Source organism: Aeromonas sp. FDAARGOS 1409 (genome assembly GCF_019048705.1).
Lineage (GTDB): Bacteria > Pseudomonadota > Gammaproteobacteria > Enterobacterales > Aeromonadaceae > Aeromonas > Aeromonas sanarellii.
The window spans coordinates 2391046-2616218 of sequence record NZ_CP077395.1; the positions used below are offsets into that span (position 1 = coordinate 2391046).

Consider the following 225173-nt stretch of genomic DNA (forward strand, 5'->3'; position numbering starts at 1 on the left):
TCGATCATGTCCGGGGTCTGGAACAGGGAGCGGGTGAACATGAACTCCTGGCTGAAGGTGACGCTCTTGGGCTTGAGCCGGGCCAGGTCCCAGGGCTCGCTGGATTCGGCGATGGTGCAGATGTGGCCGAAGGGGCGGATGAGGCTCGCCATGGCGTCCCAGTGCTGTTCGGTGGCATTGGTGCAGAAGATGGCGTCCACCTGGGTGATGCCAAGGGCGGCCAGCTCTGCCTGCAGCTTGTGATGACTCACTACCCGGTGGGCGCCCATGGCCAGGCACCACTCCCGGGTTTCAGGCCGCGAGGCGGTGGCGATCACCTCCATATTGGTGAGCTGGCGGGCCAGCTGGATGGCGATGGAACCGACCCCGCCTGCGCCGCCGATGATGAGCAGGCGCCCCTGGCTCTCAAGATTCAGGCCGATGCGCTCGAACAGGGCCTCCCAGGCGGTGATGGCGGTGAGCGGCAGGGCGGCGGCCTGGGTGTCGCTCAGGGTGCGGGGTGCGAGGGCGGCGATGCGCTCGTCCACCAGTTGCAGGGCGCTGTTGCTGCCCGGGCGGCTGATGTCGCCCGCGTACCAGACCCGGTCGCCCGCCTTGAACAGGGTGACGTCGCTGCCGACGGCGATCACTTCCCCCACGGCATCCCAGCCCAGGACGCGGGGGCTGCTTTCAACCTTGTCCTTGGGAGCGCGCACCTTGGTGTCGACCGGGTTGATGGAGGTGGCGTTGACCCGCACCAGCAGATCCCGCGGGCCCGGGGTGGGCTCCGGCAGCTCGGCCTCGATGAAGCAGTGGGGGTGATCGCTTGGCAGATAGTGCGTGAGGGCGATGGCTTTCATGGCAATTCCTTTCAAATCTGTGGTGAGTGGGATTGTCAGCCAGTCTAGTCTGGTCGATTATTCGTATTAAGATGGGTAATTAATAAAGACTGTTTGAATATATGAACAATAATGCCGAGCTGGAGCTGATGGGACTGTTCGCCACCGTGGTGGAGCAGGGGAGTTTCACCAGGGCGGCCGAGGTGCTCGGCATGCCCAAGTCCTCGGTGAGCCAGAAGATCTCGCGCCTCGAGTCCCGTCTCGGGGTCCGCCTGCTGCAGCGCACCACCCGCAGGCTGAGTCTGACGCCCCAGGGGGAGGTCTATGTGGAGCATTGCCAGGGGCTGCTGACCCTGGCGCGCAGCGCCAACCTGGCCATGGCCAGGCTGCGCTCGGCCCCGGCGGGCCGGGTGCGGATCACCGCGCCCGAGGCCACCGGCACCCTGCTGCTCGGCCGGATCCTGGCCGAGTTTCGCGCCCTCTATCCCGAGGTGGTGCTGGAGCTGACCCTCTGCGATGAACAGCTGGATCTGGTGGGGGAGGGCTACGATCTGGCGCTGCGGGCGGCGCCGCTGAAGGATTCCAGCCTCATCTGCCGGCGCATCGGCCAGGTGGCGCGCCATCTGGTGGCGGCCCCTGGCTACCTGGCGAGCCACGGCACGCCGCAGCAGCTCTCTGAACTGGAGTTGCATGCCTGCCTAGTGCATGGGGCGTTGCCGGTGTGGCCGCTGCAGGAGGGGGGCTGGCGACCCCAGGGGGCCTGTCTTAGCAACAGCCTGCTGGCGCTGCGGGAGCTGGCGCTCCATGAAGGGGGGATAGCCCTGCTGCCGACTCACGTCTGTCGTGACGATCTGGCGGCGGGGCGGCTGTGCAAGGTGCTGCCGGAGCTCCCCATTCCCCCCAATCCCTTCTACCTCATCTACCCGAGCCGGGAGCACCTGGCGCCCGCCCTGCGCAGCCTGATGGACTTCGTCGCCGAGCGTTTGCCCTTCGCCTGATCACTGGTGCTGGCCGAGGGGAGCCTGGGCAGGTTCGAGGCCGAGGGGGACCGACTGGCGCTCGGCCAGCATGCGGATCTGCCCCTCGATCAGGCCGGCATTGGGGCCCAACACCAGCACCAGCTGATGCTCATTCAGCACTATCCATGAGAGGCAGCCCAGCCTGGCCAGGCAGGATTGATCCACCAGCGCCATCTCCCGCACCCGCAGGCTGAGGCGGGTCAGGCAGACGCTCATGGCCTGCAGGTTGTCCATGCCCCCCAGCATCTTGAGGTACTGGATGGCCAGCATCTGGGGGTCCGTGGGGGCCACGGTGGCGAGCTGGGGCAACTCTTCGGCGATGGGCTTGCCCGGCAGGCTTAAGGGCGCATGCTCCAGCAGCCGGGAGAAGAGCAGGGCGTAGATGACGAAGAACAGGATACCGAGGGGGATGAGCCAGAAACTGTGCTCACCGTACTGGTAGCTCAGCACCAGATCCAGCAGCCCGGCGGAGAAGTAACTGCCCACCTGGATGCCGAGGCCGTTGCAGATGGCGAGCGACAGTCCGGTCAGCAGGGCGTGGGCCAGGAACAGCCAGGGGGCGGTGAAGGCGAACAGAAACTCGATGGGCTCGGTGATGCCCACGAGGGCCGAGGTGAGCGCCAGGGTGAGCAGCAGCCCCCCCTGCGGCAGCTGCCGCATCCGCTGGCGATGGAGCCAGATGGCGAAGCAGGCGCCGGGCAGGCCGAACATGATGACGGGGTAGAGCCCGGCCACGTAGCCTTCGTGCAGCGGCTGGGCGGTGGAGAGGGCCTGCAGGTTGCTCTCCCCTAGGCCGATGAGACTGCCCAGCACCTGGTGCAGGCCGAGGGGGATCAGCAGCCGGTTCAGCACGCCGTAGCAGAAGGCGCCGAAGGGGGTGGTGAGCAGGTCCGAGGCGAGCAGGGTGATGCCATCTTCCAGCAGCGGCCAGAGGAGCGAGAGGGGGATCACCAGCAGCAGACAGGCGAGCGCCGAGAGCAGCATGCCCGGCAGGTCCTCCTGCAAGGGGCGAAGCCAGCCCGGCAGGCGCAGGCTGCGGGCCCGGGAGCAGACCAGCGCCGTGACGAGGCCGGACAGCAGGCCGCAGATCATGTCCGCATGCAGCCCGGGCGCCAGGGTGCCGAGGGCCGAGCTCAGCAGCAGGAAGTTGACCGCACCGGCGAGGGCCTGGGCTCCCTGTCCCTGGCGGCTCAGTCCGAAGGCGATGGCCACGGCATAGATGAGCGGCATCTGGCTGAACAGGGCGCGACCGGCGAGGGAGAGCACGGCCAGATCCAGCACGTCAGGCTGACCAAGCCGGTACAGCAGGGCGGCCAGGGGCAGGATGGAGACGGGCAGCAGCAGGGCATAGCCGAGCCGTTGCAGGGACTGGGTCAGGATCTTTCTGGCGTTCGGAACTGGCATGGGGGCACGGTATTTGTGACGTGGCGCACATTTTACCCGTGGGCCCCCATTTGGGAATAGGCGAGGGGTCCTTTATTGATCCTTTTCTTAATTTTGATCAAACAATCGGCGTACCGCCTGATCCGGGGGCGGGGTGAGCAGGCTAACCAGCACGAAGGCGACGAGCCCGAGCCCCAAGCTGGGCACGATGGCGTGCAGGCCGGCCAGCTTGATCCCCCACTGGCTCAGGGCGGTGTAGCAGAGGATGCCGCTCGCCATGCTGGCCAGGGCCCCTGGCCCGTTGGCCCGCGACCAGTAGAGGCCGAGCACCAGCGGCCAGAGGAACACCGCCTGCAGGCCGCCGAAGGCGAGCAGGTTGAGCCAGATGATCATCTCGGGGGGCTGCAACGCCGCCAGCAGCACCAGGGTGCCGAGGATCAGGGTGCAGAGGAGGGAGAGCCTGGGTACCCGCACCTCCAGCCTCTCCTGGCGGGGGTTGAGGTAGTTGAGGTAGAGATCTTTCACCAGGGTCGCAGAGGCCTGGATCAGCTGGGAGTCGATGGTGGACATGATGGCCGCCATGGGCGCCGCCAGGAAGACCCCGGCCAGCCAGGGGGGCAGCACCTCCATCATGAGGGAGGGCATGATCTTGTCCGGGCTGTCCATGCCAGGCAGGATGGCGCGGCCCAGGGCCCCGGCCAGGTGCATGCCGAACATCAGCAGGGCGCAGACTATGGTGCCGATGAGGATGCCGCGGTGCAGCGCCTTGCTGTCGCGATAGCCGAAACAGCGCAGGGCGGAGTGGGGCAGCCCCACAACCCCGATGCAGACCAGTACCCAGAAGCTCAGCATGAAGGGCTGGGTCAGCATGTCGTCGGCCCCTTGCGGGCTCACCAGCTTGGGATCGATCTCCTTGAGCTGGTGGACAAGGTTCGGCAATCCGTCACCGGCGATGAGGATCCCCGCCAGCAGGGCACCGGTGCCGATGAGCATGACGATGCCCTGGAGGGCATCCGTCATCACCACGGCGCGAAAGCCGCCGATCACCGTGTAGAGCAGCACGCAGCTGGCAAACAGGAAGAGCCCCTGCTGGTAGGAGAGGCCGGTGGCCGCCTCCAGCAGACGGGCGCCGCCGATGAACTGCACCACCATGGTCGCGATAAAGGCCAGGATGATGGTGACGGAGCCCAGGATCACCACGGCCCGGCTCTGGTAGCGGGCCCAGAGCATGTCGTTGATGGTCACCGCATTGACCCGGCGGGCGATGATGGCAAACTTCTTGCCAAGCACTCCCAGGGTGAGCCAGACGGTGGGCAGCTGGATCATGGCCAGCAGCACCCAGCCGAGGCCGACCTTGTAGGCCGCCCCAGGCCCGCCGATGAAGGACGAGGCGGAGGTGTAAGTGGCCACCAGCGTCATGGCGAGCACCAGGCCCCCCATGCTGCGGTTGCCGATGAAGTACTCCTGCACGAAGTCGCCGGCGATACGGTGACGACTGGCCCAGAATCCCACTCCCAGTACCAGCACCAGGTAGACCACCAACGGCAGCATTAGCTCAAGATTCATGGCGGTGCTCCTCGTGGGCGGGAGAGGGGGTGTCATGGAGGCGATGCTGGGTCATGGGGTCGCCCCCCTGTCCCGGCTCGGGGTCGGTGAGCGGCGCCTCGGTATCCAGGGGAATGTCGACGAACAGGCGATCCACCATGAGGGCACAGAGGCCGATGAACAGCAGCGGAATCAGGATGCAGCTGAGCAGAAACCAGAGCGGCATCTCCCAGAGCTCGAGATCCTCGGGGATGAAATAAGCCGAGCCATACCAGGCAAGGAAATAGAGCAGGGTGAGCAGCAGGCAGAGGGCTGCTTCCCGGCGGGCGAGTGCGAAACGGTTCACTGTGGCCTCCGACAAGTGAGCGGGGCGCAAGAATAACAAAAAAGGGCCATGTCGCCATGGCCCTTTTCATTTGTCGATCCTGCCGGATCGGACACACATCGTGTTCGATGCCAGTCTGTTACAGACCCAACTTCTTGTGCAGGTAGTGGATATTGGTCCCACCGTGCTGGAAGTTTTCGTCCTTCATGATCTCTTTTTGCAGGGCGATGTTGGTCTTGATCCCTTCCACCACCAGCTCGTCGAGGGAGTGACGCATGCGGGCGATGGCCACGTCGCGGTTTTCACCGTAGCAGATCAGCTTGCCGATCATGGAGTCGTAGTAGGGCGGCACCTTGTAACCCGCATAGATGTGGGATTCCCAGCGCACCCCCAGGCCGCCCGGCGCGTGGAAGCGCTGGATGAGACCGGGAGAGGGCAGGAAGGTGGCCGGATCCTCGGCGTTGATCCGGCACTCGATGGCATGGCCACGGATGCGGATGTCCTGCTGGGTGATCGACAGGGGCTGGCCGGCGGCGATGCGCAGCTGCTCCTTGATGAGGTCGACGCCGGTGACCATCTCGGTGACCGGGTGCTCCACCTGGATACGGGTGTTCATCTCGATGAAGTAGAACTCGCCGTTCTCGTACAGGAACTCGAAGGTGCCCGCACCGCGGTAGCCTATCTCGAGACAGGCGCGCACGCAGCGTTCGCCGATGAACTTGCGCATCTCTTCGGTGATGCCGGGAGCCGGCGCCTCTTCCACCACCTTCTGGTGGCGGCGCTGCATGGAGCAGTCCCGCTCACCCAGGTAGAGGGCGGTTCCCTGGCCGTCTGCCAGCACCTGGATCTCGATGTGGCGCGGGTTCTCCAGGTACTTCTCCATGTAGACCATGTCGTTCTTGAAGAACTGGCCCGCTTCGGATTTGGTCAGCGCGATGGCGGCGGCCAGCTCGGACTCGCTGCGCACCACGCGCATGCCGCGACCACCACCGCCACCGGCGGCCTTGATGATCACCGGATAGCCGATGCGCTTGGCGATGGCGGCGTTGCGCTTGGCATCGTTGTCCACCGGGCCGTCGGAGCCGGGTACGCAGGGCACGCCCGCCTTCTTCATCGCCTCGATGGCGGAGACCTTGTCACCCATCAGGCGAATGGTTTCGGCGCGCGGGCCGATGAAGATGAAGCCGGATTTCTCGACCACTTCGGCAAAGTCGGCGTTCTCGGAGAGGAAGCCGTAGCCCGGGTGGATGGCGACGGCACCGGTCACCTCGGCGGCGGCGATGATGGCCGGCACGTTGAGGTAGGACTCACCGCTGGCAGGTTTGCCGATGCAGATGGTTTCGTCGGCCAGGAGCACATGCTTGAGCTCCCGATCGGCAGTGGAGTGAACGGCCACTGTCTTGATCCCGAGCTCTTTGCAGGCGCGCAGGATCCGCAGGGCAATTTCACCGCGGTTGGCGATGACTACTTTGTCCAACATGGGTGGCATTTTCCCTTATTCGATGATGAACAGCGGCTCGTCAAATTCGACGGCCTGACCATTTTCAACCAGGATCGCTTTGATCACGCCGGCCTTGTCAGACTCGATTTGGTTCATCATTTTCATGGCTTCGACGATGCACAGGGTGTCGCCGACATTGACGTGCTGACCGACTTCCACGAACGGCTTGGCTTCCGGGCTGGAGGAGCGGTAGAAGGAGCCCACCATGGGGGAGCGCATCAGATGACCGCTCGGAGCGGCATCGGCAGCGGGCGCTGCGGCAGCGGCCGGGGCCGGGGCCGCGGCAACCGGAGCGGCGGCCTGTTGCACCGGTGCCGGCTGCATCATCATCTGCGGGGCAACGCTAACCTGGCCGGAGAAATTGCGGCTGATGCGAACGGACTCTTCCCCTTCGGAGATTTCCAGCTCGGCGATGCCGGACTCTTCAACCAGTTCAATCAGCTTCTTGATTTTGCGGATATCCATTAGCATTCTCTTTCTTCTTTATCTGATCAGTGATTATCAAGCCGCGCGCAACTGATGCACGGCCGCGGTTAAAGCGAAATGGTAGCCATCGGCACCCAACCCGCAGATCACCCCCTTGGCGACATCGGACAGATAGGAGTGATGACGGAAGGGCTCCCTGGCATGAACGTTTGACAGGTGAACCTCGATAAAGGGGATGGCCACACCCAGCAGGGCATCGCGAATGGCGACGCTGGTATGGGTGAAGGCGGCGGGATTGATGATGATGAAATCCACCTGGCTCATGGCCTGATGGATGCGGCCGATCAGCTCGTGTTCGGCGTTGGATTGCAGATGTTCCAGGGTGACACCGAGTTCGCTGGCGCGAGCGGCCAGATCGGCGACGATCTCATCGAGCGTCTTGCTGCCGTAGATTCCCGGTTCCCGCTTGCCCAGCAGATTCAGATTGGGGCCGTTGAGCAGGAGGATTCGGTGATGTTGCGACATATTGAGTACATCCTCGATGATTATGCTGCTATCTATCAGCTATCTGTGGACTACCAGAAATCTAGCCAATTTTTGCACAATTCGGTGTGCCCTGGCACACAGATTTCGCAATTATATTGATTTCGTGAAAATTAGCAGCATTTTACTGGTCTAATCTCTACATCTGCCTGTTTATTGAACGATTCGGCGCAAGCCCCCTCTCTGCCGCTGCCTGCTTCTTCGCACGGGCTCCAGACGCAACAAAGCCGGCACTGGGCCGGCTCTGTTGCGGGGAGGAAGGGGACTCAAGCCGCTTCCGACTTCTCGCGGATCAGCTTGTCCACGACCCCCGGATCCGCCAGGGTGGAGATATCCCCCAGGCTGTCGGTCTCGCCGGTGGCGATCTTGCGCAAGATCCGGCGCATGATCTTGCCGGAGCGGGTCTTGGGCAGCCCCTCGGCCCAGTGGATCACGTCCGGGGTGGCGATGGCGCCTATCTCCTTGCGCACCCACTCTTTGACCTCTTTATGCAGCTCGCGGCTCGGCTCTTCCCCGGCGATCAGGGTGACATAGGCATAGATGCCCTGGCCCTTGATCTCGTGGGGCACCCCCACCACGGCCGCCTCGGCTATCTTGGGATGGGCCACCAGAGCCGATTCGATTTCGGCGGTGCCCATGCGGTGGCCGGAGACGTTCAGTACATCATCCACCCGGCCGGTGATCCAGTAGTAGCCATCCTCGTCGCGACGGGCGCCGTCGCCGGTGAAGTAGCGGCCGGGGAAGGTGGAGAAGTAGGTCTGCTCGAAGCGCTCGTGATCGCCGAACACGGTGCGCATCTGGCCGGGCCAGGAGTCGGTGAGCACCAGGTTGCCCTCGGTGGCCCCCTCCAGCGGTTCGCCCAGGTTGTCCACCAGAGCCGGCTGTACCCCGAAGAAGGGGCGGGTGGCGGAGCCGGGCTTCAGCGCGGTGACGCCGGGCAGGGGGCTGATCAGGATGCCGCCGGTCTCGGTCTGCCACCAGGTGTCGACGATGGGGCAGCGCTCGTCCCCTATGGTGCGGTAGTACCACTCCCAGGCTTCCGGGTTGATGGGTTCACCCACCGACCCCATGATGCGCAGGCTGGTACGGGAGGTGCCTTCGACGGCCTCCTTGCCCTTGGCCATCAGGGCGCGGATCGCGGTCGGAGCGGTATAGAGGATGCTGACCTGATGCTTGTCCACCACCTGGCTCATGCGGTTGGTGGCCGGGTAATTCGGCACCCCTTCGAACATGAGCGTGGTGGCGCCGTTGGCGAGCGGCCCGTAGACCAGGTAGGAGTGGCCGGTGACCCAGCCCACGTCGGCGGTACACCAGTAGATGTCCTCCTCGTGGTAGTCGAACACGTACTTGAAGGTGAGGGCGGCATAGACCAGGTAGCCGCCCGTGGTGTGCAGCACCCCCTTGGGCTTGCCGGTGGAGCCGGAGGTGTAGAGCACGAACAGGGGATCTTCGGCCCCCATGGCCTCGGGCGGACAATCCGGGCTGGCGGCGGCGACGGCATCGTGCCACCAGATGTCCCTGTGACCATGCCAGGCGACGTTGCCGCCGGTGCGCTTGAGCACGATCACCTTGCTGACCCGGGTCTCCGGGTGGGTGAGCGCCTCGTCCACGTTCTTCTTGAGGGGGATGGGACGGCCGCCGCGCAGCCCCTCGTCGGCAGTGATGACGATGGTGGCCCCGGAGTCGATGATGCGACCCGAGAGCGCTTCCGGCGAGAAGCCGCCGAAGACGATGCTGTGCACTGCCCCGATGCGGGTACAGGCCAGCATGGCGATGGCCGCCTCCGGCACCATGGGCATGTAGAGACAGACCATGTCGCCGCGTTTGACCCCCTGGGCCTTGAGCACGTTGGCAAACTTGCACACCTCAAGGTGCAGCTCACGGTAGGTGATCTTGCGATCCTCGGCCGGGTTGTCCCCTTCCCAGATGATGGCGACCTTGTCGCCACGCTCGCTCAAGTGGCGATCCAGGCAGTTGGCCGATACGTTGAGCAGGCCGTCCTCGTACCACTTGATGGAGACGTGGCCCGGATCGTAGGAGGTGTTCTTGACGCGGGTGTAGGGGGTCATCCAGTCGAGGATCCTGCCCTGCTCCCCCCAGAAGGCGTCCGGATCCTGCACAGACGCCTGATACATGGCTTCATAACCTTCCTTGTCCAGCAGGGCGCCGTTGCCGATGTGGGCCTTGACCGGGTAGACCTTGCTCTCGCTCATCTCTCACTCCTGTGAATACATTTTCTTAATGATTGAGTAACAACTTATACCTTTGGTGCCGGAGGGCAATTAGACTTTTGGATAGCGACGAGGCGGGCCGATCGACATGGCCCGAGGGGATCACGAAGAAGGGAGCCTGGGGCTCCCTTCTGTCATTGGGCTGTCCGGGATCCTCAATGCCGTGTGGCGAGCATGGAGGCCATGTGGGGCTCCGGCAGGGGGTGGCTGAACAGGTAGCCCTGGCCTTCCTCGCAGCGCAGGGATTGCAGGAACTGGCGTTGAGGCTGGGTTTCGATCCCCTCCGCCGTGACCACCATGTCAAGGGAGCTGGCCAGCTGGACTATGGTGCGACACAGCTCCCGGCTGTGCTTGTCGTCGGGCAGCGCCTGGACGAAGGCCCTGTCTATCTTGATGCGATCGATGGGCAGACTCTTGAGCAGGCTCAGGGAAGAGAAGCCGGTTCCGAAGTCGTCGATGGCGATCTGCACCCCCAGCGCCTTGAGGCGGGTGAAGAGGCGCAGGCTGTGATCCACGCTCTGGATGATGCTCTCTGTCACCTCGATCTCCAGCCGCTCGGCGGGGAAGCCGGTCTCGGCCAGGATGGCGGTGACCCGCTCCACGTAGTCGGGAGAGCGCATCTCCCTGACCGACACGTTGACCGACAGCCTGGGAACGCTGAAGCCCTCGGCCAGCCACTTCTGCCCCTGCTGACAGGCGGTGCGCATCACCCACTCCCCGAGCTGCTCGATGAGGCCGCACTCCTCCGCCACCGGGATGAACTTGGCCGGGGAAATCATGCCCAGGCTGGGATGCTGCCAGCGCACCAGGGCTTCGAGACCGCTGAGGTTGCCATGGGCGAGATCCGCCATGGGTTGGTAGAGCAGGCGAAACTGCTGCTGTTCCATAGCCTTGAGCAGCCCCTGCTCCAGCAGCATCCGTTCCCTGATCTGCGCCGCCATGTCCGGGGAGTGGAACAGATAGCCGTTGCGACCCCGGCGCTTGGCCTCGTGCATGGCATTGTCCGCCGCACTGATGAGACTGTCCGGGGTCTGGCCATGCTCCGGATAGAGGGAGACGCCTATGCTGGCCGAGAGTCTCACCCGCTCCTGCCCGATGTCGGCGGGATCGTGCAGCCTGCGTTGCAGCCGTTCGATCAGCCCCACCAGTTCCTGCGTCTCCCCGATGCCTGGGAGCAGCACCAGAAACTCGTCCGCCCCCAGCCGGATGGCGACATCCCCGGGGCGCAGGCAGTGGCGGATGCGATCCGCTGACAGCTTGAGCAGCTGATCGCCGGCGTTGTGCCCCAGGTTGTCGTTGATGAGCTTGAAGCCGTCGAGATCGATGAAGAGCAGCGCCAGGGCCTGCCGGTTCAGGCGGGCCGTCGCGATCTCTATGGCGAGTCGCTCCTGCAGCAGGTGGCGATTGCCGAGGTCGGTGAGGGGATCGTGATAGGAGAGGTGCTGCAGTCTGGCCTCCATCTGGTAGAGCCGCTGTACATGGTGATGGGTCATCTCCTGGATCCCGAGAGGACCGGGCACTCCGGGGGGGAGGCGGGGCACGGGGACGAGCTCGCGCATGATGAGAAAGAGGCCGTTGAAGATGCCGTCGTCATCCAGCACCGGGCTGCAGCTCAGGCGCCACCGTCTCGGCGGCGCGGAATGGGTGGCCTCCATGTCGTCCAGCTCCACGTCGGCCTGCGCAGCGCCATGGCGCAGTTGCTGAAGCAAAGGGGCCAGCAGGGGGGCCTGGGCCGGACTGATTTCAAACAGCGTCTTGCCGACGTGGTCCGCCTGGGGGAGGCCGCTTCGCTCGGCAAAGCTGGCGTTGACGCCACGGCATCTGAACTCTCGATCGAACACGCCAATGCCAAACGGGGCCTGCTCGAACAACCGTTGCAACTCGTGAAGGGAGAGCGGGCCTGACAGATGCGGTGTCGGAACCGATTCGGGTAGCACTTTTTCCATGGAGGCTCCTGAATTGATTTCTTTGTCATTTGGACGGCTGTGTCAGTATGGCATGAAGTTTCAGGAGAGAAAGAAAGTGTGGGGAGGAGTTAAATCAACGGGATGTCAGCCTTTCTGGCGACCAAAGGCCTGGATGCCCCGCACGAACACGAGCCAGCCTACCAGATGAAACGGCAGCGCCATGGCGTAGAGCAGCAGCCAGTGACTCTCCGTGCCGCTGCTGTTGATGAAGCCGATCCAGGCGGCCAGCAGGGCCAGCATGCCCGCGATCTGGAAGCGGCGGCGCAGTACCACTTCCACCCCGAGATTGGCGAGGTAGAGGGTCAGCAGTATGCCGGCAAAACCGGTGAGCTGGGCGGTGCCGTAGAGTGCCCGATCCGGATTGAACAGCAGGACGACGAGGGGGGTAATGCCCTGATCCAGCGGGATCAGGGCCAGCAGCCAGCAGGCGATCAGCAGCAGGGCTGTCTTCATGGCGGGCTCAGTCGGCGGATTTCGCCGGTTTGACCAGGGAGAGGTAGTTGGCATCCATCTTCAGGAATACCCCCAGCAGCCGGGCGCTGGCACCGTAGAAGCCAAACGGGTCGGCGGCGCGGCAGGCCTGCTCGAAGGGCTCGAACCAAGCCAGCAGATGGCCGTGCAGCAGCCCTTCCTGTTCGCCGAGCCACTCCTCGCGAAGGGCAGCGGTGGTCGCCTCGGCGGCGCGGATGATGAGGTTGCCCATCAGATCCAGTTCGATGGCCAGGTGGTCGACAGGCTGCTGGTATTTCTCGCTGACATCGATAGCGAGCCGGTTCAGGCGCTGTTCCATGCGGCTACGCGCCGTGTTGTCACCATGAGCGGATTCGTATGGTTGCACCGCTTTGGGGGAGAGAAATAGCGCGTTGAAGTCGGCAGCCAGTGCAGTGGAGCGCTCCTCGCGAACCAGCAGGCGGGCGATGGCTTCGTTGAGTTCTGCCACCGCCTCGCGCATGGGATCCAGGGTGGAGAGACTCTTCAAGAAGCTGCGTACGTCATAGGTGTCGTATTCAGCGATCTGTGCATCACTGAGTTCGGCAGCGAACAGGGTGGAAAACCACCAGTAAAGCTCGGCCCGGCGTTCGCTGGTAGCCATGAATTCCTGCATTTTTCCTCCGTGGATGACAATCGGGAGTCATAGAGGCTCCCGATTCTAACGACTTTAAAAATAAAGGAAACTCACGGGGCGCTTTGGTCGGATCGCCCCTTGGCGAGCGGAGTGATGACGCAGGAGCAGGCGACGGTTCTCGCTCGCGACAGCGGACGCTGCGCGATCCTACTCCTCGACGCGATAGAGCGCCTGCTTGCAGCGGGGACAGATATGCTGGCGCCGGTAATCCAGCTGGTGCACCAGGCCCACAGCCTGCTGCTGGTGGTGGCCGCAATGAATGCAGAAGATGATATCCCCATCGGCGGCGCCGGGGTGGGCCGCCAGGTACTGCTCCCGAGTGGGCAGTGCTTCCCAGCGGGTGGTGCAGGCGCCCTTGCGGCTGCCGGTGTAGTAGACCCAGTAGAAGAGAGCGAAGACCGCGACAATCAAGAACAGCATCAGATGATCCATCATGGTGTTTCCCCTTGTGGTCCGGGATGAAAACGCATGGCGTGGCCTCTGCGGGGCCGGCAGAGGCCGCGCGGTCTAAAGATGTTATCTGTTAGTAAACGCTATATCCATGATCTGGCTCTGGTTTTTGGCTGCCAGTCGGCAGAGGCTGGTGGGGTGGCGGGGGCCGGCGACTCGCTGGCTGGGGTGAGCGGGCGCTGACCGGGAGGAGGAGCGGGTTTCGAGAATTGCGACGTATTTTACATTTTATAAACATTTTTTTGGGTGGTTGGACTGTCTCTTTGATCCAGCTCACGTTACAATGCGCGGGCCCACTTCACCTATCGCGCAAACGATTTTCAGGAGATAAACGGATGTTGAAACGTGACATGACCATCGCCGGCTATGATCCAGAGCTGTGGCAGGCCATCACAGACGAGACCCGTCGTCAGGAAGAGCACATCGAGCTGATTGCGTCCGAGAACTACACCAGCCCCCGCGTCATGGAAGCCCAGGGCTCCCAGCTGACCAACAAGTACGCCGAAGGCTACCCGGCCAAGCGCTACTACGGTGGTTGCGAGTATGTGGATGTGGTTGAAACCCTGGCCATCGAGCGCGCCAAGGAGCTGTTCGGTGCCACCTACGCCAACGTGCAGCCGCACTCCGGCTCCCAGGCCAACAGCGCCGTCTACATGGCCCTGCTGCAGCCGGGCGACACCGTGCTCGGCATGAACCTGGCCCACGGCGGTCACCTGACCCACGGCTCCCCCGTCAACTTCTCCGGCAAGCTGTACAACATCATTCCCTACGGCATCGACGAGTCCGGCAAGATCGACTACGACGAGATGGAGCGCCTGGCCGTTGAGCACAAGCCGAAGATGATGATCGGCGGCTTCTCCGCCTACTCCGGCATCGTCGACTGGGCCCGCATGCGCGAGATCGCCGACAAGATCGGCGCCTGGCTGTTCGTCGACATGGCCCACGTAGCCGGTCTGATTGCCGCCGGCGTCTACCCGAACCCGGTGCCCCACGCCCACGTGGTCACCTCCACCACCCACAAGACCCTGGCCGGTCCGCGCGGTGGTCTGATCCTCTCCGCCGCCGACGACGAAGATCTGTACAAGAAGCTGAACTCCGCCGTCTTCCCGGGCGGTCAGGGCGGCCCGCTGATGCACGTCATCGCCGGCAAGGCCGTTGCCTTCAAGGAGGCGCTGGAGCCCGAGTTCAAGACCTACCAGGCCCAGGTCGTCAAGAATGCCAAGGCGATGGCAGCCACCTTCATGGAGCGCGGCTACAAGATCGTCTCCGGCGGTACCGACAACCACCTGATGCTGGTGGATCTGATCGGTCGCGAGCTGACCGGCAAAGACGCCGACGCAGCCCTCGGCAAGGCCAACATCACCGTCAACAAGAACTCCGTGCCCAACGACCCGCGTTCTCCGTTCGTGACCTCCGGCGTGCGTATCGGCACCCCGGCCATCACCCGCCGCGGCTTCAAGGAGGCCGAGTCCATCCAGTTGGCCAACTGGATCTGTGACGTGCTGGACAGCCACGACAACGAAGAAGTGCTGGCGACCGTGCGCGAGAAGGTGCTGGACATCTGCCGCCGCTTCCCGGTCTATGCCTGATAACGGCCTATGCCCGGTTTGAGACCAATGCCACCCAATGGGTGGCATTGTTTTTTCTGGGCTTTTACCGGTTTTCCATGGCCGTGTTACACTGACCGGCCTAGCGCCAGCCCCCGGGGCCCGCGCCCTTTTTCATCCACGCCGGAGGTCCGATGCATTGCCCTTTCTGTAGTGCCGTTGATACCAAGGTGATCGATTCCCGTCTGGTGGCCGAGGGCCATCAGGTGCGCCGCCGTCGCGAATGCCTGCTCTGCCACGAGCGTTTCACCACCTTCGAGATGGCCGAACTGGTGATGCCCCGCGTCATCAAGTCCAACGGCTCGCGCGAGCCGTTCAACGAAGACAAGCTGCGTGCCGGCATATTGCGGGCGCTGGAGAAGCGACCGGTGAGCATGGAGGCCATCGAGAAGGCGGTCAACCACATCAAGTCCCGCCTGCGCGCCACCGGCGAGCGCGAGGTCGCCTCCGAGCTGGTGGGCAACCTGGTGATGGACGAGCTCAAGAGCCTGGACAAGGTGGCCTATATCCGGTTCGCCTCTGTCTACCGCAGCTTCGAGGACATCCGCGAATTCGGCGAAGAGATCGCCAAGCTGGAGAAGTGAGTTTTCCGTCCACCCAGACTGCGTTCGGCGGCGCGGCAACCGATGAGCCCGACGCCGGGAGAGGGGGATGTTTTGTCAGAGGAGCCCAGATGTTTAGTCAAGACGATTACCAATGGATGAGCCGGGCCCTCGAACTGGCCCGCCGCGGCCGTTACACCACGGCCCCCAACCCCTGCGTCGGCGCCGTGCTGGTGAAGGCCGGCGTGGTGGTGGGGGAAGGCTGGCACCAGCGGGCCGGCGAGCCCCATGCCGAGGTCTATGCCCTGCACGCGGCAGGGGAAGAGGCCCGCGGTGCCACCGCCTACGTGACCCTGGAGCCCTGCTCCCATCACGGCCGCACGCCCCCCTGCGCCGAGGCGCTCATCAAGGCCGGGGTGACCAGGGTGGTGGCCGCCATGGTGGATCCCAATCCCCAGGTGGGCGGGCGCGGCCTGCGCATGCTCTCCGAGGCGGGCATCAAGACCGATTTCGGCCTGCTGGCCGCGGAAGCCGAGGCCCTCAACCCCGGTTTCTTCAAGCGGATGCGCACCGCCTTCCCGCAGGTGACGGTCAAGCTCGGCGCCAGCCTGGATGGTCGCACCGCCATGGCGAGCGGCGAGAGCCAGTGGATAACCTCCCCCGAGGCGCGCCGCGACGTGCAGCGGCTGCGGGCGCGCCACGATGCGGTGCTCTCCAGCGCCGAGACCGTGCTGGCGGACAACGCCTCCCTGACCGTGCGCTGGCACGAGCTGCCCCCCTCGGTCAAGGCGGTCTATCCCAAAGAGACCCTGCGCCAGCCGCTGCGGGTCATCGTCGACTCGCAAAACCGGCTCACTCCGGATCTGCCCCTGTTCCAGAGCGAGAGCCCTGTGCTGCTGGCCCGCCACAAGGCGGACGGCGACTGGCCCGCTTGGGTGCAGCAGCTGGAGGTGCCGCTGCTGGATGGCAAGCTGGATCTGGTCAGCCTCTTCATGCTGCTGGCCAAGCAGCACAGCATCAACTCTGTGCTGGTGGAGGCGGGGCCGCGCCTCTGCGGCGCCCTGCTGGAGAAAGGGCTGGTGGATGAGCTGGTGCTCTATCAGGCGCCCAAACTGATGGGGGACGAGGGGCGCGGCCTGTTCCATCTGCCGGGGCTGACCCGCCTGTTCCAGGCCCCCAGGCTCAACCTCAAGGATGTGCGCATGCTTGGCCAGGATATTCGCATCACTGCGAAAATAGCCTGATTTTTCAATGTTCACGGGGGCATCCGTCGCCCCCGTCATCAGCAAGGTGATCTGCATGTTTACCGGAATTATCGAAGCGGTGGGAACCCTGGTAGAGCTGCGCCGCCAGGGGGAGGACATGGCCCTCACCGTGCACGCGCCGACCCTGGACTTCAGCGACGTCAAGCTGGGAGATTCCATCGCCACCAATGGTGTCTGCCTCACCGTGGTCGCCCTGGGTGACCAGCGCTATACCGCAGACGTCTCGCTGGAGACCCTGTCGCGCACCGGTTTTGCGGCGGCCAAGGTGGGGGACCCCGTCAACCTCGAGAAGGCGCTGATGCCCACCTCCCGCCTCGGTGGCCACCTGGTCTCCGGCCACGTGGACGGCATGGGCGAGGTGAAGAGCAAGTCCGCCAGCGGCCGTGCCATCGAATACTGGATAGAGGCGCCAGGCGAGCTCTCCCGCTACATTGCCGAGAAGGGGTCGATTGCGGTGGATGGCATCAGCCTCACGGTCAACGCCGTCCAGGGGGATCTCTTCCGGTTGACCATAGTGCCCCACACCGCCCAGGAGACCACCATCGCCCGCTGGAAACCTGGCTACAGGGTCAACCTCGAGGTGGATCAAATCGCCCGCTATCTGGAGCGGCTGATGACGGGCAAGCGCGAGGAGAGCAGCGGCAGCACCCTGACCCTGGATAAGCTGGCCCAGTCCGGATTCTTGTGAGCCGTTTTGCGGGAAAAACGCTTTTCTGTGATCCCGCTCCGATTGAAACGGGGCCGCGTGCCCCAATCTAGAGCGGAATGAACCCAGTTCGAACCGAGCCCGCGGGCTCATTTCCCAAGCACATTGATGGAGTAGCCCATGGCGCTGAGCACGACCCAGGAAATCATTGCCGATATCAAGGCTGGCAAGATGGTGATCCTGATGGATGACGAAGACAGGGAGAACGAAGGGGACCTCATCATGGCTGCCTCCTGTGTCCGCCCGGAAGACATCAACTTCATGGCGCGCTACGGTCGCGGCCTCATCTGCCTCACCCTGACCCGGGATCGCTGCAAACAGCTGGCGCTGCCGCTGATGGTGGACAGAAACAACGCCCAGTTCTCCACCGCCTTCACCGTGACCATAGAAGCGGCCGAGGGGGTGACCACCGGCATCTCCGCCGCCGATCGCGCCGTCACCGTGCAGGCGGCGGTCGCGCCCAATGCCAAGGCCTCGGATCTGGTGCAGCCCGGCCACATCTTCCCGCTGATGGCGCAGGATGGTGGCGTGCTGACCCGCGCCGGCCACACCGAGGCCGGCTGCGATCTGGCCCGGCTGGCGGGGTATGAGCCTGCCTCCGTCATCGTCGAGATCCTCAACGAGGACGGCTCCATGGCGCGTCGCCCGGATCTCGAGATCTTCGCCGAGCAGCACGGCATCAAGCTCGGCACCATCGCGGATCTTATCGAATACCGCAACCAGCACGAGACCACGGTAGAGAAAGTGGCCGAGTGCAAGCTGCCCACCGAATACGGCGAGTTCGACCTCGTCACCTTCCGTGACACCATCGACAACCAGGTACACTTCGCCCTGAAGAAAGGCGAGGTGAAGGCCGACCAGCCGACTCTGGTGCGGGTCCACCTGCACGACGTGCTGAGCGATCTGCTGCTGACCGACCGCCATAGCGCCCGCAGCTGGCCGCTGCCCAAGTCCATGGCCCGCATCGCCGATGAAGGGGGCGTGCTGGTGATCCTGGGGGCGGAAGCCCATGGTGCCGAGCTGCTGGCCAGGGTCAAGGGATTCGAGGCCGCCGACAAGGGGCTGGCGCCGGAAGGGGCCAAGTGGCAGGGCACCTCGCGCCGGGTCGGCGTGGGTTCCCAGATCCTCAAGGCGCTGGGGGTCGGCAAGATGCGCCTATTGAGCTCTCCCAAGAAGTACCATGCCCTCGGTGGCTTTGGTCTGGAAGTGGTGGAGTACGTCGGCGAGTAAGCGCTGCGTACGGTTGAATTCATCACCATGGCCGCCCGTTGCGGCCATGGTTTTTTGTCGCGGCTCTGTTGTGCTAGAATGCGTGCACTTTTGGCCGCGGCCCCATTGATGGCCCTACTGATTGCACAGAGACAGGATTTCCAATGAAGATTATCGAAGGAAATATCGCCGCTCCCGAGGCGCGTGTTGCTATTGTCGTTGCCCGTTTCAACAGCTTCATCAATGACAGCCTGGTGAACGGTGCGCTGGACGTGCTGAAGCGTCAAGGCCAGATCCAGGAGAGCAACCTGACCCTGGTGCGCGTGCCGGGTGCCGTCGAGATCCCCCTGGCGGCCAAGAAGCTGGCCAAGAGCGGTCAATACGACGCCATCGTCGCGCTGGGCACCGTCATCCGTGGCGGTACCTACCACTTCGAACTGGTGGCGAGCGAGAACGGCAAGGGGCTGGCCCAGGTGATGATGGAGTATGAGATTCCCGTTGCCTTCGGCGTGCTGACCACCGAAAACATCGAACAAGCCATCGAGCGCGCCGGTACCAAGGCGGGTAACAAGGGTGCAGAGGCTGCACTGAGCGCGCTCGAAATGATCAACGTCCTGAAACAACTGGACGTGTAACGAGGAGAAATGCATTGAAACCGTCCGAGCGCCGTAAGGCCCGTCATTGCGCTACCCAGGCCATCTACCAGTGGCAGATGACCCAGGCCAACGTGGGCGACATCGAAGAGCAGTTCAAGATCGATCAGGACACCAAGGGTGTGGACCTGAGCTATTTCCGCGATCTGCTGTTCGGGGTTGCGGTCCACTGCAACGAGCTGGACAAGGTGTTCGCACCTTTCCTCTCCCGTCCGCTGGAAGAAGTGGACATGGTGGACAAGGCGATCCTGCGTCTGGCGACCTACGAGCTGACCCGTCGTGAAGATGTGCCGCCGCGCGTGGTGATCAACGAAGCGATCGAGCTGGCCAAAGCCTTCGCCGCCGATGACAGCCACAAGTTTGTCAACGGCGTACTGGACAAGGTGATCAAGACGCTGCCCAAGCGTTGATCCCGCCGTCCGTCAGCATTTAAGAGAGGAGCCAGCTTATTGCTGGCTTTTTACTGTATGGGTGAATTTGAGCTGATTGAGAAGTACTTCAAGGCCCCCCACGCCCGCAAGGACGTGGTGATGGGACCTGGGGATGACTGTGCCCTGCTGACCCTGCCCCCCGACGTCCAGTTGGCGGTGAGCACGGATACCCTGGTAAGCGGTGTGCACTTCTTTCCCGACATGGATCCGGTGGATCTCGGCTACAAGGCGCTGGCGGTCAACCTGTCCGATCTCGCCGCCATGGGGGCGGAGCCGCGCTGGGTCTCTCTGGCCCTGACCCTGCCCGCCGTCAACGAGAGCTGGGTCGCCGGTTTCGCCGAGGGCTTCCTCGAGCTTGCCGAATACTACAACGTGGCCCTGGTGGGCGGTGACATGACCCGGGGTCCGCTCTCCATCACCGTTTCGGTGAAGGGATCGGTGCCTGCCGGCCGCGCCCTGCTGCGCAGCGGTGCCAAGGCGGGGGACGGCATCTATGTGACCGGCACCCTGGGGGATGCGGCCCTGGCCCTCTCCCACCTGCTGGGCAAGCGCACCCTCAACGAGAACCAGCTGGCGGCCGCGCTGCCCAGGCTCGACCATCCCCATCCCCGCATCCTGGCGGGCCAGGCCCTGCGCGGGCTGGCCAGCAGCGCCCTGGATCTCTCCGACGGCCTGGCCTCGGATCTCGGCCACATCCTCAAGGCCTCCGGGGTACGGGCCCAGATCGATCTCAACCTGCTGCCCCTCTCTCCCGTGTTGCAGGATGCAGTGCCCGCCAAGGATGCCTGGCAACTGGCGCTGGCCGGTGGCGATGACTACGAGCTCTGCTTCACCGTGCCCCAGGAACATCACGGTGCCCTGGACACGGCACTGGCCAATTGCGGCGTCAAGTTCACCCGCATCGGCCGTATCCTGGCCGGGGAACCCGGCATCGACTATATGCAGGATGAGCAGCCGGTCGAGCTCCATCTCAAGGGGTGGGATCATTTCGCATGAAGATCAAACCTGAGCTCAAGCAACTTAACCTGAGGAACCCGCTCCACCTGCTGGCGGTGGGGTTTGGCTCCGGCCTCTCTCCCAGGGCGCCGGGCACCATGGGGACGCTTGCCGCCATCCCGCTCTACCTGCTGGTGAGCGGCCTCTCCACCCCCTGGTTCATCGCCCTGCTGGTGGTGGGCTTCGTGGCGGGCATCCGCATCTGCCAGAGCGCCACCGACGCCATCGGCATGCCGGATCACGGGGCCATCGTCTGGGACGAGGTGATAGGCTTCGGCGTCACCATGATAGCGGCGCCCGCCGGCTGGGAGTGGGTGCTGGCCGGCTTCGTGCTGTTTCGCCTGTTCGACGTGCTCAAGCCCTGGCCCATCTCCTGGTTCGATCGCCGCATCCACGGCGGACTCGGCATCATGCTGGACGATCTCATCGCCGGTCTGTTCGCCCTGCTGTGCATGCAGCTGCTGGCCCGCTGGTAAGGGAGCCGGGGCAGGTCCGCCTGTCCCGTCTCATCTGCCTGCCAGCCCGGGTGGCAGGCAGCCTCCGATCCTGCGGCTCCCACCCCTCTCATCCCTCGTCGTGAATGGCCTTGTCGACCAGCGAGGGCCGCCATCTCTGGCTGGTCCTCTCGCCGCCCGTTGCCGTCCCATGCCAATGCTCGCCGGGACGAGGCCAGGCGTCTGGGCAGGGGCTTCCCGGCCCTGGGCCGTTTTGTATGCAATCCCTCCCGATCCACGCCGCCAACCGGCAAGGGCCTCTGGTTGAACATTCTGGATGGCCACTATTTATCTCTGCTTAGTTTTCCTTCTCCAAGATATGCTGTCGTCAAAAAAACATTTCACATAAATATTCACTACTCATTCGAGACTTGCCAGTTTATGTGGGGCAGTGGAAGTGGTGGTTTGTTATCATTTTGTTGAAACATAAATAGCAAATCTGCTCGTATTGCCAATGCAATATCTGGTAATGTGACTTTTACCAACATTTTACGCCCATGGTTCCAGCTTTATCTGGGCATAGTATTGCGAAATTGTATAACTGGATCATTTACACCCGCGGGCAAACCGACTAACTTACTCGCGGGTTATTCCAAAAAAATGCAAAAAACCCGCCCGGATCGCTGGTTTGGCTGCCTCATGGATTGAGCGTTTATTACACGACAACGGCTCTCGAGCAGTACCCAAGGCACAACCAGCATCTGCGGCTGATTTACGGACGAATTATTTGGGACGGATGTCCCCCGCAGAGGTAACCATGTCCTTGCTTGAAGTAAAAAACTTGCGGATCGAGTACCCCTCCCGCTACGGGGTGCTGGCCGCGGTCAAGGATCTCTCTTTTTCTGTTGAAAAGGGCGAGATCGTCGGCGTCGTCGGTGAGTCCGGCGCCGGCAAGTCCACCATCGGCAACGCCGTCATCGATCTGTTGAGCCCGCCCGGTCGCATCGCCCGCGGCGATATCTACCTCAACGGCGAGCTCATCTCCGGCAAGAGCCAGAACGAGATGCGAGCCATTCGTGGCTCCCGCATCGGCTTCATCTTCCAGGATCCCATGACCTCCCTGAACCCGCTGTTCACCGTGGAGCAGCAGTTGGTGGAGACCATCCTCGCCAACACCGACCTGTCCCGCGAGGCGGCCTTTGCCAAGGCCCTCGAGCTGATGGGCGCGGTGGGGATCCCGAACCCGGATGTGCGCATCAAGCAGTATCCCCACCAGTTCTCCGGCGGCATGCGCCAGCGGGTGGTGATCGCCATCGCCCTCTCCGGGGATCCCGAGCTCATCATCGCCGACGAACCCACCACGGCGCTGGACGTCTCCATCCAGGATCAGATCCTCCAGCTCATTCGCTCCCTGTGCAAGGAGCGCCAGGTAGGCTGCATGCTGGTGACCCACGACATGGGCGTGGTCTCCAACGTCACCGACAAGGTGGCGGTCATGTATCGCGGCGATCTGGTGGAGTTCGGCACCACCGAGCAGGTGCTGGGCCGCCCCAATCATCCCTATACCCGCAGCCTCATCTCGGCGGTGCCCCGCTCGGACGTCAAGCTGGTACGCTTCCCCCTGGTCTCCTACATCGAGGATGCCGGTGCACCGGATACCAGCATCGATCTGAAGACCCACTGGCTCGGCCAGAGTCAGGACGAGCGCGCCTATGAAGGAGCGCTGCTGCGGGTGGAGAACGTGGATCTGAAGTTCGTCACCAAGGACTCCATTTTCCCGAGCCGCCGCCAGTACGTGCGGGCCTGCAACAACATCAGCTTCGAGATCTTCGAGGGGGAGACCTTCGGCCTGGTGGGAGAGTCCGGCTCCGGCAAGTCCACCATAGCCCGGGCCATCACCGGCCTCTATCCGCCCGATGCCGGCAAGATCATCTTCGAGGGGATCGACCTCACCGCCCTGAGAGGGGAGCACGAACGTCGCCCCCTGCGCCGCCAGATGCAGATGGTGTTCCAGAACCCCTACTCATCCATGAACCCGCGCATGAAGGTGCGCGACATCATCGCCGAGCCGATCCGCTTCCACCGCCTGGCCGAGAGCGAGCGGCAGATCGAGCAGATCGTGGGGGATCTCCTGGATCACGTCGGCCTGGGCAGCGGGGCAGGGGTCAAGTATCCCCACGAGTTCTCCGGCGGTCAGCGTCAGCGCATCTCCATCGCCCGTGCCCTGGCGACCCGGCCACGCTTCCTCATCTGCGACGAGCCCACCTCGGCGCTTGATGTCTCGGTGCAGGCCCAGATCCTCAACCTGCTCAAAGACTTGCAGCAGGAGCTCGGGCTCACCATGCTGTTCATCAGCCACGATCTGCCGGTCATCCGCCAGATGTGCGATCGCATCGGCGTGATGCAGCACGGCAACCTGGTGGAGGTGGCCGAGACCGAGAAGCTCTTTACCAATGCCGCGCATGAGTACAGCCGCAAGCTGATCTCCCTCATGCCGGAGTTCAAGGGAATGTCCCGCGAGGGGCTGGAAATCGCAAGCTAGGAAAGAGCCGGCTCGCCGGTCTGCTTGTCAAAAAAAGTGTCAATAAAAAGCCAAAAGCATGGAGAAAGACATGAAGAAAGGATTATCCAAGATCGCCATGGCGCTGTTCGCCGCTGGTCTCGCGTTTAACGTCTCTGCCGCCGACATCAAGGTCGCCGTCGCTTCCGACGCCACCTCGCTGGACCCGCAGGAGCAGCTCTCCGGCCAGACGCTGGAGATGTCTCACCTGGTGTTCGATCCCCTGATGCGTTACACCCAGGATCTGCAGTTCGAGCCGCGTCTGGCCGAGAAGTATGAGCGCATCGACGACAAGACCGTCCGCTTCCACCTGCGCAAGGGCGTCAAGTTCCACTCCGGCAACGACTTCACCGCCGACGACGTGGTGTGGACCGTCAACCGTCTGAAGGCCTCCCCGGACTTCAAGGCGATCTTCGACCCCATCGCCGAAGCCAAGAAGGTGGATGATTTCACCGTGGATCTCGTCACCGCCAAGCCCTTCCCGCTGGTGCTGCAGACCGTGACCTACATCTTCCCGATGGACTCCAAGTTCTATACCGGCAAGACAGACGCCGGCAAGGACAAGGCCGAGATCGTCAAGAACGGCGACTCCTACGCCTCGACCAATGTCTCCGGTACCGGCCCGTTCACCGTCAAGTTCCGCGAGCAGGGCGTGAAGCTGGATTATGCCCGCAACGCTAACTACTGGGACAAGGCCTCCAAGGGCAACGTCGACAACCTGACCGTGGTGCCCATCAAGGAAGATGCCACCCGCGTGGCCGCCCTGCTGGGTGGGGACGTGGACATGATCTACCCGGTCGCCCCGAACGATCTGGAGCGCGTGAAGAACGGCAAGGATTCCCAGCTGGTCACCCTGTCCGGTACCCGCGCCATCATCATCGAGCTGAACCAGAACACCAACCCGGCGCTGAAAGACAAGCGCGTGCGTCAGGCGATCAACTACGCCATCAACCAGGTGGGCATCGTCGACAAGATCAACAAGGGTTTCGGCACCCCGGCCGGCCAGCTGAGCCCGAAAGGCTATGCCGGTCACAACGAGGCGCTCAAGCCCCAGTATGATCTGGCCAAGGCCAAGGAGCTGATGAAGGAAGCCGGTTACGAGAAGGGCTTCAAGATGACCTTCATCTCCCCGGCTGCCCGCTACGTCAACGACGTCAAGATCGCCCAGGCGGTCTCCGCCATGCTGTCCAAGATCAACATCAAGGTGGATCTGAAGACCATGCCGGTAGCCCAGTACTGGCCGGAGTTTGACAAGTGCGCCGCAGACATGCAGCTGATCGGCTGGCACTCCGACACCGAAGACAGTGCGAACTTCTTCGAGTTCCTGACCTTCACCAAGGATGCCAAGACCGGCATGGGCCAGTACAACTGCGGCGGTTATGCCAACGCAGAGGCTGACAAGATGGTGATGGAAGCGAACACCGAGACCGATCCGGCCAAGCGTGCCGCCATCCTGCAGAAGGTGGAAGCCATGCTGATCGACGACGCCGCCTACGTGCCGCTGCACTGGGAAGATCTGGCCTACGGCGCCAAGAAGAACGTCGACATCAAGCCGATCGTCAACGTGATGAACTTCCCTTACCTGGGTGACCTGGTGGTCAACAAGTAAGCGAGGCGCTCAAGGAAGGACCCGGCGGGGCAACCATGTTTGCCCCGCCATTAACAGAAGCCTGTGCCAAGACACAGGCCACGTAGAAGGACAAGCATGTTTACATTCCTGCTGAAACGGTTCTATCAGGCCGTGATAGTGATGTTCGTCATCAGCCTGGTCGCCTTCTCCATCCAGGACAACCTGGGGGATCCGCTGCGCGAGCTGGTGGGACAATCCGTCTCCGAGTCCGTGCGCCAGGAGCTGCGCGACAAGATGGGCCTCAACGATCCCTTTTTGGTGAAATACAGCCGCTTCCTGCAGAACGCGGTGCAAGGGGATCTGGGCACCTCCTATTTCTTCAAGCGACCGGCCCTCGAGGTGATCCTCGACAAGCTGGTGGCAACCCTTGAACTGGTGTTTGCCGCCGCGATCATCATCGTCGTCGTCTCCATTCCGCTGGGGGTTTATTCGGCGATAAGACCGCGCAGCATTCTCACCAAGGTCATCATGGCGGTGAGCAGCATCGGCATCTCGATCCCGGTCTTCCTGACCGCCATCATGCTGATGTACCTCTTCTCCATCCAGCTCGGCTGGCTGCCGGCCTATGGCCGCGGCGAGACCTACAACCTGCTGGGCTGGGAGTCGGGCTTCTTCACCTGGGACGGCATACTGCACCTGATCCTGCCCGCGGTCTCCCTCTCCTCCATCATGCTGCCGCTGTTCATCCGGCTGGTGCGCTCCGAGATGCTGGAGCAGCTCTCCTCCGAGTACGTCAAGTTTGCCCGTGCCAAGGGGCTGGACAACAACAAGGTCTACTACCAGCACGCCCTGAAGAACACCATGCTGCCGGTCATCACCGTCGGTGGCGTGCAGATTGGCACCATGGTGGCCTACACCATACTGACCGAGAGCGTGTTCCAGTGGCCGGGGACCGGCTTCCTGTTCCTCGAGGCGATCCACCGGGTCGATACGCCCCTCATCACCGCCTACGTCATCTTCGTCGGCCTGATCTTCGTGGTGACCAATACCCTGGTCGACCTGCTCTACGGGTTGATCAACCCGACCGTCAATTTGACCGCCAAGGGGTGAGCACATGAGTAATGCAGTAACAGCGAGCCCGAGCCGTTGGGCACGTTTCAAGAATTCCGACATCGTCTACTACTTCCTGCGGGACAAGGTAGCCATGTTCAGCTTTGCGGTGTTCGTGGTCTTCGTGCTGGCGGCCCTGCTGGCCCCCTGGCTGGCCCCGCACAACGTCTATGACCAGACCAGCTTCGACCTGATGGATGCGGAGCTGCCCCCCTCCTGGCTGGAAGGGGGCGAGGAGCGCTTCTGGCTCGGTACCGACAACCAGGGCCGCGACATCTGGAGCACCATCCTGTATGGCGCCCGCATCTCGCTCACCATAGGCCTGTTTGCGGTGGGGTTGCAGCTGGTGCTCGGCATCGTCATCGGCCTCATCGCCGGTTACTTCGGCGGTCGCATCGACAACCTGCTGATGCGTTTCGCCGACGTGCAGCTGTCGTTCTCCACCATGATGGTGGCCATCATCATCTCTGCCATCTTCCAGGCGACCTTCGGCTCCGAGTTCTACTCGAAGTTTGCCATCGTGATGCTGGTGGTGATCATCGGTATCGCCGAATGGCCCCAGTATGCCCGGACCGTGCGCGCCTCCGTGCTGGCAGAGAAGAAGAAGGAGTATGTGGAAGCGGCCAAGGTGATGGGTTTCCGCGCCCCGCGCATCATGTTCCGCCACATACTGCCGAACTGCCTGTCGCCCATCCTGGTCATCTCCACCGTGCAGGTGGCGAACGCCATCATGAGCGAGGCGGCCCTATCCTTCCTGGGGCTCGGCATGCCGGTGGATCAGCCGTCACTGGGCTCGCTCATCAGCGTGGGCTTCAACTACATCTTCTCCGGCTCCTGGTGGATCACCGCCTTCCCGGGCATCTGCCTGGTGGTGCTGGTGCTGGTCATCAACCTCCTGGGTGACTGGCTGCGGGATGTGTTCAACCCGAAGATCTACAAGGGCTGACTCGGGTCAGGAAGGAAGAGAAACAAGAAGGGCGCCATATAGGCGCCCTTCTTTATTTGTGTGCGATGAGCCTGTCAGGCCTGCAGCCAGCGCTCGATGCTGGCGAGGATACCCGCGCCATCGAGCCCCAGCAGGGCGTAGATCTCCTCCTGGGTGCCCTGCTCGATGAAGCGATCCGGCAGGCCGAGATTCAGCACCGGCTTGCACAGCCTGGCGCCCATCAGCAGCTCGTTCACCGCAGAGCCTGCACCGCCCATGACGGCGTTGTCCTCCAGGGTGACGAACTGATCGTGGGTCGCGGCAAGTTCAAGCACCAGCGCCTCGTCCATGGGCTTGACGAAGCGCATGTCCACCAGGGTGGCATCGAGCGCCTCGGCGGCGGCCCTGGCCTGTTGCAACAGGGTGCCGAACGCCAGGATGGCCGTACCCTTGCCCTCACGCACGACGCGGCCCTTGCCGAGCGCCAGCGCCTGCATCTCGCTCTCTGCCTGGATGCCGTTGCCGCTGCCGCGGGGGTAGCGCACCGCCGCCGGCCCGTTGTGCTGGTAGCCGGTGTAGAGCATCTGACGGCACTCGTTCTCGTCGGACGGCGTCATCACCACCATGTTCGGCACTGTGCGCAGGAAGCTGATGTCGAAGGCCCCCTGGTGGGTCGGGCCGTCGGCCCCCACCAGACCGGCCCGGTCGATGGCGAAGAGCACCGGCAGGTTTTGCAGCGCCACGTCGTGGATCAGCTGGTCATAGGCGCGCTGCAGGAAGCTGGAATAGATGGCCACCACCGGCTTCTGCCCGGCGATGGCGAGGCCGGCGGCGAAGGTGACCGCGTGCTGCTCGGCGATGGCCACGTCGAAGTAGCGATCCGGATACTGCTGGCTGAACTTCACCAGCCCGGAGCCCTCGCGCATGGCGGGAGTGATGCCGACCACGTGCTCGTCCCTGGCGGCGATGTCGCACAGCCACTGACCGAAGATGGCGGAGAAGGTGGGCTTGCCACCGGCGCTCTTGGGCAGGGCGCACTCGTCCGGGTTGAATTTGGGGACGGCGTGATAACCGATGGGATCCTTCTCGGCAGGCTCGTAGCCCTTGCCCTTCTTGGTCTTGACGTGCAGTAGCTGGGGGCCCTTGAGGCTGCGCATGTTGCGCAGGGTCTCGACCAGGGCGTGGATGTCGTGGCCGTCGATGGGGCCGATGTAGTTGAAGCCGAACTCCTCGAACAGGGTGCCGGGCACCACCATGCCCTTGAGGTGTTCCTCCGCCCGCTTGGCCAGCTCCTTGACCGGCGGCAGACCGGCCAGCACCTTCTTGCCGCCTTCGCGGATGGTGGTGTAGAGCTTGCCTGACATCAGCCTGGCGAGGTGGTTGTTCAGGGCGCCGACATTTTCGGAGATGGACATCTCGTTGTCGTTCAGCACCACCAGCATGTCCTTGTGGACGTCGCCGGCGTGGTTGAGGGCCTCGAAGGCCATGCCGGCGGTGATGGCGCCGTCACCGATGACGGCCACCACCTTGCGGCCCAGTCCCTCGCGCTCGGCGGCGACCGCCATGCCGAGGGCCGCCCCGATGGAGGTACTGGAGTGACCGACGCTGAGGACGTCGTACTCGCTCTCCTCCCGCCAGGGGAAGGGGTGCAGGCCGTCTTTCTGACGGATGGTGTGGATGCGATCCCGCCGGCCGGTCAGGATCTTGTGGGGATAGGCCTGATGGCCCACGTCCCACACCAGGCGATCGAAGGGGGTGTTGTAGACGTAGTGCAGGGCGACCGTCAGCTCGACGGTGCCAAGGCCGGAGGCGAAGTGACCGCTGGAACGGCTCACCGAGCGCAGCAGGTACTCGCGCAGCTCGTTGCACAGCACGGGCAGTCGCTCGAAGGGGAGGGATCGCAGCTCGACCGGCGTGTCCGCGAGGGCCAGGTTGGGGTAATCGCTTATATCAACGCTCATATTGTTACTGTTATCCAGCGTTTAGTGGGTTCGCTCGATGATGTAATCGGCAAACGCTTCCAGAATGTCGGTATTGTAGGGCAAGGCTTGCAGGGCTGTTAAGGCCTTGTCATGCAGTTCGCGAGCCAGCTCACGGGCATTGTCGAGTCCGAGCAGGGCCGGGTAGGTGCTCTTCTCCTGCGCCAGATCCGAACCTTGCGGCTTGCCCAGGGTGGCGGTATCGCCCGTGATGTCGAGGATGTCGTCCTGTACCTGGAAGGCGAGCCCAATGGCGGCGGCATAGGTCTGCAGGGCGGCCAGTGTCGCGGGTTCCACGTCGGCCTTGCACAGGGCCCCCAGGGTGACGGCGCACTCGATGAGCGCCCCCGTTTTGTGGCGGTGCACCTGCTCCAGCTCGGCCAGGGTGATCCGGCGGCCCTCGGCCTCCAGATCCAGCGCCTGGCCGCCGCACATGCCGAGATAGCCCGACGCGCGGGCCAGGGCGCTCAGCATCTTGACCCGGTTGGCCATCAATTCGGCCGGCATGGGGTGATCGGCCAGGATGGAGAAGGCCAGGGTCTGCAGGGCATCGCCGGCCAGGATGGCGGTGCCTTCGTCGAACGCCTTGTGCACCGTGGGCTGGCCACGACGAAGGTCGTCGTCGTCCATGGCGGGCAGGTCGTCGTGCAGCAGGGAGTAGGCGTGGATGCACTCCACCGCGGCGGCCGGGCCGTCCAGCAGCTCGCTCTTGACGCCCAGCATCTCGCCCACGGCGTAGACCAGGAAGGGACGCACCCGTTTTCCACCCAGCAGCAGGCCGTATTTCATGGCGTCCCGCAGGCGCGGCGCCATGGGGGGCAGGGCCTCAAGCTGTGCCGAGAGGCAGCCGTCGATGCGCTGGCGGTGCAGGCGGGAGAAATCGTCGAGAGTCACTCACTCCTCTCCTTGCTCTGAGCGAAAGGGGACCGCCTGCTCGCTGCCATCGGCCTGGGTCAGGAGGATCTGGATCTTCTGCTCGGCCTGCTCCAGCTTCTGCTGGCCGGCGCGCACCAGATGGATGCCCTGTTCGAATTGCTTGAGTGCCTCCTCGAGGGGGAGCGAACCCTGTTCGAGCTGATGCACTATGGTTTCCAGCTCTTCCAGGGTGGCATCAAAACTCAGACGGTCGATTTTTTTACTGGCCATGTCCATCCTCGGGGATTGAAAAAAACGGCTCATCTTAACATCGACCGGCCACAGGGGGGAGGCAGAAAAGTGCGCTGCCCTCAAACTATCCCGTCCCCGGCCGATAAGAACTGGCTGATATCCCCGCATCTCCGCGCGCCAATAGGGGGGAACCGGGCTTGCTGCCAGGGGCGTAATAGCAGAAAATTCAGCGCAGTATAAATAGACGCAAGTTTGGTGACAGGAGCAAGGATGTGGATTTAGGCAGTCTGATAGGCATAGTGCTGGGGTTCGGGGTCGTGGTGTACGGCATGCTGCTGGGTGGCCCCATGAGCATGTATGTGGATATGCCCTCGGTCTACATCACCATCTTGGGTTCTCTGTTCATCTGCATGATGAAGTTCAACCTCGGCCAGTTTCTGATGGCGTTCAAGGTGGCCGGCAAGGCATTCATGTACAAGGGCGACAAGCTCGATGATCTGATTGCCAAGGCGGTGGAGCTGGCGGACGCGGCCCGCAAGGGGGGCTTCCTGGCCCTGGAGGCGGCGGAGATCCCCAATACCTTCATGAAGAAGGGCATCGACATGCTGGTGGACGGCCATGACGCCGACGTGGTGCGATCCGTGATGGAGAAGGACATCGAGTTGACCTCGGAGCGCCACGTCATCGCCGTCAAGGTGTTCCGCTCCCTGGGGGATCTCGGCCCCGCCATGGGCATGATAGGTACCCTGGTGGGCCTGGTGGCCATGCTGGCGAACATGAGCGATCCCAAGTCCATCGGCCCTGCCATGGCGGTGGCCCTGTTGACCACCCTCTACGGGGCGATCGAGGCCAACATGATCGCCATCCCCATCGCCGACAAGCTGGAGCTGCGCAGCGGTGAGGAGCAGCTGAGCCGTACCCTGATCCTCGACGCCATCATGGGGATCCAGGACGGCCAGAACCCGAGAGTGATCCAGGCCATGTTGCAGAACTACCTGAATCAGTCCAAACGCAACAACGGGACCGAATAGGAGCGCGCATGGCAAAGTGCAAGTGCCCGCCTCCCGGTCTGCCCGGCTACATGGGGACCTTCGCCGACCTCATGTCCCTGCTGATGTGCTTCTTCGTGCTGTTGCTCTCGTTTGCCGAGATGGACGTGCAGAAGTTCAAGCAGATCGCCGGCTCCATGGAGAAGGCGTTCGGGGTGCAGAACATCCTGGAGGTCAAAGACATTCCCAAGGGGACCTCGGTCATCGCCCAGGAGTTTCGCCCTGGCCGTCCCGAACCGACCCCCATCGACACCATCATGCAGCAGACCATCGACATGACCCAGACCGAGCTGGACTTCCAGCCCGGAGATGCTGACAAGGCCGGGGGGCATGACAAGACCGAGGGACAGCAGAGTGGGGGTGACACCGCCCAGCAGGCCCAGAAGGCGCAGGAGCAGTCCAATACCCTGGCCAAGGCGCTGGCGGAGCAGATGCAGGCCCAGATCCAGGACGGGGCCATCGAGATAGAGGCGCTGGGTCAGCAGGTCATCATCCGGATTCGCGAGAAGGCGGCCTTCCCGGCAGGGTCTGCCTTCCTGCAGCCCCAGTTCTGGCCTGTGATCCGCAAGGTGGCGACCCTGCTCAAGGATGTGCCGGGTGAGATCACCGTCTCCGGCCACTCCGACGATGTCGCCACCGAAGACGAGCTGTTCCAGTCCAACTGGGAGCTCTCATCCCAGCGAGCGGTGGCGGTGGCCCATCAGATGATCAAGGTGCCCGGCTTTGACGGCAACCGGCTGGTGGTGCAGGGTATGGCGGATTCCCAGCCGCTGGTGCCCAACAACAGCCCGGAAAACCGGCGCATGAACCGGCGGGTGGAGATCGCCATCATGCAGGGCAAGCCGACGGTCTCGGCGCCCATCGGGGTTGCGGATCCCAAGTAGCTTTCGCCGGGAAGCGCGATCCCCCTCGCAGGGGCTGACATGGATTTTGTGGCGGCTTCATATTAAGATGCCCCATCCGAACCGACAGCTGCGGCTCTCTTTTGATTGCCGCAGCTTCTCTTTATAAAGCAACCCAGGTTTCGACTATGAATCATACTCCGATGACTGTTCGCGGCGCCGAAAAGCTGCGCCAGGAGCTCGACTATCTCAAGACCGAGCTGCGTCCCCAGATTATCGAAGCGATTGCTGATGCCCGTGAACACGGCGATCTGAAAGAAAATGCCGAATACCATGCCGCCCGCGAGCAGCAGGGGTTTTGTGAAGGCCGCATTCAGGAAATCGAAGGCAAGCTCTCCAACGCTCAGGTGATCGATGTCACCAAGATTGCCAACAATGGCCGCGTCATCTTCGGCGCCACCGTGACCCTGCTCAAGAGCGAGACGGAAGAGGAAGTGGTGTACCGCATCGTGGGTGACGACGAGGCGGACATCAAACAGAACATGATCTCCGTGAACTCGCCCATTGCCCGCGCCCTGATCGGCAAGGAAGTGGACGATGTCGCCATCGTCAAGACCCCTGGTGGTGACGTGGAGTACGAGATCCTGGAAGTCGCCTACCTCTGAGTCTGAGGGGCGGAAGAGACAGGGGAGCCGGGCTCCCCTGTTGCATTTACTCCCCCTGATAGGCCTGGACGAAGGCGTCCTGATGACGCTGGAAGAGCCAGTCCCGCAGCTGTTCCTGATCGTCCTTGTCCAGTCGAAATTGCACGGCCCAGTCATGCTGGCTCTGGTTGGTATCCACATGCCTGATCAGGCTGCCCGTCATCGCCAGGGGGGAGAGCCCCTCGATGCAGAGGGTGCCGTTCAGGGGATCGCCCCTGACCATGGATGCGGGCAGGCCCGCCACTATGAGGCCGCCGAGGGAGAGGCTGTGCACCTCATACTCGGTATCCCCGCTGCGCAGCACAGCGTGCTCTTCGAGGCGCCAGGCGCGCAGATGAGGCGAGCCAAGCTCGGTGATGGTGGGGGCGGCGATGCGCAGTTCGGCGTGGCCCTCCGCGGCCTGGGTGCAGTGCAGCGGAAAACGCAGCTGGTGGCCGGCGATGCGGGCCTCGAGTGTCAGAGGGGTGGCGCGTTGCAGCAGGCTCTGCAGGGGAAGGGGCAGATTGCCTCGCAGGAACTGGCCGGCAGCCTGGTCCTCGCTCTTGCCCAGGTCCCGCAGCATGGCCAGTTCTTCATCGGTGAGAAGCTGATGCTTGTCCATAGTGGGTGTCCGCGACTATTCATCGCAGGTTAAGGGCCTGACGGCTATTTTGGCAAGCGACTTGGGAAGAAGGGAAATGAAGGAAAGAGCGAATGCTCTTTCCTGTTACTTGCGCGGCAACTGGATTTTGGGTTCTTTGGCCTGACGATAGATGGTCAGTACATGGCCCATGCTCTGTACCTTGATGGCGCCGGTCTCACGGACGATGGCATCCATTACCAGCTGCTTCATCTCACGATCTTCAGACGACACCTTGACCTTGATCAGCTCGTGGTGGTTCAGCGCCAGATCGATCTCGGCCAGCACCCCTTCGGTCAGACCGTGCTGTCCCAGCAGGACGACCGGCTTCAGGCTGTGGGCAAGGCCCTTGAGGTACTGTTTCTGTTTATTGTTGAGAATCATGGCAATTTCTTCATAAGTCAGGGTTGAAAGGGGCGTATTCTACCCCCACTTAGCCCTTAATACTAATAACCCTTGTGGTTTTTTAAAGTCGACAATCATGACCCAGAAAAAACGTTCCCCCAGTTCAACCCGCTGGTTAAAAGAACATTTCGACGACCAATACGTCAAAAAAGCCCAGAAGCTGGGGTTGCGTTCCCGTGCCGTTTTCAAGATCGACGAGATCCAGGGCAAGGACAGATTGCTCAAGCCTGGCATGACGGTGGTGGACCTGGGGGCGGCCCCCGGTGGCTGGTCCCAATTTGCCATCGACCAGGTGGGCGACAAGGGGCGGGTGATCGCCTGCGACATCTTGCCGATGGATTCCATTGCCGGTGTCGATTTCCTGCAAGGGGACTTTCGGGAGGAAACTGTCCTCGGCGCCCTGCTGGAACGCGTCGGCCCTGACAAGGTGGATGTGGTCATGTCTGACATGGCACCCAACATGAGCGGTACCCAGCAGGTGGATCAGGCCCGTGCCATGTATCTGGTCGAGCTGGCGCTGGACATGTGCAATCAGGTCCTGAGCAGTAACGGCAGCTTCGTGGTCAAGGTGTTCCAGGGGGAGGGGTTTGATGCCTATCTCAATGAAATACGTAGACTTTTCTCTGTCGTCAAGATTCGTAAACCCGACTCGTCCCGTGCCCGTTCACGAGAAGTCTACATTGTGGCTACCGGTTTTAAACTGTAGTACCCTAACCCTCATCGTTAACTGTCAGTCTGCGAGGTCATTGATTTGAGTGACATGGCGAAAAACCTAATCCTGTGGCTGGTCATCGCCGTCGTGCTGATGTCGGTGTTCAATAGCTTCAGCCCCAGCGATACCACCAGTCGCCAGCTGGACTATTCCAGCTTCGTGAAAGAAGTGACCCAAGAGCAGATCCGTGAAGTGCGGATGGATGGCAAGGTCATCAATGGCGTCAAGCGCACCGGTGAACGTTTCACTACCATCATCCCTGCGCCGGATCCCCAGCTGCTCAACGACATGCTCAATCACAACGTCAAGGTGATGGGTGAGAAGCCGGAAGAGCCGTCTCTGATCACCTCCATCTTCATCTCCTGGTTCCCGATGCTGCTGCTGATCGGTGTCTGGGTCTTCTTCATGCGTCAGATGCAGGGCGGCGGTGGCAAGGGTGCCATGTCGTTTGGCAAGAGCAAGGCTCGCCTGATGAGTGAAGATCAGATCAAGACCACCTTCGCCGACGTCGCCGGCTGTGACGAGGCCAAGGAAGAGGTCAAGGAGCTGGTCGACTATCTGCGCGACCCGAGCAAATTCCAGAAACTGGGCGGCAAGATCCCGACCGGCGTACTGCTGGTAGGTCCTCCCGGTACCGGTAAGACCCTGCTGGCCAAGGCCATCGCAGGCGAGGCCAAGGTGCCCTTCTTCACCATCTCGGGTTCCGACTTCGTCGAGATGTTCGTGGGTGTGGGCGCCTCCCGTGTCCGCGACATGTTCGAGCAGGCCAAGAAGTCCTCCCCCTGCATCATCTTCATCGACGAGATCGACGCGGTCGGTCGCCAGCGTGGCGCCGGTCTGGGCGGTGGTCACGACGAGCGCGAGCAGACCCTGAACCAGATGCTGGTCGAAATGGATGGCTTTGAAGGTAACGAGGGCATCATCGTCATCGCCGCCACCAACCGTCCCGACGTACTGGACCCCGCCCTGCTGCGTCCGGGCCGCTTCGACCGCCAGGTGGTGGTCGGACTGCCGGATGTGCGCGGTCGCGAGCAGATCCTGAAGGTACACATGCGCAAGGTGCCGCTGGCGGATGACGTCAACCCGGCCCTGATCGCCCGCGGTACTCCCGGTTTCTCCGGTGCGGATTTGGCCAACCTGGTCAACGAGGCTGCCCTGTTCTCCGCACGCGAGAGCCGCCGCGTGGTTTCCATGCTGGAGTTCGAGAAGGCGAAGGACAAGATCATGATGGGGGCGGAACGCCGCTCCATGGTGATGAAGGAATCCGAGAAGGAGATGACGGCCTATCACGAGGCGGGTCACGCCATCATCGGTCGTGTGGTACCGGATCACGATCCCGTCTATAAGGTTTCCATCATTCCGCGCGGCCGCGCGCTGGGTGTGACCATGTACCTGCCGGAGCAGGATCGCTGGAGCCACTCCAAGCAGCACCTGGAGTCCATGATCTCCAGTCTGTACGGCGGTCGTCTGGCGGAAGAGCTGATCTACGGTGCCGAGAAGGTATCGACCGGTGCCTCCAACGACATCGAACGCGCCACCGAGATTGCCCGCAAGATGGTCACCCAGTGGGGCATGTCCGAGCGCCTCGGTCCCATGCTCTACGCGGAAGAGGACGGTGAAGTCTTCCTCGGTCGCAGCATGGCCAAGGCCAAGCACATGTCCGACGACACCGCTCGCATCATCGATGCCGAGGTCAAGCAGGTCATCGATCGCAACTACGATCGTGCCAAACAGATACTGCTGGACAACATGGATGTGCTGCACACCATGAAAGACGCGCTGATGAAGTACGAGACCATCGATGCCAAGCAGATCGACGATCTGATGGCCCGCCGCGAGGTCCGCGCCCCCAGCAACTGGCACGATGAACACGGTGACACCCCGCAAGGTGGCGCCACTGTGGGCAACGGGTCCGAAGTCAAGGCTCCGGCCGATGACAGCAAGGCGCCACTGAGCGACGTCGACAAGGCGAACGATGTCCCGGCCAAATAAATTGTCATGATCCAAACCCCGGGCTCGCCCGGGGTTTTTCTTTGTGCGGATAGTCAGATGTTCTGATGCAGGTGGATGAAAAGATGCAACTAGACAGCAAGGGGCGCAGCCTCTCTCTGGATCGCCCCCATGTGATGGGCATTCTCAATGTGACGCCGGACTCCTTCTCCGATGGCGGTCGCTTCAAGCGGATCGATCTGGCGCTGGGCCATGCCAGCGAGATGGTGGCCGATGGGGCGACCCTTATCGATATCGGTGGCGAATCGACCCGCCCCGGTGCCCCCGACGTGAGCGAGCAGGAAGAGCTGGACAGGGTCATCCCCGTCGTCGAGCGGATGGTGAAGGAGCTCGATGTGATGGTCTCCCTCGATACCTCCAAGGCGGCCGTGATGGCGGCGGGCTGTGCCGCCGGCGCCCACCTGATCAACGATGTGCGCGCCTTGCAGGAACCGGGAGCGCTCGACGCCGCGGCAGAGGCGGGTGTGCCGGTGTGCCTGATGCATATGAAGGGGCAGCCCAGAACCATGCAGGCAGAGCCCCATTACGACGATCTGGTGGGAGAGGTGAGGGCCTTCTTTGACGAGCGGATCGCAGCCTGCCTGGCGGCCGGGATCCCGCGCGAGCGGTTGTTGCTGGACCCGGGTTACGGCTTTGGCAAGACCCTGGCCCACAACTATCGGCTGCTGGCCGAGCAGCACAAGTTGCTTGATTACGGTTTGCCGCTCTTGGTGGGCATGTCGCGAAAGTCTATGATAGGCAACCTGCTCGGCTGCCCTGTCGATGAACGGCTGGCCGGCAGCCTGGCCTGTGCCCTGATCGGGTTGCAACAAGGGGCCAGGATCATCCGGGTGCACGACGTGCGCGCCACCATGGATGCGCTGCGTGTCGGCTGGATGACCATGACGGGACAAGATTTCGTATCCAAATAGAAAAACGAGAAACAGACAATGACCAGAAAGTATTTCGGCACCGACGGTGTGCGCGGCAAGGTGGGTGAATACCCGATCACCCCAGATTTCGTGATGAAGCTCGGCTGGGCTGCCGGCAAGGTGCTCTCCAAGAAGGGCACCCGCAAGGTGCTGATCGGCAAGGACACCCGCATCTCCGGCTACATGCTGGAGTCGGCGCTGGAGGCAGGCCTCTCCGCCGCCGGTCTCAAGGCCATTCTGATGGGGCCCATGCCCACTCCGGCCGTCGCCTACCTGACCCGCACCTTCCGTGCCGAGGCCGGCATCGTCATCAGCGCATCCCACAACCCCTATTACGACAACGGCATCAAGTTCTTCTCCGCCGACGGCACCAAGCTGCCTGACGACGTCGAGCTGGCCATCGAGGCCGAACTGGATCACGAGCTCAAGTGCGTGGAGTCCGCCGAACTCGGCAAGGCGCAGCGCATCGACGATGCGGCCGGCCGCTACATCGAGTTCTGCAAGAGTACCTTCCCCTCCAACCTGAGCCTGGAAGGGCTGAAGATGGTGGTGGACTGCGGCCACGGTGCAACTTATCACATCGCCCCTTCCGTCTTCCGCGAGCTGGGAGCCGAAGTGATCGCCATCGGTTGCAGCCCTGATGGCCTCAACATCAACGACGGCGTCGGTTCCACCGCACCGGAGGCGCTGGCCGCCAAGGTGCTGGAGTGCAAGGCCGATCTCGGTGTCGCCTTCGACGGTGACGGCGATCGTCTGGTGATGGTGGATGGTACTGGCTACATCATCGACGGGGATGAGATCCTCTACATCATCGCCCGGGATGCGCTGCGCAACGGTCGTCTCAAGGGCGGTGTGGTGGGTACCCTGATGGCCAACATGGGGCTGGAGCTGGCGCTGCAGACCCTCGGCATCCCGTTTGCCCGCGCCAAGGTGGGTGACCGCTATGTGCTGGAGATGATGAACGAGAAGGGCTGGCGCATCGGCGGTGAAAACTCGGGTCACATCATCTGCCTGGATCAGACCACTACGGGGGATGGCATCGTCGCCGCCCTGCAGGTGCTGACTGCGATGCGCACCGCCGAGATGCCGCTGGCCAAGCTGCGCTCCGGCATGAGCAAATTCCCCCAGGTGCTGGTGAATGTACGCTTCGCCGAAGGCAAGGATCCGCTCGCATCGGACGCCGTTCAGCAGGAAGTAGCCGCGGTGGAGCAGGAGCTGGCCGGACGTGGTCGCGTGCTGTTGCGCAAATCCGGGACAGAGCCGCTGATCCGGGTCATGGTGGAAGGGGAACACGAGCAACAGGTGCGTGACATGGCCACACGCATCGCACAACGGGTCGAATCGGCGTTTTAATGAACAACCAAGGCGGCTTTTTAGTCGCCTTGGTTGTATCTTGTTCAAACGATTCGAAAATTTGAAAATAGCACTTGTCAGCTGAGCATCCTCTGGATATTATCAGCCCCGCTTTCGCAAGGGAGTTGCCGATGGGACATCGCAAGCCGTTTGTAGCAGCCAACTGGAAGTTACACGGTAGTAGGTCGCAGTTAGAGCAGTTTACTGGTCAGTGCCTAGAGCGCATTGATGAACGAGTAGACGTGGTCTTGTGTCCATCCCATGTGCATCTCGACTTCACGGCCGCTCTGCTCAATGAGCAGAGGGTGATGAAGTTGGGGGCTCAGAATGTGAGCCAGCACAGACAGGGCGCTTACACGGGGGAAGTCTCGTGTGAGATGCTGGTCGAGGCAGGGTGCCAATACGTACTGGTTGGCCACTCTGAGCGCAGGCGTCTCTTTGGTGAGACCAGCTTCATCGTCGCGGAGAAGTTCGCGGCAGTCAGAGCGGCAGGCCTGGTACCCATACTCTGTCTGGGTGAGTCAGGGGCGGCGAGGCAGGCAAGAAGAACCTTCGAGGTGATTGCCGAAGAGCTGGACATCGTCATAGAGAAAAATGGCGCGATGGCTTTCGATAATGCTATCATCGCCTACGAGCCGATTTGGGCTGTAGGTACAGGTAAATGCGCCACACCCGAGCAGGCACAAGAGGTTCATTCCTTTATACGCGGTCGCTTGGCGGAGGATACTCCGGTAATAGGTGAGAAAGTCAGAATCATCTATGGTGGGAGCGTGACGCCGGCCAATGCACAGGATTTGTTTGCCCAGCCCGACATAGACGGCGGTCTGATTGGTGGCGCAAGTCTCGATGACAAGGCGTTTTTAGGAATCGTTGAAGCGGCAAAGGGTGCAAGTTAAATGTACGAGATTCTTTTGGTCGTTTATCTGCTGGTATCGCTGGCTTTGATTGGTCTGGTGATGGTTCAGCAAGGTAAAGGGGCTGATATGGGCGCCTCCTTCGGCGCAGGGGCATCGAATACCGTATTCGGCTCTGGTGGTTCAGGCAGCTTCCTGACCCGCACAACAGCGATTTTGGCTACTCTGTTCTTCTTGATTAGCCTGGTGCTCGGATCCATGTCGAGCAACAAGGTAAAACAGGGTAGTGAATGGGAAAATCTGCAACAGACCCAACAGGTTGAGCAGAGCAAAGCGCCAGTGAAGAAAGACACTGACGTTCCCGAGTAAGAGTTTTGCCGTGGTGGTGGAATTGGTAGACACGCTATCTTGAGGGGGTAGTGCTCTAGGGTGTGCGGGTTCGAGTCCCGCCCACGGCACCAATTAAGCAGTGAACCCGGGTGACCGGGGTGTTATAGCCAGTCAGTCTTGTGTGATGAGAGTGAAGTGGCTATAATCTCGCACGATTTCGGACGCGGGGTGGAGCAGCATGGTAGCTCGTCGGGCTCATAACCCGAAGGTCGTCGGTTCAAATCCGGCCCCCGCAACCAAATTTCACGCATTTCCTACGCTCAGGAAGGCGGTCGCTGCGAGGCGACAATCAGGGTAAAGCGCCAAGCCCCGATTTGACATCGGGGCTTTTTGTTATGTGCGATTTATTCTGACTCTATTTCTATCTGGGCTATATGCCCTTTTTTTGTTTTTCGGAGGGTGACTTTGGCTACGTTGGAACAACGTTTGACCGATCTGCTCGAGGCTCCTGTCGTTGCCTTGGGTTTTGAACTGTGGGGTATCGAATTTGTCCGTGCGGGCAAACACTCGACCCTGCGCGTTTTCATCGACGCGGAGCAAGGTGTGACGGTGGAAGACTGCGCCGAGGTGAGCCGCCAGGTCGGCGCCATCATGGACGTCGAAGACCCCATCACCGAGGAGTACTACCTTGAAGTCTCCTCCCCGGGTCTGGATCGTCCGCTGTTCAAGGTCGCCCAGTTCGAAAAATACGTTGGCCAGGAGGCGGCGGTTTCGCTTCGGATGGCAACAAACAACCGCCGCAAGTTCAAAGGCGTAATCAAAGCCGTGCAGGGGGACATGATCACCCTGACGGTAGATGGTAAGGACGAGGTGTTGGCTTTCACCAATATCCAAAAAGCGAACATAGTGCCGAACTTTGGTTAACGAGGCTATCGGATATGAATAAAGAGATTTTGCTGGTCGTTGACGCAGTGTCCAACGAGAAGGCTGTCCCCCGCGAGAAGATCTTCCAGGCTCTGGAGACTGCGCTGGCGACTGCGACCAAGAAAAAATACGAAGGCGAGATTGAAGTGCGGGTCGAGATCGATCGCAAGACCGGCGACTACGACACCTATCGCCGCTGGGTCGTCATCGCGGATCAGGCTGCGATGGAAAACCCCTACGCCGAGATCACCCTGGAAGCGGCTCAGATCGAGCAGCCGGATATCCAGATTGGCGACTACGTGGAAGATCAGATCGACTCCGTGACCTTCGACCGTATCACCACCCAGACCGCCAAGCAGGTCATCGTGCAGAAAGTGCGCGAGGCCGAGCGCTCCCAGGTCGTCGACCAGTTCAAGGACAAGGAAGGCACCATCATCAGCGGCGTGGTCAAGAAGAGCAACCGCGACAACGTGATCCTGGATCTCGGCAGCAACGCCGAAGCCGTGATCTTCCGCGACGACATGCTGCCGCGCGAGACCTTCCGCCCGGGCGACCGCATCCGCGGCCTGCTGTACGCCGTGCGTCCGGAAGCCCGTGGTTCCCAGCTGTTCGTCAGCCGCTCCAGCCCGGACTTCCTGAAAGAGCTGTTCCGCATCGAAGTACCGGAGATCGGCGAAGAGATGATCGAAATCATGGGGGCCGCCCGTGACCCGGGTTCCCGCGCCAAGATCGCGGTGAAGACCAACGATCGTCGCATCGACCCGATCGGTGCCTGTATCGGCATGCGCGGTGCCCGCGTTCAGGCGGTTTCCGCCGAGCTGAGCGGCGAGCGCGCCGACATCGTGCTGTACGATGACAACCCGGCCCAGTACGTGATCAACGCCATGGCGCCGGCCGATGTGGCCTCCATCATCGTCGATGAAGACAACCACACCATGGACATCGCCGTGGAAGCCGCCAACCTGGCCCAGGCCATCGGTCGCAACGGTCAGAACGTGCGTCTGGCCTCCCAGCTGACCGGTTGGGAGCTGAACGTGATGACCGTCGAGGACATGCGTGCCAAGCACCAGGCCGAGAACGACCGCATCATGACCCTGTTCACCAGCACCCTGGACATCGACGACGATTTCGCCGGCCTGCTGATGGAAGAGGGCTTCTCCACTCTGGAGGAGATCGCCTTCGTGCCGGTCAACGAGCTGCTGGCCATCGACGGTCTGGATGAAGACATGGTCGAAGAGCTGCGCAAGCGCGCCAAGGATGCCCTGACCACCAAGGCCCTGGCCAAAGAAGAATCCTTTGAAGGTGTCGAACCTTCCGAAGAACTGCTCAATCTGAACGGCCTCGGCCGTGACATGGCGTACGCCCTGGCCGCGCGCGGCATCGGCACCCTGGAAGATTTGGCAGAGCAAGGCATTGATGACCTTGCCGACATCGAAGGGCTGACCGCCGAGAAGGCAGGTGAGCTGATTATGGCTGCTCGCAATATCTGTTGGTTCGGAGAAGAGCAGTCTAGTTAAGATCAAACGGAGGAAAATGAATGGCAGAAGTATCAGTCAAACAACTTGCCACTGACATCGACACACCGGTTGATCGTCTTCTCCAGCAGTTTGTCGATGCCGGTATCAGCAAGAGCAAGGCCGACGACCTGGTCAGCGAGTCCGAGAAGCAGACTCTGCTGGCCCATCTGAAGAAACAGCATGGAGGTGACGAGGTTGCCGCCCCTGCCCGCATGACCTTGCAGCGCAAGACCAAGAGCACCCTGAGTGTTCAAGGTACTGGCGGCAAGAACAAGGAAGTGCAGGTAGAAGTGCGCAAGTCTCGCACCTATGTAAGACGCTCGGCGCTGGAAGATGAACAGCGTCAGGCGGAAGCCGAGGAAAAAGCGCGTTTGGAAGCAGAAGAAAAAGCTCGTCGCGAGGCCGAAGAGAAGGCCCGCCTCGACGCTGAAGAGAAGGCTCGCCGTGAGGCTGAGCAGGCTCGTCGTGAAGCTGAGGAAAAGGCGCGGATCGAGGCACAACAAAAGGCTCGACAGGCTCAACAGCCCGCCAAAGCAGCCAGTAGCACAGCTCAGCAAGAGGCAGAAAAGATGGCCAAGCGCGAAGCAGAAGAACTGAAGCGCCAACAGGAACAGACAGCTTTGCAAAAAGCTGAAGAACTCGCCGCGAAGAAAGCCGAAGAGGCTCGTCTCATGGCGGAACAGAATGCGGCCCGCTGGGCCGAGGAAGAGGCGGCTCGTGCCAAAGAGAGCAGCGATTACCATCTGACCACCAACAAGCACGCGCAAGCGGCGGAAGATGAGCTGGATCGCAAGGAAGAGACCAGCCGTCGCACGGCTGCCGCTGCCAAGGCTCCGAAGAAGGTCGGCCGCCGCGAAGATGACCGCAACGACCGCAACTCCCGCGATCCGCGTGCTCGCAAGGGCAAGCGTGGCAAGATGGCCATGCCGAACGCCATGAAGCACGGCTTCAACAAGCCGGCGGCCGTGGTCAACCGCGACGTCGTCATCGGCGAGACCATCACAGTGGCGGAACTCGCCAACAAGATGGCCGTCAAGGGTGTCGAAGTCATCAAGGTGATGATGAAGATGGGCGCCATGGCCACCATCAACCAGGTGATCGACCAGGAGACCGCCCAGCTGGTCGCCGAGGAGATGGGTCACAAGGTGGTGCTGCGCCGCGAGAACGAGCTGGAAGAGGCGGTACTTAGCGATCGTGACGAGACCTCCGAAGCCAAGCCGCGCGCCCCTGTCGTGACCATCATGGGTCACGTCGACCACGGCAAGACCTCCCTGCTGGACTACATCCGCAAGGCCAAGGTTGCCGCGGGCGAAGCCGGCGGCATCACCCAGCACATCGGTGCTTACCACGTCGAAACCGACAGTGGCATGATCACCTTCCTGGATACCCCGGGTCACGCGGCGTTCACCTCCATGCGTGCCCGTGGTGCCAAAGCGACCGATATCGTGGTACTGGTGGTGGCTGCCGATGACGGCGTCATGCCGCAGACCATCGAAGCGATCCAGCACGCCAAGGCGGCCGAAGTGCCCCTGGTGGTGGCGGTCAACAAGATCGACAAGCCGGAAGCGGATCCCGATCGCGTCAAGACCGAGCTGGCCCGTTACAACGTCATGTCGGAAGACTGGGGTGGCGACTGCCAGTTCGTGCACGTCTCCGCCAAATCCGGTCAGGGCATCGACGACCTGCTGGAGGCCATCCTGATCCAGGCTGAAGTGCTGGAGCTGAAGGCCGTGGTCGACGGCATGGCCAGCGGCGTCGTGATCGAGTCCTTCCTGGACAAGGGCCGTGGCCCGGTTGCTACCGTGCTGGTGCAGGAAGGTACCCTGCGTCAGGGCGACATCGTGCTGTGCGGTCTGGAGTACGGCCGTGTGCGCGCCATGCGTGACGAACTGGGTCGCGAGATCAAGGAAGCGGGTCCGTCTTTGCCGGTCGAGATCCTCGGCCTGTCCGGTGTTCCGTCTGCCGGTGACGAAGCCACCGTCGTGCGTGACGAGAAGAAGGCCCGCGAAGTGGCACTCTATCGTCAGGGCAAGTTCCGCGAAGTCAAGCTGGCTCGCCAGCAGAAGGCCAAGCTGGAGAACATGTTCGCCAACATGACCGAGGGCGAAGTGTCCGAAGTGAACGTGGTGATCAAGGCCGACGTACAGGGTTCCGTGGAAGCGATCTGCGACGCCCTGGTCAAGCTCTCCACCGAAGAGGTGAAGGTGAAGATCGTGGGTTCCGGCGTGGGTGGCATCACCGAGACCGACGCCACCCTGGCTGCCGCGTCCAGCGCCATCCTGGTGGGCTTCAACGTCCGTGCCGACGCCTCTGCCCGCAAGGTCATCGAGGCCGAGAGCCTGGATCTGCGCTACTACTCCGTCATCTATGACCTGCTGGACGAAGTGAAGCAGGCCATGAGCGGCATGCTGGCCCCCGAGTACCGTCAGGAGATCATCGGTCTGGCGGAAGTGCGCAGCGTCTTCAAGTCGCCGAAGTTTGGCGCCGTGGCCGGCTGTATGGTTACCGAAGGTGTGGTCAAGCGTTCCAACCGCATTCGCGTTCTGCGCGACAACGTGGTCATCTACGAAGGCGAGCTGGAATCCCTGCGTCGCTTCAAGGATGACGTCAACGAAGTCAAGAACGGCTACGAGTGCGGCATCGCGGTCAAGAACTACAACGACGTGCGCGAAGGCGACCAGATCGAAGTTTACGAGACCGTTGAAATCCAGCGGACTCTGTAAGCCGAGCGTTATACAAAATAGGGGGCCGCGGCCCCCTTTTATCGCAGGATAGAATATGGCCAGAGAATTCAGCCGGACCCGTCGGGTCGGGCAGCAGATCCAGCGTGAAATCGCGCTGATCCTGCAGCGCGAGGTGAAAGACCCGCGCATCGGCATGGTGACGGTTTCCGATGTGGAAGTGTCCAAGGATCTGAACTATGCCAAGATTTACGTCACCTTCTTGCAGCTGGAGAACGATGCCGAGCGCATCGCGGAAGGGCTCAAGGGCCTGACCGAAGCCGCCGGCTACATCCGCAGCCTGCTTGGCAGCGCCATGCGCCTGCGGGTGGTGCCGGAGCTGCGTTTCTACTATGACCAGACCCTGGTCGAGGGGATGCGCCTCTCCAACCTGGTGACCAACACTGTGCGGGAAGACAAGCGCCGCATGACCGAAGCCGGTCGTGACGAGAGCGATGCCGCACCGGATGACACTACTGAGGACAAAGCCTGAGATGTCTCGAAGACGTCGTTTCAAGGGCCGTGACGTGCACGGCATCCTGCTGCTGGACAAACCCACCGGCCTGACCTCCAACGATGTGTTGCAGAAGGTCAAGCGGATCTACAACGCCGCCAAGGCCGGCCACACCGGCGCCCTGGATCCCCTGGCGACCGGCATGTTGCCGATCTGCCTGGGGGAAGCCACCAAGTTCTCCCAGTACCTGCTGGAAGCGGACAAGCGCTACGAGGTGACCGCCAAGCTCGGCGAGCGTACCAACACCAGCGACTCCGACGGCGAGGTGGTCTCCACCCGGCCGGTGAACGTGGCGGTGGGCACCCTGATCGAGGCGCTGGACCAGTTCCGCGGCCCCATCATGCAGGTGCCGTCCATGTACTCCGCCCTCAAGCACAACGGCCGTCCGCTCTACGAGTACGCCCGCGAGGGCATCGAGATCGAGCGGGAAGCCCGTCCCATCACCATCTTCGAGCTCAAACTGCTGAGCTTCGAGGGGGATGAGGTGCGCCTCGAGGTGCACTGCAGCAAGGGCACCTACATCCGCTCCCTGGTGGACGATCTCGGCGAGGTGCTGGGCTGTGGCGCGCACGTCACCCAGCTGCGCCGCACCCAGGTGGCCAGCTACCCGTACGAGCGGATGCTGACCCTGGAGCAGCTCGAGTGCATCTTCGAGCAGGCCAAGGCGGAGGGCATCCCGCCGCGGGAGCAGCTGGATCCCCTGCTGCTGCCGATGGATACCGCCGTGGCCTCCCTGCCCGAGGTGAACATGCAGGTGGCGGTGGCCGCCTACGTGAACCAGGGTCAGGCCGTTCAGGTGGCGGGTGCGCCGCAGAGCGGCCAGGTCCGCATGACGGTCGGCCCGGAACGCGAGTTCATCGGGGTGGGCGAGATCGACGACGAGGGGCGCGTGGCGCCCAAGCGTCTGGTGCGCTATCACGACGAACACGACGAGGAGTGATCCTCAGGCGGTATCGAGGCGTGTTGGCCGTTGTGCCTCTTTCCCGTTGCGAAAAGTGACGGGGGCGATTATGATACCGCCCTCATTTCACGGCTGAATTAGAGATTGGCTGTGAACCTTTAAACACTCTACTGGAGTAACATCATGTCTCTAAATGCTGAGATCAAAGCGCAAATCGTTGCTGACAACGCTCGTGGCGCCAACGACACCGGTTCCCCCGAAGTGCAGGTTGCCCTGCTGACTGCCCAGATCAACCATCTGCAAGGTCACTTCAAGGAGCACGCCAAGGATCACCACGGTCGTCGTGGTCTGCTGCGCATGGTTTCCCAGCGTCGTAAGCTGCTGGACTACCTGAAGCGTAAAGATTCCGAGCGTTATGCCGCTCTGATCGCCAAGCTGGGTCTGCGTCGTTAATCGACCATCAGATTTCGCGAAAAAGGGGAACCGTGAGGTTCCCCTTTTTTATGGCCCGTTTCAAACGGGATGCAGGCCGTTGCCTGCCTCACAGAATTAACGTCCGCGCTTACCTTTTGATGCGAATCAAGTATACTTGCACGCGAATTTAAAGCGCCAAATTGTTAAAAGGAAATTCACGTGAATCCTATTGTAAAGTCATTCCAGTACGGTCAACACACCGTCACACTGGAAACCGGTGTGATGGCCCGTCAAGCCACTGCGGCCGTCATGGTCAGCATGGACGATACCTGTGTCTTCGTGACCGTCGTAGGCAAGAAAGAGGCCGATCACGGCCGTGATTTCTTCCCGCTGACCGTCAACTATCAGGAGCGTACCTATGCTGCTGGTCGTATCCCGGGTGGTTTCTTCCGTCGTGAAGGCCGTCCGAGCGAGGGTGAAACCCTCATCTCCCGTCTGATCGACCGTCCCATCCGTCCGCTGTTCCCGGAAGGCTTCCTCAATGAGGTTCAGGTGGTTGCCACCGTCATGTCCGTGAACCCGGCCGTTTCCCCCGACATCGTTGCCATGATCGGTGCCTCCGCGGCGCTGGCCATCTCCGGCATCCCGTTCGGCGGCCCGATCGGTGCAGCCCGCGTGGGTTACATGAACGGCCAGTACGTGCTGAACCCGACCACCACCGAACTGCCGCAGAGCGATCTGGACCTGGTGGTTGCCGGTACCGTCAACGCCGTGCTGATGGTGGAATCCGAAGCGGCCATCCTCTCCGAAGAGGTGATGCTGGGCGCCGTGGTCTACGGTCACGAGCAGATGCAGGCCGTGATCAACGCCATCAACGAATTCGCTGCCGACGTCGGCACCAAGCCGTGGGACTGGACTCCGCCTGCCGTCAACGAAGCGCTGAAGGCCAAGGTTGCCGAGCTGGCCACAGCTGAACTGGGTGAAGCCTACCGCATCACCGAGAAGGCTGTGCGTTATGAAACCATCGCCGCCATCAAGGGCCGCGTGGTCGAGCAGGTCATCGCCTCCGGCGTGGAAGAAGATGCCAAGAAGATCGGCGAGGAGTTCCACAGCCTGGAAAGCCGCATCGTCCGTGGCCGCGTCGTTCGCGGCGAGCCGCGCATCGATGGTCGCGATCCCGAGATGATCCGCGCCCTGTCCGTCGCCACTGGCGTACTGCCGCGTGCCCACGGCTCCGCCTTGTTCACCCGTGGTGAAACCCAGGCCATGGTCGTTGCCACCCTGGGTACCGAGCGTGACGCCCAGAACATCGACGAGCTGACCGGCAACCGCGCCGATCGCTTCATGCTGCACTACAACTTCCCGCCATACTGCGTCGGTGAGACCGGCATGATGGGCAGCCCGAAGCGCCGCGAAATCGGTCACGGCCGTCTGGCCAAGCGCGGCGTTGCCGCCGTGATGCCGAGCGCCGACGAGTTCCCGTACGTGGTACGCGTGGTCTCTGAAATCACCGAATCCAACGGCTCCTCCTCCATGGCCTCCGTCTGTGGTTCCTCCCTGGCGCTGATGGATGCCGGTGTGCCGATCAAGGCCTCCGTCGCCGGTATCGCCATGGGTCTGGTGAAGGAAGAAGAAGGTTTCGTCGTGCTGTCCGACATCCTGGGTGACGAAGATCACCTGGGCGACATGGACTTCAAGGTTGCCGGTACCACCGAAGGTGTGACCGCCCTGCAGATGGACATCAAGATCGAAGGCATCACCAAGGAGATCATGGAGATTGCCCTGAAGCAAGCTCGTGGTGCTCGCCTGCACATCCTGAAGGTGATGGACGAAGCCATCCAGGCACCGCGTGCCGAGATCTCCGATTTCGCCCCGCGCATCCACACCATCAAGATCAACCCGGAGAAGATCAAGGACGTCATCGGCAAGGGTGGCTCCGTGATCCGCGCGCTGACCGAAGAGACCGGCACCAACATCGAGCTGGATGACGACGGTACCGTCCGCATCGCCGCCGTCGACGGTGAAGCCGCCAAGGAAGCGATCCGCCGTATCGAGGCCATCACCGCCGAGATCGAAGTGAACCGCATCTACGAAGGCAAGGTTGTCCGTCTGGCCGACTTCGGTGCCTTCGTCAACATCCTGCCGGGCAAGGACGGTCTGGTGCACATCTCCCAGATCACCGATGCGCGCGTGCAGAACGTGGCCGACTACCTGAAGATCGGTGACGTGGTGAAGGTAAAGGTACTGGAAGTGGACCGTCAGGGCCGCGTGCGTCTCTCCATCAAGGAAGCGAACGCCCCGACCGAAGCTGCTGCCGCTCCGGCCGCCGCCGCCGTTGCCGTGGAAGAACCGGCTGCCGAATAAGCCGCCGCTTGCTGAAAAAGCCGACCTCAGGGTCGGCTTTTTGTTGTCTGGCATCCGGCGATCCCGTCGGTGAGATGCCTTGTTCCTTTTGGCGCCACTTGCTATAAGGGGCGACCCGCCTCTCGGTTGTCAAAAGGAAGTGCAACATGTCATGGGCCTCTCTCAGGCAGTTTACCCCCCTGGTCTGGATCGTCATCCTGGGCACCTTCATGGTGCGCACCACCTTCTTCATGGTCTGGCCCTTCCTCTCCATCCTGCTCTACCGTGACTACGGCCTGTCGGCGACCCTGATAGGGGCCATCCTGGGGGCGACGGCGGCTCTCTCCACCCTGGTGAGCTTCTATGGTGGCTGGTTGTCGGACAAGTGGGGGAGGCGCAACATCCTGCTGTTTGGCTGCCTGATATCGGCCTCGAGCGTGGCCCTGCTCGGCCTCTCCCACCAGGTGGTCTGGCTGGCGGTCGGGGTGATCGGCAGCGGCCTCTCCTACGGGCTCATCGACTCCCCCGGCAAGGCGCTGATGGCCGACAGCCTGGCCGAGCCCAAGGCCCGCGAACTGGCGCTGCACCTGCGCTACTTTCTGCTGAACCTGGGAGCGGCCATCGGTCCCCTGCTCGGGGTCACCTATGGTCTGAGCGCGCGGCAGGAGACCTTCCTGCTGCTCAGCGCCAGCTACCTGCTGCTCGGCGCTATCTTCGTCACCGGCTTTCGGCTGGCCGGTTGTCAGGCAAGCCAGGCGGCCGGTCCCGGCATGCGCACCGTGTTGCGGGTGCTCTGGCAGGACAGGGGCTTCCTGCTGCTGACCCTGGCGAACCTGCTGCTGATGCTGGTCTATGCCCAGTTCGAATCCCCTCTCATCCAGTACCTGACCCGTTCGGGCACACCCGAGGTAGAGCGGCTCATCGGCTGGCTGGTCACCGCCAATGCGTTGACCATAGTGATACTGCAGTTCCCCCTGCTGCACCTGACCGCGGGTTGGCCCACCCGGCGCAGGCTGCAACTCGGGGTGGCGCTGTTTCTCGGCGCCCAGTTGCTGTTTGCGCTGGGGGATACCGCCATCTGGTGGCACTGGATAGTGGCCGTGGTCCTCTTGAGCGTCGGGGAGTGCATCCTGTTCCCCTTGCTCAACGTGCTGATCGATCAGATGGCGCCGAGCCACCTGAAGGGCAGCTACTTCGGGGCGGCCTCCATGTCCGGGCTCGGGGTCGCCATGGGGGCTCTGCTGGGGGGCTGGATACTGGCCCACTGGGGAGGCGCCACCCTCTACGCCCTGATGGCGCTGCTCTGCCTGATGATCCTGATGCTCTATGGCCTGAGCACCCGGATCCCGCGACCCACGCTGGCCCGGGCCGGTACCTGATGGCTAGAAGGTCAGCACCTTGTCGGCGGCCAGGGTCCACTGGGCCAGCAGGGGCAGGGTGCCTATCTCGATGCCCTCGATGAGGGGCAGAGGGGTGATGCCACGGGCGTCGGTGCAGCTCTTGCACAGCCGGATCTGGGTGCCCTGTGCCAGCAGGATCTCCAGCATCTGGCGCAGGTTGTAGCCCTCGGCCGGGCTCTGCCCTGCCAGGGCGGCGCCGACCGCATCCGACATCAGGAAGAGTTTCAGGTCTGTCTTCTCCTGCTCCTGGAGGGCAATCCCGAGGCGAAGGGCATTGAACAGGGACTCGCTGCCATAGGGGGCGCCGTTGGCGACGATGAGGATCTGCGGTTTCATGGGACTCTCCTGGGTTAAAGGGGCATTGTAGCGCCACCCGGATGACACTGGCTTGATGCAGTGCAAACTCTGTCGTAGCCCGGGTTCCCGCGTCTTGACCTCGCGGGATGAGTCAGGTCTCATGGGCGGCCATCCAGTATGACAGAGCAAAGAGGTCGTTATGTGGAAGATCGCCGGAATAGGCTTGTTGCTGTTGGCCGGGCAGGCCTATGGCAGTGAAAACGTCGGCTGCAAGGCCAGACATCAGGCGGTGACCGAGCAGCTCGCGTTCGCCAGGGTGCACGACAACGCAGAGCGGGTTGCCGGGTTGGAGCAGGCCCTGCGCAACATCGAGACCCACTGTACCGATGCCGGGCTCCTTGAGGATCAGCAGCAGAAAGTGGTCAAGCAGAAGGCCGAGGTGGAAGAGCGGCTGGCGGATCTGCAGAGTGCGCGGGTGGCGGGTAAGCCGGACAAGATCGCCAAGAAGCAGGCAAAGCTGGAAGCGTCCCAGGCCGAGCTGCTGGAGGTCCAACGGGAACTCGAGGCGCTGCAGAAACTGGTCAAGCCCTGAGGGGAGGGCAGCGCAATAGAAAAAGCCGGGCATGCCCGGCTTTTTCTATGGTGAGTGGGAGCCCTTGTGGGGCTGCTGTCGCTACTGCCTGTGCATCCGCACGAACTTATCCAGCAACTGATCCTCGGTTTCCACGTGGGCGGGATCCCGGAGGATGCAGTCCAAAAGGCGCAGACGCTGATGCCGGTGTTACTGCCTGTGCATCCTGACGAATTTGTCCAGTAACTGCTCTTCGGTCTCCACATGGGCGGGATCCCAGATGATGCAGTCGATGGGGCAGACGCTGATGCAGGTGGGCTTCTCATAGTGGCCGACGCACTCTGTGCAGCGATCCGGGTCGATCTCGTAGATCTTGGTCCCCAGGCTGATGGCCTGGTTCGGACACTCCGGATCGCACATGTCGCAGTTGATGCACTTGTCGGTGATGAGCAGCGCCATCTCAGGCCGCCGAGTGGGGCTGACGGGTATCCTCGCGCTCGCCGAGGTTGCGCAGCAGGATGCCGTAGTTCACGTCCACTTCCTTCGGTACCGGCACATAGACCACGTGGCCGTTGCCCGGTGCGGTGTCGATGAGCTCGCCCTTGCGGTTCTGCATCTGCTCCAGGTTGAAGCTGAGGTTGCCTTGCGGGGTCATCAGCTCCAGGCTGTTGCCCAGCAGGAACTTGTTCTTCACCTCGACCTCGACCATGTCACCGTTGCGACCGGTGATCTCGCCGACGAACTGCTGGGTGTCGGAGACGGAGTAGCCGTAGTCGTAGTTCTGGTACTCGCTGTGGTTGTGGCGGCGCAGGAAGCCCTCGGTGTAGCCGCGGTGGGCCAGGTTCTCGAGGGTACCCATCAGGGTGGGATCGAACGGCCGGCCGGCCACCGCATCGTCGATGGCCTTGCGATAGACCTGGGCGGTGCGGGCGCAGTAGTAGAAGGACTTGGTACGGCCTTCGATCTTGAGGGAATGGACGCCCATCCTGGTCAGGCGCTCCACGTGCTCGACGGCGCGCAGGTCCTTGGAGTTCATGATGTAGGTGCCGTGTTCGTCCTCGAAGGCGGTCATGAACTCGCCGGGGCGGTTGGACTCCTCCAGCAGCACCAGGGCGTCGCTCGGCTTGCCGGCCCCCAGGGTCGGATCCACCTTTTGCACGGCGATGGGCTCCTGGCGGTGGACGATCTGGCCCACGTCATCTTCCTTGCCCTCGTGGACCTTGTACTCCCAGCGGCAGGAGTTGGTGCAGGTGCCCTGGTTGGGGTCGCGCTTGTTGATGTAGCCGGAGAGCAGGCAGCGGCCCGAGTAGGCCATGCACAGGGCGCCGTGGACGAAGACTTCCAGCTCCATCTCCGGCACCTGCATGCGGATCTCCTCGATCTCGTCCAGCGACAGCTCGCGGGAGAGAATGACCCGGGTCAGGCCCATCTGATGCCAGAACTTCACCGTGGCCCAGTTGACCGCGTTGGCCTGCACCGACAGGTGGATCGGCATCTCGGGGAAGGCCTCGCGCATCATCATGATGAGACCGGGGTCGGACATGATCAGTGCGTCCGGTTTCATCTCCACCACGGGGCGCATGTCGCGGATGAAGGTCTTGAGCTTGGAGTTGTGGGGCTGGATGTTGGCCACCACATAGAACTGCTTGCCCAGGGCATGGGCCTCGTTGATGCCGAGCTGCAGATTCTCGTGATCAAATTCGTTGTTGCGTACCCGCAGGCTGTAGCGGGGCTGACCCGCGTAGACGGCGTCGGCGCCATAGGCATAGGCGTAACGCATGTTCTTGAGGGTCCCGGCGGGGGAGAGCAATTCTGGTCTGAACATGTTGGACTCTTTGTCTGATTGCAAATCAGGACGGCGCCACCTGATGGCGTCGTATGGATTAATCGGCATGGCGCGACCGTACTCGACGCACCGCCTCCGATCGGACTACACCAGGGAACGAGATGGTTCGATACTCCTGATACAGAGGGTGCGAGATTGTACTCGTGACCGGCCCTTCATGCAATTTGGGGAGGGGCAGCCAGGCCGCCGACCTGTTCATTTTATGCTCATAAGAGCGATGTTAGGGTGTCAGCAAGCCGGGAGGGGCGGTCGCTGGGGAGGGAATGGATCTTTTCCGCGAAAAAGCCCATCTCCAAGTTGAAATTTTGCCCTACTCGGGAAAGAATGCGCGCTCGGTTATTGGTCTCGGGTGACGCGTCACAGAACAAGCCGAGGATGAGCAGGCCAAAGGCCCACAGGTACAGGAAACCATACAGGAATTTTATGAATCCCCTTCGCATTGCCGCTTCGGCCCTTTTTTGCACTCTGACCCTGGTCAGCCAGCAGGCTGCTGCCGTTGAATACGTGCTGCCCGCCGCGAACAGCCGCCTGATCGGCGAGAACCAGGAGTACGTGGTCCCCGCGGACAACCGTCCGCTGGAGCAGATTGCCGCCGACTTCCAGCTGGGTCTGACCAACATCATGGAAGCGAACCCGGGCGTCGACCCCTACCTGCCGACGCCGGGCAGCAAGCTGGTCATTCCCCATCAGCTGATCCTGCCGAATGCGCCGCGCGAGGGGATCGTCATCAACGTGGCCGAGATGCGCCTCTACTACTACCCCAAGGGCAAGAACGTGGTGCAGGTGCTGCCCATCGGGATCGGCCAGCTGGGGGTCAACACCCCGGAGAACTGGATCACCAAGGTGGAGCGCAAGCGCGCGAACCCGACCTGGACCCCGACCGAGAACATCCGTCGCCGCTACGCCGCCCAAGGCAAGACCCTGCCCGCAGTCTGGCCGGCCGGTCCTGACAACCCCATGGGTCTGCACGCCCTCTACATCGGCAACCTCTACGCCATCCACGGTACCAACGCCACCTTCGGCATCGGTCTGCGGGTGAGCAGCGGCTGCGTGCGCCTGCGCGCCGACGACATCAAGTACCTGTTCGACAACGTGCCGGTCGGCACCCGCGTCCAGTTCGTGAACCAGCCGGTCAAGACCACGGTCGAACCGGATGGCGGTCGCTACATGGAAGTGCACGAGCCGCTGTCGCGCACCGAGGAGGAGTTCAACTCCACCGCCGCCGTGCCGCTGCCCATGACCCCGGCCACCACCCGTTTCATCGCCCACGCCGAGAGCGACTCCAACGTGGTCAAGCAGGTGCTGGAACAGCGCACCGGCATGCCGACCCGTCTCAATCCAGAGGCGTAATGGCTGGCAGTGCAGTTAAACAACAACGGCGACCCCAGGGTCGCCGTTGTCGTGTCTGCCCGCCCGTCAGGCGGCTGGCGGGGCATAGAGGGCCAGCCAGTTCCCTTCGGTATCTTCGATGATGACCCGGGAGCCATGGCCGCTGCCGATGCTGTGCAGGGGTTCGAGCACCCGCCCGCCGAGCCGGGGCACCAGCTGCTCCGCCTCCTGCAGCCTGTCACCGAGGGAGAGATAGATGAGGGGGCCGGCGCCGCCGGGCTGGTGGTATTTGTCCATGGGGCCGAGGCAGGCCGCCGCGTTGTTGCCGTCGTAGCGCAACATGGCATAGCGCATCTCCTCCTCCTGGATGGGGGTGACCTGCACATCGAGCAGGGCCGAGTAGAAGTCCATGGCGCGATCCAGATCCCGTGTCGGAATGTCGGCCCAGACCAGGGTGTTGTCCATCGTCGTATTCTCCAGAGATTCCCGGCCAATGCGGCCGGTGGCTCTTTGAGGTTAGGAGTGGCCAATACGCGGTGCCAGAGGCAAAAAAACGGCGCCATCAGGCGCCGTTTTCAGTTGCAGGAAACCAGGGGTTTGTCCATGTCATTCAGCTATTTACCTGCGATGCTCAAGCCGCCGAAGCGGATCTGCGGGGCATAGAACTCCTTGCCGTCGTCGTGGTGCAGCAGGTTGCCGACCGCCTCCAGCTCACCCAGCAGGCGATAGAAGTTGCCCGCCACCGTGATGCCGCGCACCGGCGCCACCCGCTCCCCGTCCCGGCACAGGAAGCCGGAGGCGCCGAACGAGAAGTCGCCGCTCACCGCGTCGGCCCCGGAGTGCAGGCCGTCGAGCTTGACCAGCTCCAGGTACTCGCCGCTTTGCACCTCGCCCTCGCCGTGGGGGCCGAGCCCGAACACCAGGTGGCGCGGGCTCACGTCCAGGGCGCTGCGGGCGTTGCGGGCCGCCGCACCGTTGCTCGTCACGCCGAAGTGGCGGGCGGTGGCGCTGTTATGCAGCAGGGTCTTGAGCTCCCCTTCACCGATGAGCAGCAGATCCGAGGTGGCGGCCCCTTCGCCGTCGAACGCCTTGATCTTCATGCCCCCCGGCATATGGACCCGGCTCTCCAGGGTGAGCCAGCGTGACGCCACGCTCTGGCCCACCTTGCTGCGCCAGGGGTTGATCCCCTGCTGGGCCCACTTGCCGGACAGCGCCGACTGGAAGCAGCCAAACAGGCTGGCCAGGCAGTTGGGGCTGAAGATGACGCTGTAGCGACCGCTCGGCACCGCCTCACCCATCAGCAGGCCATCGGCCACGGCATGGATCTGCGCGATGAGGGGCGCCGGGTCCAGCTCGTCGAAGCGGCGGCCGTACAGCCCCTGGTAGTGCATGGACTGGCGGCCGCCCCGCTCGATCAGGGCCGAGCTGTGGCAGCCGACGCTGAATTCCTGGTGCTGGCAGAACGAGCCCTGGCTGTTGGCGAGCCACAGCCGGCTCTCCCCCTCGAAGAAGCCGTTGTAGGGGGCTCCGGTCACGTCCGGCAGGGCCAGCATGTCGGACTCGAGGCGCAGGGCCAGGGCGATTTTCTCTTCCACCGCCGTGGTGTCGGGCTGGTGTATCTCGGCGCAGTCGGTGGCGAGCCTGCTCTGCTGCACTGTGATGCGCTGGTCCGGGTCCACCTTGGCGAAGCGGCTGGCATCGAGCGCATCCTGCACCATGGCATCCAGGGCGGCCTCATCGAGGGCCTCCGAGTAGGCGATGCCGACCCGGCCCTCTTTTATCAGCCGAATGCCGATCTGCTGGCTGCTGGTGACCTTGTATTCGCTGAGCTCGCCCTTGTCGGCCTTGAGGGAGAAGGCCCTGTCCTGGTTGGCGATGACGTCCGCCTCGGCACCGAGATCGGCGACCTTGTCCAGCAGGCGGGCAAGCAGTTGGTTCATGTCGAGCTGGCTCATCAGGCGTTCCCTCCCACCAGGATGTTGTCCACCTTGAGTGGCGGCTGCCCGACCGAAGCCGGGATGGAGCCGGAGACAGATCCGCACATGCCGGCGGAGAGGGCCAGATCGCGCCCCACCATGGAGATCTCCTTGAGCACCTGGGGGCCTGTGCCGATCAGGGTCGCCGACTTCAGCGGTCTGGTTATTTTGCCTCCCTCGATAAGGTAGGCCTCCTGCACGTTGAAGTTGAACTCGCCGGTGCCGGGTTGCACCGAGCCGCCCCCCATCCGCTTGGCATAGATGCCGTGCTCCACGGTCGCCAGCATCTCGTCCAGGCTGTGGTTGCCCGGCTCGATGTAGGTGTTGCGCATGCGCGAGGCCGGGGCGAACTTGTAGGATTCGCGCCGTCCGGAACCGGTGCGGGCGTAGCCGGTGCGAAGGGCTCCCATCCTGTCCACCAGGAAGCCGGTCAGCACCCCGTCCTTGATGAGCTGGGTGTGCTGGGTCGCCATCCCCTCATCGTCGACGTTGATGGAGCCCCAGGCGTTGCCCTGCAAGCCCTCGTCCACCGCGCTGACCGCGGGGTTGGCGATGAGCTGGCCCATCTTGTCGTGGAACACGGACGCCTTCTTGGCCACCGAGGTGGTCTCCAGCAGGTGGCCGCACGCCTCGTGGAAGATGACGCCGCCAAAGCCGCTCTCCATGATGACCGGCAGGGTGCCGCTCGGGCAGGGGGCGGCACCCAGCTTCACCAGCGCCTGGCGGGTGGCGGTGAGGGCCAGCTCGCGGGGATCCACGCCGGCGGCGTGCTCCCACCCCTTCATGGCGCCGGGGGCCTCATAGCCCACGCTCTGCTCGCCTCCGTCCAGGGCGATGGTCTGGGCCATGATGCGGTTGTAGTGGCGGCGATCGGCCACCTGTACCCCTTCGCTGTTGAAGATCTCCACCTCCTGCTCCCAGCCCAGCACATTGCCGGAGAACTGGCTCACCTTGTCGCTCTCGGCGCGGGCCGCGGCGTCCATGGCGTGCAGGTAGGCGATCTTCTGCTCCAGCAGCTTGTCGGCCGACAGGGGCAGGGCGATCGGGTTGCGATCGGTCAGGCGGGTGAAATCGAAGGCGGTGGCGGTCACCACGGGGTCACGCCTGTCTTTGGCCGCCAGCAGGGTGACGATGCGCAGGAGCTCGTTGCGATCGGCCAGGTTGGTGTAGCCGTAGAGCACCTTGTGGCCGTAGCACAGGCGCACGCCTATGCCGAAGTCGAGGCCGCCGCTGATGTTCTCTATCTGGCTGGAGAGCAGGCTGAGCTGGCTGCGGCGCTTGCGCTCCACAAACAGTTCGGCGAAGTCGGCACCCAGTGCCAGGGCGTGATCGAGCACGTCGCGGGCGATGGCGGGGGCCAACAGGGAGAATGAAGTCATAGAATATCCTTTTCTGGTCTGTCCGTTTGCTTCCGACACCCGGCTTTAGGTTGTTATAGGGTGTCGAACCCATTGTTGCAGACCAGAGGCCAAAAGTCGCTATAGCGTCAGGCGATGATACCAAACGAGAAAATCGGTGCGATTTATGCGCCCGGTGACCCGAAATCGGGCCACCGGCAGTGGGATCAGAGCCGTTCGTGGATCTCGCTTAATATCTGGTCGACCCACTGCTCGATGAGAGATGCGATCTGGTCGTACTGGTTGGCATCGTCGAGGGTCAGGCCGACGACAAGATGATGGCCATCGTCTATCCGTATCCAAGGGGTCATCGAGCATGCAAGCTACCAGGATCAGAGCAGCTCGTGGATCTCGCTTAATATCTGGTCGACCCACTGCTCGATGCGGGATTCGGTCTGGTCGTACTGGTTGGCGTCGTCGAGGGTCAGGCCGACGACAAGATGATGGCCATCGTCGATCCGTATCCAAGGGGTCATCGAGCATGCGAGCTACCTGGATCAGAGCAGCTCGTGGATCTCGCTTAATATCTGGTCGACCCACTGCTCGATGCGGGATTCGGTCTGGTCGTACTGGTTGGCATCGTCGAGGGCCAGGCCGACGAAGTGGCGGCCATCGTCGATCAGCGCCTTGGAGGCGTCGAACTCGTACCCCTCGTTGGGCCAGTAGCCCACCAGCTTGACGCCCTTGGGCACCAGCTGATCGTGCAAGAGGCCGAGGGCATCCTGGTACCACTCGCCATATCCCAGCTGATCGCCCAGGCCGAACAGGGCGATGATGCGGCCCTCCAGATGCACATCCCTGATGTCTTCCCAGCGGGATTCCCAATCTTCCTGCAGCTCGCCGAAGTCCCAGGTGGAGATGCCCAGGATCAGGATGTCGTACTCCTGCATGCGGACGAGGGGGACATCCTTGATGTTGTGGAGATCGACCAGCTCGGGGCCGATGAGGGCGCGGATCTTCTCGGCGGCCATCTCGGTGTAGCAGGTGGTGGAGCCGTAAAACAAACCTATCTTCATCGCTCTTCTCTTGATCGCAGTAGGCCAGGGGGGCGGGCAACCGGCAGGGTGGCGCCCGGGGGAGGGCGCCAGTCTAGCAGATTGCCCGGCGCGCTTCACCGCCTGGCGGACGATGGAGAAGCCTGCCTTGCGGCCCGGGTGGGTCGACGCGCTACAATGGCCCCCTGTTTCCCTGAGCGCGGCGTACCATGAGCAAAGCTGAATCCCATCCCCTTATCGAGCCGTTTCTCGACGCCCTCTGGCTGGAGCGGGGGCTGTCTGACAACACGGTCGGCGCCTATCGCACGGATCTGGAAAAATTCGCCCTCTGGCTCGATGAGCAGGGGAGCTCCCTGCTGCTGGCCGGGCTGGACGACATCCAGCACTACCTCGCCTGGCGGGTGGACCATCAGTTCGCTGCGAGCAGCACGGCCCGCTTCCTGTCGGCCCTGCGCCGCTTCTATCAGTACCTCAACCGGGAGAAGCTGCGCAGCGACGATCCCACCGTGCTGCTGGAGGGGCCCAAGCTCCCCAAGAAGCTCCCCGCCGATTTGAGCGAGGCCGAGGTGGAGGCGCTGCTCATGGCGCCCCTGGTGGATGACCCGCTGGAGCTGCGCGACAAGGCGATGCTCGAGCTGCTCTATGCCACCGGGCTGCGGGTCTCCGAGCTGGTGGGGCTCACCGCCGAGCACGTCAGCCTGCGCCAGGGGCTGGTGCGGGTGGTGGGCAAGGGCAACAAGGAGCGGCTGGTGCCCATGGGGGAGGAGGCGGTGCACTGGCTGGAGCGCTACTACCGGGAGGCACGTACCCTGCTGCTCGGGGGCACCAGCTCGGACGTGGTGTTCCCTTCCAAGCAGGCGCGCATGATGACCCGCCAGACCTTCTGGCACCGCATCAAACTCTATGCCCAGCGCGCCGGTATCCAGGGCGAGCTCTCCCCCCACACCCTGCGCCACGCCTTCGCCACCCATCTGCTCAACCACGGCGCCGACCTGCGGGTAGTGCAGATGCTGCTGGGGCACGCGGATCTCTCCACCACCCAGATCTACACCCACGTGGCGAACGAGCGGCTCAAGGCGCTGCACGGCCAGCACCATCCCCGCGCCTAGGCTCCCGTGCCCGGACAAAGAAAGGGGGCGACGGTTCAGCCGTCGCCCCCTCAATAGCCAGTTTCCCGGCCTGTTTCACTGCATCATCATTCCAGGGTCTGGATGGTGACCTCCACTTCGGCCTTGACCTCGTTGAGTTCGTCATCCTTCAGGGTGACCACCAGAGGTTCCGGGTTGATCGCCTTCAGATCGATGTTGCCGAGATCGGCGAGCCCAGGTTCGAGCTCCAGCACGAAGGCGCAGTCATAGTGGCCGCCGGGCAGTATGGCCCCCCCAGTGGTGCAGAAGGCGAAGGGCCCGAAGCCGGCTTCATGGGTACTCACCCCCGGCTCATCGTAGAGGGTGAAGCTGCCCGGAATCCCGTTCCCATCGGCCACATCGACCCCCTTGAAGGTCAGGGCGGTGACGGTCAGGGTGTCCACTCCGTTGTTGCTGATGCGGACAAAGCCAGCGGCCTTGAGGGCAAAGAGCTTGGTGATGTCGGGGGGGACATCGGTGAACTCCACAGTGGCATCATCGCTGTCGGTCACGGTCTGATTGTCCTCATCCTTGCCGCTGATGGTTGCCGTGTTGGTATGGCTCTCATCAGCATTGCCCTGCAGATCCTTGGAGAGGGTGCAACTGGCCGACTCGCCCGGGCTCAGGACGAAGCCGGCCAGCGCCACGGCGGGCACGAGCGGGGCACCGTTCTTCCTGTTGACCTGGCACTGGCTGGTCAGATTGCCGAACACGTCATCATCCAGGTCATTGAAGGTGACCTTGTCCACGCCATTGGCATCGACGGAGAAGGTGAAGGTATAGGCCACCGAACGTTTCTCATCGGAGTCGCCCGTCTCGGGCACACTGACGGGGACGGCATCCTTTTGCAGCGTGATGGTCGATGCCACGTCATTGATGTTGACGGTGGCGCTGTCCTCTCCCGTTGCCTCATCCCCTTCGTTGTCCAGGGCCTTGGCGGTCACCTTGTTGGTGTGCACATCGCCGGCGTTGCCACCGACAAACTCGGTGACGCTGCACTGGAAGGGGGTGCCCTTGTACAGGGCCACGCCGCTGCCGAGATCGCAGGTGCCCTGCCCGTCCAGATCGCCGAACTTGTCGTCCACCAGGCTGGTCAGGGTGAGCGGATCGTCGTGATCGCCCGCGGTATTGGTGACCTTGATGGTGTAGGTCACATTGGCCCCCGGCTCCAGCACCTCGTCGGTGGAGGGGGTCTTCTCAACCGCTATGGTGGGCGGGACATTGGTGATCTCGACCAGCTTGGCGCCGCTGCAGTTGTTGCCGGCGGTCTGGAAGCCGGTCGGGCAGGTGCTGCCGTCGCCGACCGTGCCGCCGTTCTTGTCCTTGAACAGGGCCACTATGTTGTCGACGTACTTCTCGGGGCTCTGATCGTTGGGCAGATCGCGATCCTTGATATGCAGGGTGAACTGACAGCTGTAGGTGGCGTTGGGCAGCACCTCCTTCGTCGTCGAGCCCGCGGCGGGTTTCGCACAGGTGCTGCTGAGCAGATAGATGCCGTCCGCCGTCCCGACGCTCTCGGTAGCGCCCCAGAGGTCCACGCTCTTGTCGTAGGAGCCATCTCCGCCCACGTCTATCTCATCCTTCAGGCTGGCGATATACAAGGAGGCGACGCTCGAGTTGGTGAAGCTCAGGTTGTAGGTGAACACGCCACCCGGCTCGGGCAGGCTGGTCGGCTCGACCGTCTTGGTAATGGCAGGCGGCTCGGGTCTGATAAACACGTTGATGGCGAAGCTGTCACAGTTGCACTTGGACTTGGTGGCGGGCACGGCGCCGGGAGGAACCGTGCTCTCGCTGCAACTGAGGCTCTTCTGGATGTCCCAGGCCGCGCAGTAGGTGAAGAGGGCCTTGTTGGGATCCGTGGGGCTGGGTTGGCAGAGCATGGTGATGGGCTGGTTGAAGAGCGTGTATTGATCGGTGCCGTTGGCCTTGGTGATATCGCCGCAGGTGTCCAGGAAGTCGGTCGCCTTCAGCTTCGGTTCCAGATTCACATAGGCGACCTGGCCATTCTCCCCGGCGTCGCTCGCCTTGGGCAGCACGAGGCTGCAGTTTCTTGCTCCTCCCTGCACCACCTGCGGGCTCTGGGACGTTCTCGGCAGGTAGAAGGTGGTGTCATAACGCTCACTGGCGTTGGTCTTGATGGTCACGTCTGCGTTGAAGGTGAACACCTGGCCGTTGGTACACTCCTGGTTCGGATTCACCGGTACCACTTTGGAGACCTCGATGTCCTTGGCCGTGCAGTTGAGGCTGCCGCCCGAGAGTGAACCCCCCTTGGCAATATAGGCGTCTGCCATGCAGGCCTCTTGTTGCAGGCCCGGAAAGATGCCGGCCCAGGCCGGGGTGAGGTGGAGTCCCCCCAGCATGACGACCCCGAGGGGGAGCGTCAGGGATCTGAGCAGGCGATTGCGCTGACTTGATTTCATAGCATTTCCCTCTTCCTATCCTGTGGTTTTTTGTTCCATGTCACCCGGCTGCGACTGCCTGGGCCGGGTGATGTCCCAGGCCTGAACGTGACCACAAGGAGGCCCTGTCCCTTGCGAGTAACGCAGGGGGGCGGGCGCGGCCCTGTGGGGTGGGCATCGATAGACAGCACCCCTACAGCAAGGAATGCACCAAGCACATAAATATTTGAAAAATAAGAAATTAGCTCGGGTTTTGGTCGCGTAAACGGGGTGGTGTCCGCGAAGTTGTAACGACGGCATGGGGGCGACGGCGAAGTCTTGAGCATAATTAATTGATAAATAATGCTTTTTTAAATATCTCCCCTGTTACAGCGATGGAACAGGGGCGCTCCGGGGTGGTCCCGTCAGCCGACGTGATGGCGGGGAGCTTGCGCCAGCGTGCAGAGGGGAGGCGGGGTGCCAGGCGGTGCTGGTGACTGCTGGCAGGGGGGCAGATAGTTCGGGCATCCCCTGTATCAAGGCTGAGACAACCCCATCGCCCGGCATGCTTGGCGCCCGCCCCGGCATCGCGCCCCGGGGAGGGGACTTGGCACAGATCCGTGTCGGGATGACCGGCTGCGAGGGGAGACGGGAAGTCTTCGCCAACGAGAGAGGGAGGCCACAGGGCCTCCCTCTTGCTATGGGGTGGTGCCAGGCATGCGTATTGGCGATGCCGGTGACACCGGGCTGCTTACTTCCCCTGTTGGGACTTGAGCAGGTCGCGGATTTCGGTCAGCAGCTCCTGATCCTTGGTGGGGCCGGCCGGTGCGGCGGCTTCCTCTTCCTGCTTCTTCTTCAGGGTATTGATGGCCTTGAGCCCCATGAAGATGGCGAAGGAGATGATCAGGAAGTCGATACAGGTCTGGATGAACTTGCCGTAGGCGATGACCACGGCCGGGGCTTCCCCCTCGGCTGCCTTCAGGGTCACGGCGAGATCGCTGAAGTCCACCCCGCCCAGGATCAGGCCGATGGGCGGCATGATGACGTCTCCCACGAAGGAGGAGACTATCTTGCCAAAGGCGGCGCCTATGATGATACCGACCGCCATGTCGATCACGTTGCCTCTGGATGCAAAGGCCTTGAATTCTTGAATCAGACTCATTTTTCCCCCTAAAAATGGACGGCGTGTGGCGTGACCACATCTGGTTTTGAACAATAAAACATCTGTAAAACAGAGGGATGGCTATGATGCCTCCCGTCGTCACGTTTAGCTTGCGGGGCTCAAGCCCGATTGGCAACCTCAATGCCCGAGAAATTTATGCCTCTGCCGCTATTAACGCTTTGCTCACTGCGGGGCGTGGTGGCCTCTGTGCCCGTCGGCGTTCGTGAGGGGGGCGATGGGGGGAGCAGACTCCCAGCCTTGATGCCATGAAGAAGGGCCATGGTCTGCACCATGGCCCTGTGGTTCATGCGTGACTAAAACCTGTCATGCCTAAGGTGTGGGGCAATCCGGGCAAGTCGGGCAGAGCGGGCAGGTGGCGGTCGCCGTGTCGGTGTCGCTGCCAAAACCGAGAGGAGCCGTCCCCGTGGCCGTGACGGTATCGCTGAAGGAGATGGCGCCGGGCTCTTCCGAACCTGCACTGCTGGGCGTGTAGGATCCTGAATAGTCCTTGCAGTCTGCCGCATTCAGCGTGCCTATGTTATGCACGTTGCCGCTGGGGTCGTCGGTCACGGTGACACCGCTCAGGTTCAGAGGAGGCTTGTAATCAGGGGAGTTGGGGTCACCCACCCCTGTGGTATTGCAGACCTCACCACTGTAGTCGACTCTGAGCACGAGCTGGCTGCCGGCGTCGATGACTTTGGTGCTGCAAGCCTTGGTGACGCTGATCCCGGGCTCTCGCTGGACGACGGGGCAGGTTGCCGCAGCGGATGCGGTGATGGACAGTGTGCCACCGTCGCTGGAGGCGGCCTTGACACTGACGCCGTTGGTCGGTCCGTTACCGGCGGAGCCGAAGCTGCCGCTGTAGTCTTCTGATCCCCCCTTGGCTATGGAATCGAAGGTCGCGACGACAAAGTCATCGCTGGTGTCGGCCGGGGTGCCGTTGTCGTCGGTGACGACGACGTCATAGATGGTGCCGAAGCCTGCATTGGTGACGGTGCCTTCGAAGCTGTAGGTGAAGCCCGTATCGTCGCCGTTTATATCGCCGCCGGTACAGACCTTGGTGATCTCGACCTTGCACAGTTCGAAGTTGTCCAGCACGAAGTCCTTCAAGGCTGCCGTGAAGGAGCTGGAGGAGCGGGTCTCGGCCATGAAGCTGCTGAAGCAGCCGTCACTGCCGCCGACGATCTGGCTGAGGTTGATCCCGCCCTCGAAGAAGCTCTCGAAGGGGAAGGTGCCCTGGGTGCCGCTCTTGGGGGTGTAATCGCTCCACAGGCCGCTGACACCGTTTGCCAGCGTGTTGGCGGGCACGGGCACATTACCCGTGTTGGTCAGGGCGCAGGCCAGGTTGGCACCGCCCTGATTGGCGCAGACGACGTCGTTGGCCCCCGAGCCCTGCAGTTTGAGCCTCAGGTTGGCGGCGGCGCATTGACCCGGCTGCGGGTTGTTGTTGGTCGCCTTGCTGCAGGTCGGATCCCAGGTCACCACGGCCAGATAGGGAACCGCGTTGCTCGCCTGCGGGAAGTTGATGAGCACCAGGGTGTCCCCCACTGTGTGTTTGCCGCTGAAGCCGCCATTGGGCAGGGCGGTGACCTTCTGCTTGAAGAACCAGAACCCCATGAAGGCGTCGCCCACATTGGAGATCCTGTCGGCACCGAAGTAGAGCAACAGGTCGTTATCCTCGTTGTAGGCGGCGGCATAGGCGTGGGTCAGGTCATCCTTGTCGGGCACGGAGCCATCCTTCCAGCTCCATTTGTCTATATCCAGTATGTCCTTGTTGCCCCCCTCGAAGATGGTCCTGGGGGCGGTGTCCTGAATGATGCCGGTGAACTTGGTTGCCGCTCCGCTGTCGGGGGGGGTGGCCCAGTCATCGCTGTTGAGGGCTGGATTGTCATCCTGCGGGTTGGCATCCAGCTCGAAGGGGGACTCCGCCGTGGCGGCCAGTGCCGGAGCACAGAGCGCCAACAGCAAGGCCAGGGCGAGGAGGCCGTGCTGCCAACAGCGTAGCCAGAGATGTATTGCTCGGGTATCCATGTTGCATTCCTTCTGCTTGTTGTTGTCCATGTCGTCCGGTGCTGTGTGCACAGCCGGGGGCGCAGCTGGAATGCAGGCTTTGTTCCACAAGGCCAATATGCTGAAAAACAAAGAAAAAGAAGGGTTTCAATACGCATCTGAAGAGGCGTTGTTAATGACATGATGCACTCCGGGACGCGCGCCTAGCGCACACGCCGATGGGACAACGAAGGGGGCTTTTTGATGCTGTCTCCAAGGTGGAACATGGTGAGGGGGATGATTGTCTTGCGAGCGATCGGATTTAATTGGCAAATATTTCAAATTTATTGTTTTTAATGGGTTTTTGTTGGTTTTGGGTCTCGTTTGAGAGAGTTTTCATCCCTGTTTCATCAGTGGCACAAGTCGACCTTCTATCCAATACTTTGCACATTATTTGACCGCCATGCGGTGGGGTGCATTGATGGAAATTCGTATGCTGCTGTGTGTCAACACGAGCGAGGTGTGGCGTCCTCCGTCCCATGCATCCTCTCTTGGGTGGCGGGTCTGTTCGGCCTCGTCGCCGCAGGAGGCCTTCAGCCACTACGTACAGAAGGCTCCCAGAGTGGGGGTGGTGCTGCTCAGTGAGGGGGAGGCCGAGGCCGTGGAGACGCTCTTTCGCCAGACCTGCGGCACCATGGTCTGGGTTGCCCTCGCCCCCCCCCATCTGCTCGCGCTACCCAGAATGCAGGAGCAGCTTCTGAACTACTGCTTCGATTATCACAGCCTGCCGGTGGAGGATGATCGTCTGCTGGCCATACTGGGCCATGCGTTTGGCATCGCCTGCCTGAGGGGAAAGGGGCATCGCCCCTGCGGGCATGGCAAGGATGAGGGGGGGCTGATCGGTGCCAGCCCCGTCATGAAGCAGCTCATGCATCGGGTGGAGCGACTGGCCAAGGCGGACTCGTCTGTCGTGTTGCAGGGGGAGAGCGGTACGGGCAAGGAGTTGGTGGCTCGCCTCATCCATCGGCATTCCCAGCGGGCGAATGGTCCCTTCGTCGCCATCAACTGCGGTGCCATTCCACCCACCCTGATCCAGTCGGAGTTGTTTGGTCACGAGAAGGGGGCCTTCACCGATGCCTGGCGGCGCCATATCGGTTGTGCGGAGAGGGCGCACAAGGGGATCCTGTTCCTCGACGAGATAGGGGAGCTGCCGGTGCAGATGCAAGTCAACCTGCTGAGGTTCTTGCAGGAGCGCACCATAGTGAGGGTGGGGGGCACCGAGCCCATCGAGGTGGACATCCGCGTGATTGCCGCGACGAACAGGATGCTGGACAAAGAGATGGCACAGGGGAACTTCCGTTCAGATCTCTTCTACCGCCTCTGCGTGCTGGATCTGGAGTTGCCACCCCTGCGTGAGCGGGGGGAGGATATCATGCTGCTGGCCCACCATTTCCTGAACAAGATGGGTAGTCTGAATCCCAAGGTGCACGGTTTTACGGTCAGCGCCATTCACCAGATGATGAAATATCACTGGCCTGGCAATGTGCGGGAGCTCAAGAACCGGCTGGAGCGAGCCTTGGTCCTGTGCGAGGGGTGTCGCATCGATCATCAGGATCTGGGTCTGGCTCTGCCGCTGGCAGAGGGGGGCATTCGCCCACTGAACCTGGTGAGGGCCGAGGCGGAGTGCGAGGCCGTGCGCCGGGCCCTGATACTGTGCGGCAACAATGTGACCGAGGCTGCCCGCCATCTCGGGATCTCCAGGCTGACCCTCTACCGGGTGCTGGAACGCTCAGCCCCCCCTGTGCCTCCTGAAGTCCAGACCTCCTAGAGTCTGGTCCTGCAAACTCCCCCCTCGCCGATCCGCTCAAGGCGTGTATCATACGGCCTGCCATAGCTCATAGCCTCAGAAGACAGGATCGAATTCATGCCCCTGCACATCCGTCGTCGTCCGCGAGTCGATGATTCCCATCTGCCCGCCACCCTGCATCCGCTGCTTCGCCAGATCTTCGCCAGTCGCGGGGTTGAAGATCCGGTGCTGCTGGAGCGCAGCGCCAGCCAGCTGCTGCCGCCCCAGCGCCTGTTCGGCATGGAGCAGGCAGTGCCACTGCTGGCTGACGCCTTGGCGGCCCAGAAGCGGATCCTCATCGTCGGTGACTTCGACTGCGACGGCGCCACCAGCTCGGCCCTGTGCGTGCTGGCCCTGCGCGCCATGGGCGGTCGCCACATCGATTTTCTGGTGCCCAACCGCTTCGAGTTCGGTTATGGCCTCACCCCGGAGATCGTCGAGCTGGCGGTGGCCCGCGGCGCCGAGTTCCTGATCACGGTGGACAACGGCATCTCCAGCATCGCCGGGGTGGCGGCGGCCAAGGCGGCCGGCATGCAGGTACTGGTTACCGATCACCATTTGCCGGGTCAGGAGCTGCCTGACGCCGATGCCATCGTGAACCCCAACCAGCATGGCTGCGACTTTCCCTCCAAGTCGCTGGCCGGGGTCGGGGTCGCCTTCTATCTGATGGCCGCCCTCAACACCCATCTGCGCCAGAGCGGCTGGTATGAGTGCCAGGGGCTGCGCGCCCCCAACGTGGCGGATTACCTCGATCTGGTGGCCCTCGGTACGGTCGCTGACGTGGTGGCGCTGGATGGCAACAACCGCATCCTGGTTCATCAGGGTTTGCAGCGGATCCGGGCCGGCCGTTGTCGCCCCGGCATCCAGGCGCTGGTGGACGTGTCGGGCCGCGACGGTCGTCGCCTGTGCGCCGCCGATCTCGGCTTTGCGTTGGGGCCGCGCCTCAACGCGGTGGGCCGGCTCGATGACATGTCCCTCGGGGTCGCCTGTCTGCTCTGTGACGACATCAACCTGGCGCGCCAGTTCGCATCCGAAATGGACAGCCTCAACCAGGAGCGCAAGGAGATCGAGCAGGGGATGCAGCAGGAGGCGCTCGCCACTTTGGAGCAGATCCGTTTTCGTGACGGCGAGGTGCCCTCCGGCATAGTGTTGCACCGGGACGAGTGGCATCAGGGGGTGGTGGGGCTGGTGGCCTCCAAGGTAAAGGAGAAGTACTACCGCCCGGTCATCGCGTTTGCCGAGAGCAGCGAGACCGAGCTCAAGGGCTCCGGGCGCTCCATCCCCGGTGTGCATCTGCGCGATGCGCTGGAACTGCTCGACACCCGCCATCCCGGCCTGATGGGCAAGTTTGGCGGTCACGCCATGGCGGCCGGGCTGACCCTGCCCAAGGCCAATATCGAGGCCTTCGGTCGGGCTTTCGAGGCGGTCATCGGCGAGCTGGTGACCCCTGAGCTGTTGACCGGGGTGCTGCTCACCGATGGCGAGCTGCTGCCCGATGAGCTGAGTCTGGAGCTGGCGGAGCTGATCCGCGCCTCCGGCCCCTGGGGTCAGGCCTTCCCCGAGCCGCTGTTCGATGGCGAATTCGTGCTGGTGCAGCAGCGGCTGGTGGGGGAGAAGCACCTCAAGATGATGCTGACCACGGATTCCGGCCATGCGGTGGATGCCATCGCCTTTGGCGTCGACTTGCAGCGCTGGCCCGATGCCTCGGTGAAGCGGGTGCGGCTGGTCTACCGGCTCGACGTCAACGAGTGGCGCGGCAACCGCAGCGTGCAGCTGCTGGTGGAGCATCTGGAGGCCGCCGGCCTCTGATTCCCGCGAGTCTCTCTTGCTGCCGATGACGGTCACCCCAGGGTGGCCGTTTTTTTATGGTGTGAACCCGGATTTTGCCGTTGACCCGTCTATTGCTTCATAGTTTAAGCTTCCCTGCATCGGGTCACAGACCCCATTGCGAGTCGCTGTCATGAAAATATCCGAACTGGCCCGGCGCTGCGGCCTGGCCCGCTCCACCCTGCTCTATTACGAGAAACTGGGGGTGATTGCGGGAACGAGAGCCGCCAACGGCTATCGTCACTACGACGATGAAGATCTGCAGCGGTTGCGGATGGTACAGGCCCTGCAGGCCGGCGGCCTCAGCCTCAAGCAGTGCCTCGCCTGCCTGGCGGGCGAGCTTGATCAGGCGACACTGGAAGCTCGGGTCAGGGAGCTGGATGAAGAGCTGGCGCAGATGCAGCGCGCCCGGGATTTGCTGGCGGATCTCGCCGGTTTGCGTGCGCACTCCGGCGACGAGTTCAAGGCCTGGCAGCGGCAACTGCAGCATCAAGCCCCGCAGGCCTACTTTGCCTGGGTGATGAAGCAGGGATTCAGTGAAAAAGAGCGTTACCACCTGCAATGGCTGAGCAAAGACATGAACGAACATGAGCGCTATATCCGGGATTTCAAGCTGCTGCTGGACGGCATGAGCTATTGGGGGCCGGGCGATCGCCTCTTCACCCAGCAGCAGTTTGCCGCGCTGCCCAGCCAGCCTCGCCGGATCTTCGACATGGGCTGCGGGCGCGGCGCCGCCACCATGGCGTTGGCACAGGTGACGGACGCAGCCATAGTGGCCATCGATCTGGACGAGGAGGCGCTGGCCGCCGTGGCGAGATCGGCCAGTGCGGCGGGGCTGAGTCAGGTCACCACCCTGTGCGCCAATATGGCGGACTTGCCCATGGAACTTGCCCCCGCCGATCTTATCTGGGCCGAGGGGAGCGCCTACACCATAGGGGTGGCCAATGCGCTGAAAGCCTGGCGGCCGTACCTTGCCGGCCCTGCTGCCTGCCTGGTGCTGAGCGACCTGGTGTGGCTGACGGACACGCCGCCAGAGGAGGCGCTGGCGTTCTGGCAACGGGATTATCCTGCCATGCAGACCCTGGCTGGTCTGCTGAAGACGGTGCAGGAGGCGGGTTATCGCTGCCTGTCGCACACCCCGTTGCCGATGAGTGCCTGGAATAACTATCTGGACCCCATCGAGCGCAATCTGGCGCGTCATCGCGCCGAGCTGGGACATAGTCCCGCCTGGCAGGACTTGAGCCAGGAAATGGCCATCCACCGCCAGTATCTGGGCAGCTACGGCTATGTGATCTGCTGCCTGCAGGCCGCCTGATCAGAGCATTCATTGAAAGAGAACAAACGGAGAAACCCCTATGAACATCCTCATTCGACCGGAAACGGGCGCCGATCACGAGGCCATTGAGGCGCTGACCGTGGCCGCATTCCTCAATGCCCCCCATACCGATCACAACGAACAGCTGATCGTGCGCGCCTTGCGCCAGGCCGGGGCACTCAGCCTGTCGCTGGTGGCGGAGCTGGAAGACCGGGTGGTCGGCCACCTCTGCTTCTCGCCGGTCACCATCAGCGATGGCTGCGAGCAGTGGTATGGTCTTGGCCCCATTTCGGTCTCTCCTGCGCTGCACGGCAAGGGGCTGGGGTCACGGCTGATGGATGCGGGTCTGGCGCAGCTCAAGGGGATGGGAGCGGCCGGCTGCGTGGTGCTGGGGGATCCCGGCTTCTACGGCCGTTTCGGCTTCGTGTCCGAGCCGGGGTTGACGCTGCCCGGCGTGCCGCCCGAGTACTTCATGGCCCGCTCGTTTGGCGCCACCATGCCCAGTGGCGAAGTGCGCTATCACCCGGCCTTCGAGCAGGGATGAGCCCTCACCTTGAGGAAGATGCAAGCCGGTTTCTCAAGTTGGTGCAACCTTGCCGGTTTTATCGAATGTGGCAGTGTTTAATATCAACATTGCTGATATCTCATGGTGTAAAATGCAATAAGCAACGGTATTGTGATATATTCCACCTGTTTTTCTTGACGGACCGACCCCTTGCCATCCTCCCGCCGCCCCTCGTCATGGCCGATGGTGCTTGCCATCGCCTGCCTTCTCTGGCTTGCCGCCTTCGCCGCGGCAGGGATCGTTGCAACCCCGGGTCCGGGAACGGGGGGGAAGGGGAGCCCGATGCAACTGCACGAGCCCTCCCATCAGGGGCTGGCCGACAGCGTCAGCCTGCCCCCGGCGGGACAGTGGCGGCTCAGCTTCGAGCAGGGACGGCGGCTGGAAGGCGCCAACCACCCCGAGCCCTACCAGATGCTGCTGGCCTGGTTCCAGCACGAGATCCTCGGCCTGCTCTGCGGCCTGCTGTTCTTTTTGCCCCTCATCTACTTCAGGCAGTTGTCTGACTGCTTCGGCTATCTGCACACTCGGCGGCTTCGCTGCCACCACCTGCAATTTCGCTTCTGCCAGGGGGACTAGCGTCTCATCCCTCGCGGGCGTAGGGCGGGAGCTTTCCCACTGCTGATCAGACCGGGCACAGGGCGTCGTTCCTGTGTCCCGATCGCGCCCGTGCCTTTTTGTCATCCCGTGTCGCCGCGGCCCGTCGGCCTGCAGCGACCTCTTTCTCGATGCAGACAAGTGGTGAGCCCCATTCATGGACTATTACGTCAACCTGTTCATTCAGTCGATCTTCGTGGAAAACCTGGCCCTGGCCTTCTTCCTCGGCATGTGCACCTTCCTGGCCGTCTCCAAGAACATCAACACCGCCTTCGGCCTCGGCATGACGGTGCTGGTGGTCATGGTGATCGCCATTCCCCTCAACAACCTCATCTACCGGCATATCCTGCGTCCGGACAGCACCTTTCTCGGCGAGTTTGATCTGAGCTTTCTCGACTTCATCGTCTATATCGGGGTGCTGGCGGCCCTGGTGCAAGTGATGGAGATGGTGCTGGACAAGCACTTTCCGGCGCTCCACCACGCCCTCGGCATCTATCTGCCGTTGCTGACGGTGCACTGCGCCATCTTCGGCGGGGTGATGTTCATGGCCCAGCGGGATTACGACTTCATCGAATCCGTGGTGTACGGGGCGGGCTCAGGGCTGGGCTGGCTGCTGGCCATCGTCGCCATCGCTGGTCTGCGCCAGAAGATGAAGTATTCCGATGTGCCCGAGGGGCTGCGCGGCATCGGCATCACCTTTATCGTGGCGGGGCTGATGTCGCTGGGCTTCATGTCGTTTTCCGGGATCTCGCTCTGAGTGCCCGCACGACTGAAACCGGGAAGAGGGTTGATGGCGGGAGCTATCAACCCAGCGTTTTGGCCATGTTGTAGCCCGTGATGTGAAAGCCGATCTCTTCGTAGAGCGCCCTGGCCCTCGGATTGTCATAGGCGACCCTCAGCTTGATCTGACTGACGCCAAGGCATTTCAACTCGGCTTCCAGCACCGCCATGGTGGCCTTGCCATACCCCAGTCCGCGATGGGCCGGGAGTGTGTAGAAGTCATAGATAAAGGTGCTGTGGGCGGCGCTGTCGATGCTGTGCCAGAGATAGCCGGCGATGGGGGCGACTGCGCTCCCGACATTGTCATGCACAGTGTCATTGACAGGGATGATGCAGAGCAGGCTCTGACCCGGCGTGGCGGCCCCTTGGGGCAGGTATTGCCGCAGGGAGGCTTCGGCCTGCTGGTGGGCCTCGGTCTGGGTCAGCCCGTGGTTGTTGGCGAGATCCCGGGCGTAGTCGTCGATGAAGTAGTCGCGATAGGCGGGGAAATGCGCCTCATCCATGGGAATCAGGCGAACGATAGGGGTCGGCATCCGGCGTTTCACTCAAGGAAAGGGAGTCGCTACCTTAACCCCGGAGCCCAGGGTTAGCCAAGGGGCTGGCCGGGATGGCCGAGTCCTGAATGCTCAATAAAAAGAGCGCCCAAGGGCGCTCTTTTCTGTCTGTGGCGAGGAGGCTTGCTTGACCTCTCTTTCGTGCGAGGTTATTTAACCTCTTCGCCCTTGGCCTGCAGGTCCGCGTGGTAGGACGAACGCACGAAGGGGCCGCAGGCGGCGTGGGAGAAGCCGAGATCCATGGCCACGTCTTTCAGCTCGTCGAACTCTGCGGGCGGCACGTAGCGCTTCACCGGCAGGTGGTGACGGCTCGGCTGCAGGTACTGGCCCAGGGTCAGCATGTTGACGCCGTGCTCGCGCAAGTCCTTGAGCACCTGGACTATCTCCTCGTTGGTCTCGCCAAGGCCCATCATCAGACCGGACTTGGTGGGCACGTGCGGGTGCATCTCCTTGATGCGGCGCAAGAGCTCCAGGGACCACTTGTAGTCGGCGCCGGGGCGGGCGACCCGATACATGCGCGGGGCGGTTTCCAGGTTGTGGTTGAAGACGTCAGGCGGGGTCTCGCGGAACACCTCCAGCGCCTGCTCCATCCGGCCGCGGAAGTCCGGGGTCAGGATCTCGATGCGGGTCTGTGGGCTGTGCTCGCGGATCTCCTTGATGCAGTCGGCGAAGTGCTGGGCACCGCCGTCGCGCAGATCGTCGCGGTCCACCGAGGTGATCACCACGTACTTGAGGTTCATCTCCTTGATGGTCAGCGCCAGCTTCTTCGGCTCCTCCGGATCCAGCGGCAGCGGGCGGCCGTGGGCCACGTCGCAGAAGGGGCAGCGACGGGTGCAGATGGCGCCCATGATCATGAAGGTGGCGGTGCCGTGGTTGAAGCACTCCGCCAGGTTCGGGCAGGAGGCTTCCTCACACACAGAGTGCAGCTTGTTCTTGCGCAGGGTGCTCTTGATGTGCTCGATCTTCTGGCTCGACGGCGGCAGCTTGATCCGCATCCAGTCCGGCTTGCGCAGCACTTCCTCGTTGGGATCCGGCATGAATTTCACCGGGATCAGGGCCATCTTGTCGCCATCGCGCAGCTTGACGCCCGGCTCCATACGAACGGGTTTGCTCATGATTCACTCTCGGTGTTTGTTATTGTCTGGTTGATGGCCACCAGGGGCATCGCTGAGCCCTGGTGGCCGTGGGGCATGAGCCTGCTCATGCCGCCTCTTCGGTATTCGTGATCTCTTGGTAGCCAATCAGGCGGGCCAGCTCCGTCACCAGCAGGGACTGTGCCTCGGCCACGCTCCGGGGGCCGCCCAGGGCGCTGGTCTGGGTCATGGCCATGCCCGCATAGCCGCACGGGTTGATGCGCAGGAAGGGGGTCATGTCCATGTCGACGTTGAGGGCCAGCCCGTGGAAGGAGCAGCCCTTGCGAATGCGCAGACCCAGGGAAGCCAGCTTGGCCTCCATGCCCAGCTCGCTCTTCACGTAGACGCCGGGGGCATCGGGTTTGGCATAAGCCTCAATCCCGCTCTTGGCCAGGGTGTTGATGATGGCGGTTTCGAGGCAGGTCACCAGCTCGCGTACCGAGAGCTTGCTGCGGCGCACGTCCACCAGCACGTAGAGCACCAGCTGGCCCGGGCCGTGATAGGTCACCTGACCGCCGCGATCGCTCTGCACCACCGGGATGTCGCCGGGGGCGAGCAGGTGTTCGGCCTTGCCGGCCTGACCCTGGGTGTAGACGGGGTCATGCTCCACCACCCAGAACTCGTCGGGGGTGTCGGGGGTGCGGTTGTCGGTGAACGCCTTCATGGCGTCCCACACCGGCTGGTAGGGGCGACGGCCCAGCTGTCTGACGAGCAGTTGGCCGGCTGACGGTTGTGGCTCGGCGGGCGTTTCGGGTGACATCTTTCCTCACTGACAGGCGCTTGGGTCGGCCGGCGCGTGTCGCCGGCTGGCAAATAATCAGTCGCCCCGGTGGCGGGGCGAGAGAGGCGACTTACAGGACGTAGCGAACCAGCTCGATCTTGCCAAGAGCGGTGTACATGGCTTCGATATGTTCCTTGCTATGGGCGGTGACCGTCACCCGTACCGAGTGATAGTTGCCCTTGGAGCTCGGCTGGACGGTCGGGCTGTAGGTGCCGGGGGCGTGTTGCTGCAGCACTTCCACCACCATGTCGGGCAGGGCAGGATCGGCCACGCCGAGCACCTTGAACGGGAACTTGCAGGGGAACTCCAGCAGTTCATCAAACTTGGTATTCATCTACTTCACCTTTCTGGGTCGCCGGGAAGCGACGTCATCTTTACGTCTTTGAGGGCCGTTTAAACGGTCCCCCTATCTGCCCAGAAGGGGCAGTCTCCCATTCTATATGGGCATGAGCCGCCTCGGGATCAAGGCCCGGCGGTTCGGCAAGACGTGGAAATGCTGCTTTTTACCACAAATCGTCAGTCGGCGGAACCTGCAGATTACAGGGTTATTGACTGGACAGACCGCAAAAGACAGCAGCGGCGCCTGTTGGCGCCGCTGCTGGAGGAGGGGTCTGTTACTTGAACCAGCTGGAGACCAGCATCACCAGGTAATCCCACAGGCGGCTCATCAGGCCACCTTCCTGCACCTCTTCCAGGGCGACCAGGGGCACCTGCTTGATCTCCTTGTCCCCCTGCTTGAGGTACACGGTGCCGACGCGCTGACCCTTGGCCAGGGGCGCCTTCAGCTCGCTTTCCAACTGGAAGTCCGCTTTCAGGTTGTTGCCCTGACCCCGGGTGACCAGCACGGAGACGTCCTTGTCGACCCCCAGCTTCACTTCCGGCTTGTCACCCATCCAGATCTTCTGGGTCACCAGCTCGGTGCCCGCCTTGTAGGGGGTCAGGCTCTGGAAGAAGCGGAAGCCGTAGGTGAGCAGCTTCTTGCTCTCGGCGGCGCGGGTGGCTTCGCTGCTGGCGCCCAGCACCACGGCGATCAGGCGCATGCCCTCGTTGTTGGTGGCGGAGGAGACCAGGTTGTAGCCCACCTGGCTGACGTGACCTGTCTTGATGCCGTCCACCTGCAGGGATTGATCCCACAGCAGGCGGTTGCGGTTGTGCTGGGTGATGCCGTTGAAGACGAAGGACTTCTGGGAGTAGATCTTGTACTCCTCCGGCTGATCGTGGATCAGGGCCTGACCCAGGCGGGCCATGTCGCGGGCGGTACTGTAGTGGCCCTCTTCATCCAGCCCGTGGGGGTTCTTGAACTGGGAGTCCTTCATGCCGAGCTTGGCGGCCCAGGCGTTCATCAGGCTGGCGAAGGAGTCGGTGCTGCCCGCCAGGTGCTCGGCCATGGCCACGCAGGCGTCGTTGCCGGACTGGATGATGATGCCCTTGTTCAGATCATCGACGGAGACTTGCTTGCCCACCTCGATGAACATCTTGGAGGAGTCGGAGTAGTTCTTGGACCAGGCGTTCTGGCTGACGGTCACCATGTCGGTGCCCTTGATGTTCCCCTTGTGCAGCTCGTCGCCGACGATGTAGGAGGTCATCATCTTGGTCAGGCTGGCGGGCGGCAGACGCTCGTCGGCGTTCTGCTCGGCCAGCACCTGGCCGGAGAAGTAGTCGATCAGGATGTGGGCCTTGGCGGAGATCTCCGGCGCGGCGGGGATCACCATGGGGGCGCTGTTCAAAGTGGGGACCGGCTGGGCGCTCGGCAGGGCCGAATCCGGCGTCGGAACAGGCTGGTTGGCCTGAGCGGTGGCGCTTAACAGGGAGGCCAGAATAACGGAACGGGCAAATTTGGACATCTTGAAATTCCTGGTGCCTGGATGGGGTGTACCCAAGTTGAAAAAAAGCGGGCTTCACTATACCAGATGTGCGTGTCGGTCATAGCCCGAGATGCGATCTGGACGGGATTTTATGGGGTTGTCCCCGACCTCGCGTCGTATCCCGGCGTAAGGTCGGGGGCTATGTCAGGGAACGATGAAGGCCTGCTCCAGCCCGCCCTGGCGGATCTGTTCCAGCAGGGTCGCCTGCTGATCGGTCGCCACCGGTCCCAGCAGGACGCGGAAGACGGCGCCGTGGGCCACCACCTGATAGGGCACGCCGTAGCGCTGGGTCATCACCTTGCCCATGGCCTGGGCCCGGGTCTCGGAGCCGCTCGCCAGCACCTGGATCATCTTGCCCTGGCCGGTGGCGGCCTTGGGAGTTGAGAGGGTGCTGGTCGCCGTGGCGGCCGGTGCCGCTGCCGGAGCCGCCTTGGCCGGCGGGGTGGCGGCCGGCGTCTCGTTGACGAAGGTATCCGCGGCCGGCGCCGCAGGCACCATGGGCGTCATCGGGGTCATGGGCACCATTTCGACCATCTGGTCCGGCTGATCGGTGATGAGCTCGAGGCGCACCCTGGCCTCGCCACCGTCCACCATCTCCAGTTGCCTGGCGGCGGCGTGGGAGAGGTCGATGAGGCGATCGCTGCCGAAGGGGCCGCGGTCGTTGACGCGTACTATGGTCTCCAGCCCGTTGTCCAGGTTGGTGACCCGTACATAGCTCGGCAGCGGCAGGTTGCGGTGGGCGGCGCTGAACAGGGTGCTGTCCTGCACGTCGCCGTTGGCGGTCTTGTTGCCGTCCAGATCCCGGGCGAGCCAGCTGGCCGTGCCTTCCTCGCTGTAGTGCTTGATGTCGCGCCACACCTCAAACTTCTGCTTGCCGATCCAGTAGTCCCGGTTGCCGCTCTCGCTCATGGGTTCGGGGCGGGGAATGGCGCCGGTGGCCTGGGGGATCTCGATGACCTGGGGCTTCTCCTGGGGGACGGGCTCCGGGGGCAGCGGCTGGGGTTCGGGTTGGCTGCTACAGGCGGCCAGCAACAAGGTCAGGCTGAGGGGAAGAAGTTTGTGGCTGTAATGCATAAGCGTCCTGGATGGCTTGACTGAGTTGATGCACCGCCATCGCATAGAGAGGGCTGCGGTTGTAGCGGGTGATCACGTAAAAATTGTGGCGCGCGACCCAGTATTCCGGTCCTTCGGCCTGCTCCAATGCCAGCAGTTTCACCGGCGTGTCGGGTGCCAGCGGGGTGGCGAGCTCGATGCCCGCGGCCGCCAGCTCGGCCCAGCGCTGCTTGAGCTCGGGCTCGGGTGCCAGCAGGGTACCCACTGGTGCCAATCCGATCAAGGCGGGCTCGACCACCGACTCCCCCCAGCGCCAGCGATGCTCGGCGAAGTAGTTGGCCACGCTGCCGATGGCATCTGCCGGGTTGGCGAACAGATCCCGCTTGCCGTCGTCGTCGAAGTCGACCGCGTAGTGGCGATAGCTGGAGGGCATGAACTGGCCCATGCCCATGGCGCCGGCATAGGAGCCCTTGAGGGTGGTGAGCGACCACTGCTCCTCCCGGGCAAGCAGCACCAGCTGGGCAAACTCCTTGGCGAAGAAGTCGGCCCGCTCGGGGTAGTGGAAGCCCAGGGTATAGAGGCTGTCGAGTACCGGATGGCGGCCCATCTGGCGGCCGTAGAAGGTCTCGATGCCGATGATGGCGACGATGAGGGCGGCGGGCACCCGGTAGCGCTGTTCGGCCTGCGCCAGGGTGGTCGCATGGCGTTGCCAGAAGCCGACCCCGTCCCGGATCCGCTCCGGGGTGACGAACAGCGGCCGGTAGCGGTGCCAGGGCTTGGCCTCCCAGGGCTTGCTGATGGTGTCGAGCACCTCCTGGCGCACCCTGGCCTGGGCGGCGGCGGCTTGCAGCTCGGCCAGCGGCACCGAGTGCTGCAGGGCGAGTTGTGCCAGTTGGGGTGGCTCGGAAGCCGCACCTGCCGTCAGTGACCAGGCTGCCAGCATCCCGCAGGCCAGCCTTTGCAGCCCCCGGATCATCAGGCCAGCAGTCTTCTGTGAGTCTGGATGGACATCAGGACGCCGAAGCCCGCCATCAGGGTCACCATGGAGGTGCCGCCGTAGCTCACCAGCGGCAGGGGCACCCCCACCACCGGCAGTATGCCGCTCACCATGCCCATGTTGACGAACACATAGACGAAGAAGGTCAGCGTCAGGGCGCCGCCCAGCAGGCGCTCGAAGCTGTTCTGGGCCTGCATGGAGATGAAGAGGCAGCGGCTGATGATGTAGAGGTAGATCACCAGCAAGAGGGCCACCCCCACCAGGCCGAACTCCTCGCTGAACACCGCGAAGATAAAGTCGGTGTGGCGCTCGGGCAGAAACTCCAGCTGGGACTGGGTGCCCTGCAGCCACCCCTTGCCGAAGACGCCCCCTGAACCGATCGCTATCTTGGACTGGATGATGTGATAGCCGCGGCCGAGCGGGTCCTTCTCCGGATCCAGCAGCATCAGCACCCGCTGGCGCTGGTAGTCGTGCATCAGGAAGAACCAGAGCACCGGCATGAAGGCGCAGATCAGCAGCACCGCCAGCCCGATCAGCCACCAGCTGATCCCCGCCAGGAAGATGACGAAGAAGCCGGAGGCGGCCACCAGGATGGAGGTACCGAGATCGGGCTGGGCCGCGATCAGCAGGGTGGGCAGCAGTACCATCACCAGGGCGATCATCACGTGGCTGAACTTCGGCGGCAGCGAATGGCGGCTGAGCCAGGCGGCCACCATGATGGGCATGGAGAGCTTCATCACCTCGGAGGGCTGGAACTTCATGAAGCCGAGGTCGAGCCAGCGCTGAGCCCCCTTGCCGATATGGCCGAACACGTCCACCGCGATGAGCAGCAGCACCACCACGGCGAACAGGGGCACGGACCAGCGGGCGTAGAGGGAGGGGGGCAGCTGGGCCATGCCGATCATCAGGGCGAAGGCGAGGCCGCCGCGCACCAGCTGGCGTACGATGGCGTCGACACTCTGCCCCGACGCCGAGTAGAGCACCACCATGGAGAGGGTCATCAGGGCCAGCAGGCCGAGCAGCAACGGCAGGTCGATGTGCAGCCTGTACCAGATGCTCTGCTGGCGGGCGGAATTACTCATGAGGGGCGACCTCTTCAGATTTGGGTTGCTTGGCCGGGGCCGGCGGCAGCTGGGGCTCCGGCGGCAACAGATAGGCATCCAGCATGTGGCGGGCCACCGGGGCGGCCATGGCGCTGCCGCCCCCGGCGTTCTCCAGCACCAGGGCGACCACGGCCTTGGGGGCTTCGAAGGGGGCGAAAGCGACGAACAGGGCGTTGTCGCGGTGCTCCATCTTGGTGGTGGCCGCGTTGTAGACCTGGTTCTCCTTGAGGCCCACCACCTGGGCGGTTCCCGACTTGCCCGCCGCCTTGTAGGGGGTATTGGCAAAGGCCCGGCGACCGGTGCCTTCATGGCCGTTGATGACGCGCCACATGCCGTCCTTGGCCACCTGCCAGTAGGTGTCGCTCTTGGTGGCGATGGCCACGTTCGGGTTGATGGGGGCGTTGACCACGCCGTCCGAGGAGGCGGTGCTCTTGAGCAGGTGCGGCGTCACGTCGTGACCGTTCTGGGTCAGGATGCTGATGGCCTTGGCCAGCTGGATCGGGGTGGCGCTCCAGTAGCCCTGACCGATGCCGATGGAGATGGTGTCCCCCTGATACCAGGGCTGGCGCCAGCGAGCCATCTTCCAGTCCCGGGACGGCATGACCCCCTTGGTCTCCTCGAACAGATCGACGCCGCTGTACTGGCCGAAGCCGAACTTGGTCATGTAGCTGTTGATCTTGTCGATGCCGACCCGGTAGGCGAGATCGTAGAAGTAGGTATCCGCCGACACCTCGATGGCACGGTAGACGTCGAGCCAGCCGTGGCCCCAGCGGCGCCAGTCGCGAAACTTCTTGGTGGTGCCAGGGATGGAGAAGCTGGGCCCGCCGAAGTAGCGATAGTTGGGGGTGATGGCCCCCTCGTTCAGCCCCATCACCGCCATCATGGGCTTGACGGTGGAGGCGGGGGCATAGATGCCCTGGGTGGTGCGGTTCACCAGCGGCCTGGCGGGATCGTTGAGCAGCGCCGAGTAGTTGGCGCTGGAGATGCCCGTCACGAACAGGTTGGGGTCATAGCTCGGGCTCGACTCCATGGCCAGGATGGCGCCGGTGTTGGGTTCCATCATGACGATGGCGCCCCGGCGACCGGCCAGCAGCTCCTGCGCCTTCAACTGCAGACGGATGTCGATGTTGAGGTAGATATCCTTGCCGGGCTCGGGAGGCTGGAACTTCAGGGTGCGCACCACCCGGCCGCGGTTGTTGACCTCGACCTCCTGGTAACCCGCCACGCCGTGCAGCTCGTCCTCGTAGAACTTCTCCACCCCCTGCTTGCCGATGTCCTTGGTGGCGGCGTAGTTGGCGAGCTTCTCCTCCTTCTCGAGACGCTCCACGTCGCGGGTGTTGATCTTCGCCACATAGCCCAGCGCATGGGTCAGGGTGTCGCCGAACGGGTAGTAGCGCTTGAGGTAGGCCTCGATGCTGGCCCCCGGATAGTTGTGCTGGTTGACCGAGAAGAGCGCGACCTGGTACTCGCTCAGCTTCTCGAACAAGGGCACCGGCTTGAAACGGCGCTGGCGCTTGACCTCGGCCAGGAATTTCTCCTTGGTTCCCTCCGGCAGGGCCAGCAGGGCGATGAGATCGTCGGCGGTCTGCTCCAGGTTCTCGGTCTCTTCCGGCACGATTTCCAGGCTGTAGACGGGGCGGTTTTCCGCCAGCAGCACCCCGTTGGCGTCATAGATGAGGCCGCGGGGCGGCGCCACCGGCACGACGCGGATCCGGTTGTCATTGGAACGGGTCTGATAGGTTTCGTAAGACTCTACCTGCAGGTAGTAGAGGTTGCCGAGCAACACCAGCATGAGCACGACCATGCCGATGTAGGCGACCAGGGTGCGCCGGAAGAACAGGCGCCCCTCGGCGCTGTGGTCGCGCATTTCGATGCGATTCTTCAGCATGCCGTTACCTTGTGGCTGACGTACGGGTGAGAGAGGCGATATGCATGCTCAGGCTCCGGGGGCCGGTTGGATGAGCGGAGTGCGTGGGCTCTGCATGGGTCACTCTCTGTGATAGGGGTGATTGGTGGTGATGCTCCAGGCACGATAGAGGCTCTCTGCCACCAGCACCCTCACCAGCGGATGGGGCAGGGTGAGCGGTGACAGGGACCAGCTCTGTTCGGCGGCGGCCTTGCACTCGGGAGACAAGCCTTCAGGCCCCCCGACCAGCAGCGCCACGTCGCGGCCATCCAGCTTCCAGGCCTCCAGTTGCACGGCCAGCTGCTCTGTGGTCCAGGGCTTGCCGGGAATGTCCAGGGTCACGATGCGCGAGCGGCCGGCGGCCGCCAGCATGGCTTCCCCCTCCTTTTGCAGGATGCGGGGGATGTCGGCATTCTTGCCGCGTTTTCCGGCGCCGATCTCGACCAGCTCGAACGGCATGTCTTTCGGGAAACGGCGACGGTACTCTTCGAAGCCATGCTCTACCCAGGCAGGCATCTTGGTGCCCACTGCAATCAACTGGATCTTCATCTTGCTCTACGCCCTTGCCCTTTTTTGCGCGTCTGCACGTTTACTGTGCATTCACCTGGGCACCGCCCCAGAGTTTTTCCAGTTGGTAGAAGTCGCGGTACTCATCCTGCATCACGTGCACGATGACCGAGCCCATGTCCACCAGCACCCACTCGCCGGTGAGTTCGCCTTCCACGCTGAGCAGATCGAGCCCGGCGTGGCGCGCCTCGCTGGCGAGGTTGTGGGCGATGGCACTGACGTGGCGATTGGAGTTGCCGGAGCAGATGATCATGGTGTCCGTGATGCTGGATTTGCCGCGCACATCGAGGATGATGATGTCGCGGCCTTTCATGTCATCGATCTTGTCGACGATAAAGGCGAGCAATTCTTGGCCTTGCAATGTCTTCTCCTATCTTCCGGCGCCAGAGGGCGGCGGATTATATCATGGTCACTCCCGTTTCCCAGCCTGGCAAAGGGTGCGGATCCGGGGTTGCCACTCATGTAGGGGCAACCCCTTAACGATCACTATAGTGCGCAACCCGCTCCGGCAATAGCCGGGCCGGTGCCGGGTGCGCCTCAGGGTGTCGGCTGGCTGGGCCGCACCGTTTGGCCCGTTCACTGGCCCCGGGTTGGCCGATAGAGGCCGTGCAGCCGGATGTAATCGGCGACCGGCGCGGGCAGCAGATACCTGGGATCCCGGCCCGATGCCAGCAGGGCTCTGAGCCGGGTGGCGGAGAGCTCGACGGGCAGGTTGCCCGCCAGCCAGATATGGCCGTGGCGGTGACGATGCAGATCCTCGCTGTCCTGGGTCTGGTGACGGGCCAGCAGATCGGCCACCTCGGCCGGATAGTCCGGTTGCCAGCCGGGGCGGGTGCTCACCACCAGGTGGGCATGGTCGAGCAGCTCCTGCCAGCGGTGCCAGCTCGGCAGGCCGAGCAGGGAGTCCATGCCCATCAGGAAGCAGACTGGGGTGTCTGGCAGCTCGGCGTGCAGCGCGATCAGAGTGTCGATGGTGTAAGAAGGCCTGTCCCGATCCAGCTCCCGCTCATCCACCACGAAGCCCGGATTCTCCGCCGCTGCCAGCGCGACCATGGCGAGGCGCTGCTCGCTCGAACAGTAGGGGCTGGCGCGATGGGGGGGGATATGGTTCGGAACCAGGCGAACCTCCGCCAGCCGCAGGGCCTCGCGGGCCTCGATGGCGGGTCTCAGATGGCCGATGTGGATGGGATCGAAAGTCCCCCCCAGAATGCCGATGGGTGGTCTCAGCGTCATTCTTCTGCCCCTGTCTGAACAAGGTGATCGATATGGCTCGGCTCGCATGTGCCGCCGAGGATGCCGATGGGTGCGTTTAGCATGGATCCGCCTCCAGCAGCGGCAGCGGGGTGCCATCGCGAAAACCCAGCGCCAGGGTCTGCAACATCAGCCAGGCCTGCTCGGTATCGAAGCGGCGCTGGGCGTCGTCGAGCCGGGCCATCAGCTGCCACAGCTGCTGCAGCTTGGCGAAGGGCAGCCGGGTCAGGGCCTGCTGGATCAGTTGCTGGCGGCTCTGCCAGATGCGCAGGCGCGAGAAGTGCTCCACCAGGGGCTGACCGGCCCTGGCCGCCAGCGCCAATTCGGTCAGCTGTTCCAGCTCCCGGCACAGGGTCCAGGCCAGCATGCCGGGCTCGGTGCCCTCGGCGCGCAGGGCCAACAGGATGCGCTGGGCCCGGTTCACCTTGCCCTCCAGCAGGGTGTCGATGAGCTGGAACGGGGTGAAGTGGGCGTGGCGGATGATGGTCTCCTGCAGGTAGGCGACCGTGATCGGCTGAGGGGGCGAGAGCAGGGTCAGCTTCTCTATCTCCTGGCTCGCGGCCAGCAGGTTGCCCTCGTAGCTGTGGCACATGAAGTTGACGGCGTCCGGCAGCACCTTGAGGCCGAAGCGCTGGAAACGGGCGCTCATCCAGCGCGGGAAGAAGCGGGGCTCGGGGTGGTTGACCGGCACATAGGTGCCGCTCTGGCTCAGCTTGTCGAACCAGGCCGCCTTCATCTGGGTCTGGTTGAGGCGGGGGCCCGAGAGCACCAGCAGCAGATCGGGGTGCAACTGCTTGGCTATCTCGGCGATGCGGGCGGCCAGATCCTTGTCGACCTTGGCCGGCAGCTCCAGCTCGATGATCTGGCGGGCGGAGAACAGGCTCATGGCCTGGCAGGCGTCATAGACCTGGTTCCAGTCCAGCCCGGCCTCCACCACGAAGCTGTGGCGTTCATCGAACCCCTGTTTGCGGGCGACCTGACGCACGGCGTCGATGGCTTCCAGCTTGAGCAGCGGCTCGTCCCCAAAGACGAGATAGCAGGGCTTGAGCCCTGCCTTGAGATGGTCCGCGAACTGCTCCGGATAGACTCTCATCAGGAGGCTCGCATCAGAACTTGACCTGGCTGAGCTGACGGATCACCAGGTTCGCGGCCTGCTCCTGCATCTCCTTGCCGAGCTGCTCCTGCTCGCGGGAGGAGGCGAGCGCCGCATCCGGCTTGTTCAGGAAGCTGCGGTTGAAGGTGATGGGGAAGACCTGGGTCGGTTTGCCCGGCACCGTCACGCTGAACTGGGTGCTGTAGCCCAGCAGGTACTCGCGATCCTGGCCGATGGCGTCGACGGAGGCGACCTGACTGGTGCTGCGCACGCCAGCCAGAGTCAGCACCGGAATGCCCTCCTTGTCCGCCAGGGTCACCCCGGAGGCCTTGAGGCGGGTGGTCACCAGGCGATAGAAGTCGCTCTTGTTGTCACCGACCACCTTCATGGTCATCAGCTCGGGGGGGATGGCGGTGCCCCGCATCTGAAAACCGCAGGCCTGCAGCAGCAGGCCCGTCAGCATGATGGCAATCCAGCGAGTAAGGGACATGCCCATATGAAATCCTCTTTGCTGTGCTTGAACGACGGCGGGCCAGGCCCGCCGTCTTCAGTTGGTCAGATTTGGTGACCAGAGATCAGTTGGCGACGATGTTGAGCAGCTTGCCCGGCACATAGACCACCTTGCGCACGGTCAGGCCGTCGGTGAACTTCTGCACCGAGGCGTCGGCCATGGCCAGCTTCTCGACGTCGGCCTGGCTGATCTCGGCCGGCACGGTCAGCTTGCCGCGCATCTTGCCGTTGATCTGCACCACCACCAGCTTCTCGGTCTCGACCATGGCCGCTTCGTCGGCGACCGGCCAGCCGGTCACGTCGATGTCCCCTTCCTTGCCCAGCATCTTCCACAGCTCGAAGCCGATGTGCGGGGTGATGGGGTAGAGCATGACCACCACGGCTTCCAGCGCTTCCTGCATCAGGGCTCTGTCCTGCTCGTCGCTGCCCAGCTTGGCCAGGTTGTTCATCAGCTCCATGATGGCGGCGATGGCGGTGTTGAAGGTCTGGCGGCGACCCACGTCGTCGCTCACCTTGGCGATGGTCTTGTGCAGCTCGCGGCGCACGGCCTTCTGCTCGCTGGAGAGGGACGCCACATCCAGCGCCGGCACGGCACCCGCCGAGACGTGCTCGAAGGTGGTGCGCCACAGGCGGCGCAGGAAGCGCTGTGCGCCCTCAACGCCCGAATCGGACCACTCCAGGGTCATGTCGGCCGGGGAGGCGAACATCATGAACAGACGGACGGTGTCGGCGCCGTAACGCTCCACCATCAGCTGGGGATCGATGCCGTTGTTCTTGGACTTGGACATCTTGGTCATGCCGGAGTGGATCACCTCGCGGCCATCGTTATCCACCGCCTTGGTGATGCGGCCCTTGTCGTCCCGCTCTACCTTGACGTCGAGGGGGCTGACCCAGACGTTGCCGCCCTTCTCGTCCTTGTAGTAGAAGGCATCGGCCAGCACCATACCCTGGCAGAGCAGGCGCTTGAACGGCTCGTCGCTGTTCACCAGGCCCGCGTCGCGCAGCAGCTTGTGGAAGAAGCGGGCGTAGAGCAGGTGCATACAGGCGTGCTCGATGCCGCCGATGTACTGATCCACCGGCAGCCAGTGGTTGGCGGCCGCCGGATCCAGCATGCCCTTGTCGTAGTCCGGGGAGCAGTAGCGGGCGTAGTACCAGGAGGACTCCATGAAGGTGTCAAAAGTGTCAGTTTCCCGGAACGCTTCCTGGCCGTTGTAGGTGGTCTTGGCCCACTCGGGGTCGGCCTTGATGGGGCTCTGGATGCCGTCCATCACCACGTCTTCCGGCAGCAGCACCGGCAGCTGGTCTTCCGGGGTCGGTACCACAGTGCCGTCAGCCAGGGTCAGCATGGGGATGGGGGCGCCCCAGTAGCGCTGACGGGAGACACCCCAGTCGCGCAGGCGGTAGTTGACGGTGCGCTTGCCGCGGCCGAGCCCTTCCAGCTTGGTTGCGATGGCATCGAAGGCCGCCTGGAACTCGAGGCCGTCGAACTCGCCGGAGTTGAACAGCACGCCCTTGTCGGTATAGGCGGCGGCGATCACGTCCGGCGCCTCGCCGTCGGCCGGCTTGATGACCGGCTTGATCTCGAGGCCGTACTTGGTGGCGAACTCGTGGTCGCGCAGATCGTGGCCGGGCACCGCCATCACGGCACCGGTGCCGTAGTTCATCAGCACGAAGTTGGCGACCCAGACCGGTACCTTGCGGCCATCCAGCGGGTGAATGGCGTAGAGGCCGGTGGCCATGCCCTTCTTCTCCATGGTCGCCATGTCCGCCTCGGCCACCTTGGTGTGCTTGCACTCCTCGATAAAGGCGGCGAGCTCGGGGTTGCCTTCGGCTGCCTGGGCGGCCAGCGGGTGACCGGCGGCGATACCGACATAGGTCACGCCCATGAAGGTGTCGGGACGGGTGGTGTAGACCTCCAGGTGCTCATCCTGGCCATCGACGGCGAAGCTGATGTTGACCCCTTCGGAGCGGCCGATCCAGTTGCGCTGCATGGTCTTGACCATCTCGGGCCAGCCTTCCAGGTTGTCGATGTCGTTCAGCAGCTCTTCGGCGTAGTCGGTGATCTTGATGAACCACTGGGGGATCTCTTTCTGCTCCACCGGGGTGTCGCAGCGCCAGCAGCAGTTGTCGATCACCTGCTCGTTGGCCAGCACCGTCATGTCGTTCGGGCACCAGTTGACGGAGGAGGTCTTCTTGTAGACCAGGCCCTTCTCGTAGAGCTTGGTGAAGAACCACTGCTCCCAGCGGTAGTAGTCCGGCTTGCAGGTGGCGAGTTCTCTGTCCCAGTCATAGCCCAGACCCAGCATCTTCAGCTGGTTCTTCATGTATTCGATGTTTTCGTAGGTCCAGGGGGCCGGCGCCGTGGCGTTCTTGATGGCGGCGTTCTCCGCCGGCAGGCCGAAGGCGTCCCAGCCGATGGGTTGCAGCACATTCTTGCCGTTGAGTCGTTGATAACGGGAGATCACATCACCTATGGTGTAGTTACGCACGTGCCCCATGTGCAGTCGACCAGACGGGTAGGGGAACATGGAGAGGCAGTAGAACTTTTCCTTGTCTACTTTCTCCACCGCCTTGAAGGTTTTCTTGGCATCCCAGTGCTGCTGCACTGCTGGTTCTATGGATTGGGGAACGTATTGCTCTTGCATTGGTGACATCCGGATCTGTGAAATGAATAGATAAAACGGCTGGGAAATCGCAATAGAATACCCATATCCTGCGGCGGCAACAACCGCCAGCATCCGCCGGTCCCCGGCCGGGCACGATCAGCTATCTGTACAGGAGCAACACCATGGACAAACGCCAGAAAGGGTATGAAGCCTTTATCGCCCAGCTCAGGAAGCAGTGGGAGGAGACGGAAGAGTTCCAGGGGGAGCGTCTCAACCGGATGATCGCCAGGGTGCAGGCCTATATGGAAGCGGCGGGGGATCTGACCAAGGATGAACTCGCCCTGATCGCCGAATACGTGAAGCGGGATCTCGGCAACTACGACGAGGGAAAGCAAGAGGTGCCCGAATCCGCCTTTATGCTGGCCCTGAAAGACACCGCCTGGTCCTGGCTGGCGGACGTGACCGACCGCGCCCAGGTGGAGTGGCAGGAGCTCGCGGACGAGCTGGAGCACAAGGGCATCTACCGGGCCGGGGACTGGGTCGGACTCGGCGTGCTGGTGTGCGATCACTGCGAGTGGCGCCATACGGTGCTGCATCCTGAACAGCTCGGCACCTGCCCCGAGTGCGGGGCCGACGAGTATCATCGCGAGCCGCTCTCGCCCTGATTTCCGCCTGACAACAGCATATAAAGAGAGGCGCCCAAGGGCGCCTCTGCTATTTATCTACGTCTATCTCTTCAGGCCTTGCGGGCCCAGGGATGGGCGCGGGGGCGCAGCACCAGCGCCAGGCCCAGCAGCAGGGCGGCGATGCCGTACATGGGCCAGCTGCCGAAGCGCAGGTAGGGGGTCTCGCCGTGGGCGGGACGCACCTCGGTTCTCAAGACCCCGGCCTGGAACTGCGGGATCTGGGCGATGATGCTGCCGTCTATCTCGGTGACTATGGTGATGCCGGTGTTGGTGTCCCGCAGCAGCGGGCGGGCCAGCTCCAGGGCGCGCATGCGGGCGATCTCCATGTGCTGCCAGGGGCCTATGCTGGTGCCGAACCAGGCGTCGTTGGAGACGGTCAGCAGGAAGTCGGTATCCGGCTGCACGTTGCGGCGCACCTCGTCTGGGAAGATGATCTCGTAGCAGATGGCCGCGGCGAACTTGAGCCCCTTGGCGATCAGGTTCGGCTGTACCTCGTCCCCCCGGCTGAAGGAGGACATGGGCAGGTTGAAGAAGGGGGCGATGGGGCGCAGCAGATCTTCAAAGGGCACGAACTCGCCGATGGGCAGCAGGTGGTACTTGTAGTAGCGGTTCTTGTGCTCGTAGTGATAGGACTCCTTGCCCTCGGCATCCTGCACCCCCATGCCGAGCACGGTATTGTAGAAGCGCTGCTGCTGGAGATCGTAGTGAATGATGCCGGCCAGCAGGCCGGTATCGTTCACCTTCATCGCCTTGTCCAGGCTCTCCAGATAGGTGCCCATCTCCTTCTCGATGGCCGGGATCGCGGACTCGGGCCAGACGATGATGTCGGCATCCTGGTTCTCGCGGCTCAAGTCCTGGTAGGTGCGCACCGTGGGGATCAGGGCCTCAGGATCCCACTTGAGGGACTGGGCGATGTTGCCCTGCACCAGGGCCACCTTGACCGGCTCCCCCCGGGTGACCCAGTTGAGCTGCATCAATCCTTGCGCCGCCCCCACCAGGGCGACGGGCAGCAGCAGCCAGGCCGGCTTGCGGCTCTGCCACACCAGCCAGAGGGCGGAGGTGGTGAGCAGCAGGGCGAGGGTGATGCCCTGCACCCCCAGCAGGGGAGCGAACCCCTTGAGGGGGCCGTCTATCTGGGTGTAGCCGAACCAGAGCCAGGGGTAGCCGGTCATCACCCAGCCCCGCAGCCAGTCGGCCCCGAGCCAGAGCGCCGGGAAGGCGAGCAGCCAGCGGCTCCAGTGGCGGCCGGCGAAGACGCGGGCGAACAGCCAGCAGGCCAGGGTCGGATAGAGGGAGAGATAGGCGCAGAGCCCGGCCAGCAGCACGAAGGCGGCCGGCAGCGGGATGCCGCCAAACTCCGTCATGCTGACGTGGATCCACCACTGGCCCGGCAGGAACAGGCCCATGGCGTAGCCGAAGCCGCGCCAGGCCGCCTGCCTGGGGCTGGCCTTGTCCAGCAGGGCATAGAGGCCGAGCAGGGAGAGGATCACCAGGGGCCAGTAGCCGAAAGGAGAGAAGGCCAGCACGGCGATGGCACCGGAGGCCAGGGCGAACAGGCTTGTCAGGAGTTTCGATTTCACGGGGGATCGGGGCTCGAATTGGGCTGAATAAAATAAAGTGGCCGACATCTTAACCGCAAACGGTGCCAACGGCGAGCCTCCCGGCGGCCGGGACATCAAGGGGCGGTGGCAGGGAGAATGAAAGGGTAGGGGCCTGACAGAATGACAAACGCCCCTTGGCAGGGGCGTTGAACGTCAGGTCCGGGACGGGAGAGATCAGGACTCCGGCTGGGCCGCCGCGTGATGCTCCGGGATCTTCACCTGCAGCTGTTGCAGCCGACGCCGGTCCGCGTGCATCACCTTGAACAGGTAGCCGTCGAGCTCGATCTCCTCGCCCTTCTTGGGCAGGTGGCTGAAGGCGTGCATCACCAGGCCGCCGACGGTATCCACCTCTTCATCGCTGAACTGGGTGCCGAAGAAATCGTTGAAGTCCTCGATCTCGGTGAGGGCGCTGACGGAGAAGACCCGCTTGCTGATGCGGCGGATATCGACCGGCTCGTCCTCGATGTCGTCGAATTCGTCGTCGATCTCGCCGACGATGAGCTCCAGTATGTCCTCTATGGTCACCAGACCCGAGACACCGCCGAACTCGTCCACCACTATGGCCATGTGGTAGCGCTCTTCCCGGAACTCCTTGAGCAGGCGGTCGACCCGCTTGCTCTCCGGCACGATGACGGTGGGGCGCAGGATCTTCTCGAGCTGCAGCGGCTCGCTGGCATGATGGCCGCCGAAGCCGAATGGCAGCAGATCCTTGGCGAGCAGTATGCCCTCCACGTGATCCTTGTCTTCGTTGATCACCGGGAAGCGGGAGTGGCCGGATTCGATGATGACCGGCAGGAAGTCGTCCACCGGTTGGGACTTCTCTATGGTCACCATCTGGGAGCGGGGGATCATGATGTCGCGCACGCGCAGCTCGGCAATTTCGAGCACGCCCTCGATCATGTCCTTGGTGTCCTGATCGATGAGGTCTCGCTCCTCGGCATCGGCGATGACATCCACCAGATCGTTGCGGTCTTTTGGCTCGCCCTGGAAGAGTTGGCTGAGCTTGTCGAGCCAGGTTTTCTTCGGCGAGCCGGTACTAGGGTGATCGTCGGTCATTTTCTCTCTTGGTTACTCGTATGAACACACTTGAAATCGTTGTGGCTATATGAGGATAGGCATCGGCTGTTTCAAGGCGATGACCATCCGGTGTTTTACTCTTCGTCGTTCAGACCAGGATCGGCGATACCGAGTTCCTGCATGATGTCGCGTTCGAAACGGCACCATCTGAGCGGCTCTTGATTCACCTTATCCTTCGACATCGTCGTCCAGATAGGGGTCCGCAAAGCCCAGCTCCTGCATGATGTCGCGCTCTAGCTGCTCCATCTCCTCGGCTTCCTCGTCCTCGATATGGTCATAACCTAGCAGATGCAGACTGCCGTGCACAACCATGTGGGCCCAGTGGGCGTCCAGGGTTTTACCCTGTTCGACGGCCTCGGCCTCGACCACCTGGCGACAGATCACCAGATCCCCGAGCAGGGGCAGTTCCAGGCCGGGAGGGGCCTCGAACGGGAAGGAGAGCACGTTGGTGGGCTTGTCCTTGCCGCGATAGGTGTGGTTGAGCTCGCGGCTCTCCGCCTCGTCGACGATGCGCACCGTCACCTCGGCCTCCTGCTGGAAGCCGAGGATGGTGCCCTCGAGCCAGCCTTGCAGCTGGGCCTCGCTCGGCAGGCCGTCGGGGCTGGCGCAGGCCAGTTGCAGATCCAGGGTCAGGCTCATTGGGCATTCTCTCTGCTGATGTTCTCTTTGTTGCTGGCGGCGGCCTTCTCGGCCGCCTGCTGGGCGTCGAACGCCTCGTAGGCCTGGACGATGCGGGCCACCACGGGGTGGCGTACCACGTCCTTGGACTCGAAGAAGTTGAACGACAGGCCGTCGACTCCCTGCAGCACCTCCAGGGCGTGGCGCAGACCGGACTTGGTGCTGCGGGGCAGGTCCACCTGGGTGATGTCGCCGGTGACCACCGCCTTGGAGTTGAAGCCGATGCGGGTCAGGAACATCTTCATCTGCTCGGTGGTGGTGTTCTGGGCCTCGTCCAGGATGATGAAGGCGTCGTTCAAGGTTCTTCCGCGCATATAGGCGAGCGGCGCCACCTCGATGATGTTGCGCTCCATCAGCTTCTCCACCCGCTCGAAGCCCAGCATCTCGAACAGGGCGTCGTAGAGGGGGCGCAGGTAAGGATCCACCTTCTGGGAGAGGTCCCCTGGCAGGAAGCCGAGCTTCTCCCCCGCCTCCACCGCCGGGCGGGTCAGCAGGATGCGGCGGATCTCCTGGCGCTCCAGGGCATCCACGGCGGCGGCCACGGCCAGATAGGTCTTGCCGGTGCCGGCGGGGCCTATGCCGAAGCTGATGTCGTGGCGCACTATGTTGGCGATGTACTGGGCCTGGTTCGGGCTCCTCGGCTTGATGAGGCCACGCTTGGTCTTGACCGTCACCTCCTTGCCATAGGGGAGGCTAGGCACCTCCTCGTCGTCCTGCTCCAGCACGCGGGACTCCTGCACCGTCAGGTGCACCATCTCGGGGGTGATGTCGGTCACCTTGCCCCCCTTGAGGGGCTGGGTCTCCACATAGAGGTGCTTGAGGATGACGGCGGCCGCGTCCACCTGGGCCTGCTTGCCCAGCACCTGGAAGTGGTTGTCCCGGTAGCTGATCTCGATGCCGAGGCGGCGCTCCAGCTGCTTGAGGTTGTCGTCAAAGGGGCCGCACAGGCTGGCGAGACGCAGGTTGTCGGCGGGCTCCAGATGCAGGTTCAGGGTCGCGATATGTCGGCTCAAATTGACCTCGTTTCAAGGTTCTTCCCTTCTGTGAGGGAAGAGACATTAATGGGGAGTGAAGGCCGCAACGCCCAGGGGATCGGGCTCGTTGTCGGGGCGGCCGGATTGGACCTGGATTTCGCTTGGAGCGGGGGTAAAAGCGGCCACCCCCAACCCATCGGGCACGTTGTCGGGGCGACGGGCCAGGATCTCGCTCGGCGCCGTGGCGATGCGCAGGCTCATCTCGTCCTCGCCGCGGATGAAGCGGCCGCGCAATGAGTAGGGGCGCACGTCGGTGATCTCCACGTCGGCGAAGCCGCCGATCAGGCGGTGCGGCCCCTCGAAGTTGACCACCCGGTTGTTCTCGGTGCGGCCGGAAAGCTGCATGGGATCGAGCTTGGACGGCCCCTCCACCAGGATGCGCTGCACCGAGCCCAGCATGGCGCGGCCGATGAGCATGGACTGGTGATTGATGCGGTTCTGCAGCCGGGTCAGGCGGGCCTTCTTCACCTCCATGTCCACGTCGTCCGGCAGATCGGCGGCCGGGGTGCCGGGGCGCGGGCTGTAGATGAAGCTGAAGCTCATGTCGAAGTTGATCTCCTCGATGAGTTTCATGGTGGCTTCGAAGTCCTCGTCCGTCTCGTTCGGGAAGCCGACGATGAAGTCCGAACTCATGGTGATGTCGGGGCGCACGGCGCGCAGACGGCGGATCTTGGACTTGTACTCCAGCACCGTGTGAGGGCGCTTCATCATGGTAAGGATGCGATCCGAGCCGCTCTGGATCGGCAGGTGCAGGAAGCTGACCACCTCGGGGGTGTCCCGATAGACCTCGATGATGTCGTCGGTGAACTCGATGGGGTGGCTGGTGGTATAGCGAATGCGATCGATGCCGTCGATGGCGGCCACCAGGCGTAGCAGTTCGGCGAAGGTGCAGTGGCCGCCGTCAAAGGTCGGGCCCCGGTAGGCGTTGACGTTCTGGCCGAGCAGGTTCACCTCGCGCACCCCCTGCTGCGCGAGCTGGGCGATTTCGTAGAGCACGTCGTCGAGCGGACGGCTCACCTCCTCGCCGCGGGTGTAGGGCACCACGCAGAAGGAGCAGTACTTGGAGCAGCCTTCCATGATGGAGACAAATGCCGTGGCCCCCTCGGCGCGGGGCTCGGGCAGGTTGTCGAACTTCTCTATCTCGGGGAAGGCGATGTCCACCTGGGCGCCATGGCCCTCCTGCACCTGCTTGATCATGGTCGGCAGGCGGTGCAGGGTCTGGGGTCCGAAGACGATGTCCACATAGGGGGCGCGTTTTCTCAGATTGTCCCCTTCCTGGGAGGCGACGCAGCCGCCCACGCCGATCACCAGCCCCGGCTTCTTCGCCTTGAGCTTCTTCCAGCGACCGAGCAGGTGGAACACCTTCTCCTGGGCCTTCTCGCGGATGGAGCAGGTATTGAGCAGCAGGACGTCGGCATCGGAGGGCTCCTCGGTCAGCGTGTAGCCGTTGCTGGCATCCAACAGGTCGGCCATCTTGGACGAGTCGTACTCGTTCATCTGGCAGCCCCAGGTCTTGATATGAAGTTTCTTGCTCATCGCTTCTCTTGACTGTTTTTGAAATCGGCAGGGTCAAAGGACCGGCCATTTTACTCCGCAATCCCGGTGCTGACCAGTCTGGGGCCGGCCGCCGCCCCCCGGCCTCGCCGTGCCCGGCCTGGGATGGCCGCCGGCAATTGCGCGACTGGCGCACTGTTTCTCCCATCGCCTTGCGCTATCATGCCCCATTCGGTTCGGCCCTTGCGCCCTCGTGCGGGGCGACTCCTTGCAGGAATCAAGTTATGGAACAGTGTGATATCGCCATCGTCGGCGCTGGCATGGTGGGCGCCGCCACCGCCTGTCTGCTGGCGGCAGAGGGCCTCTCCGTGCGGGTCATCGAGACCCGGCTGCCCGAGCCCTACGCCCCCGGGCAGCCGCTGGATCTGCGGGTCTCCGCCATCAGCCAGGCCTCGGTGGCGCTGCTGACCCGGGCCGGTGCCTGGCAATACCTGCAACAGATGCGACTGTGTCCCTATCGCCGGCTGGAGACCTGGGAGCTGGACGGTTTCGCCACCCGCTTCGACGCCGCCGATCTGGGGCTGCCCCAGCTCGGCTACATCATAGAGAACCGGCTGGTGCAGCTCGCCCTGCTCAAGAGGATGGAGGATTTCCCGACCATCCAGACCCACACCCCGGCGGCGGTGAAAAGCCTGCGCCAGAGTGCGGAAGAGGCCGTGCTGACCCTGGACGATGGCACCGAACTTAGCGCCCGCTGGGTGCTGGCCTGCGACGGCGCCGAGTCCCACACCCGCCAATTGGCCGGGATCGGGGTGTCGCGCTTCGAGTACCGCCAGCACTGCATGCTGATCAATATCGACACCGACTTCGAGCAGGAAGACATCACCTGGCAGCAGTTCACTCCGAGCGGCCCGCGCGCCTTCCTGCCCCTGCCGGGCCGCCACGGCTCCCTGGTGTGGTACGACAGCCCGGCCCGCATCCGGGCGCTCACCGCCATGAGCCACGAGGCCCTGGCCGCCGAGGTGCGCCGCCACTTCCCGGCCCGGCTCGGCGGCTTCACCGTCACCGGCAAGGGGAGCTTCCCGCTGGTACGCCGCCACGCCAACGACTATTGCGCCGGTCGGGTGGTGCTGCTCGGCGACGCCGCCCACACCATCAACCCGCTGGCGGGGCAGGGGGTGAACCTCGGCTTCAAGGACGTGGCCTGCTGGACCGAGTTGCTTGGCAAGGCGGGGGCCCAGTGGCATGCACCGGCGCTGGCGGCGCGCTACGAGCGGCGCCGCCGCCCGGACAACCTGCTGATGCAGTCGGGGATGGATCTCTTCTACGGGGTGTTCAGCAACGAGATAGGGCCTCTCAAGTTCGCCCGCAACCTGGCCCTCAATCTGGCGGACAAGGCGGGCCCCCTCAAGGAGATGGCGCTGCGCTACGCCCTGGGGCTGGTATAGGGGGCATTCCCTCCATTGCGTTAGAGGAGTCGCGCGCCCTATCCGCCTTGTCCGGGCTCCGGGTGCTCCGCCCTGACCAGGGCCAGGAAGCGATCCCGGATGGGATCCGCAAACTCCGGGTTCCACACCAGGCTTATCTCCCACTCGGACCAGGGGCCGAAGAGGGGGTAGAGGGTCACCTCCCTGCCCGCGATAAAGCCGACGCTGCGGGGCAGGATGGCGTTGCCGATACCGGCAGCCACCAGGGCCACCAGGGTCTGGATGTCTTCCGCCTCCTGGATGATGCCGCTCAGCCGGTTGGCGCCGAGGAAGCGGGCGATCTGCTGGCTGAGACCGGGGCAGCGATGGCCCACCATCTGCAGCAGGGGCTGGCGGGTCAGCGCCTGCGCCACGTCGAAGGCGGCGGGATCCGGCCCAATCAGCCGGGTGGGCACCGCCAGCACCAGCCTGTCCATCAGCAATCTGTGCTCCCTCAACTGGGGCGCGTCTGGCCGACGCATGAAGCCCAGCTGCAGTCGTCCCGCCAGCAGCAGCTCCTGCTGGGTGGCGGAGGTCATGTCCTGCAGGTGCACCAGCACGTCCGGGACCTGCTGCTTGAAGCGGGCCACCAGGGAGGGGGCGAGTGCGAAGCTGGAGATCCCGAACCCTATCTTGAGGCGCCCGGCGGCGCCGCTCGCCAGAGCCAGGGCGTGCTGCTCGAATCCCTTGCCGTGATCCACCAGGGCGCGGGCCTGGGGAAGCAGCTGGAGACCGATGGCGGTCAGTTCGGCGCCATGGCGGCCCCGGTTGAACAGGGTGCTGCCGAGCGCGAGTTCCAGCCCCTGGATCTGCTTGGTCAGGGCCGGTTGCGTGACGAAGAGCCGGCTGGCCGCCTCCCGGTAGTTGGCGGTCTCGGCCAGCATCACGAATGCCTGCAACTGCCTCAGGTCGAATCTCATTCCATTTGGTTATCCAATGTGGCGATTTATTGATTATAAATTATCTAACTGCCTTGTTCTAATGGTCTCGAAACGGGCCTTCTTGCCCGCTGACCAGCCACAAGGAGTCATGCCATGTCGAGCGAACGCTATCTGTTTTTGATCAAGGGGAGCCTGGTGATGGCCCAGCCACTGGCCACGCCGGAGACGGGGGAGCTGCTGACCAGCCTGCTGCAGCAGGGGTTTGTCGTGGGGCCCGTGCCGGTGTGGGCGAGCAATGCCGAGCAGGCGCTCGCCTGCTACGAAGAGGCGGTCCAGCGGCAGGCCTTCGTGGATGTGCTGGCGGGGAGAGCCGCATGACAGGGCTCACTCTGGAGGCGGCAGCCCTGCTGCTGGACATGGACGGCACCCTGGTGCACTCCACCGGCGAGGTGGAAGCCGTGTGGCGGCTCTGGTGCCGGCGCCATGGGCTGGATCCGGAGCCCGTGCTGGCCATGTGCCACGGGGTGCGCTCGCGGGAGGTGATCCGGGCGCTGGCTCCCTGGCTGGACCTGGCGTCTGAGGTGGCCCTGCTCGACGAGCTGGAGATCCGCCACGGCGGGGCGGCAGAGCCGATCGCCGGGGCCCGCGCCGTGCTCGACGGCCTGCCGGTGGATCGCTGGGGCCTGGTGACTTCCGCGAGCCACAGGGTGGCGCGCCACCGCCTGGGCAGCGCCGGATTGCCGCTGCCACGCCTCCTGGTCGGCGCCGAGGACGTGGTGCGGGGCAAGCCGGATCCCGAGCCCTATCTGCTGGCCGCAAGCCGGCTTGACCTGGCTCCCGCCGACTGCCTGGTGTTCGAGGATGCGCCCGCGGGCATCGCCAGCGCCCTGCGGGCCGGCTGCCGGGTGGTGCAGGTCGGGGGAACCCAGAGGTGCGATCCGGCGGTCACCGCCCTGATCCCGAACTGGGGCCGGGTGACTGTGGTCGTGCAGGAGGCAGGCCAACTGCAGGTGCAGCTGACGGCCTGAGAGGCGGGCAGAAAAAGCCCCCGACTGGCGGGGGCTTGAGCGGGCGAGGCGTCAGGATTACTTGAAGACCCGGAAGCGTACGTCGTCGTCGATGAAGGTCTTGTCACCGGCCGGCTGTTCTATGCTGCCGAAGGGCATCTGGGCGCGCAGCAGCCAGCTGGCAGGCAGGTTCCACTCCTGGCGGACCGCCTGGTCTATCAGCGGGTTGTAGTGCTGCAGGGAGGCCCCTATGCCCTCCTGGGCCAGGGTGGTCCAGACCGCGAACTGGGCGATCCCGGTGCCGTGTTCGGACCAGATGGGGAAGTTGTCGGCATAGAGGGCGAACTTCTGCTGCAGATCCTCGATGACGGCGGTGTCTTCGAAGAACAGTACAGTGCCGAAGCCTGAGCGGAAGCTGCCGTTGACCTTGGCTTCGCTCTGGGGATAGGCCTCTGGCGGGACTATCTTCTTGAGCTCGGCCTTGACGATGTCCCACAGCTTGTGGTGCTGCTCGCCAAACAGGATGACGGCACGGGAGCTCTGGGAGTTGAACGAGGAGGGGCTGTGCTTGACGGCATCCTTGATGAGCGCCGTCAGCTGGGCCTCGGAGTGGGTCACCCGGTTGCCCAGGGCATAGATGGTACGACGTACTTTGATCTGTTCGATAAACGGACTGCTCATAACATCTCCTTGGTTGCTGAATCATCGCCGCCAGTGATGCCGGCAAAGGCCATCTGGCTCCGATCTCTCGAGCCATCGACTATAACACCTTCCGCGCAGGAAACCGTCAACGCAGGGTGATGACAGTTTCTACTTTTTATGGATATTCACATGACGGGAACGCATATGGTCGACGGAGACTGCTGATATCTTTTTTATCATTAACAGTAGACGTTAATGATTTCAATCAATACCTTGGTGGTTGTTTCAACTATAAAATGCATGGCATATGACATTTTATAGGGGGTTGGATGGCTGCCACTATCATCAAGGAACGCTATTACATCTTGACCCCGCTGTCGTGCCTGCTCGGCGTCCTGGTGTTGATCGCCACCCTGCTGCTGGCGGCGGCCAGCTACCTGCGCAGCATCGACAAGACCATGGCAGGCTACGGCCACATGCTCACCTCCATCGACGCCACCCTGATCCATGAACTGGTGCAGGACAACCAGCGCCAGCTTGGCGTGCTGGAGTCCTCGCTGGACAAGCGGGCCATCGCACGGGGAGAGGCGGCCATCAACCCGATCTGGGCCATCGCCCACCAGTTCAAGCACGACGCCCACTCCCTCTATTTCTACAACGCCCGCACCCATCGTCTCGACAGCTACCCCCACTGGCAGGCGCCGGCCGGCTATCAGGCACAGAAGCGCCCCTGGTATCAGGCGCTCTCCGGCGAGGGGGACGACCTCATCTGGTTTGGTCCCTACGAGGAGTTTGATTCCGCCAGCCAGGTCCTGACCCTGATCAAGCGCGTCAGGGATGACGAGGGGCAACTGCTGGGGCTGCTGATGGTGGACATGTCGTTCAACACGCTGCAGGCGGCGCTGGGGCGGGCACTGGGAGGGGACAGGGCCGCCCTCTACATCACGGAGCGCAAGGGGGGGCAGCTGGTGGTGGGGCACAATCTGCAGCTGCTGCCGGTCGGCCTTGATCCTGAGAAGCAGGTGGCCGGGCTGGACGTGATCTGGGAGGGCAGCCACCTGAGGCACCCGCTGACGAACATCGGCTGGGATCTCAATCTCTATCTGCCCCCTGCCCACTTCCATGAAAACCTGCAGGATACCCTGCTGATGGTGGTGTTGCCCGCGCTGGCGCTGCTGTGCGTCTGGCTGTGCAGCCTGGTGTTTCTGGTGCGAATATTCCGCCAGGAGCAGGCCCTGGTGCAGGGCTCCCTCAGCGGTCTCGTCCGGGATGAGGCCCTGCTGGAGATCCAGCGGCGCCGGCGCACCTGGTTCGTGCACGGCAGTCTGGGGGAGATCAACCAGGTGAGAAACAGCCTGATCCAGGGCCAGGATGCCCTGCTGCACGATCCCCTCACCGGGATCATGAACCGGCGGGCCTTCGATCAGGACAGGGCCAGGCTGGATCAGGAGGCGGCCCCCTACTGGCTGGTCCTGTTCGATGTGGACAACTTCAAGGGCGTCAACGACAGCTGGGGCCACGGCGTGGGAGATGCCGTGCTGTTCCGGGTGGCCACCATCATGGCGAGGACCCTGGGGGAGGCCCAGGTCTACCGGATCGGCGGTGATGAATTTGCGGCCCTGCTGCCCTGGGAACAGGGTGAGGTAGAGTGCCGCCTGACCCATCTGCTGGCCCGGGTACGGGCGCTGCAGTGGCGCGAGTTTGAGGCGTCCATCACCCTGAGTGCCGGAGGGGCGCATTACCCGGAAGGTGCTCCCAACCTGCTCGAGCGGGCCGATGAATGCCTGTACCGGAGCAAGCACCAGGGGCGGGACTGCTGGCATCTGGCGTCCAGCCGGCCTCCCTCCGAGGGGGAGGTTGTGACAGTATCTGTCTGACCGTCATCATGACAAAAAGGGCCCTTTGGCCCGGGTGCGGGGTCACAGCGGGGATAATTTCCCGTGTGACCTTTTTTTTTGGTTAATTTTCATTGGGTTGCTCTATTTCACTCCTGAGTGTCGCGAAGAGGAGACAGACGACCCGGCGATGACGGACCCGTTGCCCCGGTAGCGTTGGCTAGGCCGCTTTGTATAGTGCAGGGAAAATAATCAATCATCAGGTTTGACAGGAGTAGCCCATGAAGATGAAACCATATGGCGCGAGCGCACTGGCATTGCTGGGTGCACTGCTGTTGGGGACGGGCCAGGTGCAGGCGTCGGAGACCCTCAACACCATACTCGGCGGCGGTGCTGGCGGGGTGGCCGGGACCATGATCGGCAAGGAGCTGGGCGGCGACACGGGCGCCCTGGTGGGGGCGGCGATCGGCGGTGCCGCCGGTGGGGCTGCCACGGCCAACCGGGGCAACAAGAATGAGGCTGCACTCGGGGGGGCCGTCGGTGCCCTGGGGGGGGCCGCCATCGGCAAGAGCGTCGGGGGGGACACTGGTCGCCTGATCGGGGCCGGCATCGGCGGTGCCGGCGGCTCCGCCATCGGCGCCAAAACCGGCGACACTCACGAGAGCAACAACCACCGCTATTACGACGACAGGCGCTATTACAAGCACCACAAGCATCACAAGAAGCACCGCAAGCACAGATGGCATGACGACTGATGCCGCGACAAGACGACAGAAAGGGGCCCTGGGCCCCTTTCTTGATCCCGCCGCGCGGTCTCAGACCAGGCGGTGCTGGCGCCTGCCAAGGTAGAAGGCGTTGATATTGTCGATCAGCTGATCCGCGAGCCGCTGCATCGACTCCTCGCTGGCCCAGGCCACGTGGGGGGTCAGGATGAAGTTGGGGTAGCGCAGGGCCTGCATCAGGGGATGGTCCGGGGGCGGAGGCTCCACGCTTGCCACGTCGAAACCGGCGCCGCCGAGCCGGCCGTTGCCGAGGGCCTCCAGCAGGGCCTGCTCGTCCACCAGGCCACCACGGCCCACGTTGATGAGCAGGGCCCCCGGTTTCATCATGGCCAGCTCCCGCTCCCCGATGAGGTGGCGGGTGTAGGGGGTGAGCGGACAGTGCAGGCTGATGACGTCCGAGCTCTCCAGCAGGGCGTCCAGGGGCAGTCTGTCGTCATCGCCGGGAGTCCCTATCTGGCTCTGGGCATAGCGCACCTCCATGCCGATGGCCTCGGCCCGCTGCCCCAGGGCCTGCCCCAGGGTGCCCTTGCCGATGATGCCGAGCCGCTTGCCGTGCAGATCCGTGATGGGGTGGTCGAAGAAGCAGAACTGGCCGCTCTGTTGCCAGCGCCCTTCCTGCAGGGACTGGCGCCAGGCAAACAGGTTGCGCGACAGGGCCAGCATCAGCGCCATGGCGTGTTCGGGAACCGAGGGGCCCGAGTAGTTGCGGATGTTGCACACGGCGACATTGGCGGCACGGCAGGCCTCCAGATCCAGGTTGTCGCTGCCGGTGGCCGCCAGGGCAATCAGGCGCAGCTCGGGCAACTGGGCCAGCTCGGCGGCGCCTATGCGGACCTTGTTGATGATGGCGATGCTGGCGCACTTGAGCCGCTCCACCACCTGGTCCGGCGCCGTGGTCGGGTAGCTCTGCCAGTGATGGGGAAAATCGGGGCGGCGCAGATTGATGCCGGCGTCCAGGGTGTCGCTGTCGAGAAACACGATTTGCTGCATGAAGCCTCCTGCCATTGGTGCGGACATGATGCCAAAGATGGCGTGCCGCTGACCAGCCCGGGAGCGTGTCCGGGAGAGGCCCGCCTTCAGGGCGACGGGGGTCAGATCCAGCCCAGGTGGGTCAGCCAGCCCTGGATGCGCCCGGGCGTCTCGTCCAGATCCATCAGGGCATAGGGACGATAGTTCAGCTTGTGGCTGCGGCGGCTCTCGCTCTTGCGCGCCTCGGCGGCCAGCAGAGGCCAGGTGCTGCCCTCCTCCTGATAGAGATCCAGGGTGGGAACGTTTGCCTGTGCCACCTGCTTGGCCAGGGTCTGGTTGCTCTGCTGATTGGGGAAGAAGCCGTCGAGCAGGACCAGGGCATCGGGGGCCGGCAGCTGTTCGCTCGCGATGAGGTTGGCGGCCCAGGCCGCGCTGGTCCCCTGTGCCAGCAGCAGCCTGAAGCCCCCCTCCTGCAGCTTGGCGTCGCCGAGCTTGCTGATGCGGGTGGCAAACTGCTTGCGAAAATCGTCGATGGCCTGCTGCTTCTTCTCGGCGGCGGGGTCCAGCTCCGTCTGTTGCGGCGAGGGGAGCAGCAGCAGGGTGTCGAAGCCGAGTCGCCCCAGATCCCGGGTCAGTTGCCACAGCTGGCCGCTTCGCTGCCAGTCGGGCAGCAGGATCGCGAGCCCCAGATAGCTGTCGCCGTCGTGCCTGGCGAACAGCACCCGCTGCTTATCGACCTGGGTGCTGTCAGGCACCCCTTGCCAGTCGCCATTCTGCCAGTAGTCGGGTGGTACCAGGGGGGCGGGCTCGCCGGCCCGCGCCAGCCCGCCGTACAGGCAGCCAAGACTCAGCAACAACAGTGGTAACAACGCTCTGGCCATGGGCCCCTCGTGGATTGTCCCGGGATGGGTCTTACAGTTAGCGGCGGCGGCGGCCATTTCTGAAGGGGGATGCCTGGCTGGGCGCCATGGCCCGGGTATGCATGTCGCCGGTCGCCAGCCGGATCGGGGCAGTCCGGTGACACGGCCAATAAAAAAGCGAGCCTGAGGCTCGCTTTTTGCAATGGGTTCGAGGGGTCAGCTTAGTTGACGCGACGCTTGAACTCACCGGTGCGGGTATCGATTTCGATCTTGTCGCCGATCTCCACGAAGGCGGCAACGGCCAGCTCGTAGGAGGTGCCCTTCAGGCGGGCCGGCTTGGTCACTTTGCCGGAGGTGTCGCCACGGGCGGCCGGCTCGGTGTACTCGACTTCGCGAACGATGGTGGTCGGCAGCTCTACGGAGATGGCTTTCTCGTTGTAGAAAGTCACTTCACACAGATCTTCCATGCCGTCTACCAGGTAGTTCAGCGCGTCACCCAGGTTGTCCTTCTCGACGTCGTACTGGTTGTACTCGGTGTCCATGAAGACATACAGGGGGTCGGAGAAGTAGGAGTAGGTGCACTCCTTGCGCTCCAGTTGAACGACTTCCAGCTTGTCGTCGGCCTTGAATACGGTCTCGGTGGCGCTGCCGTTCAGCAGGCCTTTCAGCTTCATCTTGACCACGGCGGAGTTACGGCCGGATTTGTTGAATTCGGCTTTCTGGACCACCATCGGCTCGGTACCGATCATGACGACGTTACCAGCGCGGATTTCCTGTGCGGTTTTCATGTAAAAAATTCCTGTTCGTATACGGGCAGATAAAAACTGCCAGATTATATACGGCTTTCTAAAAATTTCACCAACCTCGTGACGAGATCCCCCTCGGCGAGCAACTTCTGTGACCAGGCTCGCGCATGCTGCTGCCAGTGTGCGGCATGGGTCGGCCATCGGGCCCAGAGTTCGCCGAGCGCCTGGCCATGGTTGAGGGCGTGGCTGGCGTCGCGTAGCCACCGGGCCGTGTCTGCGGGCAGCGTTGCCAGATAATGGTCGAGGAAGTCATCCAGCTTGGCGATATGGGCCTCATCGTCCTGGGGGTAGATGTGCCACAGGAAGGGGCGCCCTGCCCACTGGGCCCGCACGAAGGAGTCTTCCCCCCGCACCAGGTTGAGATCGCAGCTCCACAGCAGCCGGTCGTAACCGGCCTGATCCGTCATCGGCAGCAGCTTGATGCACAGGCTCCCCGCCTGCAGCAGATCTCCCGCTTGGGCTGTAGGGATGGCGTCTGCCAGCCCGGCCCCGGTGAGCACGTCATCGAGGGCGCGCCCGAGCGGCAGCAGCAGGGTGACCGGCGTGGCGCTCTGGCTCCAGCGCTGGACCAGGCTCCTGAGCGCCGCGCTCTCATAGGTAAAGAGGCTGACCCTCAGCTCGCCTTCTCGTTTGGGTGGCAGGCCCAGGCTGGCCCAGTAGGTGGCAAGCCCCGTGTCATCCTGCTGCCAGGCATCCCGCTCGGCGATGAGCCCCCGCTCGCACAAGAGGCCGCCGGTTCTCGGTGTGAAGCCCGGGAAGAAGAAGTACTTGTCGAGGCTCTGGCTGCCGACCCGCTGGGGGGAGGCGAGGCCGTGGCAATCCTCGACCCAGGCCTCGGCGCTGAGGTACTCCAGGTTGATCCAGCAGGGGGGCGGGCTCTGCTCGGCCATGCGCGCAATGAAGGGGGCGGGCAGGGCGCAGGCGAAGGCCTCGATCACCACGCGTGCCGGCACGGCATCGGCGGGCAGCGCGTCGTGCCAGCGCTGGATATGGATCCCCTCGACCCACTGGGCTTCTTGTGCGGGATCCAGTCCGGGGCAGATGCGGGCAAAGCTGGCCAGATCGTCCACCCAGAGCCTGACCTTGCCGTGGCCTTCCCGCTGAAGCTGACGGGCGAGCCGCCAGGTGACGCCGATGTCGCCGAAGTTGTCCACCACGGCGCAGAAGATATCCCAGTCAAAGGGGGGCAGGGGGCTGCTCATGTCGGGGTCCAGATGCAAAAAAACCGGTGCGCAGGGTAGCACACCGGTGGGCTGGCTTCTAACTGTGGGGCCGCCAACCCCCTCCCAGCCTCCCCCTTCGAAAGGGGGAGGAGTCAACACCCCCTCCCCTGGTGAAGGGGAGGGCTGGGGTTCCCGTTACTCCTTGCCGTAGACGTTGTTCTCCTGCTCGCGCACCCGGATGAAGGTGGTGCGCTTGGTGAGCTCCTTGAGCTGGCTGGCGCCGACGTAGGTGCAGGTGGAACGCACACCACCGAGGATGTCGCGCACGGTGTTTTCTACCGGGCCGCGATAGGGCAGCAGCACCGTCTTGCCCTCGGAGGCGCGGTAGTCGGCGACGCCGCCGGCGTGCTTGTCCATGGCGCTGGACGAACTCATGCCGTAGAACTTCATGAAAGGGGATCCATCCACTTCGACGAGCTCGCCGCCGCACTCCTCGTGGGCCGCCAGCATGCCCCCCAGCATCACGAAGTCGGCGCCGCCGCCAAAGGCCTTGGCCACGTCACCCGGGCAGGTGCAGCCGCCGTCGCCGACGATCTGGCCACCGAGGCCGTGAGCCGCATCGGCACACTCTATGATGGCGGAGAGCTGGGGGTAGCCGACCCCGGTCTTGACCCGGGTGGTGCAGACCGAGCCGGGGCCTATGCCGACCTTGACGATGTCGGCGCCGGAGAGGATCAGCTCTTCGACCATCTCGCCGGTGACCACGTTGCCCGCCAGGATGACGTGGTTCGGACAGGCCTCGCGGATCTTGCGCAGGAATTCGACGAAGTGCTGGGAGTAGCCGTTCGCGACGTCCACGCAGATGAAGCGCAGGGCTTCTGACATGGCGAGGATCTGGCCGGTCTTGGTGAAGTCCTCGTCCGAGGTGCCGGTGGAGACCATCACATGGCCCAGGATGGCCGGGTCTGTCTCATTGACGAAGGTTTGCCACTGCGCGAGGCTGTAGTGCTTGTGTACCGCCGTCATCATCTCGAAGCCCGCCAGGGCGCGGGCCATGGCGAAGCTGCCGACGGTGTCCATGTTGGCGGCGATGACGGGCACCCCCTGCCACTGGGTCTGGGTGTGCTTGAAGGTGAACTGGCGGGTCAGGCTGACTTGGGAACGGCTCTTGAGGGTAGAGCGCTTGGGACGGAACAGTACATCCTTGAAACCGAGCTTCAAGTCTTCTTCGATACGCATTGCGAATTCCTTTTTGAGCCTTGTGAAAGTCACTGTTGCAGTGGGCAAAATTTTCGGCAGGCACAAAAAAACCGCAGGTTTTCAAGGCCTCCGGTTTACAACAGTGTAGGGAAAAATCCCGCCGGAACAAGACTGATAATTCACGAGGCCTTGTGGTAGCCTTTGGCGTCACAACCTCAGGATGGCAGCCAGTGTCATCCAGCACCTTCCTCCCCCCGTTTCTTTCTGTTCCTCCCCTCTCTGTGGGGGCATGCACTGTGTCCGGCACGGCCTGTCGCCTGCCATCGGGGTGGCCGGGGGCGGTTCGCCCCGGGCCCGGAATCCGGTTGACCCGCCGGATGGCTGTGGTACATCTGGGCGCAACATCGGCAAGGCGAGAGAGCGAGATGAGCAAGAAAATGGCGAGCGCGGTCATGATGTGGGCGCTGTGTGGCAGTACGGTGGCGGCGCCGGTCAGCTACGGCTGGATCGAGAAGGGGGTGATCATGCCCTACGGGGTGGCGGTCAAGATGAAGCTGGATACCGGGGCGCTCACCTCCTCCCTCGATGCGCGGGAGCTTCACCACTTCAAGCGCGACGGCAAGCCCTGGGTGCGCTTCACCCTGGCGCTGACCGATGCCAACACCGACAAGGCGGTGCGCCAGACCCTGGAGCGGCCGGTGGAGCGCAGCGTGACGGTGCGCGGTGCCGGCGGCATGGAGCAGAGGCCCACGGTGACCATGAGCATCTGCGTCGGCGACAAGGTCTACAAGGAGTGGTTCACCCTGCGGGATCGCAGCGAGATGATCTACCCCGTGCTGCTGGGACGCCGGCTGCTGGCGGAGCTGGGGCCGGTGGATGCGAGCCGGACCTTCACGGTGCAGCCCAGCTGCCGCTGATGTTCCGTGGAGATGAACAACGGGGGCCTGGCCCCCGTTTTTCATGGCTGGAATGCGGGCGGTGCAGCTCAGGCAGGGCGCAGGGGGGAGGGCAGCAGCACGCTCACTTCGAGTCCCCCTTCAGGCCGGTTGTGGATGTCGAGATCCGCCCCGTGAAGCTGGGCGATACGCTGGACTATGGCCATGCCGAGCCCCACCCCGTCCCCCTGCTGGGGATTGACCCGGAAGAAGCGCTCGCACAGCCGTGACAGGGCGGCGGTGGGGATGCCGGGGCCGTTGTCCCGCACATCCACCCGGACCCGGTTGCCCTCCTGGCTGACCACCACGGCGATCTCGCCGCCCACCTGGGTGTAGCGCAGGGCGTTGTCGATGAGGTTGCCGAACATCAGCTCCAGCAGCATGGCCTGCCCCATCACCTGCAGGTGGCCGGCGCCCTCCAGGGAGAGCTGCTGGTCCTTCTTCAGGGCGATGGGGGCCAGGGTGGCCAGGGTGGACTGCAGCAGCGGCTTCAGGGCCAGGCTGGCGAGCGCCGGTGTCTGCTGGTTGTCGATGCGGGCCTGGGTCAGCAGCTGGCGGATCAGGCGATCGCTGCGATCCAGGGCCAGCTGCATCTTGCGCAGCGCCTGCTCGCGGCTCTGCTCATCCTCGGCCGCCATGGCGTTCTCGCTGTGGATGCGCAGCACCGCCAGCGGGGTGCGCAGCTCGTGGGCCGCCTCGTTGGTGAACTGCTTCTCCCGCTCCAGGGTGTCGGCCAGGGTGTGCATCAGGCGGTTGATCTCCCCCACCAGCGGCGTCAGCTCCTCGGCCTTGATGGCCAGGTTGAGCGGGCTCAGGTTGGCGGGGTGCCGCTCGCCGATGGCTTGCGCCAGCAGGTGCAGCGGGGCCAGGCCACGGGTGACCAGCCACCACAGCAGGCCGAGCAGGAAGGGCAGGGTGATGAAGAGCGGCAGCATGGTGAGGGTGGCCATCTTGCTGGCCAGCTCGCCCCGCTCGTCGTCCCGCTCCGCGACGATGAGCCAGGTCTGCTCATCCTCGTTGTAGAGGGTGAAGGTGCGCCAGTCGTGGCCGTCGCGGTGCACGGCGCCAAAGCCCAGCTCCGGCTTGCCGAACAGCTGGCGCGGCGCGCTGGGGGAGCGCAGCAGTATGTTGCCCTCGTCGTCGGTCAGCTGGAAGGTGAGGTTGCGCTCGAACTCGTGGCCATAGGGGGTGAACTCGTTGTCCTGTCCGATCTGGCCGAAGCCGCTCGGCTCCTGGTGGGGGGCGTTCGGCACGGCCTGCTCCCACTCCTGATAGATGGCGCCGTTGCTCGGCAGATCGCCGCGCTGTTTCAGATAGCGGTCGAGCAGCTGGTTGGTGATGCGGGCGGACTGGGCCAGACGGGCATCAAACAGCTCCTCCATCTCGTGATTGGCCTCCAGATAGCCGATGAGGCCGCTGACGGCGAGGCTGACGCTGACCAGGGCCAGGATGCCGGAGAGCAGGAAGCGGCGGATGGAGCGGACGCGACTCATGGGGCCGGGGCTCCCTTGCCACCCGTGACATCGAGCTGGGGCACTATGTAGCCGACGCCGCGGATGTTGCGGATGAGCTCGGGGAAGAACTTCTTGCGCAGGTGGTGGATGTGCACTTCCACCGCGTTGCTCTCGGCCCCCTCGTCCCAGCCGTAGAGGCTCTGCTGCAGCTGATCCCGGCTCAGGACCCGGCCGCTCTGGGTGATGAGCTCCTGCAACAGCTTGTATTCGTGGGGGGTCAGCCTGACCGGCTCGCCTCGATAGGTAACCTGCTGTGACGCCGGATAGAGCAGCAGCTCGCCGTACTCCAGCTCGGCCTGGGCCTGCCCCTTGCTGCGGCGCACCAGGGCGCGCAGGCGGGCGTTGAGCTCCTGCAGGGCGAAGGGCTTGACCATGTAGTCGTCGGAGCCCGCATCCAGCCCCAGCACCCGGTCGTCCAGGGCATCCCGGGCGGTGAGGATGAGCACCGGCAGGGTCTGCCCTTCCCGGCGCAGCTTGCGCAGCAGGCTGATGCCGTCGATGTCCGGCAGGTTGAGGTCAAGGATGAGGGCGGCGAACTCCTCGCTCTTGAGCGCCGACAAGGCGGGCAACCCCTGTTGCAGCCAGTCCACCGTGTAGCCGCTGCCGCGCAGGGCATCCACCATGCCGTCCCCCAGCATCACATCATCTTCCACCAACAGGATCCGCATTCTCTTCTCCCTCAAACGACACTGCCCACCAGTATGCAAGCTGGTGGGCAGAGTTTAAATAGCACACTGATCTGCTTGCGTTTACAGCTTGGCGAGGCGCTCGCGGATCTCCGCCCTGCGCCCCTCGTCCGCCACCTCGCGGCCCGGTCTGGCGGGGGCGGCCAGGGCCTTGTCCAGGTAGATCCTCGCCTGCGCCTTGTCCCCCTGATCCAGCAGGAAGTCGCCGTAGAAGAAGTTGGGGTCGATGCCGGTGGGGTTGATGGCCAGCGCCTGCTTGAGCAGTTGCTCCGCCTTCTCGTCATCGCCGAACCCGACCGGCCAGCCCGGCACCTGGTAGTAGAGGGAGCCCAGGCTGGTGTAGGCCGAGCCGTCCAGCGCAGCGGGATCCTGCTTGATGGCGATCTCCAGCCTGGCCTTGGCCTCCTTCACCAGGCCCAGCGCCCCCAGGCCACCCTTGGCGCCGGCCCAGGTGCTCTTGACGATGGCGGACCAGATCAGCAGATCGGTGCGAAACGCCTCCTTGGCGCTCGCCTCATCGGCCTTTGCACTCAGGGTCTCCAGGCAGCTCTCCTTGGCCTTGCCGGTCTGCTGGTACTGGCAGTGGGCCCACTGCTGCTGGATGGTGGGCAGGGCATCGGCGGCCTGGGCCTGCATGCTTCCCAGGGTGAGCAGCAGGGCGCCCAGGGCGATACGGGGGGATGTGGCGTGTTTCATCTCAATGTTCCTTCTCGTTCGTGGCACAGGGTGGCGGGCTCTGGTGCCCGGTGGCAAGGGGGAGCGAGCGGCGGGCGTGGCGCTCGATGATCGGGCGCTGCCTGGCCAGCGCCCTGTCCACCACGGCGGGCAGCAGGGCGTTGAGCCGCACGAACAGCTTCTCCGGCCAGCCGAGCCAGCTGCGGCGTGTCTCGTTGCACAGGGCGATGACGGCCTCCTCGGCCACGTCCTGGGGGCTGTCGGTGTGGGTGCCTAGCTCGGCATTCATGGCGTAGGCCGCCTCGGAATTGAGGTGGGTGCGGGTGGCGCGGGGGGCGAAGTGCAGCACCTTGATGCCGGTGCCCTCCAGCTCCCGCCCCAGCGCCTCGCTGAAGCCCCGCAGGGCGAACTTGCTGGCGCAGTAGACGCTGTACCCGGCATAGCCGATGGCCCCCAGGCTGGAACCTATGTTCATGATGATCGCGGGCTTGCGCAGCCTCGGCAGCAGGGCGCGGGTGAGCTGGATGGGGGCCTCGACGTTGAGCAGCAGCTGGCGCTCGACCTGCTCGCTGCTCTGATCCTCCAGCCAGGCAAACTGGTTGCAGCCCGCGCCGTTGATCAGCACGTCCAGCCCCTCGTCCAGGGCCGGGTGCTGCAACAGCCTGGCCCGCTCCTGGGGCGAGCCCAGATCGGCGGTCACCGTCTGGTGGCGCTCCGGATGCGGCAGCTCCTTGCGCAGGCGTTCCAGGGCATTGGCCCTGCGTCCGTGCAGCAGCAGGTGTGCGCCCTGGGCCGCCAGCTCCATGGCCAGGGCCTCGCCTATGCCGCCGCTGGCGCCGGTGAGCAGTATGCGTTTTCCTTCGAGCTTCATTGGCCGGATCCCGTGAGCTGATAGAGCATGTCGCCATAGAGGCGGTAGACCACGCGGGCCGCATGAATGATGGCGGCCTGATCGGCCTGGTCTTCCACCCGGTTCATCAGGGATTCGAAGAACTTGAGGTGCTCCTGATCCAGGGCGCCGTGGGAGCTGAGGTAGCTCATAGCCTGGGGCGGCAGACCCAGACCGCTCCTGAGCTGATCGGCGACGGTCAGGGCGATGGCGACGCTGGTGCCCTCCAGCACCTGCACCATGCCGAAGAAGCCCATGGGGTTGCCGCGCTGGATCTGGTCGTAGAGGAAGGCGACCATCAGCTCGATGGGGAGCCCGGGCCGGCCGTGGCGCACCGCCTCGGCATCGCCGCCGCAGGCGCGGATGTCATTGAGGATCCACTCCTGGTGGCCGTACTCCTCGTCGATGTACTCGCGGATGGCGCCGCGCACCCACTCGTACTCCTGCCCCAGCCTGCCGCCGGTGGCCATCAGGAGCGGCACCGTGTGGCGCACGTGGTAATAGGCCTGTGCCAGGAAGGCGAGGTAGGTCTCCCGGCTGATGTCGCCACGGCGGCAGGCCTCGATGATGGGAGCATTGAACAGGCGCTCGCGCTCGCCGGCGGTGGCTTGTTGCAGGGTCTGATAGAAACTCATGAGGATTCTCCTGTGAGGCCTTGTGTCAGGCATTGGTCGATCTGCCGGGAAAAGTGCTGATAAATCTCGTTGCGACGGGGGCGACCGTTGGCGGTCAGCAGGCCGGGGTGCTGATCCAGCGCCACCGGCAGCCAGTGATGGATGCGGGCGTAGTCGGGCAACTGCCGGTTGAGCCGGGCTATCTGTTCGGCCAGCTGGGACTGGCTGCCCGGCAGCGGCTGGATCAGGGCCACGTTGGCGGGCTGGCCGTCGCCGAAGATGACGATGCGGGCGATGGCCGGGCAGAGCTGGGCCTGGGCCTCCACCCATTCCGGCGAGAAGTTGCGGCCGAAGGCGGTGATCTGCACGTTCTTCTTGCGCCCCGTGATGTGGAGATAGCCCTCCTCGTCCAGGTGGCCCAGATCGCCGGTGGCGATCTGCGGGTCAGCAGGCTTGCCTGTGGCTAGCGGGTTGGCCGCGGCGCCCTCTTCCCCCAGGTAGCCCAGCATGGCGCTGCCGCTCACCATGACCTCGCCGTCGGCGGCGATCGTCACCCGGCAGTGGGGCAGGGGCAGGCCGACGCTGCCCAGAAGGTCGGTGTCCGGGCCGTTGAGCGCCACGACAGAGCCACATTCCGACAGGCCATAGCCCTCATAGACAGGGAGCCCCAGGGCACGGGCATGGCGGATGAGATCGGGGGCGACCTTGCCGCCGCCCACGGCGACGAAGCGCAGCCCCCTGAGCCCTTCGGCCAGCACAGGATTGGCGCCGCACAGGGCCAGCAGCAGGCGCAGCAACTCGGGCACCAGCACCAGGCTGTGGCTGGGCCATCGCAACAGGGCCTGAGCCAGGGTGGCGGGATCCAGCTTGCTGGAGCCCGAGAAGCCGAGTTCCCCCAGGGAGGGGATGCGGCTGCTGGCACCGGTGATCAGCGGCACGTACAGACCGGTCAGGTTCTCCAGCAGGGTGGTGAGCGGCAGCAGGGTCAGGTGTTGTTCCACCCTGGCCGGGGCGACGCGCTCGGCCAGAGACTCGCAGACCGCCGTCATCTGCGCCAGGGAGAGGCAGACCCCCTTGGGCTGGCCCGTGGTGCCCGAGGTATAGGTGATCTTGGCGGTGCCCGCCGGCAGCTCGGGCAGGCTGGTTGGGATGCGGCGCCACAGGGGCACGGCCTGCTCATCCGGCCTGCCTGCCATCAGCACGAGCGGCGCGGCCGCCTGCCATCCCTGGTGCTCGGGCCCCACCAGGGCATCGGCCCCGCTGCTTTCCAGCAGCCAGGCCTGCTGCGCCGGGCTGAAGAAGTGAGGCACGGGAATGACCACTATCCCGGCCCGGGTGCAGGCCAGATCGATCAGGGCCCAGGGCAGACCGTTGTCGAGCTGCAGGGCCAGGCGGCGAATGCCGGCGTGCTGCAAGCGGTCGGCCAGGCGCTGGATCTGCTGCCACAGGGTCCGGTAATCCAGCTCTCCCTGGCTGCCTTGCAGTGCGGGCTGTCGCGGCGTCAGGCTGGCGTGGCGGGCGATGGCGTCGAACAGGCTCATTGAGCGCACCTCTTGTCATGGCCTGCCTGGTCAAAAAGCATGGGCATGGGCCCCAGCAGGTTGAGCAGCAGGCTGCTCTGGGCGAGCACCTCGCGCCCCTGGTTGAGGTCGCCCGCCATGACCCTGGGCTGACAGCGGTAGTACTCCCCCCAGGCGCTGGCGTCTGCCCCGACCTGGTGGGCCTCTGCGAGTGCCAGCTCCACCGGGTTGAGGCGCAGCCGGGCAAAGCTGTTGCGAAGCTTGGCGGTGCCGGTAAACACCACGTAGTCGAGGGCGTTGTCGCACAGCAGCCGGCACAGGGCGGCAAACATCAGGCGGGCATTGCCCGGCTCGCGGCAGGCGAGGTTGCCCACTTCGATGATGCGGCTGCGGGCCGGACGTACCCCGAGGCGGGTCTCGATGGCGGCCTCGACGGGCTGTTCCAGGTACTGCTCCAGATAGAGCGGCTGCTCACGCTCGCCATGGCTGGCCTGGTTGAGGCCGCAGGCGCCGACCAGTACGCCGTCTGCCCGGTAGAGTCCGAGCAGGCAGGGCAGAAAATGGGGGATGCGGGCGTTGAATTCGAGGGTGTAGGCGGCCTGGATATAGGCTTGCAGCGCCATGACCTGCTGCTCTGATTCGGCCAGGATCAACCTGTAGGGGGCTTGGATCTCGCTGGTCATGGTTGGCTCCTTCTCTTGGAATGGGTTGAGAGTAAAAGGGCAAACTTAAGAAACCCTTAAGGCGCGAAAAAATCTGGCGGGCGGTGAAAGGGGATCGACGGGGGCACAAGACAAAACAGTTGCCAGCGGCGGGCGCGGCAGGCAATCTGCCCCGCTGTCGCCACCCGAGGAGTCCCCATGCCAGCCCCTTGCCCTCTCTGTTCGTCCTGCCGAAGTTACCCCCTGCCGGTGGCAGGCAAGGCGTATCACCGCTGCCTGGCGTGCGAGCTGGTCTGGCTGGATGAGGCGGATCACCTGGACGAAGCGGCCGAGAAGGCGGTCTACGACGATCACGACAACCGGGTGGACGATCCCGGCTATCGCCGTTTCCTGATGCGGGCCTTCGGGGAAGTGCTGGCCCGGGTGCCGCCTCCTGCCTGTGGCCTCGACTTTGGCTGCGGCCCGGGCCCGGCGCTGGTCGCCATGGGGCGGGAGTCGGGCTTCGAGATGGCGGGTTACGACAAGTTCTACGCCGACGATCCCGAGCTGCTGTCGCGGGAGTATGACTTCATCACCAGCACCGAGGTGGTGGAGCACCTGGCCGACCCCCGCGCCGTGCTGGACGGCCTCTGGGCCCGGCTCAAGCCCGGCGGCGTGCTGGTCGTGCAGACCCAGCGGGTGCTGGGGGACGAGCGTTTCAGGACCTGGCGCTATCGCCAGGATCCCACTCACATCGTCTTCTTCGCCGAGGCCTCGTTCCGCGCCCTGGGAGCGCGCTGGCAGGCAGAGGTCGAGTTTCCCCATGCCGATGTGGCCGTCTTCACCAAACCCTGAACCGGGCGTTTCCATTTGCCGCCGAGTTGGGCATGCTGGTGCTTTGCAACCTTGGAACGGATGCCCTTATCTTCATGTCGATTCCCCATCTCTCCCTGCAGGACGCCCGCCATCTGCAGCTCGCGGCCCAGGGTCTGCTGACCCCGCGCCGCACCAAGGCCGCCCCCGCCGATCTGCTTGACTGCATCCGCCGCATGGCGCTGCTGCAGATAGACACCATCTCGGTGGTGGCCCGCAGCCCCTATCTGGTGCTGTTCAGCCGCCTCGGCCACTACGATCCCGTCTGGCTGGAGCGGCTGCTGGCCGAGGGCGACCTCTTCGAATACTGGGCCCACGAGGCCTGCTTCGTGCCCCGGGAGGATTACCGGCTGCTGCGCCATCGCATGCTGGATCCCGCCGCCATGGGCTGGAAGTTCTCGGCCCAGTGGCTCAAGACCCACGGGGAGGAGATCGAGCAGATCGTCGAGCGCATTCGCCTGGAGGGCCCGGTGCGGGCTGCCGACTTCGAGCGCAAGGGGGGCAAGGGCAATGGCTGGTGGGACTGGAAGCCGGAGAAGCGGCACCTGGAGGTGTTGTTCACCGCGGGCCGCCTGATGGTGCGCGAGCGGCGCAACTTCCAGCGGGTCTACGATCTCGCCGAGCGGATCATCCCCGAGTGGGACGACGAGCGGGATCTGCCGAGCCTCGAGCTCGCCCAATGGGACATGGTGCGGGCCAGCTGCCGGGCGCTGGGGTTGGTCAAGACCGGCTGGGTGGCGGACTACTATCGCCTGCGGCGGGGCAAGTACGACGCCCTGCTCCATCGGCTGGCGGACGAGGGGGAGCTGTTGCCGGTGCGGGTGGAGGGGTGGCAGCACGGTGCCTTCGTGCACGCGTCGCTCGCGGGCGAGCTGGCGCAGGCCCAGGCGGGCACCCTCAAGGCGACCCACACCACGGCGCTCTCGCCGTTCGATCCCCTGGTGTGGGATCGCAAGCGGGCCAGCGAGCTGTTTGGCTTTGACTACCGCATCGAGTGCTACACCCCGGCCCCCAAGCGCCAGTACGGCTACTTCGTGCTGCCCCTGCTGCATCGCGGCAGGCTGGTGGGCAGGATGGACGCCAAGGCCCACCGCAAGGAGGGGGTGTTCGAGGTCAAGAGCCTCTACCTGGAGCCGGGCGTCAGGGTCACCCAGATCCTGGCCCGGGAGCTGGACAAGGCACTCCGGAAGCTGGCGGACTGGCACCAGACCCCGCAATTGAGATACGGCGCCGTGCCGGTTCCCCTGCTGGCGCTTTGGGCGGCGGTGGCATAACCCCCCAACCTCCCCCTTGAAAAGGGGGAGGGGTATAAAAAAACCGGGCGCTTGGCCCGGTTTCTCATTGCGTCAGGATGTGCTTACTGGAACACCAGCACCATCAGCAGACCGACGGTGATGGCGGACACCAGGAAGGCGAAGCCGTAGAACACGTAGTGGTGCAGCTTGGTGGTGTGGATCCCCAGGTCATGCAGGCCGTGGTAGATGCGGTGCATGCCGTGCCAGATGGGCAGGGCGATGATGGCCAGCAGGATGCAGGCCCCCCACCAGGAGCTGGCGAAGGCGAGCACGCGCTCGTAGCTCATGGTCTCCACGTCCATGATGCCCATGGGCACCAGCAGACCGGTAATCAGGACAATCACCGGCAGCAGCATGGCAACCACCATGCCACCGGCACCAAACAGACCCCAGTATATTGGCTCGTCAGAACGTCTCATGCTTTTTCCTCAAATCAGGATTAATAGCGATATCGTGGCAACCTTGCTGACGCACGGGGTCCGGGGCCAGGCTGGCTCCAATAACCGGGTTCGTCAGAACGTTTCAGGGTTTTCTCCTCAGGCCACGATGATCAGGACAAGCAGGGATACCACCGCCAGCGCCAGATACTGGGCGATGACGATCGGCTTCTCCGGCACCAGGTCTTCACCACGGAAGATGCGCATGGCTTTCGGGGCCAGTGCGAACCAGGTCTTGGCGTGGAACAGGCAGGCTGCCAGGGCGACGACGTGGAACAGGATGGCGACCGGGCTCTGCAGGGACTCCAGCCAGCCGTTGAACGCCTCCTGACCCTGGACCAGGCGCATCAGACCCCACATCAGCACCACGGCGTAGATGGAGACGAAGATGCTGGTGCCTTCGCGGATCATGTAGCCGGTGTAGAAGGCATTCTTCAGCCACCAGTCTTTCTTCATCTCGCGCACGTAGGGCTTACGTTTGCTCTCAGTGTTGTTCATGGTCTCACTCCTGGTCTCAATCCGGCTTGAACATGGCGATCATGTAGTCCTTGGCGCTCTCGACCTTGCCAAGCTGGATGGCGGCGGCCGGATCCACGCCCTTGGGGCACACTTCGGAGCAGTAGCCCACGAAGGTGCAGCCCCAGACGCCCTCGTCCTGGCTGATGATCTTCATCCGCTCCCTGGACGCGCTGTCGCGGTTGTCGGCGTTGTAGCGGTAGGCCAGCGCCAGGGCCGCCGGACCGGTGAACTTCTTGTTGATGCCGTACTGCGGGCAAGCCGCATAGCACAGACCGCAGTTGATGCACATGGAGAACTGGTGATACTTCGCCATGTCCGCCGGGGTCTGGGTGTACTCGCCGTCGCACAGGTTGCGCGGCTCGGCCGGTATGATGTAGGGCTTGATGCTCTCCAGCTTCTCGATGAAGTCGGACATGTCCACCACCAGGTCGCGCTCGATGGGGAAGTTGTTGAGCGGCTCTATGGTCATCTTGCCCGGCAGGTAGTCCCGCAGGAAGGTCTTGCAGCCTAGCTTCGGAATGCCGTTGACCATCATGCCGCAGGAGCCGCAGATCGCCATCCGGCAGGACCAGCGGAAGCTCAGGGTGGAGTCCAGCTGATCCTTGATGTACTGCAGGGCGTCCAGCAGGGACATCTCTTTGAGGTAGGGCACCTGGAAGGTCTGCATCCAGGGCTCGTTATCCTGCTCCGGACGGTAGCGCAGGATTTCAATTTCGATCATCTCAGCCATTCTTCTTAGCCTCGTCTTGTTTCTCACCCTCGGAACCGTACACGCGCTTGGCCGGTTGGGATTTAGTGATCTTCACATCGGAGTAGTCGATGGTCGGGGCCCCTTCGCCGTTGTAGAAGGAGAGAGTGTGCTTGAGGAAGTTGACGTCATCGCGCTCCTCGTAACCGTCCAGACGCTGGTGGGAACCGCGGGACTCCTTGCGGTTGATGGCGGAGTGCGCCATGGCTTCCGCCACGTCCAGCATGTAGCCCAGCTCGATGGCGTACAGCAGGTCGGTGTTGAAGACCGAGGACTTGTCGTTGATCTTGATCTTCTTGTAGCGGGCCTTCAGCTCGTTGATCTTGTCGATGGTGCCCTGCATCAGCTCTTCGGTACGGTAGATACCGACGCCGGCTTCCATGGACATGCCCAGCTCGTTGCGGATATCCGCCGGATTCTCGGTGCCGTCGACATCCAGCAGGGAGAGGTGCTGCTTGATCAGAGCCTCGGCCTTGGCGGCCAGGGCGGCAGTGTCGCCGTGGGCCTGGGTCTTGGCAAACTCACCGGCGTGCTCGCCGGCCACCTTGCCGAACACCACGATCTCGGACAGGGAGTTGGAGCCCAGACGGTTGGCGCCGTGCAGGCCGACGGAGGCACACTCGCCCAGGGCATAGAGGCCCGGCAGACGGGTGGCGCACTGGCCGTTGGTCTCGATGCCGCCCATGGTGTAGTGCGCGGTCGGGCGCACCGGGATCGGCTCTTTCACCGGATCCACCCCCACGTAGGCCTTGGCCAGCTCGCAGATGAAGGGCAGACGCTCTTTCAGGTACTTCTCGCCGAGGTGGCGCAGGTCGAGGTGAACCACGTCGCCCATGGGGCCCTGGATCACGCGGCCCTTCTGCTGCTCCTGCCAGAAGGCCTGGGAGAGGCGATCGCGGGGGCCCAGCTCCATGTGCTTGTTCTTCGGCTGGCCGACCGGGGTTTCCGGGCCCAGGCCGTAGTCTTGCAGGTAGCGGTAGCCATCCTTGTTCAGCAGGATGCCACCCTCACCGCGACAGCCTTCGGTCATCAGGATGCCGGTGCCCGGCAGGCCGGTCGGGTGGTACTGGACGAACTCCATGTCCCGCAGGGGCACGCCGTGGCGGTAGGCCAGGGCCATGCCGTCACCGGTGACGATGCCGCCGTTGGTGTTGTAGCGATAGACGCGGCCGGCACCGCCGGTGGCCAGCACCACGGACTTGGCCTGGATGAAGCGGGTGATGCCGTTCTGGATGTCGAAGGTCAGTACGCCCTGGACGCGGCCATCTTCCACGATGAGATCCAGGCAGAAGTGCTCGTCGAAGCGCTTGATGCTCGGGTACTTGATGGAGGTCTGGAACAGGGTGTGCAGGATGTGGAAGCCGGACTTGTCGGCGGCGAACCAGGTACGGGGGATCTTCATCCCGCCGAAGCGGCGCACGTTGGCCTTGCCATCGGGCTTGCGGCTCCAGGGGCAACCCCAGTGCTCCAGCTGGATCATCTCGTTGGTGGCGTTCTCGACGAAGTACTCGACCACGTCCTGTTCGCACAGCCAGTCACCGCCGGAGACGGTGTCGTTGAAGTGGTTCTCGAGAGAGTCGTCATCACGGACGACGCCGGCAGCGCCGCCTTCCGCGGCCACTGTGTGGCTGCGCATGGGATAGACCTTGGAAATCAGGGCGATATCCAGATCGGGGTGGGCTTCTGCAATGGCGATTGCGGCACGCAGGCCACCACCACCGGCACCGATGATGGCGACATCGGTCTTGATAATATCCACATCTGCCTCCTTAGGGATAGATTTGCTGGGCACGATTTTGCGCTATGAAAAAAATTCAGGCTTGATGCAAGTCAAACTGCTCTGTTTTAGTGCGTGGCAATGGTGGTTTTTAATACAACCACCCCATTCCATGGATGAAAACGCCGTTTTTATCGCCATCCTTCAGTGATCAGGATCAGCCGCAACCATCAGTCTGGTTGTTTTAACTCCCAGATTATATGTAGTTTTCTTTCAGTAAAATGAGAAATGCCTCTCTTTTTGGGTATTACCCTCAAAGTTTTTAAGTTTTTTATCAAAAATATTTAATAAGAACCATTCTCAGGATTTTATGGTCTGAAATTTTTTAAAAAAAGTAATGCGAATATAGCCGAGGTGAACCATGGGCAGGCTGTATGCGACCTGAATGGGGAGGAGCCTCACAAAAATGCGATACGGGGCGCCCGGGTAATAACTACTGAAACAAAAGGGATTTTACGTAAAAAAGGGGGCCTGTGCGGCCCCCTGGATGGGGTGGTCTCAGATGCGGAACATGCCCACCTGATTGTTCAGTTCGCCTGAAATATTTTTAAGTTGAGCCGACAGGTTGCGGGAGCTGTCCGCATCGATCGCCAGCTCGTCGGAGACGTCCTTGACCGCCTGGATGTTGCGGCTGACCTCGTCGGTCACCGCCCGCTGCTCCTCGGCGGCGCTGGATATCTGGGTCGCCATGTCGGAGATCTGGTTGATGGAGGTGGTGATCTGCTCCAGGGCCTGGGTGGCGTCGTTTGCGTCTTCCACGCTGTTCTGGGCCAGCAGTTGACCCTCGTGCATGGTGCTGACGGCCCCCTGGGTGTTGCGCTGAAGGGTCTCGATCATGCTGCGGATCTCGACGGTGGAGCTGTGGGTACGCTGGGACAGCACCCGCACCTCGTCCGCCACCACGGCGAAGCCGCGGCCCTGCTCGCCGGCCCGGGCGGCCTCGATGGCGGCGTTCAGCGCCAGCAGGTTGGTCTGCTCGGCGATGCCCTGGATGGTGGAGAGGATGGTGTTGATCTCCTGGGCGTTCTTCTCCAGCTCCTGGATGATGCCGGAGGCCTGCTTGACCTGGGTGGCGAGATCCGTGATGGAGCGCTGGTTGCGGGCGATCACCTGCTTGCCGTGCTCACAGCTGCTGGAGCTGCTGCGGGCTGCCTCCGCGGTCTGCTCGGCATTGCTGGCGACCTCGACGGCGGTGGCGGACATCTCGTGCACCGCGGTCGCAATCTGGGAGATCTCGTTCTGCTGGCGCGCCAGCCCCTGGTTGGATTTCTCCGCCATGTCGTGGGAGGACCTGGCCTGCTGGTTGAGCTGGGTGGAGGAGTTGGAGATGTCCTGCACCATGACGTGGATGCGTTCGATGAAGGTGTTGACGTGCTTGGCGACGGTGCCGACCTCGTCTTCCCGCTCGATCTTGATGCGGCGGGTCAGATCGCCGTTGCCACGGGAGAGATCCGCGATGGCGTCGCCGAGGGTCTTCAGGGGCGCCAGGGAGCGGTTGATGGCCACGTAGGAGAAGCCCGCCACGATGAGGATGGTGAGCAGGCCCTGCAGCAGGGCGGAGGTCACCATGCGGGAGACGGACTGATAGGCCACCGCCTCGTCCACGACGATGCCGAAGTACCAGTTGGTGTTGGGGATCTCTGTGAGATCGAACACGCTCGCCTTGCCGCTGATATTCATCTCGGAGATGGTGTTGTCATGGGCCAGCTCGTTGACCTTGGCGGCGGTCAGGTCCGGGGAGAGGGCGGTGGCGGGCTTGAGGGTCAGCGCCTTGTCCGGGTGGGCGATGATGGTGCCGTTGCTGTCCACCAGGATGGCGTAGGTGCCTTCCGAGTTGATCGCCAGCACGTCGCGCACCAGGCCGTCGATGGAGACGTCACCGGCGATGACGCCGTCGGTGCTGCCGCGGCTGAAGGGCTCGGCGATGGTGATGATGAGGTTGCCCGAGGCGGCGTCGGCATAGGGGGCCGTGATGGCGAGCTTGCCGGCGGCCATGGCGTCCTTGTACCAGGGGCGCTGGCGCGGATCATAGCCGGCCGGCAGATCGGTCGGCTTGCTCTGGATCATCCGGCCATCCTTGGTCCCCACGTAGACCAGGTCGAAGTTGCCCGCGTTCATGGACTGGGCCAGGTGGCTCAGCGGTTCCTCCTCCTTGGCGAAGGCCTCCTTGGTGGCCTGGACCAGGCTGATGCGGGCATCGAGCCAGCGGGAGATGCCCTTGACGTTGGCGATGGAGCTGTCGTCGATGAAGCTCCAGATCAGCCGCTGGGTTTCGCTGCGCAGCTGGGTGGTGTTGTACCAGACCTGCAGGCCGGAGATGACCAGGATAATGGCCCCGATGGCGAGGACCAGCTTGTTCTTGATGGATAGGTTCATGTTTACATCCTTGTGAGCGTCAGTCTGAGATCCGTGGTGTTTGTTATTGTTATGGGCCAACTCTGTATCGGCCGACTGTGGACTTTATGTATCCCGGTGCACAGCAAATTTTCGATTTATTTCACCTCCCGACGGCCCGCCAGGCCGCGCCGATACTCAGCTGAATCGATCTGGTCGGTTGGTAAAGATGCCATCGACGCCCATGGCCGCCAATGCATCCCCATCACTCACCTCGTCGACCGTGTAGACCAGGATCTTGAGCCCCCGGCGATGGGCATCCGCCACCAGCCCGGCGTCGACAAAATCCACGTCGCAGTTCAGGGACCAGGCCCCCAGCTCCTCGGCGAAGCGGGCACCGTGCAGCGGCAGGCTGGCGGTCAGGGCGCCGGTCCTGATCTCCGGCCGCAACACCTTGAAGCGTATCAGCTCGGGATGATGGAAGGAGGAGACGACCCAGTGCGCCGGGGTGAAGCCAAGCTCCACCTCGGCCCGCCGGGTCAGGGCGGCCACCGGCTCGGCGGTGCCTGCACCCTTGAGTTCGATGTGCAGCTCGCAGCGCCCCGCAATCAGGCTCATTACCTGCCACAGGGTCGGGATCCGCTCCCCGTCTCCGGCATCCAGGCTTGCCAGATAGTCCCGGGATTGGTGGCTGAGCACCCCGTGGCCGTCGGTGCAGCGCTCCAGCCGCCTGTCGTGGAAGACCCAGAGCTCGCCGTCAGCCTGCTGCACGTCGAGCTCGATGGCGCCGACCCCGAGCTCCAGCGCCAGGGCGATGGCCTTGAGGGTGTTCTCCGGTGCCAGTCCGCTGGCCCCGCGATGGGCAATGATCTGCATTCGTTGCTCCTGTTGTCGTCATTGGGGGATGGTGATAACCCCACCCCGGCCCTCCTCTTCACAAGGGGAGGGGGCCCATCAGCCCCGGCTCATCCTGATATCGATCTGCTGGTGCGGCAGGTGCATGCCGTATTGGGCCAGCTTGTCGAGGATCAACGAATGCACCTCGTGGGTGATGGGCATCCGGTGATCCATGCTGTTGACGTAGAGCCGGATCTCGTAGATGAGGGCCGAGTCGGTGAATTCGATCAGGAATACCTCAGGGACCGGGGTGTCCAGCACCAGGGTGGACTCCTGCACGCACTGCTCCAGCAGCTGCTGCACCCGCCTGGGCTCCTGGGTCAGGCCGATGCGGATGCGCAGCTTGACCCGGGTGATGGCGTCTGACAGGGACCAGTTGATGAACTGCTCCGTGATGAAGGCCTTGTTGGGGACGATGATCTCCTTCCTGTCCCAGTCCACGATAGTGGTGGCACGGGTCTTGATCTTGGTGACTGTGCCGGTCAGCTCCCGGATGGTGACGGTGTCGCCCAGGCGGATCGGCTTCTCGAACAGGATGATGAGGCCGGAGACGAAGTTCGCGAAGATCTCCTGCAGCCCGAAGCCCAGCCCCACCGAGAGCGCCGCCACCAGCCACTGGGTCTTGGACCAGTCGATGCCGAGCATGGAGAAGCCGGTGAGGGCGCCGATGAGCAGCACCAGGTACTTGCTGACTGTGGTCAGCGCAAAGCCGGTGCCGGGGGAGAGGCTCAGGTGCTGGAGCAGGGTGAGCTCCATCAGCCCGGGCAGGTTGCGGGCGGTGACCACCGTCAGGATGAAGGCGAAGGCGGTCAGCATCAGATCCTGCAGGGTGATGGCGGAGAGCTGCTCGATACCGGCCACCTTGCTGCTCACCTGCCACACCTCGATGCTGCTGAGGAAGCTGAACGCCGAGTTGAGATCCGACCATTGCACCACCACCAGCATGGTGAAGCCCAGCATCAGCAGGGTGCGCACCAGGCCGAGGGACTGGGCGCTGAGGGTGTCGAGATCCAGCTCGGGCTCCTCCACCGCGTCGGGGATCTCGGAGCTGAGATCGTCCTCGTCCCGCTCCCGCTGGGCCAGGATCTCGGCTCGCTTGTGCTTGGCGCGGTCGAAGGCGAGCCGGCGGCGCTGGATCAGCATCCAGCGGTGGGCCAGGTAGTAGACGAGCAGGCAGCCGAGCCCCGCCAGCAGGCTCAGTTCCAGCTGGCGCAGCAGGGTGCGGGAGGTATAGAAGTAGCCGAACAGGGCGCCCAACACCGCCAGCAGGGGGGCCAGCATCAGGCTGTTCCAGATGAAGTGATGCAGCAGGTGGGGCTTGGTCATGTCGGCCTGCCCCCAGGTCAGCGGCAGCTTCTCCCGGTTGAGGCGCGCGAAGAAGAGCAGCAGCCAGAGGGCGCCGACGATGAAGGCGAGGCGGCCCAGGGAGTCATAGAAGGCGTGCTCCTGATAGCTGCTGGCCATGCCCTGCACGAAGAAACAGGGGATCAGCACCAGCAGCAGGGTGCGAAACTGGCCCCACACCCGCTGGACCCGCTCCTTCGGCCAGCGGAAGTGCAGGATCAGGATCCCCTTCTCCAGGGTGAGGTGGCGGGCGACCAGCAGGGCCAGCAGCAGGAACCAGATCTCGCCAAGGCCCCGGGCCACCGCCACCGCGAAGGGGTATTGCCAGGCGCCGTCCAGCAGGCCGTGCAGCATCAGCGCCATGGCGGGCAGGGGCAGGGCCGCCAGCAGGGAACGCATCAGCAGCCGGCTGGTGAGGCTGAACTTGTCCTGGGTCACCTTGCCGATGCGCGGGGCTATGAACTGGCAGTACTCCGTCAGGTGGCGGGCGAGTTTCAGCCAGCACCAGGCCAGTCCCAGCAGGCCCAGGCCGGCCAGGGTCAGGGTGAGGGGGTTGTTCTCGGCGATGGCCCTGGGGATCTGCAGCCAGTTGGCCGGGTTGAAGATCAGCCCCAGGGCGGCGGGTACGCCGAGCAGCACGACCGGGCTCAGGGGACGCACGTCCGGCATCCAGAACAGGTGGCTGGCGCTGAGTTCGCGGATCTCGTCGATCTTGCTGTTCTGGCGGCTGTAGAGCAGCTTGAGCCGGGTCTGCTCCTGAATGAGGGTATCGGAGGCGTCGTTGAGCCGGGTCAGCAGTTGCCGCCTGGCCTTGAGCAGGTTGTCGAGCACGGCGCGCTGGGCCCTGTCCAGGGTGATGCCGTCCCCGCTCAGCAGGTTGTTGCGGATCTGCGCCGGATCCTTCAGGGCATCCTGTTCGGTCTCGTACTGGTATTTCGCCATGCGCGCCTTGACGATGGCGGATTCCAGCTTCTCCAGCGGGAAGTAGGCGGGCAGGTCGGCCAGCTTGCTGCGCAGGTTCTCGCCATAGGCGTTGCTGATCTGCAGCCACTCCAGCTGTTCGCGCACCGAGTTGACCAGGTCGTTGAGCCCGGAGAGGGAGCTGTCCAGGGTGCGCTGCTCGTCCTGCACCCGCTCGATCTGGTCCTCCAGGGCCCCCAGTTGCAGAGAGAGCGCCTGGTTCTGCTGTTGCTGCTCCTGCAACAGGGGCAGATCCGAGGTGAGCTGCCGGCGCAGGCGTTCGCTCTCGGCCAGGGCCTGCTCGGTCTTCTCCCGGCGCAGCTGGTTCTGCTGGGCGAGCAGGCTGGCCTGCCACTCGTCCTCGTCCGTGATGGCGAGGTTGAGCTCCTGCAGCTTCAACTTGCCGAGATCGTTGCGCTGCTGGGCGGAGAGCTGTTCGAGCTCCAGCATCTGGATCCGGTCCGACAGGCTCTGCTCCTTGAGGCGGGTGGCCAGCTGCTGGGCCTCCTGCAGCCGATCCGACTCGTTGCTGAAGCTCAGGCGATCGAGCTGGGATCGGGTCTGCAACAGCTGCTTGCGCAGCTCGTCGACCCTCAGGTGATACTCCTGCCCCGTGCTCTCCAGCTGGTTGAGGCTGTCGGTCACCCCCTGGCGCTCCTTGCGCAGGTTGATCTGGCGGTTGCTGCTCAGGCTGATGGCCTGGCGCAGGGCGTCCTCCTTGAGGGAGGAGAGGGGCGGACGGGACTGGGGCTGGTAGTTGTGCAGCCCCTCCTTGAGCCGGGCCGACTCCTTGGGGTAGTCGATGAGGATCTGCTGGTAGGCCTTGCCCTGCTCCCGGTAGCGCTGGGCGTCCCGGGCATACTGCAGCGCCTGCTGGTAGCTCTCCCTGAGCTGCTGGTTTTCCGGGCTCTCCGTCTTGGGAACGCTCTGCAACAGTTCCTCGACCTGGGTGATGGCATCATCGGCCTGGGCTGCGGAGAAGGGGAGCAGGCTGAGACAGAACATCAGGCAGAGCAGGCGTTGCAACATGGCGCACGTTTCCGTTCATGAGAAATCGCCCTAGCCTAAAGCAGGGGCTGGAGCGGGTAAAGCCTTCCATCCTAATGATTCACAACATAAATGACGGGTGATCCGGGTCTTGTTTGGCTATTATTCTGGCCGTTTCCCACCTTGTTGAGCATTCTATGTCCTCCGTCGACCTGGGCACTGCCCCCCTCTCCCGCCTCTTCCTGCGCTATGTGACCCCGACGGTGGCCGCCATGCTGGTCACCGGCGTCTATGTCACCATAGACGGCATCTTCGTCGGCCATATCCTGGGTCAGGACGGCCTGGCCGGCATGATGCTGGCCTACCCCATCTGCGCCGTGCTCTATGCGGTGGGGGCGCTGATCGGCATGGGCTCCTCGTCGCTCGCCTCGTTTTATCTGGGCAAGGGAGAGCAGGCGCGGGCTCGCCAGATCGTCGGCAACGCCCTGGTGATGGTGCTCATCGCCTCGGCCCTGCTCGCCTTTGTCGGTATCCGTCATGGGGACGAGATGCTGCGCTGGATGGGGGCCGAGGGAGTCATCTTCGATGCCGGCCTCGCCTACCTGCAGTGGTACGCCTGGCTCGGGGCCTTCGCTGTGCTCTCCATGGCCTTTACTGCCCTGCTGCGCAACGACGGGCGGCCCGGCCTCACCACCTGGATCCTGGTGGGGGGCGGCGTGCTCAACGTGCTGCTCGACTACCTGCTGATGGCGGTAGTCCCCTGGGGGCTGGCGGGGGCGGCCATCGCCACCATGCTTTCCCAGGCGGTGACCGGGGGTCTGTGCCTGTGGCACTTCTTCACCCCCCGCAGCCAGCTGCGCATTCGCTGGGACACCCTGGTGCCGGACTGGCGGCTGATGGGGGAAACGCTGCGACTCGGGGTGTCGAGCTTCCTGATGTATCTCTACCTGTCGGTGGTGCTGGCACTGCACAACAAGGCGCTGCTCTCGGTCGGCACCTCGTTGCACGTGGCAGCCTATGGCGTCATCAGCTACAGCGAGGCCTTCTTCTATCTCATCTTCGAGGGGATCGCCATGGGCATCCAGCCCATCGCCAGCTTCAACGCCGGGGCGGGCAACTGGGCGCGGGTGCTGCGGGTGCGCAACCTGGCACTGGGGGTGACCCTGCTGGTGGCGCTGTGCGGCATGGTGCCGCTCTATCTGTGGCCGGAGGGGGTGGTCTACCTGTTCGCCGGCGACAATGCGGCCCTCTTGCCGGTGGCGACCCTGGGGATCTGGCTCTACTTCTGGGGGCTGCCCATGGAGGGGCTGCTGCTGGTGGGGGCCACCTACTTCCAGGCCATCAACCGGGCCCGCATCGCCTCCCTGCTCACCGGCGGCAAGCTGGTGCTGATAGGCGGCTTCCTGTGGGGCTTCTCTTCCCTCTGGGGCGTGGCCGGCGTCTGGCTGGCGCTGCCCGCCTGCAGCACCCTGCTGGTACTGGTGATGTGGCGGGCCATGGGTAAGGAGGCCGGGCTGCATGCCGCAGCCGCATAGCTAACGCCCCTGTCCATTGACGACAAAGGCAGCCTGGGCTGCCTTTGTCGTTTCATCCTGCCAGGGTCAGGGTTTGAAGGCCCCGATAAAGATGGCGGGGTCGACCCGGGCGTCGTTCAGGCTGACGTTCCAGTGCATGTGGGGGCCAGTGGCACGACCGGTGGCGCCGACCCGGCCGACGATGCCGCCGCGGGGCAGGCTCTGGCCCAGCTGCACGTCGATCTTCGACATGTGACAGAACATGCTGATGAGCCCCTGGCCGTGATCGACGAACACCGTATTGCCGTTGAAGAAGTAGTTGCCGATGAGGATCACCTTGCCCGCCGCCGGCGCCTTGATGGGGGTGCCTGCACCGACCGCAAAGTCGAGGCCCGAGTGGGGGTTGCGCTCCTCGCCGTTGAAGAAGCGGCGCAGGCCGAACGGGCTGGAGAGGGGGCCGTTGACCGGCTTGTCGAACATCAGGTTGCTGGGCTGGGCAGGGCTGAAGGTCTGGTAGGCCTTGGTCTGTTCGGCCAGCTCGCGGTTGATGCGCGCCATGTCTTCCGCCAGCGGATTGACCTGGCGCGTATTTTTCAACTTGATGTGCTGCTCTCGGTAGTGCTTGGCGCCGACCGTGAAGCTCAAGGTACGGCCATCGCTGGTGGTCAGTTGATGGGCGCCGGGCGCGCTCTTGAGCGGGATGCCGACGATGGCGATCCAGCGCCTGCCCTCTTCCTGCACCACCAGCACGGGCTTGTCCTGATACCGCACGGCGGGCGCCTTGGCGCCGTCCCCGAGCGGCACCACGGCCACGCCCCCCGGCACAGGGTGGTTGAGCAGGCGGCTGATAAAGCCGGATTCGGCGTGAAGAGCGGGACTGCCGAGCAGCACGAGAAGGAAGAACAGGCGACGCATGGTGGCTCCATCGAACAAGGCGGTGAGATACGAGGGGGCAGATGATGCCACATTCTGCCGGGGCTGTCCGTCCCCGGGCCCCATGACCGCGGGGCTGCCTGAAAGGAGCAGGAGTGAAAACTCTGTGCTATTTACTAATATGTCACTAAAGGTGTCTTTGAATGGCACCTATGTCGGCAGGCAGTGAAACACTGGCAGGAGGACGGCAGTCGCCAGCGACATCCAGGGATAGACGGAGGTTGTGATGAAGACCAAGGCTCTCTTGCTACTCGGACTCATAATGGGGATGTCGGCACCCGTTGCCGCCTTCAACGGGGTCATTACCATCAATGGCGAAGTGACTGCGGGGACCTGTGCCATCGCGGTCAACGGGGGCACGGCGTCTGCGACCGTGACCCTGCCCACCGTCAGCACCAATGCCCTTGGCAGCATAGGCCAGACCGCAGGCGCGACCGGTTTCAACCTCGCCCTCACCAGTTGCCCGACCACGGGGTCTGTGCGGGCCTACTTCGAAAACATCGGGGTGGAGCAGACCACGGGCAATCTCAGCAACAAGGCCGTCGCCTCGGGAGGCAAGAACCCGGCCCAGAACGTGGAGGTGCAGATCCTCTCGGCCAACAGCACCCCCATCGATCTTCGTACCAACACAGGCAACAATGTGCTGGTCAACTTCAGTGCCACCGGCGGGGCGACCCTCTACTACAGCGCCCAGTACATCGCCACCGGCGCCGTCGGTGCCGGCCTGGTCTCTGCGGATCTCATCTATTCCCTGGACTACCACTGAGTCTGCCCCATGAGCCTCCCTGCCTCCTATCGTTCCCCCCTGGTCGGGTCTGGCCGCATCCTCTGGTGCGCCTTGCTGCTCCTGTCCTGGCAGGCCTGGGGTCATGTCCAGATCTCCGGTACCCGGGTCATCTACCCGGCCAATGCGCGGGAAGTCACGCTGGAGCTGACCAACAAGGGGAGCACCCCCTCGCTGGTGCAGGTGTGGCTGGATGCCGGTGACCGCCGGATCCGGCCCGGTGCCGAGGCCCTGCCGTTTCTGATCACGCCTCCCATCACCCGCATCGAGGCCCAGCGCGGCCAGTCCCTGCGTCTGGCCTATGTGGGACAGGGGCTGCCTCAGGACCGCGAGTCCGTGTTCTGGCTCAATGTGCTGGAGGTGCCGCCGAGCGTCAAATCCACCCAGGCAGGCCAGAACATGGTGCAGCTCGCCTTTCGCTCCCGGATCAAGATGTTCTACCGGCCGGCGGGTCTGGCCGGCAATGTGGAGCGTTCCGCACACCGGCTCACCTGGCGGCTGGTCCACCAGGGCGCAGGCTATGCCCTGCGGGCCAGCAATCCGAGCCTCTATCACGTCAGCATCAGCAATCTGGAGCTGCAGACGACCCAGTCGAAGCGTTACAGCAACTTGAGCGGTGGCATGGTGGCGCCGGGGGGCACCTTCGATTTCCCCGTGGAGCAACTCTCCGGGGCCGTCCATGCCAAGAGGGTGACCTTCCATTGGCTCAACGACTATGGCGCCCGCGAGGTGGGTGAATTCGTCTTCCGTTGATCCCGGTGCATGCGCCGGCGCCGAGGGGGATGCCATGAGCGCCGGCGTGTCCCTCCCTTGCCATGCTTCTCCGCTGGCCTGCGGGCCCGCCCCGGGTGGCTGGTGTCTCTTCCTCCTACTCTGGGGAGCCCTGGCTATGGCCGAGGAGGCTCCCGGGCAGGCAGGTGGCTCACCCGACGAGGTGGAGTTTGACAGCCGCCTGCTCGACAGCCTGGGGGTCGACATCGATCTGGCGCGCTTCTCCCGTGCCGACTTCATCCCCCCGGGGCGCTATCAGCTCGACATCACCCTCAATGGCAAGGAGAGGCTGAGCCAGCAGGTGGAGGTGAGAGCGGGGAAGGATCCCGCTACCCCCAGGTTCTGCTTCCAGCCCGACCACCTGAAACAGTGGGGGCTGATCCTGGACAAGCTGCCCGATCAGACCGAGGTGACGCGGCAGCTCGGCCTCGACTGCATCGAGGTGGGGGCCCTGGTGCCCGGCGCCGGCTTCACGTTCGATCTCGCCAGCCTGAGCGGGGCACTCAGCCTGCCCCAGGCCTACCTGGGCCGTGTCAGACGGGACTATGTGGGGCCGGAGCTGTGGGTGCAGGGGATCAATGCCGCCTTCGTCAGCTACAACGCCAACCTCTACTACAGCGAGCAGGAGGCGGTCGACGAACCGCTGAGCAGCAGCATCAACCTCAACACAGGTCTCAACCTCGGCGCCTGGCGCCTGCGCCACAACGGCTCCTATCAGGGGGGCAGTCACGGGGGCTATGATCCCCTCAACAGCTATGCGCAGCGGGACATTACCTCCCGCACCGCCCAGCTGACCCTGGGGGAGTATTTCACCCCGGGCGACAGCTTCGACAGCGTGCCCTTCACCGGTGTGCAGATCGCCAGCGACGACGCCATGCTGCCCGACTTCGAACGGGGGTTCGCCCCCGTGGTGCGCGGGGTGGCCCAGAGCAACGCCAGGGTCACCGTTCGTCAGGGCAGCGCCCTCATCTATGAAACCCAGGTGGCGCCCGGTGCCTTTGCCATCGACGATCTCTATGCCACCAGCTTTGCCGGAGATCTGGACGTGACCATCACGGAGGCGGATGGCAGCGTTCAGAGCTTCACCTTGCCGTTTTCCTCCGTGGTGCAGATGTTGCGAGACGACACCTCCCGCTTCAGCCTGACCCTGGGGCGCTATCGCAACGAGGCGGGGCCCGATGGGCCGGACTTTCTGCAAGGCACCTACAGGCGCGGCTTTTCGGATGCCCTGACCCTCTATGGCGGGGCCATCGCCGCCGAGGATTACACCGCCCTGCTGGGCGGTGTGGCGGTGGGGTCGGATTACGGGGCCCTGGCCGTCGATGTCACCGGATCCTGGGCGCGCGCCCTGCCCGTCAGCGCAGCCTTGCCGGCGTCGCAGTCCGGCCAGAGCTATCGCCTCACCTACAGCAAGCAGATGGAGATGACCCGGACCTATGTCACCCTGGCCGCCTACCGCTTCTCCAGCGAAGGCTACCTCGATCTCAACGACGTGGCTGCGATACAGGCCCAGGCGCTGGACCGCCTGCAGCGGGAGCGCAATCGCTTCCAGCTCAATGTCAATCAGCCGGTGGGGGAGTGGGGGGATCTCTACTTCAACGGCATTCGCCGCGACTACTGGGGAGGCCAGGGGGAGAGCAGCAGCTTCCAACTCGGCTACAACCGGGGGTTTGACTGGGGCAGCCTGACCCTGTCGGCCAGCCACTCCCTGGAGGAAGGGGTCGGCGATCAATACGTGCTGAGCCTCAGCATTCCCATCGGCGACAAGCTGGGGGCCCCGCGCCTTAGCAGCACCCTCTCCTATCAGGAGGGGCTGGGGACCAGCGCCAGGCTGGATCTCAACGGCGGCTCCCGGGACGGCCGCTTCTATTACGGCCTCTACGGCAGCCATGGTCCCGGCGGGGAGGGCAGTACCCAGGGTTATGGCGCCAATCTGCAGTATCAGACGGCATCCGCCCAGCTGGGGCTCAGCACCAGCCAAGGGGAGGGGTATGCCCAGTATGTGGCCTCTGCCAAGGGGACCCTGCTGGTGCACGGTGAGGGCTGGGTGCTGGGGCAGACGCAGGGGGAGACGATGGCACTGGTGGAGGCAAAGGGGGCCCAGGGGGCCAGGGTCAGCCACGGGATCGGCAGCGAGGTGGACGGCGATGGCTATGCCGTGCTGGCCGGGCTCAACCCTTATCGCACCAACATCATCGGCCTGGATCCGAGCGGTTTGCCGCTGGATGTGGAGATCGACGGCAGCGCCCGCATGGTGGCCCCCCGCCGGGGGGCCATCGTCAAGCTGGCCTACGAGACCCGGGTCGGTCAGCCCCTGCTGATCAAGGCCGAACGGCAAGATGGCAGCGCCCCGCCCTTCGGGGCCGAGGTGGTCGACGGCAGCGGCGGCTCGGTGGCCGTGGTCGGCCAGGGGGGGCTTATCTTTGTGCGTGGCGAGCAGGGGCCCCTCTACGTTCAATGGGGTGAGGAGAGGGAAGAGCGATGCCGGCTCGCTTATCGGGCTCCCCGGCCGGATCCGGCCATGCCCTATCAGCAGGTGGCGGCCCGCTGCCTCGGCGTGGAGTCTGGCTCATGAGAAGGGTTGTATGGCCGGGTGTCGTGCTGCTGGCCTTGCTGTGGGCAAGGGAGGGCGAGGGCGCCCTCAACCTGACCCGTACCCGGCTCGTCCATGAGGGGGGTGAGGCCACACTGCTGGTACGCAACGATGGCGCCGGCCCCAGCCTGTTGCAGGCCTGGGTCGATGAGGGGGACGAACGCCAGGGACCGGCCGAGGTCACGACCCCCTTTCTGGTGGTGCCCCCCGTGATGCGGCTGGGGCCCGGACGGGGGCAGACGCTGCGTGTCCTCGGCGCGGATCTGGGCCGGCTTCCCCGGGACAGGGAGTCCCTATTCTGGCTCAATGTGCTGGGGCTTCCCCCCAAGGCTCACGCCTCGCAGGGGAGCGTGCAGCTGGCCTACCGCACCCGCATCAAGCTGTTCTATCGGCCGCCCGGGCTGGCGGGATCGGTGGCGGAGTCGGTGTCTAAGCTGGGTTGGCAGGCCTTGCCAGGGGGCGGGCTCTGGGTCACGAATCCGGGCCCCTTCCACATCAGCCTGAGCGAGGTGCTGCTGACGGCAGGCGGACGGGGGCTGGCCTGGCGCGAGGGCGGGGTGCTGCCGCCCTATGGTGCCCTGCCCGTGGTCATGGCGGGGAGGGTACCGCCGGACGCCAGGGGCAGGTTGCGCTGGATAGACGACGACGGTACCTACCGTGAACAGGCCTTTGTGCTGGGATTGGGGGGAGGAGCGCGGGATGAGTAACATGGCTGGCCGTCATGGCCCCTGGTCCCTGCTGGCGGGGGCGCTCCTGCTGCTGGCGGGTATGTGGCCTCAAGAGGGGCTGGCCGTCAGCGGTCAATGCACCAGCCCCTTCGTGGCGACCCTGCCCATCAGCGCCGATAACGATCTCTATCAGCCTGGCGAGACCCGGAGCGCGACCTTCTCGACCACGGACACGGCCACCTGTGACTGCACCGGGATCTCGGTGGGCCTGCTGGTGACGGTCTACTACCAGGGCACGACCGGCCTGCCGACCGTTGCCGATCCCCTCGGTACCCTCATCAAGCTCAACCCCTATTTCGGCCTCAAGGTGGAGTTCAACGCGGCAGGGGCATACCAGACAGTTCCCTTCAATGCCACGACCAGTGGGTTGCTCAGCGCCTGTGTCGGCGGCTTGCTGAATGTCTCCCTGCTGGGAGGGATCAACGTGAACGGCGGGCGCGCTACGTTGAAGTTGCTCAAGGGGGTCACGGGAACCCAGACCTTCAGCGGCACCGTCGCCCACCTCTTCGTGCGCCGTGCCGGCACACCCGACACCAGCCCGGTCAATGCATTCAGCACCCTGGCGATGAACATCAGCGTCACCTCGACGCCGACCTGCCAGTTTCCCGCCGGCACCAGCATCCCCATCGATCTCGGCGCCGTGGCGCAGAGTGCCTTCGTCGAGGGGGAGATCCCCAGGGGATATAGCCCCCGCAGCGTCGATGTGAGCGTGACCTGCAGCCAGATCCCGAGCGACTACGTGGTGCCGCTGCGCTACAGCTTCGGAGGGGCGCTCAGCAGCCAGAACCGCTTCATCACCACCAACCTGGCCGGAGTCGGGGTGGGCATGGTGGAGCAGGACACCTTGACCCCTATTCCATTCGATACCGCCATCGCGGTACCCTATTCGGCGGCTACCCATGACACCGACTACAGGGTGAGGCTCTATCCGACCCGGTTGCCGGGTCAGGTGGTGCGTACCGGTACCTATACGGGAACCATCATGGTCACGGTGAGCGTGCCCTGACGAGAGGCTTCCCCGCTCCTATTTTTCGACGAGGTCAATGATGCAAAGCGACAGCGCCCTGCGCCGCGAACCCAAGCGCCACTCCATCGGACAGGGCTGGATCTGGGTCCGCACGGGATTCGACATCTTCAACAAGGGGATGGGGGCCAGCGTGGCCATGATAGTGCTCTGGTTCGTGGTGGGCATAGTGCTGGACCAGCTGCCGGCGGGGGGGCTTATCTCCCAGCTGCTCTACATGGTGTGGGGTGCCGGCTGGGTGGCGGTGGCACGACGGGGCTTTGGGGGGCAGCCGCTGCAGTTCGCCGACTTCTTCGCCGGTTTTCGCCATCGCTTGACGCCGCTGATGCTGGGGGGGCTCATGGTGCTCGCCCTGTTCATGATGATCCTGATGATCTGTGCGTTCATGCTGCACCTGTGGGGGCTGACCGGCCTGTTGTCCCAGGATCCCGAGACCCTGACGCTGACCCCGGAACAGGCCCGGGGCTTCCTGCTCTGCGCCTTGCTGGGGCTGGCCCTGCTGGTGCCCGTGCTGATGGCCATTACCTTCGCCCCCGCCCTGATCTTCTTCCACGGTGTCGGGGTCTGGCAGGCGGCCAGGCTCAGCTTCAGGGGCTGCCTGCGCAACATGTGGCCCTTCCTCTGGTGGGGGCTGCTCGGGGCCGTGCTGATCTTCTTCGGGGCGCTGCTGATGCTGGTGGGCCTGCTGGTGGTGCTGCCCGCCATCAACTACTCCATCTATGCCGCCTATCACGACATCTATCTGGAGGAGCCGGTGGCGAACGATGGCGAGCCGCCTGCCAGGGAGTTCGGTTTCGAGGCGTGAGCCAGGATCCGCAGACAGGGGGCCGCCAGGCCCCTTTTTCATGGACCCTCACCGGGCTTGCCACAGGGGATCGTCCGCCATCCGGGCGACGAGAAAGTCGAGGAAGCTGCGCAGCAGGGGAGACATCTGCTTGCGGGTGCCGTAGACCGCATAGACGCCGAGCCGCTTGGGTTGCCACTGGGTCAGCAGGGGTACCAGGGCGCCGCTCGCGAGGTGGGTCTCCACCGAGTAGCGGGGCTGCAGGCTGATCCCCGCCCCATCCAGGGTCGCCGCCAGCAGCAGGTTGGAGATGTTGGCGCTGAGGTTGCCGCTCACCGGCACCGACTCGGGACCATGAGGCCCCTGAAACTCCCACAGGCTCTTGCCGAAATAGGTGTAGGTCAGGCAGTTGTGCAGGGCCAGATCCTGCACCTGCTGGGGCGGAGCATGGCGAGCCAGGTAGGCGGGACTGGCACAGACCACGGAGTGGCAGGTGCCTAAGGGGCGCGCCACCAGATTGGGATCCAGATCGTTGGTGATGCGCAGGGCGAGATCGATCCGCTCTTCCACCAGGTTGACCGTCCTGTCCAGCAGCAGGATGTCGATGGCCGTGCCCGGGTAGCGAGCCAGATAGTCGTTCGCCGCCTTGACCAGCAGGGCTTCGGAGAGAGAGTAGCTGCTGGTGATGCGCAGTTGGCCCTTGGGGGCGTCGTCGCCCTTCACGGCGATCTGTTCCATCTCCTCTCCGAGCGCCAACATGGCGCGGGCCCGGTTCAGGGCCTCCTCGCCCGGGCCGGTCAGACTCAGTCGGCGGGTGGTGCGGTGCAGCAATCTGGCCCCCATCCAGCGCTCCAGCTCGGCCAGGTAGCGCGAGACCATGGCGCGGGACATCTCCAGCTTCTCCCCGGCCCCGCTCAGGCTGCCCTGCTCGACCACGCAGACGAAGACCCGCAATGCGGTCAGCCTATCCATCTTGTGCCTCTATATGCTCGATTTGTGCAACAGTGATGCACTGATTATGCGGTATTTGCACCTTAGGCGATCCAATACACTGTGTCCATCAAATGACCCCCCGAATACTTAATGAGGAATAGATGATGAACAGCACCCTGATCCGCAACCTGACGCTGGCCACCACCCTGCTCGGTGGCACCGCGCTGGCCGCCCCCCTGACCGTGACCGTCTACAACCCCGGCGAAAAGGCGATCTTCCCGGTCTCCTCCTCACTGGTGACCGGTGACAAAGAGGCGATCCTGATCGATGCCCAGTTCGACGTGCATAATGGCCAGGCGCTGGTCGACATGATCAAGAAGAGCGGCAAGAAGCTGACCGTTGTTTATATCAGTGCCGGTGATCCCGACTTCTACTTCGGTCTGGAGCCCGTCATGGCTGCGTTCCCGGATGTCAAAGTGCTGGCCGACCAGCATGTGGTTGACCATATCAACCTGACCAAGGATGCCAAGCTGAGCTACTGGAGCCCGATCCTGGGCAAGGGGGCACCCAAGAGCCTGACCGTGCCGCAAGTGATGACGGCCAGCCATCTGACGCTGGATGGCGAGAAGATTGAGATCAAAGAGATGAACACGCCGAATGCCTATCTCTGGGCCCCCTCCATCAAGACGGCGTTTGGCGGCGTGCCGGTCTACAGCGGGGTACACGTCTGGATGGCGGACAGCCAGACCAAAGCGGCCCGCAGCAACTGGGTCAAGGCGCTGGACAACCTGCTGGCCCTGAAACCCGAGCGCGTGGTACCGGGCCACTTCCTGGGCACCGCGCCCCAGGGCACTGCCGCAGTGACCTTTACCCGTGACTATGTCCAGCGCTTCGAGCAGGAGCTGGCCAAGGCGAACAGCTCCGGTGAGCTGATCGAGGGCCTGAAGAAGGCCTATCCGTCCCTGCCGGTGGACGACGGCCTGGCCATAGGTGCCAAGGTCAACATGGGCGAGATGAAGTGGTAAACCCCTGACGCCTACTTCCCTGTGTTTTTTTACCGGGCCCGAGGGCCCGGTTTTTTTAGCCGAATGAACGAGTGAATCACATGAACGACACCACCTTGCACTATGTCTATGACCCCCTCTGTGGCTGGTGCTATGGCGCAGCCCCCCTGCTCCGCGCCGCAGCCGGGATCCCGGGCCTTCGCATCGCGCTGCATGCGGGCGGCCTCTGGCTGGGCGCCCGGCGCCAGCCCATGGGCCAGGCCCTGCGGGACCATGTGCGCCCCCATGACGAGCGGATCCACGCCCTGACCGGCCAACCCTTCGGGGAGCGCTACTTCAACGAGCTCCTGCTCAACGAAGGGCTGATCCTCGATTCCGAGCCGCCCATTCGCGCCATTCTGGCACTGGACGAGCTGGGCGGGGATGGCCTTGCGCTGTTGCACCGCATCCAGGAAACCCATTATGGGGAGGGGGACTGGGTCGGCTCCCCGGCGCGGCTCACGGCGCTGGCACAAGAGCAGGGCGTGCAGCCTGAGGCCTTTGCCCAGGCCTGCCAGCGGGTGGATCTCGCCGGGCATCTGGCCGACAGCCAGGCCTGGTTGCGACGGCTCGGCGGGCAGGGATTCCCGACCCTGGGGTTGATGCGGGGCGAGCGCCTTCTGCCCGTCCCCGTCTCACCGTATCTGGGGGAGCCGCACGCCTTCGCGAAGCATCTCGCCTCCCTGATGACTGACTGACCCCTGGCGGCCGCGGTTCCATGCCGTGGCCGCCGCCATGCTCCTGCTACCTGTGTGGCGGACGTGCATTCGCCTGCGAGCCTCCCTTGTCCCCCGGACCGTTCTTGTGCATGCTAGCGGCCACATTGAATGGCAGGATGCAGTGCCCATGAACCTTCGCGATCTCGAATACCTGGTAGCGCTGGAAGAGGAGAAACACTTTCGCAAGGCGGCGGAGCGTTGCTTCGTCAGCCAGCCGACCCTGAGCGGCCAGCTGCGCAAGCTGGAAGATGAGCTGGGGGTGATCCTGATCGAGCGCACCTCCCGCAAGGTGCTGTTCACCCCGGCCGGAGACGCCATGGCCCGGCAGGCCCGCAAGGTGCTCAAGGAGGTGCGCGAGCTCAAGAGCATAGGCCAGCACTTCGCCGAGCCCATGTCCGGCGAGATCCACATCGGCTTCATTCCCACCGTGGGCCCCTACCTGCTGCCCCACATCATTCAGGATCTGCGCGAACACTTCCCCAAGCTGGAGTTCTACCTCTACGAAGAGCAGACCCAGGTGCTGCTCAAGCGGCTGGAGGAGGGGGAGCTGGACTGCCTCGTGCTGGCGGAGCTGGAGGGGATGGAGGGCTTTGGATCCATCCCCCTCTATCAGGAGCCCATGTGGCTGGCGGTGCCCCAGCATCACCCCGAGGCCAGCGCCAGGGCGGTGCCGCTGCACAACCTCAAGGGCAAGAAGCTGCTGATGCTGGCCGATGGCCACTGTCTGCGGGAGCAGGCGCTGGGATTCTGTTTTGCCGCGGGCATCGGGGAGGATCAGCGCTTCAAGGGCACCAGCCTCGAGACCCTGCGCAACATGGTGGCGGCCGGCAGCGGCATGACGCTGGTGCCCAGGCTGGCGGTGCCCGCCAATCCGGAGGAGGGGGGCGTCAGCTATCGCCCGGTGATCGACCCCGTGCCGGGGCGCACCATCTCCCTGCTCTACCGTCACTACTCGGTGCGGCGTCCCTGCTTCAATGAACTGGCGGCCCGCATCTCGCGCCTGATAAAGAGCCTGCCCGTCTAGGGGCGAGGTCCCCGGGCACAAAGAAAAAAACCGGCGCAGGGCGCCGGTTTTTTTGTCTCTCGCAGAGCTAGAAGATGTCGTCGGTCGAGACGGGGCCATCGGTGGCCGAGCCGTCACCGCCATACACCTGGTTGCCATCGGAGAGCTGGCTCGCGTAGCGGGTCGGTTCAGTGCCTTCCTTGAAGAACTCGTCCGTGCTGCTGCCATCGGCGCGATTGGTCAGCAGACCCGTCTCGCGATCGATGCGCACCTGCATGATCCCCTCGGGCACCGGCATCTTGCGCTCGGGCACCTGCTTGAGCGCCGTCTTCATGAAGTCGATCCAGATGGGCTGGGCGGCACCGCCACCGAATTCGGCGCGACCCAGGCCGCGCTGGTGGTTGTCAAACCCGATCCAGGAGGTGGCGACCAGATTCGGGGTATAGCCGGAGAACCAGGCATCGCGGGATTCGTTGGTGGTCCCCGTCTTGCCCGAGATGTCGTGGCGCTTGAGGTCGCGGGCCGCTCGCCAGCCGGTGCCGCGCCAGCCATTGCCACCCCAGATGGCGGTGGTCAGGGTGTCGGTGATCAGGAAGGCGCTCTGGGCGCTGATGGTCTGCGGCGCCATCTTGTTGGGCACGACGGGATCGATGGGGCACTGGGCCTTCCAGTCGGGCACCGTATTGGCATAGGCATCGGCGCTGTCGAGGCCGGCGGCGGCCAGCACGCCGCAGTCGCGGCAGGCGGCGGCCGGATTGGCCTGGTACAGGGACTTGCCGAAGCTGTCGGTCACCTCGGTGATGAAGTAGGGGCTGACCTGGAAGCCGCCATTGGCCAGCACAGAGTAGCCGCGCACCACTTCCAGCGGGGTGAATTCGGCGGCGCCGAGGGCCAGGGATTCGTTGGCGGAGATGTGATCCCGGACGAAGCCGAAGCGGGTGAGGCCGTCGATATAGGTATCCAGCCCGATGGCGCGCATCAGCCGGACCGACATCACGTTCTTGGACTTGGCGAGGCCGAGGCGCAAGGGGGTCGGCCCTTCATAGATGGCCGGCGAGTTCTTGGGCTGCCACATGGGGCCCTTGGCCGGATCCCACTGGTTGATCGGCGCGTCGTTGATGAGGGACGCCAGGGTATAGCCCTGCTCCAGCGCGGTGGCATAGAGGAAGGGCTTGATGTTCGAGCCGACCTGGCGGCGAGCCTGATCGACCCGGTTGAACTTGGAGATCTCGAAGCTGAAGCCGCCCACCAGGGCCTCGATGGCGCCGTCTTGCGGGTTCATGGCGACCAGGGCGGCGTTGACGTCGGGGATCTGGGAGAGCAGCAGCTCTTCCCCTTTTTCCCGCACCCAGATTTGGGCGCCGACTTTGAGCACATCCCGCGCCGATTTCGGGGCGAAGCCCTGGCGATCGTCGGTGATGAAGGCGCGCGCCCACTTGATGCCGTTCCAGCCCAGCTCGGCCTGTTTGCCGTTTCTGAGCACCAGGGTGGCGCTCTTGTCGCCCAGCTTGGTGACCACGGCGGCCATCAGGGGCTGATAGCTCGGCTGTTTGGCCAGGTGGGCCATGATCTGGTCGTAATCCCAGGCCGCTTCGCCGGCTTTCCACAGCAGGGCGGTCGGGCCGCGATAGCCGTGGCGGGTGTCGTAGTCGAAGACGCCGTCGAGCAGCGCCTGGTGGGCGGCGCGCTGGCGCTTGGCGGTGACAGTGGTGTAGACGTGCAGTCCCATTGTGTAGGCATCTTCACCAAACTGCTCCACCATCTTCTGGCGCACCATCTCGCTCAGGTAGGGGGCGTTCAGGGTCGTTTCCGCACCGTGGTAGCGGGCCTTGACCGGCATTCTGGAGGCTTCGTCATACTGGGCCTGGGTGATCTTGCCGGTCTCCAGCATGCGACCAAGTACCACGTTGCGGCGGGCGAAGGCGCGCTCCGGGGAACGGATGGGGTTCAGCATGGAGGGGGCCTTGGGAAGCCCCGCGATGATGGCGATCTCGTCCAGGGTCAGATCCTTGACCTCCTTGCCGAAGTAGACCTGGGCGGCTGCGCCGACCCCGAATGCCCGGTAACCGAGGGGGATCTTGTTGAGATAGAGCGTCAGGATCTCGTCCTTGGTGAGGTTCTGCTCGATGCGCCAGGCGAGGAACACTTCCTTTATCTTGCGCACCAGCGTCTTCTCGTTGCTCAGGAAGAAGTTGCGTGCCACCTGCTGGGTGATGGTACTGGCCCCCTGGCGCGCCTGACCGGAGACGGCCCAGACGGTCGCGGCACGAATGATGCCGATGGGGTCAATGCCCGGGTGTTCATAGAAACGGGCATCCTCGGTGGCGAGTACGGCATCGATCATGGGCTGGGGGATTTCATCCAGCCGCAGGGGGATGCGACGAATTTCGCCAAACTGGGAGATCAGTTCCCCGTCCCGGCTGTAGACCTTCATGGGGGTGGCCAGCTTGACATCGCGCAGAGCGCTCACATCCGGCAACTGGGGCTTGATGTAGAAATAGATGCCGATGAGGCTGGCAACACCCAGCACTGCACCCAGCATCATGACAATAAACAGGCGAACGAGCCATTTCAGCATGGAAGAACTACCAATCGTCTTAAAATTAGCCAACGGGCGCAGAGTATAGCCTTTTTACCCTCGCGGATTCGAGGTTTTCCTGTCCGCAGACGGCGACCTCGAGAAGAGGCGGGAGGGTAGCATTCCGGGACGCAATTACCAAGGGGGGCCGCAGCCAGGGCCGAAAGGAGAGGAAGGTCAACTTTTGACATAAACTTTATGACATTGATAGATAGAGCATTATATTGAGTTAAGGCATCACCCTGTGATGCGCTGTCCTACAATAAGTCCGAAACCCAATAACGCATGGATGTGTATATGTTTGGGCTATTAAGTAAGGGATCCCTCCTCTCCTTGGCGGGCATTGATTTTGGCAGTCAAACCATCAAGGCCGTCACCATCAGCGGGCGTCCCGGCAAGGTGCATCTCGGCTCGGTTGCCGAGGTCCCCATGCCCAGGGGCACTCTGGTCGATTATCAACTGCAGGACATTGAGCGGGTCGGCCAGTCCCTCAAGTCGCTCAGGCGGCTCGTGCAAGGGGACTGCCAGCACGTGGCCACGGCCGTGACGGGCTCCAATGTCATCACCAAGATCATCCAGGTCGACACCAACATCAACGAGAGCGAGCTGGAGAACCAGGTTCATCTGGAGGCGGAACAGATCATTCCGTTTCCTCTGGACGAAGTCAGCCTGGATTTCGAGATCCTCGGCATGACCGCCGACAACAGCCGTCAGGAGGTGCTGCTGAGTGCGGCACGGACCGAGAGCGTCAGCGGCCGGGTCAGTGCACTGACGGAGGCGGGCATGAATACCATGGTGGTGGACGTGGGGGTCCACGCGCTCGGGCGCGCCGTGCTGGCCTGCCTGCCCGAGCTGCAAACCTGGGACAAGCCGGTCGGCATCGTCGACATCGGTGCCAGTGCCATGACCTTTGCCGTCCTGTTCAGGGGGCAGGTGATCTATTCCCGCTTGCAGAATTTCGGTGGCGATCAATACAGCCAGGCCCTGGCCTCTTTTTACAGCATGAGCCTGGAAGACGCGGAACTTGCCAAGCTCCAGGGATCCCTGCCTGCGGATCATGAGGTGGATGTGCTGCTGCCGCACCTCAGTACCCTGGTGCTGCAGATCCGGCGCAATGTGCAACTGTTCTGCAGTTCGTCGGGCAACAAGGAGCTGTCCAAGCTGGTGCTGACGGGCGGGGGAAGTCTGCTGCCCGGTCTGGCCGGGCAGCTAGGCAGCGAGCTCAACTGTGAAGTGCTGCATCCCGACCCCTTTGCGCTCTTTGGCAAGCCTCAGGGAGAAGGGGGTCTGGCCCACGGGGCCAAGTACATGACGGCACTCGGTCTGGCACTGCGGAGCTTCACACCATGTCAAATATAAATCTCCTGCCCTGGCGGCAGGCCAGGGCCCAGCGCCAGAAGAAGCAGTTCGGCATCATGTTCGGGCTGTTCCTGGCGGGAACTGCCGTCATCGCCTTTGCCGTCGACTGGCTGGTGCAACAGCAGATCGGCTATCAGCAGGAGCGCAATCAGCGATTGTTGCAGGAGATGGCCATGCTCGACACCCAGCTCGGCGAAATCCGGCTGCTCAAGGAGCGGCGCAAGGATCTGATCGATCGCATGCAGCTCATCGAGCAGTTGCAGATGCGGCGCAACATACCGGTGCGTCTGTTCAATCAGCTGCCCGTGCTGGTGCCTAATGGGGTATATCTTGACACCCTCGCCCTGCAGAACAACAAGATCGATGTCAAGGGCAAGACCGAAGCCTATGGCAGGGTGGCCAGCATGATGAGACGCATCGACGGGTCGGGCTGGCTGGCGCAGTCCCAGCTCAGCACCATCTTCACGGCAGAGGTGGCACCCATTGCACTGAGCCAGTTCTCCATGATGTTCCAGATCGCCACGGCACTCCCGGACGCGGCTAAGGGGCAAGAATGAACCTGCAACAGCTCAATGAACTGGATATCAATGACATCGCGCGCTGGCCCAGGGTCGCTCAGGGTATCTTCATCTTCCTCTGCTGCGCTCTGCTGGGGGGGGCCATTTACTACTATGTGATTGCCAACTCCATGACGGCATTGGCTAGGGAGGCGGATAAAGAGAAGGAACTGAAGAGCCAGTTCGAGAGCAAGGCCATGCTGGCCGCCAATCTGGAGGCATACAGGAAGCAGATGGTGCAACTGGAGCACCTGGTCGATACCCAGCTCAAGCAGTTGCCCAACACCCATGAGGTTGCCGGCCTGCTGGACGACATCAGCTTCATCGCCACCGACAACGGTCTCAAATTGAACAGGATCAACTGGGAGCCGGAGGTCAAACACGAATTTTCGACCGAACTGCCCATGCGCATCGAGGTGGTGGGCACCTATCACGAACTCGGCAAATTCACGGCAGACATGGCCGCGTTGCCGCGCATCGTGATCCTGGAGTCGTTTCAACTCAATCAAGACAAGGGACAGGACGAGTTGATCGGCATGTCCATGCAGGCCAAAACCTACAAATACAACGGTAAAACCGTGGAGCAGAAGCCATGAGCATGAGAGTGACAGTACTCCTCTTGTCGGCGCTGTTGGTGACGGCCTGCGGCGTACAGGAGGACATGGACGAGTACGTCAGGCAGACCAAGGCGAGGAAACCCATCCCGATCGAGCCCTTGCCTGAGATAAAGGCCTTTTCTCCCATGGCCTACCAACGCAGCGATCAGCGCAGCCCTTTCATTGCCCCCCAGCCGGAGACCAGTTCCAGGCTGGATGCCAAGGCCAAGCCGGATTGCGCGCAGATCGTCGCCAATCGGGAGAAGGAGGTGCTGGAACGCTATTCGCTGGCCAGCCTGAGCATGAAGGGATCGATCGGCAGACAAGGACAGCTATGGGCATTGATCAATACCCCGGACGGGCAGGCCGTGCGAGTAGGGCTCAATCAGCACATGGGACTGGATCAGGGCAGGGTCATCAAGATAACGAATACGCATGTTGACTTGATGGAGACGGTACCGGATGGCAAAGGATGCTGGGTCACCCGAGAGACCCAGCTGGCCATGGCCAATCTCGACGCAAAACTATGATCAGGGATGAGCAGAGATGAGAACAACAATAAGAAGGATGACAGGTGTGGCGCTGCTGTGTCTGGGCGGATGCACTCAGGTGTGGGCGGTCCCCGCGTTGCAGGAGGTCAAAGTCAATCCCCTGCTGGCCGATCAACTCTTGCTGGAACTTAGTTTCAGCGAGCCCGTGAGCGGGTTTACCGATAGGCTGTCGTATGAACCCAATCAGCTCTTGTTGCATGTGCCCGGAGCTGTGGGGGCACTGACGGTCAATCCGCTGTCGATCAAGCAACAGGGGGTGAACAACCTCAAGGTCGAGGGCAAGGGGCAGGGGCTCGACATCAAGATAGCCCTCGATCAGCTGACCCCCTATCAAGTCCATCAGCAGGGCAACAAACTGCTGGTGTCGCTGGGGGAAAAGGCCGGTCAGCCAGTGGCCTCCTCGCCCGCCCCTGCGGCGGCCAACCCGTCGGCGCTTGTCAGGAGCCAGCCGGTGACGCAATCTGCCTTGATCGATACCCAGCGGGTTGCCCAGAACCAGTCCCAGTATCAGGCACAACCCGCCGTGGCGCAGACCCCTGCCGTGGTGCCGATCCCTGCCGCTGCCAGCAAGCCCGTGCTGTCCGTCGCGCCGACGAATCCGGGAGGTGGCTATTTCAACTCGGTCAAGGGCGTCGATTTTCGCCGTGGCAAGGAGGGGCAGGGGGAGTTCCTCGTGACCCTTGACAACAGCTCGGCGGCGGTGGACGTCAGCAGCCGAGGTCAGAAGGTATTTGCCAAGTTCCACGGCACCCGGATCCCGGATGAACAGCTCAACCTCATCAATGTGCAGGACTTTGCCACCCCGGTCTCCCAGGTGGAGGTGTTCCGCCAGGGCAATGACACCCTGTTTGAACTCTCGGTCAACGGTCAGTTCGATTACCGTTACGATCAGGCCGACAAGATGTTCATCATAGAGGTGAAGAAACGGGCGGCCACCACGGCGGCCAAGCAATATCAGGGCAAGCCGATATCCTTGAACTTCCAGGATATTCCGGTGCGAACCGTGTTGCAGATCATCGCCGACTTCAACAATCTCAACCTGGTGACTACGGACTCCGTCGCCGGCAACATCACCCTGCGCCTCGATGGGGTGCCCTGGGAGCAGGCGCTGGACATCATCCTCAAGGTGAGGGGGCTGGACAAGCGGCTGGACAACAACATCCTGCTGGTGGCCCCGGCGGATGAAATCGCCGCTCGCGAGAAGCAGCAACTGGAGAGTCGCAGCCAGGTGGCCGACCTTGCGCCTCTCTACACCGAATACCTGCAGATCAACTATGCCAAGGCAGCCGAAGTGGCCGCCCTGCTCTCCTCCGAGAGCACCAAGCTGCTCTCCCCCAGGGGGGCGGTGAGCGTGGATGAGCGTACCAACGTGCTGGTGGTCAAGGACACGGCGGACGTCATCGGCAACGTCAAGCGCATGCTGGATATCCTCGATATCCCGGTCAAGCAGGTGGTGATCGAGGCGCGTATGGTGACCATAGACGACGGTTTCGACGAGGCGTTGGGGGTGCGCTGGGGCGTGACCAAAACGGACGGTCATGGCAACGGCACCTCGGGCACCATAGAGGGGAATGACGGTGCCGGTAACAATGACGGCAGCTCCACCATCACGCGTCCCGGCGTGGAAGACAGGCTCAACGTCAATCTGCCGGTGACCAATGCCGCCGGTACGCTGGCGTTCCAGGTCGCTCGTCTCGCCAACGGTACCCTGCTCGATCTTGAACTCTCCGCCCTCGAGAAGGAGAGCAAGGCCGAGATCATCGCCAGCCCCAGGGTGACCACCGCCAACCAGAAACCGGCCCTGATCGAGCAGGGGACAGAGATCCCCTATGTAGAGTCCTCCTCCAGCGGGGCCACCTCGGTCACCTTCAAGAAGGCGGTACTGAGCCTCAAGGTCACACCCCAGATCACCCCGGACAACAGGGTCATCCTCGACTTGACCGTGACCCAGGACACCAAGGGGGAAACCGTGCCGACCGGTACCGGGGATGCGGTCTCCATCAACGCCCAGTCGATCACCACCCAGGTGCTGGTCAACAACGGCGAGACCCTGGTGCTTGGCGGCATCTATCAGCAGACGATTAAAAATGATGTCAGCAAGGTGCCGCTGCTGGGGGACATCCCCGGCCTCGGCTACCTGTTCAAGAAAACCACCAGTGAAAACAAGAAGCGTGAACTGCTGATTTTCGTGACCCCGAGGATAGTCACCGACGCCCTTTGAAAACTTTACATGTGAGAGCAAAACACATATAACCTTACGCCCCGATGAGGCTGGGGCGTAAGGGCTGCGGTTGCCAGTCCTGGTTTCTGTTGAGATAATCCCCCTCCTGATCCATCGCAAGATAAGGTTCATAGGTACCCCGGTCGAGTGTTTACCGGGGCCATACAGTTTGTAATTACTAACGAAAAGACATGGCTGAGAAACGCAATATTTTCCTGATAGGTCCCATGGGTGCGGGCAAGAGCACCATAGGTAGACATCTGGCAGAACAACTGCACATGGAGTTTTTCGACTCAGATCATGAGATTGAGCGCCGCAGTGGTGCCGATATCGGCTGGGTGTTCGATGTTGAAGGCGAAGAGGGTTTCCGGATCCGCGAAGAGAAGGTGATCGGTGAGCTCGCCGAGCATCAGGGCATCGTGCTGGCGACGGGTGGCGGCGCCATCAAGAGCCGTGAAACCCGCAACAAGCTCTCTGCCCGTGGCATCGTGGTCTACCTCGAAACCACCATTGAGAAGCAGCTGGCGCGCACCCAGAGAGACAAGCGCCGCCCCTTGCTGCAAACCGAAGAGCCGCCCCGGGAAGTGCTGGAGCGTCTGGCGCAAGAGCGCAACGCCCTGTATGAAGAAGTCGCTGACTTTGTCATCCAGACCGATGATCAGAGTGCAAAAGTTGTTGCCAATCAAATCGTCAAGTTGATCGGCATGTAATCCATTAGAGGACGTCCATGGAAAGGTTGAAGGTCGAACTGGGTGAACGCAGCTACCCGATAGAGATAGCTGCCGGTCTGTTGCAACACCCCGAGGTGCTGGCGCAGACGATCAAGGGCAAGCGGGTCATGATAGTGACCAATACCGTGGTCGCGCCCCTGTATCTTGAGCAGATCATTCAGTTGCTGTCCGGCTTTCAGGTGGAACACCTGATCCTGCCGGATGGGGAGGCCCACAAGACCCTGGCCACCTTCGAGCGGATCATGTCCGCTCTGCTGGAAACCAGCCATGGCCGTGACACCACTCTCATCGCCCTGGGGGGCGGCGTGATAGGCGACGTTGTTGGCTTCGCTGCGGCAAGCTATCAACGAGGCATTCCGTTCATCCAGGTGCCTACCACGCTGCTCTCCCAGGTTGATTCTTCCGTCGGCGGCAAGACCGCCGTCAACCATCCCCTTGGCAAGAACATGGTGGGTGCCTTCTACCAGCCCAGGCATGTGATCATCGATACCGACTGCCTCAAGACGCTGCCCGCACGGGAGTTTGCCGCCGGCATGGCCGAGGTGATCAAGTACGGCATCATCTGGGATGAGTCCTTCTTCTCCTGGCTCGAGGCCAACATGACGCGCCTGCAGCGGCTCGATGCCGACGCGCTCTCCTACGCCATTCGCCGTTGCTGCGAGATCAAGGCCGATGTGGTCGGGCAGGACGAGACCGAGCACGGGGTGCGGGCCCTGCTGAACCTGGGGCACACCTTCGGCCACGCCATCGAGGCCGAGAAGGGCTATGGCAACTGGCTCCATGGGGAGGCGGTGGCGGCAGGCATGATGCTGGCGGCGGACACGGCCCTGGCCCGTGGCGACATGACAGAGCAAGAGGTTGCGCGGATCCGCGCCCTGCTGCTGGCGGCCGAGCTGCCGGTGCAGGCGCCGCCGGAGATGGATTTTGCCGCCTTCATCCGCCATATGCGCCGTGACAAGAAGGTGCTGGAAGGCAAGCTGCGACTGGTGCTGCCGGTCGGGATCGGGCGGGCCCAGGTGGTGGCCGACGTGACGGATGCTCAATTGATGGCGGTGATCGAGTCTGGTCGTGACCACTAACAAACTGCTCAAGCTCCCTTCCCAGCGGCAGCTGGTCGACCGGCTGCTGCACCTGATTGAGTTCAATCACCCCTTTATCTTTCTCTGTGGCAAGCCCGGCAGCGGTCGTGGCACGCTCTGCGAGTCGCTGCTTGCCCAGTTGCCTGACACGGTGCGGGTGGTGAGCCTCATCGGCAGTCCGGCCATGAAGATGGCGGATGTACGCCAGTTGCTGCTGCAGCAGGTAGTGGCTCGCCCCCTGTTCAATGCGCAGGATGCGCTGGCCGACAGCTTCTTTCGCATGCTGGAGGGCAAGCCGTCCACCCTGCTGCTCATGGTAGAGCGCGCCGACGCATTGCCCACCGAGCTGGTCGGGGAGCTGTGGGCGCTCTGTCGTCACAACGATACCCTGGCCGCGCCCCACAAACTCGCCATCCTGCTCTCCGGCGGTGACGCCTGGTGTCGCAACCAGAAGGCCCTGCTGAAAGGGCGTGCCATGCCCGCCCTCGAGCTGGAGGTCGCGCCACTGAGCGCGCCGGAGCAACGCATCTTCTTGTATGAGAAGGCCAAAGAACTCAAGATCCCCACAGCCCTCTTGCCCAAGCCCAAGGTGGAAGAGATCCTGAATGGGGCGGGCGGACACCCGTCCGCCATCATGCAGTCACTGGAGGATATCATGACCGACAGAAGGCCCAAGAAACGCCAGGCCGAGTTGCCCGTCAAGAAGATCGCGATCGTGCTGGCCCTGGTGGCCGCCGGCTTGCTGGCCCTGAGCTACCTGCCCCTGTTCGATGATGGCGGCAAGGCGCCAGACCAGGCATCGTCCCAGGGAACGGCGTTGCCCGACCCCGTCACCGCAGATCCCCTGAGTGTCGGCGGTGCGAGCGCGGCACAGGGCACCCAGGAGAGTGACACCGGCCCCGGGGCGGCGGGGACGCAGGTCGCCCGGGATTGGCAACCCGATGCCAAGCCCTTGCCCAAGAAGGTCGAGAGCGAGACGGTCACTACGGAGTCGACCAACTACGAGGGGCGCCGGGTAGTCATCTCCGACGAAGTGGTCGAAAAACTGATGAATCAGCCCAACGTCAGCGGCGCCCTGCCCACGGCCGTGGTGGACGAGCTGGTGGGCGGCGGTTCCCAGGCGGCGCCGACGGTGCAGGCCAAGGCACGGGGCAGCGCCCCGGCGGTCAAACCGGCTGCCCAGGGCACCGGCACCCAGCCTGCGTCGGCCACACCAGCTGCGGCGCCGGCCCCCAAGGTGGCGCTGACCCCGGTCGCGACCCTCAACAAGAAGCCGAAGAACCACTACAGCGTCCAGCTGATGGGGGCGAGCAACACCAAGGCCGTGGACAGCTTCGTGGCGGAGCACGGGCTGGCGGGCAAGATCTGGGTCTACAAGACGAGTTTCCGTGGCAGCCCCTGGTATGTGGTGGTGCAGGGCGACTATGCCAGCAGCGCCCAGGCCAAGGCGGCGATCCGCAAGCTCTCGCCCGCCTTGCTCAAGGGACAACCCTGGCCCAAGTCGTTTGCCCAGATACAAAAAGAACTGAAGCAATAGCCAGCCGCCCGAAGAAGGGGGTAGAATCACCCCCCTTTTTTGGCATCGCCTTGTTAACACCGGACATCCATGAAAAAAACACGCGCGTTTTTAAAATGGGCCGGGGGAAAATACTCCCTGGTCGAAGAGATCGCCGAGCGCTTGCCGGACGGGCGTGTGTTGCTGGAGCCCTTCGTCGGGGCGGGATCCGTGTTCCTCAACACGGATTACGATGCCTATGTGCTCAACGATATCAATCCGGATCTCATCGATCTCTACAACCACCTCAAGCGGCAGCCGGATCGCTTCATCGGCGAGGCTCGTCGGCTGTTTGTGGCCGAACACAACCACAAGACCGCCTACTACCGTCTGCGCACCCAGTTCAACCAGGCCGAGGCCGGGTTCGAGCGGGCCCAGCTGTTCCTCTTCCTCAACCGCCACGGCTTCAACGGCTTGTGCCGCTATAACAAGAAGGGCGGGTTCAACGTCCCCTTCGGTTCCTACAAGAAACCCTACTTCCCGGAGAAGGAGCTGTGGGCCTTCGCCGAGAAGGCGCAGAAGGCCACCTTCATCTGCGAGAGCTATGCCGACGCCATGGCGCGCGCCGAGGAAGACTGGGTGATCTACTGCGATCCGCCCTATGCGCCCCTCTCCACCACGGCGAGTTTCACCACCTACTCGGCGGGCGGTTTCACCCTGGACGATCAGGCTCTGCTGGCTCGCCTGGCCCGCCACACCGCCGCCCACAAGGGCGTGCCCGTGCTCATCAGCAACCACGACATCGAGCTGACCCGGGAGCTCTATCGCGGGGCCCGGCTGGACGAGATCCTGGTCAAGCGTACCATCAGCCGCAACGGCGGCGGCCGCAACAAGGTGGCCGAGCTGCTGGCACTCTATCCGCCCGGCATCGAACCCGAGCAGGGTTATTATCCTGGTGAGGCGGAGCTGGCCGTCGCCGGTTGAGTCGTGAACGGTCCCTGCGGGGACCGTTGTCGTTTCTGGTAGTGCCGGCTTGCCGCGGCACGAGCGGATCCTTCCTGTCACCCGGTGCGCCAGGCAGCGGATGGGTTTTCCCGGCAGGAACAGCCCGTTTGCACCGATTGCACGGGGGAGCGCCGCGGTTCACTGGTGCAGCAGATGCGGGTCGTTTTCATCGCCCTTTTGCGATAAAATTGCGCCGTTTTTTCTGCCACGCTGCCAATGGATGACGCTGATGAAAGACTTTCTGATTGCCCCCTCTATCCTCTCCGCCGACTTTGCCCGCCTGGGCGAGGACGTGGCCAAGGTGCTGGCCGCCGGGGCCGACGTGGTGCACTTCGACGTGATGGACAACCACTATGTCCCCAACCTGACCATAGGCCCCATGGTCTGCCAGGCCCTGCGTGACTATGGCATCGAAGCCCCCATCGACGTGCACCTCATGGTCAAGCCGGTGGATCGCATCGTGCCCGACTTTGCCAAGGCGGGCGCCAACCTCATCACCTTCCACCCGGAAGCCTCCGACCACGTGGATCGCACCCTGGGTCTCATCAAGGAGCAGGGTTGCCAGGCCGGCCTGGTATTGAACCCGGCCACGCCGCTCACCTGCCTCGAATACGTGATGGACAAGCTGGACGTGATCCTGCTGATGTCGGTCAACCCGGGCTTCGGTGGCCAGAGCTTCATCCCCGGCACCCTCGCCAAGCTGCGTCAGGTGCGCCGCCTGATCGACGAGAGCGGCCGCGACATCCGTCTGGAGATCGACGGCGGTGTCAAGGTCGAGAACATCCGCGAGATCGCGGCCGCCGGTGCGGACATGTTCGTGGCCGGCTCCGCCATCTTCGGCAAGCCGGACTACAAGGCGGTGATCGACGAGATGCGGGCGGAGCTGGCCCATGTCCGTTGAGCGTCCCTTCGATCTGGTGCTGTTCGATCTCGATGGCACCCTGATCGACAGTGCCCCCCAGCTGGCGCTGGCGGTCAACCGTACCCTGGCGGATCTGGGGCTGGCGGAGGCCGACGAGGCGGTGGTGCGCACCTGGGTCGGCAACGGTGCCGACAAGCTGATCCAGCGTGCGCTGGATTACCGCGAGGCGCCCGAGCTGTTCACCAGGGCCCGCCCCCTGTTTGACCGGCACTACCAGGCCTGCCTGCTGGAAGGCCTGGGGATGTATGAAGGGGTCGAGCAGAGCCTGCGTCGCCTGCAACGGCTCGGCTATCGCCAGGCCGTGGTGACCAACAAGCCGAGCCACTTCGTGCAGCCCATTCTGGAGGCCCTCGGCATCCAGGATTGTTTCGCCCTCTGGTTGGGGGGCAACTGCGTGCCCGTTAAGAAGCCGAGCCCGGAGCCGCTGCTGCACGCCTGCCACGAGCTGGGTGTCAGCCCGTCCCGCACCCTGATGGTGGGGGACTCCGAAAATGACGTGCTGGCTGCCCAGGCGGCCGGCATGAAGGTGGTGGGGCTCACCTACGGCTACAACTATGGCCGCCCCATCGCGGATTCCCGCCCGGACTGGGTATGCGAGCAGTTTGCACAGCTCGATGCCCTGCTGGCCGAATAACAAGGATCAACACATTCATGGCTAAACCAATCGTATTGAGCGGGGCCCAACCCTCGGGCCAGCTGACCATAGGCAACTACATGGGGGCCCTGCGTCAGTGGGTCAGCATGCAGGATGACTTCGACTGCCTCTACTGCATCGTCGATCTGCACGCCATCACCACCCGCCAGGATCCCGCGGCCCTGCGCAAGGCCTGCCTGGACGCCGCCGCCCTCTATCTGGCGGTCGGCATCGATCCGGCCAAGAGCACCGTCTTCATCCAGTCCCACGTGCCCCAGCACGCCGAGCTCGGCTGGATACTGAACTGCTACACCCAGATGGGCGAGCTGTCGCGCATGACCCAGTTCAAGGACAAGTCCGCCCGTTTCGAGAACAACGTCAACGTCGGCCTGTTTGGCTATCCGGTGCTGATGGCGGCGGACATCCTGCTCTACCAGGCCAATCAGGTGCCGGTCGGCAATGACCAGAAGCAGCATCTGGAACTGACCCGCGACATCTGCACCCGCTTCAACAACCTGTACGGCGAGGTGTTCACCCTGCCCGAGCCCTTCATCCCGACCGAAGGGGCGCGGGTGATGAGCCTGCAGGATCCCACCAAGAAGATGTCCAAGTCCGACGACAACGAGGCGAACTTCATCGGCCTGCTGGAAGATCCCAAGCAGATCGTCAAGAAGATCAAGCGGGCGATGACCGACTCCGACGAGCCGGCCGTGGTGCGCTTCGACCCCGAGAACAAGCCGGGGGTCTCCAACCTGCTGACCCTGATGTCCGGGGTGACGGGTCGCTCCATCCCCGAGCTGGAGCAGCACTTCGAGGGCAAGATGTACGGCCACCTCAAGGGCGAGACGGCCGATGCCGTGGTCGCCTTGCTGGAGCCCATCCAGGCGCGCTTCCGCGAGCTGCGTCAGGATGAGACTCATCTGCGGGCCATTTTGGCGGCTGGCGCACAAAAGGCGCGGGAAAGGGCTGAAAAAACCCTGACCAGCGTATATGATGTCGTCGGCTTCGTTCCTCGAGCCTGACATACTGGGAAGGTGTAGTAGAAGAGAGCTGGGTATCTGCCTGGCTTTCTTTGTTTTACCCGCCCGGTTCGTCATTTCCTCCTTCAATGTCACACAGGGGTCGTTGCCCCAAGAGAAAGCATGTCTGCCGAATCACATATCCTGATTGAAGAACTGGGTGACAAGGGCCACTGGCTGCGCAAGTTTCGCAAGGCCAAGAACCTCAACACCCTGCAGCTGATGGTCTCCAATGCCATCGACAAGCACCACAAGACCCCGGCCATCGCGGCGGCCATCTACCTGGCCGAGTGTCAGCGCGAGCGCGAGCTGGAGCAGGGGCGCCTGCTGGATCGCTGAGCCCTGCCTGCGGGCGCTGGCCATTCGCGGGCTGTGCTGCCGATCCCCTGAGCCCGGCGCAAGCCGAGTCCCGTTTATTCCTCCCCGGGGCCTGCCCATGGTGGCGAGAGCGCTCGTCTCCCCCTTGGCTCCTGCCCACCTCGCAGACCATGAGAAATGGCGTTGCGCCTGCACGGGGCGTGAAGGGGGCCGCGATGTTCCCCCGCCGTCGGTCTGTCGATTATTTCCGCCCGTCGGGAGGGGCGATAACAGGGACGCGCCGCCACCGCCAGGCTCGCCATCCGGATCACCACGACGGCCCCAGTTTATTAACGGGGAGAGACATGCCAGAATGCGCGGCGTCTGTCCGTCGCCGCTCGTGACGGGCTGTCCGATCACCGTCTCTGTCTGACTCCCAGGGTCTTTTCATGCTGCTACTCATCGACAACTACGACTCCTTCACCTGGAACCTGGTGCAATATTTCGGTGCCCTGGGACAGGAGGTGCTGGTGAAGCGCAACGACGAGCTGAGCCTGGAGGAGATAGCCCGGCTCGCCCCACGCCACCTGGTGATCTCCCCTGGGCCCTGCACGCCGAACGAGGCGGGTATCTCCCTGGCCGCCATCCGCCGCTTCGCGGGCGAGATCCCCATCCTCGGCGTCTGTCTCGGTCACCAGTCCCTGGCCCAGGTGTTCGGGGCTCAGGTTGTACGTGCGCGCCAGATGATGCACGGCAAGACCTCCCTCATCCGCCATCGGGGGGAGGGGGTGTTCAGGGGATTGAAGGATCCGCTGCGGGTGACCCGCTACCATTCGCTCGTCGTGGAGCGCAATTCCCTGCCCGATTGTTTCGAGATCACCGCCTGGAGCGAGCATGCCGACGGCTCCATGGACGAGATCATGGGCCTGCGACATAAAACACTGGCGCTGGAAGGGGTGCAGTTCCATCCGGAGAGCATCCTGAGCGAGCAGGGCCACCAGTTATTGGCCAATTTTTTAGCCGTTTCCTGAAAAAATTGTGACATGCGCCTCAAAACCGAGATGAGGCGAAAAAAATTTTCCCTGACACTTTATTCACCCTCCTCCCTGTCCAAATTATCTCTTGCCAACACCCCCTGAGCCGTTATGCAATGCGGTTGCCTAAAATCTCACGGGCAATCGAACAATGTTCCTCATAGGCGGTCAAGTTACAGACTTTTTACTTTTTTTCTGTGATAATTCCGCCACGTTTACACGGATTTAACTTTTGGGCGGTGGATTATTCTGCCGCGATATAGCAGGAGAGCAATATGTCAGAGTTGTTGGCAGTGACACGTGAAGTGTTTGATGAAGTGATGGTTCCCAACTATGCGCCGGCCAAGATCATTCCGGTCCGCGGCGAGGGATCACGTGTCTGGGATCAGGAAGGCCGCGAGTATGTCGACTTCGCGGGCGGGATCGCGGTCAATGGCCTGGGCCATTGCCATCCCAAGCTGGTCGAAGCCCTGAAAACCCAGGGTGAGAAGCTGTGGCACCTCTCCAACGTGATGACCAACGAGCCGGCCCTGCGCCTGGCCAAGAAGCTGGTTGCCGCCACCTTCGCCGAGAAGGTCTATTTCTGCAACTCCGGTGCCGAAGCGAACGAAGCCGCCCTCAAGCTGGCCCGCCGCTACGCCATCGAGAAGTTCGGGGCCCACAAGACCCAGATCATCGCCTTCCACCAGGGCTTCCACGGCCGTACCTTCTTCACCGTGAGCGTCGGTGGCCAGGCTGCCTACTCCGATGGCTTCGGTCCCAAGCCGGCCGACATCACCCATGTGGCCTACAACAACCTGGAAGAGCTGGCCTCCGTCATCTCCGACAATACCTGCGCCGTGGTGATGGAGCCGCTGCAGGGGGAGGGTGGCATCATTCGTCCCACCGACGAGTTCGCCCGTGGTGTGCGCGAGCTGTGCACCAAGCACAACGCCCTGCTGATCTATGACGAAGTGCAGTCCGGTGTCGGCCGTACCGGCGAGCTCTATGCCTATATGGGTCTGGGGGTCACGCCGGACATCCTCACCAGCGCCAAGGCGCTCGGCGGTGGCTTCCCCATCGGCGCCATGCTGACCACCACCGAGATCGCGGCTCACCTGAAAGTGGGTACTCACGGTTCCACCTACGGTGGCAACCCGCTGGCCTGCGCCGTGGCCGAGGCGGTACTGGGCGTGGTCAACACCCCGGAGGTGCTGAACGGCATCAAGCAGCGCGAACAGCTGTTCCGCCAGGGCCTGGAAGCCATCAACGCCAAGTACCACTGCTTCAGCGAAGTGCGTGGCCAGGGTCTGCTGCTGGGCGCCGTGCTGAACGATGATTTCAAGGGCCGCTCCCGCGACTTCCTGCTGGCTTCCGTCGATCAGGGCCTGCTGGCGCTGGTCGCGGGCACCAACGTGGTGCGCTTCACACCGTCCCTGGTGATCCCGGAAGCGGACATCAAGGAAGGTCTGGCCCGGTTCGAGAAAGCCGTCGCCCAGGTGGTCAACGCCTGAGGCTAGTTGAGGTGGGGAACCCGCCCGGCAGGAGCCGGGCCCCCACCTGTCGTCAATGAAAGGGAGTTGTCATTTATGTTGGTTATCCGTCCTATCGAGCAGCGCGACTTCGCCGGCCTCAAGACCTGTGCCATCGAATCCGGCACCGGCATGACCTCGTTGCCGGTCAACGATGAGCTGCTGCAACGCAAGATCGATGCCTCGACCCAGACCTTCCTGGACAAGCCCGCCGGCAAGGGGGATTGTCTCTACTTCTTCGTGGCCGAGGATCTGGAAACGGGCGAGATGGTCGGCACCTGCGCCATCGACGCCGCCGTCGGCCTGTCCCAACCGTTCTACAACTATCACATCGGCAAGGTGGTGCACTCCTCCCCCAAGCTCGGCATCTACAACGTGGTGGAGACGCTCACCCTCTCCAACGACTACACCGGCAACTCCGAGCTCTGCACCCTCTTCCTGCGCGAATGCGCCCGCGAGGGGCTCAACGGCCGTCTGCTCTCCAAGCACCGTTTCCTGTTCATGGCCGAGCACCCCGAGCTGTTTGACAGTACCGTCTTTGCCGAGATGCGCGGCGTCTCCGATGGCAACGGCCACAGCCCCTTCTACGAGTGGCTGCAGAAGCATTTCTTCTCGATGGACTTTCCCACCGTCGACTATCTCACCGGCATCGGCAAGAAGCGCTTCATCGCCGAGCTGATGCCCAAGTACCCCATCTACGTGAACCTGCTGAGCAACGAGGCGCGCGCCGTCATCGGCCAGACCCACGAGAAGACCCGTCCGGCCATCAAGATGTTGCAGGACGAGGGCTTCGTGAACCGCGGCTACGTCGACATCTTCGATGCCGGCCCCACGGTCGAGTGCGAGGTGAAGAACATCCGCAGCGTGCGCCGCAGCCAGAAGCTGGCGGTGCTGGTGGGCGAGCCCATCGGCGGTCACACCTACCTCATCTGCAACGCCAGGTTCGAACAGTACCGCGCCTGTTACGGCAACATCCGGGTCGATCTGGACAAGCACGAAGCCATCATTCCGCCCAAGATGGCGGCCGCCCTCAAGGTGGAGAATGGCGACATGGTACGGGTCGTCGATCTGGAGTAACGGGTATATCCGCATTGAGACGGGTCGCCAAGGCGGCCCGTGCACCACAGGGAGTGAATTGATGATGTCTTTAGTCCAGTTTATCGATGGCCAGTGGCTGGCCGGTGAAGGCAAGCCGTTCGAATCCAGAGATCCGGCCAAGAACGCAGTGATCTGGCAGGGGGAGGCGGCAAGCCAGACCCAGGTGGACGCCGCCGTCAAGGCGGCCCGTGCGGCCTTCTACCATTGGTCCGATCTGGCCCTCGAGGAGCGCCTCGCCATCGTCCGCCGCTACGCCGACCTGCTCGGCGAGCACAAGGAGGCGCTGGCCCTGACCATAGCCCGTGAGACCGGCAAGCCCCTGTGGGAGACCCGCACCGAGGTCGCCGCCATGCAGGGCAAGATCGCCATCTCCATCCGCGCCCATGACGAGCGCACCGGCACGGTGGAGAACCCCATGCCGGGCGCAAGGGCCTTCGTGCGCCACAAGCCCCACGGCGTGGTCGCCGTGTTCGGCCCCTACAACTTCCCGGGCCACCTGCCGAACGGCCACATAGTGCCTGCCCTCATCGCCGGCAATACGGTGGTGTTCAAACCCTCCGAGCTCACACCCATGGTGGCCGAGGCCATGGTCAAGGTGTGGCAGGAGGCGGGGCTGCCCAAGGGCGTGCTCAACCTGGTTCAGGGCGAGGTCGATACGGGCAAGGCGCTGGCGGGCAATCCGGACATCGACGGCCTCTTCTTCACCGGCTCGTCCCGTACCGGCCACTTCCTGCACCAGCAGTTCGCCGGCCAGCCGGGCAAGATCCTGGCCCTGGAGATGGGTGGCAACAACCCGCTGATCGTGAAAGACGTGAGCGACATCGACGGTGCCGTGCACGCCATAGTGCAGTCCGCCTTTATCACCTCGGGTCAGCGCTGCACCTGCTCTCGCCGTCTGTTTGTCGAGCGCGGCGCCCGGGGGGATGCCCTGGTCAAGCGCCTGGTTGAGGTGGTCGGCCAGATCAAGGTGGGCCTCTATGACGCCGCCGAGCAGCCGTTCATGGGCGCCATGATCAGCGAGAAGGCCGCGCTCGGCATGGTCGAGGCGCAGGCCAACCTGCAGCGCCTCGGTGGCGAGAGCCTGCTCACCCTCAAACACCTGGAAGCGGGCACCGGTTTCGTCTCCCCGGGCATCATTGACGTGACCGCGGTCAGCGCGCTGCCGGACGAAGAGTACTTCGGCCCGCTGCTGCAACTCATTCGCTACGACGACTTCGATGCCGCCATCGATCAGGGCAACGCCACCAGCTTCGGCCTCTCGGCCGGCCTGCTCGGTGACAACGAGGCGGACTGGCAGCACTTCTTCAAGCGCATTCGCGCCGGCATCGTCAACTGGAACAAGCCCATCACCGGCGCCTCCAGTGCCGCGCCGTTCGGCGGCATCGGCGCTTCCGGCAACCACAGGGCGAGCGCCTACTACGCCGCCGACTACTGTGCCTATCCGGTGGCCTCGGTCGAGGATGGCAAGGCGAGCATGCCGGATCAGCTGTCCCCGGGTTTGACGTTTTAATCGTTCATGGAGATAGCGATGCAGACGAGATGGCTCAATGCCGACGACTACTGTGTCATATCTCCGGTGACTTCGGTCGAGGATGGCAAGGCGAGCATGCCGGATCAGCTGTCCCCCGGCCTGACCTTCTAATAACAAAGGGGCATCCACGGGTGCCCTTGTCTGTACCCGCAATCAAAGGAAAGAGAGATGCAAAAGGATATCGAGACCCTGTTTGGCCATCTGTGGGACAACTACATTCAGGTCACCCCCAGTGCCCACAAGGTTCACCAACTGCTGGGGGGCGGTGCCCCCATCATCAACGATCACGTGGCGTTTCGGACCTACAACCTGCCCAAGCTCGGCCTCGAGAAGCTGGCGGCCCACTTCCGTGCCCTGGGGTACGAGGAGAAGGGCGAGTATGTGTTCAAGGCCAAGAAGCTCTATGCCAAGCACTTCGAGCATGCGGATCCGGACGCCCCCAAGGTGTTCATCAGCGAGCTGAAGGTGGAAGAGCTCTCGGCTGGCGCCCAGGCCATCATCCACAAGCTGGTGGATCAGGTGCCCGATCACCTCACCGACACCCCGGCCTTCCTCTATGCCGGCGCCCCCTGGCAGGTCTCCCATGCCGACTACCAGACCCTGCTGGCGGAGAGCGAGTACGCGGCCTGGATGGCAGCCTGGGGCTATCGTGCCAACCACTTCACGGTCAATATCAACCGTTTGGCCGACTTCGACACCATCGAACAGGTCAATGCGGCCCTGAAGGCGGCGGGCTTCGTGCTGAACACCGTCGGCGGCGAGGTGAAGGGAGATCCCCAGGTGATGCTGGAGCAGTCCTCCACCATGGCGGACAAGGCCGAGGTGGCTTTCAGCGACGGCGTGCGCGCCATCCCGAGCTGCTTCTACGAGTTCGCCCTGCGCTACCCGCAGCCGGACGGCGTGCTCTACCCGGGCTTCGTCGAGGCCTCGGCGGACAAGATCTTCGAGTCCACCAACGCCATGTAAGGTGGTGCCGGATCATGCCGGTACCGCGTTATGAAAAACGCCTCCCTGGTGGAGGCGTTTTTGTTGGCGGACGGGGCACATTTGCCCACCCTAGCGCGGGCAGAGTGCGCCCTGATGGACCAGCAGGGTCTCCATGCCGGCGGCGCGGCCCGCCTCCAGGCCTATGGGGGTGTCTTCGAACACCAGGCAGTTGGCCGGCTTGGCGCCGAGCTGCTCGGCCACTTTCAGGAAGGTGTCGGGGTGGGGCTTGTGGTTGACCACGTCATCGGCGCTCACCAGCACGGGGATGAAGGCGTCGAGCCCGGTCTGGCGCAGGATGTGCGCCGCATGCGCCCGGGTTGAGCCTGTGCCAATGCCCATGGGCACCTTGCCATGGCAGCCCTTGACCAGCTCCCACATGGCGGGAAACACGCTTACCTTGTCGATATGCTCAAGATAGAGCGCCACCTTGCGGCGGGCGAAGGCCTCCACGTCGATGGTCAGCCCGTGCTGCTCTGCCAGCATGGCCACTATCTTGCGGGTGGGAATGCCGCCGTACTCGTTGAGCTGCGCCCGATCGAACGGCAGGCCGAACTCGGCGCTCGTCTGCTCCCAGGCATCCAGGTGCAGGGGCATGGAGTCCACCAGGGTGCCATCCATATCGAAGATCAGGGCGTCGTACTGCTCAAAGCGGTGTTGCTCGGTCATGGGACTGCTTCCTCCTGGGCGAAAGGCCCAGGGTACCAGATCCGTCGGTTGGATGCCGCTCGCCCCGTCGGCGGTGTCTCGGCCTAGGCGCGCTGGCGCTCGCTCTGGGCCTCCAGCTCCTTGCCGAGGAAGTAGTTCAGGAAGGTGCGGATCACCGCGATGATGGAGAGGCGGATCAGCTCCTCCTTGCTCGGTGCCACCGTGGTGGCCAGGATGTCGGCGGCGAGCTGGAACTCCAGCGCCAGGATGAGCCAGCTGCCGAAGCAGAGCCGGATGCGGGGAAAGCCGGGCTCGTGATCCCGCACCCTGGCCGCCAGCCAGAGGGTCTTGCCGAGCCCCATCACCACGCAGGCGATGGAGATGAGTTCCAGCAGCAGCTGGAACAGCTCGACCCCGTGCATCATGGCCTCTCTCAGGCCGGTTATTTCAAACACGCTCGACTCCTCCACGATTCAAAAGAGACACTTGTACCACGCTGACCGGCCCGGGCCAACTCAGAGCCTCCTGAGCAGTGCGGCCATCTGCTCGACGAGCTGGCGGGCGGCGGGACTGACGGCGGCCAGTTGAAAGTAGCCGTGGATGACCCCGAGCTGCCGCTGACAGGTGGCGACGACGCCGGCTTGCAGCAGTTTGCGATAGAGGGCTTCTCCTTCGTCGCGCAGCGGATCAAATTCCGCGGTCACGATATGGGTCGGCGGCAATCCTGGCAGGGCCGGGTGGTGCAGCGGGCTCGCCTCCGGATGATGGGCGGGCAAGGTGCCCAGATAGGCCTGAAAACCGCTGAGCAGCATGTCGCGGGTGATGAGGTAGTCGTCGCCGAGCAGGCGATAGCTGTCGCTTCCCCCCAACGCATCGAGCATGGGGTAGAGGAGGATCTGGGCGGCGGGAAGGGGCGCTCCCGCCTCCTTGAGCCGCAACATGGTGATCAGGGCGAGGTGACCGCCTGCGCTGTCGCCTGCGAGCGCGATGCGCTTGGGATCGCCGCGCCACTGCGGCAGCTCGGCCATGATGGCGAGGGTCGCGGCCAGCGCATCGTCATGGGCCGCCGGATAGGTGTGTTCGGGAGCGAGGCGGGTATGCACGGCAAAGACCAGGGCGCCGGCACGGTTGCACAGCATCCGCATCTGGCGGTCGTGGGTCTCGAAATCCCCGCTGACGAAGCAGCCGCCATGAAAGTAGATGAGTACCGGAGAGGGGGAGTCTGCGGGATCGACGGGCTGATAGAGGCGGATGGCGTAATGTTCTTCTTGCCACTCCTCGATGCTGCCCACCTCCTCCCGCTCGCCCCCCAATGCGGCAGAGGCAAGGTAGCCTTCACGCCGCGCCTGCCAGCTCAGCTCGCTCGCCCTGGGTCTGCCTGCGGCGATGAAGTCCGCCACCATGGCCGCGATGGCCGGTTCCAGTCGTTTTTCCATGACGTACGACACCTGTATATAAAAACAGGTATTGTGCGCTTTTGGTCCGGGAGTGCAACCGGAGTTAAATGAGACAGCTCACAAAATCAGGCTTCAACCAGCTTGAATTCAATCACATAGAGCTGTGGCAGATCGGGGTAGATGGCGCGGATGACCTCCTTGAGCTCGGGGAGCGTCATGTTCTCCTGGCGGGCGTGCTCGTCATCGAGTTCATCGAAGGCGACTGCCTTGACGGAGATCACTTCGATGGTGCCAAAGGGCTGATGCTCCGGGTTGGTGAACAGGGCCAGCCGCTGGCCGGGCTGCCAGTCGGCCTCGCTCTCGTCGCGGATGGTGATGGTCTTGCGCCCGGCCTGGATGTCGGCGACGAAGCGGCTGAAGAAGGTGAACTCGGGGTGGTTTGCAACAGACATGGGGACTCCGATGGTGAGTGAAGGTCAAAGATCGAGATAGGCGCGCAGCCTGGCCAGATCGGCGATGGCGGGTCCCTCGGCCCCTTCGCAGACAATCCCCTGTTCGATCAGCTCCTTGAGGGCGCGCCGATAGACCCGCTCCGTGGTGCCAAAGCGCGCCGCCTCGTGGGCCCGCTTGCGCGAGCCCAGCATGGGGGTGCGCTGGCGCTCGCGCCACAGCTCGAAGGCGATATTGTAGGCGATGGGGTGCAGCAGCCGGCTGGTGGTGATGTCCAGGGTATCCAGGTAGTCGCTGGCGAGCGCCGCGGCGAAGAAGAGGGTCAGCTCGGGCTCGGCCAGCAGCCGTTTGGCCAGCTTGTCGGCGCAGATGACGGCGGCGTCCAGCTCGGTCTCGGCCACCACGCTCCACTGCACCGGGGTGGCGCTGAAAAACTCCATCTCGCCGAAGATCTGCTGGTGGCACTCGATCTCGCCGAGCTGAAACAGCCGACCCGAGTGCACCGCACTGTTGAGGGAGATGCGGCCCTGCGCCACCAGATAGAGCTGCTCGCACCGCTCCCCCTGCCGCATGATGGGCTCACCCGGCAGATAGCGGCGTGAATAGAGGGTGCAGGCCGTCAGCGCCGCGGCAAAGCGCGGTTCGAGGGCGGCAAGCTCGGCGTGAAAGCGACCGAGGGGATAGGGTTGTTGCTGCATGGCGAAGGCCCGGCTTGACGAGGGCCATGAGGCTAGCAAGGGCGGGGGCGGGATGCCAGCCCCCGCGCCCCCGAATGTGCCGGGCTTAACGTTTTGCCGGGGCCCGCAACGGACCTCGGCAGACCCGGCTATTGCGTCAGGGCGTGGAGGGCGGCGGCGATGGCCAGCCGCTCGCCGGTCATCATGGCGGCTTCGCTGGCGGCGTAGTCGCTCACTCCCGCTTGCACGTCCTGCTCGAAGGCCACCACGTTGCAGAGCACGGCGGCCACCCGCACCTTGCGCAGGCGCCCCACGGCGAGCAGGGAGGCGGTCTCCATGTCTGCCCCGAGCACCCCGCGCTGGTGCCAGTAGCGACAGACGTCCTGCTCGTCATCCCGGTAGAAGCTGTCGTGGGAGCGCACCAGCCCGTGCCAGTGAGGCTGGTCGCTGGCGCCGAGATGAGCGAGCAGGGCAGCTTGCAGGCGGATGTCGGCGCAGGCGGGGTACTCGGGGGGCAGGTAGGCTTGCGAGGCGCCTTCGCTGCGCACCGCCCCCTCCACCACGATAAGATCCCCGAGCCCGATATGGCCTTGCAGGGCGCCGGCGGAGCCGACCCGGATGAGGGCGCGGGCACCCGCCTGCACCAGCTCCTCCAGCGCGATGACGGCGGAGGCGCCGCCGATGCCGGTGCTGCACACAGTGACGGGCAGCCCCCGGTAGCGGCCGTTGATGAGGCGAAACTCCCGGTGCTGGCCCAGCGGTTCGCACTGATCGAGCTGGCCGGCGATGCGCTCGACCCGGGCCGGATCGCCGCACAGCACCACCCGTTCGGCGATCCGGTCCGGGCGGCATTGCAGATGGGGCAGCAGGCTCATGCGATCGCTTCCAGTTGCGGACGCTTGGCGCTGACCATCCAGAGGCGAGTGCCGTTGGCGGCGATGAAGAGCAGGATCAGGTACTCAAGGGACATGGCATAGACCCCCTGGGCGGCATAGACGCCGATGCTGATGATGTTGATGACCACCCAGAGGATCCAGTTCTCCACGTACTTGCGGGTCATTAGGATCTGGGCCACCACGGAGAGCACCGTCATGCTGGCATCCCAGAAGGGGAAGGCATCGGGGGAGGGCTCTGGGGTGGCGAGATTGGCGCCAAACAGGTTGAGCAGAGCGACCGAGGTACGTGCCAGGGTGGCGAATACCGGGTCGATATAGAGGGTCAGCAGGGCGATGGCCAGCACGCTCACGGCGGCGGTGGCGATGAGCTTGGACTTGCTGAGCCAACGGATCTGCAGGGTGTCACCCTGGGCATTGGCCGGGCGGGTCCAGGCGTACCAGCCATAGAGGTTGGCGCAGAAGAAGAACAGCTGCAGCAGCAACAGGCCGTAGAGCTGGATCTGGAAGAAGATGATGGCGAACAGACTGACGTTGATGAGCCCGAACAGGTAGTTGATGGTCTTCTCCTGACTGGCGCACCAGATGCAGGCCAACCCGAACAGGGTGCCGATGGCCTCGATCCACGACATGGCGTAACCACCGCCCAGGGGGATGGTCACCAGGGTGTGATGGATGCTGAACCACTCGAATAAGCTCATTTTCGTTTCCTTTGAAAATTGGGGGCGTGAACCGGGCCTATTCTAGGGGCGGCGCGGAGGCGCTGGCAGGACTTTTGTCCGTGCAGGGCCGAGCCACCTCAAAGAATGAACAAACGGCGGGGGCAACTTTAGGCCCCCGATGGCACCCTGATATGCGATGATGCCCTGCCCCAGTTTTTTGATATGTCACAACATGGGGATGAGCAGGCTGTGGTCTGATGGGATCCCCCTTGGTGCGGTCGGGGAGTGGAACGAAAGGAGCGAGTGTGAATTCCGAGTTGATCTGGGTACTCTGCATGCTGGTGGGGGCCATCCTCCTGTTTATTACCAACAAGGTGCGCATGGACGTGGTCGCCTTGTTGATCATCATCCTGTTCGTGCTGAGCGGCACCCTGACTCTGCCACAGGCGCTGGCGGGCTTCAGCGACCCCAACGTCATCCTGATCGCCGCCCTGTTCGTGGTGGGGGAGGGGCTGGTGCGCACCGGCATCGCCTATCAGGTGGGGGATGCCCTGGTGAAGGTGGCCGGCAGCAGCGAGACCCGCATGCTGGTGCTGCTGATGGTGGCGGTGGCGACCCTGGGGGCTGTGATGAGCTCAACCGGGGTGGTGGCCATCTTCATCCCCGTGGTGCTGAGCGTGGCGAATCGCATGGGGATCCCGCCTGGCCGGCTGATGATGCCGCTTGGCTTTGCCGGCCTTATCAGCGGCATGATGACGCTGGTGGCGACGCCCCCCAACATGGTGGTGAACAGCGAGCTGATGCGCCACGACATTCAGGGGTTCGGCTTCTTCGGCTTCACCCCCATGGGGGTCATCATCCTGGGGATGGGGATCCTCTACATGCTGCTGATGCGCACCTCCCTGGTGCGCGAGGAGGAGGAGGGCAAGGGCAAGCAGAGCGGGCGCAGCACCATGCGCGATCTCATCCGCGACTATAGGCTGGCCGGGCGGGCGCGCCGACTGGCACTTCGGCCCGATTCCCCCCTGATCGGCCAGACCCTGGACGAGCTGCAGCTGCGGGCCCGCTACGGGGCCAACGTCATCGGGGTGGAGCGCTGGCGCAAGTTCAGGCGGGTGATGGTGACCGTCTCCGGGGTGACCGAGTTCCAGGCCAAGGACGTTCTGCTCATCGACATGTCGGATCCCGAGGTGGACGTGCGGGAATTCTGCAGCGAGGCGCGGCTCGAGCCCATGATATTGCGCGGGGAATACTTCTCCGATCAGGCGCGGGAGGTAGGCATGGCCGAGGTCTCCCTCATCCCCGGCTCCCGACTGCTCGGCAAGAGCATCCGCGAGGTGGCGTTTCGTTCCCGCTATGGCCTGAGCGTGGTGGGGATCCGCCGCGCCGGCGAGGCGCTCACCGGCAAGCTGGTGGATGAGCCGCTGCTGATGGGAGACACCCTGCTGGTGGTGGGCAACTGGAGCCTCATTCGCCAGTTGCAGACCCATCATCGCGATTTCCTGCTGCTCGGCCTGCCCGCCGAGGTGGACGAGATGGCGCCGGCCCGCAGCCAGGCCATCCACGCCCTGGTGGCGCTCGGGGTCATGATAGTGCTGATGGTGACGGATCCCGTGCCCAACGTGATCGCGGCGCTCATCGCCTGCCTGCTGATGGGCAAGTTCCGTTGCATCGATCTGGAGAGCGCCTACAAGTCCATTCACTGGCCGACCCTGATCCTCATCGTGGGCATGCTGCCCTTTGCCCTGGCGCTGCAGCAGACCGGCGGGGTGGATCTCATCGTCGGGGGACTGATCTCGGTGGTGGGAGAGATGGGACCTCGCGTGGTGCTGGCCAGCCTGTTCGCCCTGTGCGCCGTCATCGGGCTCTTCATCTCCAACACGGCGACGGCGGTGCTGATGGCGCCCATTGCGCTCGGCACGGCCCAGCAGATGGGGGTCTCCCCCTATCCCTTTGCCATGACCATCGCCATCGCGGCGTCGGCGGCCTTCATGACGCCGGTCTCCTCGCCGGTCAACACCCTGGTGCTCGGCCCAGGCAACTACAGGTTCGTGGATTTCGTGCGTATCGGCGTGCCCTTCACTCTGCTGGTGATGGTGGTGAGCGTCATCGCCATCCCTTGGTTCTTCCCGTTCTGACGGCATCGATGAGAAAGGCGGCCTGCGGGCCGCCTTTTTGTTGCCTGCTGGGCCCCGACATGAAAGGCCGACATCAAGAGGGTGCAGAGGATGAGTACCCTGTGCCGGGGAGAGCACGAGGTGCAGCCGCTAATGGCTGGGAGGCGTTGCAGGCGCGGGACTGCGGGAGACGGGCGGCAAACGCCGGGCACAAAAAAACCAGCCTGGGCTGGTCTGTTTGGTACGGCTTTGATGGTGCGGAAGGAGAGACTCGAACTCTCACGCCTAGGGCGCCAGAACCTAAATCTGGTGCGTCTACCAATTTCGCCACTTCCGCAAGAGTAATGGTGGCTATGACGGGATTCGAACCTGTGACCCCCGCATTATGAGTGCGATGCTCTAACCAACTGAGCTACATAGCCGTCTTGTGCCCGACTTGCGTCGAAGACAAGTAAAAATGGCTGGGGCACTAGGATTCGAACCTAGGTATGGCGAGATCAAAACCCGCTGCCTTACCGCTTGGCGATGCCCCAACAGTGTTCCCTGCAATCGGATGATTGAAGGAACATTTTCAAAAATGGTGGCTATGACGGGATTCGAACCTGTGACCCCCGCATTATGAGTGCGATGCTCTAACCAACTGAGCTACATAGCCGTTTGTTGTCAACCACGGTGTGGAAGAGAACAGAATAATGGCTGGGGTACTAGGATTCGAACCTAGGGATGGCGAGATCAAAACCCGCTGCCTTACCGCTTGGCGATACCCCAACAGCGATGCCTGACAGATACTGTCAAACATCATGCAAAAATGGCTGGGGCACTAGGATTCGAACCTAGGTATGGCGAGATCAAAACCCGCTGCCTTACCGCTTGGCGATGCCCCAACAGCGCTCCTCGACCGTCATATGACAGGCAAAGAGCCTTGAAAATGGCTGGGGTACTAGGATTCGAACCTAGGGATGGCGAGATCAAAACCCGCTGCCTTACCGCTTGGCGATACCCCAACTTGAGATGGTGGCTATGACGGGATTCGAACCTGTGACCCCCGCATTATGAGTGCGATGCTCTAACCAACTGAGCTACATAGCCAACCGTGCTTCCAGTGAGTCGTTGCCTCGTCACTGTGCGGCCGGAATTATGCGTATCTGGCTCTGGGGCGTCAACCCTTTTTTTGTTTGAAAAAACGAATTTGGGTGCGTTTGGCGAGTTATTGGTCGCTGTCGTGCAAAAGCCCAACAATCTGGTTTTTTTTGCGACATTTGCCAGCAGATGGCCTGTCCGGCCGGATAGAAAAGAGGCCAGCAAATGCTGGCCTCTCATGGGGTTAGACGTTGAACAGGAAGTTCATGATGTCGCCGTCTTTGACGATGTAGTCTTTCCCTTCGGCGCGCATCTTGCCCGCTTCCTTGGCGCCCTGCTCACCCTTGTAGGTGATAAAGTCGTCGAAGGCGATGGTCTGGGCGCGAATAAAGCCTTTTTCGAAGTCGGTGTGGATCTTGCCCGCGGCCTGCGGGGCTGTGGCACCGACCGGAATGGTCCAGGCACGTACTTCCTTCACCCCGGCGGTGAAGTAGGTCTGCAGCTTGAGCAGCTCGTAACCGGAACGGATCACCCGGTTCAGGCCCGGCTCCTCGATGCCCAGATCCGCCATGAACTCGGCGCGATCCTCGTCGTCCAGCTCGGCGATGTCCGCCTCGATGGCGCAGCAGACCACGACCACGACGGCGTTCTCGGCGGCGGCGATCTCACGCACCTGATCCAGGTAGGGGTTGTTCTCGAAGCCGTCTTCCGCCACGTTGGCGATGTACATGGTGGGCTTGAGGGTCAGGAAGTTGAGGTGGCTGACGGCGTCCAGCTCCTCCTTGTCCAGCTTCATGCCGCGGATCATCTGGCCGTTTTCCAGCGCCACCTTGATCTTCTCCAGCACTTCCACTTCCAGCTTGGCGTCTTTGTCGCCGCCCTTGGCACGCTTGGACTGGCGGTTGATGGCGCGCTCGCAGGCGTCCAGATCGGAGAGGGCCAGCTCGGTGTTGATCACCTCGATGTCGTCGGCCGGGGAGACCTTGCCCGCCACGTGGACGATGTTCTCGTCCTCGAAGCAGCGCACCACGTGACCGATGGCCTCGGTCTCACGGATGTTGGCGAGGAACTGGTTGCCCAGGCCCTCGCCCTTGGAGGCACCGGCCACCAGGCCGGCGATGTCCACGAACTCCATGGTGGTCGGCACGACCCGCTGCGGGTTGATGATGGCCGCCAGCTGGTCGAGGCGGGGATCCGGCATGGGGACCACACCCGTGTTCGGCTCAATGGTGCAGAACGGGAAGTTGGCGGCTTCGATGCCGGCCTTGGTCAGCGCATTGAACAGGGTGGATTTGCCTACATTGGGCAGGCCCACGATACCGCATTTAAAACCCATGGATAGTTACCTTACGTGATGGATGCTGTGGGAGGCCACGCGGGCGACCTCGTCATATTGTTCTCGCTTGGCATCTTGCCAAGGCTCCGTGTTCAAACCTTCTCGGCCTTGAAGCTGTGCAGGCGATGCATGGCCTTGGTCATGTCCTGCTTGAACAGGATGTCGGTGGCGCGCAGGGACTCGTCCAGCGCGGCCTCGATCAGGCTCTGTTCGCTGCTGGGGGCCTTGGTCAGCACGAAGCCGGCCACCAGCTCCTTGGCGCCGGGATGACCTATCCCGAGACGCAGGCGGAAGAAGTTATTGTTGTTGCCCATCCTGGCGATGATGTCCTTGAGGCCGTTGTGGCCGCCGTGGCCGCCACCCTGCTTGAACTTGGCGATGCCGGGGGGCAGGTCCAGCTCGTCGTGGGCCACCAGGATCTCTTCCGGGGCTATCTGGTAGAAGCGCGCCAGCGCCGCCACCGCCTTGCCGGAGAGGTTCATGTAGGTGTTCGGGATGAGCAGCCGCACATCCTGTCCGTCCACTAGGATGCGGGCGGTATGGCCGAAGAACTTGGGCTCTTCGCGCAGGCTGACATTGTGCCAGCGGGCCAGTTGCTCCACATACCAGGCCCCCGCGTTGTGGCGGGTCTTGGCATATTCGGGGCCGGGATTACCGAGCCCGACAATCAGTTTGATTTGACTTGTCACGCTTGATGTCTTCACTCGCTACTTGCCATGAGCGGATGGCCCTGGGCAATGGGACGCAATATTCTAGCCGCCGACTGGCGAACACTCAACCAAAGTGCGGCAGCGGGGAGGATAACGGCCGTGCCTGGCGGCCAGAACGGGCATCGCCCGGCCCTTGTCTGCCGTGCCGGCCGCCCTCATCGGCGCACCAGGGCGGGATCGAGCGGAAACAGAAAAACAAAAACCGCCGTGCGGCGGTTTTTGTGACAACGGGATCTATCAATGCTCGAACATGGCAGAGATGGACTCTTCGTTGCTGATACGGCGGATGGCTTCGGCCAGCACGGAGGAGAGGGTCAGCTGCTTGACCTTGCCGACGGCCTTCATTTCCGGGGTGAGCGGGATGGAGTCGGTGATGATCAGCTCGTCGATGACCGAGTTCTTGATGTTTTCCACGGCGGTGCCGGAGAAGACCGGGTGGGTCGCATAGGCGAACACGCGCTTGGCACCGCGCTCTTTCAGCGCTTCGGCCGCCTTGCACAGGGTGCCGCCGGTGTCGATCATGTCGTCGACGATGACGCAGTCACGGCCGGCCACGTCGCCGATCAGGTGCATGACCTGGGAGACGTTCGGGCGGGGACGACGCTTGTCGATGATGGCGATGTCGGTGTCGTCCAGCAGCTTGGCGATGGCACGGGCACGGACCACGCCGCCGATGTCCGGCGAAACGACCACGGGGGATTCGAGGTTCTTGGCCTTCATGTCTTCCAGCAGCACAGGGCTGCCGAACACGTTGTCGACGGGGACGTCGAAGAAGCCCTGGATCTGCTCGGCATGCAGGTCAACGGTCAGCACACGGTCCACACCAACGCTGGAGAGGAAGTCGGCGACGACCTTGGCGGTGATGGGCACACGAGCGGAGCGGACGCGGCGGTCCTGACGGGCATAACCAAAGTAGGGGATAACGGCAGTGATACGGCCAGCTGAAGCACGACGCAGTGCATCCACCATGACGATCAATTCCATCAAATTGTCGTTGGTCGGGGCACAGGTGGATTGAATGATGAAGATATCGCCACCGCGTACATTCTCGTTGATCTGTACGCTGATCTCGCCGTCGCTAAAGCGACCTACGGCAGCATTGCCGAGTTTGATAAACAGGCGATCTGCGATCTTCTGGGCTAGTTCCGGCGTTGCGTTACCAGCAAACAGCTTCATGTCAGGCACGGTTTGAAACCTCGGGGTTGCATCCAGTATGTGGGGAGTCTGAGTTCAGACCCGGATCGTTTGGGGGCAAACGATTTAGCAAGATGACGGACAAGGTCTCAGCACAGGGAAAATGGCGTCGCATCACCCTGGCTGGGTGGGGGGACAGGGGGCGTCCACCCTTGATGCGTCATCATGCCAGCTTGGCTGGGGTACTAGGATTCGAACCTAGGAATGGCGAGATCAAAACCCGCTGCCTTACCGCTTGGCGATACCCCAATCACTGACTTGTTGCAAAGTGGCGAAGAGTGGTGATATGTTCTCGCCCTTGGCGACAAACCCATCCCAGCCTTCCGGCACTTTGGCCAACACCTTCCGAGCAGCCATTTCGTCTTCAAATTGAGCAAAGACGCAGGCGCCAGTGCCCGTCATTCTTGACGGCGCGTATTCTAGCAACCAGCCGAGCGCATTGGCAACCTCGGGGTGGCGCTTTTTCACCAGCAATTCGCAATCGTTTTTCCACTCCCCTTCCAGCAGATTGCCCAGGGTCATCTTGGGGGTGTCGCGAGGCAGTTCCGGATCCTGAAACACGGCCGCCGTTGCCACATGGCAGTCGGGCTTGAGCACCAGATACCAGGCCGCGGGCACCTCGACCGGTTGCAGTCGCTCGCCCACTCCCTCCGCAAACGCGGCCCGGCCGCGCACGAACACCGGCACGTCGGCGCCGAGCTGCACGCCGAGCTGCGCCAGCTCATCCTCGCCGAGGCCCGCCTGCCAGAGATGGTTCAGGGCCACGAGCGTAGTGGCGGCATCGGACGAGCCCCCGCCGATGCCGCCGCCCATGGGCAGCACCTTCTCCAGCCGGATATGGGCGCCCTGGGGGCTCGGCAGCCTGGTTTGCAGCAGGCGGGCGGCGCGGATGATGAGGTTCTGTTCATCGGGCACGCCGGGAATAGCGGGGCTCAGGGTGAGCTGGTCGCTACCCGGGATCACCTCGAACTCCAGCCAGTCCCCGTGGCTGAGGAAGATGAACAGGGTCTGCAGCTCGTGATAGCCGTCCGGGCGGCGGCCGTTGACGTGCAGGAAGAGGTTGAGCTTGGCCGGGGCGGGCCAGCGGAACTGGCCAGGCTTCATCATGGTGCTGTGCTCCTGCGCCATCACTGTGCCAGCGTCCACTGGTTGATCTGCAGCTTGAGGCGGCTCTCCTGACCCGTCATGGTGAGCAGGTGCGGCAGGCGGTAGCCGTCCTGGTCCCGGTAATCGCCGTAGAGGATCTGCCACTGGCCATCGCGCACACTGGCGAGGCTGGCGTCGGGATTGAGCTCGAACTCGGCGTTGCCCGGCAGCCCCTTGATCCACTCCGGCAGCCCGGCCACCGGAATGTGCCAGCCGGTGAGCTGGTAGACGAGCGCCTCGGCATCCTGGCTCTGGTGCAGCCTGCCGTCGTTGTCGAGCAGGGTCACCTCGCCTCCGGTGCGGGAGAGCTCCAGGATATGGGTGCCGATCAGGCTGGTGAGGTTGAGGCGGTAGTCGTCGCCGTTCTGCTGCCAGTTGAGGCGGGCGCTGCCCTTCTGCCGGGCGGTGATGATGGCCATCTTGCCCGACAGCTGCCAGTGGGTGAGGCGCTCGAGGCGGGCGCGCTCCTGTTGCCAGTTGACCTGATCCCGCTGGGGTTGGGTGGTGGTACAGCCCGCCAGCACCAGCAGGCAGGCGAGGGAGAAGATACGCAAGAACAAGGTCGAGCTCCGAACAAAAGGTTTGCCACAGTATACGGGGCGGCCGTATCGCTTTTAAAGACTTACCCTTTCTCGTACAATTGTCGGCCTTTACACCCAGTGCATGAAACGATCATCACCCACCCATGAGTCTGCTTGCCCTCGGAATCAACCACAACACCGCCAGTGTCGCCTTGCGGGAGCGGGTCGCCTTTGGCCCGGACCGCATCGATCGCGCCCTGCGTGAGCTGGTGGAGCAGCCCGGTGTCAGCGAGGCGGTGATCGTCTCCACCTGCAACCGCACCGAGCTTTATTGCAGCCTGGAGCAGGGGCAGGGGGAGCAGGTGCTGCACTGGTTGCAGCGGTTTCACGAGCTGGATGCGGCCGAGGTGGTCTCCGCCATCTACCAGCACTGGGACGAGGAGGCGGTACGCCACCTGATGCGAGTCGCCTGCGGCCTCGACTCCCTGGTGCTCGGGGAGCCGCAGATCCTGGGGCAGATCAAGCAGTCCTACGCCCACGCCCAGCAGGCGGAGGCGGTGAAGGGGTCCCTGGAGCGGTTGTTCCAGAAATCCTTCTCGGTGGCCAAACGGGTACGTACCGACACCGAGATCGGCGCCAGCGCCGTGTCGGTGGCCTTCGCCGCCGTGAGCCTGGCCCGGCGCATCTTCTCCGATCTCTCCCAGACCAAGGTGCTGCTGATAGGGGCCGGCGAGACCATCGAACTGGTGGCCCGTCACCTGCGCGAGCAGAACGTCACCCGCATGATGGTGGCGAACCGCACCCTGCAGCGGGCCCAGCTGCTGGCCGAGGAGTTCGGCGCCCAGGTGATGACCCTGGAGGAGATCCCGGACTACCTGCACGAGGCGGACATCGTCATCAGCTCCACCGCCAGCCCCCTTCCCATCCTCGGCAAGGGCATGGTGGAGCGGGCGCTCAAGGCGCGTCGCTTCAGGCCCATGTTCCTGGTGGACATCGCCGTGCCGCGGGACATCGAGGCCGAGGTGGACGAGCTCTCCGACGCCTACCTCTACACGGTGGACGACCTGCAGGGCATCATCGAGCAGAACCTCGAGACCCGCAAGCGGGCGGCCGCCGAGGCGGAGCTCATCGTCCAGGAAGAGCGCGACGACTTCATGGGCTGGTATCGCAGCCAGCACTCGGTGGATCTCATCCGCGATTACCGTCACCAGTCCCAGCAGGTCGCCGACGAAGAGTTGCAGCGCGCCCTGCTGGCCCTGCAACAGGGCGAGAATGCCGAGCAGGCCCTCAGGGCCATGGCGCACCGCCTCACCAACAAGTTGATCCACGCACCGACCCAGGCCCTGCGCCAGGCCGCCGCCCAGGGGGATGCCCACAAGCTGGCCCAGCTGCGTCAGGTGCTGGGATTGTCACAAGAATCATAGTGTTGGGGCGGCCCCTTGGCCGTCCCGTCCTCCATCGAGAATCCAAGAGTCATGAACCCGTCATTGATCAGAAAGCTGGAAGGCCTCATCGAGCGCCACGAAGAAGTACAGGCCCTGCTCGGCGAGCCCGGGGTGGCCTCGGATCAGGACAGATACCGTGCCCTGACCCGGGAATATGCCCAGCTGGAAGACATAGTCCACGCCTTCCAGCACTTCCGTCAGGCCGAAGAGAACCTCGAAACCACCCGGCTGATGCTGGAGGAGGAGGATGCCGACCTGCGCGAGATGGCGCAGGAGGAGCTGCCGCTCGCCAAGGCGGCCTTCGAGGAGCAGGAGCAGGCGCTGCAGGTGATGCTGCTGCCGCGGGATCCCAAGGATGACAACAACTGCTATCTGGAGATCCGCGCCGGCGCCGGTGGCGACGAGGCGGCCATCTTCGCAGGCGACTTGTTCCGCATGTATTCCCGCTACGCCGAGCGCCAGGGCTGGCGCGTCTCCATCGTCAGCTGCAACGACGGCGAACACGGCGGCTACAAGGAGGTGATCGCCAAGGTGGACGGCGAGCACGTCTACGGCCGCCTCAAGTTCGAGTCCGGCGGCCACCGGGTGCAGCGAGTCCCCGAGACCGAATCCCAGGGCCGGGTGCACACCTCCGCCTGTACCGTGGCCGTGCTGCCGGAAGTGCCGGAAGCCGAGCAGGTGGAGATCAACCCCTCCGAGCTGAAGATCGACACTTTCCGCGCTTCCGGTGCCGGCGGCCAGCACGTCAACAAGACCGACTCCGCCATCCGCATCACCCACCTGCCCACCGGGCTGGTGGTGGAGTGCCAGGACGAGCGCTCCCAGCACAAGAATCGCGCCAAGGCGATGTCGGTGCTCTCCGCCCGCCTGCAGGCGGCCGAGGACGAACGCCACCGCGCCGCCGAGCAGAGTACCCGCCGCAACCTGGTGGGCTCCGGGGATCGCTCCGAGCGCATCCGCACTTACAACTATCCCCAGGGGCGTCTCTCCGAGCACCGGATCAACCTCACCCTGTATCGTCTGGGCGACATCCTGGAAGGGGATCTGGACTGCGTGATCACCCCCCTGGTGCAGGAGTATCAGGCGGATCAGCTCGCCTCCCTGGCCGAGAGCAACTGATGCAGATCCAGCAGGCCCGTGCCCATATCATGGCGACCCTGGCCTCTGGGGAATCCCCCCGTGCCGACGCCGATGCCCTGCTCTGTCATCTGCTGGATTGCCGGCGCAGCTATCTGATGACCTGGCCGGAGCACGAGCTCGATGCCGCCCAGCAGGCGACCCTGGCGGGCTGGCTTGCCCGTCGCCTCAATGGTGAGCCCATTGCCCACCTCATCGGTGAGCGGGAGTTCTGGTCGCTGCCGCTGAAAGTGAGCCCGGCCACCCTGATCCCGCGCCCCGATACCGAGGTGCTGGTGGAACAGGCGCTGGCCCGCCTGCCGGGCGGCCCCTGCGCCCTGCTGGATCTGGGCACAGGGACCGGCGCCATCGCGCTCGCGCTCAAGTCCGAGCGACCGGATGCCGATGTATGGGCGGTGGACCGGATGCCGGAGGCGGCCGCCCTGGCCCGCGCCAACAGCGCCGCGCTGGGCTTGCCCATCATCGTGCGCGACGGCAGCTGGTTTGAGCCGCTCTCGGAGGCCCCGCGCTTTGCGATGATCGTCTCCAACCCGCCCTACATCGACGGGGCGGATCCTCATCTCGACGAGGGGGACGTGCGCTTCGAACCCCGCTCCGCCCTGGTGGCGGACGAGCAGGGGATGGCGGACATCCGCCTCATCGTGGCAGGCGCACCTGCCCACCTGGTTCCCGGTGGCTGGCTCCTGCTGGAGCACGGCTGGGAGCAGGGGGCATTGGTGCGTCAACTCCTGTTGCAGCAAGGCTACGACCAGGTGGAAACCGTGCGCGATTACGGTGATAACGAGCGAGTGACCCTGGGGCGGCTGGCTCGTTGACGATGACGGGCGGGCTCTTCCCGCCCCCGTGCAAGGAAATGTTATGTATGTTGTGCTCAAACATCTGCACCTCGCCCTGATAGCCGGGGCCGTGCTGATGTTTATCCTGCGCTTTTACTGGTTGCAGACCGGCTCCGCCCTGGCAGGGGGCGCCCGCACCCTCAGGGTGAGCGGCTGGCTCAACGGCCTGGTGGTGCTCTCCGGCGTGCTGCTGTGCATGGTGCTGGACCTCAACCCCCTCAACAACGCCATTCCCTGGCTCAGCGAGAAGCTGGCTGCGGTGCTGGTGGTGATGTTTCTGGCCTTGATGGCGCTGCGCCTGGCCCGCAGCAACGGCATCCGCTGGTTTGCCTTCCTGGGCGCCCTGGGGTGGATCTTCTTTATCGCCAAGCTGGCGGTACAAAAGCAGGCCAGCCTGTTCGGTTAGGGATGACGACGATGATACGCGTGGACGAATGGACCGATTTCGAAGCCCATGACATCGCCGAGCTGGCGCTGTCGGTGAGCGACGAGATCCGGGGACAGGGTGGGAGCGGGGAGGCCGAGCTGGCCCGCCTCGACGCCTGGCTGGACGAGGCGATTGCCGAGGGGGACTGCGACGAGGTGCGCCGCCAGCTGTTGCAGGGGTTCTACCAGACCTTAGGGTTTCGCGGCGACTGGCAGGATTACTTCTCGGCGGCCAACTGCGACCTGAACCAGGTGCTGGCAAGGCGCAAGGGGATCCCGGTGAGCCTTGGCATCCTCATCATCCAGCTGGGTCGCAAGATAGGGCTGGATGTGGAGGGGATCTGCTTCCCCGGCCACTTCCTGCTGAGCTTCGCCGGCCTGGAAGGGGAGGTCTATGTGGACCCCTTCAATGGGGACGAGCTGAGCAGGCACCGCATCGAACTGCTGCTGCGCGGCGCCCTCGGCAACCTGGCGAGCCTGAGCGACGACCACCTGCAGCCATCGGGGCAGTGGGAGATCATCGAGCGGTTGCTCAACGTCAGCAAGGGGGCCCTGCTGCGGGAGGAGCGGATGACGGAGGCGCTGCGCTGCAGCGAGCTGCTGCTGCGCATGAAACCCGGCGATCCGCTGGAGACGCGGGATCGGGGCTTCATCTACGAACAGCTCGATTGCCCGCGCTTCGCCGCCGACGATTTCGAGTACTTTATTGAACAATGCCCCGACGATCCCGTGGCCGACGTGCTGAAAACCCAGCTGGCCAGTCTGGATCTGAGCCCCAAGCCACTCCATTGAGGTGGCTGGGAAATCAAGCGGACGAATATCGAGGTCGCCGTGCCCAGGGCACAGCGGCCGGATGTGGATTCAAGCCCCGAGCCCTTTTACCTAAGGAAGCCTGAGATGGAACAGAAGAATATCAAGATCAACCAGATCGACGTCGCCAACGACAAGCCCTTCGTGCTGTTCGGCGGCATGAACGTGCTGGAGTCCCGCGACATGGCGATGGCGGTGTGCGAGAAGTACGTGGAAGTGACCAGCAAGCTGGGCATCCCGTTCGTGTTCAAGGCGAGCTGGGACAAGGCCAACCGCTCCTCCATCCACTCCTATCGTGGCCCGGGTCTGGAAGAGGGGATGAAGATCTTCGAGGAGCTTAAGCGCACCTTCGGCATGCCGGTGATCTCCGACCTGCACGAGCCCCATCAGGCCAAGCCGGTGGCGGAGGTGGTTGACGTCATCCAGCTGCCCGCCTTCCTGGCGCGCCAGACCGATCTGGTGGAGGCCATGGCCCGCACCGGCAACGTCATCAACATCAAGAAGCCGCAGTTCCTGAGCCCGAGCCAGATGAAGAACATCACCGACAAGTTCGAGGAGTGTGGCAACGATCGCCTGATCCTCTGCGAGCGCGGTGCCAACTTCGGCTATGACAACCTGGTGGTGGACATGCTGGGCCTGGGCGTCATGAAGAAGAGCACCGGCGGCTATCCGGTCATCTTTGACGTCACCCACTCCCTGCAGTGCCGTGATCCCCTGGGCGCCGCCTCCGGTGGTCGCCGCGAGCAGGTGACCGAGCTGGCCCGTGCCGGCATGGCGGTGGGCCTGGCCGGTCTCTTTATCGAATCCCACCCGGATCCCAAGGTCGCCCGCTGCGACGGTCCGAGCGCCCTGCCGCTGGAGAAGCTGGAAGGCTTCCTCAAGCAGATGAAGGCCATCGACGATCTGGTCAAGGGCTTCGAGCCCCTCGATACCTCGGTCTGATCCAGGCTTAGGTTGAAAAATGCCCCGCTCCGCGGGGCATTTTTATTTCTTCCGTCTTCACATGGCGCCCCTTCATGGGCATTACGGCAAGGTTGCTGTGGTGTTAATGATGTTAAATGTGTTGTGTGATTGATGTCGCTAAATTGATTCTTATAACGTGTGAAAGTGCCGCCGTCGGAATGGCGAAATGGCATGAACCGGGTGAGAGGAGTGAACTGTCTCGCCGCGGATCCCTGCACGCGTTTTTTGCCATCGCCCGTGTCAATTAATTAACAGGACGTTGAGCATGCACAAGAAAATAGTCAGCAGCCTCTACTTTCAGGTGATATTGGCCATCACCATCGGAATATTGCTGGGGCACTTCTATCCGAGCCTGGGCGCCGATATGAAACCCCTCGGCGATGGTTTCGTGAAGTTGATCAAGATGATCATTGCCCCCGTTATTTTCTGTACCGTGGTGACGGGGATCGCCGGCATGGAGAGCATGAAGGCAGTCGGCAAGACGGGGGCCATCGCGCTCATCTATTTCGAGGTGGTGAGCACCCTGGCGCTGATCATCGGCCTGTGCGTGGTCAACCTGCTGCAACCCGGGGTCGGCATGAACGTGGACCCCTCCTCGCTGGATGCCAGCGCCATCTCCGCCTATGCGGAGCAGGCCCAGTCACAGGGCATCGTCGCCTTCCTGCTGGACGTGATCCCGGCCAGCGTGATCGGCGCCTTTGCCAGCGGCAATATTCTCCAGGTGCTGCTGTTTGCGGTGCTGTTCGGTTTTTCCCTGCATCATATCGGTGAGAAGGGCAAGGCTATTTTCAATATCATCGACGGCTTCTCCCAGGTTATTTTCGGGATCATCAACATGATCATGAAATTGGCACCGGTCGGGGCATTTGGTGCCATGGCGTTTACCATAGGAAAATATGGCATCGGCTCCCTGGTGCAGCTCGGGCAATTGATCGCCAGCTTCTATCTGACCTGTCTGCTGTTTATTTTCCTGGTGCTTGGCAGCATCGCCAAGGCAAATGGCTTCAGCATAGTGCGCTTTATTTCCTACATCCGGGAAGAGCTGCTGATCGTGCTCGGCACTTCCTCATCGGAATCCGTATTGCCGCGCATGCTGGTGAAGATGGAGGCGCTCGGCTGCAAGAAGTCGGTGGTGGGCCTGGTGATCCCGACCGGTTACTCCTTCAACCTGGACGGCACCTCCATCTACCTGACCATGGCCGCCGTCTTCATCGCCCAGGCGACCAACACCCCGCTGGACTTGTTCCATCAGCTCACTCTGCTGGTGGTGCTGCTTATCTCCTCCAAGGGGGCGGCCGGGGTCACGGGCAGCGGCTTCATCGTGCTGGCGGCGACCATCTCGGCGGTGGGACATCTGCCGCTGGCCGGGCTGGCGCTGATCCTCGGGATAGATCGCTTCATGTCGGAGGCCCGCGCCCTGACCAACCTTATCGGCAACGGTGTCGCGACCCTGGTGGTGGCCCGCTACTGCGAACAGCTCGATGAGGAGAAGATGCAGGAGGCTCTGGCGAAACCCGTGGTGGCCAAGCCGGTGGATCTGCGGGGCTGAACCGCTCCTTGAGCGTGGCGGTTACCCATAAAAAAACGGCCCGAGCGGGCCGTTTTTTCATCATTTCGTTACGCAGAGCGACTTACAGGCTCTGGGTGAAGGTACGGGTCACCACGTCACGCTGCTGCTCCGGGGTCAGGGCGTTGAAGCGCACGGCGTAGCCGGAGACGCGGATGGTCAGCTGCGGGTACTTCTCCGGGTTGGCGATGGCGTCTTCCAGGGTTTCGCGGCGCAGCACGTTGACGTTCAGGTGCTGACCCCCCTCCACCACGGGTTCGCTCTGGACCGGCAGCTCACGGTATTCGAACTGACCCAGATCAGACAGGGCTACTTCCTGGTCGGCGGCGAAGCTGTCGCCCTTGGCACAGATGCAGCGAGCCTGTTGCTTCTCTTCGTCCAGCAGCCAGAAAGAGTTCAGCAGTGCGGCGTTGGCGGACTGGGTGATTTGGATGCCCTTGATCATGGTATGACTCCTCATAGGAAAGCGGATTCAACGGTAAGCACATTACCCTGATGTTTTTAAACCACCTCGCGGGAGGAATGATTTAACGGGGCCTTGCCTTACACCTTTACTTCGTTGGGGTCATATATACCATGATGGTAATAATACGAAAATTGATCCATATCAATAAAATCGCGTTTTTCGCGAAAGCAAAGGCATTAATTCATTGAGATTAATCAAAAAGAGATCATTTTTCTGATTTTGTAAGATATATGAATTATGCATTTTTCAATGATTATATCTAGTAATTTAACTACATCTTTGGCCGTTATTTCCCGTCGAGGAGCTGGCCTGAGGTGTGTGCTGGCCGGTGCGGATGCTGGTTCCGGCCCCGGGGCCGGGCACAGCCCCTCCAGGTGGTCATCACTGGGGATAGTCCAGCGGGGGGCAGGCCGGCCCCCTTCTGCTGACCGGGCTGCGGTTGCGTCTTGTCGCCCGGGCCCCTATCCTGAGCCCCTTGCTTCGTTGACCGGGGTGAAGCGGCGCCGGCCTGGACAGAAAGGTGGCGTCGGAGCAGGGGAGGCTGGTGCGCCAGCCTGGGTTGTCGATGTGGATTTGCAGAGAGAGGAGACGGGCGTGCTGACCTGGAAAGATGTGATTGGTTCGGAGAAAGAGCAGGAGTACTTCAAGGCGACCCTGGCGACCGTCAGGGCCGAGCGGGAAGCGGGCAAGGTGATCTATCCTCCGGCGACCGAGGTCTTCAACGCCTTCAAGCTGACCGAGCTGGACGAGGTCAAGGTGGTGATCCTGGGCCAGGATCCCTATCACGGCCCGGATCAGGCCCACGGCCTCTGCTTTTCGGTGCTGCCCGGGGTGCGCACGCCCCCCTCCCTGGTGAACATCTACAAGGAGATGCAGCGGGATCTACCCGGTTTTGTCACACCGGATCACGGTTTTCTGGAGTCCTGGGCCAGGCAGGGGGTGTTGCTGCTCAATACGGTGTTGACGGTACAGGCGGGCATGGCCCACTCCCACGCCCATCTCGGCTGGGAGACCTTCACCGACAGGGTCATCGAGCAGATCAACGCCAGTCGCGAGGGGGTGGTCTTCCTGCTGTGGGGGGCCCACGCCCAGAAGAAGGGCCGCTTCATCGACAGGTCGCGCCACCATGTGCTGAGCGCTCCCCATCCCAGCCCGCTGTCCGCCCATCGCGGCTTCATCGGCTGCGGCCACTTCTCCGAGGCCAACCGCCTGCTCAGCCAGCAGGGGATGAGCCCCATCGACTGGCTCTCGGTCTGCAAGGCGCCGTCCGTGCCGGCCTGATGGCCCTGGTGCCGCCAGGCCGGGGAGCCATGCCGGAGGGGGGTTGTCTGCATCCGACTTGATTGAGTGCAAAGTTCGCGTGATAAATGACCGTATACTCGAGACAGCGTCTTTCTCAATTCAGTGCAAGGAGTGCCCATGTTATCCAGTCTGCATAAGGACCACCTCAACATCGCCAAGCTGCTGACGCTGCTCAAGCAGAAGCTGGCAGCCATTCGCAATGAACAGCCGGTGAGCTATTTCCTGCTTAGGGACGTGGTGGACTACCTCCGGGAAGTGTCCGACAAGTACCACCACCCGAAGGAGGACATGATTTACGACTACTACCTGAAATACCGGGTGGTGGAGGGGGAGGTGGCGAACCGGCTGCACGAGGAGCATGCTCGCCTGCTGGATGCGGGGACCGAACTCAAGGAGATGGTGGAGATGATCCTGATGGATGCGGTGATCCCGCTGGATCAGTTCACCGCCAGGCTGGAGGAGTTCATCGCCCAGCAGGAAGCCCACATGAATTATGAGGAAGGGGTGATCTTCCCCCACCTGCGCGACTCCCTGACCGAGGATGACTGGCGTCACCTGGAGCAGCTCTGGCAGAACCGGGCCATCAATGATCCCCTGTTCGGCGCCGAGGTGAGCCAGCACTTCCGGGCGCTGGCCAAGCAGCTTTCGTTGCCCTCCTGATGCCGCCACACATAAAAACAGCGCCCCGGTTTGACCGGGGCGCTGTTTTTATGTGTGCACTCGTGCGAGTGCGGCACGGACGGGGGTTGTCACAGTTCCAGGTCGTCCGAGCCCTCATAGGCGATGTCGATGGCCTGCAGCTCCTTTTGCAGGCGGTGCTTGTCTTTAAGCGCCTCGATCTCACGCCATTTGCGTTTTTTTCCCGTTGTCCCGCGGCTACGTGAACCCAGCTCAACGACCTCGTCAAAATCGAAGTTGAACATGTCCATGGCTCCCTCCTTGGTTTTATGGTTTTCACCACCCGTATAACACGACGCCTTTGAAAATAAAACGTTTTTATGACGAAGTTGTGACAATCGAAAAGGGGGATAAAAAAACCGGGCTGCCCTTGCGGGAGCCCGGTTTTATCGGCTCAGGACCTGCCTGCCGAAGGTGGCCGGCAAGCGCCTGTTACAGACGGCTGGCCAGCATGGTTTCCAGCTTGCCCTGGTCGACGGCGAACAGGCGGATGCCTTCCCCCAGCTTCTCGACGGCCATGGCGTCCTGGTTCAGTTCCCAGCGGAATTCGGCTTCGGTCATCGGGGTCGGCTTGGGCTTGCGCTCGCCGGTGTAGTCCAGCTTGCGGACCACGGTGCCTTCGGCCTTGCTCAGCTCTTCCAGCAACGCGGGGCCTATGGTCAGGCGGTCGCAGCCGGCCAGCTCCAGGATCTCGCCGGTGTTGCGGAAGCTGGCACCCATCACCACGGTCGGGTAGTCGTGCTGCTTGTAGTAGTCGTAGATGGCGGTGACGGAGACCACGCCCGGATCTTCGCTGGCGGTGTAGTCACGGTTGTGCTTGGCCTTGTACCAGTCGAGGATGCGGCCCACGAAGGGGGAGATCAGGAAGGCGCCGGCTTCGGCACAGGCACGGGCCTGGGCGAAGGAGAACAGCAGGGTCAGGTTGCACTGGATGCCCTCTTTCTCCAGCACCTCGGCGGCACGGATGCCCTCCCAGGTGGAGGCCAGCTTGATCAGGATGCGGTCGTTGCTGATGCCGGCTTCGTTGTAGAGACGGATCAGCTTGCGGGCCTTGGCGATGCTGGCGGCGGTGTCGAAGGAGAGGCGGGCGTCCACTTCGGTGGAGATGCGACCCGGGACGATTTTCAGCACTTCCAGGCCGATGTTGACCGCCAGCTTGTCGCCCGCGTCGATGATTTGCTGTGCCTTGTCCTGGCTCTGGGATTTGGCCCAGTTGATGGCGTCTTCGATCAGCGCCGCGTATTCGGGGATCTCGGATGCCTTCAACACCAGGGAGGGGTTGGTGGTGGCATCGATGGGCTGGTAGCGCTTTATGGCTTCGATATCGCCGGTATCGGCAACTACCGTGGTCAGGGCTTTCAGCTGGGTTAATTTATCGGCCATGGCAAATATCATCTCTTTATGAGGGCGCACTCTCTTGGTGAGGGCGCAGGCTCGGGGGTGGCGGGCGTGAGACGACAGTTCTGAAATAAAATTACAAAATCCCGGCGGCTCAGGCTCAGAAAGGCACGATGGGGGCGACCCATCACCATTGCCTGCCTAATTAATACGGATGCGGCGCTTCCTGCAATAGGGGCCCTTGTATGTGAATCAGCCAGGTGGTGAAAACGCTACCGATGCCTGAAGAAAAGTATTTGATAAAAAACGACTTTTATTGATTTCCCGGCAGCGGGTCAAGGCGTGAGCAGGCGCAGTTTTTTTGGCTGATTGGCAGATCTGAGAAGTGCGTCACATAAATATCATTGTCAGCTACTTGAAATTTAATTACGTGTAAAACGTTTTGCGTTTCAACCCCCTGTCTGCCCCCTCCCGAAGGCAAACGCTTGCCTCTCCTGGGAGCGTCATTTCCCCTCTCCTACCTCCATGGGGCTAATTGCAAAAAGGTTCTCTCTTGGCTCTAATCTTGGGGCCTCGGGAGGGGGAATCAATTTTTGTTGATTTTTTGCGTGCTAAATGAAGCTTTTTTGCACCAAATCGCTCGTTTTTTGTCTTTCCAGTGAGCCTTATCACTATTCTGAACTCCCTCGCTATGCTAGATTCCGCCCCTTCGGCGCAATGCTAATTCGGAAATTGACAGAGAGCGGTCAGCGCAGACTGGCCATGGATGTGATAACAACGAGAGAATTATGGACACCTTGATTGCAATGATTAACGACCTGATGTGGGGAGCCGTGCTCATTTACCTGCTGATCGGGGTCGGACTCTTCTTTACTTTCCGTCTGGGGTTTATCCAGATCCGCCACTTCGGCCACATGTTCTCGGTCTTGCGCAACAGCCGCAAATCCGACAGTGCCGGCATCTCTTCCTTCCAGGCGCTCTGTACCAGCCTGGCCGCCCGCGTGGGCACGGGTAACCTGGCCGGTGTGGCCGTCGCCATCTATCTGGGGGGCCCTGGTGCCGTGTTCTGGATGTGGCTGATCGCCTTCATCGGCATGTCCACCGCCTTCGTCGAGAGCACCCTGGCCCAGCTCTACAAGGTCAAGGACGAGGACGGCAACTACCGGGGCGGTCCCGCCTACTATATGGAGCGCGGCCTCGGCATGCGCTGGATGGGGGTGGTCTTCTCTCTCTGTCTGCTGCTGGCGTTCGGCCTGGTGTTCAACGCGGTGCAGGCCAACTCCATCAGCCTGGCCATGAACGTGGCGTTCGGCATCCCTGACTGGGTGAGCGGTCTGGCCCTGGTGGTGCTCTCCGGCCTCATCATCTTCGGCGGCATTCGCGGTATCGCCCGTTTCGCCGAGCTGGTCGTGCCCTTCATGGCGCTGGCCTACATCCTGATGGCGCTGTTCGTGGTGGTCATGAACATCGGCGAGCTGCCCGGCGTGCTGGCGCTGATCATCAAGTCTGCCTTCGGCATCGAGCAGGCGGGCTCCGGCGCCATGGGCTATGCCATCTCCCAGGCGATGATCAACGGCATCAAGCGCGGCCTCTTCTCCAACGAGGCGGGCATGGGATCTGCCCCCAATGCCGCCGCCACCGCCACCCCCTATCCGCCGCACCCGGCCTCCCAGGGCTATGTGCAGATGCTGGGGGTCTTCCTCGACACCATCGTCATCTGTACCTGTACCGCCGCCATCATACTGATGTCCGGCCAGTTTGAGCCGGGCTCCGGCATCACAGGGGTGGAGCTGACCCAGCGGGCGCTCTCTTCCCAGATCGGTGGCGGTGGCAACATCTTCATCGCGGCGGCCATCTTCTTCTTCGCCTTCACCTCCATAGTCGCGAACTACTCCTATGCCGAGACCAACCTGGTCTTCCTCGAGCACAACCACAAGGGCGGCCTGATGCTGTTCAGGCTGTTCGTGCTGGGCATGGTGATGTTCGGTTCCGTGGGCGAGCTGCCGACCGTCTGGGCCATGGCGGATGTCTCCATGGGGCTGATGGCCATCGTCAACCTCATCGCCATCCTGCTGCTCTCCGGCGTCGCCATCAAGCTGGCCAAGGACTACAACGACCAGCTCAAGCTGGGCCGCGTGCCGACCTTCGATGCCAACAGATACCCCGAGCTGCGCAGTCAGCTGGAAGAGGGGATCTGGGACAACCCGGGCAGAAGCAAACAGGCATGATGATTGCGTGATTGCAGTTGTTTGATAGCAAGAGGGAGCCAGTGGCTCCCTCTTTTTTATGCCAAAGGGCCTGGCCGGCGTCTCCTCAGCGGTCGCGATCCCAGCCGCGGCAGGCCTGGCGCAGCCGTCGTTTCAGCTGGCGCAGGGTGCGTTGTCGCTGCGCCGCCGACAGGGGGGCATAACGCCAGCGCCGGTAGAGCCAGGCTCCCTTTCGCAGCGGCCGCGCCAGGGCGGGTCTGAGGCTGGCGAGCCGTTCGCACCAGCTGGCCAGGCTCTCCCCCGCCAGGGGTTGCCAGCCGTGGCGGGCGGCGCGCCGGCGCAGGGGCTGCCATAGCCGCAGCCGGATCGGGGCTGGGCCGGTCCAGAGCAGCAGGCCGCCCACCAGGCCGGCCACCCCCAGCAGGGCGGCCAGAATAAGCCAGTGGGTATGGCCTAAGAGCCCCGGCCAGCGTTGCCCCAGCCGTTGCCACAGGCTGGCCGCGTCATAGTTGAGCACCCAGCGGGCCCATTGGTAGTCGAGGTTGGCCCCCCACCAGCGCAGCTGGTTGAGCAGGGCCCAGTGGCGATAGCGCTGCAGGGAGAGGGGGTCGGCGGCGGTGAACTCGCCGCCAAGGGCCGCCGGCATGCCCTCCTCGATGCGCCGGGGGGCCACCACGGCTGTGGGATCGAGCCGCTGCCAGCGGTCATTTTCATCCAGATATTCCACCCAGGCATGGGCATCGAACTGGTGCACCTCCAGATAGTTGCCCCTGGGATTCCACTCGCCGCCGAGGTAGCCGGTCACCAGCCGGGCCGGAATGCCGGCCGCCCGCAGCACGAAGGCGGTGGCCGTGGCGTAGTGACCGCAAAAGCCGCGCCGGCTCTCGAACAAGAAGTCATCCACCCCGTCCTGCCCCAGCCGCGGCGGCTGCAGGGTGTAGTAGAAGTCGCCTTCGCGAAATTCGCCGAGCAGGGCGGCGGCCAGCGCCCCGGCCCCCGGATGGCGGGCCTTGAGCCGCAGGGCATAAGCTCGGGCCTTGGGGTTGCCGCCGGCGGGCAGTTGCAGGTTGAGGCGGCGGGCTGCCTGGTTGGCAGGCGGCGCCGTGGCGGCCGTGCTGACCCGGTAGCTGATGCGGCCATCCCCCCTGTCCTGGCGATAGAGGGTGGCGAGGGGACTCAAGGTGACAGGGCCGCTCAGCACCTCGGGGTCGGCCAGGGCCAGGGTCCAGCGGTGGCGCTGAGGTTCGGCGATCACTTGGTAACCGCCGGCGGGCAGCGGCGTCACCGGGCTTGCCGATGGCTGCCCCCGCGTGGGTTGGGACTGCTGCCAGCGGCGCACCTGGTCGCTGAGCAACCAGCGCCGGCCATCGAACAGCTCCTGGCGCATCAGCGGGAAGTAGCGCTCCCCCGGCGGGGGCGGCGCTTCGGCGAAGCTGATGCGAAAGGCCAGCTCGGAGGAGTTGACCAGCTCGCCGATGTCGCCGGGGGCCACCTCTTCAGAGAGGCCGGAAAGAGCCCGGCTGCTGCTCGGCATCTGCCAGAGCGGCGCTAGCCTCGGCAGCAGCAGGAACAGGGTGAGCAGCAGAGGGCCGGCCAGCAGCAGGATGATCCCGGCACTGCGCCACAGCCGTCGGCCGAGGGGCTGCACCGCCGCCAGCAGGGTGGTGACCGCCAGCCAGAGCGCTCCCGCCATCGCCAGGGCCCAGCCCATGCTCTGCCGTTGCACCAGCGCCAGCGCGACGAGAAAGAAGGCGAGCAGCAGCACCTGCTCCACATCCCGCTCCCGGCGCACCTCGACGAGCTTGAGGCCGTAGCCGAGCCAGAGCAGGTTGATGAGGGCCGGCAGGGTGCCCAGCTGGCGCCACTGCCAGACCAGCAGCGCCACGCCGAGCATGGCCAGCAGTGCGAGCATGGTGGCGGGCGGGGGACGCCAGCCCCGCCACAGCATCATGGCCCGCACGCCCAGGGTGAGCAGCGAGACGGCCACGACCCAGAGCTGCAGCTGGGGCCAGAGGGCCGGGATCAGCAACAGTTGCAGCAGGGCGAGGAGCGGCAGCAGGCGCCGGTTATCGAGCAGCATCGGTGTCGGCCTCCTGCGCAGGATCCTCGGCATCGACGCGGGCCAGGGCCAGCCGGCAGCGCTGCAGGAAGGCGGGGTCGCAGCCCGGTCCCTGCATCCGGCCCGCCAGGGTCAGTGTGAAGGGGATGCCCCGCCTGGCATAGTCGCCGCACCACCAGGCGAGCACTGCCAGCCGCTGCTCCAGATCCCGGCCGCCGACCCGCAGCAGGCTGAGGTGGGTATCATCCTGCCCCGGCTCGCAGAACTGTTTCACCAGCAGTCCGCGTCCCTGGGCGAGCTGCTTCCAGGCGACCCGGCTGAGCGGCTCCCCGCCCTGGTGGGCCCGCAGCGTGTCGAAATCCCCCACCGAGGCCGGGGTGGGCTGCCCCCGGCTGCCCGCCGCATCGCTCGAGGCTTCCCCGCGCAGGGGGCCGTACTCGGGGGCCGGGGCGAGCCAGCCCTCCAGCTGCAGGTCCAGCAGGGACCAGCAGCGAAACAGGCCCAGGGGGTAGCGGCTCTCCACCCGCAGCCTCTCCAGCGGCAGGCGTCCGCGCCGGATGCCCTGCACCGGCAGGAGCAGGGGTTGGGGGACCGCATCGGCCTGCGCCAGCCAGAGCCGCCCCTCGTTCAGGGAAAATTGCAGCGCCTGCAGCGGCCGTTCGCTGCGCACCGTGATGGACATGGGCAAGGGGTTGCCCGCCTCACCCAGCACGGCAGGCCCCCCCAGCAGAGACAGTCCCAGCAGGTTGCGGTGGGTGAGCCACATGGTGACCATGAACAGGCTGCCGAGGGCGTAGGCCACCAGCAGCACCAGGTTGTTCTGGTAGTTGGTGCCGAGCAGATAGATGGCCAGCATCACCAGCAGATAGCAGAGGCCGAGCCGGGTAGGCAGGATGAACAGGCTGCGCGAGCCCAGGGTGATCTGGCGTGCCGGCGGGATGCGCCGGGCCAGCCAGCGTCGCTGCCACCTGGCTCTGCGCTGGCGCCAGCTCATCAGGGGCGATCCGGATCGACCCGGGCCAGCAGGCGCTGGCTCAGGGGGCAGGCCTCACCGCGCTGCACCCCGAAGCTGCCCCTGAGCCTGTGCTCGGCCACGTAGGGGAAGACGGCCTGCACATCCTCCACGCTGACGAAGCGGCGACCTGCCACCAGGGCCCAGGCCCGGCTCACCGCCAACAGGGTCTGGGCGGCGCGGGGCGAGAGCGGCTGTGGCAGCTCGGCATCGAAGCGGCTCTGCTGCACCAGGGCCAGCAGGTAGTCGAGGCTGGCATCGGAGAGGTGGATCTGCGCCGCCTCGGCCTGCAGGGCGGCGAGGTCTGCGGCATCCAGCTGGCGCTCGAGGGGGCTGGTCTGACTGGCCCCGCGCAGCAGCCGCCGCTCCGCCTCCGGGGTCGGAAAGCCGAGGGAGAGGCGCACGGCGAAGCGGTCGAGCTGGGATTCCGGCAGGGGATAGGTGCCCGATTGATCCGCCGGGTTCTGGGTGGCGATGACGAAGAAGGGGGAGGGGAGCGGGTGACTCTGTCCTTCGATGCTCACCTTGCCCTCGGCCATGGCCTCCAGCAGGGCGCTCTGCACCTTGGGGCTGGCGCGGTTGATCTCGTCCGCCAGCAGCACCTGGGCGAAGACGGGGCCCGGGTGAAAGCGAAACTGCTGCTGGTGGGCATCAAAGATCTGCAGCCCTAGCAGGTCGGCCGGCAGCAGATCGGCGGTGAACTGCACCCGCCGGCAGTCGAGGCCCAGCACCTGTGCCAGGGCGTGGGCCAGGGTGGTCTTGCCCATGCCGGGCAGATCCTCGATCAGCAGGTGGCCCCGGGCCAGCAGGGTCACCAGCGCTATTTTGAGCTGCAACGGCTTGCCGAGGATCACCTGCTCCAGTGCCGTCAGCAGCCGGGTTATCTGTGGTTGTGTCTGCACGCGCGCCTCCCTCTTCGTTGCCGCCCCTACAGCTTATACGCCAGCCGCCGGGCAAGGGGGGCAAGTCATGGATAACCCATTGAAACTGGGCTATTTGAACGCCGACTTCACATCGGCTTCACAGAGCCTCATATTGCGCACACCTTGCGGGAATAGGCTGGGAGCACTGCCAGGCACCCAGGCAGCACATTCGACTTATGACAAGAGGAGTAGACCCGATGCAACAACGACAATCCATCCTGTGGGGGGCCGTGGCCACCCTGATGTGGGCCGGTCTGGCCCATGCAGGTGAGGCTTCACCGGTCGATCCCCTGCGCCCCGTGGTGGATGCCAGCATCCAGCCGCTGCTCAAGGAGCACAGGATCCCGGGCATGGCGGTGGCCGTGCTCAAGGATGGCAAGGCCCACTATTTCAATTACGGGGTGGCCAACCGGGAGAGCGGGGCCGGCGTCAGCGAGCAGACCCTGTTCGAGATAGGATCCGTGAGCAAGACCCTGACTGCGACCCTGGGGGCCTATGCGGTGGTCAAGGGAGCGATGCAGCTGGATGACAAGGCGAGCCGGCACGCGCCCTGGCTCAAGGGATCCGCCTTTGACAGCATCACCATGGGGGAGCTTGCCACCTACAGCGCCGGAGGCCTGCCACTGCAATTCCCCGAGGAGGTGGATTCATCCGAGAAGATGCGCGCCTACTACCGCCAGTGGGCCCCTGTCTATTCGCCGGGCTCCCATCGCCAGTACTCCAACCCCAGCATAGGGCTGTTCGGCCACCTGGCGGCGAGCAGCCTGAAGCAGCCATTTGCCCAGTTGATGGAGCAGACCCTGCTGCCCGGGCTCGGCATGCACCACACCTATGTCAATGTGCCGAAGCAGGCCATGGCGAGTTATGCCTATGGCTATTCGAAAGAGGACAAGCCCATCCGGGTCAACCCTGGCATGCTGGCGGACGAGGCCTACGGCATCAAGACCAGCTCGGCTGATCTGCTCGCCTTCGTGAAGGCCAACATCGGCGGGGTTGATGACAAGGCGTTGCAGCAGGCCATCTCCCTGACCCACAAAGGGCATTACTCGGTAGGCGGGATGACCCAGGGGCTGGGTTGGGAGAGTTACGCCTATCCCGTCACCGAGCAGACATTGCTGGCGGGCAATTCGGCCAAGGTGATCCTCGAAGCCAATCCGACGGCGGCTCCCCGGGAGTCGGGGAGCCAGGTGCTCTTCAACAAGACCGGCTCGACCAATGGCTTTGGCGCCTATGTGGCCTTCGTGCCGGCCAGGGGGATCGGCATCGTCATGCTGGCCAATCGCAACTACCCCAACGAGGCGCGCATCAAGGCGGCCCACGCCATCCTGGCGCAGTTGGCCGGTTGACAGAAAGAGGGCGGCACATTCGGTGAATGTGCCGCCCTTTTTCTGGTGCTGGGGGAATACCCCCGCTAGTCGTACTGCTCTTCCATCCAGGCCTCGACGATGAGCTGGGCGGAGACGCCATCCACGCTGCCCTTGTCCAGGGCCTTGTAGCCGCCACGCTCGAACAGGCGGGCGCGTGCGTCGGTGGTGGTGAGCCGCTCGTCCTTGAACTCCACCGGCTTGCCGAAGCGGCCGTGCAGGCGGTTGCCAAACTTGCGGGCCCGCACCGTGATCTCCTGATCCGTGCCGTCCATGTTGAGCGGCAATCCCACCACCAGCAGGTCCGGCTGCCACTCCTTGAGCAATTTCTCTATCTCGTCCCAGTTGGGGATGCCGTCGTTGGCCTTGAGGGAACGAAGGGGGCGGGCGCTGCCGGTGATCTCCTGGCCGATGGCGACACCTATGCTCTTGGTGCCGTAATCAAAGCCCATGATGCTGCGTGATGACATGGGGTTCCTTACAACGGAATGAGTAAAAGGGGCCCTTGGGGCCCGCTTGGTACAAGGCTAGCTATGCCCCACCTGGCTGGAGAGGTGCAGGGGATTGACGCCTATGCTGATGGCGACAATGGCCTGCGGCCAGCGTTGGCGGTGCATCAAGGTATCAAACCGCATCAGCTATGCCCCACCTGGCTGGAGAGATGCAGGGGATTGACGCCTATGCTCGCGGCGGCCTGTTGCCAGCGCAGGTGGATGGGTGTGTCGAAGACCAGTTTGGGATTGGGCGGGATCACCAGCCAGGCGCCATCCGCCAGCTCCTGCTCCAGCTGCCCGGCGCTCCAGCCGGCGTAGCCGAGGGCCACCAGCCAGTGGTCCGGGGCTTGGTCGGTGCCCAGGGTCTCGAGGATGTCCTTGGAGGTGGTGACCATCATCTCGTCGCTCACCTGCAGGGTGGAGTTGAAGCCCGGGCGGAAGCTGTGCAGCACGAAGCCGCGATCCCCGTGCACCGGGCCGCCCTGCAGCACCGGCTGCTTCATCTCGGCCGTATCGGGGGGGCTCAGCTTGAGCTTGGTCAGCATGGTGTCCAGGGACATGTCGACCGGAATGTTGACCACCAGGCCCATGGCGCCTTCGCTGCTGTGCTCGCACAGGTAGACCAGGGAGCGCTGGAAATAGGCGTCCGTGAGGCTCGGCATGGCGAGCAGGAAGTGATTTTGCAATGTCTGCATAGAGTGCATAGGACTAATAGTGCAAAGGTAGTTGGGGTGATTATGGCAGTTAGGGGCGGCAGGCAAAACCGCTTTTTGCGACCGGGGAAGGCGGTGGATCGCCCCGGCGCAAGGGGATGAACGGGGCCTTTGAAGACCCCGGTCGGTTTTATTTACCCAGTCGGCGCTCGATGGCATCCATCAGCATGGCGCTGATGTGCACCGGGAAGGCCGCCTCTATCTCGCGGATGCAGGTGGGACTGGTGACGTTAATCTCGGTCAGGCGATCGCCGATGATGTCGAGGCCGACGAAGATGAGCCCCTTCTCCTTGAGGGTCGGGCCCACCGCGCGGGCAATGGCCCAGTCGGCCTCGCTCAGGGGACGGGCCTCGCCACGGCCGCCGGCCGCCAGGTTGCCGCGGGTCTCCCCCTGGGCCGGGATGCGCGCCAGGCAGTAGGGCACCGGCTCGCCGTCCACCACCAGCACCCGCTTGTCCCCCTCCTTGATGGCGGGCAGATAGGTCTGGGCCATGCAGTACTGGCTGCCGTGGGCGGTGAGGGTCTCGATGATGACGCCGACGTTGGCGTCATCCTCCTTCATGCGGAAGATGGAGGCGCCGCCCATGCCGTCCAGGGGCTTGAGGATCACGTCCTTGTGCTCGGCGTGGAAGGCGCGCAGCTTGTCGGCGCGGCGGGTCACCAGCGTGGTCGGGGTGTGCTCGGCAAACCAGGCGGTGTAGAGCTTCTCGTTGGCGTCGCGCAGGCTCTGGGGCTTGTTGACGATGAGGCAGCCCTCGTCCTCGGCCCGCTCCAGCATGTAGGTGGCGTAGATGAACTCGGTGTCGAAGGGGGGATCCTTGCGCATCAGGATCACGTCCAGGGTGGAGAGGGGCTGATCCACCACCTCGCCCAGGGTGAACCAGTGGGCGTAATCATGCCTGACGGTGAGCGGACGCATGGTGCCAAACGCCCGTCCAGCCTCCATGTAGAGATCCTTCATCTCCAGATAGAACAGCTCATAGCCGCGCTTCTGCGCCTCTTCGAGCATGGCGAAGCTGGAGTCCTTCTTGATGTTGATGGACGAGATGGGGTCCATCACGATGCCGAGTTTGATGGTCATCCGAATTTCCTTCTGGTGGCTCGATTGGGTGTGATGACCCCCTCCCTGTCTCCCCCTTCACAAGGGGGAGGGGCCTGTTGCTCCCTCCCCTGCGAAGGGGAGGGCCGGGGTGGGGTCGGCTGTCAGGCCAGATCGCCGAAGCGACACTGCAGCGCCGTGATGGCGGTCAGGGCGGCGGTCTCGGTGCGCAGCACCCTAGGCCCCAGCAGCATCTCCTTGAAGTCTTCCTGCACGGTACGGGCGATCTCGTCGCTGGACAAGCCCCCTTCCGGGCCGATCAGCAGGCGCACCCCGTGCTCCGGTACCGGCAGGGTGTTGATGCTGTAGGGCGCCCGCGGGTGCAGGTTGAGCTTGAGCTCTTTCGTTTCTTCCGCGAGCCAGGCGTCCAGCTCCATGGGCATGCGCACCTCGGGCACGGTATTGCGGCCGCACTGCTCGCAGGCGCTGATCACCACCTTCTGCCACTGCTCGCGCTTCTTCTCCAACCGATCCGCCGGCAGCTTGACGCCGCAGCGCTCGGAGAAGAGCGGGGTGATGCAGGTGACGCCGAGCTCCACGGACTTCTGGATGGTGAAGTCCATCTTGTCGCCGCGGCTGATCACCTGGCCCAGGTGAATGGCAAGGGGCGATTCCACCGACTGGGTGTCGCAACGGTCGATGCGCACCTCCACCGACTTTTTGCCCACATTCGTGATGGTGGCGGGGTACTGGTGGCCGTCGCCGTTGAACAGTTCGAGCTGCTGGCCCGGCTGCATGCGCAGCACCCGGCCGATGTGGTTGGCGCCGTCTTCCGACAGGGCCAGTGTCTGGCCCGCCTGCAGGGGGGCCGGTTCATAGATACGTGGGATGCGCATGGCTCAATTCTGTCTCTCGCTCAAGGGAAGGGATGTTAAATCCCTTGTGCCCATAGATGGGGCTATTGGCACTGCTTTTCAATGAAGGGGTTGGTATTGCCCTGCAGTTTGCCGATGCGGCGGTTGCGCTCGCACTCCCAGCGATCCGCCGGATAGAGGCGATCCCAGGCCTCGAACAGTTTACGCTGTTGGGCGGCGAGGCGCAGCCCGTACTGCTCGCTCATGTAGAGATAGGCACGGGCGATCTGGCCACGCACCGGCCCCTTGGGCGGCTGCACCCGGCGCTCCTTGAAGTCCACCAGCATCTGGCACTTGCCGTACTGGTTCGGCTTGCCGTTCCAGTCGGAGAAGCGGAAGTTCGCCCGATCGCCGTTCACCTCGCCGATGGCGGGGAAGAGGTTGTGCATGTCCCCCTCCATCCTGTTGAACTCGTCGCTCTTGCCGCAGTTCTTGCGGCCCCCCTCCTGCCAGCACTGCAGCTGGTGGCCGAACTCCCAGGCGGGTACCACGTGCTCCCACTCGATGCGCGAGGCCCGCTCGGCCTGCTTGCGCGGCAGGTAGCCGCAACTCTCCCAGTCGGGGGCCATCTTCTTGCCGCTGAACTTGATGTTGCAGCCGCAATAGAAGGTGGTGGGGTGGCTCTGGTAGAGCTTGTTCAGACCCTGTTTGGCGGCGCGAAAGGTCTGGATGTTGTCGGCATGGGCCGGGGCGCTGACCAGCAGGGCCAGGCAGAGGGAGAGCAGAGGGCGAAACATGAATATCCTTGGCAATGAAACAGTTGAGTGAAGAGGATGCGCACACTATCACAGGGGCGCGACACAGGGTGACTCAATCCGCCGTGGTGTCGCGCTGCCACACCAGGGGCTGGCGACAGCGACGGCAGTGATAGCGGGCCTCGCCGCGCATCACCTTGTTGTGGCGGCGCACCGAGAGGGGATGCTGCTGACAGGCGCAGGCGTAAACGAAGGTGCGCTGGGCCAGCACGCCGAGATCGAAGCTGTGGGTGGTACTGGGCTCGAGACCGAACAGCTCCCGCATCACCGACTGCCACTGGCGGCCGTGGGGCAGTACCCGGCTCTTGCCGCGCCCCTCTCCCCAGAGCGCATGGACCAGTAGGTGGGCCACCTCGTGGGGCACCACTTCCCTGAGAAACGCCTGCTGATTGGCCTGATAGAGCGTCGGATTGAAACGCAGCTCCCAGGTCTGCAGCCGAGCCGATCCTGCCGCCCGGCCCCGCATGTTGCAGTGGACCTGCGGGCGGGGGAAGGGGCGGCCAAGGCGCGTTTCGGCCTGCACAAAGCAGGCCTCGACGCGCGTGAGCAGCGTCTCGATGAGGGCGGGGTCGAGCCGGGTAGCGGTGGCAGGCATGGGATCCTCGGGACAGGACACAAAAGCAAAAGGGGAGCCAGGCTCCCCTTTCATCACGACAGCGTGTCTTACAGACCGGCGGCGGAACGCAGCAGCTCTGCCTTGTCGGTCTTCTCCCAGGGGAACTCGTCGCGGCCGAAGTGGCCGTAGGCGGCGGTTGCCTGGTAGATCGGACGCTTCAGATCCAGCATCTCGATGAGGCCGTACGGGCGCAGTTCGAAGAACTCGCGCACCAGCTTGACCAGCAGCTCCTCGGCCACCTTGCCGGTACCGAAGGTCTCGACGCTGATGGAGGTCGGCTCGGCCACGCCGATGGCGTAGGAGACCTGCACTTCACAGCGGGCAGCCAGACCGGCCGCGACTATGTTCTTGGCCACGTAGCGGGCGGCGTAGGCGGCGGAACGGTCCACCTTGGACGGGTCCTTGCCGGAGAAGGCGCCACCACCGTGACGGGCCATGCCGCCGTAGGTGTCGACGATGATCTTGCGACCGGTCAGGCCGCAGTCACCCATGGGGCCGCCGATGACGAAACGGCCGGTCGGGTTGATGAAGTACTTGGTGTCCTTGGTGATCCACTCGGCCGGCAGCACCGGCTTGATGATCTCCTCGCGCACCGCTTCCACCAGGTCCTTGTGGCTGATGGAGTCGCAATGCTGGGTGGAGAGGACCACGGCATCGACACCCAGGATCTTGCCTGCGTCGTCGTAGGCGAAGGTCAGCTGGCTCTTGGCATCCGGGCGCAGCCACGGCAGGGTGCCGTTCTTGCGCACTTCTGCCTGACGCTTCACCAGCAGGTGAGAGTAGGTGATGGGCGCGGGCATCAGCACGTCGGTTTCGTTGGTGGCGTAACCGAACATCAGGCCCTGGTCACCGGCACCCTGCTCGTACGGGTCGGTACGGTCGACGCCCTGGTTGATGTCCGGGGACTGCTTGCCGATGGCGTTCAGCACGGCGCAGGAGTCGGCGTCGAAGCCCATGTCGGAGTGGGTGTAACCGATCTCGCGCACGGTGTCGCGCACGATCTGCTCGATGTCGACCCAGGCAGAGGTGGTCACTTCGCCGGCGACCATCACCATGCCGGTCTTGACCAGGGTTTCACAGGCGACGCGCGCCTTGGTGTCCTGTTCCAGGATGGCGTCCAGCACCGCATCGGAGATCTGGTCGGCGATTTTATCGGGATGGCCTTCGGAGACCGACTCGGAAGTAAACAGCTTTGCCATGTTTGGTTCTCAATTCGTAAGGGTTATCGCCTTGGCCATAACCGGATAATGACAGGATGACTGTAGAGGTATCTACATCTGGACGTCTATTTTAATTAGGTCACCGGGTGATTGCCAGCACTATTTGGGGTTGGAGTCGACCGGGCCAAGGCTCGGGGTGGATCCACCCCCATGGGGGTAAACGAGGGGGCGGATTGAATCGTTTTCCCGCAGCAGAAAAGCGATTGTGCTCCCAAAGCCACTTTATTCGCCCAGATAATATTTGCACGCCGCGCCCCCTGCTGGGACAATAACGCGCCTTAATCTTGGCCATCAAATGAAGCAATCGCAGGAGATACAGATGCCTTCTCGTAAAGAGCTTGCCAATGCCATTCGCGCATTGAGTATGGATGCCGTTCAAAAAGCCAACTCCGGTCACCCGGGCGCCCCCATGGGAATGGCGGATATCGCTGAAGTGCTGTGGCGCAGCCACCTGAAACACAACCCGAACAACCCCAAGTGGGCCGACCGCGACCGTTTCATTCTCTCCAACGGCCACGGCTCCATGCTGCTGTACTCCCTGCTGCACCTCTCCGGTTATGACCTCTCCATCGACGATCTGAAAAACTTCCGCCAACTGCACTCTCGCACCCCGGGTCACCCGGAGTACGGTTATGCGCCGGGCGTCGAGACCACCACGGGTCCGCTGGGTCAGGGCATCACCAACGCAGTCGGCATGGCGATCGCCGAGAAGGCCATGGCCGAGCAGTTCAACCAGCCGGGTCACGACATCGTCGACCACTACACCTACGCCTTCATGGGCGACGGCTGCCTGATGGAAGGCATCTCCCACGAGGCCTGCTCCCTGGCCGGCACCCTGGGTCTGGGCAAGCTGATCGCGTTCTGGGATGACAACGGTATCTCCATCGACGGTCACGTGGAAGGCTGGTTCACCGACGACACCCCCAAGCGCTTCGAAGCCTACGGCTGGCACGTCATCCCGGCCGTTGACGGTCACAACCCGGAGGCCATCAACGCCGCCATCGAAGCCGCCAAGGCCGAGACCGGCAAGCCGACCCTGATCTGCTGCCGCACCATCATCGGCTACGGTTCCCCGAACAAGTCCGGTTCCCACGACTGCCACGGCGCACCGCTGGGCAACGACGAGATCGCCGCCGCCCGTGCCTTCCTGAAGTGGGACCACGCGCCGTTCGTGATCCCGTCCGAGATCGCCGCCGAGTGGAACGGTCAGGAGAAGGGCGCCAAGCTCGAATCCGACTGGGCTGCCAAGTTCGCCGCCTATGAAGCCGCTCACCCGGCCCTGGCTGCCGAGTTCAAGCGCCGCACCGCTGGCGAGCTGCCGGCCAACTGGGCTACCGAATCCGCCAAGATCATCGAAACCCTGCAGGCCAACCCGGCCAAGATCGCGACCCGCAAGGCCTCCCAGAACTCCCTGGAAGCCTTCGGCAAGCTGCTGCCGGAATTCATGGGCGGCTCCGCGGATCTCGCTCCGTCCAACCTGACCATGTGGTCCGGCTCCAAGTCCCTGACCCCCGAGAGCGCCGCAGGCAACTACATCCACTACGGCGTGCGCGAGTTCGGCATGTCCGCCATCATGAACGGCATCGCCCTGCACGGTGGTTTCATCCCCTACGGCGCCACCTTCCTGATGTTCATGGAGTACGCCCGCAACGCCCTGCGCATGGCCGCCCTGATGAAGCAGCGCGCCATCTTCGTCTACACCCACGACTCCATCGGTCTGGGTGAAGATGGCCCGACCCACCAGCCGGTCGAGCAGATCGCCTCCCTGCGTCTGACCCCGAACATGAGCACCTGGCGTCCCTGTGACCAGGTAGAGTCCGCCATCGCCTGGAAACACGCCATCGAGCGTACCGACGGCCCGACCTCCCTGATCTTCTCCCGTCAGAACCTGGCCCAGATGGACCGCACCGCCCGGCAACTGGCCGATGCCGCCAAGGGTGGTTACGTGCTGAAGGATTGCGCCGGTACTCCGGAGCTGATCCTGATCGCCACCGGTTCCGAAGTGGAGCTGGCCGTTGCTGCCTATGAGCAGCTGACTGCCAAGGGCCGTGCCGTGCGTGTGGTCTCCATCCCCTCTACCGACGTGTTCGACGCCCAGTCCGCCGAGTACAAGGAGTCCGTCCTGCCGGCCGCCGTCACCAAGCGCGTGGCCATCGAAGCGGGCATCGCCGACTACTGGTACAAGTACGTGGGCTTTGGCGGCAAGATCATCGGCATGCGCACCTTCGGTGAGTCCGCCCCGGCCGAGCTGCTGTTCAAGGAATTCGGCTTTACCGTGGAAAACGTGGTGGCGACCGCAGAGTCCCTGTAACAGCCCCTGTAATTCCTGAACGTTGGGCCACTCTGGCCTAATAGCCGGAACGATAAAACGCCCTCCATCGCAAGATGGAGGGCGTTTTTTATGGCTGCTTGGGTATGACGAAATGGCGTGTGAGCCGATACGGGAGGTATTGAGACCAATTACTTGATCAATCTCGCTTTTTCTTTTGAATTTGCTTTCAAGTTTGGCGTCATACGATACCATTCTGGGCGGCTTACCCCCGTCATTACAGGGCATAAACCAATATTCGGTAGCGTCCATTGAACAAGCCTGGTTGGCAACGTTCGGGCTATTTGATGGTTGCTGGCTGCTTGGTGTCATGCAGCAGGGTTGTCGGGATGGCGGTCAGTTTTTCATGAAGAGTTCTTGATTATAAAAATGTCATGTGACGTATATCTGAAATGGAGTTTCCCATGTCTTGTTCCATTGTCATCAATCAGTCAGCACAGAAACTACAAGTCAATAAGGACAGCTACGATCTGGGAAGAATATCGAACGTACAGGTTCGGGTCCTTTCCTGGAAAGACAAAATACTCAATATGATGATATTGGGGGCCATTGCTTCCAGTTTACTGTTCATATTCGTGCCAACGAATGAACAAGGTCAGGTTATTACATGGATTCTTCCTGCTATCGCATTTTTGATTGGTGCATGTCTGGCACTGGTAATAAGTACCAAGTATGAGTTTCGGTTGGAGTTCAGGCATTCTGATGAGGTAGGGGTGCAATGGTTCACGGCTGCCAAGAGTCGAGCCGAGAGTGACTTTACATTGTTCAAACAGTGGGAAGCTGAACTCAAGCACCATATTCGATAGCGTGTTATTAGCCCGCAGGTTCGATTAGCGAAGCGTCATCTAACATTCGCACATCTGTGTCGATGCCATAAAAATAATATCCCTTCCTGTTACCAAAAAAGAGACCGGCCATTAGCCGGTCTCTTTTTATTTACCACAACCCTTACGCCTGCGGCGGGGTGCTTTCCGCGTTGGACATCACCGCATCCATCTGCACCAGGGCGCCGGCGGGCAGCTCGCTTACGCCGATGACGGTGCGGGCGGGGTGGTAGCCCGGGAAGTATTGGGTGTAGATGGCATCCACGTCCGCCAGATCCGCGATGTTGGCGAGCTGGATATTGACCTTGACGATATCGTCCATCACATGGCCGATGCTCTCCACTATGGTCTTGATATGGCCGAGGCACTGGGCGGTCTGCTCACGGATGCAGCCGGTCAGCACCTTGCTGGTGGCCATGTCGAGCGGCAGCTGGCCCGCGATATGGTTGTAGTGGGAGAAGGCGACGGTCTGGGTGTGCAGCGGGCTTCTCGGCGCCTTGTCGGTATTGCGGGCACGGATCACCAGGTTGTGTCTGTCTTCCACCAGCTGGGGCGGGGTGCCGTCACCGTGGGAGATGACCGCATCCATCTGCACCCGGGCTCCGAGCGGCAGGGCCGCTGCACTGATCACCGAGCGGGCCGGCAGGTAGGCGGCGGCGCGGGCGATGGCCGAATCCGGGAAGAAGGTGGTGTAGACCTCGTTGACGGCCTCCAGATCCGCCAGGTTGGTCAGATAGACGGTCACCTTGACGATGTCGTCGAAGGGGACGTCGATGCTCTCCAGCACCGCCTTGATATTGCGCAGGCACTGGGCGGCCTGTTCGCGGATGCCGCCGTCAATCAGGGCGCCGGAGGCCGGATCGAGCGGCAACTGGGCACCGATATTGTTGTAGTGGGAGAAGGCGACGCTCTGGCTCGAGAGCGGGTCCTGCGGGGCGCGATCGCTGTTTCGGGCGAGCTTGATCAGGGGGCAGGGGGCCTGCGGGAAGGTGCCTTCCCCGTTGGAGAGCAGGGCATCCATCTGAACGGCGGCGCCGAGTGGCAGGGCCGCCACGGCGAGCACGGTGCGGGTCGGCAGAGAGTGGGGGAAGAACTCGCGATAGACGGTATCGACCACCTCCAGATCTCCCATGTCTTTGAGGAAGAGGGTGACTTTCACCATGTCCTCCATGCCGTGGCCGATGCTCTGGACTATGGCCTGGATATTGGTGAGGCACTGTCTGGCCTGCGCCTGGATATCCCCCTCGATCAGCTTGCCCGTCCTGGGATCGACGGGGAGCTGGGCGGCAATATTGTTGTAGTGGGAGAAGGCCACGCTCTGGGTATAGGGGCCCAGATCCTGCGGTGCGTTGGGGGTATTTCTGGCGGATTTGATGATGGTACCACTCATGGCGATACTCCTTTTTCAAGCATTATTGGTGTAGGTACGGGTCACCCTCCCTCATCCTCCGATGGCCGTCCCGGCTCAGGAACGAGCGGGCACTCCTCTTTATTTCGGCAATGGCCAGCCATGCCCGGCAAATAATGACGGGTGGCAGACATTGCCTCGCATATTGAGTCGTAGTCGCCTGCGCAGGCGAACGGATAACAGAGGTATGGATTGGGTTGGTTATTTCAGACAGGGGGATTCTATGAGTGGCATTCGGGGGATGCAAACCGGGATCGCATTTCTATGAGGTGGCTCAATGCTCTGAAAAATAGCGAAAATGCGGTTCAATTCACGATATATGGCGGCTGGTATGGGGTGATAACGCGTTTTATCAGGGGAATGGCCGTTGCATGCGGGTTTGTGCCGAGGCGCCCTTGAACAATGGTGTGAATAAAGGGTTAAACATCGGCGATATTCTGCTGTTCATGCATACAGATATGAATGGCTATGCATTTTATGCCAATGGGCGGGGCTGTCGGCAATATCAAAAATATGCTAGCCAGTGCCCGCTTTCGGTCCTTGAAACCGCAGCTGGAAATATGATTCACCCGGGCTGCATGGTGACAATGTCGTCGACAAAAGCGAGCCGCCGCCATCAGTCAATCCGGGCTGAAAATGGCATCCAGATTTATGCAATGAAATTGCAGCGGAAAAAGAAGGAGGATGCGCAGGGTCGATAAGGTCTGCCGGCAGAGCCGGACAAGGGTGAGGCTGGGCAATGACAGAGAGGGCGGCATGTGCCGCTCTCTCCATCTTGGCGTGAGCGGGTTGCCCGCTCAGGCGGGGTAGAGGGCGCCCAGCACCGCGGGTCGGCTGGCGCCGGTCACCGCGGGCAGGTTGCCCGGCTTGCGCTGGATAAAGCGCATCGCCAGCCAGGCAAAGGCGGCCCCTTCCACCCAGTCGGGGGCAATCCCCAGCTCGGCAGTGCTGGCCAGGAGCCACCGGGGCAGCAGGGCGGCGAGCTCCGCCAGCAGGGGGGCGTTGTGGGCGCCGCCGCCGCAGATAAAGAGCGCTCCCGTCGCATCGGGCTCAAGCACGGGCAGTTGGCGGGCGATGCTGTGGCAGGTCAGCGCCTGCAGGGTACGCTGCACATCCACGGGGGCATAGGTGCCCCCTGCCAGCTCGCCATCGAGCCAGTCGAGGGTGAACATCTCCCGCCCCGTGCTCTTGGGGTGGGGGGCGGCAAAGTAGGGGTGGGCCAGCATGCGGTCAAGCAGGTCGGGAACAAGCCGGCCACCAGCCGCCCAGCGGCCACCCGCGTCGTAGTCGCCCCCCATGGGGTGGTGACGGCGATACCAGCCATCGAGCAGGGTATTGGCGGGGCCGGTGTCGAAGCCATAAACCCCTGAACCGGAGCCCCCGTCGGCGTGGCCAGGCAGCACAGAGATATTGGCGATGCCGCCGAGGTTCAGCACCACCCGCAGGGCGCCCGGCTTGGCAAAAATGGCTTGATGGAAGGCGGGGACCAGGGGAGCCCCCTGGCCGCCGAGGGCCATGTCCAGGGTGCGAAAATCGCTGATGACGTCGATGCCGGTCAGCGCCGCCAGCAGGGCCGCATTGCCGATCTGCAGGGTGAAGCCGAGTTGCGGGCGGTGGCGTATTGTCTGGCCGTGAGAGCCGATGGCGCTAATGTCGGCCGGTTTCAGCCCGGCCTTGGCGAGCAGGGCCTGAGTCGCGGCGGCGAATTCCCGCGCCACCAGGTTGTCGGCGACCCCCATGCGATCGATCTCGTTGTCGCCCGGGGTGCAGAGGGCGTGCAGCTCGCGGGCGGTCTCCGCTGGCCAGGGGTGGCACAGCGCCGCCTCTACCCGAAGTGCTTCCCCATCCATCGTCACCAGCACGGCGTCTATGCCATCCAGGCTGGTTCCCGACATCAATCCGATATAGCGCTCACTCATGGTCTATCCCTGTATGCAAGGAGAAAGGAGCCTGCCTCGATGCTATGCCCGATTGCGGTCCCGACATCCATCCGAAATAGCGCTCACTCATGGTTTATCCCCGTATGCAAGGAGAAAGGAAGCCTGCCTCGATGCCATGCCTGGTTACGGTTCCCGACATCCATCCGATATAGCGCTCGCTCATGGTTTCTCCTTGTTCTCTCCCCATGACGGCCAATTGCGGCAGTCGGGCCGGCCTTAGCCGCCGTTGCTGTCCCGTTTATTCTGGGCCAGCTGCAGTTCGGTGCTGTCCAGCTTGGCCAGCTGGGGCATGGCCTGGGCCTTGAAGTTGGCCAGCGCCCGACCGCTGAGGGTCTCGGCCTGGGGCAGGGTGAGGGTGCGCGGATTCTTGTGTACGCCCCCGACCACGAATTCATAGTGCAGGTGCGGGCCCGTGACCCGGCCTGTGCCGCCGAGCAGGCCTATGGTCTGGCCCTGCTTGACCCGCTGTCCCTTGTTGACCGTGCGTTTGGAGAGATGCAGGTACTTGGTGACGTAGTTGCCGGCGTGCTTGATGAAGACGTAGTTGCCGTTGAACTGGTTGTAGCCGGCGGCCACCACGCTGCCTGAGCCCGCCGCCATGATGGGGGTACCCACCGGCGCCACATAGTCGATGCCGTTGTGGGGGCGCACCTTGCCGGTGACCGGGTGCAGGCGGCGCGGGTTGAAGTTGGAGCTGATGTATTTGAAGTTGACCGGCGCGCGCAGGAAGCTCTTGCGCATCGCCTTGCCTTCCGGGGTGTAGTAGTTGCCATCCTCGTTCAGCACGGCGCGATAGGTGGCGCCCTGGTTGACGAACTCGGCGGCCAGGATGTCACCGGAGGCGACCCGCTCGTCATCCTGATATTTGTCCTGATAGACCACCCGGAAGCTGTCGCCCGGTTGCAGGTCCTGGGCGAAGTCGATGTCCCAGCCGAAGATGGCGGCGAGATCCATGATCTGGTCCTCGGTCATGCCCGCCTCGACGGCGGCGCCCCAGAAGCTGGAGCGGATCTCCCCCCTGGCCACCTGCTCGCGGGTGTCGAGCTCGAGCTTCACCGGCCTGGCCACGAAGCCCTCGGCCTTGCGGCTCACCTTGAGCGCCTGCTCCAGGCTGTGGGGGTAGTAGAGGCTGTGCAGATCCCCGTTCCTGGTGAGCTTGAAGGTGAGCTCCTGGCCGGGTTGCAGGGTTCGCAATGGGTTGGTGGCCTCCAGCTGGGCGATGAGGTAGAGATCGCTGGCGCTGAGGCCGAGGCGCTGGAAGATGACCTGCATGTTGTCGCCGCGGCGCACCTTCACCTGTTTGGTGACATAGCTCGGCTTGGGCGGAGTGACGGGCTCGGCCCGGGCCAGCAGCGCCTCTTCGTCGACCCGCTGCTCGACGGCCAGCTCGTTGTCGTTGTCATCGACCCGGGTGGCGACTGCCTGTTCGCTTGGCCAGGCGGCCAGCATCATGATCATGATGCTCAGGATCAGCACCATCTTGCGGTGCCAGGTAGGAAGAGAATTGAAGGCGTGCCAAAGGACCATGAGAAGCAGACGAAGTTGAACCCAGAAGAAGGTCGGAGTTTACCGCCTTTCCAATTGGCCCGCCATTCCAGTAATATGTCTGGCCCTGTGGAATCGTGATTGGAGAGTCAAAAAATGTCCCAGCTCGAGGTGGCGCTAGCCGAGATCAAGCGCGGAGCGGAAGAAATTCTGGTTGAAGAAGAACTGGTCGCCAAGTTGAAGGAAGGGCGCCCGCTGCGCATCAAGCTGGGGATGGACCCGACCGCGCCGGACATCCACCTGGGTCATACCGTGATCCTGAACAAGCTGAAGACCTTCCAGGATCTGGGCCACGAAGTGATCCTGCTGATCGGCGACTTCACCGCCATGGTGGGGGATCCCTCCGGCAAGAACGCCACCCGTCCGCCGCTCTCCGAAGAGGCCATCAAGCACAACGCCCTCACCTATGCCGAGCAGGCGTTCAAGATCCTGGACCCGGCCAAGACCCGCATCGAGTACAACTCCACCTGGCTGAGCGAGCTGGGCGCGACCGGCATGATCAAGCTGGCGGCCAAGCAGACCGTGGCCCGCATGATGGAGCGCGACGACTTCAAGAAGCGCTACAGCAACGGCCAGTCCATCGCCATTCACGAATTCCTCTATCCGCTGCTGCAAGGCTATGACTCAGTCGCGCTGAAGGCGGACGTCGAGCTCGGCGGTACCGACCAGAAGTTCAACCTGCTGATGGGCCGCGAGCTGCAAAAAGATGCCGGCATGGCGACCCAGTGCGTGCTGATGATGCCGCTCTTGGTGGGCCTGGACGGCGTCAAGAAGATGTCCAAGTCCGCCGCCAACTACATCGGCGTACACGACGCCCCGGGGGAGATGTTCGGCAAGATCATGTCCATCACCGACGATCTGATGTGGAACTACTACGAGCTGCTCTCCTTCCGTCCGCTGGCTGAAATCGAAGAGTTCAAGGCCGGCATCGCCGCCGGTACCCTGAACCCCCGCGACGTGAAGATCTGGCTGGCCAAGGAGATCATCGCCCGCTACCACGACGCCGCGGCGGCCGAGGCGGCCCACGAAGACTTCACCCAGCGTTTCTCCAAGAACGCCATCCCGGACGAGATGCCGGAGGTCGAGCTGGCCCTGGAAGGGGACGGGCTGGCCATCGCCAACCTGCTGAAAGATGCCGATCTGGTGGCCACCACCTCCGAGGCGCTGCGCATGATCAAGCAGGGTGCGGTGAAGGTTGATGGCGAGAAGCTGGAAGATGGCAAGGCACTCATCGGTGCCGGCACCGCCGTCTACCAGGTCGGCAAGCGCAAGTTTGCCAGGGTGACCGTCAAGTAAGTTCCTTGCGCGTCACACCGCCATGAAGAAGGCCTCCCTTGCGGAGGCCTTCTTGTTTTTGGGGTCGGCATGGCGTTCGGTGCCATGCAAAGGAGAGGGGCGCTCAGCGTCCTTCCACCTGGCGAGCGGCAGGACTCCCGTGGCAGGTTCGCAGGTATTGATAGGGGGTCAGGCCGAACTCCTCCTTGAAGCGCGCGGCAAAGCGGCCGGGGGAGTCGTAACCGCAGGCGAGGGCGGTCTGAAGCGGATTGAACCCCTGTTGCAGCAGGGTGAGGGCATGACCCAGGCGCACCTGGGTCAGCACCTGGCGAAAGCTGCGCCCCTCGGCGGCCAGCTTGCGGACCAGGGAGGCGCGGCTCATGGCGAAGTGGGTCGCCACCGTCTCCAGCCGGTGATCGCAGCCCGGCTCCACGCTGAGGTAGCGGGCCAGCCGCTCCCCCAGGGTCATGGTAGTGGCGGGAAAGAGCAGTCCAAGGCCCCCCGCTTCCCTGAGCTCGCCATAAAACCCTTGCAGCAGCCGGGTCTGGGCCGCCTCGCAGAGCTGCCGGTCCGCCATGGTGGTGACGAGATCGAAGCAGAAGGCGAGGGCCGGATTCACCCTGATGGCCGGTGGCTTGAGGAGATCGAGGGCGCTCCCTGTCAGCCACTCGGCCGGTGGCGGGGCCAGCAGGGTGAGCGCCTGGGAGCGAAACGTGCCCTGCTCCGGCTGGTTGACGAAGGTGAGCCGGTGACCCGCCGGGATCAGCAGCCAGCTCTCCTTGTCAAACGACAGGCGTTGCTCCCGCCACCACAGCTGCTTGCGGCCCTGCTGCACCCAGATGAGGGTCGGCGCATAGATGAGCACCCGGCGCAGGGGCTGCTGGCGGATCCCGAAGTAGTGATTCAGTTGCAGCAGGGGCGTGCTCATCCGGCGGGCTCCTAGGGGGTGGTGAAGGTGGCGGTCAGGGTGGCCTTGCCAAGGGCCTGGCTGTTGAGCATGTAGCCTACCATGGCGGGCGGGGTGTTGGCCTTCACCTCCAGCGCCCCGGGCAGGGCCCAGGCGGTGAACTGGTAGCGATGCATGCCGTGACCCGCGGGTGGGCAGGGGCCGCCATAACCCTGGGTGCCGTAGTCGGTGCCAAGCTCCAGCCCCTGCTTGAGCTTGCCGGAGGCGTTGCTCGGCAACTCGTGCTGGCTGGCCGGCAGGTTCACCACCAGCCAGTGCCACCAGCCGCTGCCGGTGGGAGCGTCCGGATCATAGGCGGTGATGGCGATGCTCTGGGTGCCGGCGGGCAGGTTCTGCCAGCTCAGCTGGGGGGAGCGGTTCTCGCCGCTGCAGCCAAAGCCGTTGAAGCTGAAGACCTTGTCCATGGGTTCCCCCTCGCGGATGTCGGTACTCTTCAGGGTCATGGCGCCGGCGGGCAGGGCGGGCAGGGCGGTCAGGTAGAGCAGGGGCAGCAGGGTGGTGATGGGGGATCTCATGGTGTGCACTCCTTGTGTGAATAAGGAGTTCACTCTAAGGGGGCCGGTTCAAAACAGAGTGCCCCTATGGCTCAAATCATGCCTTTGAAGCGGTTTTTGTGAGTCGTTCGGTGCTTTTTCAAAGGGCATAAAAAAACCGGCATCCAGGGATGCCGGTTTTTATGCGCGGAGCGCTGCTTAGCGCAGGATCATCTCGTCACGGCCCGGGCCGACGGAGACCATGGGCACCGGCACGCCCAGCAGGGCTTCGATGCGCAGCACGTAGTCCTGGGCCGCCTTGGGCAGCTCGTCGAAGGTGCGGCAGCCGCTGATGTCTTCGCTCCAGCTCTCCATCTTCTCGTAGACGGGGGTGAGGGCGGCGGTCTGCGGCCAGATCGGGTTCTCGGTGTGAGCCCCTTCGTAGGCCACGCAGATCTTCAGATCCGGCAGACCGGTCAGGCAGTCCAGCTTGGTCAGGGCCACTTCGGTGGCGGCCTGCAGCTCGACGCCGTTCTTGGTGGCGACGGCATCGAAGTAGCCCACGTCACGGGGACGACCTGTGGTGGCGCCGAACTCGTTGGTGATCTTGCGGAACTCGTCCTGGTTCTCCATGGCGGTCAGCAGGGTGCCGGTACCGACGGAGGAGCTGAACGCCTTGGCCACGGCGATGACGCGCTCCGGGCGCAGGCCCGGCAGACCGCCACCGATGCCGGCGTAGGCGCCGGACACGTGGGAGGAAGTGACCCAGGGGTACTCGCCGTAGATGAGATCACGGCCGGCGCCCAGCTGGGCTTCGAACAGCAGGGTCTTGCCTTCGGCCTGCAGCGCCTTGAGGGGCATGCTGACGTTGCAGACGGCGTCAATCCAGGGAGCGGACACTTCCAGCAGCCAGTCGGCCATCTCCTGGGCAGTCTGGGTGAATGTGAAGTCAGGATAGAGAGCCTTCATCTGCGGCAGCTTCCAGTCCAGCATGAACTGGATGCGCTCGACCAGCACGTCCGGCTGTTTCAGCCAGCCCACCAGGATCGCCTTTTTCATGACCCGATCACCGTAAGCCGGGGCAATGCCCTGACGGGTGGAGCCGTAGGCGCCGTCACCCAGGCGTTGCTCTTCCAGGGTGTCTTCCAGCGCATGCAGCGGCAGGCAGAGGGTGGCACGGTCAGAGATGGCGAGCTTGGGAGTGACGCCGGAGGCCTTGACCTCTTCCAGCTCGACGGTGAGCTTCTCGGGGCTGATCACCATGCCGGGGCCCAGCACCACCAGGCAATCCGGGTTGAAGACGCCGCTCGGCACCTGGTGCAGCTTGAAGGTGCCCAGATCGTTGACCACGGTGTGGCCGGCGTTGTTGCCGCCCTGGAAACGAATGCTGGCGCCAGCCTGGCCTGCCAGATAATCGACGATGCGGCCCTTGCCCTCATCACCCCAGTTAGCACCTACGACTACGATAGACGACATGACTCTTTCTCCTAAGACGTTAGGCGTTCATCCTAGGAGTCCCGTGAGGATTAGAAAAATTAATTATCTTTATAATTCCGATAAGAGAGTCATATAATTACGGTGCAATTATCGACAACGCGCTCCCTTCCGTGGTGCCCGTGCCCCGGCGGCGCTGGCCCTGCCACCGACCCCGGGAGAAGAGGACCCCCATGCTGGACATTCACTGGCTGCACACCTTCGTCACCCTGGCCCGGTTGCAGCACTTCGGCCAGACGGCCACCGAACTGCACATGACCCAGCCCAATGTCAGCCTGCACCTCAAGAACCTGGAGCAGGCGACCCGGGTCAAGCTGGTGGAGCGCAGCCCGTTTCGCCTGACCCAGGCGGGGGAGCGGCTGCTGCAAAGCGCCGAGCGCGCCATCAACGAGCTGCAGCTCTGTCAGTCCGATCTCAATGCCCTGAGCCAGTTGAGCCAGGGGACGCTCGCCATCGCTGCCAGCGACATCATCTCGCGCCTGCTGCTGATCCAGCCGTTCCAGCGCTTCAAGCAGGCCTTCCCCGGCATCGACCTCACCCTGTTCAACACCACCTCGGATCAGGCGGCGGATCTGGTGCGGGCGGGCAAGGCGGATCTGGGCTTCGTGATGGCGCAAAAGCGCAGCGAACCGCTCTTCTACACCGAGTTGCAGCAGGTGACCTGGTGTGCCCTGGGGCACGGCCTGGCCCGCTGGCAGGCGCGGGCCAGCTCGGGGGAGAGCGATCCTCTGGACGAGCCGACCCTGATCCTGCTGGGACACGACACCCGGACCCGGGCGCTGATCGACCCCTCATTGCCCCTGCTCGGTCTGCCGAGCTGCCGCATCATGGAGGTGGGGAGCGTGGATGCCCAGCTCGACTGGGCCGAGGCGGGCTTTGGCGTCGCCATAGTGCCGGATTTCTCCCTTCACCCCAGGCTCAAGCTGACCGCCCCCGTGACCCGGCTCACCGACTTTCCCGGCACCAGCCTGGGGTATGTGGTGCGCCAGAACCAGGTGCTGTCGCGGGCCATCAAGCAGTTGCTGCACTGGGTGGAGGAGGAGATCCAGAGCCCGGCGCTGCTGCCGGCCGCCAAGGCCTGAGCCAGAACCGCTGCCACCGCTGAAACGAAGAGAGGCCACCCTGGGGTGGCCTCTCGTATATCCGGTGCCCGTCACTGGGCGGGCGTCTCCTTCCCCTCGGCGGCGCCGTCTGGTCGGGAGGCTGCGGGGTCGGCCTGGTCGCTCGCCTGCGCCGCCGACGGGGTGGGGCTGATGGGGGCGGGCAGCGCGTCAGGCGTCATCACGGCGCTCCCCTGGGAGGGGAGATCGGTCAGTGCCGGGGCCGTCCCCGTGGGCGCTGCCGCCGAGCTGGCCGGCAGGGTGGCTCCGGAAGGCTGTTCCGGCTGGGTGTCTGCCCCTTCCAGCGGTGTGGCCGCGCTGGTGGGAGCCGGGAGCCCGGTGGGCTGGGCGCCCGAGGTCGCCCCGGCCCCCGACGCCGTGAGGCTGTCCGGTGGCAGGACCGGCGTTGGCGCGGCATCCAGCATGCCTGGGTGGAGCGGGGCCAGATCTCCCGCCTGCATCCCCTCCCAGGTGAGGGTGGTGAGGGCCGGGTGCAGGCGAGTGAACTGCTTGAGGCGCTCGCTCAGCACGTCGCGCAGGGTGCGTACCTCGGTCTCGGGCAGGCTGGCCTGCGCCACCAGCTCGGCGGTGACGGCGAAGGTATTGACGCCGCTGGTCTGCCCCGGATAGAGGTTGGCGCCGATGCGGCTGCGCTCATAGTAGGGATACTGCTCGAGCAGCCTGTCTATCTGCTCCCCCTCGATGGGGATGAGACGGGCCTTGCAGCGACCGGTGAGATCGCCGATGCCCTGGTTGGGGTGACCGGCGACCACGAAGGCGGCATCCAGGGTGTCGTTGCAGAGCCCCTCCAGCCGGTTGCCCGGGGATGCCACCGCTGGCAGGGTGAAGTCGGTGGCCTGCCAGCCCATGGCATCGAGCAGTGCCCGGCTGGTGATCCTGTCCCCCGAGTTGGGGGCGCCGAGGTCGACCCGTTTTCCCTTGATGTCCGCCAGGGTGGTGATGTTGCTGGTGGCGCTGGCGAGCAGGGTCAGGGACTCCTTGTGGAGTCGCAGCAGGCTGCGCAGTTGATCCCAGGAGGGCTGGCCCGAGAAGGGACCGCTGCCGTGGACCGCGTGGTGGAGCACATCGGACTGCACCAGGGCCAGCTGGATGTCTCCCTTGGCGAGCGCCGCCAGGTTGGCGAGGGAGCCCGAGGTGCTCTGCACCGTGCAGTGCACGCCGTGGCGGGCGCTCTCCTCGTTCAGCAGGCGGCAGATGGCGCCTCCCGTGGGGTAGTAGACACCGTTGAGCGCCCCCGTGCCTATGGTCACGTAGGCGGGGGCGGCCAGGAGGGGCTGGGCCAGCATGGTCGCCAGCCAGGGCAGGGCGAAGCGCGACAGGCGCAGCATGGAAAACAGGGCGAATGGGCGCATAGTGAACCGGAACCGTGGCTGAAAAGAGGATGAGCCAGGCTCATCCCGTCATGAATCTCATCTTATCTGTATCGGATGGGAAGCTGAATGGCTTTCACCATTTCAGGTCCGGGGGCGGCGAAACGGCCGCCACCCCTTGCCATCAGCGGCGCGCCTGGAGGATGGCCTTCTCCATGCGCGACAGGGCTTCGGTCAGCCGCGCCCGGGTGCAGCCGAAGTTGAGGCGCACGAACTGGCCATCGCCAAACTGGGCGCCGGGGGAGAGGCCCACACCGGCCTGCTCGAAGAAGGCGATGGGGTCATCCAGGCCGAGGACCCTCACGTCGACCCAGGCGAGGTAGGTGGCCTGATGGCGTGCCAGCTTGATGCCGGGCCAGCGGGCCACCGCCTGCTCGATCAGCGCCAGGTTGCCCCTCAGATAGTCGAGCTGCTCGGTGAGCCATTGTTCTCCCCCCTCGTAGGCCGCCTCGGCCGCCACGAAACCCAGCAGGTTGACGTCGGCGCTGATGCCGCGCATCGCCTGCTGCAGCTTGAGGCGCAGGCGGGCGTTGGGGACCACGGCGAAGGAGCAGCACAGACCCGCGATGTTGAAGGTCTTGCTCGGCGCCATCATGACGGCGCTGCGCTCGGCCGCCGCCGGGCTCAGGGCGCCATAGGGGATGTGGCGGGCGTCCTTGTCCAGCAACAGGTCGCAGTGGATCTCGTCTGAGCAGATCACCAGGTTGTGGCGCTCGGCGATGGCGTCGATGGCGAGCAGCTCCTCGCGAGTGAAGACGGTACCGCCCGGGTTGTGGGGGTTGCACAGCAGCAGCAGATCCGCGCTGGGCGCCTGGCGCTCCAGTTCTTCCAGATCCAGCACCCAGCGACCGGCCTCTTCCACCATGGGCACGGTGAGCAGGGGGCGGTCGTTGAAGCCCGGCGCCTGCAGGAAGGGATAGTAGACCGGCTTGGGGGTGATGATGCCGCGACCGTGCTGGCTCCAGGCCCGGCAGGCGAGATTCAGCCCCGGCACCACGCCGGGCAGGAAGACGAGCCACTCGGTCTGGATGGTCCAGCCATAGCGCTGCTGCATGCGGGTCTTGATGAGTTCGATCAGCCGGGGAGAGGGGCGGGAATAGCCGAAGATGCCGTGGGCGACCCGCTTCGTGAGCGCCTCGAGAATGGCGGGGGGAGAGACGAAGTCGGTGTCTGCCACCCACATGGGCAGCACATCCTGGCCCTTGTACTTGTCCCATTTCAGGCTCATGGTGCCGCTGCGATCTATTTCCCGATCAAAATCAAACATGTTAAATCCTTGTACTGGCGCTGGATGGGCTTCCAATGTACGGACTTGGACGCGCCCTCGCAACCCTTGAGGTGGCTGTTTTTAATGGCATAAAATAGCCGCCGTCATAGCCGTGCCCGCCCGTTTCTGGCTCCCTTTTCGCGTCCGTATCTAGGTGTCTCCATGAGTTTGCTGAGTGCTGCCCGCAAGAGGCCGGATCCCGTCTCTCTCTCGTTTCTCGCCGTGACCTTCATGACCGGGGTAGCGGTGGCGCTTCAGGTGCCCACCCTGAGCCTGTTCCTGGCCGAAGAGGTGCAGGTGCGCCCCTTCCTGGTGGGGCTCTTCTACACCGTCAACGCGGTGATCGGCATCCTCATCAGCCAGTGGCTCGGTCACCGCTCCGACAGCAAGGGGGATCGCAAGCAGCTGATCCTGCGCTGCTGCTTCGCCGGTATAGTGCTCTCCCTGCTGTTCGCCTGGAATCGCCAGTACTGGCTGCTGGTGAGCCTCGGCGTGGTGCTGGCGAGCCTGACCGCCACCGCCAGCCCCCAGCTGTTCGCCCTGGCGCGGGAATACGCCGACAGCCGCAACAAACGGGCCGACATGTTCAGCTCGGTGCTGCGGGCCCAGTTCTCCCTGGCCTGGGTGATAGGGCCGCCGGCCGCCTTCGCGCTCGCCATCGGCTACGGCTTCGAGGTGATGTACCTCGCCTCGGCCTTCGCCTATCTGGTCTGCGCCTTCGTGGTCTGGCGCTGGCTGCCCTCCCTGCCGCTGCCCGCATCGGGAGGAGGCCAGGAGCGGGTCAGCAGTTGGCGGATGCCCTCGGTGCGGGCGCTGTTCATCGCCTCCACCCTGATGTGGACCTGCAACAGCATGTATCTCATCAACATGCCGCTCTACATCACCCGCGAGCTGGGACTGGAGGAGAAGCTGGCCGGGATCCTGATGGGCACGGCGGCAGCCCTCGAGATCCCCTTCATGCTGCTGGCGGGCTACTACACCCGGCGCTTCGGCAAGCGGCCCATGATGCTGCTGGCGGTGCTGGCCGGGGTGGGCTTCTACCTGGGGCTGGTGACGCTGTCGAGCCAGACGGCGCTCATCGCGCTGCAACTGCTCAATGCTATCTTCATCGGCATCGTCGCCGGCATCGGCATGTCCTACTTCCAGGATCTGATGCCGGGTCGCGCCGGGGTGGCGACCACCCTGTTCGCCAACAGCATCCGCACCGGCTCCATTATGGCGGGGGCCATCGCGGGGACGGTGGCGGAGATCTGGAGTTTCCACGGGGTCTTTATGGTGGCCACCGCATTGGCGCTGGCTGCGCTGGCCGCCTGCTGGCGGGTGCCCAACGTCTAGGGCCTGATCCGCCCTGAGGAGGGTGTGGGAGGGCTTACTTGCCGTTGTCGCCCTGGTATTCGTTGCGCAGGCAGCGCAGCAGCAGCTCGGCCGCCGGGCCCAGGGCATCGACGGAGGGGGTGAGCAGGTAGGTGTAGAGATAGCGCTCGCTGCCGCCGGCCAGATCGAGCCGCACCAGGGCTCCGCCGTCGAGCTCCTCCTGCACCAGGTGGCGGGGCACCCAGGCGTAACCGAGACCGAGGCGCACCATGCTGAGCACCTCGTGATAGTGGGTTGCCTTCCAGCCGGTGTCGTCCGCATCGTTCCAGTCCACCGAGCGGTGGATGGGGGGATGCAGGCTGATCTGGTTGTGGCTGGCGAGCTGCTCGGCGGTGACGGGCTCCTCCTGCCCGGCGAGGGGATGGGTCGCCGCGCACAGGGGCAGCAGACAGACCTCGTCCAGGGGCAGGCCGGTGCGATCCTGGGGCAGGTGCTCGGAGAGCATCAGATCCCCGGGTTGCAGCGCATTGAAGTGGCAGTGGATCCGCTCGTGCAGGTTGATGCGGCAACCCCGGCTGCGGGGGTGGAAGTGGGCCAGCGCCCGGTAGAGCCGCTCCCGCGGCTGCAACACCGACACATAGAGGTTGATCTGCGGCTCCCACTGGCGCTCCAGGTTGTTGGCCAGGTTCTCCAGCTCCTCCACCTGCTGGCTGAGCTGGCGGGCCCGCTTGAGGAAGATCTCCCCCGCCGGCGTCAGCACCGCCTTGCGTCCCCGCACCTCCAGCAGGGCCAGCCCCAGACTCTGCTGCAGCTTGGCGACCGCATGATTGAGGGAGGATTGGCTCTTGTTCAGCGCCTCGGCGGCCTGGGCATAACCGCCACAGTCCACCACGGCCTGAAAGATCCGCCATTGCTCAAACGTGCTCTTGGGACGAAACATAGTGCAACCTGTCAGGGGACCGATGGGATTCAACAGGGCGCGGGTAGCGCCCCTCTTCAATGTAATCCTGTCTGATCGGTTTGTTGGGTTATTTGGGCTGGGCCACGAAGGTCTTGCCGCTCTGGCCCCGGCTGTCCCGTCCCATCAGATAGAGATAGAGCGGCATCAGGTCGGCCGGTGTCTTCAGGGTCTGGGGATCTTCCGCCGGGAAGGCGCTGGCCCGCATCCTGGTGCGGGTGCCGCCCGGGTTCAGGGTGTTGACCCGCACAGTGGTGTTCTCCAGCTCGTCCGCCAGCACCTCCATCATTCCCTCGATGGCAAACTTGGAGATGGCGTAGGTGCCCCAGTAGGCGCGCCCCCTGCGGCCCACGCTGGAGGAGGTGTAGACGATAGAGGCCTCGCCGTGCTCCTTCGCGGTCTGGCGAATGAGGGGCAGCAGCGCCTGGGTCAGCAGGAATTCCGACTTGACGTTGACCTGCATCACCTCGTCCCACTCCTGCTCCTGGATGTGCTCGAACGGCGACAGAGTACCGAGCAGCCCGGCGTTGAACAGCACGCCGTCGAGGCGGCCGAACTGCTGGGCGAAGGTCTCGGCCATGCCAAGGTAGTGGCTCTTGGTCGCCCCTTTCAGATCCACCGGCACTATGGCGGGCAGGGGGTGGCCGGCGGCCTCGATCTGGTCGTAGACCGCCTCCAGCTTGGCGCTGGTGCGCCCGAGCAGGATCACTGTGGCGCCGTGGGCCGCGTAGGTGAGCGCCGCTTCGCGGCCGATGCCGTCACCGGCGCCCGTCACCAGAATGACCTTGTCCTTGAGCAGATCCTGGGGGGCCTGATAATCGAGCATGTGGACTCCTGTTAACAATGCGTGGCGGCTGGCGCGACGGAAATATAGAGGAGGCAAGTGTACTGATCCGGCCCGGCGGTTGACCAGTATGAGACGGCAAAAATGTGAAGAAAACAGGGCGCTAGCGCGGATCGCCTCCCCTGGTGCCAGGGCCATGGCAGAGTTTTTGCACCCCGGAGCCAAACTCCTTACTATGTGAAAAAACCGGACATAGAGCGGAGCATCAAGTGGCATTTTTGACCGAATACGGCCTGTTTCTGGCCAAGACCCTCACCTTCCTGCTGGCCATCGGCGCCGTCATCCTGATGGTGGCGAGCAGCCGCCAGCCGAAGGCGCGCAAGGGGGAGCTGATGGTGACCGATCTCTCCGGCGAGCTGGAGCAGGGGCGTCACCAGCTGCAATCGGCTCTGGCTGGCAAGGCCGAGCGCAAGCTGATGGAGAAGGCGCGCAAGGCCGAGCACAAGGCCCGCGCCAGGAGCGAGGATGAGCGCAGTCGGCTGTTCGTCATCGACTTCCACGGCAGCATGGACGCCAGAGAGGTGGCCTCCCTGCGGGAAGAGGTGAGCGCGGTGATCGGCGTCGCCCGGCCAGGCGACGAGGTGCTGCTGCGTCTCGAGTCCGGCGGGGGCGTGGTGCACGGCTATGGCTTGGCCGCCTCCCAGCTGCAGCGGCTGCGGGACAAGGACATCACCCTCACCGTGGCCATCGACAAGGTGGCGGCGAGCGGCGGCTACATGATGGCCTGCGTCGCGGACAAGATCCTGGCGGCCCCGTTCGCCATCGTCGGCTCCATCGGGGTGATCGCCCAGCTGCCGAACTTCAATAAGCTCCTGAAAAAGCACGATATCGAGTTCGAGATGCACACCGCTGGCCAGTACAAGCGCACCATCACCATGTTCGGCGAGAACGATGATCAGGGCCGGGAGAAGTTTCGCGAGGAGCTGGGCGCCATCCACGAGCGTTTCAAGGCGTTCGTGGCCGAGCACAGGCCGGCGCTCGACATCGACGCCGTCACCACGGGCGAGCACTGGCTGGCGAGCCAGGCCAAGCAGCTCGGCTTGGTGGATGCGCTCTGCACCAGCGACGACTACCTGCTGGCCCAGGCCAGCCATCACAAGGTGGTCGGCATTCGCTACAGCAAGCCCAAGAGCCTGACCCAGAAGCTGGGCCGCCAGGCCGCCCTGGGGCTGGAGGGGGCGCTCGGCCGCCTGTGGCAGCAGAGCCCCTGGCGCTGAGGCGCCTTAACAGTGCGTGAAAAAAGAGAGCCGGGCATTGCCCGGCTCTCTGTTGATGCGGATGTCGCGGCTTCGCTGCGAGCCTGTGCTCAGCGCTGGAACGGATAGACGGAGCCGAGTTTCAGGATCTGGGTCAGCTCGTCCAGGGCGGTGCGGGTCTCCAGCACCAGGGAGGGGTCGCGCAGATCGTCCAGGGTCAGGCTGTCGCGGTAGTGGCGATCCACCCAGTTGTCGAGGCGGGCAAACTGGGCATCGTTGATGAGGCAGGCCGGGTTGACCGCGGCGAGCTCGGTGTCGTTCATGGCCACCCGCAGCCGCAGGCAGGCGGGGCCGCCACCGTTCTTCATGCTCTGCTTCACGTCCATGTAGTGCACCCCCTTGATCGGGGTGCCCAGGGTCACCAGCCTGGCCAGATAGGCCGACACCGCCGGGTTGTCGCGGCATTCGGTAGGGGCGATGATCGCCATCTCGCCGGACGGCAGGGTCAGGATCTGGGTGTTGAACAGATAGGACTTCACCGCATCCTGCACCGACACCTCGCTGGTGGGGACCTCGATGAAGTGCAGATCCCCCTCGCCGAACTTGGTGCGCACCTCGGCCAGGGCCGCCTCGGTATGGAGGAAGGCCTGCTGGTGGAAGAAGAGCACGTTCTGGTTGCCCACCGCGATCACGTCGTTGTGGAACACCCCTTGGTCTATGACCTCGGGATTTTGCTGGATAAAGACGGCGCTCTCATCCCCGAGGCCGTGCAGGCGGGCGATGGCCTGGCTGGCTTCCAGGGTCTGGCGAGCCGGGTAGCGTTTGGGCGCGGGCCGGGAGACGTCGAAGGCGCTGCGGCCATAGACGAACAGCTCGACCCCGGCCTCGCCATAGGCGCGGCACAGCCGGGTGTGGTTGGCGGCCCCCTCGTCACCGAAGTGATCGTTCTCCGGCAGATGCTGGTGGTGGCTGAAGTGACGATCGTTGTTGAAGACGGCGCGCAGGATGCGGCCGGTCACCTCGGGCTCGAGGGAGCGGTGGAACTTGTTGGTCAGGTTGGCGGGGGTGAAATGGATGCGGCCATCCTGGGTATCGGCACTGGGGGAGACGGTGGCGGCGTTGGCGGTCCACATGCTGGAGGCCGAGTAACAGGCGGCCAGCACGGCGGGCGCCTGTTTTGCGGCCTGAGCCAGTACGCTGGCATCGTTGCCGGTGAAGCCGAGGCGGCGCAGGGTCGCCAGATCCGGCCGCTCCTGGGGTGCCAGCACCCCCTGCACCATGCCGAGCTCGGTCAGCGCCTTCATCTTGCGCAACCCCTGCTTGGCCGCCTCCTTGGGATTGGACGCCTCCTTGGCGTTGTTCTGGGAGGCGACGTTGCCATAGGAGAGGCCGGCGTAGTTGTGGGTGGGGCCGACCAGGCCGTCGAAGTTGACCTCGAAGTGCTTCATGATGACATCCTTTCGATTTTTATATGGGGAGCGGTTCCTTCCGCGCACAAAGCTGCGGCGTGTGGCCATTATAAAGAGATTTCATCCTTTGTAACAAGCTGATAACCAGAGTGGGTTTTTATGTCACAAGGGTGGCTGGATATGTCATTTCCAATCTAAAAAAGGGGGGGATATAGCATAAAAACAAAAAAGCGGTTGCTTACCGCGACCCGGCTTCGCATTAATAAATAAAGAAACGAGGCGGTTCGGGCTGTCGGGCAAATTGACCCGCAAGATTGCTTTTTCCCGTCAAATCTCTTATACAGCCCCACAAAACCGCACGCCAACCCCGTCGGGTGCAATGAGGATAATAGTTACAGCATGGGCAAATCACTGGTCATAGTGGAGTCTCCGGCCAAGGCCAAGACCATCAACAAATATTTGGGCAAGGACTACGTGGTGAAATCCAGCGTAGGCCATGTGCGCGATCTGCCGACCAGCGGCAGCGCCAGCGCTAATGGCAGCACGGCGCCCAAAAAACCTGTCATTCGCGGCATCAAGCTCAGCGAATCCGAGAAGGCGGCCAAGGATCGCAACGCCCTGTTCGCACGGATGGGGATCAACCCGACCGCAGGCTGGCAGGCCAACTACCAGATTTTGCCCGGCAAGGAGAAGGTGGTCAGCGAGTTGCAAAGTCTGGCCGCCAAGGCCGACACCATCTATCTCGCAACCGACTTGGATAGAGAGGGGGAGGCGATCGCTTGGCACCTGCGCGAGATCATCGGTGGCGACGACAGCCGCTACAAGCGCGTGGTGTTCAACGAGATCACCAAGAGCGCCATCCAGGAGGCGTTTGCCCAGCCGTCCGAGCTGAACATCCACCGCGTCAACGCCCAGCAGGCCCGTCGTTTCCTCGACCGGGTGGTGGGTTACATGGTCTCGCCGCTGCTCTGGAAGAAGCTGGCCCGGGGTCTCTCCGCCGGTCGGGTGCAGTCCGTCGCGGTGCGCCTCATCGTCGACAAGGAGCGCGAGATCAAGGCCTTCGTGCCGGTGGAGTTCTGGGATCTGAACGCCGATCTGCTGACCGGCGACAAGAGCGAGCTGCGCATGGAGGTGGTCAGCCGCAACGGGGCCGACTTCAAGCCGGTGACCCAGGCCGAGACCTTCGCCGCCGTGGCGGCCCTGGAAGGGGTCGACTACAAGGTGGTGAGCCGGGAAGACAAGCCGACCGGCTCCAAGCCGTCCGCTCCCTTCATCACCTCCACCCTGCAACAGGCCGCCTCCACCCGCCTGAGCTTCGGGGTCAAGAAGACCATGATGATGGCCCAGCGCCTCTATGAAGCGGGTTACATCACCTATATGCGTACCGACTCCACCAACCTCAGCAAAGAGGCGGTGGACGCGGTGCGGGAATACATCGGCGAGCAGTATGGCGCGGCTTATCTGCCGTCCGAGCCGAACCTGTACGGTGCCAAGGCCAACGCCCAGGAGGCCCACGAGGCGATCCGCCCCTCCAGCGTCCAGGTGACCGCCGAGATGCTGGAAGGGATGGAGCCGGACGCCATGCGGCTCTATGACCTCATCTGGCGCCAGTTTGTCGCCTGCCAGATGACTCCGGCCCAGTACGACTCCTCCACCCTGACCGTCAAGGCGGGCGAGTTCGAGCTCAAGGCCCGCGGTCGCACCCTGCGCTTCGCCGGCTGGACCAAGGCGCTGCCGCCCATGGGCCGCAAGGGCGAAGACAGCCAGCTGCCGGCGGTGACCGTCGGCGAGGTGCTGAAACTGGTCAAGCTGGATCCGCGCCAGCACTTCACCAAGCCGCCCGCCCGCTTCACCGAAGCGGCCCTGGTGCGCGAGCTGGAGAAGCGCGGCATCGGCCGTCCGTCCACCTACGCCTCCATCATCTCCACCATAGTGGACCGCGGCTATGTGCGGGTCGAGAGCCGCCGCTTCTTCGCCGAGAAGATGGGGGAGATCGTCACCGACCGCCTGGTGGAGAACTTCGTCGAGCTGATGAACTACGAGTTCACCGCCAAGATGGAGGACAAGCTCGACGGCATCGCCGAAGGGAGCCTGGAGTGGAAGAAGGTGCTGGACGCCTTCTACGCCGAGTTCACCCAGGAGCTGGAGCAGGCCGACAAGCCCCATGAGGAAGGCGGCATGCGCGCCAACCAGATGGTGCTGACCGACATCGACTGCCCGGACTGCGGCCGCAAGATGGGCATCCGTACCGCCACCACCGGCGTCTTCCTCGGCTGCTCCGGCTATGCCCTGCCGCCCAAGGAGCGTTGCAAGAAGACCATCAACCTGGTCAGCGCGGACGAGTTCGTCTCCGCCACCGACGGGGACGAGGCGGAAACCGACGCCCTGCGCGCCAAGCACCGCTGCGGCATCTGCGGCACCGCCATGGACGCCTACATCATCGACGACAGCCGCAAGCTCCACGTCTGCGGCCGCAACCCGGACTGCGACGGCTACGAGGTGGAGCAGGGCCAGTTCAAGCTCAAGGGCTACGAAGGGCCGAGCATAGAGTGCGATCGCTGCGGATCCGAGATGCAGCTCAAGAACGGGCGCTTCGGCAAGTACATGGGCTGCACCAACGAGAGCTGCAAGAACACCCGCAAGATCCTGAAAAACGGCGACATCGCGCCGCCGAAGGAGGATCCGGTGCCGCTGCCGGAGCTCAAGTGCACCCAGTCCGACGCCCACTTCGTGCTGCGGGACGGCGCGGCGGGTCTGTTCCTCGCCGCCAGCAACTTCCCCAAGTCACGTGAGACTCGTGCGCCTCTGGTTGAGGAGCTCAAGCGCTTCCGCGACCGCCTCTCCCCCAAGCACCAGTACCTGGCGGACGCCCCGGCGTCAGATCCTGACGGAAACGCCTCCGTGGTGCGCTTCAGCCGCAAGAGCAAGGAGCAGTACGTGATGACCGAGGTGAACGGCAAGGCGACCGGCTGGACGGCCCATTACGACAACGGAAAATGGCAGGAGAGCCTGCCCAAGGCGAAGAAATCCTGACCCGTTTCCGGTCACACAATGACGAAAGAGGCCCCTTGCGAGGGGCCTCTTCATTGGGAGATGGCGGTATACTGGAAGGGCTGCATGGATGGCAGTGCAAGACACGGAGGTTGTCATGGAGATACAGGATATCCGGCCGGGCATGACCTGCCTGACGCGGGAAGGGACGGCCTATGTGCTGGAGGTGGACAGGCAGAGTCTGCTGGTCTTGTTGCAACGGGAGGACGAAACCATCCCGGTGCAGGTGCGCAGCGATGACATCCTGGGGCCTCTGGTGGGCGACTAGCAACCCTGAGGGACTCCCGGCAGGGAGTCCCTAGAAGGGGAGCAGAAACAGCAGCTCGGCGAGATCGGGCTGCCACTGCCACTCCCGCATCCTGACCCGCCCGCCGATCACCGGCACCCCCTCCTCCTGCAATAGCCCCGCCTGCCTGTCGAACCCCGCCGATCCCTTTGGCAGCGATATGGTGCCCGCCGCCCCCAGCACCCGGTGCCAGGGCAGTGTCTTGTCGGTCTCCCGCAATACTTTTCCCACCAGGCGAGCCCGCCCGGGCAGGCCGGCGAGATCGGCGACCTGGCCATAGCTCACCACGCGACCGGTCGGGATCAGGGCCAGGATGGCCTCGATGCGGGCAACCTTGTCCAGAGGTGTCGATTCCGTTCTCATGAAGTTGACTCGTCAGAAACAACAGAAGCGCCATTGTGGCGCTTCCGTCATATGGCTTGCAATCCGTCAGCCGAAGGTCTGGCTCAGCCCCCTGAGCTCGCTGGCGCGCTTGAGCAGCTCCTGGCTGGAGTCGTCCACCGCCCGGATCTTCTGGCTGTTGGCGCGGGAGTATTCGGAGATCTGGTGGATGTTGCGGCTGATCTCCTCCACCACCACCTGCTGCTGTTCCGCGGCGGCGGCGATCTGGGTGGAGAACTCGGTCACCTGATCGATCTCCTCCAGCACTTGGTGCAGGTTGCCCGAGCCCTGGCGGGTCATCTCGACGCACTCCCGGGTCTGGGCCAGATTGTCCTGCATCATGCCCTGCCAGCGCTCGAGGGTCTGCTGGATCTGGCGGATGCTGCCCTGGATCTGCTCGGTCGCCTTGTGGGTGCGGGTCGACAGGGTGCGCACCTCGTCCGCCACCACGGCGAAGCCGCGGCCCTGCTCCCCGGCCCGGGCCGCCTCGATGGCGGCGTTCAGCGCCAGCAGGTTGGTCTGTTCGGCGATGCCCTGGATCTCCCCCATGACGCTGCCGATCCGCTCCGACTCGCTGGCCAGCTCCACCGCGGAGTGGAAGGCCTGCTCCGCCTGCCTGGCCAGTTGCGTCATCTGCTGCTGGGTCTGATCCAGCTGCATGACGGTGTTCTGGCAGCTGCTGCGCGCCTCCGTCACCTGGCCGTTGGTGTCCTGGATGTTGCGGGCGATTTCGTGGGCCGTGCTGGCCATCTGGGTCATGGCGGCGGCCATCTGCTGGGTCTGGGCATCCTGCTCGTTGATGTCGAGGAAGGCCCGGTGGGAGGAGTCCTGCAGATCGGTCGCCAGGGCCTGCAGAGGATGGGTGGCGTCGTCGACCCGGCCCAGCACGGTGCGGATCCTGGCCTGCAGCATCTTGAGGTGGAAGTCGGCGATGGCGCCCGGGGCGTCACCGGAATAGACCAGCCGGGTCAGGCTGTCGTATTGCTGGCCGAGCTGCCTGAGATAGCGCGGCAGGGCGATGAGCTCGCGCCAGTAGGCGCCGGCGATGGCGATCGGGGGCAACAGCATCAGCAGCACGGTGAGGGCCCCCTGGGTGAGGGCGGCCCAGGCCAGCAGCCCCAGCAGAGGCACACCGAGCAGCAGAGGCCTGAAGGGCTGCAGGGAGGGGAGCTTGCGGGCTTCCCCCCGCTCGGCCTTGAGCAGGGCCTGATAGGCCTGGGCGGCGGCCTGCTTGAGCCGGGGCTCGGGCTTGCAGCGCACCGACTGGTAACCGCTTATCTTGCCGTGCTCGTAGATGGGGGTCACATAGGCGTCGACCCAGTAGTAGCGGCCATCCTTGCAGCGGTTCTTGACCACGCCGCGCCACGGATTGCCCTCCTTGAGGCGGGCCCAGAGATCGGCGAAGGCGGCCTTGGGCATGTCGGGGTGACGCACCAGGTTGTGATTGTGACCGACCAGTTCATCGACCCGATAGCCGGCGATCCGGCAGAAGGCGGGGTTGGCGTAGGTGATGACGCCGCGCAAGTCCGTGGTGGACACGAGTTGTACGTCGGCAGGAAACTCCACTTCGCTGTCCAGTGTCTGGACGTCTCTGCGGGCCATAGGGATAAGCTCCGATATTCATGCTGATTGTTATTGTGATTGAGCGGATGAAACGCTGACCTTGTGCCTGGCCGGTTCCATCGTGGGCCCTATTCTGCCAATAAAGGCGGGTTAAAAGTAGGGCTTAGGTTGGGTTTTTGTTGTCAATGGGTAAAAAAACGGCGACCAGGAGGTCGCCGAAAAGAGAAAGATAACACTACCTCTGTGGCACCCGGTAACGCACCTGCAACTGGTCGAGGATCTGCAGCTGGCCGGGCAGGCGGGCCGCGAAGTGAGCCCACGCCTTGCGGGCGGGGTCGCTCCAGGCCACTTCGGCCGTGGCCAGCAGGCGCGGGAACAACATGTAGTCGAGACGATCGCGAGAGGTGATCAGTTCCGACCACAAGGGGCTCAGCACCCCCAGGATGTTATCGTTGGCATGGAAATCGGCCGGAGCAGGATCGCAGGCATGGACCTGCTCGAGATTGAGGGTGCCCGCCCAGTAGAGCCCCGGTTCGTGGATGTCCTGGCTCCAGGCGAGATCCAGATAGAGGTGCTGGGCCGGCGCCATCACCACGGGATAGCCTGCCGCCGCCGCGTCCAGCCCGGCCTGGAAGCTGGTCCAGGCACAGATGACGGCCTCCCGGCTCACCTTGTCCCCGTGCAGTATCTCCTCCCAGCCCAGCATCTGCTTGCCCCTGGCGGCCAGATAGTGCTGGCAGTGGCGCAGCAGGTGGCCCTGCAGCTCGCGGCAATCGGTGTAGTCCTGCTCTGTCATCAACTGTCGGCAGGCGGGGCTGTCGGT

206 protein-coding genes, 11 tRNA genes and 6 pseudogenes (2 of these 223 only partly in view) are annotated in these 225173 nt (G+C 63.5%); 100 read left to right on the plus strand and 123 right to left on the minus strand.

Annotated elements, in window-relative coordinates; translation table 11 throughout:
• Window positions 1-839: the 5' portion of a zinc-binding alcohol dehydrogenase family protein gene (locus I6L39_RS11370; RefSeq protein WP_216989709.1), read on the minus strand. The gene continues 178 nt to the left of window position 1, outside the view; 839 of the gene's 1017 nt are visible here — the first part of the coding sequence; the start codon lies at window positions 837-839; its stop codon lies beyond the left edge, outside the window.
• A 101-nt stretch (window positions 840-940) separates the two neighbouring features.
• On the opposite strand from I6L39_RS11370, the gene I6L39_RS11375 reads away from it, so the two are divergent.
• Complete coding sequence (locus tag I6L39_RS11375) at window positions 941-1816, plus strand: LysR family transcriptional regulator (protein ID WP_216989710.1); 876 nt, start codon at window positions 941-943, stop codon at window positions 1814-1816.
• On the opposite strand, the gene I6L39_RS11380 is transcribed toward I6L39_RS11375, so the two are convergent.
• The 11 genes and pseudogenes from I6L39_RS11380 to I6L39_RS11430 form a co-directional block, all read right to left on the minus strand.
• On the minus strand, window positions 1817-3241 hold the full coding sequence (locus tag I6L39_RS11380; RefSeq protein ID WP_042078173.1) for a PTS transporter subunit EIIC: 1425 nt from the start codon (window positions 3239-3241) through the stop codon (window positions 1817-1819).
• Window positions 3242-3328: 87 nt separating this feature from the next.
• On the minus strand, window positions 3329-4786 hold the full coding sequence (gene panF, locus I6L39_RS11385; RefSeq protein ID WP_042078172.1) for a sodium/pantothenate symporter: 1458 nt from the start codon (window positions 4784-4786) through the stop codon (window positions 3329-3331).
• Window positions 4787-4859: 73 nt separating this feature from the next.
• Window positions 4860-5126 (minus strand): annotated as a pseudogene (locus I6L39_RS11390) (DUF997 family protein); the annotation flags it as partial.
• Between the two features lie 103 nt (window positions 5127-5229).
• Entirely contained in the window at window positions 5230-6570 is a 1341-nt protein-coding gene (gene accC / locus I6L39_RS11395; protein WP_042078171.1) for an acetyl-CoA carboxylase biotin carboxylase subunit, read from the minus strand.
• A gap of 15 nt (window positions 6571-6585) precedes the next feature.
• The gene (gene accB, locus I6L39_RS11400) at window positions 6586-7056 is read right to left on the minus strand and encodes an acetyl-CoA carboxylase biotin carboxyl carrier protein (RefSeq protein WP_216989711.1); all 471 of its coding nucleotides are present in this window, start codon (window positions 7054-7056) and stop codon (window positions 6586-6588) included.
• A 36-nt stretch (window positions 7057-7092) separates the two neighbouring features.
• A complete protein-coding gene (gene aroQ / locus I6L39_RS11405) occupies window positions 7093-7542 on the minus strand; it encodes a type II 3-dehydroquinate dehydratase (protein ID WP_216989712.1) in 450 nt (149 codons plus the stop codon).
• A 284-nt stretch (window positions 7543-7826) separates the two neighbouring features.
• On the minus strand, window positions 7827-9773 hold the full coding sequence (gene acs / locus I6L39_RS11410) for an acetate--CoA ligase (RefSeq protein ID WP_216989713.1): 1947 nt from the start codon (window positions 9771-9773) through the stop codon (window positions 7827-7829).
• Between the two features lie 173 nt (window positions 9774-9946).
• Entirely contained in the window at window positions 9947-11737 is a 1791-nt protein-coding gene (locus tag I6L39_RS11415) for a GGDEF and EAL domain-containing protein (RefSeq protein WP_216989714.1), read from the minus strand.
• A gap of 105 nt (window positions 11738-11842) precedes the next feature.
• A complete protein-coding gene (locus I6L39_RS11420; protein ID WP_042078166.1) occupies window positions 11843-12211 on the minus strand; it encodes a hypothetical protein in 369 nt (122 codons plus the stop codon).
• A 7-nt stretch (window positions 12212-12218) separates the two neighbouring features.
• A complete protein-coding gene (gene torD / locus I6L39_RS11425; RefSeq protein WP_216989715.1) occupies window positions 12219-12863 on the minus strand; it encodes a molecular chaperone TorD in 645 nt (214 codons plus the stop codon).
• 168 nt (window positions 12864-13031) lie between these two features.
• Window positions 13032-13319, minus strand: coding sequence for a hypothetical protein (locus tag I6L39_RS11430; RefSeq protein WP_161469846.1), 288 nt, complete (start codon window positions 13317-13319; stop codon window positions 13032-13034).
• A gap of 350 nt (window positions 13320-13669) precedes the next feature.
• On the opposite strand from I6L39_RS11430, the gene glyA reads away from it, so the two are divergent.
• The 13 genes from glyA (at window position 13670) to I6L39_RS11495 (ending at window position 27363) form a co-directional block, all read left to right on the plus strand.
• The gene (glyA, locus tag I6L39_RS11435) at window positions 13670-14923 is read left to right on the plus strand and encodes a serine hydroxymethyltransferase (protein WP_161469847.1); all 1254 of its coding nucleotides are present in this window, start codon (window positions 13670-13672) and stop codon (window positions 14921-14923) included.
• Between the two features lie 152 nt (window positions 14924-15075).
• The gene (gene nrdR / locus I6L39_RS11440; RefSeq protein WP_005338880.1) at window positions 15076-15525 is read left to right on the plus strand and encodes a transcriptional regulator NrdR; all 450 of its coding nucleotides are present in this window, start codon (window positions 15076-15078) and stop codon (window positions 15523-15525) included.
• 89 nt (window positions 15526-15614) lie between these two features.
• A complete protein-coding gene (ribD, locus tag I6L39_RS11445) occupies window positions 15615-16727 on the plus strand; it encodes a bifunctional diaminohydroxyphosphoribosylaminopyrimidine deaminase/5-amino-6-(5-phosphoribosylamino)uracil reductase RibD (protein WP_216989716.1) in 1113 nt (370 codons plus the stop codon).
• 55 nt (window positions 16728-16782) lie between these two features.
• Entirely contained in the window at window positions 16783-17436 is a 654-nt protein-coding gene (locus I6L39_RS11450) for a riboflavin synthase (RefSeq protein ID WP_216989717.1), read from the plus strand.
• Between the two features lie 138 nt (window positions 17437-17574).
• Window positions 17575-18684, plus strand: coding sequence for a bifunctional 3,4-dihydroxy-2-butanone-4-phosphate synthase/GTP cyclohydrolase II (gene ribBA / locus I6L39_RS11455; protein ID WP_042078849.1), 1110 nt, complete (start codon window positions 17575-17577; stop codon window positions 18682-18684).
• Between the two features lie 143 nt (window positions 18685-18827).
• Complete coding sequence (ribE, locus tag I6L39_RS11460; RefSeq protein ID WP_042078850.1) at window positions 18828-19298, plus strand: 6,7-dimethyl-8-ribityllumazine synthase; 471 nt, start codon at window positions 18828-18830, stop codon at window positions 19296-19298.
• 14 nt (window positions 19299-19312) lie between these two features.
• Window positions 19313-19726, plus strand: a complete 414-nt coding sequence (nusB, locus tag I6L39_RS11465) for a transcription antitermination factor NusB (RefSeq protein WP_216989718.1) — start codon at window positions 19313-19315, stop codon at window positions 19724-19726.
• A gap of 57 nt (window positions 19727-19783) precedes the next feature.
• Window positions 19784-20743 (plus strand): thiamine-phosphate kinase, encoded by a 960-nt coding sequence (gene thiL, locus I6L39_RS11470; protein ID WP_216989719.1) that lies wholly within the window; start codon window positions 19784-19786, stop codon window positions 20741-20743.
• The gene (locus I6L39_RS11475; RefSeq protein ID WP_216989720.1) at window positions 20740-21219 is read left to right on the plus strand and encodes a phosphatidylglycerophosphatase A; all 480 of its coding nucleotides are present in this window, start codon (window positions 20740-20742) and stop codon (window positions 21217-21219) included. The genes thiL and I6L39_RS11475 overlap by 4 nt, the downstream gene beginning before the upstream one ends.
• Window positions 21220-21994: 775 nt before the next feature.
• Window positions 21995-23719 carry an ABC transporter ATP-binding protein gene (locus tag I6L39_RS11480; protein ID WP_216989721.1) on the plus strand — a complete coding sequence of 575 codons (1725 nt, stop codon included), beginning with the start codon at window positions 21995-21997 and terminating at the stop codon, window positions 23717-23719.
• Window positions 23720-23789: 70 nt separating this feature from the next.
• The gene (locus I6L39_RS11485) at window positions 23790-25346 is read left to right on the plus strand and encodes an ABC transporter substrate-binding protein (RefSeq protein ID WP_209793310.1); all 1557 of its coding nucleotides are present in this window, start codon (window positions 23790-23792) and stop codon (window positions 25344-25346) included.
• 96 nt (window positions 25347-25442) lie between these two features.
• Complete coding sequence (locus I6L39_RS11490) at window positions 25443-26417, plus strand: ABC transporter permease (RefSeq protein WP_042078855.1); 975 nt, start codon at window positions 25443-25445, stop codon at window positions 26415-26417.
• A 4-nt stretch (window positions 26418-26421) separates the two neighbouring features.
• A complete protein-coding gene (locus I6L39_RS11495) occupies window positions 26422-27363 on the plus strand; it encodes an ABC transporter permease (protein ID WP_042078856.1) in 942 nt (313 codons plus the stop codon).
• Between the two features lie 74 nt (window positions 27364-27437).
• On the opposite strand, the gene dxs is transcribed toward I6L39_RS11495, so the two are convergent.
• The 3 genes from dxs to xseB are packed head-to-tail and all read right to left on the minus strand — an operon-like array spanning window position 27438 to window position 30467.
• A complete protein-coding gene (gene dxs, locus I6L39_RS11500; RefSeq protein WP_216989722.1) occupies window positions 27438-29303 on the minus strand; it encodes a 1-deoxy-D-xylulose-5-phosphate synthase in 1866 nt (621 codons plus the stop codon).
• 21 nt (window positions 29304-29324) lie between these two features.
• Entirely contained in the window at window positions 29325-30215 is an 891-nt protein-coding gene (ispA, locus tag I6L39_RS11505) for a (2E,6E)-farnesyl diphosphate synthase (RefSeq protein ID WP_216989723.1), read from the minus strand.
• Entirely contained in the window at window positions 30216-30467 is a 252-nt protein-coding gene (xseB, locus tag I6L39_RS11510) for an exodeoxyribonuclease VII small subunit (protein WP_025326041.1), read from the minus strand.
• A gap of 233 nt (window positions 30468-30700) precedes the next feature.
• Between xseB and pomA the strand changes: the two genes are divergently transcribed.
• The 3 genes from pomA to greA all read left to right on the plus strand — a co-directional run bounded on the left by pomA (window position 30701) and on the right by greA (window position 32984).
• A complete protein-coding gene (pomA, locus tag I6L39_RS11515) occupies window positions 30701-31459 on the plus strand; it encodes a flagellar motor protein PomA (RefSeq protein ID WP_042078861.1) in 759 nt (252 codons plus the stop codon).
• A gap of 8 nt (window positions 31460-31467) precedes the next feature.
• Window positions 31468-32361 (plus strand): flagellar motor protein MotB, encoded by an 894-nt coding sequence (locus tag I6L39_RS11520; protein ID WP_042078862.1) that lies wholly within the window; start codon window positions 31468-31470, stop codon window positions 32359-32361.
• A 146-nt stretch (window positions 32362-32507) separates the two neighbouring features.
• Window positions 32508-32984 carry a transcription elongation factor GreA gene (gene greA / locus I6L39_RS11525; protein WP_042078863.1) on the plus strand — a complete coding sequence of 159 codons (477 nt, stop codon included), beginning with the start codon at window positions 32508-32510 and terminating at the stop codon, window positions 32982-32984.
• Between the two features lie 46 nt (window positions 32985-33030).
• On the opposite strand, the gene I6L39_RS11530 is transcribed toward greA, so the two are convergent.
• Together I6L39_RS11530 and yhbY are read right to left on the minus strand one after the other, a co-directional pair.
• Window positions 33031-33624: a hypothetical protein gene (locus I6L39_RS11530; protein WP_042078864.1), complete on the minus strand. Its 594-nt coding sequence runs from the start codon at window positions 33622-33624 to the stop codon at window positions 33031-33033.
• A gap of 105 nt (window positions 33625-33729) precedes the next feature.
• Entirely contained in the window at window positions 33730-34026 is a 297-nt protein-coding gene (gene yhbY / locus I6L39_RS11535; protein ID WP_042078865.1) for a ribosome assembly RNA-binding protein YhbY, read from the minus strand.
• A gap of 97 nt (window positions 34027-34123) precedes the next feature.
• Between yhbY and rlmE the strand changes: the two genes are divergently transcribed.
• From rlmE to I6L39_RS11615, 16 genes are all read left to right on the plus strand, one after another.
• Entirely contained in the window at window positions 34124-34753 is a 630-nt protein-coding gene (gene rlmE, locus I6L39_RS11540; RefSeq protein ID WP_010675375.1) for a 23S rRNA (uridine(2552)-2'-O)-methyltransferase RlmE, read from the plus strand.
• Window positions 34754-34798: 45 nt separating this feature from the next.
• Complete coding sequence (ftsH, locus tag I6L39_RS11545) at window positions 34799-36751, plus strand: ATP-dependent zinc metalloprotease FtsH (protein WP_042078868.1); 1953 nt, start codon at window positions 34799-34801, stop codon at window positions 36749-36751.
• Between the two features lie 83 nt (window positions 36752-36834).
• The gene (gene folP, locus I6L39_RS11550; RefSeq protein ID WP_216989724.1) at window positions 36835-37680 is read left to right on the plus strand and encodes a dihydropteroate synthase; all 846 of its coding nucleotides are present in this window, start codon (window positions 36835-36837) and stop codon (window positions 37678-37680) included.
• 18 nt (window positions 37681-37698) lie between these two features.
• Entirely contained in the window at window positions 37699-39033 is a 1335-nt protein-coding gene (gene glmM / locus I6L39_RS11555) for a phosphoglucosamine mutase (RefSeq protein ID WP_216989725.1), read from the plus strand.
• A 131-nt stretch (window positions 39034-39164) separates the two neighbouring features.
• A complete protein-coding gene (tpiA, locus tag I6L39_RS11560) occupies window positions 39165-39929 on the plus strand; it encodes a triose-phosphate isomerase (protein ID WP_216989726.1) in 765 nt (254 codons plus the stop codon).
• Entirely contained in the window at window positions 39930-40256 is a 327-nt protein-coding gene (secG, locus tag I6L39_RS11565) for a preprotein translocase subunit SecG (protein ID WP_216989727.1), read from the plus strand.
• A 7-nt stretch (window positions 40257-40263) separates the two neighbouring features.
• Window positions 40264-40348, plus strand: a tRNA-Leu gene (locus I6L39_RS11570).
• A gap of 91 nt (window positions 40349-40439) precedes the next feature.
• A tRNA-Met gene (locus tag I6L39_RS11575) sits at window positions 40440-40516 on the plus strand.
• Window positions 40517-40682: 166 nt separating this feature from the next.
• Window positions 40683-41141, plus strand: coding sequence for a ribosome maturation factor RimP (rimP, locus tag I6L39_RS11580; protein ID WP_042078871.1), 459 nt, complete (start codon window positions 40683-40685; stop codon window positions 41139-41141).
• Window positions 41142-41155: 14 nt separating this feature from the next.
• The gene (nusA, locus tag I6L39_RS11585) at window positions 41156-42658 is read left to right on the plus strand and encodes a transcription termination factor NusA (protein WP_042078872.1); all 1503 of its coding nucleotides are present in this window, start codon (window positions 41156-41158) and stop codon (window positions 42656-42658) included.
• 20 nt (window positions 42659-42678) lie between these two features.
• Window positions 42679-45381, plus strand: a complete 2703-nt coding sequence (gene infB, locus I6L39_RS11590; RefSeq protein ID WP_042078873.1) for a translation initiation factor IF-2 — start codon at window positions 42679-42681, stop codon at window positions 45379-45381.
• Between the two features lie 55 nt (window positions 45382-45436).
• Entirely contained in the window at window positions 45437-45871 is a 435-nt protein-coding gene (gene rbfA, locus I6L39_RS11595) for a 30S ribosome-binding factor RbfA (RefSeq protein ID WP_042078874.1), read from the plus strand.
• Between the two features lies 1 nt (window position 45872).
• Entirely contained in the window at window positions 45873-46832 is a 960-nt protein-coding gene (gene truB / locus I6L39_RS11600) for a tRNA pseudouridine(55) synthase TruB (RefSeq protein WP_216989728.1), read from the plus strand.
• 144 nt (window positions 46833-46976) lie between these two features.
• Window positions 46977-47246, plus strand: coding sequence for a 30S ribosomal protein S15 (rpsO, locus tag I6L39_RS11605; protein WP_042078876.1), 270 nt, complete (start codon window positions 46977-46979; stop codon window positions 47244-47246).
• 180 nt (window positions 47247-47426) lie between these two features.
• A complete protein-coding gene (pnp, locus tag I6L39_RS11610) occupies window positions 47427-49571 on the plus strand; it encodes a polyribonucleotide nucleotidyltransferase (RefSeq protein WP_216989729.1) in 2145 nt (714 codons plus the stop codon).
• Window positions 49572-49717: 146 nt separating this feature from the next.
• The gene (locus I6L39_RS11615) at window positions 49718-50929 is read left to right on the plus strand and encodes an MFS transporter (protein ID WP_042078879.1); all 1212 of its coding nucleotides are present in this window, start codon (window positions 49718-49720) and stop codon (window positions 50927-50929) included.
• A gap of 3 nt (window positions 50930-50932) precedes the next feature.
• Here the strand turns inward: I6L39_RS11615 and I6L39_RS11620 are convergent, their stop codons facing one another.
• On the minus strand, window positions 50933-51286 hold the full coding sequence (locus I6L39_RS11620) for a DsrE/DsrF/TusD sulfur relay family protein (RefSeq protein ID WP_209793327.1): 354 nt from the start codon (window positions 51284-51286) through the stop codon (window positions 50933-50935).
• 160 nt (window positions 51287-51446) lie between these two features.
• On the opposite strand from I6L39_RS11620, the gene I6L39_RS11625 reads away from it, so the two are divergent.
• The gene (locus I6L39_RS11625) at window positions 51447-51839 is read left to right on the plus strand and encodes a DUF1090 domain-containing protein (protein ID WP_216989730.1); all 393 of its coding nucleotides are present in this window, start codon (window positions 51447-51449) and stop codon (window positions 51837-51839) included.
• Between the two features lie 81 nt (window positions 51840-51920).
• On the opposite strand, the pseudogene I6L39_RS20275 reads toward I6L39_RS11625, so the two are convergent.
• The 3 genes and pseudogenes from I6L39_RS20275 to yegQ form a co-directional block, all read right to left on the minus strand.
• Window positions 51921-52004, minus strand: a pseudogene (locus I6L39_RS20275) (ferredoxin); the annotation flags it as partial.
• Window positions 52005-52028: 24 nt separating this feature from the next.
• Window positions 52029-52277 (minus strand): YfhL family 4Fe-4S dicluster ferredoxin, encoded by a 249-nt coding sequence (locus I6L39_RS11630; RefSeq protein ID WP_042078883.1) that lies wholly within the window; start codon window positions 52275-52277, stop codon window positions 52029-52031.
• A 1-nt stretch (window position 52278) separates the two neighbouring features.
• Complete coding sequence (gene yegQ, locus I6L39_RS11635; protein ID WP_209793333.1) at window positions 52279-53643, minus strand: tRNA 5-hydroxyuridine modification protein YegQ; 1365 nt, start codon at window positions 53641-53643, stop codon at window positions 52279-52281.
• Between the two features lie 444 nt (window positions 53644-54087).
• On the opposite strand from yegQ, the gene I6L39_RS11640 reads away from it, so the two are divergent.
• Window positions 54088-55014, plus strand: coding sequence for a L,D-transpeptidase family protein (locus tag I6L39_RS11640; protein ID WP_042078886.1), 927 nt, complete (start codon window positions 54088-54090; stop codon window positions 55012-55014).
• A 66-nt stretch (window positions 55015-55080) separates the two neighbouring features.
• Here I6L39_RS11640 and I6L39_RS11645 read toward each other — a convergent pair whose 3' ends face one another.
• The 6 genes and pseudogenes from I6L39_RS11645 to fldB all read right to left on the minus strand — a co-directional run bounded on the left by I6L39_RS11645 (window position 55081) and on the right by fldB (window position 59382).
• Entirely contained in the window at window positions 55081-55458 is a 378-nt protein-coding gene (locus tag I6L39_RS11645) for a VOC family protein (RefSeq protein WP_042078887.1), read from the minus strand.
• A 149-nt stretch (window positions 55459-55607) separates the two neighbouring features.
• The gene (locus tag I6L39_RS11650) at window positions 55608-56948 is read right to left on the minus strand and encodes a TldD/PmbA family protein (protein ID WP_216989731.1); all 1341 of its coding nucleotides are present in this window, start codon (window positions 56946-56948) and stop codon (window positions 55608-55610) included.
• Entirely contained in the window at window positions 56948-58348 is a 1401-nt protein-coding gene (locus I6L39_RS11655) for a TldD/PmbA family protein (RefSeq protein ID WP_209793337.1), read from the minus strand. Before I6L39_RS11655 ends, I6L39_RS11650 begins: the two co-directional genes overlap by 1 nt.
• Window positions 58349-58533: 185 nt before the next feature.
• A pseudogene (locus I6L39_RS11660) lies at window positions 58534-58659 on the minus strand (flavodoxin FldB); the annotation flags it as partial.
• A 39-nt stretch (window positions 58660-58698) separates the two neighbouring features.
• Window positions 58699-58824 (minus strand): annotated as a pseudogene (locus I6L39_RS11665) (flavodoxin FldB); the annotation flags it as partial.
• A 39-nt stretch (window positions 58825-58863) separates the two neighbouring features.
• Complete coding sequence (fldB, locus tag I6L39_RS11670; RefSeq protein WP_042078890.1) at window positions 58864-59382, minus strand: flavodoxin FldB; 519 nt, start codon at window positions 59380-59382, stop codon at window positions 58864-58866.
• Window positions 59383-59570: 188 nt separating this feature from the next.
• On the opposite strand from fldB, the gene xerD reads away from it, so the two are divergent.
• A complete protein-coding gene (xerD, locus tag I6L39_RS11675; protein WP_209793338.1) occupies window positions 59571-60470 on the plus strand; it encodes a site-specific tyrosine recombinase XerD in 900 nt (299 codons plus the stop codon).
• Window positions 60471-60556: 86 nt separating this feature from the next.
• Here the strand turns inward: xerD and I6L39_RS11680 are convergent, their stop codons facing one another.
• The 3 genes from I6L39_RS11680 to I6L39_RS11690 all read right to left on the minus strand — a co-directional run bounded on the left by I6L39_RS11680 (window position 60557) and on the right by I6L39_RS11690 (window position 66059).
• The gene (locus I6L39_RS11680; protein ID WP_216989732.1) at window positions 60557-62908 is read right to left on the minus strand and encodes a DUF11 domain-containing protein; all 2352 of its coding nucleotides are present in this window, start codon (window positions 62906-62908) and stop codon (window positions 60557-60559) included.
• A gap of 709 nt (window positions 62909-63617) precedes the next feature.
• Window positions 63618-64028 (minus strand): large-conductance mechanosensitive channel protein MscL, encoded by a 411-nt coding sequence (gene mscL / locus I6L39_RS11685; RefSeq protein ID WP_042078892.1) that lies wholly within the window; start codon window positions 64026-64028, stop codon window positions 63618-63620.
• Window positions 64029-64358: 330 nt separating this feature from the next.
• Window positions 64359-66059 carry a hypothetical protein gene (locus I6L39_RS11690; RefSeq protein ID WP_042078997.1) on the minus strand — a complete coding sequence of 567 codons (1701 nt, stop codon included), beginning with the start codon at window positions 66057-66059 and terminating at the stop codon, window positions 64359-64361.
• Between the two features lie 439 nt (window positions 66060-66498).
• On the opposite strand from I6L39_RS11690, the gene I6L39_RS11695 reads away from it, so the two are divergent.
• The 6 genes from I6L39_RS11695 (at window position 66499) to nqrE (ending at window position 72921) form a co-directional block, all read left to right on the plus strand.
• On the plus strand, window positions 66499-67845 hold the full coding sequence (locus tag I6L39_RS11695) for a sigma-54 dependent transcriptional regulator (RefSeq protein WP_254203634.1): 1347 nt from the start codon (window positions 66499-66501) through the stop codon (window positions 67843-67845).
• A gap of 96 nt (window positions 67846-67941) precedes the next feature.
• Entirely contained in the window at window positions 67942-69672 is a 1731-nt protein-coding gene (gene recJ / locus I6L39_RS11700; RefSeq protein ID WP_216989733.1) for a single-stranded-DNA-specific exonuclease RecJ, read from the plus strand.
• 151 nt (window positions 69673-69823) lie between these two features.
• The gene (locus tag I6L39_RS11705; RefSeq protein WP_216989734.1) at window positions 69824-71005 is read left to right on the plus strand and encodes a MerR family transcriptional regulator; all 1182 of its coding nucleotides are present in this window, start codon (window positions 69824-69826) and stop codon (window positions 71003-71005) included.
• Between the two features lie 40 nt (window positions 71006-71045).
• Window positions 71046-71549: a GNAT family N-acetyltransferase gene (locus I6L39_RS11710; RefSeq protein ID WP_216989735.1), complete on the plus strand. Its 504-nt coding sequence runs from the start codon at window positions 71046-71048 to the stop codon at window positions 71547-71549.
• Window positions 71550-71852: 303 nt separating this feature from the next.
• A complete protein-coding gene (locus I6L39_RS11715; RefSeq protein ID WP_216989736.1) occupies window positions 71853-72146 on the plus strand; it encodes a hypothetical protein in 294 nt (97 codons plus the stop codon).
• 175 nt (window positions 72147-72321) lie between these two features.
• Window positions 72322-72921: an NADH:ubiquinone reductase (Na(+)-transporting) subunit E gene (nqrE, locus tag I6L39_RS11720; RefSeq protein WP_128342971.1), complete on the plus strand. Its 600-nt coding sequence runs from the start codon at window positions 72322-72324 to the stop codon at window positions 72919-72921.
• A 46-nt stretch (window positions 72922-72967) separates the two neighbouring features.
• Here nqrE and I6L39_RS11725 read toward each other — a convergent pair whose 3' ends face one another.
• From I6L39_RS11725 to leuS, 15 genes are all read right to left on the minus strand, one after another.
• The gene (locus I6L39_RS11725) at window positions 72968-73477 is read right to left on the minus strand and encodes a GNAT family N-acetyltransferase (protein ID WP_216989737.1); all 510 of its coding nucleotides are present in this window, start codon (window positions 73475-73477) and stop codon (window positions 72968-72970) included.
• A 170-nt stretch (window positions 73478-73647) separates the two neighbouring features.
• Window positions 73648-74613, minus strand: coding sequence for a lipoyl synthase (lipA, locus tag I6L39_RS11730; protein WP_209793361.1), 966 nt, complete (start codon window positions 74611-74613; stop codon window positions 73648-73650).
• Between the two features lie 85 nt (window positions 74614-74698).
• Window positions 74699-75391 carry a lipoyl(octanoyl) transferase LipB gene (gene lipB, locus I6L39_RS11735; RefSeq protein WP_216989738.1) on the minus strand — a complete coding sequence of 231 codons (693 nt, stop codon included), beginning with the start codon at window positions 75389-75391 and terminating at the stop codon, window positions 74699-74701.
• A gap of 91 nt (window positions 75392-75482) precedes the next feature.
• Complete coding sequence (ybeD, locus tag I6L39_RS11740; RefSeq protein WP_042078900.1) at window positions 75483-75746, minus strand: DUF493 family protein YbeD; 264 nt, start codon at window positions 75744-75746, stop codon at window positions 75483-75485.
• 280 nt (window positions 75747-76026) lie between these two features.
• Window positions 76027-77256, minus strand: coding sequence for a D-alanyl-D-alanine carboxypeptidase family protein (locus tag I6L39_RS11745; protein WP_042078901.1), 1230 nt, complete (start codon window positions 77254-77256; stop codon window positions 76027-76029).
• Window positions 77257-77421: 165 nt separating this feature from the next.
• Window positions 77422-78351 (minus strand): septal ring lytic transglycosylase RlpA family protein, encoded by a 930-nt coding sequence (locus I6L39_RS11750; RefSeq protein ID WP_209793365.1) that lies wholly within the window; start codon window positions 78349-78351, stop codon window positions 77422-77424.
• The gene (mltB, locus tag I6L39_RS11755; RefSeq protein WP_254203635.1) at window positions 78293-79273 is read right to left on the minus strand and encodes a lytic murein transglycosylase B; all 981 of its coding nucleotides are present in this window, start codon (window positions 79271-79273) and stop codon (window positions 78293-78295) included. The genes I6L39_RS11750 and mltB overlap by 59 nt, the downstream gene beginning before the upstream one ends.
• Window positions 79274-79305: 32 nt before the next feature.
• Window positions 79306-80409, minus strand: coding sequence for a rod shape-determining protein RodA (gene rodA / locus I6L39_RS11760; protein WP_042078904.1), 1104 nt, complete (start codon window positions 80407-80409; stop codon window positions 79306-79308).
• A complete protein-coding gene (gene mrdA, locus I6L39_RS11765) occupies window positions 80402-82318 on the minus strand; it encodes a penicillin-binding protein 2 (protein WP_216989740.1) in 1917 nt (638 codons plus the stop codon). The genes rodA and mrdA overlap by 8 nt, the downstream gene beginning before the upstream one ends.
• A gap of 99 nt (window positions 82319-82417) precedes the next feature.
• Window positions 82418-82885 carry a 23S rRNA (pseudouridine(1915)-N(3))-methyltransferase RlmH gene (gene rlmH / locus I6L39_RS11770; protein WP_005298242.1) on the minus strand — a complete coding sequence of 156 codons (468 nt, stop codon included), beginning with the start codon at window positions 82883-82885 and terminating at the stop codon, window positions 82418-82420.
• 40 nt (window positions 82886-82925) lie between these two features.
• Window positions 82926-83264 (minus strand): ribosome silencing factor, encoded by a 339-nt coding sequence (gene rsfS / locus I6L39_RS11775; protein ID WP_042078907.1) that lies wholly within the window; start codon window positions 83262-83264, stop codon window positions 82926-82928.
• A gap of 215 nt (window positions 83265-83479) precedes the next feature.
• Entirely contained in the window at window positions 83480-84136 is a 657-nt protein-coding gene (gene nadD / locus I6L39_RS11780; RefSeq protein WP_209793369.1) for a nicotinate-nucleotide adenylyltransferase, read from the minus strand.
• A gap of 76 nt (window positions 84137-84212) precedes the next feature.
• The gene (holA, locus tag I6L39_RS11785; protein ID WP_209793371.1) at window positions 84213-85247 is read right to left on the minus strand and encodes a DNA polymerase III subunit delta; all 1035 of its coding nucleotides are present in this window, start codon (window positions 85245-85247) and stop codon (window positions 84213-84215) included.
• Between the two features lie 13 nt (window positions 85248-85260).
• Complete coding sequence (gene lptE, locus I6L39_RS11790; RefSeq protein ID WP_209793373.1) at window positions 85261-85743, minus strand: LPS assembly lipoprotein LptE; 483 nt, start codon at window positions 85741-85743, stop codon at window positions 85261-85263.
• A gap of 79 nt (window positions 85744-85822) precedes the next feature.
• On the minus strand, window positions 85823-88402 hold the full coding sequence (gene leuS / locus I6L39_RS11795; RefSeq protein WP_216989741.1) for a leucine--tRNA ligase: 2580 nt from the start codon (window positions 88400-88402) through the stop codon (window positions 85823-85825).
• Window positions 88403-88545: 143 nt separating this feature from the next.
• On the opposite strand from leuS, the gene I6L39_RS11800 reads away from it, so the two are divergent.
• Window positions 88546-89028, plus strand: coding sequence for a zinc ribbon-containing protein (locus tag I6L39_RS11800; protein WP_042078912.1), 483 nt, complete (start codon window positions 88546-88548; stop codon window positions 89026-89028).
• Window positions 89029-89099: 71 nt separating this feature from the next.
• Here I6L39_RS11800 and lnt read toward each other — a convergent pair whose 3' ends face one another.
• The 5 genes and pseudogenes from lnt to miaB form a co-directional block, all read right to left on the minus strand.
• Window positions 89100-90677 (minus strand): apolipoprotein N-acyltransferase, encoded by a 1578-nt coding sequence (lnt, locus tag I6L39_RS11805; protein WP_209793377.1) that lies wholly within the window; start codon window positions 90675-90677, stop codon window positions 89100-89102.
• 147 nt (window positions 90678-90824) lie between these two features.
• Complete coding sequence (corC, locus tag I6L39_RS11810; protein ID WP_042078914.1) at window positions 90825-91706, minus strand: CNNM family magnesium/cobalt transport protein CorC; 882 nt, start codon at window positions 91704-91706, stop codon at window positions 90825-90827.
• Window positions 91707-91895: 189 nt separating this feature from the next.
• A complete protein-coding gene (gene ybeY / locus I6L39_RS11815; protein WP_209793379.1) occupies window positions 91896-92366 on the minus strand; it encodes an rRNA maturation RNase YbeY in 471 nt (156 codons plus the stop codon).
• Complete coding sequence (locus I6L39_RS11820; protein WP_042078916.1) at window positions 92363-93418, minus strand: PhoH family protein; 1056 nt, start codon at window positions 93416-93418, stop codon at window positions 92363-92365. The genes ybeY and I6L39_RS11820 overlap by 4 nt, the downstream gene beginning before the upstream one ends.
• A gap of 129 nt (window positions 93419-93547) precedes the next feature.
• A pseudogene (gene miaB / locus I6L39_RS11825) lies at window positions 93548-94975 on the minus strand (tRNA (N6-isopentenyl adenosine(37)-C2)-methylthiotransferase MiaB); the annotation flags it as partial.
• Window positions 94976-95217: 242 nt separating this feature from the next.
• Here miaB and I6L39_RS11830 point away from each other — a divergent pair.
• Entirely contained in the window at window positions 95218-96381 is a 1164-nt protein-coding gene (locus I6L39_RS11830) for an FAD-dependent monooxygenase (RefSeq protein ID WP_216989742.1), read from the plus strand.
• Window positions 96382-96419: 38 nt separating this feature from the next.
• On the opposite strand, the gene I6L39_RS11835 is transcribed toward I6L39_RS11830, so the two are convergent.
• A complete protein-coding gene (locus I6L39_RS11835) occupies window positions 96420-97319 on the minus strand; it encodes a LysR family transcriptional regulator (RefSeq protein WP_216989743.1) in 900 nt (299 codons plus the stop codon).
• A gap of 114 nt (window positions 97320-97433) precedes the next feature.
• On the opposite strand from I6L39_RS11835, the gene I6L39_RS11840 reads away from it, so the two are divergent.
• Both I6L39_RS11840 and I6L39_RS11845 read left to right on the plus strand, forming a co-directional pair.
• On the plus strand, window positions 97434-97658 hold the full coding sequence (locus I6L39_RS11840) for a hypothetical protein (protein WP_216989744.1): 225 nt from the start codon (window positions 97434-97436) through the stop codon (window positions 97656-97658).
• A complete protein-coding gene (locus I6L39_RS11845; protein ID WP_216989745.1) occupies window positions 97655-98308 on the plus strand; it encodes an HAD-IA family hydrolase in 654 nt (217 codons plus the stop codon). Before I6L39_RS11840 ends, I6L39_RS11845 begins: the two co-directional genes overlap by 4 nt.
• Window positions 98309-98365: 57 nt before the next feature.
• On the opposite strand, the gene I6L39_RS11850 is transcribed toward I6L39_RS11845, so the two are convergent.
• Window positions 98366-98968: a nitroreductase family protein gene (locus I6L39_RS11850; RefSeq protein WP_209793388.1), complete on the minus strand. Its 603-nt coding sequence runs from the start codon at window positions 98966-98968 to the stop codon at window positions 98366-98368.
• Between the two features lie 290 nt (window positions 98969-99258).
• On the opposite strand from I6L39_RS11850, the gene I6L39_RS11855 reads away from it, so the two are divergent.
• Both I6L39_RS11855 and I6L39_RS11860 read left to right on the plus strand, forming a co-directional pair.
• Window positions 99259-100806, plus strand: coding sequence for a diguanylate cyclase (locus I6L39_RS11855; protein ID WP_216989746.1), 1548 nt, complete (start codon window positions 99259-99261; stop codon window positions 100804-100806).
• A 239-nt stretch (window positions 100807-101045) separates the two neighbouring features.
• Window positions 101046-101519 carry a glycine zipper domain-containing protein gene (locus I6L39_RS11860; RefSeq protein WP_216989747.1) on the plus strand — a complete coding sequence of 158 codons (474 nt, stop codon included), beginning with the start codon at window positions 101046-101048 and terminating at the stop codon, window positions 101517-101519.
• Window positions 101520-101579: 60 nt separating this feature from the next.
• Here I6L39_RS11860 and I6L39_RS11865 read toward each other — a convergent pair whose 3' ends face one another.
• From I6L39_RS11865 to I6L39_RS11885, 5 genes are all read right to left on the minus strand, one after another.
• Complete coding sequence (locus tag I6L39_RS11865; protein ID WP_216989748.1) at window positions 101580-102536, minus strand: D-2-hydroxyacid dehydrogenase; 957 nt, start codon at window positions 102534-102536, stop codon at window positions 101580-101582.
• Window positions 102537-102637: 101 nt separating this feature from the next.
• Window positions 102638-103396, minus strand: a complete 759-nt coding sequence (locus I6L39_RS11870; RefSeq protein ID WP_216989749.1) for a DUF3530 family protein — start codon at window positions 103394-103396, stop codon at window positions 102638-102640.
• Window positions 103397-103596: 200 nt separating this feature from the next.
• Entirely contained in the window at window positions 103597-104163 is a 567-nt protein-coding gene (efp, locus tag I6L39_RS11875) for an elongation factor P (RefSeq protein WP_042078929.1), read from the minus strand.
• Between the two features lie 44 nt (window positions 104164-104207).
• The gene (gene earP, locus I6L39_RS11880; RefSeq protein ID WP_216989750.1) at window positions 104208-105383 is read right to left on the minus strand and encodes an elongation factor P maturation arginine rhamnosyltransferase EarP; all 1176 of its coding nucleotides are present in this window, start codon (window positions 105381-105383) and stop codon (window positions 104208-104210) included.
• A gap of 156 nt (window positions 105384-105539) precedes the next feature.
• Window positions 105540-106583, minus strand: coding sequence for a GMP reductase (locus I6L39_RS11885; RefSeq protein ID WP_216989751.1), 1044 nt, complete (start codon window positions 106581-106583; stop codon window positions 105540-105542).
• Window positions 106584-106981: 398 nt separating this feature from the next.
• Between I6L39_RS11885 and I6L39_RS11890 the strand changes: the two genes are divergently transcribed.
• Window positions 106982-107461, plus strand: coding sequence for an ATP-dependent zinc protease (locus I6L39_RS11890; RefSeq protein WP_216991788.1), 480 nt, complete (start codon window positions 106982-106984; stop codon window positions 107459-107461).
• Window positions 107462-107529: 68 nt separating this feature from the next.
• On the opposite strand, the gene I6L39_RS11895 is transcribed toward I6L39_RS11890, so the two are convergent.
• The 7 genes from I6L39_RS11895 to I6L39_RS11925 all read right to left on the minus strand — a co-directional run bounded on the left by I6L39_RS11895 (window position 107530) and on the right by I6L39_RS11925 (window position 114060).
• Window positions 107530-108972, minus strand: a complete 1443-nt coding sequence (locus I6L39_RS11895; RefSeq protein ID WP_216989752.1) for an ATP-binding protein — start codon at window positions 108970-108972, stop codon at window positions 107530-107532.
• A complete protein-coding gene (locus I6L39_RS11900) occupies window positions 108969-109661 on the minus strand; it encodes a response regulator (protein ID WP_042078934.1) in 693 nt (230 codons plus the stop codon). The genes I6L39_RS11895 and I6L39_RS11900 overlap by 4 nt, the downstream gene beginning before the upstream one ends.
• Window positions 109662-109742: 81 nt before the next feature.
• A complete protein-coding gene (locus I6L39_RS11905) occupies window positions 109743-110375 on the minus strand; it encodes a tetratricopeptide repeat protein (protein WP_209793403.1) in 633 nt (210 codons plus the stop codon).
• Between the two features lies 1 nt (window position 110376).
• A complete protein-coding gene (locus I6L39_RS11910; RefSeq protein ID WP_216989753.1) occupies window positions 110377-111225 on the minus strand; it encodes an SDR family oxidoreductase in 849 nt (282 codons plus the stop codon).
• The gene (locus I6L39_RS11915; protein WP_209793405.1) at window positions 111222-111878 is read right to left on the minus strand and encodes a TenA family transcriptional regulator; all 657 of its coding nucleotides are present in this window, start codon (window positions 111876-111878) and stop codon (window positions 111222-111224) included. The genes I6L39_RS11910 and I6L39_RS11915 overlap by 4 nt, the downstream gene beginning before the upstream one ends.
• Window positions 111875-113398: an AMP-dependent synthetase/ligase gene (locus I6L39_RS11920; RefSeq protein ID WP_216989754.1), complete on the minus strand. Its 1524-nt coding sequence runs from the start codon at window positions 113396-113398 to the stop codon at window positions 111875-111877. Before I6L39_RS11920 ends, I6L39_RS11915 begins: the two co-directional genes overlap by 4 nt.
• On the minus strand, window positions 113395-114060 hold the full coding sequence (locus tag I6L39_RS11925) for a thermostable hemolysin (protein ID WP_216989755.1): 666 nt from the start codon (window positions 114058-114060) through the stop codon (window positions 113395-113397). The genes I6L39_RS11920 and I6L39_RS11925 overlap by 4 nt, the downstream gene beginning before the upstream one ends.
• Before the next feature lie 177 nt (window positions 114061-114237).
• Here I6L39_RS11925 and I6L39_RS11930 point away from each other — a divergent pair, with 177 nt between their 5' ends.
• Both I6L39_RS11930 and I6L39_RS11935 read left to right on the plus strand, forming a co-directional pair.
• Window positions 114238-114873, plus strand: coding sequence for a class I SAM-dependent methyltransferase (locus tag I6L39_RS11930; protein ID WP_216989756.1), 636 nt, complete (start codon window positions 114238-114240; stop codon window positions 114871-114873).
• A 74-nt stretch (window positions 114874-114947) separates the two neighbouring features.
• Window positions 114948-116165 (plus strand): winged helix-turn-helix domain-containing protein, encoded by a 1218-nt coding sequence (locus tag I6L39_RS11935; protein ID WP_216989757.1) that lies wholly within the window; start codon window positions 114948-114950, stop codon window positions 116163-116165.
• 83 nt (window positions 116166-116248) lie between these two features.
• Here the strand turns inward: I6L39_RS11935 and frdD are convergent, their stop codons facing one another.
• The 7 genes from frdD to mscM form a co-directional block, all read right to left on the minus strand.
• Complete coding sequence (frdD, locus tag I6L39_RS11940; protein WP_042078942.1) at window positions 116249-116605, minus strand: fumarate reductase subunit FrdD; 357 nt, start codon at window positions 116603-116605, stop codon at window positions 116249-116251.
• Window positions 116606-116722: 117 nt separating this feature from the next.
• A complete protein-coding gene (locus I6L39_RS11945; protein ID WP_042078943.1) occupies window positions 116723-117121 on the minus strand; it encodes a fumarate reductase in 399 nt (132 codons plus the stop codon).
• 16 nt (window positions 117122-117137) lie between these two features.
• Window positions 117138-117872 (minus strand): succinate dehydrogenase/fumarate reductase iron-sulfur subunit, encoded by a 735-nt coding sequence (locus I6L39_RS11950; protein WP_042078944.1) that lies wholly within the window; start codon window positions 117870-117872, stop codon window positions 117138-117140.
• The gene (frdA, locus tag I6L39_RS11955; RefSeq protein WP_042078945.1) at window positions 117865-119649 is read right to left on the minus strand and encodes a fumarate reductase (quinol) flavoprotein subunit; all 1785 of its coding nucleotides are present in this window, start codon (window positions 119647-119649) and stop codon (window positions 117865-117867) included. Before frdA ends, I6L39_RS11950 begins: the two co-directional genes overlap by 8 nt.
• A 516-nt stretch (window positions 119650-120165) precedes the next feature.
• Window positions 120166-122043, minus strand: coding sequence for a methyl-accepting chemotaxis protein (locus I6L39_RS11960; RefSeq protein WP_042078946.1), 1878 nt, complete (start codon window positions 122041-122043; stop codon window positions 120166-120168).
• Between the two features lie 156 nt (window positions 122044-122199).
• Complete coding sequence (locus I6L39_RS11965; protein WP_216989758.1) at window positions 122200-122877, minus strand: glycerophosphodiester phosphodiesterase; 678 nt, start codon at window positions 122875-122877, stop codon at window positions 122200-122202.
• Between the two features lie 78 nt (window positions 122878-122955).
• Window positions 122956-126231, minus strand: a complete 3276-nt coding sequence (gene mscM, locus I6L39_RS11970; RefSeq protein WP_216989759.1) for a miniconductance mechanosensitive channel MscM — start codon at window positions 126229-126231, stop codon at window positions 122956-122958.
• 155 nt (window positions 126232-126386) lie between these two features.
• Between mscM and I6L39_RS11975 the strand changes: the two genes are divergently transcribed.
• A complete protein-coding gene (locus I6L39_RS11975) occupies window positions 126387-127724 on the plus strand; it encodes an MATE family efflux transporter (protein ID WP_216989760.1) in 1338 nt (445 codons plus the stop codon).
• 66 nt (window positions 127725-127790) lie between these two features.
• Here I6L39_RS11975 and I6L39_RS11980 read toward each other — a convergent pair whose 3' ends face one another.
• Window positions 127791-128618, minus strand: coding sequence for a M23 family metallopeptidase (locus tag I6L39_RS11980; protein ID WP_216989761.1), 828 nt, complete (start codon window positions 128616-128618; stop codon window positions 127791-127793).
• 244 nt (window positions 128619-128862) lie between these two features.
• Here I6L39_RS11980 and I6L39_RS11985 point away from each other — a divergent pair, with 244 nt between their 5' ends.
• The 6 genes from I6L39_RS11985 to I6L39_RS12010 all read left to right on the plus strand — a co-directional run bounded on the left by I6L39_RS11985 (window position 128863) and on the right by I6L39_RS12010 (window position 135341).
• Window positions 128863-129402, plus strand: coding sequence for a fimbrial protein (locus tag I6L39_RS11985; RefSeq protein ID WP_216989762.1), 540 nt, complete (start codon window positions 128863-128865; stop codon window positions 129400-129402).
• 9 nt (window positions 129403-129411) lie between these two features.
• Complete coding sequence (locus tag I6L39_RS11990) at window positions 129412-130173, plus strand: fimbria/pilus periplasmic chaperone (RefSeq protein ID WP_216989763.1); 762 nt, start codon at window positions 129412-129414, stop codon at window positions 130171-130173.
• 136 nt (window positions 130174-130309) lie between these two features.
• On the plus strand, window positions 130310-132766 hold the full coding sequence (locus tag I6L39_RS11995; RefSeq protein WP_216989764.1) for a fimbria/pilus outer membrane usher protein: 2457 nt from the start codon (window positions 130310-130312) through the stop codon (window positions 132764-132766).
• A complete protein-coding gene (locus I6L39_RS12000; protein ID WP_216989765.1) occupies window positions 132763-133491 on the plus strand; it encodes a molecular chaperone in 729 nt (242 codons plus the stop codon). Before I6L39_RS11995 ends, I6L39_RS12000 begins: the two co-directional genes overlap by 4 nt.
• Window positions 133484-134518: a fimbrial protein gene (locus tag I6L39_RS12005; RefSeq protein WP_254203637.1), complete on the plus strand. Its 1035-nt coding sequence runs from the start codon at window positions 133484-133486 to the stop codon at window positions 134516-134518. The genes I6L39_RS12000 and I6L39_RS12005 overlap by 8 nt, the downstream gene beginning before the upstream one ends.
• Window positions 134519-134558: 40 nt before the next feature.
• Window positions 134559-135341, plus strand: a complete 783-nt coding sequence (locus tag I6L39_RS12010) for a BPSS1780 family membrane protein (RefSeq protein WP_042079002.1) — start codon at window positions 134559-134561, stop codon at window positions 135339-135341.
• A 48-nt stretch (window positions 135342-135389) separates the two neighbouring features.
• Here the strand turns inward: I6L39_RS12010 and I6L39_RS12015 are convergent, their stop codons facing one another.
• Window positions 135390-136292: a LysR family transcriptional regulator gene (locus I6L39_RS12015; RefSeq protein WP_216989766.1), complete on the minus strand. Its 903-nt coding sequence runs from the start codon at window positions 136290-136292 to the stop codon at window positions 135390-135392.
• 125 nt (window positions 136293-136417) lie between these two features.
• On the opposite strand from I6L39_RS12015, the gene I6L39_RS12020 reads away from it, so the two are divergent.
• The 3 genes from I6L39_RS12020 to oxyR all read left to right on the plus strand — a co-directional run bounded on the left by I6L39_RS12020 (window position 136418) and on the right by oxyR (window position 139039).
• The gene (locus I6L39_RS12020; protein ID WP_216991790.1) at window positions 136418-137278 is read left to right on the plus strand and encodes a Vmh family MBL fold metallo-hydrolase; all 861 of its coding nucleotides are present in this window, start codon (window positions 136418-136420) and stop codon (window positions 137276-137278) included.
• Between the two features lie 80 nt (window positions 137279-137358).
• Entirely contained in the window at window positions 137359-137994 is a 636-nt protein-coding gene (locus tag I6L39_RS12025) for a DsbA family protein (protein ID WP_216989767.1), read from the plus strand.
• 148 nt (window positions 137995-138142) lie between these two features.
• Window positions 138143-139039 (plus strand): DNA-binding transcriptional regulator OxyR, encoded by an 897-nt coding sequence (gene oxyR / locus I6L39_RS12030; protein ID WP_209793418.1) that lies wholly within the window; start codon window positions 138143-138145, stop codon window positions 139037-139039.
• Between the two features lie 67 nt (window positions 139040-139106).
• On the opposite strand, the gene I6L39_RS12035 is transcribed toward oxyR, so the two are convergent.
• Window positions 139107-141596, minus strand: a complete 2490-nt coding sequence (locus I6L39_RS12035; protein ID WP_216989768.1) for a penicillin-binding protein 1A — start codon at window positions 141594-141596, stop codon at window positions 139107-139109.
• Window positions 141597-141893: 297 nt separating this feature from the next.
• On the opposite strand from I6L39_RS12035, the gene tapM reads away from it, so the two are divergent.
• From tapM to I6L39_RS12125, 18 genes are all read left to right on the plus strand, one after another.
• Window positions 141894-142955, plus strand: a complete 1062-nt coding sequence (tapM, locus tag I6L39_RS12040; protein WP_325782111.1) for a PilM family type IVa pilus assembly protein TapM — start codon at window positions 141894-141896, stop codon at window positions 142953-142955.
• The gene (gene tapN, locus I6L39_RS12045) at window positions 142943-143512 is read left to right on the plus strand and encodes a PilN domain-containing protein (protein WP_209793419.1); all 570 of its coding nucleotides are present in this window, start codon (window positions 142943-142945) and stop codon (window positions 143510-143512) included. The genes tapM and tapN overlap by 13 nt, the downstream gene beginning before the upstream one ends.
• Window positions 143509-144108, plus strand: coding sequence for a PilO family type IV pilus biogenesis protein TapO (tapO, locus tag I6L39_RS12050; protein ID WP_042078964.1), 600 nt, complete (start codon window positions 143509-143511; stop codon window positions 144106-144108). Before tapN ends, tapO begins: the two co-directional genes overlap by 4 nt.
• Window positions 144109-144110: 2 nt before the next feature.
• Window positions 144111-144638 carry a pilus assembly protein PilP gene (locus tag I6L39_RS12055; protein ID WP_042079004.1) on the plus strand — a complete coding sequence of 176 codons (528 nt, stop codon included), beginning with the start codon at window positions 144111-144113 and terminating at the stop codon, window positions 144636-144638.
• 16 nt (window positions 144639-144654) lie between these two features.
• Window positions 144655-146880, plus strand: coding sequence for a type IV pilus secretin PilQ (locus tag I6L39_RS12060; RefSeq protein ID WP_216989770.1), 2226 nt, complete (start codon window positions 144655-144657; stop codon window positions 146878-146880).
• 191 nt (window positions 146881-147071) lie between these two features.
• Window positions 147072-147590: a shikimate kinase AroK gene (gene aroK, locus I6L39_RS12065; RefSeq protein WP_042078966.1), complete on the plus strand. Its 519-nt coding sequence runs from the start codon at window positions 147072-147074 to the stop codon at window positions 147588-147590.
• 17 nt (window positions 147591-147607) lie between these two features.
• Window positions 147608-148690 carry a 3-dehydroquinate synthase gene (aroB, locus tag I6L39_RS12070; RefSeq protein WP_042078967.1) on the plus strand — a complete coding sequence of 361 codons (1083 nt, stop codon included), beginning with the start codon at window positions 147608-147610 and terminating at the stop codon, window positions 148688-148690.
• Window positions 148680-150227, plus strand: coding sequence for an SPOR domain-containing protein (locus I6L39_RS12075; RefSeq protein WP_216989771.1), 1548 nt, complete (start codon window positions 148680-148682; stop codon window positions 150225-150227). Before aroB ends, I6L39_RS12075 begins: the two co-directional genes overlap by 11 nt.
• Window positions 150228-150296: 69 nt before the next feature.
• The gene (locus I6L39_RS12080; RefSeq protein ID WP_042078969.1) at window positions 150297-151169 is read left to right on the plus strand and encodes a Dam family site-specific DNA-(adenine-N6)-methyltransferase; all 873 of its coding nucleotides are present in this window, start codon (window positions 150297-150299) and stop codon (window positions 151167-151169) included.
• Between the two features lie 250 nt (window positions 151170-151419).
• A complete protein-coding gene (rpe, locus tag I6L39_RS12085; protein ID WP_042078970.1) occupies window positions 151420-152091 on the plus strand; it encodes a ribulose-phosphate 3-epimerase in 672 nt (223 codons plus the stop codon).
• The gene (locus I6L39_RS12090) at window positions 152081-152746 is read left to right on the plus strand and encodes a phosphoglycolate phosphatase (RefSeq protein ID WP_216989772.1); all 666 of its coding nucleotides are present in this window, start codon (window positions 152081-152083) and stop codon (window positions 152744-152746) included. The genes rpe and I6L39_RS12090 overlap by 11 nt, the downstream gene beginning before the upstream one ends.
• A gap of 17 nt (window positions 152747-152763) precedes the next feature.
• Window positions 152764-153768 carry a tryptophan--tRNA ligase gene (gene trpS / locus I6L39_RS12095; protein WP_042078973.1) on the plus strand — a complete coding sequence of 335 codons (1005 nt, stop codon included), beginning with the start codon at window positions 152764-152766 and terminating at the stop codon, window positions 153766-153768.
• A 120-nt stretch (window positions 153769-153888) separates the two neighbouring features.
• Complete coding sequence (locus I6L39_RS12100; protein ID WP_216989773.1) at window positions 153889-154104, plus strand: hypothetical protein; 216 nt, start codon at window positions 153889-153891, stop codon at window positions 154102-154104.
• Between the two features lie 407 nt (window positions 154105-154511).
• Window positions 154512-155093, plus strand: coding sequence for an aminodeoxychorismate synthase component II (locus tag I6L39_RS12105; protein WP_216989774.1), 582 nt, complete (start codon window positions 154512-154514; stop codon window positions 155091-155093).
• Window positions 155094-155371: 278 nt separating this feature from the next.
• Window positions 155372-156589 (plus strand): aspartate aminotransferase family protein, encoded by a 1218-nt coding sequence (locus I6L39_RS12110; protein ID WP_216989775.1) that lies wholly within the window; start codon window positions 155372-155374, stop codon window positions 156587-156589.
• 75 nt (window positions 156590-156664) lie between these two features.
• Window positions 156665-157684, plus strand: coding sequence for an arginine N-succinyltransferase (astA, locus tag I6L39_RS12115; RefSeq protein WP_042078978.1), 1020 nt, complete (start codon window positions 156665-156667; stop codon window positions 157682-157684).
• Window positions 157685-157745: 61 nt separating this feature from the next.
• Window positions 157746-159215, plus strand: coding sequence for a succinylglutamate-semialdehyde dehydrogenase (gene astD, locus I6L39_RS12120; RefSeq protein WP_216989776.1), 1470 nt, complete (start codon window positions 157746-157748; stop codon window positions 159213-159215).
• A gap of 189 nt (window positions 159216-159404) precedes the next feature.
• Window positions 159405-160202 (plus strand): DUF1338 domain-containing protein, encoded by a 798-nt coding sequence (locus tag I6L39_RS12125; RefSeq protein ID WP_216989777.1) that lies wholly within the window; start codon window positions 159405-159407, stop codon window positions 160200-160202.
• Window positions 160203-160292: 90 nt separating this feature from the next.
• Here I6L39_RS12125 and I6L39_RS12130 read toward each other — a convergent pair whose 3' ends face one another.
• The 7 genes from I6L39_RS12130 to pnuC form a co-directional block, all read right to left on the minus strand.
• Entirely contained in the window at window positions 160293-160889 is a 597-nt protein-coding gene (locus tag I6L39_RS12130) for an HAD family phosphatase (protein ID WP_216989778.1), read from the minus strand.
• An 83-nt stretch (window positions 160890-160972) separates the two neighbouring features.
• Window positions 160973-161323 carry a DUF1622 domain-containing protein gene (locus I6L39_RS12135; protein ID WP_216989779.1) on the minus strand — a complete coding sequence of 117 codons (351 nt, stop codon included), beginning with the start codon at window positions 161321-161323 and terminating at the stop codon, window positions 160973-160975.
• Between the two features lie 60 nt (window positions 161324-161383).
• Entirely contained in the window at window positions 161384-162304 is a 921-nt protein-coding gene (locus I6L39_RS12140) for an alpha/beta hydrolase (protein ID WP_216989780.1), read from the minus strand.
• Window positions 162305-162390: 86 nt separating this feature from the next.
• Window positions 162391-162717, minus strand: a complete 327-nt coding sequence (gene yqfB / locus I6L39_RS12145; RefSeq protein WP_216989781.1) for a N(4)-acetylcytidine aminohydrolase — start codon at window positions 162715-162717, stop codon at window positions 162391-162393.
• 24 nt (window positions 162718-162741) lie between these two features.
• On the minus strand, window positions 162742-163413 hold the full coding sequence (locus I6L39_RS12150; protein ID WP_216989782.1) for a Crp/Fnr family transcriptional regulator: 672 nt from the start codon (window positions 163411-163413) through the stop codon (window positions 162742-162744).
• Window positions 163414-163541: 128 nt separating this feature from the next.
• Window positions 163542-164267, minus strand: a complete 726-nt coding sequence (locus I6L39_RS12155; RefSeq protein ID WP_216989783.1) for a nucleoside phosphorylase — start codon at window positions 164265-164267, stop codon at window positions 163542-163544.
• Window positions 164264-164986, minus strand: coding sequence for a nicotinamide riboside transporter PnuC (gene pnuC, locus I6L39_RS12160; protein WP_216989784.1), 723 nt, complete (start codon window positions 164984-164986; stop codon window positions 164264-164266). The genes I6L39_RS12155 and pnuC overlap by 4 nt, the downstream gene beginning before the upstream one ends.
• A 266-nt stretch (window positions 164987-165252) precedes the next feature.
• Between pnuC and I6L39_RS12165 the strand changes: the two genes are divergently transcribed.
• The gene (locus tag I6L39_RS12165) at window positions 165253-167085 is read left to right on the plus strand and encodes an SLC13 family permease (protein WP_216989785.1); all 1833 of its coding nucleotides are present in this window, start codon (window positions 165253-165255) and stop codon (window positions 167083-167085) included.
• Window positions 167086-167317: 232 nt separating this feature from the next.
• On the opposite strand, the gene I6L39_RS12170 is transcribed toward I6L39_RS12165, so the two are convergent.
• From I6L39_RS12170 to lolB, 14 genes are all read right to left on the minus strand, one after another.
• Window positions 167318-167401, minus strand: a tRNA-Leu gene (locus tag I6L39_RS12170).
• An 8-nt stretch (window positions 167402-167409) separates the two neighbouring features.
• A tRNA-Met gene (locus I6L39_RS12175) sits at window positions 167410-167486 on the minus strand.
• A gap of 36 nt (window positions 167487-167522) precedes the next feature.
• Window positions 167523-167597: transfer RNA gene (locus tag I6L39_RS12180), tRNA-Gln, on the minus strand.
• A gap of 45 nt (window positions 167598-167642) precedes the next feature.
• Window positions 167643-167719: transfer RNA gene (locus tag I6L39_RS12185), tRNA-Met, on the minus strand.
• 38 nt (window positions 167720-167757) lie between these two features.
• Window positions 167758-167832, minus strand: a tRNA-Gln gene (locus I6L39_RS12190).
• A gap of 41 nt (window positions 167833-167873) precedes the next feature.
• Window positions 167874-167948, minus strand: a tRNA-Gln gene (locus I6L39_RS12195).
• A gap of 45 nt (window positions 167949-167993) precedes the next feature.
• Window positions 167994-168068 (minus strand) — tRNA-Gln (locus I6L39_RS12200).
• An 8-nt stretch (window positions 168069-168076) separates the two neighbouring features.
• Window positions 168077-168153: transfer RNA gene (locus I6L39_RS12205), tRNA-Met, on the minus strand.
• 235 nt (window positions 168154-168388) lie between these two features.
• Window positions 168389-169480 (minus strand): redox-regulated ATPase YchF, encoded by a 1092-nt coding sequence (ychF, locus tag I6L39_RS12210; protein ID WP_042078059.1) that lies wholly within the window; start codon window positions 169478-169480, stop codon window positions 168389-168391.
• Between the two features lie 92 nt (window positions 169481-169572).
• Window positions 169573-170169: an aminoacyl-tRNA hydrolase gene (gene pth, locus I6L39_RS12215; RefSeq protein WP_113977790.1), complete on the minus strand. Its 597-nt coding sequence runs from the start codon at window positions 170167-170169 to the stop codon at window positions 169573-169575.
• A gap of 258 nt (window positions 170170-170427) precedes the next feature.
• Window positions 170428-171375: a ribose-phosphate pyrophosphokinase gene (locus I6L39_RS12220; protein ID WP_010673845.1), complete on the minus strand. Its 948-nt coding sequence runs from the start codon at window positions 171373-171375 to the stop codon at window positions 170428-170430.
• Window positions 171376-171558: 183 nt separating this feature from the next.
• A tRNA-Gln gene (locus tag I6L39_RS12225) sits at window positions 171559-171633 on the minus strand.
• Entirely contained in the window at window positions 171613-172491 is an 879-nt protein-coding gene (gene ispE / locus I6L39_RS12230; protein ID WP_254203639.1) for a 4-(cytidine 5'-diphospho)-2-C-methyl-D-erythritol kinase, read from the minus strand. The genes I6L39_RS12225 and ispE overlap by 21 nt, the downstream gene beginning before the upstream one ends.
• A 20-nt stretch (window positions 172492-172511) precedes the next feature.
• On the minus strand, window positions 172512-173090 hold the full coding sequence (gene lolB / locus I6L39_RS12235) for a lipoprotein insertase outer membrane protein LolB (RefSeq protein ID WP_042078064.1): 579 nt from the start codon (window positions 173088-173090) through the stop codon (window positions 172512-172514).
• Window positions 173091-173215: 125 nt separating this feature from the next.
• Here lolB and hemA point away from each other — a divergent pair, with 125 nt between their 5' ends.
• The 7 genes from hemA to I6L39_RS12270 all read left to right on the plus strand — a co-directional run bounded on the left by hemA (window position 173216) and on the right by I6L39_RS12270 (window position 180217).
• The gene (gene hemA / locus I6L39_RS12240; protein WP_042078066.1) at window positions 173216-174475 is read left to right on the plus strand and encodes a glutamyl-tRNA reductase; all 1260 of its coding nucleotides are present in this window, start codon (window positions 173216-173218) and stop codon (window positions 174473-174475) included.
• 51 nt (window positions 174476-174526) lie between these two features.
• Complete coding sequence (prfA, locus tag I6L39_RS12245) at window positions 174527-175615, plus strand: peptide chain release factor 1 (protein WP_216989786.1); 1089 nt, start codon at window positions 174527-174529, stop codon at window positions 175613-175615.
• Window positions 175615-176448 carry a peptide chain release factor N(5)-glutamine methyltransferase gene (prmC, locus tag I6L39_RS12250; RefSeq protein ID WP_216989787.1) on the plus strand — a complete coding sequence of 278 codons (834 nt, stop codon included), beginning with the start codon at window positions 175615-175617 and terminating at the stop codon, window positions 176446-176448. The genes prfA and prmC overlap by 1 nt, the downstream gene beginning before the upstream one ends.
• 43 nt (window positions 176449-176491) lie before the next feature.
• Window positions 176492-176875, plus strand: coding sequence for a SirB2 family protein (locus I6L39_RS12255; RefSeq protein ID WP_216989788.1), 384 nt, complete (start codon window positions 176492-176494; stop codon window positions 176873-176875).
• 11 nt (window positions 176876-176886) lie between these two features.
• Window positions 176887-177687, plus strand: a complete 801-nt coding sequence (locus I6L39_RS12260) for a SirB1 family protein (protein ID WP_010673852.1) — start codon at window positions 176887-176889, stop codon at window positions 177685-177687.
• Window positions 177688-177792: 105 nt separating this feature from the next.
• A complete protein-coding gene (gene kdsA / locus I6L39_RS12265) occupies window positions 177793-178647 on the plus strand; it encodes a 3-deoxy-8-phosphooctulonate synthase (protein WP_216989789.1) in 855 nt (284 codons plus the stop codon).
• A 286-nt stretch (window positions 178648-178933) separates the two neighbouring features.
• Complete coding sequence (locus I6L39_RS12270) at window positions 178934-180217, plus strand: dicarboxylate/amino acid:cation symporter (RefSeq protein WP_042078077.1); 1284 nt, start codon at window positions 178934-178936, stop codon at window positions 180215-180217.
• 82 nt (window positions 180218-180299) lie between these two features.
• Here I6L39_RS12270 and grcA read toward each other — a convergent pair whose 3' ends face one another.
• Window positions 180300-180680, minus strand: a complete 381-nt coding sequence (gene grcA / locus I6L39_RS12275; protein ID WP_216989790.1) for an autonomous glycyl radical cofactor GrcA — start codon at window positions 180678-180680, stop codon at window positions 180300-180302.
• Between the two features lie 615 nt (window positions 180681-181295).
• Between grcA and ung the strand changes: the two genes are divergently transcribed.
• Both ung and I6L39_RS12285 read left to right on the plus strand, forming a co-directional pair.
• Window positions 181296-181982 carry a uracil-DNA glycosylase gene (ung, locus tag I6L39_RS12280; protein WP_042078084.1) on the plus strand — a complete coding sequence of 229 codons (687 nt, stop codon included), beginning with the start codon at window positions 181296-181298 and terminating at the stop codon, window positions 181980-181982.
• 138 nt (window positions 181983-182120) lie between these two features.
• On the plus strand, window positions 182121-182663 hold the full coding sequence (locus tag I6L39_RS12285; protein ID WP_216989791.1) for a hemerythrin domain-containing protein: 543 nt from the start codon (window positions 182121-182123) through the stop codon (window positions 182661-182663).
• Between the two features lie 89 nt (window positions 182664-182752).
• On the opposite strand, the gene I6L39_RS12290 is transcribed toward I6L39_RS12285, so the two are convergent.
• Both I6L39_RS12290 and tal read right to left on the minus strand, forming a co-directional pair.
• Complete coding sequence (locus I6L39_RS12290) at window positions 182753-182932, minus strand: DUF3545 family protein (protein WP_010673858.1); 180 nt, start codon at window positions 182930-182932, stop codon at window positions 182753-182755.
• Between the two features lie 181 nt (window positions 182933-183113).
• Complete coding sequence (gene tal / locus I6L39_RS12295; RefSeq protein WP_209793436.1) at window positions 183114-184064, minus strand: transaldolase; 951 nt, start codon at window positions 184062-184064, stop codon at window positions 183114-183116.
• Window positions 184065-184807: 743 nt separating this feature from the next.
• On the opposite strand from tal, the gene I6L39_RS12300 reads away from it, so the two are divergent.
• On the plus strand, window positions 184808-186247 hold the full coding sequence (locus I6L39_RS12300) for a sodium:alanine symporter family protein (protein ID WP_042078088.1): 1440 nt from the start codon (window positions 184808-184810) through the stop codon (window positions 186245-186247).
• An 85-nt stretch (window positions 186248-186332) separates the two neighbouring features.
• Here the strand turns inward: I6L39_RS12300 and I6L39_RS12305 are convergent, their stop codons facing one another.
• From I6L39_RS12305 to I6L39_RS12315, 3 genes are read right to left on the minus strand one after another with little or no spacing between them, the layout of a single operon-like run.
• Window positions 186333-188306, minus strand: coding sequence for a DUF3488 and transglutaminase-like domain-containing protein (locus I6L39_RS12305; protein ID WP_216989792.1), 1974 nt, complete (start codon window positions 188304-188306; stop codon window positions 186333-186335).
• A complete protein-coding gene (locus tag I6L39_RS12310; RefSeq protein ID WP_216989793.1) occupies window positions 188293-189279 on the minus strand; it encodes a DUF58 domain-containing protein in 987 nt (328 codons plus the stop codon). The genes I6L39_RS12305 and I6L39_RS12310 overlap by 14 nt, the downstream gene beginning before the upstream one ends.
• On the minus strand, window positions 189279-190199 hold the full coding sequence (locus I6L39_RS12315) for a MoxR family ATPase (protein ID WP_216989794.1): 921 nt from the start codon (window positions 190197-190199) through the stop codon (window positions 189279-189281). Before I6L39_RS12315 ends, I6L39_RS12310 begins: the two co-directional genes overlap by 1 nt.
• A 218-nt stretch (window positions 190200-190417) precedes the next feature.
• Between I6L39_RS12315 and blaMOX the strand changes: the two genes are divergently transcribed.
• Window positions 190418-191566, plus strand: coding sequence for a CMY-1/MOX family class C beta-lactamase (blaMOX, locus tag I6L39_RS12320; protein WP_216989795.1), 1149 nt, complete (start codon window positions 190418-190420; stop codon window positions 191564-191566).
• A gap of 65 nt (window positions 191567-191631) precedes the next feature.
• Here blaMOX and ruvX read toward each other — a convergent pair whose 3' ends face one another.
• The 8 genes and pseudogenes from ruvX to metK form a co-directional block, all read right to left on the minus strand.
• A complete protein-coding gene (ruvX, locus tag I6L39_RS12325) occupies window positions 191632-192054 on the minus strand; it encodes a Holliday junction resolvase RuvX (RefSeq protein ID WP_012477381.1) in 423 nt (140 codons plus the stop codon).
• A gap of 57 nt (window positions 192055-192111) precedes the next feature.
• Window positions 192112-192213, minus strand: a pseudogene (locus tag I6L39_RS12330) (YqgE/AlgH family protein); the annotation flags it as partial.
• 5 nt (window positions 192214-192218) lie between these two features.
• Window positions 192219-192773 (minus strand): YqgE/AlgH family protein, encoded by a 555-nt coding sequence (locus tag I6L39_RS12335; protein WP_041038546.1) that lies wholly within the window; start codon window positions 192771-192773, stop codon window positions 192219-192221.
• Window positions 192774-192921: 148 nt separating this feature from the next.
• A complete protein-coding gene (gene gshB, locus I6L39_RS12340) occupies window positions 192922-193872 on the minus strand; it encodes a glutathione synthase (protein WP_216989796.1) in 951 nt (316 codons plus the stop codon).
• 122 nt (window positions 193873-193994) lie between these two features.
• Window positions 193995-194726, minus strand: coding sequence for a 16S rRNA (uracil(1498)-N(3))-methyltransferase (gene rsmE, locus I6L39_RS12345; protein WP_042078102.1), 732 nt, complete (start codon window positions 194724-194726; stop codon window positions 193995-193997).
• Window positions 194727-194788: 62 nt separating this feature from the next.
• On the minus strand, window positions 194789-195481 hold the full coding sequence (locus I6L39_RS12350; protein ID WP_216989797.1) for an endonuclease: 693 nt from the start codon (window positions 195479-195481) through the stop codon (window positions 194789-194791).
• A gap of 73 nt (window positions 195482-195554) precedes the next feature.
• Entirely contained in the window at window positions 195555-196094 is a 540-nt protein-coding gene (locus I6L39_RS12355; protein ID WP_042078105.1) for a SprT family zinc-dependent metalloprotease, read from the minus strand.
• Window positions 196095-196162: 68 nt separating this feature from the next.
• The gene (gene metK, locus I6L39_RS12360) at window positions 196163-197314 is read right to left on the minus strand and encodes a methionine adenosyltransferase (RefSeq protein ID WP_216989798.1); all 1152 of its coding nucleotides are present in this window, start codon (window positions 197312-197314) and stop codon (window positions 196163-196165) included.
• Between the two features lie 340 nt (window positions 197315-197654).
• Here metK and tkt point away from each other — a divergent pair, with 340 nt between their 5' ends.
• Window positions 197655-199646 carry a transketolase gene (gene tkt, locus I6L39_RS12365; protein ID WP_216989799.1) on the plus strand — a complete coding sequence of 664 codons (1992 nt, stop codon included), beginning with the start codon at window positions 197655-197657 and terminating at the stop codon, window positions 199644-199646.
• Between the two features lie 422 nt (window positions 199647-200068).
• Window positions 200069-200470 (plus strand): hypothetical protein, encoded by a 402-nt coding sequence (locus I6L39_RS12370; protein WP_216989800.1) that lies wholly within the window; start codon window positions 200069-200071, stop codon window positions 200468-200470.
• 142 nt (window positions 200471-200612) lie between these two features.
• Here I6L39_RS12370 and I6L39_RS12375 read toward each other — a convergent pair whose 3' ends face one another.
• Window positions 200613-201878, minus strand: coding sequence for a RidA family protein (locus I6L39_RS12375; protein WP_216989801.1), 1266 nt, complete (start codon window positions 201876-201878; stop codon window positions 200613-200615).
• Between the two features lie 413 nt (window positions 201879-202291).
• Between I6L39_RS12375 and I6L39_RS12380 the strand changes: the two genes are divergently transcribed.
• Window positions 202292-202597 carry a hypothetical protein gene (locus tag I6L39_RS12380; RefSeq protein ID WP_216989802.1) on the plus strand — a complete coding sequence of 102 codons (306 nt, stop codon included), beginning with the start codon at window positions 202292-202294 and terminating at the stop codon, window positions 202595-202597.
• Between the two features lie 96 nt (window positions 202598-202693).
• Here the strand turns inward: I6L39_RS12380 and I6L39_RS12385 are convergent, their stop codons facing one another.
• Complete coding sequence (locus I6L39_RS12385) at window positions 202694-203815, minus strand: anhydro-N-acetylmuramic acid kinase (RefSeq protein WP_216989803.1); 1122 nt, start codon at window positions 203813-203815, stop codon at window positions 202694-202696.
• A 237-nt stretch (window positions 203816-204052) separates the two neighbouring features.
• Window positions 204053-205363 (minus strand): peptidoglycan DD-metalloendopeptidase family protein, encoded by a 1311-nt coding sequence (locus I6L39_RS12390; protein WP_216989804.1) that lies wholly within the window; start codon window positions 205361-205363, stop codon window positions 204053-204055.
• A 114-nt stretch (window positions 205364-205477) separates the two neighbouring features.
• On the opposite strand from I6L39_RS12390, the gene tyrS reads away from it, so the two are divergent.
• Window positions 205478-206677, plus strand: a complete 1200-nt coding sequence (gene tyrS, locus I6L39_RS12395; RefSeq protein WP_042078111.1) for a tyrosine--tRNA ligase — start codon at window positions 205478-205480, stop codon at window positions 206675-206677.
• Window positions 206678-206780: 103 nt separating this feature from the next.
• Here tyrS and I6L39_RS12400 read toward each other — a convergent pair whose 3' ends face one another.
• From I6L39_RS12400 to I6L39_RS12410, 3 genes are all read right to left on the minus strand, one after another.
• Complete coding sequence (locus tag I6L39_RS12400) at window positions 206781-207584, minus strand: helix-turn-helix transcriptional regulator (RefSeq protein WP_216989805.1); 804 nt, start codon at window positions 207582-207584, stop codon at window positions 206781-206783.
• Between the two features lie 11 nt (window positions 207585-207595).
• Window positions 207596-208138, minus strand: coding sequence for a YbhB/YbcL family Raf kinase inhibitor-like protein (locus I6L39_RS12405; protein ID WP_216989806.1), 543 nt, complete (start codon window positions 208136-208138; stop codon window positions 207596-207598).
• A gap of 177 nt (window positions 208139-208315) precedes the next feature.
• Entirely contained in the window at window positions 208316-209572 is a 1257-nt protein-coding gene (locus tag I6L39_RS12410) for an adenylosuccinate synthetase (RefSeq protein ID WP_216989807.1), read from the minus strand.
• 191 nt (window positions 209573-209763) lie between these two features.
• On the opposite strand from I6L39_RS12410, the gene I6L39_RS12415 reads away from it, so the two are divergent.
• Entirely contained in the window at window positions 209764-210672 is a 909-nt protein-coding gene (locus I6L39_RS12415; RefSeq protein WP_042078116.1) for a LysR family transcriptional regulator, read from the plus strand.
• Between the two features lie 71 nt (window positions 210673-210743).
• On the opposite strand, the gene I6L39_RS12420 is transcribed toward I6L39_RS12415, so the two are convergent.
• Entirely contained in the window at window positions 210744-212063 is a 1320-nt protein-coding gene (locus I6L39_RS12420; RefSeq protein ID WP_216989808.1) for a TAXI family TRAP transporter solute-binding subunit, read from the minus strand.
• A 142-nt stretch (window positions 212064-212205) separates the two neighbouring features.
• Complete coding sequence (locus tag I6L39_RS12425) at window positions 212206-213348, minus strand: MalY/PatB family protein (RefSeq protein ID WP_216989809.1); 1143 nt, start codon at window positions 213346-213348, stop codon at window positions 212206-212208.
• Between the two features lie 162 nt (window positions 213349-213510).
• Between I6L39_RS12425 and I6L39_RS12430 the strand changes: the two genes are divergently transcribed.
• On the plus strand, window positions 213511-214683 hold the full coding sequence (locus tag I6L39_RS12430) for an MFS transporter (protein ID WP_042078120.1): 1173 nt from the start codon (window positions 213511-213513) through the stop codon (window positions 214681-214683).
• 34 nt (window positions 214684-214717) lie between these two features.
• Here the strand turns inward: I6L39_RS12430 and I6L39_RS12435 are convergent, their stop codons facing one another.
• Both I6L39_RS12435 and I6L39_RS12440 read right to left on the minus strand, forming a co-directional pair.
• Window positions 214718-215602: a LysR family transcriptional regulator gene (locus tag I6L39_RS12435; protein WP_042078121.1), complete on the minus strand. Its 885-nt coding sequence runs from the start codon at window positions 215600-215602 to the stop codon at window positions 214718-214720.
• 88 nt (window positions 215603-215690) lie between these two features.
• Window positions 215691-216446 (minus strand): YciK family oxidoreductase, encoded by a 756-nt coding sequence (locus tag I6L39_RS12440; RefSeq protein WP_216989810.1) that lies wholly within the window; start codon window positions 216444-216446, stop codon window positions 215691-215693.
• A 227-nt stretch (window positions 216447-216673) separates the two neighbouring features.
• On the opposite strand from I6L39_RS12440, the gene sohB reads away from it, so the two are divergent.
• Window positions 216674-217681 (plus strand): protease SohB, encoded by a 1008-nt coding sequence (gene sohB, locus I6L39_RS12445; RefSeq protein WP_216989811.1) that lies wholly within the window; start codon window positions 216674-216676, stop codon window positions 217679-217681.
• A gap of 89 nt (window positions 217682-217770) precedes the next feature.
• Here sohB and astB read toward each other — a convergent pair whose 3' ends face one another.
• The gene (gene astB, locus I6L39_RS12450) at window positions 217771-219108 is read right to left on the minus strand and encodes an N-succinylarginine dihydrolase (RefSeq protein WP_216989812.1); all 1338 of its coding nucleotides are present in this window, start codon (window positions 219106-219108) and stop codon (window positions 217771-217773) included.
• Between the two features lie 360 nt (window positions 219109-219468).
• On the opposite strand from astB, the gene topA reads away from it, so the two are divergent.
• Window positions 219469-222102: a type I DNA topoisomerase gene (gene topA, locus I6L39_RS12455; RefSeq protein WP_216989813.1), complete on the plus strand. Its 2634-nt coding sequence runs from the start codon at window positions 219469-219471 to the stop codon at window positions 222100-222102.
• 115 nt (window positions 222103-222217) lie between these two features.
• Complete coding sequence (locus tag I6L39_RS12460) at window positions 222218-222388, plus strand: hypothetical protein (RefSeq protein WP_167335713.1); 171 nt, start codon at window positions 222218-222220, stop codon at window positions 222386-222388.
• A gap of 30 nt (window positions 222389-222418) precedes the next feature.
• On the opposite strand, the gene I6L39_RS12465 is transcribed toward I6L39_RS12460, so the two are convergent.
• The 3 genes from I6L39_RS12465 to I6L39_RS12475 all read right to left on the minus strand — a co-directional run.
• Entirely contained in the window at window positions 222419-222769 is a 351-nt protein-coding gene (locus tag I6L39_RS12465; protein ID WP_216989814.1) for an MGMT family protein, read from the minus strand.
• A gap of 66 nt (window positions 222770-222835) precedes the next feature.
• Window positions 222836-224389: a PAS domain-containing methyl-accepting chemotaxis protein gene (locus I6L39_RS12470; RefSeq protein WP_216989815.1), complete on the minus strand. Its 1554-nt coding sequence runs from the start codon at window positions 224387-224389 to the stop codon at window positions 222836-222838.
• Window positions 224390-224585: 196 nt separating this feature from the next.
• Window positions 224586-225173 carry the final stretch of a beta-N-acetylhexosaminidase gene (locus tag I6L39_RS12475; RefSeq protein WP_216989816.1) on the minus strand. The gene runs 1272 nt beyond the window's last position, so 588 of the gene's 1860 nt are visible here — the last part of the coding sequence; the start codon falls outside the window, past its right edge; its stop codon occupies window positions 224586-224588.

Coding starts and splice junctions, on each gene's coding strand:
- I6L39_RS11375 (WP_216989710.1), top strand. CDS start 941: ATGAACAATAATGCCGAGCTGGAGCTGATGGGACTGTTCGCCACCGTG.
- I6L39_RS11380 (WP_042078173.1), bottom strand. CDS start 3,241: ATGCCAGTTCCGAACGCCAGAAAGATCCTGACCCAGTCCCTGCAACGG.
- panF (WP_042078172.1), bottom strand. CDS start 4,786: ATGAATCTTGAGCTAATGCTGCCGTTGGTGGTCTACCTGGTGCTGGTA.
- accC (WP_042078171.1), bottom strand. CDS start 6,570: ATGTTGGACAAAGTAGTCATCGCCAACCGCGGTGAAATTGCCCTGCGG.
- accB (WP_216989711.1), bottom strand. CDS start 7,056: ATGGATATCCGCAAAATCAAGAAGCTGATTGAACTGGTTGAAGAGTCC.
- aroQ (WP_216989712.1), bottom strand. CDS start 7,542: ATGTCGCAACATCACCGAATCCTCCTGCTCAACGGCCCCAATCTGAAT.
- acs (WP_216989713.1), bottom strand. CDS start 9,773: ATGAGCGAGAGCAAGGTCTACCCGGTCAAGGCCCACATCGGCAACGGC.
- I6L39_RS11415 (WP_216989714.1), bottom strand. CDS start 11,737: ATGGAAAAAGTGCTACCCGAATCGGTTCCGACACCGCATCTGTCAGGC.
- I6L39_RS11420 (WP_042078166.1), bottom strand. CDS start 12,211: ATGAAGACAGCCCTGCTGCTGATCGCCTGCTGGCTGCTGGCCCTGATC.
- torD (WP_216989715.1), bottom strand. CDS start 12,863: ATGCAGGAATTCATGGCTACCAGCGAACGCCGGGCCGAGCTTTACTGG.
- I6L39_RS11430 (WP_161469846.1), bottom strand. CDS start 13,319: ATGATGGATCATCTGATGCTGTTCTTGATTGTCGCGGTCTTCGCTCTC.
- glyA (WP_161469847.1), top strand. CDS start 13,670: ATGTTGAAACGTGACATGACCATCGCCGGCTATGATCCAGAGCTGTGG.
- nrdR (WP_005338880.1), top strand. CDS start 15,076: ATGCATTGCCCTTTCTGTAGTGCCGTTGATACCAAGGTGATCGATTCC.
- ribD (WP_216989716.1), top strand. CDS start 15,615: ATGTTTAGTCAAGACGATTACCAATGGATGAGCCGGGCCCTCGAACTG.
- I6L39_RS11450 (WP_216989717.1), top strand. CDS start 16,783: ATGTTTACCGGAATTATCGAAGCGGTGGGAACCCTGGTAGAGCTGCGC.
- ribBA (WP_042078849.1), top strand. CDS start 17,575: ATGGCGCTGAGCACGACCCAGGAAATCATTGCCGATATCAAGGCTGGC.
- ribE (WP_042078850.1), top strand. CDS start 18,828: ATGAAGATTATCGAAGGAAATATCGCCGCTCCCGAGGCGCGTGTTGCT.
- thiL (WP_216989719.1), top strand. CDS start 19,784: ATGGGTGAATTTGAGCTGATTGAGAAGTACTTCAAGGCCCCCCACGCC.
- I6L39_RS11475 (WP_216989720.1), top strand. CDS start 20,740: ATGAAGATCAAACCTGAGCTCAAGCAACTTAACCTGAGGAACCCGCTC.
- I6L39_RS11480 (WP_216989721.1), top strand. CDS start 21,995: ATGTCCTTGCTTGAAGTAAAAAACTTGCGGATCGAGTACCCCTCCCGC.
- I6L39_RS11485 (WP_209793310.1), top strand. CDS start 23,790: ATGAAGAAAGGATTATCCAAGATCGCCATGGCGCTGTTCGCCGCTGGT.
- I6L39_RS11490 (WP_042078855.1), top strand. CDS start 25,443: ATGTTTACATTCCTGCTGAAACGGTTCTATCAGGCCGTGATAGTGATG.
- I6L39_RS11495 (WP_042078856.1), top strand. CDS start 26,422: ATGAGTAATGCAGTAACAGCGAGCCCGAGCCGTTGGGCACGTTTCAAG.
- dxs (WP_216989722.1), bottom strand. CDS start 29,303: ATGAGCGTTGATATAAGCGATTACCCCAACCTGGCCCTCGCGGACACG.
- xseB (WP_025326041.1), bottom strand. CDS start 30,467: ATGGCCAGTAAAAAAATCGACCGTCTGAGTTTTGATGCCACCCTGGAA.
- I6L39_RS11520 (WP_042078862.1), top strand. CDS start 31,468: ATGGCAAAGTGCAAGTGCCCGCCTCCCGGTCTGCCCGGCTACATGGGG.
- greA (WP_042078863.1), top strand. CDS start 32,508: ATGAATCATACTCCGATGACTGTTCGCGGCGCCGAAAAGCTGCGCCAG.
- I6L39_RS11530 (WP_042078864.1), bottom strand. CDS start 33,624: ATGGACAAGCATCAGCTTCTCACCGATGAAGAACTGGCCATGCTGCGG.
- yhbY (WP_042078865.1), bottom strand. CDS start 34,026: ATGATTCTCAACAATAAACAGAAACAGTACCTCAAGGGCCTTGCCCAC.
- rlmE (WP_010675375.1), top strand. CDS start 34,124: ATGACCCAGAAAAAACGTTCCCCCAGTTCAACCCGCTGGTTAAAAGAA.
- folP (WP_216989724.1), top strand. CDS start 36,835: ATGCAACTAGACAGCAAGGGGCGCAGCCTCTCTCTGGATCGCCCCCAT.
- glmM (WP_216989725.1), top strand. CDS start 37,699: ATGACCAGAAAGTATTTCGGCACCGACGGTGTGCGCGGCAAGGTGGGT.
- tpiA (WP_216989726.1), top strand. CDS start 39,165: ATGGGACATCGCAAGCCGTTTGTAGCAGCCAACTGGAAGTTACACGGT.
- secG (WP_216989727.1), top strand. CDS start 39,930: ATGTACGAGATTCTTTTGGTCGTTTATCTGCTGGTATCGCTGGCTTTG.
- nusA (WP_042078872.1), top strand. CDS start 41,156: ATGAATAAAGAGATTTTGCTGGTCGTTGACGCAGTGTCCAACGAGAAG.
- infB (WP_042078873.1), top strand. CDS start 42,679: ATGGCAGAAGTATCAGTCAAACAACTTGCCACTGACATCGACACACCG.
- rbfA (WP_042078874.1), top strand. CDS start 45,437: ATGGCCAGAGAATTCAGCCGGACCCGTCGGGTCGGGCAGCAGATCCAG.
- truB (WP_216989728.1), top strand. CDS start 45,873: ATGTCTCGAAGACGTCGTTTCAAGGGCCGTGACGTGCACGGCATCCTG.
- rpsO (WP_042078876.1), top strand. CDS start 46,977: ATGTCTCTAAATGCTGAGATCAAAGCGCAAATCGTTGCTGACAACGCT.
- I6L39_RS11615 (WP_042078879.1), top strand. CDS start 49,718: ATGTCATGGGCCTCTCTCAGGCAGTTTACCCCCCTGGTCTGGATCGTC.
- I6L39_RS11620 (WP_209793327.1), bottom strand. CDS start 51,286: ATGAAACCGCAGATCCTCATCGTCGCCAACGGCGCCCCCTATGGCAGC.
- I6L39_RS11625 (WP_216989730.1), top strand. CDS start 51,447: ATGTGGAAGATCGCCGGAATAGGCTTGTTGCTGTTGGCCGGGCAGGCC.
- I6L39_RS11630 (WP_042078883.1), bottom strand. CDS start 52,277: ATGGCGCTGCTCATCACCGACAAGTGCATCAACTGCGACATGTGCGAT.
- yegQ (WP_209793333.1), bottom strand. CDS start 53,643: ATGTTCAGACCAGAATTGCTCTCCCCCGCCGGGACCCTCAAGAACATG.
- I6L39_RS11640 (WP_042078886.1), top strand. CDS start 54,088: ATGAATCCCCTTCGCATTGCCGCTTCGGCCCTTTTTTGCACTCTGACC.
- I6L39_RS11645 (WP_042078887.1), bottom strand. CDS start 55,458: ATGGACAACACCCTGGTCTGGGCCGACATTCCGACACGGGATCTGGAT.
- I6L39_RS11650 (WP_216989731.1), bottom strand. CDS start 56,948: ATGAGCCAGCTCGACATGAACCAACTGCTTGCCCGCCTGCTGGACAAG.
- I6L39_RS11655 (WP_209793337.1), bottom strand. CDS start 58,348: ATGACTTCATTCTCCCTGTTGGCCCCCGCCATCGCCCGCGACGTGCTC.
- fldB (WP_042078890.1), bottom strand. CDS start 59,382: ATGAAGATAGGTTTGTTTTACGGCTCCACCACCTGCTACACCGAGATG.
- xerD (WP_209793338.1), top strand. CDS start 59,571: ATGAGCAAAGCTGAATCCCATCCCCTTATCGAGCCGTTTCTCGACGCC.
- I6L39_RS11680 (WP_216989732.1), bottom strand. CDS start 62,908: ATGAAATCAAGTCAGCGCAATCGCCTGCTCAGATCCCTGACGCTCCCC.
- mscL (WP_042078892.1), bottom strand. CDS start 64,028: ATGAGTCTGATTCAAGAATTCAAGGCCTTTGCATCCAGAGGCAACGTG.
- I6L39_RS11690 (WP_042078997.1), bottom strand. CDS start 66,059: ATGGATACCCGAGCAATACATCTCTGGCTACGCTGTTGGCAGCACGGC.
- I6L39_RS11695 (WP_254203634.1), top strand. CDS start 66,499: ATGGAAATTCGTATGCTGCTGTGTGTCAACACGAGCGAGGTGTGGCGT.
- recJ (WP_216989733.1), top strand. CDS start 67,942: ATGCCCCTGCACATCCGTCGTCGTCCGCGAGTCGATGATTCCCATCTG.
- I6L39_RS11705 (WP_216989734.1), top strand. CDS start 69,824: ATGAAAATATCCGAACTGGCCCGGCGCTGCGGCCTGGCCCGCTCCACC.
- I6L39_RS11710 (WP_216989735.1), top strand. CDS start 71,046: ATGAACATCCTCATTCGACCGGAAACGGGCGCCGATCACGAGGCCATT.
- I6L39_RS11715 (WP_216989736.1), top strand. CDS start 71,853: ATGCAACTGCACGAGCCCTCCCATCAGGGGCTGGCCGACAGCGTCAGC.
- nqrE (WP_128342971.1), top strand. CDS start 72,322: ATGGACTATTACGTCAACCTGTTCATTCAGTCGATCTTCGTGGAAAAC.
- I6L39_RS11725 (WP_216989737.1), bottom strand. CDS start 73,477: ATGCCGACCCCTATCGTTCGCCTGATTCCCATGGATGAGGCGCATTTC.
- lipA (WP_209793361.1), bottom strand. CDS start 74,613: ATGAGCAAACCCGTTCGTATGGAGCCGGGCGTCAAGCTGCGCGATGGC.
- lipB (WP_216989738.1), bottom strand. CDS start 75,391: ATGTCACCCGAAACGCCCGCCGAGCCACAACCGTCAGCCGGCCAACTG.
- ybeD (WP_042078900.1), bottom strand. CDS start 75,746: ATGAATACCAAGTTTGATGAACTGCTGGAGTTCCCCTGCAAGTTCCCG.
- I6L39_RS11745 (WP_042078901.1), bottom strand. CDS start 77,256: ATGTCCAAATTTGCCCGTTCCGTTATTCTGGCCTCCCTGTTAAGCGCC.
- I6L39_RS11750 (WP_209793365.1), bottom strand. CDS start 78,351: ATGCATTACAGCCACAAACTTCTTCCCCTCAGCCTGACCTTGTTGCTG.
- mltB (WP_254203635.1), bottom strand. CDS start 79,273: ATGCTGGCAGCCTGGTCACTGACGGCAGGTGCGGCTTCCGAGCCACCC.
- rodA (WP_042078904.1), bottom strand. CDS start 80,409: ATGAGTAATTCCGCCCGCCAGCAGAGCATCTGGTACAGGCTGCACATC.
- mrdA (WP_216989740.1), bottom strand. CDS start 82,318: ATGCTGAAGAATCGCATCGAAATGCGCGACCACAGCGCCGAGGGGCGC.
- rlmH (WP_005298242.1), bottom strand. CDS start 82,885: ATGAAGATCCAGTTGATTGCAGTGGGCACCAAGATGCCTGCCTGGGTA.
- nadD (WP_209793369.1), bottom strand. CDS start 84,136: ATGACGCTGAGACCACCCATCGGCATTCTGGGGGGGACTTTCGATCCC.
- holA (WP_209793371.1), bottom strand. CDS start 85,247: ATGAGAGTCTATCCGGAGCAGTTCGCGGACCATCTCAAGGCAGGGCTC.
- lptE (WP_209793373.1), bottom strand. CDS start 85,743: ATGGGCATGTCCCTTACTCGCTGGATTGCCATCATGCTGACGGGCCTG.
- leuS (WP_216989741.1), bottom strand. CDS start 88,402: ATGCAAGAGCAATACGTTCCCCAATCCATAGAACCAGCAGTGCAGCAG.
- I6L39_RS11800 (WP_042078912.1), top strand. CDS start 88,546: ATGGACAAACGCCAGAAAGGGTATGAAGCCTTTATCGCCCAGCTCAGG.
- lnt (WP_209793377.1), bottom strand. CDS start 90,677: ATGTCGGCCACTTTATTTTATTCAGCCCAATTCGAGCCCCGATCCCCC.
- corC (WP_042078914.1), bottom strand. CDS start 91,706: ATGACCGACGATCACCCTAGTACCGGCTCGCCGAAGAAAACCTGGCTC.
- ybeY (WP_209793379.1), bottom strand. CDS start 92,366: ATGAGCCTGACCCTGGATCTGCAACTGGCCTGCGCCAGCCCCGACGGC.
- I6L39_RS11830 (WP_216989742.1), top strand. CDS start 95,218: ATGGAACAGTGTGATATCGCCATCGTCGGCGCTGGCATGGTGGGCGCC.
- I6L39_RS11835 (WP_216989743.1), bottom strand. CDS start 97,319: ATGAGATTCGACCTGAGGCAGTTGCAGGCATTCGTGATGCTGGCCGAG.
- I6L39_RS11840 (WP_216989744.1), top strand. CDS start 97,434: ATGTCGAGCGAACGCTATCTGTTTTTGATCAAGGGGAGCCTGGTGATG.
- I6L39_RS11845 (WP_216989745.1), top strand. CDS start 97,655: ATGACAGGGCTCACTCTGGAGGCGGCAGCCCTGCTGCTGGACATGGAC.
- I6L39_RS11850 (WP_209793388.1), bottom strand. CDS start 98,968: ATGAGCAGTCCGTTTATCGAACAGATCAAAGTACGTCGTACCATCTAT.
- I6L39_RS11855 (WP_216989746.1), top strand. CDS start 99,259: ATGGCTGCCACTATCATCAAGGAACGCTATTACATCTTGACCCCGCTG.
- I6L39_RS11860 (WP_216989747.1), top strand. CDS start 101,046: ATGAAGATGAAACCATATGGCGCGAGCGCACTGGCATTGCTGGGTGCA.
- I6L39_RS11865 (WP_216989748.1), bottom strand. CDS start 102,536: ATGCAGCAAATCGTGTTTCTCGACAGCGACACCCTGGACGCCGGCATC.
- I6L39_RS11870 (WP_216989749.1), bottom strand. CDS start 103,396: ATGGCCAGAGCGTTGTTACCACTGTTGTTGCTGAGTCTTGGCTGCCTG.
- efp (WP_042078929.1), bottom strand. CDS start 104,163: ATGAAAACCGCACAGGAAATCCGCGCTGGTAACGTCGTCATGATCGGT.
- earP (WP_216989750.1), bottom strand. CDS start 105,383: ATGAGCAGCCCCCTGCCCCCCTTTGACTGGGATATCTTCTGCGCCGTG.
- I6L39_RS11885 (WP_216989751.1), bottom strand. CDS start 106,583: ATGCGTATCGAAGAAGACTTGAAGCTCGGTTTCAAGGATGTACTGTTC.
- I6L39_RS11890 (WP_216991788.1), top strand. CDS start 106,982: ATGGCGAGCGCGGTCATGATGTGGGCGCTGTGTGGCAGTACGGTGGCG.
- I6L39_RS11895 (WP_216989752.1), bottom strand. CDS start 108,972: ATGAGTCGCGTCCGCTCCATCCGCCGCTTCCTGCTCTCCGGCATCCTG.
- I6L39_RS11900 (WP_042078934.1), bottom strand. CDS start 109,661: ATGCGGATCCTGTTGGTGGAAGATGATGTGATGCTGGGGGACGGCATG.
- I6L39_RS11905 (WP_209793403.1), bottom strand. CDS start 110,375: ATGAAACACGCCACATCCCCCCGTATCGCCCTGGGCGCCCTGCTGCTC.
- I6L39_RS11910 (WP_216989753.1), bottom strand. CDS start 111,225: ATGAAGCTCGAAGGAAAACGCATACTGCTCACCGGCGCCAGCGGCGGC.
- I6L39_RS11915 (WP_209793405.1), bottom strand. CDS start 111,878: ATGAGTTTCTATCAGACCCTGCAACAAGCCACCGCCGGCGAGCGCGAG.
- I6L39_RS11920 (WP_216989754.1), bottom strand. CDS start 113,398: ATGAGCCTGTTCGACGCCATCGCCCGCCACGCCAGCCTGACGCCGCGA.
- I6L39_RS11925 (WP_216989755.1), bottom strand. CDS start 114,060: ATGACCAGCGAGATCCAAGCCCCCTACAGGTTGATCCTGGCCGAATCA.
- I6L39_RS11930 (WP_216989756.1), top strand. CDS start 114,238: ATGCCAGCCCCTTGCCCTCTCTGTTCGTCCTGCCGAAGTTACCCCCTG.
- I6L39_RS11935 (WP_216989757.1), top strand. CDS start 114,948: ATGTCGATTCCCCATCTCTCCCTGCAGGACGCCCGCCATCTGCAGCTC.
- frdD (WP_042078942.1), bottom strand. CDS start 116,605: ATGAGACGTTCTGACGAGCCAATATACTGGGGTCTGTTTGGTGCCGGT.
- I6L39_RS11945 (WP_042078943.1), bottom strand. CDS start 117,121: ATGAACAACACTGAGAGCAAACGTAAGCCCTACGTGCGCGAGATGAAG.
- I6L39_RS11950 (WP_042078944.1), bottom strand. CDS start 117,872: ATGGCTGAGATGATCGAAATTGAAATCCTGCGCTACCGTCCGGAGCAG.
- I6L39_RS11960 (WP_042078946.1), bottom strand. CDS start 122,043: ATGAACCTATCCATCAAGAACAAGCTGGTCCTCGCCATCGGGGCCATT.
- I6L39_RS11965 (WP_216989758.1), bottom strand. CDS start 122,877: ATGCAGATCATTGCCCATCGCGGGGCCAGCGGACTGGCACCGGAGAAC.
- mscM (WP_216989759.1), bottom strand. CDS start 126,231: ATGTTGCAACGCCTGCTCTGCCTGATGTTCTGTCTCAGCCTGCTCCCC.
- I6L39_RS11975 (WP_216989760.1), top strand. CDS start 126,387: ATGTCCTCCGTCGACCTGGGCACTGCCCCCCTCTCCCGCCTCTTCCTG.
- I6L39_RS11980 (WP_216989761.1), bottom strand. CDS start 128,618: ATGCGTCGCCTGTTCTTCCTTCTCGTGCTGCTCGGCAGTCCCGCTCTT.
- I6L39_RS11985 (WP_216989762.1), top strand. CDS start 128,863: ATGAAGACCAAGGCTCTCTTGCTACTCGGACTCATAATGGGGATGTCG.
- I6L39_RS11990 (WP_216989763.1), top strand. CDS start 129,412: ATGAGCCTCCCTGCCTCCTATCGTTCCCCCCTGGTCGGGTCTGGCCGC.
- I6L39_RS11995 (WP_216989764.1), top strand. CDS start 130,310: ATGGCCGAGGAGGCTCCCGGGCAGGCAGGTGGCTCACCCGACGAGGTG.
- I6L39_RS12000 (WP_216989765.1), top strand. CDS start 132,763: ATGAGAAGGGTTGTATGGCCGGGTGTCGTGCTGCTGGCCTTGCTGTGG.
- I6L39_RS12005 (WP_254203637.1), top strand. CDS start 133,484: ATGAGTAACATGGCTGGCCGTCATGGCCCCTGGTCCCTGCTGGCGGGG.
- I6L39_RS12010 (WP_042079002.1), top strand. CDS start 134,559: ATGCAAAGCGACAGCGCCCTGCGCCGCGAACCCAAGCGCCACTCCATC.
- I6L39_RS12015 (WP_216989766.1), bottom strand. CDS start 136,292: ATGGATAGGCTGACCGCATTGCGGGTCTTCGTCTGCGTGGTCGAGCAG.
- I6L39_RS12020 (WP_216991790.1), top strand. CDS start 136,418: ATGAACAGCACCCTGATCCGCAACCTGACGCTGGCCACCACCCTGCTC.
- I6L39_RS12025 (WP_216989767.1), top strand. CDS start 137,359: ATGAACGACACCACCTTGCACTATGTCTATGACCCCCTCTGTGGCTGG.
- oxyR (WP_209793418.1), top strand. CDS start 138,143: ATGAACCTTCGCGATCTCGAATACCTGGTAGCGCTGGAAGAGGAGAAA.
- I6L39_RS12035 (WP_216989768.1), bottom strand. CDS start 141,596: ATGCTGAAATGGCTCGTTCGCCTGTTTATTGTCATGATGCTGGGTGCA.
- tapM (WP_325782111.1), top strand. CDS start 141,894: ATGTTTGGGCTATTAAGTAAGGGATCCCTCCTCTCCTTGGCGGGCATT.
- tapN (WP_209793419.1), top strand. CDS start 142,943: ATGTCAAATATAAATCTCCTGCCCTGGCGGCAGGCCAGGGCCCAGCGC.
- tapO (WP_042078964.1), top strand. CDS start 143,509: ATGAACCTGCAACAGCTCAATGAACTGGATATCAATGACATCGCGCGC.
- I6L39_RS12055 (WP_042079004.1), top strand. CDS start 144,111: ATGAGAGTGACAGTACTCCTCTTGTCGGCGCTGTTGGTGACGGCCTGC.
- I6L39_RS12060 (WP_216989770.1), top strand. CDS start 144,655: ATGAGAACAACAATAAGAAGGATGACAGGTGTGGCGCTGCTGTGTCTG.
- aroK (WP_042078966.1), top strand. CDS start 147,072: ATGGCTGAGAAACGCAATATTTTCCTGATAGGTCCCATGGGTGCGGGC.
- aroB (WP_042078967.1), top strand. CDS start 147,608: ATGGAAAGGTTGAAGGTCGAACTGGGTGAACGCAGCTACCCGATAGAG.
- I6L39_RS12080 (WP_042078969.1), top strand. CDS start 150,297: ATGAAAAAAACACGCGCGTTTTTAAAATGGGCCGGGGGAAAATACTCC.
- rpe (WP_042078970.1), top strand. CDS start 151,420: ATGAAAGACTTTCTGATTGCCCCCTCTATCCTCTCCGCCGACTTTGCC.
- I6L39_RS12090 (WP_216989772.1), top strand. CDS start 152,081: ATGTCCGTTGAGCGTCCCTTCGATCTGGTGCTGTTCGATCTCGATGGC.
- trpS (WP_042078973.1), top strand. CDS start 152,764: ATGGCTAAACCAATCGTATTGAGCGGGGCCCAACCCTCGGGCCAGCTG.
- I6L39_RS12100 (WP_216989773.1), top strand. CDS start 153,889: ATGTCTGCCGAATCACATATCCTGATTGAAGAACTGGGTGACAAGGGC.
- I6L39_RS12105 (WP_216989774.1), top strand. CDS start 154,512: ATGCTGCTACTCATCGACAACTACGACTCCTTCACCTGGAACCTGGTG.
- I6L39_RS12110 (WP_216989775.1), top strand. CDS start 155,372: ATGTCAGAGTTGTTGGCAGTGACACGTGAAGTGTTTGATGAAGTGATG.
- astA (WP_042078978.1), top strand. CDS start 156,665: ATGTTGGTTATCCGTCCTATCGAGCAGCGCGACTTCGCCGGCCTCAAG.
- astD (WP_216989776.1), top strand. CDS start 157,746: ATGATGTCTTTAGTCCAGTTTATCGATGGCCAGTGGCTGGCCGGTGAA.
- I6L39_RS12125 (WP_216989777.1), top strand. CDS start 159,405: ATGCAAAAGGATATCGAGACCCTGTTTGGCCATCTGTGGGACAACTAC.
- I6L39_RS12130 (WP_216989778.1), bottom strand. CDS start 160,889: ATGACCGAGCAACACCGCTTTGAGCAGTACGACGCCCTGATCTTCGAT.
- I6L39_RS12140 (WP_216989780.1), bottom strand. CDS start 162,304: ATGGAAAAACGACTGGAACCGGCCATCGCGGCCATGGTGGCGGACTTC.
- yqfB (WP_216989781.1), bottom strand. CDS start 162,717: ATGTCTGTTGCAAACCACCCCGAGTTCACCTTCTTCAGCCGCTTCGTC.
- I6L39_RS12150 (WP_216989782.1), bottom strand. CDS start 163,413: ATGCAGCAACAACCCTATCCCCTCGGTCGCTTTCACGCCGAGCTTGCC.
- I6L39_RS12155 (WP_216989783.1), bottom strand. CDS start 164,267: ATGAGCCTGCTGCCCCATCTGCAATGCCGCCCGGACCGGATCGCCGAA.
- pnuC (WP_216989784.1), bottom strand. CDS start 164,986: ATGAGCTTATTCGAGTGGTTCAGCATCCATCACACCCTGGTGACCATC.
- ychF (WP_042078059.1), bottom strand. CDS start 169,480: ATGGGTTTTAAATGCGGTATCGTGGGCCTGCCCAATGTAGGCAAATCC.
- ispE (WP_254203639.1), bottom strand. CDS start 172,491: ATGATGAAGCCTGGCCAGTTCCGCTGGCCCGCCCCGGCCAAGCTCAAC.
- hemA (WP_042078066.1), top strand. CDS start 173,216: ATGAGTCTGCTTGCCCTCGGAATCAACCACAACACCGCCAGTGTCGCC.
- prfA (WP_216989786.1), top strand. CDS start 174,527: ATGAACCCGTCATTGATCAGAAAGCTGGAAGGCCTCATCGAGCGCCAC.
- prmC (WP_216989787.1), top strand. CDS start 175,615: ATGCAGATCCAGCAGGCCCGTGCCCATATCATGGCGACCCTGGCCTCT.
- I6L39_RS12255 (WP_216989788.1), top strand. CDS start 176,492: ATGTATGTTGTGCTCAAACATCTGCACCTCGCCCTGATAGCCGGGGCC.
- I6L39_RS12260 (WP_010673852.1), top strand. CDS start 176,887: ATGATACGCGTGGACGAATGGACCGATTTCGAAGCCCATGACATCGCC.
- kdsA (WP_216989789.1), top strand. CDS start 177,793: ATGGAACAGAAGAATATCAAGATCAACCAGATCGACGTCGCCAACGAC.
- I6L39_RS12270 (WP_042078077.1), top strand. CDS start 178,934: ATGCACAAGAAAATAGTCAGCAGCCTCTACTTTCAGGTGATATTGGCC.
- grcA (WP_216989790.1), bottom strand. CDS start 180,680: ATGATCAAGGGCATCCAAATCACCCAGTCCGCCAACGCCGCACTGCTG.
- I6L39_RS12285 (WP_216989791.1), top strand. CDS start 182,121: ATGTTATCCAGTCTGCATAAGGACCACCTCAACATCGCCAAGCTGCTG.
- I6L39_RS12290 (WP_010673858.1), bottom strand. CDS start 182,932: ATGGACATGTTCAACTTCGATTTTGACGAGGTCGTTGAGCTGGGTTCA.
- tal (WP_209793436.1), bottom strand. CDS start 184,064: ATGGCCGATAAATTAACCCAGCTGAAAGCCCTGACCACGGTAGTTGCC.
- I6L39_RS12300 (WP_042078088.1), top strand. CDS start 184,808: ATGGACACCTTGATTGCAATGATTAACGACCTGATGTGGGGAGCCGTG.
- I6L39_RS12305 (WP_216989792.1), bottom strand. CDS start 188,306: ATGCTGCTCGATAACCGGCGCCTGCTGCCGCTCCTCGCCCTGCTGCAA.
- I6L39_RS12310 (WP_216989793.1), bottom strand. CDS start 189,279: ATGAGCTGGCGCCAGCGCAGAGCCAGGTGGCAGCGACGCTGGCTGGCC.
- blaMOX (WP_216989795.1), top strand. CDS start 190,418: ATGCAACAACGACAATCCATCCTGTGGGGGGCCGTGGCCACCCTGATG.
- ruvX (WP_012477381.1), bottom strand. CDS start 192,054: ATGTCATCACGCAGCATCATGGGCTTTGATTACGGCACCAAGAGCATA.
- I6L39_RS12335 (WP_041038546.1), bottom strand. CDS start 192,773: ATGCAGACATTGCAAAATCACTTCCTGCTCGCCATGCCGAGCCTCACG.
- gshB (WP_216989796.1), bottom strand. CDS start 193,872: ATGACCATCAAACTCGGCATCGTGATGGACCCCATCTCGTCCATCAAC.
- rsmE (WP_042078102.1), bottom strand. CDS start 194,726: ATGCGCATCCCACGTATCTATGAACCGGCCCCCCTGCAGGCGGGCCAG.
- I6L39_RS12350 (WP_216989797.1), bottom strand. CDS start 195,481: ATGTTTCGCCCTCTGCTCTCCCTCTGCCTGGCCCTGCTGGTCAGCGCC.
- I6L39_RS12355 (WP_042078105.1), bottom strand. CDS start 196,094: ATGCCTGCCACCGCTACCCGGCTCGACCCCGCCCTCATCGAGACGCTG.
- metK (WP_216989798.1), bottom strand. CDS start 197,314: ATGGCAAAGCTGTTTACTTCCGAGTCGGTCTCCGAAGGCCATCCCGAT.
- tkt (WP_216989799.1), top strand. CDS start 197,655: ATGCCTTCTCGTAAAGAGCTTGCCAATGCCATTCGCGCATTGAGTATG.
- I6L39_RS12370 (WP_216989800.1), top strand. CDS start 200,069: ATGTCTTGTTCCATTGTCATCAATCAGTCAGCACAGAAACTACAAGTC.
- I6L39_RS12375 (WP_216989801.1), bottom strand. CDS start 201,878: ATGAGTGGTACCATCATCAAATCCGCCAGAAATACCCCCAACGCACCG.
- I6L39_RS12385 (WP_216989803.1), bottom strand. CDS start 203,815: ATGAGTGAGCGCTATATCGGATTGATGTCGGGAACCAGCCTGGATGGC.
- I6L39_RS12390 (WP_216989804.1), bottom strand. CDS start 205,363: ATGGTCCTTTGGCACGCCTTCAATTCTCTTCCTACCTGGCACCGCAAG.
- tyrS (WP_042078111.1), top strand. CDS start 205,478: ATGTCCCAGCTCGAGGTGGCGCTAGCCGAGATCAAGCGCGGAGCGGAA.
- I6L39_RS12400 (WP_216989805.1), bottom strand. CDS start 207,584: ATGAGCACGCCCCTGCTGCAACTGAATCACTACTTCGGGATCCGCCAG.
- I6L39_RS12405 (WP_216989806.1), bottom strand. CDS start 208,138: ATGAGATCCCCCATCACCACCCTGCTGCCCCTGCTCTACCTGACCGCC.
- I6L39_RS12410 (WP_216989807.1), bottom strand. CDS start 209,572: ATGTCGTCTATCGTAGTCGTAGGTGCTAACTGGGGTGATGAGGGCAAG.
- I6L39_RS12415 (WP_042078116.1), top strand. CDS start 209,764: ATGCTGGACATTCACTGGCTGCACACCTTCGTCACCCTGGCCCGGTTG.
- I6L39_RS12420 (WP_216989808.1), bottom strand. CDS start 212,063: ATGCGCCCATTCGCCCTGTTTTCCATGCTGCGCCTGTCGCGCTTCGCC.
- I6L39_RS12425 (WP_216989809.1), bottom strand. CDS start 213,348: ATGTTTGATTTTGATCGGGAAATAGATCGCAGCGGCACCATGAGCCTG.
- I6L39_RS12430 (WP_042078120.1), top strand. CDS start 213,511: ATGAGTTTGCTGAGTGCTGCCCGCAAGAGGCCGGATCCCGTCTCTCTC.
- I6L39_RS12435 (WP_042078121.1), bottom strand. CDS start 215,602: ATGTTTCGTCCCAAGAGCACGTTTGAGCAATGGCGGATCTTTCAGGCC.
- I6L39_RS12440 (WP_216989810.1), bottom strand. CDS start 216,446: ATGCTCGATTATCAGGCCCCCCAGGATCTGCTCAAGGACAAGGTCATT.
- astB (WP_216989812.1), bottom strand. CDS start 219,108: ATGAAGCACTTCGAGGTCAACTTCGACGGCCTGGTCGGCCCCACCCAC.
- topA (WP_216989813.1), top strand. CDS start 219,469: ATGGGCAAATCACTGGTCATAGTGGAGTCTCCGGCCAAGGCCAAGACC.
- I6L39_RS12460 (WP_167335713.1), top strand. CDS start 222,218: ATGGAGATACAGGATATCCGGCCGGGCATGACCTGCCTGACGCGGGAA.
- I6L39_RS12465 (WP_216989814.1), bottom strand. CDS start 222,769: ATGAGAACGGAATCGACACCTCTGGACAAGGTTGCCCGCATCGAGGCC.
- I6L39_RS12470 (WP_216989815.1), bottom strand. CDS start 224,389: ATGGCCCGCAGAGACGTCCAGACACTGGACAGCGAAGTGGAGTTTCCT.